The 164,385-nt window shown below is 57.6% G+C and carries 152 protein-coding genes, 9 tRNA genes and 2 pseudogenes; 85 read left to right on the forward strand and 78 right to left on the reverse strand.

Annotated elements, in window-relative coordinates; all coding sequences use genetic code 11:
• Position 1: 1 nt before the first annotated feature.
• The 22 genes from V3W49_RS07055 to sdhC form a co-directional block, all read right to left on the reverse strand.
• A tRNA-Val gene (locus V3W49_RS07055) sits at positions 2-74 on the reverse strand.
• 26 nt (positions 75-100) lie between these two features.
• Positions 101-176 (reverse strand) — tRNA-Lys (locus V3W49_RS07060).
• Positions 177-340: 164 nt separating this feature from the next.
• Positions 341-1,132: a cell division protein CpoB gene (gene cpoB, locus V3W49_RS07065; RefSeq protein ID WP_500144591.1), complete on the reverse strand. Its 792-nt coding sequence runs from the start codon at positions 1,130-1,132 to the stop codon at positions 341-343.
• A gap of 9 nt (positions 1,133-1,141) precedes the next feature.
• Entirely contained in the window at positions 1,142-1,672 is a 531-nt protein-coding gene (gene pal, locus V3W49_RS07070) for a peptidoglycan-associated lipoprotein Pal (protein WP_500144592.1), read from the reverse strand.
• Between the two features lie 34 nt (positions 1,673-1,706).
• Positions 1,707-2,999, reverse strand: a complete 1,293-nt coding sequence (gene tolB / locus V3W49_RS07075) for a Tol-Pal system beta propeller repeat protein TolB (protein ID WP_500144765.1) — start codon at positions 2,997-2,999, stop codon at positions 1,707-1,709.
• A 174-nt stretch (positions 3,000-3,173) separates the two neighbouring features.
• Positions 3,174-4,295 carry a cell envelope integrity protein TolA gene (gene tolA, locus V3W49_RS07080; RefSeq protein ID WP_500144594.1) on the reverse strand — a complete coding sequence of 374 codons (1,122 nt, stop codon included), beginning with the start codon at positions 4,293-4,295 and terminating at the stop codon, positions 3,174-3,176.
• A gap of 40 nt (positions 4,296-4,335) precedes the next feature.
• Positions 4,336-4,764, reverse strand: coding sequence for a colicin uptake protein TolR (tolR, locus tag V3W49_RS07085; protein WP_500144595.1), 429 nt, complete (start codon positions 4,762-4,764; stop codon positions 4,336-4,338).
• A 3-nt stretch (positions 4,765-4,767) separates the two neighbouring features.
• The gene (gene tolQ, locus V3W49_RS07090) at positions 4,768-5,460 is read right to left on the reverse strand and encodes a Tol-Pal system protein TolQ (protein WP_500144596.1); all 693 of its coding nucleotides are present in this window, start codon (positions 5,458-5,460) and stop codon (positions 4,768-4,770) included.
• Positions 5,457-5,861, reverse strand: a complete 405-nt coding sequence (gene ybgC, locus V3W49_RS07095) for a tol-pal system-associated acyl-CoA thioesterase (protein ID WP_500144597.1) — start codon at positions 5,859-5,861, stop codon at positions 5,457-5,459. The genes tolQ and ybgC overlap by 4 nt, the downstream gene beginning before the upstream one ends.
• A 133-nt stretch (positions 5,862-5,994) precedes the next feature.
• Positions 5,995-6,288, reverse strand: coding sequence for a cyd operon protein YbgE (ybgE, locus tag V3W49_RS07100; protein WP_500144767.1), 294 nt, complete (start codon positions 6,286-6,288; stop codon positions 5,995-5,997).
• Complete coding sequence (gene cydX / locus V3W49_RS07105; protein ID WP_500144598.1) at positions 6,288-6,401, reverse strand: cytochrome bd-I oxidase subunit CydX; 114 nt, start codon at positions 6,399-6,401, stop codon at positions 6,288-6,290. Before cydX ends, ybgE begins: the two co-directional genes overlap by 1 nt.
• A gap of 14 nt (positions 6,402-6,415) precedes the next feature.
• Positions 6,416-7,555, reverse strand: coding sequence for a cytochrome d ubiquinol oxidase subunit II (gene cydB, locus V3W49_RS07110; protein ID WP_500144600.1), 1,140 nt, complete (start codon positions 7,553-7,555; stop codon positions 6,416-6,418).
• Positions 7,556-7,570: 15 nt separating this feature from the next.
• Positions 7,571-9,139 (reverse strand): cytochrome ubiquinol oxidase subunit I, encoded by a 1,569-nt coding sequence (gene cydA, locus V3W49_RS07115; protein WP_500144601.1) that lies wholly within the window; start codon positions 9,137-9,139, stop codon positions 7,571-7,573.
• Positions 9,140-9,697: 558 nt separating this feature from the next.
• Positions 9,698-9,820, reverse strand: a complete 123-nt coding sequence (locus V3W49_RS07120) for a hypothetical protein (protein WP_500144602.1) — start codon at positions 9,818-9,820, stop codon at positions 9,698-9,700.
• A 1,815-nt stretch (positions 9,821-11,635) separates the two neighbouring features.
• The gene (gene sucD / locus V3W49_RS07125) at positions 11,636-12,508 is read right to left on the reverse strand and encodes a succinate--CoA ligase subunit alpha (protein WP_500144604.1); all 873 of its coding nucleotides are present in this window, start codon (positions 12,506-12,508) and stop codon (positions 11,636-11,638) included.
• Positions 12,508-13,674: an ADP-forming succinate--CoA ligase subunit beta gene (gene sucC / locus V3W49_RS07130; RefSeq protein ID WP_500144605.1), complete on the reverse strand. Its 1,167-nt coding sequence runs from the start codon at positions 13,672-13,674 to the stop codon at positions 12,508-12,510. The genes sucD and sucC overlap by 1 nt, the downstream gene beginning before the upstream one ends.
• Positions 13,675-13,757: 83 nt before the next feature.
• On the reverse strand, positions 13,758-14,975 hold the full coding sequence (gene odhB / locus V3W49_RS07135; RefSeq protein ID WP_500144606.1) for a 2-oxoglutarate dehydrogenase complex dihydrolipoyllysine-residue succinyltransferase: 1,218 nt from the start codon (positions 14,973-14,975) through the stop codon (positions 13,758-13,760).
• A 16-nt stretch (positions 14,976-14,991) separates the two neighbouring features.
• Entirely contained in the window at positions 14,992-17,808 is a 2,817-nt protein-coding gene (sucA, locus tag V3W49_RS07140; protein ID WP_500144608.1) for a 2-oxoglutarate dehydrogenase E1 component, read from the reverse strand.
• Between the two features lie 190 nt (positions 17,809-17,998).
• Positions 17,999-18,715, reverse strand: a complete 717-nt coding sequence (locus V3W49_RS07145; RefSeq protein ID WP_500144610.1) for a succinate dehydrogenase iron-sulfur subunit — start codon at positions 18,713-18,715, stop codon at positions 17,999-18,001.
• 16 nt (positions 18,716-18,731) lie between these two features.
• Positions 18,732-20,498 (reverse strand): succinate dehydrogenase flavoprotein subunit, encoded by a 1,767-nt coding sequence (sdhA, locus tag V3W49_RS07150; protein ID WP_500144611.1) that lies wholly within the window; start codon positions 20,496-20,498, stop codon positions 18,732-18,734.
• Positions 20,498-20,845 (reverse strand): succinate dehydrogenase membrane anchor subunit, encoded by a 348-nt coding sequence (sdhD, locus tag V3W49_RS07155; protein ID WP_138096448.1) that lies wholly within the window; start codon positions 20,843-20,845, stop codon positions 20,498-20,500. Before sdhD ends, sdhA begins: the two co-directional genes overlap by 1 nt.
• Positions 20,839-21,228 (reverse strand): succinate dehydrogenase cytochrome b556 subunit, encoded by a 390-nt coding sequence (sdhC, locus tag V3W49_RS07160; protein ID WP_500144612.1) that lies wholly within the window; start codon positions 21,226-21,228, stop codon positions 20,839-20,841. The genes sdhD and sdhC overlap by 7 nt, the downstream gene beginning before the upstream one ends.
• Positions 21,229-21,876: 648 nt before the next feature.
• Here sdhC and V3W49_RS07165 point away from each other — a divergent pair.
• On the forward strand, positions 21,877-23,157 hold the full coding sequence (locus V3W49_RS07165; protein ID WP_500144613.1) for a citrate synthase: 1,281 nt from the start codon (positions 21,877-21,879) through the stop codon (positions 23,155-23,157).
• 203 nt (positions 23,158-23,360) lie between these two features.
• Here the strand turns inward: V3W49_RS07165 and nei are convergent, their stop codons facing one another.
• The 6 genes from nei to V3W49_RS07195 are packed head-to-tail and all read right to left on the reverse strand — an operon-like array spanning position 23,361 to position 28,642.
• Positions 23,361-24,155, reverse strand: a complete 795-nt coding sequence (gene nei / locus V3W49_RS07170; protein ID WP_500144614.1) for an endonuclease VIII — start codon at positions 24,153-24,155, stop codon at positions 23,361-23,363.
• A gap of 18 nt (positions 24,156-24,173) precedes the next feature.
• Positions 24,174-25,115 carry a 5-oxoprolinase subunit PxpC gene (gene pxpC, locus V3W49_RS07175; protein WP_500144616.1) on the reverse strand — a complete coding sequence of 314 codons (942 nt, stop codon included), beginning with the start codon at positions 25,113-25,115 and terminating at the stop codon, positions 24,174-24,176.
• Positions 25,109-25,765, reverse strand: coding sequence for a 5-oxoprolinase subunit PxpB (gene pxpB / locus V3W49_RS07180; protein WP_500144617.1), 657 nt, complete (start codon positions 25,763-25,765; stop codon positions 25,109-25,111). The genes pxpC and pxpB overlap by 7 nt, the downstream gene beginning before the upstream one ends.
• 20 nt (positions 25,766-25,785) lie before the next feature.
• Positions 25,786-26,529 carry a type 2 GTP cyclohydrolase I gene (locus tag V3W49_RS07185; protein WP_500144619.1) on the reverse strand — a complete coding sequence of 248 codons (744 nt, stop codon included), beginning with the start codon at positions 26,527-26,529 and terminating at the stop codon, positions 25,786-25,788.
• Positions 26,526-27,953, reverse strand: a complete 1,428-nt coding sequence (phrB, locus tag V3W49_RS07190) for a deoxyribodipyrimidine photo-lyase (RefSeq protein ID WP_500144620.1) — start codon at positions 27,951-27,953, stop codon at positions 26,526-26,528. The genes V3W49_RS07185 and phrB overlap by 4 nt, the downstream gene beginning before the upstream one ends.
• Complete coding sequence (locus tag V3W49_RS07195; protein ID WP_500144621.1) at positions 27,950-28,642, reverse strand: YbgA family protein; 693 nt, start codon at positions 28,640-28,642, stop codon at positions 27,950-27,952. The genes phrB and V3W49_RS07195 overlap by 4 nt, the downstream gene beginning before the upstream one ends.
• A 167-nt stretch (positions 28,643-28,809) precedes the next feature.
• Here V3W49_RS07195 and V3W49_RS07200 point away from each other — a divergent pair, with 167 nt between their 5' ends.
• The 4 genes from V3W49_RS07200 to V3W49_RS07215 are packed head-to-tail and all read left to right on the forward strand — an operon-like array spanning position 28,810 to position 33,375.
• The gene (locus V3W49_RS07200) at positions 28,810-29,313 is read left to right on the forward strand and encodes a MarR family winged helix-turn-helix transcriptional regulator (protein ID WP_500144622.1); all 504 of its coding nucleotides are present in this window, start codon (positions 28,810-28,812) and stop codon (positions 29,311-29,313) included.
• Positions 29,297-30,673, forward strand: coding sequence for a c-type cytochrome (locus V3W49_RS07205; RefSeq protein ID WP_500144623.1), 1,377 nt, complete (start codon positions 29,297-29,299; stop codon positions 30,671-30,673). The genes V3W49_RS07200 and V3W49_RS07205 overlap by 17 nt, the downstream gene beginning before the upstream one ends.
• A 7-nt stretch (positions 30,674-30,680) precedes the next feature.
• The gene (locus tag V3W49_RS07210) at positions 30,681-31,133 is read left to right on the forward strand and encodes a (2Fe-2S)-binding protein (RefSeq protein WP_500144625.1); all 453 of its coding nucleotides are present in this window, start codon (positions 30,681-30,683) and stop codon (positions 31,131-31,133) included.
• 1 nt (position 31,134) lies between these two features.
• Positions 31,135-33,375, forward strand: coding sequence for a xanthine dehydrogenase family protein molybdopterin-binding subunit (locus V3W49_RS07215; RefSeq protein WP_500144626.1), 2,241 nt, complete (start codon positions 31,135-31,137; stop codon positions 33,373-33,375).
• A 77-nt stretch (positions 33,376-33,452) separates the two neighbouring features.
• Here V3W49_RS07215 and V3W49_RS07220 read toward each other — a convergent pair whose 3' ends face one another.
• Complete coding sequence (locus V3W49_RS07220) at positions 33,453-33,659, reverse strand: YbfA family protein (protein ID WP_500144627.1); 207 nt, start codon at positions 33,657-33,659, stop codon at positions 33,453-33,455.
• Between the two features lie 304 nt (positions 33,660-33,963).
• Between V3W49_RS07220 and kdpF the strand changes: the two genes are divergently transcribed.
• Genes kdpF through kdpE form a run of 6 tightly spaced genes read left to right on the forward strand, consistent with a single transcriptional unit; the run spans position 33,964 to position 41,738 of the window.
• Complete coding sequence (kdpF, locus tag V3W49_RS07225; RefSeq protein WP_500144629.1) at positions 33,964-34,053, forward strand: K(+)-transporting ATPase subunit F; 90 nt, start codon at positions 33,964-33,966, stop codon at positions 34,051-34,053.
• Positions 34,053-35,738 (forward strand): potassium-transporting ATPase subunit KdpA, encoded by a 1,686-nt coding sequence (kdpA, locus tag V3W49_RS07230; protein WP_500144630.1) that lies wholly within the window; start codon positions 34,053-34,055, stop codon positions 35,736-35,738. Before kdpF ends, kdpA begins: the two co-directional genes overlap by 1 nt.
• Before the next feature lie 14 nt (positions 35,739-35,752).
• On the forward strand, positions 35,753-37,795 hold the full coding sequence (kdpB, locus tag V3W49_RS07235; protein WP_500144631.1) for a potassium-transporting ATPase subunit KdpB: 2,043 nt from the start codon (positions 35,753-35,755) through the stop codon (positions 37,793-37,795).
• A 12-nt stretch (positions 37,796-37,807) separates the two neighbouring features.
• A complete protein-coding gene (gene kdpC, locus V3W49_RS07240; protein ID WP_500144632.1) occupies positions 37,808-38,374 on the forward strand; it encodes a potassium-transporting ATPase subunit KdpC in 567 nt (188 codons plus the stop codon).
• Positions 38,374-41,067, forward strand: a complete 2,694-nt coding sequence (gene kdpD, locus V3W49_RS07245; protein ID WP_500144633.1) for a two-component system sensor histidine kinase KdpD — start codon at positions 38,374-38,376, stop codon at positions 41,065-41,067. Before kdpC ends, kdpD begins: the two co-directional genes overlap by 1 nt.
• Positions 41,064-41,738 carry a two-component system response regulator KdpE gene (gene kdpE, locus V3W49_RS07250; RefSeq protein ID WP_500144635.1) on the forward strand — a complete coding sequence of 225 codons (675 nt, stop codon included), beginning with the start codon at positions 41,064-41,066 and terminating at the stop codon, positions 41,736-41,738. The genes kdpD and kdpE overlap by 4 nt, the downstream gene beginning before the upstream one ends.
• A gap of 92 nt (positions 41,739-41,830) precedes the next feature.
• Here the strand turns inward: kdpE and pgm are convergent, their stop codons facing one another.
• Together pgm and seqA are read right to left on the reverse strand one after the other, a co-directional pair.
• Positions 41,831-43,474 carry a phosphoglucomutase (alpha-D-glucose-1,6-bisphosphate-dependent) gene (gene pgm / locus V3W49_RS07255; RefSeq protein WP_500144637.1) on the reverse strand — a complete coding sequence of 548 codons (1,644 nt, stop codon included), beginning with the start codon at positions 43,472-43,474 and terminating at the stop codon, positions 41,831-41,833.
• Between the two features lie 25 nt (positions 43,475-43,499).
• On the reverse strand, positions 43,500-44,048 hold the full coding sequence (seqA, locus tag V3W49_RS07260; RefSeq protein WP_500144638.1) for a replication initiation negative regulator SeqA: 549 nt from the start codon (positions 44,046-44,048) through the stop codon (positions 43,500-43,502).
• A 181-nt stretch (positions 44,049-44,229) separates the two neighbouring features.
• Here seqA and ybfF point away from each other — a divergent pair, with 181 nt between their 5' ends.
• The 4 genes from ybfF (at position 44,230) to fur (ending at position 46,825) form a co-directional block, all read left to right on the forward strand.
• Positions 44,230-44,997: an esterase gene (gene ybfF / locus V3W49_RS07265; protein WP_500144639.1), complete on the forward strand. Its 768-nt coding sequence runs from the start codon at positions 44,230-44,232 to the stop codon at positions 44,995-44,997.
• Between the two features lie 121 nt (positions 44,998-45,118).
• Positions 45,119-45,400: a LexA regulated protein gene (ybfE, locus tag V3W49_RS07270; protein ID WP_500144640.1), complete on the forward strand. Its 282-nt coding sequence runs from the start codon at positions 45,119-45,121 to the stop codon at positions 45,398-45,400.
• A 150-nt stretch (positions 45,401-45,550) separates the two neighbouring features.
• On the forward strand, positions 45,551-46,081 hold the full coding sequence (gene fldA / locus V3W49_RS07275; protein WP_138096422.1) for a flavodoxin FldA: 531 nt from the start codon (positions 45,551-45,553) through the stop codon (positions 46,079-46,081).
• Between the two features lie 291 nt (positions 46,082-46,372).
• Positions 46,373-46,825 carry a ferric iron uptake transcriptional regulator gene (gene fur / locus V3W49_RS07280; RefSeq protein WP_500144641.1) on the forward strand — a complete coding sequence of 151 codons (453 nt, stop codon included), beginning with the start codon at positions 46,373-46,375 and terminating at the stop codon, positions 46,823-46,825.
• A 108-nt stretch (positions 46,826-46,933) separates the two neighbouring features.
• On the opposite strand, the gene glnS is transcribed toward fur, so the two are convergent.
• Both glnS and nagE read right to left on the reverse strand, forming a co-directional pair.
• Positions 46,934-48,601, reverse strand: a complete 1,668-nt coding sequence (gene glnS, locus V3W49_RS07285; protein ID WP_500144642.1) for a glutamine--tRNA ligase — start codon at positions 48,599-48,601, stop codon at positions 46,934-46,936.
• Between the two features lie 164 nt (positions 48,602-48,765).
• Positions 48,766-50,793 carry an N-acetylglucosamine-specific PTS transporter subunit IIBC gene (nagE, locus tag V3W49_RS07290; RefSeq protein WP_500144643.1) on the reverse strand — a complete coding sequence of 676 codons (2,028 nt, stop codon included), beginning with the start codon at positions 50,791-50,793 and terminating at the stop codon, positions 48,766-48,768.
• A 340-nt stretch (positions 50,794-51,133) separates the two neighbouring features.
• Between nagE and nagB the strand changes: the two genes are divergently transcribed.
• The 12 genes from nagB (at position 51,134) to V3W49_RS07350 (ending at position 58,279) form a co-directional block, all read left to right on the forward strand.
• Complete coding sequence (nagB, locus tag V3W49_RS07295) at positions 51,134-51,934, forward strand: glucosamine-6-phosphate deaminase (protein ID WP_500144768.1); 801 nt, start codon at positions 51,134-51,136, stop codon at positions 51,932-51,934.
• A 24-nt stretch (positions 51,935-51,958) separates the two neighbouring features.
• Positions 51,959-53,107 (forward strand): N-acetylglucosamine-6-phosphate deacetylase, encoded by a 1,149-nt coding sequence (gene nagA / locus V3W49_RS07300; protein ID WP_500144644.1) that lies wholly within the window; start codon positions 51,959-51,961, stop codon positions 53,105-53,107.
• A gap of 6 nt (positions 53,108-53,113) precedes the next feature.
• Entirely contained in the window at positions 53,114-54,334 is a 1,221-nt protein-coding gene (nagC, locus tag V3W49_RS07305; protein WP_500144645.1) for a DNA-binding transcriptional regulator NagC, read from the forward strand.
• 106 nt (positions 54,335-54,440) lie between these two features.
• Positions 54,441-55,193 (forward strand): HAD-IIA family hydrolase, encoded by a 753-nt coding sequence (locus tag V3W49_RS07310; protein WP_500144646.1) that lies wholly within the window; start codon positions 54,441-54,443, stop codon positions 55,191-55,193.
• A 265-nt stretch (positions 55,194-55,458) separates the two neighbouring features.
• Positions 55,459-57,123 carry an asparagine synthase B gene (gene asnB, locus V3W49_RS07315; protein ID WP_500144647.1) on the forward strand — a complete coding sequence of 555 codons (1,665 nt, stop codon included), beginning with the start codon at positions 55,459-55,461 and terminating at the stop codon, positions 57,121-57,123.
• A 254-nt stretch (positions 57,124-57,377) separates the two neighbouring features.
• Positions 57,378-57,454 (forward strand) — tRNA-Met (locus V3W49_RS07320).
• 7 nt (positions 57,455-57,461) lie between these two features.
• A tRNA-Leu gene (locus tag V3W49_RS07325) sits at positions 57,462-57,546 on the forward strand.
• Positions 57,547-57,565: 19 nt separating this feature from the next.
• Positions 57,566-57,640 (forward strand) — tRNA-Gln (locus V3W49_RS07330).
• Positions 57,641-57,780: 140 nt separating this feature from the next.
• Positions 57,781-57,855, forward strand: a tRNA-Gln gene (locus V3W49_RS07335).
• A 34-nt stretch (positions 57,856-57,889) separates the two neighbouring features.
• A tRNA-Met gene (locus tag V3W49_RS07340) sits at positions 57,890-57,966 on the forward strand.
• Between the two features lie 68 nt (positions 57,967-58,034).
• Positions 58,035-58,109 (forward strand) — tRNA-Gln (locus V3W49_RS07345).
• Between the two features lie 95 nt (positions 58,110-58,204).
• Positions 58,205-58,279: transfer RNA gene (locus V3W49_RS07350), tRNA-Gln, on the forward strand.
• Between the two features lie 83 nt (positions 58,280-58,362).
• Here V3W49_RS07350 and ubiF read toward each other — a convergent pair.
• Positions 58,363-59,538, reverse strand: coding sequence for a 3-demethoxyubiquinol 3-hydroxylase (gene ubiF, locus V3W49_RS07355; RefSeq protein ID WP_500144649.1), 1,176 nt, complete (start codon positions 59,536-59,538; stop codon positions 58,363-58,365).
• 149 nt (positions 59,539-59,687) lie between these two features.
• On the opposite strand from ubiF, the gene miaB reads away from it, so the two are divergent.
• From miaB to V3W49_RS07400, 9 genes are all read left to right on the forward strand, one after another.
• Complete coding sequence (gene miaB, locus V3W49_RS07360) at positions 59,688-61,112, forward strand: tRNA (N6-isopentenyl adenosine(37)-C2)-methylthiotransferase MiaB (protein WP_500144650.1); 1,425 nt, start codon at positions 59,688-59,690, stop codon at positions 61,110-61,112.
• A 193-nt stretch (positions 61,113-61,305) separates the two neighbouring features.
• Complete coding sequence (locus V3W49_RS07365) at positions 61,306-62,364, forward strand: PhoH family protein (RefSeq protein WP_500144651.1); 1,059 nt, start codon at positions 61,306-61,308, stop codon at positions 62,362-62,364.
• Positions 62,361-62,828, forward strand: a complete 468-nt coding sequence (ybeY, locus tag V3W49_RS07370; protein ID WP_500144652.1) for an rRNA maturation RNase YbeY — start codon at positions 62,361-62,363, stop codon at positions 62,826-62,828. Before V3W49_RS07365 ends, ybeY begins: the two co-directional genes overlap by 4 nt.
• A gap of 79 nt (positions 62,829-62,907) precedes the next feature.
• Positions 62,908-63,783, forward strand: a complete 876-nt coding sequence (gene corC / locus V3W49_RS07375; RefSeq protein ID WP_500144653.1) for a CNNM family magnesium/cobalt transport protein CorC — start codon at positions 62,908-62,910, stop codon at positions 63,781-63,783.
• 4 nt (positions 63,784-63,787) lie between these two features.
• Positions 63,788-65,320, forward strand: a complete 1,533-nt coding sequence (lnt, locus tag V3W49_RS07380) for an apolipoprotein N-acyltransferase (protein WP_500144654.1) — start codon at positions 63,788-63,790, stop codon at positions 65,318-65,320.
• Between the two features lie 365 nt (positions 65,321-65,685).
• Positions 65,686-66,591 (forward strand): amino acid ABC transporter substrate-binding protein, encoded by a 906-nt coding sequence (locus V3W49_RS07385; protein WP_500144655.1) that lies wholly within the window; start codon positions 65,686-65,688, stop codon positions 66,589-66,591.
• A gap of 175 nt (positions 66,592-66,766) precedes the next feature.
• Positions 66,767-67,507 carry an amino acid ABC transporter permease gene (locus V3W49_RS07390; RefSeq protein ID WP_500144656.1) on the forward strand — a complete coding sequence of 247 codons (741 nt, stop codon included), beginning with the start codon at positions 66,767-66,769 and terminating at the stop codon, positions 67,505-67,507.
• Between the two features lie 3 nt (positions 67,508-67,510).
• Positions 67,511-68,188, forward strand: a complete 678-nt coding sequence (gene gltK / locus V3W49_RS07395; RefSeq protein ID WP_500144657.1) for a glutamate/aspartate ABC transporter permease GltK — start codon at positions 67,511-67,513, stop codon at positions 68,186-68,188.
• Entirely contained in the window at positions 68,185-68,910 is a 726-nt protein-coding gene (locus V3W49_RS07400; RefSeq protein WP_500144658.1) for an amino acid ABC transporter ATP-binding protein, read from the forward strand. Before gltK ends, V3W49_RS07400 begins: the two co-directional genes overlap by 4 nt.
• A gap of 64 nt (positions 68,911-68,974) precedes the next feature.
• On the opposite strand, the gene dinQ is transcribed toward V3W49_RS07400, so the two are convergent.
• Complete coding sequence (gene dinQ, locus V3W49_RS07405) at positions 68,975-69,058, reverse strand: damage-inducible type I toxin DinQ (RefSeq protein WP_500144769.1); 84 nt, start codon at positions 69,056-69,058, stop codon at positions 68,975-68,977.
• Between the two features lie 172 nt (positions 69,059-69,230).
• A complete protein-coding gene (locus V3W49_RS07410; RefSeq protein WP_500144659.1) occupies positions 69,231-69,713 on the reverse strand; it encodes a zinc ribbon-containing protein in 483 nt (160 codons plus the stop codon).
• Positions 69,714-70,002: 289 nt separating this feature from the next.
• Between V3W49_RS07410 and leuS the strand changes: the two genes are divergently transcribed.
• The 13 genes from leuS to lipA all read left to right on the forward strand — a co-directional run bounded on the left by leuS (position 70,003) and on the right by lipA (position 83,624).
• Entirely contained in the window at positions 70,003-72,585 is a 2,583-nt protein-coding gene (leuS, locus tag V3W49_RS07415; RefSeq protein ID WP_500144660.1) for a leucine--tRNA ligase, read from the forward strand.
• Positions 72,586-72,602: 17 nt separating this feature from the next.
• Positions 72,603-73,217, forward strand: coding sequence for an LPS assembly lipoprotein LptE (gene lptE / locus V3W49_RS07420; protein WP_500144661.1), 615 nt, complete (start codon positions 72,603-72,605; stop codon positions 73,215-73,217).
• A complete protein-coding gene (gene holA / locus V3W49_RS07425; RefSeq protein ID WP_500144662.1) occupies positions 73,217-74,248 on the forward strand; it encodes a DNA polymerase III subunit delta in 1,032 nt (343 codons plus the stop codon). The genes lptE and holA overlap by 1 nt, the downstream gene beginning before the upstream one ends.
• Entirely contained in the window at positions 74,241-74,882 is a 642-nt protein-coding gene (gene nadD / locus V3W49_RS07430) for a nicotinate-nucleotide adenylyltransferase (protein ID WP_500144663.1), read from the forward strand. The genes holA and nadD overlap by 8 nt, the downstream gene beginning before the upstream one ends.
• Before the next feature lie 203 nt (positions 74,883-75,085).
• Complete coding sequence (rsfS, locus tag V3W49_RS07435; RefSeq protein ID WP_500144664.1) at positions 75,086-75,403, forward strand: ribosome silencing factor; 318 nt, start codon at positions 75,086-75,088, stop codon at positions 75,401-75,403.
• A gap of 3 nt (positions 75,404-75,406) precedes the next feature.
• Entirely contained in the window at positions 75,407-75,877 is a 471-nt protein-coding gene (gene rlmH, locus V3W49_RS07440) for a 23S rRNA (pseudouridine(1915)-N(3))-methyltransferase RlmH (protein ID WP_138096399.1), read from the forward strand.
• Positions 75,878-75,904: 27 nt separating this feature from the next.
• Positions 75,905-77,809, forward strand: coding sequence for a peptidoglycan DD-transpeptidase MrdA (gene mrdA / locus V3W49_RS07445; protein WP_500144665.1), 1,905 nt, complete (start codon positions 75,905-75,907; stop codon positions 77,807-77,809).
• A 1-nt stretch (position 77,810) separates the two neighbouring features.
• Positions 77,811-78,923, forward strand: a complete 1,113-nt coding sequence (gene mrdB / locus V3W49_RS07450; protein ID WP_500144666.1) for a peptidoglycan glycosyltransferase MrdB — start codon at positions 77,811-77,813, stop codon at positions 78,921-78,923.
• Positions 78,924-78,934: 11 nt separating this feature from the next.
• Positions 78,935-79,993, forward strand: a complete 1,059-nt coding sequence (gene rlpA, locus V3W49_RS07455; RefSeq protein WP_500144667.1) for an endolytic peptidoglycan transglycosylase RlpA — start codon at positions 78,935-78,937, stop codon at positions 79,991-79,993.
• 139 nt (positions 79,994-80,132) lie between these two features.
• Positions 80,133-81,344 carry a D-alanyl-D-alanine carboxypeptidase DacA gene (gene dacA, locus V3W49_RS07460; protein WP_500144669.1) on the forward strand — a complete coding sequence of 404 codons (1,212 nt, stop codon included), beginning with the start codon at positions 80,133-80,135 and terminating at the stop codon, positions 81,342-81,344.
• 98 nt (positions 81,345-81,442) lie between these two features.
• Entirely contained in the window at positions 81,443-81,706 is a 264-nt protein-coding gene (gene ybeD / locus V3W49_RS07465) for a DUF493 family protein YbeD (RefSeq protein WP_500144671.1), read from the forward strand.
• Between the two features lie 93 nt (positions 81,707-81,799).
• Entirely contained in the window at positions 81,800-82,447 is a 648-nt protein-coding gene (gene lipB, locus V3W49_RS07470; RefSeq protein WP_500144672.1) for a lipoyl(octanoyl) transferase LipB, read from the forward strand.
• 211 nt (positions 82,448-82,658) lie between these two features.
• A complete protein-coding gene (gene lipA / locus V3W49_RS07475) occupies positions 82,659-83,624 on the forward strand; it encodes a lipoyl synthase (RefSeq protein ID WP_500144673.1) in 966 nt (321 codons plus the stop codon).
• Positions 83,625-83,714: 90 nt separating this feature from the next.
• On the opposite strand, the gene tatE is transcribed toward lipA, so the two are convergent.
• Positions 83,715-83,909 (reverse strand): twin-arginine translocase subunit TatE, encoded by a 195-nt coding sequence (gene tatE, locus V3W49_RS07480; protein WP_500144674.1) that lies wholly within the window; start codon positions 83,907-83,909, stop codon positions 83,715-83,717.
• 115 nt (positions 83,910-84,024) lie between these two features.
• Positions 84,025-84,813 (reverse strand): deaminated glutathione amidase, encoded by a 789-nt coding sequence (locus tag V3W49_RS07485; protein ID WP_500144675.1) that lies wholly within the window; start codon positions 84,811-84,813, stop codon positions 84,025-84,027.
• 91 nt (positions 84,814-84,904) lie between these two features.
• Between V3W49_RS07485 and crcB the strand changes: the two genes are divergently transcribed.
• Positions 84,905-85,291: a fluoride efflux transporter CrcB gene (crcB, locus tag V3W49_RS07490; protein WP_500144676.1), complete on the forward strand. Its 387-nt coding sequence runs from the start codon at positions 84,905-84,907 to the stop codon at positions 85,289-85,291.
• Between the two features lie 225 nt (positions 85,292-85,516).
• On the opposite strand, the gene cspE is transcribed toward crcB, so the two are convergent.
• Together cspE and pagP are read right to left on the reverse strand one after the other, a co-directional pair.
• Positions 85,517-85,726, reverse strand: a complete 210-nt coding sequence (cspE, locus tag V3W49_RS07495) for a transcription antiterminator/RNA stability regulator CspE (RefSeq protein WP_038627478.1) — start codon at positions 85,724-85,726, stop codon at positions 85,517-85,519.
• 187 nt (positions 85,727-85,913) lie between these two features.
• Positions 85,914-86,450, reverse strand: a complete 537-nt coding sequence (gene pagP / locus V3W49_RS07500) for a lipid IV(A) palmitoyltransferase PagP (RefSeq protein ID WP_500144771.1) — start codon at positions 86,448-86,450, stop codon at positions 85,914-85,916.
• Positions 86,451-87,035: 585 nt separating this feature from the next.
• On the opposite strand from pagP, the gene dcuC reads away from it, so the two are divergent.
• The 6 genes from dcuC (at position 87,036) to uspG (ending at position 92,480) form a co-directional block, all read left to right on the forward strand.
• Positions 87,036-88,400, forward strand: a complete 1,365-nt coding sequence (gene dcuC / locus V3W49_RS07505) for an anaerobic C4-dicarboxylate transporter DcuC (RefSeq protein WP_500144677.1) — start codon at positions 87,036-87,038, stop codon at positions 88,398-88,400.
• An 89-nt stretch (positions 88,401-88,489) separates the two neighbouring features.
• Positions 88,490-89,290 (forward strand): ribonuclease I, encoded by an 801-nt coding sequence (rna, locus tag V3W49_RS07510; protein ID WP_500144678.1) that lies wholly within the window; start codon positions 88,490-88,492, stop codon positions 89,288-89,290.
• Positions 89,291-89,399: 109 nt separating this feature from the next.
• On the forward strand, positions 89,400-89,552 hold the full coding sequence (locus tag V3W49_RS07515) for a hypothetical protein (protein ID WP_500144679.1): 153 nt from the start codon (positions 89,400-89,402) through the stop codon (positions 89,550-89,552).
• A gap of 373 nt (positions 89,553-89,925) precedes the next feature.
• The gene (locus V3W49_RS07520) at positions 89,926-91,302 is read left to right on the forward strand and encodes a GntP family permease (RefSeq protein WP_500144680.1); all 1,377 of its coding nucleotides are present in this window, start codon (positions 89,926-89,928) and stop codon (positions 91,300-91,302) included.
• Between the two features lie 153 nt (positions 91,303-91,455).
• On the forward strand, positions 91,456-91,866 hold the full coding sequence (gene rnk, locus V3W49_RS07525; protein ID WP_500144681.1) for a nucleoside diphosphate kinase regulator: 411 nt from the start codon (positions 91,456-91,458) through the stop codon (positions 91,864-91,866).
• 185 nt (positions 91,867-92,051) lie between these two features.
• A complete protein-coding gene (uspG, locus tag V3W49_RS07530; RefSeq protein ID WP_500144683.1) occupies positions 92,052-92,480 on the forward strand; it encodes a universal stress protein UspG in 429 nt (142 codons plus the stop codon).
• 100 nt (positions 92,481-92,580) lie between these two features.
• Here the strand turns inward: uspG and ahpF are convergent, their stop codons facing one another.
• Both ahpF and ahpC read right to left on the reverse strand, forming a co-directional pair.
• The gene (gene ahpF, locus V3W49_RS07535) at positions 92,581-94,146 is read right to left on the reverse strand and encodes an alkyl hydroperoxide reductase subunit F (RefSeq protein ID WP_500144684.1); all 1,566 of its coding nucleotides are present in this window, start codon (positions 94,144-94,146) and stop codon (positions 92,581-92,583) included.
• A gap of 175 nt (positions 94,147-94,321) precedes the next feature.
• Positions 94,322-94,885, reverse strand: a complete 564-nt coding sequence (gene ahpC / locus V3W49_RS07540) for an alkyl hydroperoxide reductase subunit C (protein WP_500144686.1) — start codon at positions 94,883-94,885, stop codon at positions 94,322-94,324.
• 753 nt (positions 94,886-95,638) lie between these two features.
• Between ahpC and V3W49_RS07545 the strand changes: the two genes are divergently transcribed.
• Positions 95,639-97,057, forward strand: a complete 1,419-nt coding sequence (locus V3W49_RS07545; RefSeq protein ID WP_500144688.1) for a sugar porter family MFS transporter — start codon at positions 95,639-95,641, stop codon at positions 97,055-97,057.
• A 49-nt stretch (positions 97,058-97,106) separates the two neighbouring features.
• Here V3W49_RS07545 and kdgT read toward each other — a convergent pair whose 3' ends face one another.
• Together kdgT and V3W49_RS07555 are read right to left on the reverse strand one after the other, a co-directional pair.
• A complete protein-coding gene (gene kdgT / locus V3W49_RS07550; protein ID WP_500144689.1) occupies positions 97,107-98,087 on the reverse strand; it encodes a 2-keto-3-deoxygluconate transporter in 981 nt (326 codons plus the stop codon).
• Positions 98,088-98,247: 160 nt separating this feature from the next.
• Complete coding sequence (locus tag V3W49_RS07555; RefSeq protein ID WP_500144690.1) at positions 98,248-99,411, reverse strand: pyridoxal phosphate-dependent aminotransferase; 1,164 nt, start codon at positions 99,409-99,411, stop codon at positions 98,248-98,250.
• 123 nt (positions 99,412-99,534) lie between these two features.
• Between V3W49_RS07555 and V3W49_RS07560 the strand changes: the two genes are divergently transcribed.
• From V3W49_RS07560 to V3W49_RS07570, 3 genes are read left to right on the forward strand one after another with little or no spacing between them, the layout of a single operon-like run.
• A complete protein-coding gene (locus tag V3W49_RS07560; protein WP_500144691.1) occupies positions 99,535-100,146 on the forward strand; it encodes a methylthioribulose 1-phosphate dehydratase in 612 nt (203 codons plus the stop codon).
• Positions 100,143-100,829 (forward strand): acireductone synthase, encoded by a 687-nt coding sequence (mtnC, locus tag V3W49_RS07565; RefSeq protein ID WP_500144693.1) that lies wholly within the window; start codon positions 100,143-100,145, stop codon positions 100,827-100,829. The genes V3W49_RS07560 and mtnC overlap by 4 nt, the downstream gene beginning before the upstream one ends.
• Positions 100,826-101,368, forward strand: a complete 543-nt coding sequence (locus V3W49_RS07570; RefSeq protein ID WP_500144694.1) for a 1,2-dihydroxy-3-keto-5-methylthiopentene dioxygenase — start codon at positions 100,826-100,828, stop codon at positions 101,366-101,368. Before mtnC ends, V3W49_RS07570 begins: the two co-directional genes overlap by 4 nt.
• Positions 101,369-101,407: 39 nt before the next feature.
• On the opposite strand, the gene mtnA is transcribed toward V3W49_RS07570, so the two are convergent.
• The gene (mtnA, locus tag V3W49_RS07575; protein ID WP_500144695.1) at positions 101,408-102,430 is read right to left on the reverse strand and encodes an S-methyl-5-thioribose-1-phosphate isomerase; all 1,023 of its coding nucleotides are present in this window, start codon (positions 102,428-102,430) and stop codon (positions 101,408-101,410) included.
• Between the two features lie 107 nt (positions 102,431-102,537).
• On the opposite strand from mtnA, the gene mtnK reads away from it, so the two are divergent.
• Positions 102,538-103,737, forward strand: coding sequence for an S-methyl-5-thioribose kinase (gene mtnK / locus V3W49_RS07580; protein ID WP_500144696.1), 1,200 nt, complete (start codon positions 102,538-102,540; stop codon positions 103,735-103,737).
• Between the two features lie 40 nt (positions 103,738-103,777).
• On the opposite strand, the gene V3W49_RS07585 is transcribed toward mtnK, so the two are convergent.
• The 10 genes and pseudogenes from V3W49_RS07585 to V3W49_RS07630 form a co-directional block, all read right to left on the reverse strand.
• Entirely contained in the window at positions 103,778-104,803 is a 1,026-nt protein-coding gene (locus V3W49_RS07585) for a CobW family GTP-binding protein (protein ID WP_500144698.1), read from the reverse strand.
• A gap of 210 nt (positions 104,804-105,013) precedes the next feature.
• Positions 105,014-105,211: a YbdD/YjiX family protein gene (locus tag V3W49_RS07590; protein ID WP_138096372.1), complete on the reverse strand. Its 198-nt coding sequence runs from the start codon at positions 105,209-105,211 to the stop codon at positions 105,014-105,016.
• Between the two features lie 227 nt (positions 105,212-105,438).
• The gene (gene cstA, locus V3W49_RS07595; protein WP_500144700.1) at positions 105,439-107,541 is read right to left on the reverse strand and encodes a pyruvate/proton symporter CstA; all 2,103 of its coding nucleotides are present in this window, start codon (positions 107,539-107,541) and stop codon (positions 105,439-105,441) included.
• A 268-nt stretch (positions 107,542-107,809) separates the two neighbouring features.
• Complete coding sequence (locus V3W49_RS07600; RefSeq protein ID WP_500144772.1) at positions 107,810-107,872, reverse strand: type I toxin-antitoxin system Hok/Gef family toxin; 63 nt, start codon at positions 107,870-107,872, stop codon at positions 107,810-107,812.
• 4 nt (positions 107,873-107,876) lie between these two features.
• Positions 107,877-107,942: pseudogene (locus tag V3W49_RS07605) on the reverse strand (hypothetical protein); the annotation flags it as partial.
• Between the two features lie 335 nt (positions 107,943-108,277).
• Complete coding sequence (gene entH / locus V3W49_RS07610) at positions 108,278-108,691, reverse strand: proofreading thioesterase EntH (protein ID WP_500144701.1); 414 nt, start codon at positions 108,689-108,691, stop codon at positions 108,278-108,280.
• Between the two features lies 1 nt (position 108,692).
• Entirely contained in the window at positions 108,693-109,445 is a 753-nt protein-coding gene (dhbA, locus tag V3W49_RS07615) for a 2,3-dihydro-2,3-dihydroxybenzoate dehydrogenase (RefSeq protein WP_500144702.1), read from the reverse strand.
• Entirely contained in the window at positions 109,442-110,296 is an 855-nt protein-coding gene (locus V3W49_RS07620) for an isochorismatase (protein WP_500144703.1), read from the reverse strand. Before V3W49_RS07620 ends, dhbA begins: the two co-directional genes overlap by 4 nt.
• Before the next feature lie 13 nt (positions 110,297-110,309).
• On the reverse strand, positions 110,310-111,926 hold the full coding sequence (locus V3W49_RS07625) for a (2,3-dihydroxybenzoyl)adenylate synthase (protein ID WP_500144704.1): 1,617 nt from the start codon (positions 111,924-111,926) through the stop codon (positions 110,310-110,312).
• Positions 111,927-111,935: 9 nt separating this feature from the next.
• Positions 111,936-113,108, reverse strand: coding sequence for an isochorismate synthase (locus V3W49_RS07630; RefSeq protein WP_500144705.1), 1,173 nt, complete (start codon positions 113,106-113,108; stop codon positions 111,936-111,938).
• Between the two features lie 210 nt (positions 113,109-113,318).
• Between V3W49_RS07630 and fepB the strand changes: the two genes are divergently transcribed.
• Positions 113,319-114,263 carry a Fe2+-enterobactin ABC transporter substrate-binding protein gene (gene fepB, locus V3W49_RS07635; protein WP_500144774.1) on the forward strand — a complete coding sequence of 315 codons (945 nt, stop codon included), beginning with the start codon at positions 113,319-113,321 and terminating at the stop codon, positions 114,261-114,263.
• On the opposite strand, the gene entS is transcribed toward fepB, so the two are convergent.
• Positions 114,258-115,520, reverse strand: coding sequence for an enterobactin transporter EntS (gene entS / locus V3W49_RS07640; protein WP_500144706.1), 1,263 nt, complete (start codon positions 115,518-115,520; stop codon positions 114,258-114,260). The genes fepB and entS overlap by 6 nt on opposite strands.
• A 113-nt stretch (positions 115,521-115,633) precedes the next feature.
• Here entS and fepD point away from each other — a divergent pair, with 113 nt between their 5' ends.
• The 4 genes from fepD to chaB all read left to right on the forward strand — a co-directional run bounded on the left by fepD (position 115,634) and on the right by chaB (position 118,715).
• A complete protein-coding gene (gene fepD / locus V3W49_RS07645) occupies positions 115,634-116,641 on the forward strand; it encodes a Fe(3+)-siderophore ABC transporter permease (protein WP_500144707.1) in 1,008 nt (335 codons plus the stop codon).
• A gap of 26 nt (positions 116,642-116,667) precedes the next feature.
• A complete protein-coding gene (gene fepG, locus V3W49_RS07650) occupies positions 116,668-117,630 on the forward strand; it encodes an iron-enterobactin ABC transporter permease (protein ID WP_500144775.1) in 963 nt (320 codons plus the stop codon).
• Entirely contained in the window at positions 117,627-118,418 is a 792-nt protein-coding gene (gene fepC / locus V3W49_RS07655) for an iron-enterobactin ABC transporter ATP-binding protein (RefSeq protein WP_500144708.1), read from the forward strand. Before fepG ends, fepC begins: the two co-directional genes overlap by 4 nt.
• 66 nt (positions 118,419-118,484) lie before the next feature.
• Positions 118,485-118,715, forward strand: a complete 231-nt coding sequence (gene chaB / locus V3W49_RS07660) for a putative cation transport regulator ChaB (protein ID WP_500144709.1) — start codon at positions 118,485-118,487, stop codon at positions 118,713-118,715.
• A gap of 212 nt (positions 118,716-118,927) precedes the next feature.
• On the opposite strand, the gene V3W49_RS07665 is transcribed toward chaB, so the two are convergent.
• Genes V3W49_RS07665 through fes form a run of 3 tightly spaced genes read right to left on the reverse strand, consistent with a single transcriptional unit; the run spans position 118,928 to position 124,343 of the window.
• On the reverse strand, positions 118,928-122,851 hold the full coding sequence (locus V3W49_RS07665; RefSeq protein WP_500144711.1) for an enterobactin synthase subunit F: 3,924 nt from the start codon (positions 122,849-122,851) through the stop codon (positions 118,928-118,930).
• 9 nt (positions 122,852-122,860) lie between these two features.
• Complete coding sequence (locus V3W49_RS07670) at positions 122,861-123,076, reverse strand: MbtH family protein (protein WP_500144713.1); 216 nt, start codon at positions 123,074-123,076, stop codon at positions 122,861-122,863.
• 46 nt (positions 123,077-123,122) lie between these two features.
• The gene (fes, locus tag V3W49_RS07675) at positions 123,123-124,343 is read right to left on the reverse strand and encodes an enterochelin esterase (RefSeq protein WP_500144714.1); all 1,221 of its coding nucleotides are present in this window, start codon (positions 124,341-124,343) and stop codon (positions 123,123-123,125) included.
• Between the two features lie 272 nt (positions 124,344-124,615).
• Here fes and V3W49_RS07680 point away from each other — a divergent pair, with 272 nt between their 5' ends.
• Positions 124,616-126,916, forward strand: a complete 2,301-nt coding sequence (locus tag V3W49_RS07680; protein WP_500144715.1) for a TonB-dependent siderophore receptor — start codon at positions 124,616-124,618, stop codon at positions 126,914-126,916.
• A gap of 62 nt (positions 126,917-126,978) precedes the next feature.
• On the opposite strand, the gene V3W49_RS07685 is transcribed toward V3W49_RS07680, so the two are convergent.
• The 5 genes from V3W49_RS07685 to V3W49_RS07705 form a co-directional block, all read right to left on the reverse strand.
• Positions 126,979-127,986, reverse strand: a complete 1,008-nt coding sequence (locus tag V3W49_RS07685) for an Ldh family oxidoreductase (RefSeq protein ID WP_500144716.1) — start codon at positions 127,984-127,986, stop codon at positions 126,979-126,981.
• 12 nt (positions 127,987-127,998) lie between these two features.
• A complete protein-coding gene (locus V3W49_RS07690) occupies positions 127,999-129,600 on the reverse strand; it encodes an APC family permease (protein WP_500144717.1) in 1,602 nt (533 codons plus the stop codon).
• 18 nt (positions 129,601-129,618) lie between these two features.
• Entirely contained in the window at positions 129,619-131,205 is a 1,587-nt protein-coding gene (locus V3W49_RS07695) for an aldehyde dehydrogenase (NADP(+)) (RefSeq protein WP_500144718.1), read from the reverse strand.
• A gap of 12 nt (positions 131,206-131,217) precedes the next feature.
• Positions 131,218-132,138: a dihydrodipicolinate synthase family protein gene (locus V3W49_RS07700; protein WP_500144720.1), complete on the reverse strand. Its 921-nt coding sequence runs from the start codon at positions 132,136-132,138 to the stop codon at positions 131,218-131,220.
• Positions 132,139-132,269: 131 nt separating this feature from the next.
• Positions 132,270-133,100, reverse strand: coding sequence for a helix-turn-helix domain-containing protein (locus tag V3W49_RS07705; RefSeq protein WP_500144722.1), 831 nt, complete (start codon positions 133,098-133,100; stop codon positions 132,270-132,272).
• A gap of 307 nt (positions 133,101-133,407) precedes the next feature.
• On the opposite strand from V3W49_RS07705, the gene V3W49_RS07710 reads away from it, so the two are divergent.
• From V3W49_RS07710 to V3W49_RS07730, 5 genes are read left to right on the forward strand one after another with little or no spacing between them, the layout of a single operon-like run.
• On the forward strand, positions 133,408-134,349 hold the full coding sequence (locus tag V3W49_RS07710; protein ID WP_500144723.1) for a 4-hydroxyproline epimerase: 942 nt from the start codon (positions 133,408-133,410) through the stop codon (positions 134,347-134,349).
• Positions 134,346-135,458, forward strand: coding sequence for an NAD(P)/FAD-dependent oxidoreductase (locus tag V3W49_RS07715; protein ID WP_500144725.1), 1,113 nt, complete (start codon positions 134,346-134,348; stop codon positions 135,456-135,458). Before V3W49_RS07710 ends, V3W49_RS07715 begins: the two co-directional genes overlap by 4 nt.
• Positions 135,455-135,724 carry a (2Fe-2S)-binding protein gene (locus V3W49_RS07720; RefSeq protein ID WP_500144726.1) on the forward strand — a complete coding sequence of 90 codons (270 nt, stop codon included), beginning with the start codon at positions 135,455-135,457 and terminating at the stop codon, positions 135,722-135,724. The genes V3W49_RS07715 and V3W49_RS07720 overlap by 4 nt, the downstream gene beginning before the upstream one ends.
• On the forward strand, positions 135,717-136,979 hold the full coding sequence (locus V3W49_RS07725; protein WP_500144727.1) for an FAD-dependent oxidoreductase: 1,263 nt from the start codon (positions 135,717-135,719) through the stop codon (positions 136,977-136,979). The genes V3W49_RS07720 and V3W49_RS07725 overlap by 8 nt, the downstream gene beginning before the upstream one ends.
• Positions 136,980-137,005: 26 nt before the next feature.
• Complete coding sequence (locus V3W49_RS07730) at positions 137,006-137,233, forward strand: hypothetical protein (protein ID WP_500144729.1); 228 nt, start codon at positions 137,006-137,008, stop codon at positions 137,231-137,233.
• Here V3W49_RS07730 and V3W49_RS07735 read toward each other — a convergent pair.
• On the reverse strand, positions 137,230-137,826 hold the full coding sequence (locus V3W49_RS07735) for a LysR substrate-binding domain-containing protein (RefSeq protein WP_500144730.1): 597 nt from the start codon (positions 137,824-137,826) through the stop codon (positions 137,230-137,232). The two genes, V3W49_RS07730 and V3W49_RS07735, sit on opposite strands and share 4 nt — an antisense overlap.
• Here V3W49_RS07735 and V3W49_RS07740 point away from each other — a divergent pair.
• The 6 genes from V3W49_RS07740 (at position 137,798) to V3W49_RS07765 (ending at position 141,714) form a co-directional block, all read left to right on the forward strand.
• The gene (locus V3W49_RS07740; RefSeq protein WP_500144732.1) at positions 137,798-138,310 is read left to right on the forward strand and encodes a linear amide C-N hydrolase; all 513 of its coding nucleotides are present in this window, start codon (positions 137,798-137,800) and stop codon (positions 138,308-138,310) included. The genes V3W49_RS07735 and V3W49_RS07740 overlap by 29 nt on opposite strands.
• Positions 138,311-138,327: 17 nt before the next feature.
• Positions 138,328-138,690, forward strand: coding sequence for a hypothetical protein (locus V3W49_RS07745; RefSeq protein ID WP_500144776.1), 363 nt, complete (start codon positions 138,328-138,330; stop codon positions 138,688-138,690).
• A 362-nt stretch (positions 138,691-139,052) separates the two neighbouring features.
• The gene (locus tag V3W49_RS07750; protein ID WP_500144733.1) at positions 139,053-139,556 is read left to right on the forward strand and encodes a helix-turn-helix transcriptional regulator; all 504 of its coding nucleotides are present in this window, start codon (positions 139,053-139,055) and stop codon (positions 139,554-139,556) included.
• 534 nt (positions 139,557-140,090) lie between these two features.
• Positions 140,091-140,849, forward strand: coding sequence for a winged helix-turn-helix domain-containing protein (locus V3W49_RS07755; protein ID WP_500144735.1), 759 nt, complete (start codon positions 140,091-140,093; stop codon positions 140,847-140,849).
• Positions 140,850-140,851: 2 nt separating this feature from the next.
• A complete protein-coding gene (locus V3W49_RS07760) occupies positions 140,852-141,334 on the forward strand; it encodes a FidL-like protein (RefSeq protein WP_500144737.1) in 483 nt (160 codons plus the stop codon).
• A gap of 113 nt (positions 141,335-141,447) precedes the next feature.
• Positions 141,448-141,714, forward strand: coding sequence for a hypothetical protein (locus V3W49_RS07765; RefSeq protein ID WP_500144739.1), 267 nt, complete (start codon positions 141,448-141,450; stop codon positions 141,712-141,714).
• Here V3W49_RS07765 and V3W49_RS07770 read toward each other — a convergent pair whose 3' ends face one another.
• Entirely contained in the window at positions 141,715-142,776 is a 1,062-nt protein-coding gene (locus V3W49_RS07770; RefSeq protein WP_500144740.1) for an AbrB family transcriptional regulator, read from the reverse strand.
• Positions 142,777-142,860: 84 nt separating this feature from the next.
• On the opposite strand from V3W49_RS07770, the gene V3W49_RS07775 reads away from it, so the two are divergent.
• Positions 142,861-143,193 (forward strand): hypothetical protein, encoded by a 333-nt coding sequence (locus tag V3W49_RS07775; RefSeq protein WP_500144741.1) that lies wholly within the window; start codon positions 142,861-142,863, stop codon positions 143,191-143,193.
• A gap of 4 nt (positions 143,194-143,197) precedes the next feature.
• Here the strand turns inward: V3W49_RS07775 and V3W49_RS07780 are convergent, their stop codons facing one another.
• A complete protein-coding gene (locus V3W49_RS07780) occupies positions 143,198-144,082 on the reverse strand; it encodes a LysR family transcriptional regulator (RefSeq protein WP_500144743.1) in 885 nt (294 codons plus the stop codon).
• Between the two features lie 99 nt (positions 144,083-144,181).
• Between V3W49_RS07780 and V3W49_RS07785 the strand changes: the two genes are divergently transcribed.
• Positions 144,182-145,147 carry an alcohol dehydrogenase catalytic domain-containing protein gene (locus tag V3W49_RS07785; protein ID WP_500144744.1) on the forward strand — a complete coding sequence of 322 codons (966 nt, stop codon included), beginning with the start codon at positions 144,182-144,184 and terminating at the stop codon, positions 145,145-145,147.
• 8 nt (positions 145,148-145,155) lie between these two features.
• A complete protein-coding gene (locus V3W49_RS07790) occupies positions 145,156-146,256 on the forward strand; it encodes an NADH:flavin oxidoreductase/NADH oxidase (protein WP_500144746.1) in 1,101 nt (366 codons plus the stop codon).
• Positions 146,257-146,414: 158 nt separating this feature from the next.
• Here the strand turns inward: V3W49_RS07790 and V3W49_RS07795 are convergent.
• The 7 genes and pseudogenes from V3W49_RS07795 to V3W49_RS07825 all read right to left on the reverse strand — a co-directional run.
• A pseudogene (locus V3W49_RS07795) lies at positions 146,415-146,540 on the reverse strand (YnfU family zinc-binding protein); the annotation flags it as partial.
• A gap of 350 nt (positions 146,541-146,890) precedes the next feature.
• Positions 146,891-148,048, reverse strand: a complete 1,158-nt coding sequence (gene lldD, locus V3W49_RS07800) for an FMN-dependent L-lactate dehydrogenase LldD (protein WP_500144747.1) — start codon at positions 148,046-148,048, stop codon at positions 146,891-146,893.
• A complete protein-coding gene (lldR, locus tag V3W49_RS07805) occupies positions 148,045-148,833 on the reverse strand; it encodes a transcriptional regulator LldR (RefSeq protein ID WP_500144749.1) in 789 nt (262 codons plus the stop codon). Before lldR ends, lldD begins: the two co-directional genes overlap by 4 nt.
• On the reverse strand, positions 148,830-150,485 hold the full coding sequence (gene lldP, locus V3W49_RS07810; protein WP_500144751.1) for an L-lactate permease: 1,656 nt from the start codon (positions 150,483-150,485) through the stop codon (positions 148,830-148,832). The genes lldR and lldP overlap by 4 nt, the downstream gene beginning before the upstream one ends.
• 301 nt (positions 150,486-150,786) lie before the next feature.
• Entirely contained in the window at positions 150,787-151,134 is a 348-nt protein-coding gene (locus tag V3W49_RS07815) for a response regulator transcription factor (RefSeq protein WP_500144753.1), read from the reverse strand.
• Positions 151,135-151,600: 466 nt separating this feature from the next.
• Positions 151,601-152,062 carry a FidL-like protein gene (locus V3W49_RS07820; RefSeq protein WP_500144754.1) on the reverse strand — a complete coding sequence of 154 codons (462 nt, stop codon included), beginning with the start codon at positions 152,060-152,062 and terminating at the stop codon, positions 151,601-151,603.
• Positions 152,059-152,829, reverse strand: a complete 771-nt coding sequence (locus V3W49_RS07825; RefSeq protein WP_500144755.1) for a winged helix-turn-helix domain-containing protein — start codon at positions 152,827-152,829, stop codon at positions 152,059-152,061. Before V3W49_RS07825 ends, V3W49_RS07820 begins: the two co-directional genes overlap by 4 nt.
• A 323-nt stretch (positions 152,830-153,152) precedes the next feature.
• Here V3W49_RS07825 and V3W49_RS07830 point away from each other — a divergent pair, with 323 nt between their 5' ends.
• Positions 153,153-153,812: an EAL domain-containing protein gene (locus V3W49_RS07830; RefSeq protein WP_500144756.1), complete on the forward strand. Its 660-nt coding sequence runs from the start codon at positions 153,153-153,155 to the stop codon at positions 153,810-153,812.
• A 43-nt stretch (positions 153,813-153,855) separates the two neighbouring features.
• On the opposite strand, the gene V3W49_RS07835 is transcribed toward V3W49_RS07830, so the two are convergent.
• From V3W49_RS07835 to V3W49_RS07850, 4 genes are read right to left on the reverse strand one after another with little or no spacing between them, the layout of a single operon-like run.
• The gene (locus V3W49_RS07835) at positions 153,856-155,019 is read right to left on the reverse strand and encodes a fimbrial protein (protein WP_500144757.1); all 1,164 of its coding nucleotides are present in this window, start codon (positions 155,017-155,019) and stop codon (positions 153,856-153,858) included.
• A 2-nt stretch (positions 155,020-155,021) separates the two neighbouring features.
• A complete protein-coding gene (locus V3W49_RS07840; protein WP_500144759.1) occupies positions 155,022-157,502 on the reverse strand; it encodes a fimbria/pilus outer membrane usher protein in 2,481 nt (826 codons plus the stop codon).
• A gap of 15 nt (positions 157,503-157,517) precedes the next feature.
• Entirely contained in the window at positions 157,518-158,231 is a 714-nt protein-coding gene (locus V3W49_RS07845; RefSeq protein WP_500144760.1) for a fimbrial biogenesis chaperone, read from the reverse strand.
• 56 nt (positions 158,232-158,287) lie between these two features.
• The gene (locus tag V3W49_RS07850; RefSeq protein ID WP_500144761.1) at positions 158,288-158,848 is read right to left on the reverse strand and encodes a fimbrial protein; all 561 of its coding nucleotides are present in this window, start codon (positions 158,846-158,848) and stop codon (positions 158,288-158,290) included.
• 517 nt (positions 158,849-159,365) lie between these two features.
• On the opposite strand from V3W49_RS07850, the gene fdnG reads away from it, so the two are divergent.
• Genes fdnG through fdnI form a run of 3 tightly spaced genes read left to right on the forward strand, consistent with a single transcriptional unit; the run spans position 159,366 to position 163,959 of the window.
• Positions 159,366-162,413 carry a formate dehydrogenase-N subunit alpha gene (fdnG, locus tag V3W49_RS07855; protein ID WP_500144762.1) on the forward strand — a complete coding sequence of 1,016 codons (3,048 nt, stop codon included), beginning with the start codon at positions 159,366-159,368 and terminating at the stop codon, positions 162,411-162,413.
• Between the two features lie 12 nt (positions 162,414-162,425).
• The gene (fdxH, locus tag V3W49_RS07860) at positions 162,426-163,313 is read left to right on the forward strand and encodes a formate dehydrogenase subunit beta (RefSeq protein ID WP_500144763.1); all 888 of its coding nucleotides are present in this window, start codon (positions 162,426-162,428) and stop codon (positions 163,311-163,313) included.
• Entirely contained in the window at positions 163,306-163,959 is a 654-nt protein-coding gene (gene fdnI / locus V3W49_RS07865; protein ID WP_500144764.1) for a formate dehydrogenase-N subunit gamma, read from the forward strand. The genes fdxH and fdnI overlap by 8 nt, the downstream gene beginning before the upstream one ends.
• The last annotated feature ends 426 nt before the right edge of the window (positions 163,960-164,385 follow it).

Raw genomic sequence — 164,385 nt, forward strand, 5'->3', positions numbered from 1 at the left:
GTGGGTGATGACGGGATCGAACCGCCGACCCCCTCCTTGTAAGGGAGGTGCTCTCCCGGCTGAGCTAATCACCCACTGCGTACTGCTACCAGATTTTAAGTGGTGGGTCGTGCAGGGCTCGAACCTGCGACCAATTGATTAAAAGTCAACTGCTCTACCAACTGAGCTAACGACCCACTTTTTTGCCGCCGCGGATTAATCGCTTAACCCCCGGCAACGGCGGCATATATTACTGATTTAAGGCGCTGACGCAACCTTAATTTTAACAACCATCGTCTGACCGCTCAGGATTCACGCGCCACGCGCAGAAAAGCGACACATTCTGGTCACGCCGCGCCCGTCAGAGCGCGGAAAGTTTCTTTTGCGCCTGGGTGGCGGCGCTGGTGCCCGGATACTTGCTGATAACCTGCTGATAAACGGCCTTCGCTTTTTCCTTGTCACCTTTCTCCTGCATGACTGTCCCTACTTTGTAAAACGCGTCCGGCGCCTTGGGAGACTTGGGATAGCTCTTCACCACCAGGGCAAAGTAGTGTACCGCGCTGTCCTTCTGCCCCTTGTTGTAGTAGAGCTGACCGAGCCAGTAGTTGGCATTAGGCTGATAGGTGGAGTCAGGATATTTTTTAACAAAGGCCTGGAATGCCGCGATCGCCTCGTCGCTGCGTTTTGCCTGTACCAGCGCAAACGCGGCGTTATAGTCGCTGTTGGCATCACCGCCCTGTATCGCCTTTCCCCCGTTATCTGCTCCCGGGGAAGCCTGGGTACCCGCCGCTGCGCCCTGATTCTGAGCGCCACCACTGCCCTGCTGCTGCCCGGCGTTACCGCCCTTCAGTTCCTCTATCTGCAACAGAATTTGTTTCTGGCGTTCGACCACCTGGTTGAGCTGATACTGACTTTCCTGAATCTGGCCGCGCAGCTGAGCGATATCCGTCTGGTTATCGGCAGCCTGCTGCTGAAGCTGAGTTAATAACTGGCTGTGCGCATTACTGATGCGCTCAAGTTGAGTGACCCGATCTTCGACCGAGCCGGAACCGACGCTACTGATTGACGCTTGGGCATGAGCGGCCCCCAACGGGGCCGCAACGCCAACCAGCAACGACAGAGCCAACAGAGATTGTCTGAAGTTACTGCTCATGCCGTTCTCTTAGTAAACCAGTACCGCACGACGGTTTTTCGCATAAGCGGCTTCGTCGTGACCCAGTACTGCGGGTTTCTCTTTACCGTAGGAGACGATAGCTATCTGATCGGCAGATACGCCTTTACCCTGCAGGTACATTTTCACCGCGTTCGCGCGGCGCTCGCCCAGGGCGATGTTGTATTCCGGCGTACCGCGCTCGTCCGCATGACCTTCGATGGTCACTTTGTAAGAGGGATTGTTACGCAGGAAGGCCGCATGGGCGTCCAGCATCTGCTGGAATTCGGAGTTTACGTCGTAGCTGTCATAGCCGAAGTAAACGATGTTGTTCTGCTGCAGTTGCTGCATCTGCAGACGCGCCTGCTCGTCGGCGGACATATTGCCGTTGCCGCCATTGGCGCCGGTCATACCGCTACCTGCACCCATCATGCCGCCAGCACCGCTCTGATCGTTGTCGGCGCTCTTATTAGAGCTACAAGCGGCAATCGCCATCACAGGCAGCGCCAGCATCAGCCCTTTCAGCACTTTGTTCAGTTGCATGTTTTTATCCTTATTCACTATCACTCTATTGTTATCAGAGATACGGCGACCAGGCAGGGAATTTAACCTGACCATCGGTTGCCGGTAGACGCGCTTTGAAACGCCCGTCTGTTGAAACCAGGTTCAGCACGGAGCCCATCCCCTGGGAAGAGCTATAGATAACCATTGTGCCGTTCGGTGCCAGACTTGGCGTCTCATCCAGGAACGTGGAGCTCAGCGTTTGTACGCCCCCCGTCGCCAGATCCTGTTTGGCGATGTTCTGCTTGCCGTTATTGGAGCTGACCATAACCATAAATTTACCGTCGTCACTGACGTCCGCATCCTGATTCTGGGAGCCTTCCCAGGTCAGACGCTGAGCGGTGCCGCCGTTAACGTTCACTTTATAAACCTGAGGACGACCCGCCTGATCAGAGGTAAAGGCCAGGTTCTGGCTGTCCGGGAACCAGGTCGGTTCGGTATTGTTGCTGCGCCCGTTAGTCACCTGACGCATCTGACCAGAAGCCAGATCCATTACGTACAGCTGCAAACTCCCGGTTTTAGAGAGCGCGAAGGCCAGCTTCGAACCATCCGGCGAGAAAGCCGGCGCCCCGTTGTGGCGCGGGAAAGAAGCTATCTGGCGCACGTTACCGTTAGACAGCGTCTGTACCACCAGCGCCGAACGACCGCTTTCGAAGGTAACATAGGCCAGTTTGCTGCCATCCGACGACCAGGCCGGCGACATCAGTGGCTGGCTGGAACGGTGCACCACAAACTGGTTATAGCCGTCATAGTCGGATACCCGCAGCTCGTAAGGGAACTGGCCGCCGTTGGTCTGTACCACGTAAGCGATACGGGTACGGAACGCGCCTTTAATGCCGGTGAGCTTTTCAAAGACCTCATCGCTGGCGGTGTGCGCCGCATAGCGCAGCCACTGCTTGTTCACCTTATAAGAGTTCTGGGCCAGTACCGTGCCCGGAGAACCGCCGGTGTCCACCAGCTGATACGCAACGGTATAGCCGCCATCCGGGTTCGGCGTCACCTGCCCGACCACCACGGCGTCAATGCCCAGCGCGGACCAGGCCTGAGGCTGAACTTCCTGAGCGGAGCCCGGCTGCTGCGGCAGGCGCGCTCTGTCCAGCGGATTAAACTTGCCGCTGTTACGCAGATCCGCCGCCACGATTTCACCAATGTCTTCCGGCGCGCTACCAGGGCCGCTCCATTTAAATGGCGCAACACCGATAGGACGTGCGGAGTCCACCCCCTGTGTTATCTCTATTCGAACTTCCGCATGCAGGACGGCTGCCCACAGCATCAGAAAACTTAATGCGACTCGTAATGCCTGCTTCATCATTTCTCCCTTATCCGGGCCTGCAAACCCACGATAATTTAGCAGAATGTTAACAAACCGGTATAGTGCTAACGTTTTATCCTGCCCTGTGCGACCACGGAATCCAACGCATCTTCGAAGATGCGCATCTGCTGCCACCTGAATTATGCAGGATAATCTCCGTTCGCGCTGGCCTTAAGGTTTAAAGTCCAGCGGCGCGTTTTTAAAGACCTCATAAACGGCCTGGCTGGGCGGCTTAGGCATATGCGCCTGACGAGCGGCGGTAACGGCCGCCCGGCACAGCGCCGGATCGCCCCCTTCAGACTGCACATCCAACAGCAGGCCATCCGGAGCCAGCTTCACGCGCAGCGTACAGGTCTTACCGGCATACGAAGAGGCATCGTAAAACTTGCTCTCAATCGCCGACTTGATCTGGGCTGCATAGCTGTTGATCTCCGCCCCCGAGGCGCCGTTATGCTTATTATTCCCCTTCCCGGCCGGCGCGGCATTGTTTCCCTGCGCGCCGCCGCCGGTTTTCGGTGCATTCTTACTCGAGCTCAAATCGCCCAGCAGATCGTCTACTCCCTGAGCGGCAGCAGCCTTTTCCGCTGCGGCTTTCTTCTCGGCAGCGGCCTTTTCCGCGGCGGCTTTCTTCGCGGCCGCTTTTTCAGCTGCCGCTTTTTCCGCAGCGGCCTTCTTCGCGGCAGCCGCTTTTTCTGCCGCCGCTTTTTCGGCAGCGGCTTTCTCGGCAGCTTTCTTCGCGGCTTCCTCCTGTGCCTTCTTCTGTGCGGCTGCGGCTTTCGCTGCCTCTTCTTCAGCCTGTTTCTTCGCCTTAGCGGCAGCGGCTTTCGCTTGTTCCTCGGCTTTTGCCTTCGCCGCAGCCGCGGCCTCTTCGGCCTGCTGTTTCTGCTGTTCGGCCCGCTTCGCCGCTTCCTCAGCCTGCTTTTGCTGCTCGGCCTGCTGCTGGCGGGCTTTCTCCTGCGCTTCCAGCCGCTCTTTTTCCAGCTGTTTCAGACGCGCCTGTTCGGCGGCCTGCTTTTCGCGTAGCTCTTCCGCCTGCTGCTGAGCCTGCTTTTCACGCTGCTCCCGAGCCCGGCGGGCGCTCGCCTGCTGCTGCTGTTCCCGATTGTATTGCTGTACGACGGCGCCGGGATCAACCATCACGGCATCGATAGCCCCGCCGCCGCCACCGGCGGATTCATCGATATGTTCATCGAATGAACTCCAGATCAGTAGCGCAATCAGCAGAATATGCAGCACCACTGAAACGATAATCGCTCGCTTCAGCTTCGCATTTTCTTCGCTTGCCTTTGACACTCCAGGTTCCCCAAAACTGTTCGGTTAAGACACCCGCTTATCAGATAGGCTGGGTCATTAACCCAACGGACGTAACACCTGCCTGATGCAGCAGATTCAGGGCCTTAATCACTTCGTCGTAAGGCACCTCTTTAGCACCGCCAATCAGGAATACCGTTTTCGGGTTTTCCTGCAAACGGCGCTGCGCTTCCGCCGCCACCTGCTCTGCAGGCAGTTGATCCATACGATCCTTACCGACGACAATGCTGTATTGCCCAACGCCCGCCACCTCGACGATCACCGGCGGTTCATCCTGGGTGCTGACCGTCTTCGAGTCGGTTGCATCCGGCAGATCTACCTCAACGCTCTGGGTGATGATCGGCGCCGTTGCCATAAAGATCAGTAACAACACCAGCAATACATCCAGAAGTGGAACAATATTGATTTCAGACTTCAGCTCGCGCCGACGCCGTCCACGTATTCTGGCCATGGTTTACCCCTTGCTGCTTTCGCTGGTACTGAAAGCCTGACGGTGCAGGATGGCGGTGAACTCCTCCATAAAGTTGTCGTAATTCAGTTCCAGCTTGTTCACCCGCTGATTAAGACGGTTGTAAGCCATCACGGCCGGAATAGCGGCGAACAGGCCGATCGCGGTCGCGATCAGCGCTTCGGCGATACCCGGCGCCACCATTTGCAGCGTCGCCTGCTTCACCGCACCCAGCGCGATAAAGGCATGCATAATCCCCCACACGGTGCCAAACAGACCGATATACGGACTGATGGAACCTACGGTGCCAAGGAACGGAATATGGGTTTCCAGGTTTTCCAGTTCGCGGTTCATGGAAATACGCATGGCGCGCGACGCCCCTTCGACAATCGCCTCCGGCGCATGGCTGTTGGCGCGATGCAGTCGGGCGAACTCCTTAAACCCGGCATAGAAAATCTGTTCAGAGCCCGCCAGAGTGTCGCGACGCCCCTGGCTTTCCTGGTAGAGCCTGGAGAGCTCGATACCAGACCAGAATTTATCTTCAAAGGCTTCGGCTTCGCGCGCCGCCGAATTCAGGATCCGGGTACGCTGAATGATGATTGCCCAGGAAGCTATAGAAAAACCAATCAAAATCAACATGATGAGTTTGACCAGCAGACTTGCTTTCATAAACAAGTCGATGATATTCATGTCAGTCACTGCTTAAACTCCGCGACGATAGACTTGGGAAGCGCTCGGGGCTTCATAGTGGTTGGGTCAACGCAAACAATCAGCACCTCAGCTTCATTCAGGGTTTTGCCGTCGGCGTTAACAATTTTTTGTGAGAATACGAGCGATGTGCCGCGCATGGAAACGATGTGGGTCTGAATCTCCAGCATGTCGTCCAGTCGGGCGGGAGCCAGGTACTCCAGGTTCATTTTGCGCACCACAAAAGCCACCTGCTGTTCCAGCAACACCTGCTGACTAAAGTGGTGGTGGCGCAGCATCTCGGTACGCGCTCGTTCATAAAAGGCAACGTAACTGGCATGGTACGCCATGCCGCCGGCATCGGTGTCTTCGTAGTAGACCCGAACCGGCCATCGAAATAGCTCAACGTTCACTTTACATCCCGGTAATGCCAATAAACGTAGCTACTATACGCAAGCGGAACAGGGTTGGGAATGGGGGGAAGCCTGGGAAGCGTAAATATATTTATGGGCTGGTAACAGCCCATAAATGCGGCCTGACGCCGCTTCAGGAAAAGAAAAACGCAATGCCAAGTAACAGTACGGGAAGTGCGATTACCGGACAAAAAACGCCCTGCCACAGCGCCTTTTTCGGACGAAACCCTACTCCGTGAATCACTCCGGCACAAACGGCCCACATAAGCAGAAAGCCGTGCCAAATGGAAAGCGCGCTGGTTTTCGCGGCAAAGCGGGAGGGATCCCAGAAAATGCAGCCAGCCAGTACCAGCGCCAGTAGCAGGGAAAGGGCCCGTAATGGGCCCTTGTCCATTATCGCGTAAAGTCGGGTTACCACTGACTCAATCACGATTTTTCTTTAGCGTCTTTTGAAGACTCGGCCTGTTCGATGGCCAGGGCGGTCACGATCCCAAAGGCACAGGCCAGCAGCGTCCCCAGAATCCATGCAAAATACCACATGCTTAACTCCTTACTCAGTACAGAGAGTGGCTGTTGCTTTCAATATGCTCTTTGGTGATGCGACCAAACATCTTCCAGTAACACCAGCTGGTGTACAGCAGGATAATCGGCACAAACACGATAGCAACATAAGTCATCAGGTTCAGCGTCATCTGGCTGGAGGTGGCATCCCACATCGTCAGGCTGGCGTTCATCATAGTGCTGGACGGCATGATGAACGGGAACATGGCGATACCCGCGGTCAGAATAACGCAGGCCAGCGTCAGAGAAGAGAACAGGAAGGCCCAGGCCCCTTTTTCCATACGCGAGCACAGCACGGTCAAGAGCGGCAGTACGACGCCCAGAGCCGGAATGGCCCACAGCGCAGGCATATGCTGGAAGTTCACCAGCCAGGCACCCGCTTCGCGAGCCACTTCCTTGGTCAACGGGTTAGAGGCGGCATGGGTATCCATGGTCGAAGTGACGACATAACCGTCAATACCATACACCACCCAGACACCAGCCAGAATGAAGCAGACCATCATCACCAGCGCGGTAATCTGCGCGGTGGCGCGAGCACGCAGGTGCAGTTCGCCAGTGGTACGCATCTGCAGATAGGTCGCTCCCTGCGTCAGGATCATCGCCACGCTGATGACGCCTGCCAGCAGGCCGAACGGGTTCAGCAACTGGAAGAAGTTGCCGGTATAGGTCAGACGCAGGTATTCGTCCACGCTGAAAGGCACGCCCTGCAGCAGGTTGCCGAAAGCCACGCCGATCACCAGCGGCGGCACGAAGCTACCGATGAAGACGCCCCAGTCCCACATGTTGCGCCAGCCGTTATGTTCGATCTTGGAGCGGTAGTCAAAACCGACCGGACGGAAGAACAAAGAAGCCAGAACCAGAATCATGGCGACATAGAACCCGGAGAAAGCGGCGGCATAAACCATCGGCCATGCGGCGAACAGCGCGCCGCCGGCGGTGATAAGCCAGACCTGGTTGCCGTCCCAGTGCGGCGCGATGCTGTTGATCATCACGCGGCGTTCGGTATCGCTGCGCCCCAGGAAACGGGTCAGCATGCCGACCCCCATGTCGAATCCATCAGTGACCGCAAACCCAATCAGCAGAATGCCGATCAGCAGCCACCAGATAAAACGTAATACTTCATAATCGATCATTTCCCGACTCCTGTCTTATCGTGCCGGCTGAGAAGCAGCGCTGGACTGTTCAAAGTGGTAGCGCCCGGTTTTCAGGCTACTTGGCCCAAGACGCGCGAATTTGAACATCAGGAACAGTTCAGCCACCAGGAACAGCGTGTAGAGGCCGCAGATCAGCACCATGGAGAAGATCAGGTCGCCCGCGCTCAGGGTAGAGTGAGCCACCGCCGTCGGCAGAACCTCACCAATCGCCCAGGGTTGACGACCGTATTCCGCAACAAACCAGCCTGCTTCTACCGCAATCCACGGCAGCGGCAGTCCATAAAATGCTGCGCGCAGCACCCATTTCTTCTCGCCCACGCGGTTACGCAGCACCGTCCAGAACGAGGCGGCGATGATAATCAGCAGCAGGAAGCCACAGGCCACCATGATACGGAAGGCGAAATAGAGCGGCAGTACGCTGGGAATAGAGTCTTTGGTCGCCATCTGGATCTGCTCTTCCGTCGCATCGCTGACGTTATCGGTATAGCGTTTCAGCAACAGGCCATAGCCCAGATCGTTTTTCACGGCGTTAAAGCGATCGCGCACGCTCTGATCGGTAGCGCCAGCACGCAGCTCTTCCAGCAGTTTGTATGCAGTCATCCCATTACGAATACGGCCTTCGTGCTGTTCCATCAGCTCCTTCAGGCCGGTAACCTGCTTATCCACGGAGCGGGTCGCAATAAGCCCCAGCGCGTAAGGAATCTGAATCTGGAAGTGGTTCTCCTGTTTTTCCTGGTCAGGAATGCCGAACAGCGTGAAAGATGCGGGTGCCGGCTGGGTTTCCCACTCGGCTTCGATAGCGGCCAGTTTGGTCTTCTGCACGTCACCCATTTCGTAACCAGATTCATCGCCCAGTACGATAACCGACAGTACCGCAGCCATACCGAAGCTGGCGGCAATGGCGAAGGAGCGTTTGGCGAAAGCGAAGTCGCGGCCTTTCAGCATGTACCAGGCGCTGATGGCCAGGATGAACATCGCGCCGGTCACATAGCCGGATGCCACGGTGTGAACGAATTTCACCTGAGCTACCGGGTTCAGCACCAGCTCGGAGAAGCTGACCATCTCCATGCGCATGGTTTCAAAGTTGAAGTCAGAAGCGATGGGGTTCTGCATCCAGCCGTTAGCCACCAGGATCCAGAGAGCGGAAAGGTTGGAGCCCAGCGCCACCAGCCAGGTCACCGCCATGTGCTGTACCTTGCCCAGGCGATCCCACCCGAAGAAGAACAGCCCTACGAAGGTGGACTCAAGGAAGAAGGCCATCAGACCTTCGATTGCCAGCGGAGCGCCAAAGATGTCGCCCACATAGTGAGAGTAGTAGGACCAGTTGGTTCCGAACTGGAACTCCATGGTCAGGCCGGTTGCGACCCCCAGAGCGAAGTTAATGCCGAATAACTTGCCCCAGAATTTGGTCATATCTTTATAGATTTGTTTGCCGGTCAGCACGTAGACCGTTTCCATGATGGCCAGCAGGAACGCCATACCCAGCGTCAGCGGCACAAACAGGAAGTGGTACATCGCGGTCAAGGCAAACTGTAAGCGCGACAGTTCGACTATATCAAACATCTTGACTCCTTGCTCTTCGCATGAAGACTCCGAACGCAGCACACCGGATCGCCGGTACGCCACAACGCATGCCCCAATGGAAATACATTCGCTCCCTAACCCAAGGCGTCATCCATAGAGAAAGGATAAGCGCCTGGAGAAAGTTTACAAATAGGTTAAAAAAAATACCAAATAGATCCGCAATATATTACGCCGCAAAAACCTTACAATAAATAGGTTTTTGCTGGTGGAAATTTGCATTTCTCGACGGTGATCAATATATAGCGAATTTAATCGTTGAGAGCCAGTTTGATCTGGCGCAAATACGACGTTTTTTTACGCCTTTGCAACGCCTTGTGTATTGATTTAGCGCAAATTATTTCGCCACTGTTAACTCAAAACACACTTTTAATCAACGCAGTAAATTGCGTGTTAAATTTATGTTTTATGGCATGCCGTTTCGCTTGCAAAAAAATAACAGCGTGCCGCACGTTATGGATTTATTTAACCTGAAGTGCGAATTCACCTGTTAGCCCGTATTGGCGAGAATTGTAGAGAGCATCACAGTCATTTTTCCTGTTACTGCTCCTGACGTTGATTTACAACAACATCATTACTTTTTGCCCCAACTTTCAACAACAATCCATTTTCAAAAAACGGGTTATCCCCTCCCCTGCCGCCATATCGCCAGCCTGCGGCCATAAAAAAGGTTCACCGCGCTTTAGCGTGGAATGGTTGAAGACGGGAAGCTAAAAAGCTGCAGAATATAATGATGCGGCGGGTGTTTCGTTCACTGCCGGGAAACTTTCTCTCCCTTCAGGGTGTACGTTCCGGAGTGAGGGTGACAGACGGCTCCGGCGCCCGGTTTCAGAATAAAAGCGGCAGAATATGATGATGCGGTGGGTGTTCCGTTCACTGCCGGGAAACTTTCTCTCCCTTCAGGGTGTACGTTCCGGGGTGAGGGTGACAGGCGGCTCCGGCACCCGGTTTCAGAACAAAAGCGGCAGAATATGATGATGCGGTGGGTTGTTCCGTTCATTGCCGGGAAACTTTCTCTCCCTTCAGGGTGTACGTTCCGGGGTGAGGGTGACAGACAGCTCCGGCGCCCGGTTTCAGAATAAAAGCGGCAGAATATGATGATGCGGTGGGTGTTCCGTTCACTGCCGGGAAACTTTCTCTCCCTTCAGGGTGTACGTTCCGGGGTGAGGGTGACAGACAGCTCCGGCGCCCGGTTTCAGAATAAAAGCGGCAGAATATGACGATGCGGTGGGCAGTTCCGTTCACTTTGCGTGATTGCTTCTCTGTTAATCCACCGCGGGTGAACGGGCCAGGGGGGCTCAGTCGCCGCTCCCCTGGCGACCCGGGCTCCCCGGCGGTAAAAAACGCCGCTGACGCGGGCCCCTACGCTAATTCCCGACGGGTTTAACCGGGACGAGCGTGAGCCGGCGTCCCTGCCGGCCACGCCCTGGGCCGACATCCCTGTCGCCCCCCCTGACCCGTCGTGAACGCTACGGCGTTTTTTAAGCCGGGTGGCTACACCCTCGTCGCTTCAGACAGGTTGCTCAAAAGCGACCAGCACCTTTCTTTGCTGTCAATCAGGGCAGAAGGTGACAGGCGATGACACTCTCCGGCCTGAAAATCGCCGGAGTATTCACGGCGGCCAGGGTCAGCCCGACAGGACGTCGGGCTGAGGGTGTGCGGCACACGGAGGTGCCGTCACGCCCGACCCGTCGGCTGGCGGGAATACGCAGGACAAAATTGCCGGGAGCCGTTTTGAACAACGCCGCAGGCGTTGGCCCCGGAGGGGCGAGGCCCAGGGACGGGCCGAGTAAACCCGAAGGGCGATTTTCACGCCGGGAGGCTACACCCTCGTCGCTTCAGACAAGGTGCTCAAATACAACTAACAATACCTTTACGGATAAATCCGGGCAGAAGGTTAAAGGCGGTGACACTCCCCGGCCTGAAAATTGCCGGGAGCCATTTTGAACAACGCCGCAGACGTTGGCCCCGGAGGGGCGAGGCCCAGGGACGGGCCGGGTAATCCCGAAGAGCGATTTTCACACTGGAAAGCCGGGTTGTCAGGGGCGGCATTTGAGCCCCTGACCCGTTCACCGGTTCCGCAACCGACATATAAAAGTAACCTTAAGGTGAACGGAACCAGCGCGACATATTCTTCCAGAACACGACATGCCACAAAAATAGTGCAACCGGAATGACCACGAACTACAACTGCCGCCCCGGCCTGCATCTGAAAGGCCACCCGGCAAAATATGATGATGCGGCGGGCTGTCTCGTCAGGATGGCGATTGAGCCCGACAGAATAGTGATTTAGCCGGAGTAAACGCGATATCCCGAATTCACGGGCGGTCAACATCGCTTCCCTCAACGCAATATACTCAGCCCAAGGTGTGCCACTCCCCGGTTGGCTCCGGCTTCACGAGAATCCGCGATGAACCATAAAAAAGGCCACCCTAAGGTGGCCAACCATGTCGAAGGATATCTTATTAGTTGTATAGATTACTGCGGTAGCACGGTTTTCAGCGCTTCGCCGATGTCCGCCAGGCTGCGTACGGTCTTCACGCCTGCGGCTTCCAGCGCGGCAAATTTCTCATCGGCGGTACCTTTACCACCGGCGATGATCGCGCCAGCGTGGCCCATACGCTTGCCTTTCGGCGCGGTCACGCCGGCAATGTAAGCCACGACCGGCTTGGTGACGTTCTGCTTGATATAAGCAGCCGCTTCTTCTTCCGCGCTGCCGCCGATTTCGCCGATCATCACAATCGCTTCGGTCTGCGGATCTTCCTGGAACATCTTCAGGATATCGATAAAGCTGGAACCCGGAATCGGGTCGCCGCCAATACCCACACAGGTAGACTGACCAAAGCCGTAGTCGGTGGTCTGCTTAACGGCTTCATAGGTCAGTGTGCCGGAACGGGAAACAATGCCCACCTTGCCTGGCTTATGAATGTGGCCCGGCTGGATGCCAATCTTGCACTCTCCCGGTGTGATAACGCCGGGGCAGTTCGGGCCGATCATCCTTACGCCTGCCTCATCCAGTTTCACCTTCACGGTCAGCATATCCAGGGTCGGGATACCTTCGGTAATGGTAATGATGAGCTTAATGCCCGCATCAATAGCTTCCAGAATGGAGTCTTTGCAGAACGGTGCAGGTACGTAGATGACGGACGCGGTGGCGCCAGTCTGCTCTACCGCTTCGCGCACGGTGTTAAATACCGGCAGGCCCAGGTGGGTGGTGCCGCCTTTGCCCGGCGTTACGCCGCCGACCATTTGAGTACCGTATGCGATAGCCTGTTCGGAGTGGAAGGTTCCCTGACTGCCGGTGAAGCCCTGGCAGATCACTTTGGTGTTTTTATCGATCAAAATGGACATTATTTCCCCTCCACAGCCGCGACAACCTGCTGCGCCGCATCGGTAAGACTGGTTGCTGCAATGATGTTCAGACCGCTTTCGGCCAGCTTCTGCGCGCCCAGATCGGCATTGTTGCCTTCCAGACGCACCACGACCGGCACGCTCACGCCCACTTCGGCGACCGCGCCGATGATGCCGTCGGCGATCAGGTCGCAACGCACGATACCGCCGAAGATGTTAACCAGCACGGCCTTCACGTTATCGTCGGACAGGATGATCTTAAAGGCTTCGGTCACGCGCTCTTTGGTGGCGCCGCCGCCCACATCCAGGAAGTTGGCCGGCTGGCCGCCGTGCAGTTTAACAATGTCCATGGTGCCCATCGCCAGACCGGCGCCGTTGACCATGCAGCCGATGTTGCCATCCAGCGCCACATAGTTAAGCTCCCACTGAGCCGCACGCGCTTCACGCTCGTCTTCCTGGCTCGGGTCGTGCATTTCACGCAGTTCCGGCTGGCGGAACAGCGCATTGCTGTCAACGCCCAGTTTACCGTCCAGGCAGATCAGATCGCCCTGAGTGGTGATAACCAGCGGGTTAATCTCAACCAGCGCCAGATCGCGCTCCAGGAACAGCGTCGCCAGGCCCATGAAGATCTTGCTGAACTGCTGAACCTGCTTACCTTCCAGGCCCAGTTTAAAGGCCAGCTCACGGCCCTGGTACGGCATCGGGCCGGTTAGCGGATCCAGCGCCACTTTATGAATCAGGTGCGGCGTCTCTTCCGCCACTTTTTCGATTTCCACACCGCCTTCGGTAGAAGCCATAAAGACCACGCGACGGCTACTGCGATCGACAACGGCACCCAGGTACAGCTCTTTACCGATATCGGTCGCACCTTCCACCAGGATCTGGTTGACCGGCTGACCGTTAGCGTCAGTCTGGTAGGTCACCAGATTTTTACCCAGCCACTGCTCGGCAAAATTGCGAATATCTTCTTTGCTGTTAACCACTTTTACGCCGCCGGCTTTGCCGCGGCCGCCAGCGTGCACCTGGCATTTAACAACCCACGGACCAGCGCCAATTTTGGACGCCGCCTCTTCCGCTTCGCGCGGAGTGGTACAGGCATAACCCACCGGAGCCGGCAAGCCATACCGGGCAAACAGCTGTTTCGCCTGATATTCGTGTAAGTTCATGTGTTCTATCCATTAAGGCTAGGGAGCATTAGCGCTCGGGGTACTGAATACCGCCCCGCACGCGGGGCGGACTGTTACGGTTCTTATACGTCCAGCAGCAGACGCGTCGGATCTTCCAGCATCTCTTTAATCGCGACCAGGAAGCCTACCGATTCGCGGCCGTCGATCTGACGGTGATCGTAGGAAAGCGCCAGATACATCATCGGCAGAATCTCAACCTGACCATTCACCGCCATCGGACGCTCTTTAATGGCGTGCATGCCCAGAATCGCGCTCTGAGGTGGGTTGATGATCGGCGTGGACATCAGGGAGCCGAAGACCCCGCCGTTGGTGATAGTAAAGTTACCACCGGTCAGTTCATCAACGGTCAGTTTGCCGTCACGGCCTTTCACCGCCAGCTCTTTAATACGTTTTTCAATATCGGCCATACCCAACAGATCGACATCTTTCAGTACCGGCGTGACCAGGCCGCGCGGCGTGGAAACGGCGATGCTGACATCGAAGTAGTTGTGGTAAACCACATCTTCGCCGTCGATAGAGGCGTTAACTTCCGGGTAACGCTTCAGCGCTTCCACCACCGCTTTGATATAGAAGGACATAAAGCCCAGGCGCACGCCGTGACGCTTCTCGAAGGCTTCGCCGTACTGCTTACGCAGCGTCATGATCGGCTTCATGTTCACTTCGTTGAAGGTGGTCAGCATCGCGGTGGAGTTTTTCGCCTCCAGCAGACGCTCGGCCACGCGCTTACGCAGGCGGGTCATCGGCACGCGTTTTTCGGAGCGGTTGCCCAGCTGCGGCTGCGCGGCAGGCTGCTGCTCGGCGGCTGCTTTACCGCCACCGGACTGCTGCGCCAGGTGCTTCTCGACATCTTCTTTGGTCAGACGGCCGCCTACGCCAGTGCCTTTAACAGCCGCAGCGTCGAGGTTATGTTCCGCCAGCAGGCGGCGTACCGCCGGGCTGAGGGCGTCGTTGTTCTGCTCTTCCAGTGACGCGGAGTGGCGCTGGGCTGGCGTGGAGTCTTTAGCGTCAGCTTTGGCGCTGCTCTCTTTTCCACCGCTGTCGCCTTCACGCAAGCGTCCCAGCGCCTGGCGAGAGGTCACGGTCGCCCCCTCTTCTTCCAGAATCGCTTCCAGCACCCCGTCGGAAACCGCAGGAACCTCCAGCACGACTTTATCGGTTTCAATCTCTACCAGCACTTCATCACGGCTTACCGCATCCCCCGGCTGCTTGTGCCAGGTCGCCACGGTGGCGTCGGCAACGGACTCAGGAAGATCGGGAACAAGAATATCTACGCTACTCATTATTTATCCTTTGATATTAATCGACGTTCAGCGCGTCGTTGACCAGATCCTGTTGTTGTTTCTGGTGAACAGACATATATCCAACCGCAGGCGATGCCGATGCGGGGCGGCCTGCATAACGCAGCGTGGCCTGTGACGGAATTGCTTCACGGAAGTGGTGTTGGCTACAGTACCAGGCCCCCTGGTTAAGCGGCTCTTCCTGGCACCAGACAAAATCGCGCACGTGGGCGAACGGCTTCAGTACCTCTTGCACCACCTGATGCGGGAACGGGTACAGCTGTTCGATGCGCACGATGGCAACATCTTTCTGATCGTTCTTACGGCGCTGCTCCAGCAGGTCGTAGTAAACCTTACCGGAACAGAACACGACGCGCTTAACGGCCTTCGGATTCAGCTCGTCGATTTCGCCGATAGCAGGCTGGAAGCTGCCGTTCGCCAGCTCATCGAGGCTCGAAATGGCCAGCGGATGGCGCAGCAGCGACTTGGGCGACATGACCACCAGCGGGCGGCGCATACCGCGCAGCGCCTGGCGACGCAGCATATGGTAGACCTGAGCCGGGGTGGAAGGTACGCAGACCTGCATATTCTGTTCGGCGCAAAGCTGCAGATAGCGCTCCAGACGGGCGGAGGAGTGCTCCGGCCCCTGGCCTTCGTAGCCATGGGGCAGCAACATCACCAGACCGCACATCCGGCCCCACTTCTGTTCGCCGGAACTGATGAACTGGTCGATAACCACCTGGGCTCCATTGGCGAAGTCGCCGAACTGGGCTTCCCAGATGGTCAGGGTGCGCGGCTCCGCGGTGGCATAGCCGTATTCAAAGGCCAGCACCGCTTCTTCCGACAGTACCGAATCCCATACCTTAAAGTCGCCCTGCCCGTTGTGAACGTGGGCCAGCGGCGTCCAGGTGGAGCCATTGGTCTGATTATGAATCACCGCGTGGCGGTGGAAGAAGGTGCCGCGGCCGGAGTCTTCGCCGGAAATACGTACCGGAATACCTTCGTCCACCAGGGTGGCGTAGGCCAGATTTTCCGCCGCGCCCCAGTCGAACGGTTTATCGCCGTTAGCCATGCTCTGGCGGTCATTGTAGATCTTCGCAACCCGCGACTGCATGGTGATGGTGTCCGGCACGCTGCTGATGCGCTTCGCCAGTTCCTGCAGACGCTTCATCTCGACCTTGCTCGGGTAGTTCTCATCCCATTCATGGTTGAGGTACGGCGACCAGGTAAAGGAGTGCATATTCATCGGACGCCACTCGTCCACCACGCATTCGCCGGCATCCAGCTTATCGCGATAGACGTTGACCATCTCGGTGGCGTCTTCCAGAGTGGCAACCTTTTGCTGTTCCAGACGATCGGCGTAGATCTTACGCGGCGTCGGGTGCTTTTTGATCTTCTGGTACATCAGCGGCTGGGTTGCGCTCGGCTCGTCGGCTTCGTTATGGCCGTGACGGCGATAGCACACCAGGTCGATAAAGACATCGCGCTTGAAGGTATTACGGAAGTCCAGCGCCAGGCGCGTGACGAAGGCGACCGCTTCGGGATCGTCGGCGTTAACGTGGAAAATAGGCGCCTGAACCATCTTACCGATGTCGGTGCAGTACGGCGTAGAGCGCGCATCTTCGGGATTCGAGGTGGTGAAGCCCACCTGGTTGTTAATCACGATGCGTACCGTACCGCCCACTTCATAACCGCGAGCCTTGGACATGTTCAGGGTTTCCTGAACCACGCCCTGGCCGGTGACGGCCGCATCGCCGTGGATGGTAATCGGCAGCACCTGATTGATGCCCGGCTTATCAAGGCGATCCAGACGCGCACGCACCGAGCCCATTACTACCGGGCTGACGATTTCCAGGTGCGAAGGGTTAAAGGCCAGCGCCAGGTGAACCAGGCCGCCTTCGGTCTCGACGTCGGAAGAGAAGCCCATATGGTACTTCACGTCACCGGTGCCAAGATGCTCTTTGTGCTTGCCGGCGAACTCGTCGAACAGATCCTGAGGTTTTTTCCCCAGCACGTTAATCAGCACATTAAGACGTCCGCGGTGCGCCATACCCAACACCACTTCGCGGGTACCGCTCTTGCCTGCGTGACGCACCATATCTTTCAGCATCGGCACCAGGGCGTCACCGCCTTCCAGCGAGAAGCGTTTAGCCCCCGGGAATTTGGCGCCAAGATAGCGCTCAAGGCCTTCAGCCGCGGTCAGTTCGCTCAGGAAACGTTTCTTTTCTTCGCTGCTGAAGTTTGGTTGACCAACCACCGATTCGATCCGCTGCTGAATCCAGCGCTTCTCTTCGGTGTTGGTGATATGCATGTACTCCGCACCGATAGAGCCGCAGTAGGTCTGCTTCAGGGCTTCTATCAGTTCACCGAGCTTCATGGTCTCTTTGCCGATGGCAAAGGAGCCTACGTTAAAGCTTTCCTGGAAATCGGCGTCCGTGAGGTTGTGGAAAGCGGGGTCCAGATCCGGCACTTTTTCCTGCTTCCACAGGCCGAGCGGGTCAAGATTCGCCTGCTGATGACCGCGAAAACGATATGCGTTGATCAGCTGAAGAACCTTCACCTGCCTGGCGCCGGTATCGGGATCGGCTATGGAAGAGGATGAAGAGGTATAACGTGAGGCATCCTTCGCCAGACGACGGAAATAATCACGTGTTTTTGAATGAAATTGATCCGGTTTGGTTCCGCTGCCGGGGAGCTGCTGGAACATGGCACGCCAGGCGGCGTCCACTGAGTCAGGATCGGTTAAGTAGTCTTCATAGAGTTGCTCTATGTAGGACTGATTTGCGCCCGCCAGCCAGGAGGAGTCCAGCCAGGGCTTCATCGCGCCTTTCTGCATCGTGATCCCTTAAGCAATATTTTGCTTATTTCGCCGTGGATAACTACTACGCGCACTTTCACACGCGTGACCCGCGATCCCTCTCTGCGAGCTTAAAACATGGCCCGCGAAGGAACCTTTAAAAACTGCCTGAATGGCAGTTTTTAAAGGTTTCCTGAACTACCGGGGGGCAGCCCCCCGGCAGAAACCGTCAAGCGCTGCGCTGTAACAACATGGACTTAATATGACCAATGGCACGCGTCGGGTTGAGTCCCTTAGGACATACGCTGACGCAGTTCATAATGCTGTGACAGCGGAATACGCTGAAAGCATCGCTCAACCCTTCCAGACGTTCATCGGTCTGTGTGTCGCGGCTGTCGATCAGGAAGCGATACGCCGCCAGCAGACCTGCAGGGCCGACAAATTTGTCCGGGTTCCACCAGAAAGACGGACAGGAAGTCGAGCAGCAGGCGCACAGAATACACTCGTACAACCCATCCAGTTTTTCACGCTGTTCAGGGCTTTGCAGATGCTCCCTGGCGGGTGGATTTTGCCCATTATTCAACAGGTAAGGCTTAATCTTCTCATATTGAGCGTAGAACTGTCCCATGTCTACCACCAGATCCCGAATAACCGGCAAACCAGGTAGAGGTCTGATCACAATTTTCTGCTTTCCGTTGCCCAGCGCTGAAATCGGCGTGATGCAGGCCAGGCCGTTTTTACCGTTCATGTTCATGCCGTCGGAACCGCAGACCCCTTCACGGCAGGAGCGACGAAACGACAGCGTCGGATCCTTCTCTTTCAGTTGAATCAGCGCATCCAGCAGCATCATGTCACGCCCTTCTTCCGCCTCCAGGGTGAATTCCTGCATGCGCGGCGCATCGTCAACGTCCGGATTGTAGCGATAGATTGAAAATTCGAGTTTCATCACCTTGCCTCCGCGATTAATAGGTTCGTACTTTCGGCGGGAATGCCGGACGCAGTTTGGGTTCCATGTTGACCTTGCGGCGCGTCATGGCCTCATGCTGCGGCTGGTACAAGGTGTGGCACAGCCAGTTTTCATCGTCGCGATCCGGGAAGTCGAAGCGGCTATGAGCCCCACGGCTTTCGGTACGGAAGTTAGCCGCCTGTGCGGTGGCGTAAGCCGTTTCCATCAGGTTATCCAGCTCCAGACACTCCATACGCTGGGTATTGAACTCGCTGGAGGTGTCGTCCAGACGGGCGTTTTTCAGACGCTCGCGAATCTCTTTGAGCTCGGCCAGGCCTTTGGCCATCGCGTCCCCTTCACGGAACACCGAGAAGTTATGCTGCATGCAGGCCTGCAAAGCTTTGCGGATCTGTACCGGATCTTCACCGCTGCGAGTGCTGTTCCAGCGGTTGAGGCGCTCCAGCGAACCTTCCACGTCGGAGTCGCTGGCGTCGCGCAGCGCGCCCTGCTCTTCGATGGATTCGTGCAGATGCACGCCCGCCGCACGGCCAAAGACCACCAGATCGAGCAGCGAGTTGCCACCCAGACGGTTAGCGCCATGAACCGATACGCAGGCGATTTCACCTACGGCGAACAGCCCCGGAATCACAACGTCTTCGCCCTTCTCGTTTACCGTCAGCGCCTGTCCGGTCACTTTGGTCGGGATACCGCCCATCATGTAGTGGCAGGTCGGGATAACCGGAATCGGCTCTTTAACCGGGTCAACGTGCGCGAAGGTGCGTGACAGCTCCAGAATACCCGGCAGACGGGATTCCAGAACCTCTTTACCCAGATGGTCGAGTTTCAGTTTGGCATGAGGCCCCCACGGACCGTCGCAGCCGCGACCTTCGCGAATTTCGATCATGATGGAGCGCGCGACGACATCGCGTCCCGCCAGATCTTTGGCATTCGGCGCATAGCGCTCCATAAAGCGCTCGCCGTGTTTGTTCAGCAGGTAGCCGCCTTCGCCGCGGCAGCCTTCGGTCACCAGAACCCCTGCGCCGGCAATACCGGTCGGGTGGAACTGCCACATCTCCATATCCTGAACCGGTACCCCGGCGCGGATAGCCATACCGACGCCGTCACCGGTGTTGATATGCGCGTTGGTGGTGGACTGATAGATACGACCCGCGCCGCCGGTCGCCAGCACGGTAGCGCGGGCTTTAAAGTAAACCACTTCGCCGGTTTCAAGGCACAGCGCGGTACAGCCTACAACGGCGCCGTCCTGGTTCTTGACCAGATCCAGGGCATACCATTCAGAGAAAATCGTGGTGTGGTTCTTCAGGTTTTGCTGATACAGAGTATGCAGCAGCGCGTGGCCGGTACGGTCGGCTGCCGCCGCGGTACGGGCCGCCTGCTCACCGCCGAAGTTTTTCGACTGACCGCCGAAGGGGCGCTGGTAGATGCGTCCATCATCCAGGCGAGAAAACGGCAGCCCCATATGCTCAAGCTCCAGAATTGCTTCCGGGCCGGTTTTACACATATATTCGATGGCATCCTGGTCGCCGATATAGTCGGAACCTTTCACCGTATCGTACATATGCCACTCCCAGTTATCGTCATGGGAGTTACCAAGGGCGACGGTAATCCCCCCCTGGGCAGAAACGGTATGGGAGCGGGTAGGAAACACTTTAGACAGCAGGGCACAGCTCTGCCCGCTTTGCGAAATCTGTAGCGCCGCGCGCATACCTGCGCCGCCTGCGCCAATAACAACAGCATCAAACTCTCTGACTGGCAATTTCATCACACACCCCACACCACAACGAATCCATAAATCACGTAAACCAGCAGCGCCACAACGATGGCCAACTGCAGCACCAGACGTAGTGCCACGGGTTTAACGTAGTCGGTCAGTACCTGCCACATGCCGATCCAGGCATGTATCAACACGGAAAACAGCGCCAGAAGCGTGAAAACTTTGGTGAACCCACTGCCGAAAAAGGCGGTCCAGGATTCCCAGGTCAGTTCACCGCTGGTAGCGAAGAAACCGATCATGTAGATGATGTAAAGGGCGATTACGATGGCGGTAGCACGTACCAGCAAAAAGTCATGAACCCCATTGCGACCCAATGCGGAAGCGTTGCTTACCATACGAGGACTCCTGCAAGAATTGAAAGCACGACGGTAATGATGAAGGAGACGCGCGCGGAACTAACGCCCGCTTGCAGGGTCTCTTCCAGCCAGCCAAAATCCATCAGCATGTGGCGGATACCAACGACAACGTGATAAGCCAGCGCGGTGAGGATGCCCCACATAATGAACTTGACGATGAAGCTATCCATGATTGAGGAGGCAACCAGGAAGCCTTCGGGCGAGGAGAGCGACAACCCCAGCAACCAAAGCAGAATACCGACGGCCACAAAAGTGATCACGCCGGAAACGCGGTGGAGGATGGAGGCTATGGCCGTTACGGGAAACCGGATCGTAGTCAGATCCAGATTAACAGGTCTTTGTTTTTTCACGGTTTTGCCCACATGCTGTTCTTATTGTTTCCTACCTCCGGATTTCTGCAGGCGGGTCAGACAGCGCTCATTTTCTATAACTCTGCGTCATGCAAAACAACTGCGTCCAGATGTTAAATCGACGGGTTACTACGCTGGGTGGCTCGGGATAGCAGAGTGTTCCGGAGACCTGGCGGCAGTATAGGCTGTTCACATAATCATTACAATTAACATACAAAATCTTTGGCACGTTTTGGTTGGAACAGTGATCCACATCACGAATTTAACAATACATTAAATTAACATCATCTAATTTGACAAAGATTAAACAATATTGTTACATCCATAAGTGAGAAAGGCCGTATAATTCGTAAAAGTTATGGGGCCACTCTTTCAGACGTATACAAGTTATGTAACAGTGTTCGCTATTGACCGAAGTCATCTGGCCCGGTATTAGTGGTACCAGGTATCAAGTATATGAATTGCTAACACACTGATTTACTGTAGTTTCATCTGTACCCTATGGTTGCCTGCTAGCCGCCTGGTGCTCTGTACCCTGGTTTCCTCCTCCGACACAGAGCTGCGCACCACACAACAAACTGGCAACATGTAAAATGGATGTATGAAACCTAAATCAGACGCCGGCAGTTCTGTCAAAATAAGGCGCTAAGGAGACCGCAAATGGCTGATAAGAAAGCTACCCTCACCTATAATGGTGAAGCTGTTGAGCTGGACGTGCTACAGGGCACGCTCGGTCAGGATGTTATTGACGTCCGTACCCTCGGTTCCAAAGGTGTATTCACTTTTGATCCCGGATTTACCTCCACCGCATCCTGCGAATCCAAAATCACCTTTATCGACGGCGATGAAGGCATTCTTCTGCACCGCGGCTACCCGATCGACCAACTGGCGACCGATTCCACCTACCTCGAAGTGTGCTATATCCTGCTCTATGGCGAAAAGCCGACCCAGGCAGAATATGACGAGTTTAAAACCACCGTCACCCGCCACACGATGATTCATGAACAGATCACCCGTCTGTTCCATGGCTTCCGCCGCGACTCTCACCCGATGGCGGTAATGTGCGGCGTAACCGGCGCGCTGGCAGCCTTCTATCACGACTCGCTGGATGTCAATATCCCGCGTCATCGTGAAATCGCCGCGTTCCGACTACTCTCTAAAATGCCGACCATGGCCGCCATGTGCTACAAGTACTCCATTGGCCAACCCTTCGTTTATCCGCGCAACGACCTCTCCTACGCAGGCAATTTCCTTAACATGATGTTCTCCACGCCGTGCGAAGAGTACAAAGTGAACCCGGTACTGGAGCGCGCCATGGACCGGATTCTGATCCTGCACGCGGATCACGAACAGAATGCCTCAACCTCGACGGTGCGTACCGCAGGCTCATCTGGTGCCAACCCCTTTGCCTGTATCGCGGCGGGTATCGCTTCGCTGTGGGGGCCGGCGCACGGCGGCGCCAACGAAGCCTGTCTGAAGATGCTGGAAGAGATCAACACTAAAGAGCACATCCCGGAATTCGTGCGTCGCGCCAAAGACAAGAACGACTCTTTCCGTCTGATGGGCTTTGGCCATCGGGTCTATAAAAACTACGACCCGCGCGCGACCGTGATGCGCGAAACCTGCCATGAAGTGCTTAACGAACTGGGCATGAAGGACGATCTGCTGGAAGTCGCCATGGAACTGGAACACATCGCGCTGAACGACCCTTACTTCATTGAACGTAAGCTGTATCCGAACGTCGACTTCTACTCCGGCATCATCCTGAAGGCGATGGGCATCCCCTCTTCCATGTTTACCGTTATCTTCGCCATGGCGCGCACCATCGGCTGGATTGCACACTGGAACGAAATGCACGACGACGGCATCAAAATCGCGCGTCCTCGTCAGCTGTACACTGGCTACCAGAGTCGCGATTTTAAATCCGGGATCAAGAAATAATCTGACGCCCGGACACCAATAATTAACGGAGAGCGCCGAAGGGCCTCTCCGTTTTCTTTTTATTGCCTGGCAGCACGCCTGCGCTCCGGTTTGCGAAAAATAGCGCCGACACTCGGGAAATGAGCTAACCGACGATAACGTTATCTTCAGCGAATCCGCGCTGAACTATATAAATTCTCCGTTGGCGCTTTTATCGCCGACATTCACCGCTGACAGTGCGGGCACCAGTAAAAGGGGCGCGATGAGAGCATAGCGCGTTCGATCGCACGGCCGCAGCGTTCACACGCTTCGCCGTCGCGGTGGAACACCCGAAAACGGAAGGTGGCGCCGTGGTGGTGGTTTTCATCCTCCTGCCCCCGGGTTCGATAGGAAAGACGCGCTATCGCCAGGCAGGCCTGCGCCAGTTCGTTTAACTGGCTATCCGTAAGATCGACCGGACGGTGCTGAGGCGCTAACCGCGCCTGCCACAGAATCTCCACCCGCAGGTAGTTACCCAGCCCGGCAAGAAACGCCTGATCCAGCAGCAGCCCGCTCAACTGGCGACGGTAAAACGGCTTCGACAGCAGCCGGGCTTTCACCTGCTCCGCGGTCAGGGTCATGTCCAGCACGTCCGGCCCGACTCGCAATAAGAATGGATGACGCGCCAGCCCCCCGGCATCAAGGATCTCAATATCCGACGCGCTGTACAACAGTATCGCCCGCCGACTCGTCGCCAGCCGCACCCGCAGGCTGCGTTTGCTCTCCTGCGGCGCTTCTCCCGCATCGACAACCCGCCAGACGCCATAGAGCTGGTTATGCGTATAGAGCGTCAACTGGCTGGAGAAATGGGTCAGCATCGCCTTGCCGCGGGTTTCGATACGCTCAATGCGCTGACCGGTAAGAACCGATTCAAAGGGTTTAAGATGAGGAAAGGCGAACCAGACTTCCGTCAGCGGTTCGCCAAGAACGGCATGTTCCAGCCGATCCGCCGCGCGGCGGATCTCCGGGCCTTCTGGCATAACAAACTCCCTGCCCCGCTACTGCGCGTCTGCCTCCTGCTGCAGGCGCCATGCGAGTTGCTCCAGATAAAGCTGCTGATCGTGACGCGCTTTTAGCGCCTCTTCCAGCGTGCACTGTACAAAATGGATAGGCTCCCCCAGACGGATCTGCGCCAGATGGTACAGATCCGCGTCAATAATCGTAGCGATACGCGGATAACCACCCGTGGTCTGGGCGTCGTTCATCAATACGATCGGCTGCCCATTATGCGGCACCTGAATCACGCCGGGTAGCAATCCGTGCGATAGCAGTTCCCGCTGTTCCGGGCGCGCCAGCACCTGCCCCTGAAGGCGATACCCCATACGGTTGCTCTGAGGGCTCAGACGCCAGGGCAAACGCCAGAAATCGTCCCGGGATTGTTCACTGAATTCGTGATACTCCGGCCCCGGCAGAGCCCGAATGCGATTGCCCCACAGCAGCTGTTTTACCCCCGCGCAGGCATGAAACTGATGGCGGGCGTCACCGATGGCAATCGCATCGCCATCCGCCAACTGGCGCCCCTTAAAACCGCCGAAAGCAGCTTTCAGATCGGTACTGCGCGAGCCCATCACTTCGGGGACTTTCAGCCCGCCAGCCACCGCCAGATAGCTGCGCATACCGTGACGCGGCAATTTTAGCTCCAGCCGCTGACCGTTATGGTATGGCAATCGCCAGCCGGTCCAGACCGGATGCCCATCCAGCACGGCGTCGCAGTCGGCGCCGGTTAGTGCAAACCAGCCGGCGCCGCGAAACTCAATCGCGCAGTTACCGAGCGTTATCTCCAGCCCCGCCGCCTCGCGCGCATTGCCCACCAGCGCGTTAGCGATTATCAATGACGGCGCATCCAGCGCTCCGCTGCGACTCACGCCGGCCAGCCGGTAGCCGAAGCGCCCGGTGTCCTGCACCGTGGTCTGCATCCCGGCACGAAGTATCTTTAGCACACGCCCTCCTTCTGTGGCACAAAGCGTACATAATCACCGGGGCTAAGCAGCGCGGGGGATTCGCGATCGGGATCGAACAGCCGAAGCGACGTCCGGCCAATCAGTTGCCAGCCTCCCGGCGTTGCCAGCGGATAGACGCCGGTATGGCCGCCGCCAATACCCACCGACCCCGCCGGAACCTCCAGCCGCGGCTCGGCGCGGCGCGGTACTGCCAGCGCCTCTGACAGGCCGCCCAGATAAGGAAAGCCGGGCTGAAAGCCCAGGAACCAAACCACATAATCCACTGAAGCATGTAGCTCCACAGTCTGGGACTCGGTCAGTCCGGCCTGGCTGGCGACCCAGGGCAGATCCGGCCCGGCCTCGCCACCGTAGATAACCGGGATCTCGATCCGATTCGGCGTGGGCTCCAGCGCTTCGCTCTCTTCCCACCAGCGCTGTAAACGCTCAAGCGCGTCCAGCGCCATTGTCTGGGGGGAACGCAGAATAACGGTGATGTTATTCATGCCGGGGATGGCTTCCACGACCTCCGGCAACGCCGTCAGACGCTGCGCCAGCCCCCAGATCCGCTTTTGACTCTCCAGGGAGAGCGGCGGCTCCAGTTCCAGAACCGCCGCGCTCTCCCCTAACAGATAACAGCGCGCTCGTTGCACATTTCCCTCTCTCAGATGACTCAGGCAGGGTTAGGAATATCGACAAAGGTCACGTCGAGATCGGTATTGGCCGACAGCCACTCGCCCAGCGCCCGTACGCCGCCGCGTTCGGTGGCGTGATGGCCAGCCGCATAGAAATGCAGCCCCTGTTCGCGGGCGGAATGGATGGTCTGTTCGGAAACCTCGCCGGTAATAAACGCATCCACCCCAAATCGGGCCGCCGCATCGATAAATCCCTGACCGCCGCCAGTACACCAGGCGACGCGCTGAACGGTTTCCGGCCCGGTATCGCCGCACCACAGCGGTTTGCGGCCCAGACGGGCTTCCAGCCAGGAGGCCAGCTCCAGCCCTGGAACGGTCATATTCAGCTCACCCCATGGCAGCAACGGCGCTATCTCGCCTTTCACCTCAATGCCCAGCAGCGTCGCGAGCTGTACGTTGTTGCCCAGTTCAGGATGGGCATCCAGCGGCAGATGCCAGCCATAAAGGTTAATGTCGTTAGCCAGTAGGGTTTTCAGCCGGTTACGTTTCATACCGCGAATCACCGAATCTTCGTTCTTCCAGAAGTATCCGTGGTGCACGATCACCGCGTCCGCCTGCTGGCGCACCGCCTCATCCAGCAGCGCCTGGCTGGCGGTAACGCCGGTGATGACCTTTTTCACTTCGTCGCGCCCTTCAACCTGCAGGCCATTCGGCGCATAGTCGCTGAAGGCAGCGCTGTTCAGCTTCTCATTAATCAACGTTTCCAGTTCAAAATTTTTCATCGTGATGACTCCTTGTTGCGGGCTGCCTGATACGCAACGAGGGTCGCCTCGCGCGCCTGCTTATGATCGACCAGCGGTCGCGGATAATCCAGTACCATATCTTGCTTATCAGCCCATTCCCAGGGGGAATGCAACGCGCCTGCCGGCACTTCATGAAGCGCCGGCAGCCAGCGGCGAATAAAAGCGCCGTCGCCGTCAAACTTACGCCCCTGGGTCGTGGGATTAAAAATACGAAACCAGGGCTGAGCGTCACTCCCCGTGGATGCCGCCCACTGCCATCCACCATTATTAGAGGCCAGATCGCCATCGATCAACTGAGACATAAAATAGCGTTCTCCCTGGCGCCAGTCGATACGCAGATCCTTTGTCAGAAAGCTGGCCACAATCATCCGCAAACGGTTATGCATCCAGCCCGTAGCATTAAGCTGGCGCATAGCGGCATCCACTATCGGAAAACCGGTATTTCCTTCACACCAGGCCCGGAATCCCTTTGGATCCTCGCGCCAGTCGATATCCGCCGTCCAGGGGATAAGCGGCTGGTAACGGCATATTTCCGGATGAGCGACCATCACCTGGCGATAGAAATCGCGCCAGATCAGCTCCTTCAGCCAGGCGGCGCCCGCGCCCCCTGCCAGTGCGTCGGGATGGTTTTCAAGCAATTGCGCCAGACACTGGCGCGGCGACAGCGCCCCGACGGTCAGCCATGGTGAAAGCCGACTGGTGCCGGGCAGTGACGGAAAATCGCGCCGTGCGTCATAATCGGCGACACTCTGGCGGCAGAAAACCGCCAGACGCTCCTGTGCCGCTGCCTCGCCGACGGGAAAATCCGCCTGCGCCACGACCCGTTCAGGATAGCCAAAATCAGGGATGTCTGGCGCCTTCAGCGGCGCGCCGCGGGCCGATGGCGGAGCTACGCATTCGGGCAATGCCTGACTCAGGCGACGAATAACTGTCCTGCTAAAGGGGGTAAAGACCTGATACGGAGTGCCGCTCCCGGTAGTGACGCTGCCCGGCGCCAGTAATACGCCGTCATCAAACCCCTGACAGACCACCTTTCCATCCAGCGCTTTCTCCAGCGCCGCATCGCGTCGTCGTTCATTCAGTTCGTACTGATAGTGGTAAAACAGTTCCGTCACCCGATGCCGCTGGCAGAACTGCGCAATCCAGGCAACGCTGGCGGTAAAATCGGGCACTACGGCAACCTGAAGCGCAATACCAAGCTCCGCCAGCGAACGCCCCAACGCCGCGACATGCCGACGAATAAACCAGGCCTGGCGGGGCGCCATATCGTGACGCTGCCACTGCTCCGGCGTCGCAAGATAAATCGCGATGACCTGCACGCCATCATCCCGGCAGGCCGCTTTCAGCGCCGGATGATCGTGAATACGCAGATCGCAGCGAAACCAGACTACCCGTAACGTCATGGCCGCCCTGCGCTCAACTGCGCCAGCCCTGGCGGCAAAGGTAATAAATAGCGCTGTTGCGCCAGATAATCATCGGGAGAAAGCGTCAGATACTGACGAATAAGCGCCAGTGGTTCATCAAGCGATCGGCGCCCTTCCCGGTAGTCCAGGATCTGTTGCGTCAGCACCGCGCGCCGCGCCGCGTCCAGCTTTCCTCTGAAGTAGCCCTGCATATGCATCAACGCATTGGTGTGATTGGTCCGACTGGCGGGTCGGGCCAGTAGCGCCATCAGCCGCAGCCGATATTCGCTGAAGAATGTCTGCGGACAGTCCTGGTGGCTGAATCCAGCCACCAGCGGACCGATTTCGCGATACAGCGGCTGAGAATGGGCCAGCAATAACAGTTTGTAGCGGCGGTGAAACGCGGTCAGCGTGCCGCTCCGGAGTCCTGCCGCACGCAACTGATTGAGTTCGAATAGCGCCAGCAGACGACGGCAAAAGTGCTCACCTGGCGCCGCCCGGGTCGTCACAGGAAGCCAGGGAAACCGCCTCTGAAGCCTCACCACCGAGGCCGGGCTGGCACTGATAAAACCACACAGCGTCTCTACCTGTTGCTCAATCTGGTCGGCGCTCAGATAAATAAAACGCAGCCCATGCGCCCGAACGCTATAAGCCTGGTCATCCACGCCGATTAACATTGCCTCATCCATCCGAACTCCCCGCAGCGAATACCCGCTAAGTGTAAGTCAGTCAGCTACTGGCGCTAACTTTAACCTGTTTGTGCCATTACATTCACAAAGTCGCAACTTTTATCTTGCCTGACCGTCGTAAGTTTGTTTGCATGTGCAAACAAATTACTGACAGATGCGAGGCGACCATGGCAAAGCAGCAGGCAAGAGCCTTCCCCCTGGGCATTCATCTGGATGTCACTACCCGCCTTTGGCGTACTGCCATCGAGCGCGCGCTACCCTTTACCCACATTAACCGCCCTCACTGGCTGGCGCTCAGCGCCATCGAAGAGCTGGGCGACGGCTGTAACCTGAAGGCCATCGTTGGCCATCTGAACAGCGAAGTGTCCACTATTTCCCGGGCGCTGAAGTTTCTGGAACAGAACCAGCTCATCGTGCGCAGCAGCGACGGCAAAGATCGTCGGGAAAAAGGCGTATGCCTGACATCGGATGGTCGCACGGTGCTGGCTCAAATCGACAGCGAAGTCGAGCGGGTGCGTCAGCAGCTTCTGGCGGAGATCCCGGCTGAGGATCTGGCCACCTTCTACCGAGTGCTGAGCGCTATCAAAGGCAACGCGCTGACGCTTATCTACGGCCAGGCAGTACCAGAAGAGTTCCGTTCCCCGGAGACCAGCGATGAGAAACAAAGCTAATCTGCTGACCTGTCTGTTCCTGTTTATCGTCGCCCTTCCTGCCCAGGCCGGGCTTTCCCCGCAGGACAAGCGCGCGCTGGTACGTGGCGAATATCTGGCCAAAGCCGCCGACTGCGGCGGATGCCACCGGGGCAGCGAACCCGGCGCCACCCCTTATAGCGGCGGACTGGCGATAGCAACGCCGATGGGCGCCATCTTCTCGACCAATATCACACCAGCCATTCACCACGGCATTGGTGCATGGAGCGAAGCTGAATTCCGTCGGGCGCTCACCGAAGGCCGGCGCCGGGATGGCGCCCTGCTCTGGCCTGCCATGCCATACAGCGCCTATAGCGGGCTATCGGCAGAAGACCTTCATGCGTTGTGGATCTACTTCCGCTACGGCGTCGCCCCGGTGGAGCAATCAACGCCCGAAACGCGGCTCGCTTTCCCTTTTAGCTGGCGCGGCGTGATGTGGTTGTGGAACCAGCGTTACCTGAAAACGCCCGACCCCGTCGCTCCCCTTGTCACCCCGGCGCAAAAGCGCGGCTATTACCTGGTCGAAGTACTGGGTCACTGTTCCGCCTGCCATTCAGCGCGCGACCTGCTACAGGGCGAGGTCAGCGACCATCGCTTTTCCGGCGCCAGCATCGCAGGCTGGTACGCCCCCAATATTACCGCCGATCCGGTCAGCGGCATCGGCGCCTGGCGCGACGACGAACTGATGAATTATCTGCGCCACGGCCACGCGCCTGGGAAAGGGAGCGCCTCCGGAGGAATGGCCGAAGCCGTCAGCTACAGCCTGCGCTGGCTTAATGACGACGATCTGCAAGCGATGGTGAGCTACCTGCGTCTGATCCCGGCACGTCGCGACCCTCAGGATAAGCAGGCCGCATGGCGCTATTCCGGGAGCGATAAAGCGCCAGCCAACGCAGGCGACCGCGCCGGAGAAACGCTGTGGATGAGCGCCTGCGCCACCTGTCATCGCAGCGATGGCGCAGGCGCGATGGAGGGCCGTTTCCCGGCGCTGCGCCACAACGCCACCGTCGGCGCCAGCCGTCCTGATAATCTGGTCATGACCATTCTGGAAGGTACCCGACGCCAGAGCGGCCAGACAGAGCGCGTAATGCCTGCGTTCGGCCACAAGCTGAATGACCAGCAGATCGCCGATTTAACCCATTACGTCCAAATGCGTTTCGGTCAGGGGGAGCAGACGCGGCCGGTCAGCGCCGCCTTTGTCGCCCAACAGCGAGCGGGCGGAGAGAAACCGCTATTGCTGCGCGCGCTTCCCTGGATTGCCGCGGGCGGCATTGCACTGCTCGCTATTCTGCTCGGCGCCGTATGGCGGCGCAGAACGCGTCGGATTCAGGCTGATAAGTGAGGCCCGCATGAAATTTATTCTGAACGGAAAAGCCGTCCGCTTCGATGGCGAAGCGGATACGCCGCTGCTGTGGGTGATTCGGGAGCACTTCCAGCTCACCGGCAGCAAATTCGGCTGCGGTATCGGCGCCTGCGGCGCCTGCACGGTACACGTGGACGGCGAAGCGGTGCGTTCGTGCTGCTATCCGCTTCGCCTGGTGGAGGGCTGCCATGTCGTCACCATCGAAGGTCTGGGCGCAGCGCGTCGCCATCCGGTGCAGCAAGCCTGGATAGATGAGGACGTCCCCCAATGCGGCTACTGTCAGTCCGGCATGATTATGGCCGTTAGCGCCGCCCTGGCGCAGAAACCACGCCCAACCGAGCAGCAGATCATCCGCCAGATTAGCAATCTGTGTCGCTGCGCCACCTATCATCGCATCCGCGCAGCGCTGAAGCGCCTGACCCAGGAACCGGAGGTATAAGATGGCCCTTACCCGACGCGAACTGCTGAAATCCGGCGCCGCCGGTGCCCTGTCATTGCTGCTACCCATTGGCAACGGCGCCCGCGCCGCTGTGGTCTCTCAGGCCACCAGGCCGCCGGAGCTTAACGAAGTCAACGACTGGATCTGGATTGGCCCCGATAACCGGGTAATTATCGGCGTTTCACAGTGCGAAGTCGGCCAGGGTATCTATACCGGGCTTGCCAGCGTGGTCGCCGCCGAAATGGATGCCGACTGGGAACGGGTCAGCGTTCGTTTCGTCACCGGTCGTGACGCCTACCGTCAGTCTTCCGGCGGCGAACCATTCCCCCAGCAGTTTGTCGCCGCATCGACGTCAATGACCCAGTTCCATGAGCGCACCCGACTGGCGGGCGCTCAGGCCCGGGATCTGTTTATCCGCGCCGCCGCACGCCACTGGCAGGTCGGGGCCGACACGCTTCGCACTCACAAAGGTACGGTGGTGGACAGAATCCATAACAGAACCATCACATACGGACAGTTGATCCCTCGGATCCGGGAACTGGCACTCAATCCTCATCCCCGTTTGAAAAGCCGCGGCGAAGAGCACCAGACCGGCATGATCGGCCGTCCCCTTCCCCGGGTAGACACGCCGGAGAAAGTGGACGGTTCGGCGATATTCGGTATCGATATCACGCTTGAGGACATGCTAACGGCGGTTCCCTGGATGGGGCCTTCGCTTAACGGCAGGCTTGGCGCCCTGCGCAACGAAGCAGAAATTCGCGCTATGCCTGGCGTGGTGGATCTGGTTCGCAGCCGCCACTGGTCAACCATGAATATGGTGAAACGGGATGCGGATTTTTCCCCCAATACCGTGCTGGTGGTGGCAAAAAGCTTCTGGCAGGCGAAAAAAGCCGCCGACAGACTGGATGTGGAATGGATTTATGGTGAAAACGACAATTTTTCCAGCCAGACGCTGAATGAAGACAACCGACAGGCGCTGGCGCGTAATCAACCCATTATCGCCACCGACCGCGGCGATGCGCCTGGCGCTATTGCCGCCGCCAAAGAGAGCGAACGCTACCACGAGGCGCGCTACCAGACCGAATACGTCACCCATGCCACCCTGGAGCCCTGCAACGGCACCTGCCTGGTGGAGGCGAACCGTATTACGGTATGGGGGCCGTTCCAGGGGCAGGATCTGACGCGTATCGTACTGGCGAAGATGTTCGGCCTGAAGCCGGAAGATGTGACGCTGAATAATACCTATCTCGGCGGTAGTTACGGGCGCAAGTATCTGCCCGATGCCGTCATGCATGCGGCAACGGCGTCGCAGGCGACCGGCAAACCGGTAAAGGTTGTTTACCCACGGGACATCGATATCCGTCACGGTTACTATCGCCCCGGCGAGCTGGCCCACTATCAGGCCGTCCTGAAGCCAGACGGCTACCCCCAGGCGCTGCGCGCTCATTGCGTAGGACACGGCCTGTTCGCCCAGTTGCATCAGCACAGAGTGGAAGAGCTTGGCGGCTGGGATGAAACCATGGTGGAGTGCCTGTACAACACCCGCTACGCGATCCCCGAACTGCGGGTGGAAAACACCCTGGTGCCGCAACCCATTTCACTGAGCTTTTTGCGCGGCGTCGGTAGCGTCGCCAGTCTGTTTTGCCTGGAAAGCTTTATCAGTGAACTGAGCTATAAAGCAGGCATCGATGAATATCAGTATCGCTACCATCTGCTGCGCGATGCGCCGGAGATGCAGCGGGTGCTGGAAGCGACGGCGAATAAAGCCAACTGGTCGGCGCCGTTACCGGAAAACCACTATCGCGGTCTGGCGGTCAATATCTGGGTAGCGCGCGACGAAGCCTTCGTCAGCTATGTCGCGCTGGCGCTGGAAATCGCGGTTAATGGTAGCGACTACCAGGTCACACGAGCGATATGCGGTATCGACTGCGGTAAGGTCATCAATCCCAATCTGATTCGCTGCAATATTGAAGGGGGCATCGGCTTCGCGCTCACCGGCGCCTGGTACAGCCACCTTCACTTTGAACAGGGCGGCGTGGTCGAAAGCAATTTTGATGATTATGGCCTGCTGCAACTGCATGAAATGCCGGAGGTCGAGGTGGTGATTCTGGAAAGCGATCGCCCGCCTCAGGGGTGCGGGGAAATCGCTACCGCCGTTGTTGCGCCGGCGCTGGCCAGCGCATTGCACAAGGCAACGGGCCGCCCCTGGCGCGACCTGCCTTTGCCGCGACGATTAAGCTAATCACGGGAAACCGACCGGGGCGTTGAATCAGACAATAAAAAAACCGGCGTCTTCATCGCAGCGCCGGCTTTATCTACTCAATAAAAATCGTGAGCGGCCAGTTCCGCCTGCTCCATCCATACTGGCTTGTCGCTGGTCTTCGACCAGTAGCGATGCAGCCAGCTGTAAAAACGAGCGCGATCTTTCCACCACAGCATGAGCGGCAGCGCCAGCAGCCCGACCGCCACCGCCAGGGTGCGCCGCAGCAGGATTTTCCATACGGGATAACGTTTATACAGCACCATTTTCCCTCCTCAAATTAACGACCGGACGAAGCGCCCGTAAAGACAAAGTGGTAACTGGTGAAAATAATACCGCGCCGGATGAAAATTTACCACTCATCCGACCAGATAATCGCTGTTTTTATCAGTCTCAGCGCCAGAAACGGTAATTTAGTTACAAAACAGTTACATTAATACTAATCATTAGTAACTTTAAGGTTTTCCATTTTTATACTTTTTTTATACTCCCCGCCCCAATTTTTGCACCTTCTTTGCGGCGCAAAACCTACCCTCATGACACACCATAAAGAGCCACGGGAGGTGGAAAATGAGTCTGGGTGTTATTGCCGGCGTGGTGCTGGTCATATTCCTGCTGGGCTACCTGTTTTACGCCCTGATTAACGCGGAGGCATTCTGATGGCGGCCTCCGGAGTATTATTGATCGCCGGCTTTCTGGTAGTGCTGTTCGCTCTGGCGCGACCATTAGGCCTGGTGCTGGCCCGGATAATCGACGGGAAACCCCTGCCGGTACTGGGAACGCTGGAACGCCCCATCTGGCGGTTGCTGGGCGATAGCGGACAGGAGATGGACTGGCGCCATTACCTGCTCGCACTGCTACTGTTTAACGGACTCGGTCTGGGATTATTGCTCGCCATTTTGCTCGGCCAGGGCGCCCTGCCGCTGAATCCGCAGCATCTCCCCGGCCTGTCCTGGGATCTGGCGCTGAATACCGCCGTCAGCTTTGTCACCAATACCAACTGGCAGGCCTATGCGGGGGAAACCAGCCTGAGCGCCTTTAGCCAGATGGCGGGCCTGGCGGTGCAGAACTTTCTGTCCGCCGCCACCGGCATTGCAGTAGCTTTTGCGCTTATCCGTGGCCTGACCCGACGCAACGCCAGCGCGCTCGGCAATGCCTGGCGCGACCTGGTGCGCGTCACGCTATGGGTGCTGTTGCCCATCGCGCTGATCGTCGCGCTGGTCTTTATTCAACAGGGGGTTCCGCAGAACTTTTCCGCGCCGCAGCCTATTACTACGCTGGAAGGTCTGAAGCAGTTGCTGCCGATGGGCCCCGTCGCCTCACAGGAAGCCATTAAGATGCTGGGCACCAACGGCGGCGGTTTCTTTAATGCCAACTCGTCCCATCCGTTTGAAAACCCGACGGCGCTGACCAACGCCATCCAGATGCTGGCCATTTTCCTGATACCGGCCGCGCTCTGCTTCGCCTTTGGCGAGCAGTGTAACGATCGCCGCCAGGGGCGCACCCTGCTGTGGGCGATGACGCTTATCTTCATCCTGTGCGCCGCCCTGGTGATGTGGAGCGAAGTACGGGGCAACCCGCATCTGCTCACGCTGGGCGCCGACAGTAGCCTGAATATGGAAGGGAAAGAGAGCCGCTTCGGCGTTCTGGCCAGCAGCCTGTTCGCAACCGTTACCACCGCCGCCTCCTGCGGCGCGGTCAATGCCATGCACGACTCCTTTACCGCGCTGGGCGGCATGATCCCCATGTGGCTGATGCAGATTGGCGAAGTGGTATTCGGCGGCGTCGGTTCTGGCCTGTACGGCATGTTGCTGTTCGTGCTGCTGGCGGTATTTATCGCCGGACTGATGATCGGCCGTACACCGGAATATCTGGGCAAAAAAATCGACGTTCCGGAGATGAAAATGACCGCGCTGGCGATTCTGGTGACCCCGGCGCTGGTGCTGGTCGGCAGCGCTCTGGCCATGATGAGCGAGGCAGGCCGCAGCGCCATGATGAACCCCGGCCCTCACGGCTTTAGCGAAGTCCTCTACGCGCTGTCGTCGGCCTCAAACAACAATGGCAGCGCCTTCGCCGGTCTGAGCGCCAATAGCCCGTTCTGGAACCTGCTGCTGGCGTTCTGCATGCTGCTGGGCCGTTTTGCGGTTATCGCGCCGGTACTGGCGATTGCCGGCTCGCTGGCGCGCAAACCGGCACAGCCAGCATCACCGGGAACGCTCCCCACTCACGGCCCCCTGTTTACCGGCCTGCTTATCGGTACGGTTCTGCTGGTGGGGGCGCTGACCTTTATTCCCGCCCTCGCCCTTGGGCCGGTAGCTGAACATCTTGCTCTACTGCACGACTGACTGGAGAAACTGCGATGAGTCGTAAACAACTGGCGCTGCTGGAACCGGCGCTGACCCGCCAGGCCATCAAAGAGGCCCTGGTAAAACTGAATCCGTCCCGGCAGTGGCGCAACCCGGTCATGTTTGTGGTCTGGGTGGGCAGCCTACTGACTACCCTGCTGGCGGTAGCAATGGCAACTGGTCGCCTGCCCGGCGACGCGCTGTTTACCGGCGCTATCAGCCTGTGGCTGTGGTTTACCGTTCTGTTCGCAAACTTTGCGGAAGCGCTGGCGGAAGGTCGCAGCAAGGCCCAGGCCAGCGCCCTGCGTGGGGTAAAGAAAACCGCCTTCGCCAAACGGCTCCAGGCCCCCCGGCGCGATGCCGCCATCGATCGGGTGCCTTCCGCCGATCTGCGTAAAGGTGACGTGGTTCTGGTGGAAGCAGGCGATATCATCCCCTGCGACGGCGAAGCGATCGCCGGCGGCGCCTCGGTGGACGAAAGCGCAATAACCGGCGAATCGGCGCCGGTTATCCGCGAGTCCGGCGGCGATTTCGCCTCAGTCACCGGTGGTACCCGCATACTGTCTGACTGGCTGGTGATTCAGTGTAGCGTGAACCCCGGCGAAACCTTTCTCGATCGGATGATAGCCATGGTGGAAGGCGCCCAGCGCCGTAAAACCCCCAACGAAATCGCGCTCACCATCCTGCTGGTAGCCCTGACTATTATCTTCCTGCTGGCGACCGCCACCCTGTGGCCATTCTCGCTCTATGGCGGCACCGCGGTCAGCGTTACTGTGTTGGTGGCGCTGCTGGTGTGCCTGATCCCCACCACGATAGGCGGTCTGCTGTCGGCCATTGGGGTGGCAGGTATGAGCCGGATGCTGGGCGCCAACGTCATTGCCACCAGCGGCCGCGCGGTTGAGGCCGCCGGGGATGTCGATGTTCTGCTGCTGGATAAAACCGGCACCATCACCCTGGGCAATCGCCAGGCCAGCGAGTTTCTGCCCGCGCCGGGCGTGGAAGAACGGGTCCTGGCGGATGCCGCCCAGTTAGCCTCGCTGGCGGACGAAACGCCGGAAGGTCGCAGCATCGTGGTGCTGGCTAAACAGCGCTTCAACCTGCGCGAGCGCGACCTGCAAAGCCTGCAGGCCACCTTTGTGCCCTTTACCGCCAGTACCCGCATGAGCGGCATCAACCTGCACGATCGACTGATCCGTAAAGGATCGGTGGACGCCATTCGCCGCCATATCGAAGCCAACGGCGGCCAGTTCCCTGCTGCGGTGGACAGCCTGGTAGAACAGGTAGCGCGTCTGGGCAGCACGCCGCTGCTGGTCGCCGAAGGCAACCAGGTGCTGGGTGTGATCGCTCTGAAAGATATCGTCAAGGGCGGGATTAAAGAGCGCTTCGCCCGGCTGCGGCAGATGGGCATCAAAACCGTGATGATCACCGGCGATAACAGCCTGACCGCCGCCGCGATCGCCGCCGAGGCTGGCGTCGATGACTTCCTGGCCGAAGCCACGCCGGAAGCGAAACTGGCGCTGATTCGCCAGTATCAGGCCGAGGGCCGACTGGTGGCCATGACCGGCGATGGCACAAACGACGCCCCCGCGCTGGCCCAGGCCGATGTGGCCGTGGCGATGAATTCCGGTACCCAGGCGGCCAAAGAGGCCGGCAATATGGTGGATCTCGACTCCAACCCCACCAAACTTATTGAAGTGGTGCACATCGGTAAACAGATGCTGATGACCCGGGGCTCCCTGACCACCTTCAGTATCGCCAACGATGTCGCGAAATATTTCGCCATTATCCCGGCGGCCTTTACCGTCACTTACCCCCAGTTGAATGCCCTGAACGTCATGCAACTGCACTCCCCCGCTTCGGCTATCCTGAGCGCGGTTATCTTCAATGCCTTGATCATCATCTTCCTGATCCCGTTGGCGCTGAAGGGCGTGAGTTACCGACCGCTGAGCGCCGCGGCCATGCTGCGCCGCAATCTGTGGCTCTACGGGCTGGGCGGGCTGATCGCCCCCTTTATCGGCATCAAGCTTATCGACCTGTTGCTAACGCCGCTGTTTTAAGAGGATCTCCCTATGGCTATTCTACGCCCCGCTATACTGTCACTGCTGTTACTGGCGGCCATAACCGGCGGACTGTACCCGCTGGCGACTACGCTACTCGGCCAGTGGTGGTTTCCCGACCAGGCCCGAGGTTCGCTCATCACCCGGGATGGCGAAGTGCGCGGCTCGGCCCTAATCGGCCAGCCGTTTCATCAGGCCCGCTACTTTCAGGGGCGCCCCTCCGCCGCCGCTGGCGATCCCATGGCATCGGGGGGCAGCAACCTGGCGCCGGGAACCCCTGAACTCGATAAGCAATTCGCTACGCGCATTGCAGCGCTGCGCGCCGCCAATCCACAAGCCAGCCGCCAGGTGCCGGTGGAGCTGGTCACCGCATCCGCCAGCGGCCTGGACGGGCAGCTAAGCCCCGCCGCCGTCGCCTGGCAGATTCCGCGCGTCGCCAGGGAGCGCGGCCTGACGGAGGCGCAACTCGCCCGTCTGGTGGCGGCGAACACCGAAACGCCGCTTCCCGGCTTCCCCGGCCTGCCGGTCGTCAATATACTGAAACTCAATCTGGCGCTGGACGCACTCAGGAGTAAATAATGACAGAGGAACCCGGGCGCCCCGACCCCGACAGGCTGCTGCAGCAGGCCCGGCCCGGGCGTCGCGGCCGACTGAAAATCTTCTTTGGCGCCTGCGCCGGGGTGGGTAAGACCTGGGCCATGCTCCAGGCGGCCCGCCGCCTGCGCGACGAAGGGCTGGATATCCTGGTAGGGGTGGTGGAAACCCACGGCCGTAAGGAGACCGCCGCGCTGCTGGAAGGGCTTGCGGTTTTGCCTCCCAGGCGCATTCATCATCGCGATCGCACCCTGTGGGAGTTCGATCTCGACGCCGCGCTGGCCCGCGCCCCGGCGCTGATTTTGATGGATGAACTGGCCCACAGCAACGCCCCCGGCTCGCGACATCCCCGGCGCTGGCAGGATGTAGAAGAGCTGCTTGAAGCCGGAATCGACGTCTTTACCACCATCAACGTCCAGCATCTGGAAAGCCTGAATGACGTGGTCAGCGGCGTTACCAGCATTCGGGTACGTGAGACGGTGCCGGACCCTATTTTCGATAACGCCGATGAAGTGGTGCTGGTGGATCTGCCGCCGGACGATCTACGCCAGCGCCTGCGGGAAGGCAAAGTCTATATCGCCGATCAGGCCGAACGCGCCATTGAAAACTTCTTCCGCAAGGGAAACCTGATCGCCCTGCGCGAACTGGCGCTGCGCCGCACCGCCGACCGGGTGGATGAACAGATGCGCGCCTGGCGCGACCGCCAGGGCCAGGAAAAGGTATGGCACACCCGCGACGCCATTCTGCTGTGTATCGGCAGCGGCGACGGCAACGAAAAGCTGGTGCGCACCGCCGCGCGCCTGGCGGCGAAACTCGGCAGCGCCTGGCACGCGGTCTATGTTGAAACGCCCCGCCTGCACCGCCTGCCGGAACACCAGCGGCGCGCCATTCTGCGGGCGCTGCGTCTGGCTCAGGAACTGGGAGCGGAAACCGCCACCCTTTCCGATCCGCAAGAGGAAAAAGCGGTGGCGCGCTACGCCCGTCAGCATAATCTGGGTAAGATCCTGATTGGCCGCCGCAACGCCCACCGCCGCCCGACCTGGCTACGGGGCAGCTTTGCCGATCGTCTGGCGAGCCGCGCGCCGGATCTCGATCTGGTGGTGGTGGCGCTGGAGGAGTCCCCCCGCGCGGCGCTTCCCCGCTCACCGGATCCGCGCGGCTTTGCGGAAAAGTGGCGGGCGCAGCTCCGGGGCTGTCTGGTGGCCGTCGCCCTGTGCGCCATTATCACCCTGGTGGCCAGCCGCTGGCTGGCCGGTTTCGACGCCGCGAACCTGGTGATGCTCTATCTGCTGGGTGTGGTGGTGGTGGCCCTGTTTTACGGACGCTGGCCTTCAGTGCTGGCTACCTTCATTAACGTTCTGAGTTTCGATCTCTTTTTTATCGCCCCCCAGGGGACGCTGGCGGTTTCCGATGTTCAGTATCTGTTAACCTTCGCGGTGATGCTAAGCGTGGGCCTAGTCATCGGCAACCTGACCGCCGGCGTCCGCTATCAGGCGCGGGTAGCCCGCTATCGCGAACAGCGCACCCGCCACCTTTATGAAATCTCCAAAGCGCTGGCGATGACCCGCACCCAGGGAGAGATAGCCGCCACCAGCGCCCATTTTCTTGGCAGCAGTTTCGCCGCGCGCTGCCAGCTCCTCACCCCGGACGATCTGGGCCGACTCCAGGCGCGGCAAGACGGCGACGGCATTACCCACTGGGACGAAGCCATCGCCCGCTGGAGCTTTGAAAAGGGGCAACCAGCCGGCGCCGGTACCGACACGCTTCCCGGCGTCCCGTACCAGATTCTGCCGCTGCGGGCGGCAGGCATCAGCCTGGGCGTTTTGATCGTCGAGCCCGCCAGCCCGCGCCAGTTGATGATTCCGGAACAGCAGCGGCTGCTGGAAACCTTTACGCTACTGGTGACCAACGCCCTGGAACGCCTGGCGCTGAGCGCCAGAGAGGCCCAGGCGCGGCTGGCTTCCGAACGCGAACAGGTGCGGAATTCACTGCTGGCCGCGCTTTCCCACGATCTGCGCACGCCGCTGACGGTGCTGTTCGGCCAGGCGGAAATTCTGACGCTGGATCTGGCGGCCGAAGGATCAAAGCACGCCCCCCAGGCCAGCGAAATTCGCCAGCAGGTGTTGAGCACCACCCGACTGGTCAATAATCTGCTGGATATGGCGCGCATTCAGTCTGGCGGTTTTAATCTGAAGCGTGAATGGTTGACCCTGGAAGAGGTGGTGGGTAGCGCATTGCAGATGTCGCAACTGGCTATTGGCTGCCGACATATCGATGTCGAACTGGCAGACCCTCTCAGTTTGATCCACGTGGATGGCCCGCTATTCGAGCGGGTGCTGATCAATCTGCTGGAAAATGCGACCAAATACGCAGGCTCTGATGCGAGAATCGGTATTCACGCCACCCGTCATCCGGATTTCCTGGCACTGGAGATCCGGGACAACGGGCCCGGGATTCCCCACGGGCAGGAACAGGCGATTTTTGATAAATTTGCCAGAGGAACCAAAGAGTCGGCCATTCCTGGCGTGGGGCTGGGCCTGGCTATCTGCCAGGCGATTGTCAGCGTCCATGACGGTACCATTTATGCGGAAAACCGCCCGCAGGGGGGGGCCAGCTTTCATATACGACTACCGCAGCCCCCCGCGCCGACGCTGGATGAAATGAGTGAGGCACTGTGATTAATCTGCTGATTGTCGAAGATGAAAAAGCCATTCGCCGCTTTCTGCGTAGCGCGCTGGAAGACCAAGGGATTCGGGTTTATGAAGCGGAAACGCTACAGCGCGGTCTGATTGAGGCCGCCACCCGCAAGCCGGAGCTGGTGATTCTGGATCTCGGCCTGCCGGACGGCGACGGCGTCGATTTTATTCGTGAAGTTCGCCAGTGGAGCGCCATGCCCATTATCGTTTTGTCGGCGCGCAGTGACGAACAGGACAAGATCTCGGCGCTGGACGCCGGCGCCGACGACTATCTGTGTAAGCCCTTCGGCATAGGCGAGCTTCAGGCGCGCCTGCGGGTGGCGCTGCGCCGCTGCGGCGGCGAACAGTCCACTCCGGTCTGGCAGTTCGCCGATGTTCGCGTCGATCTCGCCGCCCGGCGCATCACCCGCTATGATGCGGAGATTCATCTGACCCCCATCGAATTCCGGCTGCTGGCGACGCTGCTGAACAACGAAGGCAAGGTGCTGACCCAGCGCCAGCTGCTTAATCAGGTCTGGGGCCCCAACGCCGTCGAGCACAGCCACTATCTGCGTATTTATATGGGGCACCTGCGCCAGAAACTGGAACAGGATCCGGCGCGCCCGCGCCACCTGCTGACCGAAACCGGTATCGGCTACCGGTTTATTCCCTGACGCCGTTCAGGCAGCTATTAACCCAGCGACAGACAAAAAAAATCCACCTGCCGGGCAGATGGATTTCGTGTTGCAAAGACAGGGCCGTGCGATTACTTCGCCTCTTTCAGCACCTGGCTGACAATCTCGACGGCTTCTTTTTCGATCTGCTGACGATGCTCCGCCCCAAGGAAGCTTTCGCAGTAAATCTTGTAGGCGTCTTCGGTGCCGGACGGACGGGCGGCGAACCAGCCGTTATCGGTCATGACCTTCAGGCCGCCGATAGAAGCGCCATTGCCCGGCGCCGCCGTCAGACGCGCGGTGATGGGATCGCCCGCCAGGGTACTGGCGCTGACCATTTCGGGCGACAGTTTCGACAGCGCCGCTTTCTGTGCCGAGGTGGCCGAAGCCTGAATACGGTTATAGCTCGGCGCACCGAAACGGGCCGCCAGCTCATCATAGTGCTGCTGCGGGTTTTTACCGGTGACGGCAGTAATTTCCGCCGCCAGCAGACACATGATGATGCCGTCTTTATCGGTGGACCACGGCGTGCCGTCAAAACGCAGGAACGATGCCCCGGCGCTCTCTTCGCCGCCAAAGCCGAAGCTGCCGTCGTGCAGACCGTCCACAAACCACTTAAAGCCAACCGGCACTTCCACCAGCTTACGGCCCAGCTCGTTGACAACCCGATCGATCATCGCCGAGGAGACCAGCGTTTTTCCTACCGCGACCTCTTTCCCCCACTGCGGGCGGTGGCGGAACAGGTAATCGATAGCCACAGCCAGATAATGGTTGGGATTCATCAGCCCCGCCGGCGTCACAATACCGTGACGGTCATAGTCGGGATCGTTGGCGAAGGCCAGATCGAATTTATCACGCAGGGCCAGCAGGCCCGCCATAGCGCACTCCGAGGAACAGTCCATACGGATAACGCCATCTTTATCAAGGTGCATAAAGCGGAACGTCTGATCCACCTGATCGTTAACGATAGTGAGATCCAACTGATAGTGTTCAGCGATGCGCTTCCAGTATTCGATACCGGAGCCGCCCAGCGGATCGACCCCCAGTTTCAGACCCGCTTTGCGAATGGCATCCATATCCACGATGGTCGCCAGGCCTTCGATAAATGGCTGAACCAGATCCTGCTCGCGTACCTGGCCGCTGGCCCAGGCCGCGTCCAGGGACTGGCGCTTCACAGATTTCAGCCCTTCGGCCAGAAGCTGATTGGCGCGATCCTCAATCACCTTAGTGACGTTGGTATCCGCCGGGCCGCCGTTAGGCGGGTTGTATTTGATGCCGCCATCTTCCGGCGGATTATGGGACGGCGTAATAACAATACCGTCCGCCTGGGCGCCCGCTTTCCTGTTATGTTCAAGAATAGCGTTGGATACCGCCGGCGTCGGCGTAAAGCCGTTATCCTGTGCAGCGACGACCTCAACGCCATTGGCGCTCAGCACTTCCAGAACCGAAATAAACGCCGGTTCGGAAAGCGCATGGGTATCTTTGCCCACATAACAGGGGCCGGTGATGCCGTTAGCGGCGCGATTTTCCGCTATCGCCTGGGCAATGGCCAGAATGTGCGGCTCGTTGAAACTGTGACGGGCGGCGCTGCCGCGGTGGCCGGAGGTGCCAAATTTAACCGCATGTTCAGGATTGCCCGTTTCCGGCTTCAGCACATAGTACTGCGCCGTCAACTGCGCGACATTAATCAGATCGCTCTGCTGTGCAGGTTGTCCTGCGCGTTCATGGTTAGCCATTGTCCTGATCCTTCTGACATCAGAGTTAGATGGTGCCGCAAACTTTCTCGGTAAGAGTTGCAGGGAACTGCATACTCTGCATGATGTGTTCGATCATGCTGCATTTGCGGCCTGTATTGGTATTGGTAATCACCCAGTACGGCGTGCCGGGAACCGCTTTCGGTTTGGTCTGGTTACCGCTCTTAAGCAGGGTGCGCTCATCGGTCGCGAAGTAAACGCGGGTGCGGCCGTGCAGGGATTCCGTCGCTTCAACAAAAGCCGCGGCATCCAGAGAGTAGAGCGTGGAGAGCACCAGCATAAAACGATTAACGGCCTTCTTCTGCTCGGCGTATTCATCAGAGAGCAGCAGTTCACGCACCGCACGCACTCGTTCGCGGGCGCCTTTCACCATCGGTTTCGGCTCCGAACTAACGTGGGCCACAGGCGCCTGGGGTTTTGCTGAAGAGCTCTGTGCAGGCAGGGCGGCGGAAACTTTCAACATGCGCCGCAAAATGTCGGACGCGCTTTCGCCAATGTGCAGGGTGTGGCTGGCAATATAGCGATACAGCTCGTCATCAACTTCAATCGTTTTCATCTTAATCCAGTGCAATATCTTTCTGAATACAAGTCGTTGGGATTATAGAGACAAATCTCAACAGCGGATAGCGTCAAGCCAGGATAGCGGCAAAAGTCGGAATTAACCGGAAATTGCCGCCGCACGGCAGAATGCCTTCCATGATACCCTAACCAGACGAACTCAAAAAAAGAACTTTGCTATGAAACTCAACACCCGCCTGCAAACTGCGCAATCTCCGGGCTCCGCGACGCCCATCGTTCTGATTCACGGCCTGTTCGGCAGCCTGGATAATCTGGGCGTGCTGGGTCGCTCTCTAATGGAGGAACGCACCGTACTGCAGCTCGATCTGCGTAACCACGGTCTCTCCCCTCGCAGCGAGATCATGACCTATCCGGCGATGGCTCAGGACGTTCTGGATACCCTGGACGACTGCCAGTTCGATAAAGTCACGCTTATCGGCCATTCCATGGGCGGCAAAGTGTCGATGGCGCTGAGCGCGCTGGCTCCTGAACGTATCGATCAACTGGTACTTCTCGATATTGCGCCGGTGGCCTATCCGGTACGCCGCCACGACGCCATCTTCGCCGCCGTACGCGCCGTCACCGCACAGGGCGCCACCAGCCGCCACGACGCCGCTGCGATAATGCGCGAGCATATAGAAGAAGAAGGCGTCATCCAGTTTCTACTGAAATCATTCGCGAACGGCGAATGGCGTTTTAATGTCCCGGTGCTCTGGGATCAGTACGACAATATCACCGGCTGGGAGCCCACACCTCCCTGGCCGCATCCTGCCCTGTTTATCCGCGGCGGCGATTCACCCTATATTCAGGCCGCATATCAGCCGGAGATCGCCGCCCAGTTCCCCCAGGCGCGCGCACACGTCATTGCCGGCGCCGGCCACTGGGTTCACGCCGAAAAGCCCCAGCCAGTGCTGCGGGCCATCCATCGCTTCCTTGCTTCTGATTAAAAACCCATCGTCCGGTCGCCAGATGCGCTCCGGGCGTTGGCGCCCCGCTGAGCACTGATGTATGATGGCGCGCTGTAAAAATCCGCTCCCGTAGCCTTTTCCCTGTCAGCAGCAGCAAATCATGGCAAAAGAACAAACGGACCGCACGACGCTCGATCTTTTTGCAAACGAGCGTCGACCGGGTCGACCCAAAACCAATCCGCTGTCGCGTGACGAGCAGCTGCGCATCAACAAGCGCAACCAGCTTAAACGCGATAAAGTCCGCGGCCTGAAACGCGTTGAGCTGAAGCTTAACGGCGAAGCCGTGGATGCGCTCAATGAGCTCGCCCATGCGCGCAACATCAGCCGCAGCGAGCTTATCGAAGAGATTCTGCTGAGCCAGCTCGCCCAGCTCCGGGGCTAAGACCGCCCTTACGCCGCCCGGCATGTTGCATACTGTGCACCCTGCGACGAATAGCGGTTTCCGCACTCGAAGGGCTTCTGCTATGATTGCCCTATCCGTGGGCATTACGCAGCCACCATACTTTTTTAGATTCAAGAGGTTACTTTACTCATGGCAATCGTAGGCATTTTTTTCGGCAGCGACACCGGCAACACCGAAAATATCGCGAAAATGATTCAGAAACAGCTCGGTAAAGAAGTTGCTGAGGTGCATGATATTGCTAAAAGCAGCAAAGAAGACCTGGAAGGCTTCGATATTCTGCTGCTTGGAATCCCGACCTGGTACTATGGTGAAGCGCAGTGCGACTGGGACGACTTCTTCCCCACGCTGGAAGAAGTCGACTTCAACGGTAAGCTGGTTGCGCTGTTTGGTTGCGGCGATCAGGAAGACTATGCGGAATACTTCTGCGACGCGTTGGGCACCATTCGCGACATTATCGAACCGAACGGCGCCACCATTGTGGGCCACTGGCCGACCGAAAGCTACCACTTCGAAGCGTCCAAGGGGCTGGCCGATGACGACCATTTCCTGGGCCTGGCTATCGACGAAGATCGTCAGCCGGAACTGACCAACGAGCGCGTTGAAAAATGGGTTAAGCAGATCTCCGAAGAGCTGCATCTTGATGAAATTATCAACGCCTGATAATAGCCTGCTGCGGCGCGATCTGCGCCGCATTAATAGATATAACCGATAGTAATAATTGATACAATTTTTTAACTTTGCCCCACTAAGTAGTACAATATGTCCGGTAAAATGGGCTCAGATGCCGCATCTGGCATAAATTTTCCCACTTTTTTATTCACATTTTTGCAGGTTGAACGCGGTTTTCATTTACCCTTCACGGCTCTATAATGAGACGCATTCATCTTTTTTTATGAATTCTATGCAGTGCTCCAGAGGAGCTAAGTCATTAAGCAACAGGACATATTCCGCATGACTGACAACAATACCGCATTAAAGAAGGCCGGCCTGAAAGTCACGCTTCCCCGGTTAAAGATCCTGGAAGTGTTACAGGAGCCTGAAAACCATCATGTCAGTGCGGAAGACTTGTACAAACGACTGATCGATATGGGGGAAGAAATTGGTCTGGCCACGGTTTACCGCGTGCTGAACCAGTTCGACGACGCAGGTATCGTCACCCGTCACAACTTTGAAGGCGGAAAATCCGTTTTTGAACTGACGCAGCAGCATCATCACGATCATCTTATTTGTCTGGACTGCGGCAAAGTGATTGAATTCAGCGATGATTCTATTGAAACACGGCAGCGTGAAATTGCCACCCGGCATAATATCCGCCTGACCAACCACAGCCTCTATCTGTATGGCCACTGCGCCGAAGGCGACTGTCGGGAAAGCGATGACGCCCATGAGGTCAGCAAGAAGTAATCACGTCCGGGCCAGCGTCAAAAAAACCGGAGAGCGCTCTCCGGTTTTTTATTGCCATAAAAAACCCCACCATCGTGGGGTTTTTTGTTTGTACCGACGATATCGCGCTTAGCCGCCAGTCTTCGCCCAGGTATCGCGCAGACCAACAGTGCGATTAAACACCGGTTTGTCGGCGCTGCTGGTCAGTCCGTCAAGACAGAAGTACCCTTCACGCTCGAACTGGTAAGCCTTTTCCGGCTGCGCCGCTTTCAGGCTCTGTTCGCCATAACCCTGCTTCACCACCAGCGACTCGGGATTAATGGTGGAAAGGAAGTCTTCCGCCGCGCCCGGGTTCGCCACGCTGAACAGGCGATCGTAGAGGCGAATTTCGATAGGCAGCGCATGGGCGGCGCTGACCCAGTGAATCACCCCTTTTACCTTGCGCCCATCGGCCGGATCTTTACTCAGCGTATCGGCATCGTAGCTGCAGCGGATCGCGGTGATATTTCCATCGGCGTCTTTTTCCACCTCTTCGGCTTTAATCACATAGGCGTTGCGCAAACGCACCTCTTTGCCCAGCACCAGGCGCTTATACTGCTTGTTCGCTTCTTCGCGGAAGTCGGCGCGATCGATCCAGATTTCGCCGCTGAAAGGCACCTCACGGCTGCCCATTTCCGGACGATTCGGGTGATTCGGCATAGTAACCATCTCGCTCTGCCCCTGCGGATAGTTAGTAATGATCAACTTAACCGGATCGATAACCGCCATCGCACGCGGCGCGTTCTCGTTGAGATCTTCGCGAATACAGGCTTCCAGCGACGCCATTTCAACGGTGTTGTCCTGTTTGGTAACGCCGATACGCTTACAGAATTCACGGATAGCCGCTGCGGTATAGCCACGACGGCGCAGGCCAGAAATGGTCGGCATGCGCGGATCGTTCCAGCCTTCAACGATCTTTTCGGTCACCAGCAGGTTAAGCTTACGCTTGGACATGATGGCGTATTCCAGGTTCAGGCGCGAAAATTCGTACTGGCGCGGATGAGCCGGGATAGTGATGTTGTCCAGCACCCAGTCATAAAGACGGCGGTTATCCTGGAATTCCAGGGTACACAGCGAGTGGGTGATTCCTTCCAGCGCATCGGAAATACAGTGGGTGAAATCATACATCGGGTAGATGCACCACTTGTTACCGGTCTGGTGATGTTCGGCAAACTTAATGCGATACAGTACCGGATCGCGCATCACCATAAACGGAGAAGCCATATCGATCTTCGCACGCAGGCAGGCGGTGCCTTCGGCAAACTCCCCGGCACGCATTTTTTCAAACAGCGCCAGATTCTCTTCCACCGTGCGATCGCGATATGGGCTGTTTTTACCCGGCTCAGTCAGGGTACCGCGGTACTCGCGAATCTGCTCCGGCGTCAGCTCATCAACATAGGCCAGGCCTTTGTTGATAAGCTCAATAGCGTAGTGGAACAGCTGGTCGAAATAGTCAGAAGAATAACGGACATCCCCCGCCCAGTGAAAACCCAGCCACTCGACATCCTGCTTAATGGAGTCCACATACTCGATATCTTCTTTAACCGGGTTAGTGTCGTCAAAGCGCAGATTACAGGTGCCCTGATAATCCTGAGCGATGCCGAAGTTCAGGCAGATGGATTTCGCATGGCCGATGTGCAGATAGCCGTTCGGCTCAGGAGGAAAACGCGTGCAAATGGTGGCGTGTTTACCGCAGGCCAGATCCTCATCGATAATCTGGCGAATAAAGTTAGTTGGGCGGGCTTCGGCCTCACTCATCTCTTAATACCTCAAAGCGTTTTTAACTCGGTTAACGTGGCATGATCTTACAAGCCGTCGCCGGAAACAACCTTTAGTTACAGAAATTAGCACAGCGTTGACGCGGGAATAAAAAAACGGCCGGGTTCATCGCCCGGCCGCTTCAGTGATACCGTCCGCAGACGCTATTTCTTCGCTTTAATCTCGTACAGCGGCGTCTCGCCAGCCACCAGGGCACCGGTCGCTTTCACCACCAGCCCGCTGTAGTCGTCGATGTTGCTGCAAACCACCGGGCTAATCATCGAGCGCGCATTGGCATTCAGGAAGTCGAGATCCATCTCCAGCACCGGCTGACCGGCGCGAACCGTCGCCCCTTCTTCCACCAGACGCTTAAAGCCTTTGCCTTCCAGCGCCACGGTATCGATCCCCATGTGCACCACAATTTCGGCACCGTCGTCGGTTTCCAGGCAGAATGCGTGGTTGGTGTTGAAGATTTTCACCACGGTACCCGCAGCCGGGGCAACCACCGTTTTTTCGCTGGGTTTGATAGCCACGCCGTCGCCTACCGCTTTGCTGGCGAAGGCTTCGTCCGGCACATCATCCAGCGCCACCAGTTCGCCGCTGACCGGCGCTACCAGGGTCACGACGGTCGGCTGATCGTTACGCACCGCCTGTGGCCTGGCCTGCGCTGCCGGCGCCGACTGTGCCGGGCCGGACTGAGCCGCCGCGACGTGCCCCGTGGTCTTCATGGCATTAGCTATCTTCTCGGCGACAAAGCCGACGATGATCTGCACGCTGGTCTTGTTCAGGCGAATCACGCCGCTGGCGCCAAGGCGCTTGGCCAGTGCGTCATCCACAACGGCAGAATCTTTCACCGACAGGCGCAGACGAGTGATACAGGCATCGATACCGGTCAGGTTATCGGAACCCCCTACCGCCGCGATGTACTGGCGAGCCAGTTCAGACACGTCCTGCTTTTCACCGCCGCTGATGTTAGTGTCCTGCCCATCGGCTTCGCTACCGGCCACGGCCAGCTCGCGCCCCGGGGTCATCAGGTTAAATTTGGTGATAGTGAAACGGAACACCAGATAGTAGATAACGAAGAACACCAGGCCCTGCGGAATCAGCATGTACCAGTGCGTGGCCAGCGGGTTACGCGAAGAGAGCACCATATCCACCAGACCGGCGCTGAAGCCAAAGCCGGCAATCCAGTGCATGCTGGCGGCGATGAAAACCGAGATACCGGTCAGCACGGCGTGAATCACGTACAGTACCGGCGCAACGAACATGAAGGAGAACTCCAGCGGCTCGGTGATGCCGGTAAAGAACGCGGCGAACGCGCCCGCCATCATGATACCCAGCACTTTTGCTTTATTTTCAGGACGCGCACACTGATAAATTGCCAGCGCCGCCCCGGGCAGACCGAACATCATGATCGGGAAGAAGCCCGCCTGATAGCGACCGGTGATCCCCACAACCGCTTTGCCCGCCTCGATAGACTGCGCCCCGCCCAGGAAGTTAGGAATATCGTTGATACCCGCCACATCGAACCAGAATACCGAGTTCAGCGCGTGGTGCAGACCAACCGGAATCAGCAGGCGGTTAAAGAAGGCGTAAACCCCGGCGCCGATGGAGCCCATCTTCTGAATATACTCGCCGAACTCCACCAGACCGCCGAAAATAACCGGCCAGACGTACATCAGTACGAAAGCAACGGCTATCATCACAAATGAGGTCAGGATCGGCACCAGACGGCGGCCGCTAAAGAACGACAGCGCCTTCGGCAACTCCACGCCGCTAAAGCGGTTATACAGCTCAGCGGAAATGATACCCACCAGGATCCCCACGAACTGGTTATTAATCTTCGCGAAAGCGGCAGGGACTTCCGCTTCCGGGATGCTCTGAATCATGGAAACCGCAGCCGGCGAGCAGAGCGTGGTCAGTACCAGAAAGCCGACAAAGCCGGTCAGCGCAGCCGCGCCGTCTTTATCTTTAGACATGCCGTATGCGACGCCGATGGCGAACAGCACCGACATGTTATCGATGATGGCGGAACCGGACTTAATAAAGAAGGCGGCGAGCGCGTTGTCGCCCCCCCAACCTACCGGGTCAATCCAGTAACCGACACCCATCAGGATGGCGGCGGCAGGCAAGGTCGCCACCGGTACCATCAAAGCGCGCCCTACGCGCTGTAAGTAGCCTAGAATACTCACTTTATTCCCCCTATAAGGCCCCGAGTGAAGCCTCGTAGCTCTTTTTTTATAGTGCGATTGCCCGTGTTGCAGGCGAATCCATACGGCAAAATCTCATGTCACGCCAGAGTGTGTGGAAATTTAATTCGTATCGCAAATTAAAAGCCCGTTTTTTGTGAATCAAATCACCAAATATTGCATCTAAAACACTCCCCTTCTGGCTATCTCACAAAACTTATTTTATCATCAAAAATATCAGGACGGATAAATGCCGCCGCGCGGAAAATCTACGTTAATCTTTACTTCAGTATAAGCGGCGATCCGGCCGGCACTCTTAACTTAACTTTCATAGAGGTGAATGATGAGACTGATTCCCCTGACTACGGCTCAACAGGTCGGTAAATGGGCAGCCCGCCATATTGTAAACCGTATTAACGCTTTTAACCCTACCGCGGATCGCCCTTTCGTTCTGGGCCTGCCTACCGGCGGCACGCCGCTGGAAGCCTACAAAGCGCTGGTGGAACTCTATAAAGCTGGCGAAGTCAGCTTCAAACACGTTGTGACCTTCAATATGGATGAGTACGTCGGGCTGCCGAAAGAGCACCCGGAAAGCTACCATAGCTTCATGCACCGTAATTTCTTTGACCACGTCGATATCCCGGCAGAAAATATCAACCTGCTGGACGGCAATGCGCCGGACGTTGACGAAGAGTGCCGCCGCTATGAAGAAAAGATCCGCGCCTACGGTAAAATTCATCTGTTTATGGGCGGCGTGGGCAACGACGGGCATATCGCTTTTAACGAACCGGCCTCTTCGCTGGCTTCCCGCACCCGCATCAAAACTCTGACCCACGATACCCGGGTCGCCAACTCCCGCTTCTTTGGCGGCGACGTCAATCAGGTGCCTAAATATGCCCTGACCGTCGGCGTAGGCACTCTGCTGGATGCCGAAGAGGTGATGATTCTGGTGCTGGGTCACGTCAAGGCGCAGGCGCTTCAGGCTGCCGTCGAAGGCAACGTCAACCATATGTGGACCATCAGCTGCCTGCAGCTGCATCCGAAAGCGGTTATCGTCTGCGACGAACCTTCCACGATGGAGCTGAAGGTGAAAACCCTGAAGTACTTCAACGAGCTGGAAGCTGAAAGCATTAAAGGTCTTTAAGTCATATCTATTCCGGGGGTAACTATGTATGCATTAACCCATGGCCGTATCTATACCGGTCACGACGTTCTGGACGACCATGCGATCATCATCGCAGACGGTCTGATTGACCGCATCTGCCCAATGGCAGAGCTGCCGCAGGATATCGCCACACGCGATATGGGTGGTGCCGTTATCGCCCCGGGATTTATTGACGTTCAGCTAAACGGCTGCGGCGGCGTCATGTTTAACGACACCGCCGACGCTGTCAGCGTGGAAACCCTGGAAATTATGCAGAAGGCCAACGAGCGCTCCGGCTGTACCAGCTTCCTGCCAACGCTTATCACCTCCAGCGATGAGTTAATGATGCAGGCGGTTAGCGTGATGCGCGAATACCTGGGCAAGCATCAGAACCAGGCTCTGGGCCTGCATCTGGAAGGGCCATGGCTGAGTCTGGTGAAGAAAGGGACCCACAACCCTGAGTATATCCGTAAGCCCGATCCCAGCCTGGTGAACTTCCTGTGTCAGAACGCCGACGTCATTACCAAAATCACCCTTGCGCCGGAAGAGGTCGATCCGGCCGTGATTCGCCAACTGGTGGATGCCGGTATCCGCGTTTCCGCCGGTCACTCTAACGCCACCTGGCAGGAAGCGAAGCGCGGCTTCCGCGCCGGAATTAGTTTCGCTACCCATCTGTACAACGCTATGCCATATATTACCGGCCGCGAGCCGGGCCTGACCGGCGCCATTTTCGACGACCCGGATCTGTACTGCGGCATTATCGCCGACGGACTGCACGTCAGTTACGCCAACGTGCGCACCGCAAAAAAACTCAAAGGCGAAAAGCTGTGCCTGGTGACCGATGCCACCGCTGCGGCAGGTTCCGATATTGACCAGTTCATTTTTGCTGGTAAAACAATATACTACCGGAATGGACTCTGTGTGGATGAGAACGGAACCCTGAGCGGCTCGGCGCTGACCATGATCGAAGGGGTGCGTAATCTGGTGGAGCATGTCAACATCGCGCTGGACGAAGCTCTGCGCATGGCAACGCTCTACCCTGCCCGGGCCATGGGCGTAGCGGAGCGTCTGGGCACCCTGGAATCAGGTAAGGTGGCAAACCTGACGGTGTTCAGCCGCGATTTTAATATCATTAAGACCATCGTTAACGGAGACGAGGTCGCAATCGGATAAACAGGTATGACGACTGGCGGACAAGCGCAAATAGGTAATGTTGATCTGGTCAAACAGCTTAACGGAGCGGCGGTCTATCGCCTGATCGATCAACAGGGGCCGATATCGCGCATTCAGATTGCCGAATTAAGCCAGCTTGCCCCCGCCAGCGTCACCAAAATCACCCGCCAGCTGATCGAACGCGGTTTAATTAAAGAGGTCGATCAGCAGGCGTCTACCGGCGGTCGTCGGGCTATCTCCATTGTCACCGAAACTCGCGGCTTTCAGGCTATTGGCGTGCGTCTTGGCCGTTATGACGCCACTCTTACCCTCTTCGACCTCAGCGCCCGGGCGCTGGAAGAGCGCCACTATCCGCTGCCGGAACGGCGTCAGGATGCGCTTGAAGCCGCCCTGCTGGCGGCAATTGAAGATTTTATCGACCACTGTCAGCGCAAGATTCGCGAACTGATCGCGATTTCAGTGATTCTGCCAGGCCTGGTGGATCCCGAAAGCGGTGTGGTGCGCTATATGCCCCATATCGAAGTCGATAACTGGTCGCTGGTGGAAACGCTGGAACGCCGCTTTGGCTTCGCCTGCTTTGTGGGCCACGATATCCGCAGTCTGGCGCTGGCGGAACACTATTTCGGCGCCACCCAGGACTGCGAAGATTCTATTCTGGTGCGCGTCCACCGCGGTACCGGCGCCGGTATCCTTTCCGGCGGCCAGATCTTTATTGGCCGCAACGGCAACGTCGGGGAAATCGGCCATATTCAGGTCGATCCGCTGGGAGAACGCTGCCACTGCGGCAACTTCGGCTGTCTGGAAACCATCGCCGCTAACGCGGCCATTGAACATCGGGTGCGCCAGCTGCTCTCTCAGGGGTATCAGAGCCGCCTGACCCCGGACAAGTGCCGGATCCAGGATATCTGCCGGGCCGCCAACCAGGGCGATCGGCTGGCCTGCGAAGTCCTGGAGCAGGTCGGGCGCCATCTGGGAAAAGCCATCGCCATCGCCATCAACCTGTTTAACCCCCAAAAAGTGGTGATCGCCGGCGAGGTGATGGCAGCGGAAAAGATCCTGCTGCCCGCCATTGAACGCTGCGTCAATACTCAGGCGCTGGAAGCTTTCCGCCGCAACCTGCCGGTGGTTCGTTCCCATCTGGATGACCGTTCGGCCATCGGCGCCTTCGCCCTGGTAAAGCGCGCTATGCTTAACGGAGCGCTCCTGCAGCGACTGCTGGAAGAGTAATTCCGGACCATAACGGCGGCGCGGGATTTTACTTCCGAATGACGCCGCCGCTGGTTACCATAGCGATTCAGGCCCAGGCCATCTTCCGTAAACCATCCGACTGACTATGACGATAAAAAATGTAATTTGCGATATCGACGGCGTGCTGATGCACGATAACGTCGCCGTTCCTGGCGCCGCGCAGTTTCTGTCCGGCCTGCTGGAGCGAGAAATTCCGGTAGTGCTGCTCACTAACTACCCTTCCCAGACCGGCCAGGATCTCGCCAACCGTTTTGCCTCTGCGGGCGTGGATGTACCGGACAGCCTGTTTTATACCTCCGCCATGGCCACCGCGGATTTCCTGCGCCGCCAGGAGGGGAAAAAGGCCTATGTGGTGGGCGAAGGCGCGCTGATCCACGAGCTGTATAAAGCCGGTTTTACCATTACCGATATCAACCCCGATTTCGTCATCGTCGGCGAAACCCGCTCCTACAACTGGGAGATGATGCATAAGGCAGCCTGGTTTGTCGCTAACGGCGCCCGTTTTATCGCGACGAATCCGGATACCCACGGCCATGGCATGGTACCGGCCTGTGGCGCGCTGTGCGCCGGTATCGAGAAGATCTCCGGACGTAAACCTTTTTATGTCGGTAAGCCCAGCCCGTGGATTATCCGCGCCGCCCTGAACAAGATGCAGGCCCACTCCGAAGATACGGTGATCGTCGGTGATAACCTGCGTACCGATATTCTGGCCGGTTTTCAGGCGGGTCTGCAGACCATTCTGGTACTCTCCGGCGTTTCCGCCCTGAACGATATCGACGATATGCCGTTTCGTCCCACCTGGATTTACCCCTCCGTCGCCGAGATCGACGTTATCTGATCGACGATGCGCCTTAACCGGCGCGTCGCCTCATTCAATAAAAAAGCCAAAAAATTGCCGATTCACTAATAATGGCGTGCAAAAGATAGCCATTTTTTACCATTCAGCAACTGCCATTGTTTTTTTCATTATCCGGCCAGTAATTTGCTTGCCAGGGGGCCGTATTCTGGGGCATTGTCCTTACCATGACAGGCAGCAACAGCGGCAATAAAACAACGCGACCGCTACTCGCTTTAGCGCAACAGCATCTGTGACGGAGAAGGTTATGTGTTCGATTTTCGGTATTCTGGATATTAAAACTGACGCAGGCGAACTGCGTAAAAAGGCGCTGGAGATGTCGCGACTGATGCGCCATCGCGGCCCCGACTGGTCCGGCGTTTATGCCAGTGACCGCGCCATTCTCGCTCATGAACGCCTCTCCATCGTCGACGTTAACGCCGGCGCCCAGCCGCTGTACAACGAAAGCAAAACCCACGCGCTGGCGGTTAACGGCGAAATTTACAACCACCAGGCCCTGCGCGCCGAATACGGCGACAGCTACGCGTTTCAGACCGGTTCCGACTGCGAAGTCATCCTGGCGCTGTATCAGGAAAAAGGCCCGGCCTTCCTTGACGATTTGCAGGGCATGTTCGCCTTCGCTCTCTACGACAGCGAGCAGGACGCATATCTGATTGGCCGCGACCATATCGGCATTATCCCTCTTTATATGGGGCATGATGAACATGGCAACCTGTACGTCGCATCGGAAATGAAGGCGCTGGTGCCGGTATGCCGCACCATTAAGGAGTTTCCGGCAGGCAGCTACCTGTGGAGCAAAGACGGCGAAATCCGCCGCTACTACCAGCGCGACTGGTTCGAGTTCGATGCGGTTAAAGACAACGTGACCGATAAAAACGCCCTGCGCCAGGCGCTGGAAGAGTCGGTGAAAAGCCACCTGATGTCCGATGTGCCTTACGGCGTGTTACTGTCCGGCGGTCTCGACTCGTCGATTATCTCAGCGGTCACTAAGAAATTCGCCGCCCGCCGGGTAGAAGATCAGGAGCGCAGCGAGGCCTGGTGGCCGCAGCTTCACTCCTTCGCGGTGGGCCTGGAGGGCTCTCCGGATCTGAAAGCGGCTCAGGAAGTGGCTAACCACCTCGGCACCGTGCACCACGAAATCCACTTTACGGTACAGGAAGGACTGGACGCGATCCGCGACGTTATCTACCACATCGAAACCTACGATGTGACCACCATTCGCGCCTCCACGCCTATGTATCTGATGTCCCGAAAGATAAAAGCAATGGGGATTAAAATGGTGCTGTCGGGCGAGGGTTCCGATGAAGTGTTCGGCGGTTACCTCTATTTCCACAAGGCGCCGAACGAGCGCGAATTCCATGAAGAGACGGTGCGCAAGCTACTGGCGCTGCATATGTTCGACTGCGCCCGCGCCAACAAGGCGATGTCCGCCTGGGGCGTTGAGGCCCGCGTTCCCTTCCTGGACAAGAAGTTCCTGGATGTGGCGATGCGCCTTAACCCGCGCGATAAAATGTGCGGCAACGGCAAAATGGAAAAGCATATCCTGCGCGAATGCTTTGAGTCTTATCTGCCGGCGAGCGTCGCCTGGCGTCAGAAAGAGCAGTTCTCAGACGGCGTGGGCTATAGCTGGATAGACACTCTGAAAGAGGTCGCGGCTCAGCAGGTCAGCGACCAGCAAATGGAAACCGCCCATTTCCGCTTCCCGTACAACACGCCGGGCTCCAAAGAAGGCTACCTGTATCGGGAGATCTTCGAAGAGCTGTTCCCGCTGCCCAGCGCAGCCGAATGCGTGCCTGGCGGCCCGTCGGTAGCCTGCTCTTCGGCCAAAGCCATTGAATGGGACGAGACCTTTAAGACCATGAACGATCCATCCGGCCGCGCGGTGGGGGTTCACCAGGACGCCTACAAGTAACGCCGACGCCAAACAGCGAATAAAGCGGGCCATATGAGCCCGCTTTTTTGATGATGCTCGCTGGACAGATTGCCCCAAACATCATCAGGATAAGTGGAGAAATAGCCATTTTTTGCCGATTATTAAAGCAAGCTGTTCATAAGCCAGTCAAACGGAACACCAGAGCCGCTTTTCGACAAAAAAGGTGTTGACGCCCTTCGGCCCAATACGCATAATGCGCCCCGCAACGCCGATAAGGTAACGCGAAAAAAGAGGGCTACGTAGCTCAGTTGGTTAGAGCACATCACTCATAATGATGGGGTCACAGGTTCGAATCCCGTCGTAGCCACCATCTTTTTGCGGGAGTGGCGAAATTGGTAGACGCACCAGATTTAGGTTCTGGCGCCGCAAGGTGTGCGAGTTCAAGTCTCGCCTCCCGCACCATTTTCCAGCGTTGTCCGGATGGGGTATCGCCAAGCGGTAAGGCACCGGTTTTTGATACCGGCATTCCCTGGTTCGAATCCAGGTACCCCAGCCATTTTTTTGTGATAAACGCAGCTGTTTTGCGGTTATCCGGTACAGATTAATGCAAGGCATTATTGAAGTGTCGCCAGGCTGAAAGCAGTCGTTTTGCTTTCAACATAAGGCGCTAACTATTTTATGCCAAAAAGACACTATTGGGGTGTCGCCAAGCGGTAAGGCACTGGATTCTGATTCCAGCATTCCGGGGTTCGAATCCCTGCACCCCAGCCAATTTTCTTTTAAGTTGGTCTGCGCTAAAATCTATGGCTACGTAGCTCAGTTGGTTAGAGCACATCACTCATAATGATGGGGTCACAGGTTCGAATCCCGTCGTAGCCACCATATTCCAGAGCTATCACCAGGCTGTAAGTCACCCGCTTTGATTACGGCACGGCGGTAACAAAAAGAATTGGGGTATCGCCAAGCGGTAAGGCACCGGATTCTGATTCCGGCATTCCGAGGTTCGAATCCTCGTACCCCAGCCAAATTTTAGAAAGGCACTAGCGGGTATCGCCCGGCTGTAAGCAGTGGATCTGATTTCAGCATAAGGCGCTAACCGTGGTGTGAAAAAAGACACTATTGGGGTGTCGCCAAGCGGTAAGGCACTGGATTCTGATTCCAGCATTCCGGGGTTCGAATCCCTGCACCCCAGCCATAAAATGAGAAGCCCGCGCAAGCGGGCTTTTTTATATCTGCCTTGCGGAAAGCTCAAAAAAACCCGCCCGGGCGGGTTTTCCGTTACAGCCCCAGAGCGTATTTCAGCGCCTGTCGTTTGGCCGGGCCGGCGCGGTCGGCCGCCATCAGGCCCAGATTACGTATCACCCGCAATGGGCCAAGGTTATTGCTGAATCCGGCATAAAACAGATCCATACCGCTCTGCATCGCAAGGTTATCGATGCGCCTGCGATTCTGATAGCGTTTTAGCACGTCGTAATCGCTCCAGGCTTCACCGCGCTCCCGGGCATTGCCCAGCACTTCCAGCAACGCTTCGGCGTCGCGATAGCCCAGGTTAACCCCCTGCCCCGCCAGCGGATGAATGGTATGGGCCGCATCCCCCACCAGCGCCACACCGGTCTGAACGTATCTGAGCGCGTGGCGGCGCACCAACGGGAAGCTACCGCAGGCGTGCGGCGTCACCTCGCCGAGCCGGCCCGGAAACGCCTGGTGGATTTCCCGGGCAAGCTGCGGCAGCGTCATCGCCTGTAGCTGGCGAATTCGCGCCGGCGAGTCGTACCACACCAGCGATGCCCAGTCGTCAAACAGCGGAAGAAAAGCGTGCGGGCCATCCGGAGTAAAATGCTGCCAGGTACAATCCCCCGGCGGCTGTTCGCAGCGGGCAGTAATCAGCATACAGGACTGGGGATACTGCCAGCCCTGTACGCCTATTCCGCTCCATTCGCGAACCCGGGAGCGGGCGCCGTCGGCGCCAATCACCAGTTGCGCCTGCAGCTCACGTCCGTCATCAAAATACAGGCGGCTCACGCTTTGCTCGCGCTTTATGCCGCTCAGCCGGGCAGGACAGATAAACTGTACGTCGCTGCGAGCCTGCAATCCCTGCCACAGCGCCAGTTGCAGCACCCGGTTTTCCACCATATAGCCCAGCTCCGGCAGCTTCAGCTCCGCGGCGTCGAAGGTCACATGGGCGTTATCCCATTCCCAGGTTTCCAGACGCCGGTAGGGGTGACAACGCATCGCCATCACCGCGCGCCAGACCCCCAGCGCCTTCAGTAACCGCACCGAGGCGCAGCTAATCGCCGAAATTCGCACGTCAGGCGCGTCAGTTGCATCGAAGGGAGCTGGCGCTTCGTGTTCCACCAGCGTAACGGAAAATCCGCGCTGCGCCAGCCCCAGAGCGACCGCGGCACCCACCATGCCGCCGCCGACAACGGCGACCTCAGTTGGTTGAATTGTCATCGTCATATATCCTTAAACCACGAATCCCTCAAGTCTACCTGATTTTTGGGTAGCGCGCGGCAGGCTCGCTCCACTGGTCACGAAGGCGTCAAAGCATTACAATACGCGCCCTGCATTTCCGGCATTAACTGAAGCAATATGGCAAGCCAATGACAAAAAAACTGCATATCAAAACCTGGGGCTGTCAGATGAACGAATACGATTCATCTAAGATGGCCTCCCTGCTGAACTCCACCCACGGCTTTACGCTGACCGACGTGGCGGAAGAGGCGGATGTTCTGCTGCTGAATACCTGCTCGATCCGCGAAAAGGCACAGGAGAAGGTTTTCCATCAGTTAGGTCGCTGGAAAACATTAAAGGAAAAGAATCCCGATCTGATTATCGGCGTCGGCGGCTGCGTGGCCTCGCAGGAAGGCGAGCATATCCGCGGCCGCGCCCACTATGTGGACATTATCTTCGGGCCCCAGACCCTGCACCGCCTGCCGGAAATGATCAACCGGGTTTCCGGCGATCGTAATCCGGTGGTGGATATCAGCTTCCCGGAGATCGAGAAATTCGACCGCCTGCCGGAGCCGCGCGCCGAAGGGCCGACCGCTTTCGTTTCCATCATGGAAGGCTGCAATAAGTACTGCACCTACTGCGTGGTGCCCTACACCCGAGGCGAAGAGGTCAGTCGCCCTTGCGATGATATCCTGTTCGAAATCGCCCAGCTGGCGGCACAGGGCGTGCGTGAAGTGAACCTGCTCGGCCAGAACGTCAATGCTTATCGCGGGGCCACTTTCGATGATGGCGTATGTACCTTCGCCGAACTGCTGCGTCTGGTGGCGGCCATTGACGGGATCGATCGCATCCGCTTTACTACCAGCCACCCGATTGAGTTCACCGATGACATTATCGAAGTCTATCGCGATACCCCTGAGCTGGTGAGCTTCCTGCATCTGCCGGTGCAAAGCGGCGCCGACCGGGTGCTGAATATGATGGGTCGTACCCACACCGCGCTGGAATATAAGGCGATTATCCGCAAGCTGCGCGCCGCGCGCCCGGATATCCAGATAAGTTCCGATTTTATCGTCGGCTTCCCGGGCGAGACGGCCCAGGACTTCGAACAGACCATGAAGCTGATTGCCGATGTCAATTTCGATATGAGCTTTAGCTTTATCTTCTCTGCCCGCCCGGGCACCCCCGCTGCCGATATGGTGGACGACGTGCCGGAAGAAGAGAAAAAACAGCGCCTTTATATCCTGCAGGAGCGCATCAACCAGCAGGCCATGGCCTGGAGCCGCCGTATGCTCGGCACGGTTCAGCGTATTCTGGTGGAAGGCACCTCGCGTAAAAACATCATGGAGCTGTCCGGACGCACCGAAAATAACCGCGTGGTTAACTTCGAAGGCACTCCGGAGATGATTGGCAAATTCGTTGATGTGGAAATCACCGACGTTTTCCCCAACTCCCTGCGCGGCAAAGTGGTTCGCACCGAAGAAGAGATGGGGCTGAGGGTGGTGGAATCACCGGAATCGGTCATAGCCCGCACCCGTAAAGAGGATGAGCTCGGCGTGGGTACTTACCAGCCTTAATCCCCTTCGCTGCCGCAGCGTGCGATACCGCTTCGGCAGCATTCTCACTACCAGCCCTTGCATTCTGACCCCGTCACCCAAATATCATTTTCGGTGCTTGCGCCATGACTTTTCGCCGTGAATAATTCCGGTATAGCCTGACGTCAGGCATGTATTTACCCTAACCGGCCCTGAGCGTCGTAAGAGGAAAAGCTTGAATATCGAAACACGTGACATCACGCTGGAGCCGGCGGACAACACCCGCCTGCAGAGCCTGTGTGGCCCCTTTGATGACAATATTAAACAGCTGGAGCGTCGGCTGGGCATTGAGATCAACCGCCGCGACAATCACTTCAAACTGACCGGACGCGCGCTGTGCGTCAACGCCGCCGCCGATATTCTGCGCCATCTGTATGTTGATACCGCCCCCATGCGCGGCCAGATTCAGGATATCGACCCCGAACAGATCCACCTGGCGATTAAAGAATTCCGGGTACTGGAGCAGGCTGCGGAAAGCGTGCCGGAATACGGCAAAGCGGTCAATATCAAGACCAAACGCGGCGTGATCAAACCACGTACGCCGAACCAGGCGCAGTACATCGCTAATATTCTGGATCATGATATTACTTTCGGCATCGGCCCCGCCGGTACCGGTAAAACCTATCTGGCGGTCGCCGCCGCCGTGGATGCCCTGGAGCGCCAGGAGATCCGCCGTATTCTGCTGACCCGTCCGGCGGTAGAAGCGGGTGAAAAGCTGGGCTTCCTGCCAGGCGACCTGAGCCAGAAGGTAGACCCTTATCTGCGCCCGCTGTACGACGCCCTGTTTGAGATGCTGGGCTTCGAAAAGGTAGAAAAACTGATTGAGCGCAACGTGATTGAAGTCGCCCCCCTGGCCTATATGCGCGGGCGTACCCTGAACGACGCTTTTATCATCCTTGATGAGAGCCAGAACACCACCATCGAACAGATGAAGATGTTTCTGACCCGTATCGGCTTTAATTCCAAAGCGGTTATTACCGGCGACGTAACGCAGATAGACCTGCCGCGCAACACCAAATCGGGTCTGCGTCACGCCGTCGAAGTTCTGTCGGAGGTTGAAGAAATCAGCTTTAACTTCTTCCACAGCGAAGACGTGGTGCGCCATCCGGTGGTCGCCCGTATCGTTAACGCCTATGAGGCCTGGGATGAAGCTGAACAAAAGCGCAAGGCCGCCCTGGCTGCCGAACGCAAACGTGAAGCCCAGGAAGCAAACGGCTCCCGGGAGAACTCATGAACCAGGTTATTCTCGATCTCCAGGTCGCCTGCGAAGAGACCACCGGACTGCCCACGGAGCAGCAGATTCAGCGCTGGCTCGACGCCGCCATTTTGCCCGCCCAACCTGAAGCCGAAGTGACGGTTCGGCTGGTGGATGAAGCGGAAAGCCACGAGCTTAATCTGACGTACCGCGGTAAGGATAAGTCCACCAACGTGCTCTCCTTCCCCTTCGAGGCGCCTCCCGGCATCGAACTGCCGCTGCTGGGCGATCTGGTGATTTGCCGCCAGGTAGTCGAACGCGAAGCGCAGGAACAGTCGGTAACGCCAGAGGCTCATTGGGCCCATATGGTAGTGCACGGCAGCCTGCACCTGCTGGGCTACGACCATATCGAAGATGATGAAGCCGAAGAGATGGAGTCTCTGGAGACAGAGATAATGCTTGCCCTCGGCTACGGCGATCCGTACATTTCCGAGAAAGAATAGTTCCATTTGTGATAGAAAATGCGGCCGTATACAGGATACGGCCACGAATCAACCAACACGAGAAACCAATCCATACGCCATGAGCGACGACAATTCACACAGTAGTGACACATCCGGTAAAAAGGGCTTTTTCTCTCTGATTTTGAGCCAGCTGTTTCACGACGAGCCCAAAAACCGCGATGAATTACTCACGCTAATCCGTGATTCCGAACAGAATGAGCTTATCGACCAGGATACCCGCGATATGCTCGAAGGGGTAATGGATATCGCCGACCAGCGGGTCCGCGACATTATGATTCCCCGTTCGCAGATGATTACCCTGAAGCGTAATCAGGAGCTGGACGAATGCCTCGATGTCATTATCGAATCCGCCCACTCCCGCTTCCCGGTGATCAGCGAAGATAAGGATCACATAGAAGGGATTCTGATGGCCAAGGATCTGCTGCCCTTTATGCGCAGCGACGCCGAGCCGTTTAGCATGGAGAAAGTGTTGCGCCAGGCGGTGGTGGTGCCGGAAAGCAAGCGGGTCGACCGCATGCTCAAGGAGTTTCGCCAGCAGCGCTACCATATGGCCATCGTTATCGATGAGTTCGGCGGCGTCTCTGGTCTGGTCACCATTGAAGATATTCTGGAGCTGATCGTCGGTGAGATCGAAGACGAATACGACGACGAAGAGGATATCGATTTCCGCCAGCTCAGCCGCCACACCTGGACAGTACGCGCGCTGGCGCCGATTGAGGACTTTAACGAAACCTTCGCTACCCACTTCAGCGATGAAGAAGTGGATACCATCGGTGGTCTGGTAATGCAGGCCTTCGGCCATCTGCCGGCCCGTGGTGAAACTATTGAGATCGATGGTTATCAGTTTAAAGTCGCCATGGCGGACAGCCGCCGGATTATTCAGGTACACGTCAGGATTCCGGACGATTCCCCCGAGCCTAAACTGGAAGAATAATCGCATGGAGCTAAGCTCACTGTTGCAACGCCAGCGCATTCGCCTGCTGCTGGCGCTGATTTTCGGGGCCAGCGGCACGCTGGCCTTCTCGCCTTATGATTTCTGGCCCGCCGCCCTGCTCTCTCTGGTCGCTCTTCAGGGACTGACGCTTAATCGCCGCCCGCTGCAAAGCGCTGCCATCGGTTTTTGCTGGGGGCTTGGTCTGTTCGGAACCGGCATTAACTGGGTTTACGTCAGCATCGCGCAGTTTGGCGGCATGCCAGGGCCGATTAACGTTCTGCTGGTGGTTCTGCTGGCGGCGTACCTCTCGCTCTATACCGGGCTATTCGCAGGGGTACTGAGCCGCCTGTGGCCGAAAACCCGCTGGTGGCGCGTCGCCATCGCCGCTCCCGCTCTCTGGCAGGTCAGCGAATTTTTGCGCGGCTGGGTGCTGACCGGCTTTCCATGGCTGCAGTTCGGCTACAGCCAGATAGACGGGCCGCTAAAGGGCATTGCGCCGCTGCTGGGCGTGGAGGCGATTAACTTCCTGCTGATGGCGATTGCCGGCCTTATCGCTTACGCCATCGCGCAGCGCCGCTGGCAGGCCGCGCTGGTGGCATTGCTGCTGCTGGCGCTCCCCTGGCCGCTACGCTATATCCAGTGGTATCAGCCCCAGAGCGACCGCAGCCTGACCGTGAGCCTGGTACAGGGCAATATTCCTCAGTCCATGAAGTGGAATGAAGATCAGTTGCTGAACACCCTGCGTATCTACCTCGACAAGAGCCGCCCGCATCTGGGCAAGTCTCAACTGATTATCTGGCCTGAATCGGCGGTTCCCGATCTCGAAATCAACCAGCAGCGCTTTCTGAAAGAGCTGGACGCGCTGCTGCGCCAGCATAACAGTTCACTGATTACCGGCATCGTCGATGCCCGCCTTAATCGTCAGAATCGCTACGACACCTATAACACCATTATCACCATGGGAGCGGACAATCCCTACAGCTACGACAGCGCCGATCGCTACAATAAGAACCATCTGGTTCCGTTTGGCGAGTTCGTACCGCTGGAATCGATCCTGCGTCCGCTGGCGCCGTTCTTTGACCTGCCGATGTCTTCATTCAGTCGCGGCGCCTACCGCCAGCCGCAGCTGAGCGCTCATGGCATGAAGCTGACGGCGGCTATCTGCTACGAAATTATTCTGGGACAACAGGTGAGGGACAACTTCCGGCCGGATACCGATTATCTGCTGACCATCTCGAACGATGCCTGGTTCGGCCATTCCATCGGCCCCTGGCAGCACTTCCAGATGGCGAGAATGCGCGCGCTGGAGCTGGCGCGCCCGCTGCTGCGCGCCACCAATAACGGTATTACCGCAGTGGTTGCCCCCAACGGCGACATACAGTCGATGCTCCCGCAATTTACCCGCGACGTTCTGACAACCCAGATCACACCCGATCGCGGCCTTACCCCTTACGCCCGCTTCGGTGGCTGGCCGGTCTGGGTGCTGACGCTGATTGCCGGCGCCCTGGCCGGTATTCTGGCGCGCAAGAACCGTTAACGCCCCGCTTCCCCCTTCGCCCGGAGGGGGAACTCATCATTTCTGGCACGGCAGTTGCAACAGATAACCTCGTCTGGCCCGGGCTACAGGCCCTGCCCGATGCGCGGCCATCTCGCTGTTCGCTCACAGGCACCGATTGTGTGCAAGCGTCGGGATATCGCTCCGTAATGGTGCGGCGCATCTCGCAAAAATTAAACGATTCGATAGCATTTTTTTTACATTCAGCCAGACTAAAAAGCAGTGGCGAGAAAGTAATCGCCTGATTTCACAGCACGCACAACAAAACCAAAAAACAGCACACAACCTACAGGTATTCGACCAGTGTTCAGTAACGGACATTCCGGCGAGCCGATAAAGGAGTTGATATGCAATTAAATAAGCTGACCGCAGCAATACTGACCGTGGCGATGGGCACCGGGTTAGCCTCCGTGGCCCAGGCGGCCCCGGAAAGCGCCACACTGGCGAAAATCGACAAGAACGGCGTTATCGTGGTGGGGCACCGGGAATCTTCCGTTCCCTTCTCTTACTACGACGGCCAGCAGAAAGTGGTGGGTTACTCTCAGGATTATTCCAACGCCATTGTGGATGCCATTAAAAAGAAGCTGAATAAACCCGATCTGAAGGTCAAACTGATTCCCATTACCTCCCAGAATCGTATACCTCTGCTGCAAAACGGCACTTACGACTTCGAGTGCGGCTCCACCACCAACAACCTGGAACGTCAGAAACAGGCCGCTTTCTCTGACACCATATTTATTGTCGGCACCCGGCTGTTAACGAAAAAAGGCAGCGATATTAAAGATTTCGACGACCTGAAAGATAAAAGCGTAGTCGTGACTTCCGGTACTACTTCGGAAGTGCTGCTGCACAAGCTGAACGACGACAAAAAGCTGGATATGCGCATTATCAGCGCTAAAGATCACGGCGACTCTTTCCGCACCCTTGAAAGCGGCCGCGCCTACGCCTTCATGATGGATGACGCCCTGCTGGCCGGCGAACGCGCGAAAGCCAAAAAACCGGACAGCTGGGAAATCGTCGGCACCCCGCAATCAAAAGAAGCTTACGGCTGTATGATGCGTAAAGACGATCCCGAATTTAAAAAGCTGATCGATGATACCATCGCGCAGGTGCAGACCTCCGGCGCGGCGGCGAAGTGGTTCGACAAATGGTTTAAAAACCCCATTCCCCCCAAGAATCTTAACCTGAACTTCGATCTCTCCGAAGATATGCAGGCCCTGTTTAAATCACCCAATGACAAGGCGCTAGATTAAAAAAACCCGATGCATCACGGGAATAATAAGGGCGGCGCTGCGTCGCCCAATGATTGACGAGGACAGAAGCCGGACAGACAGGCCCCGCCCGGTCGTTCCCCGGGCAGGGAGAAAACAACAGGCTTCTCATCAATCTTAGGGGTAGCACTGCTACCCTCTTTCTTCGGAGTTAACTATGTCTATAGACTGGAACTGGGGAATCTTTTTACAGCCCGCCCCGTTCGGCAACACCACCTATCTGGGCTGGATCTGGAGCGGTTTCCAGGTCACCGTGGCTCTTTCGATTTGTTCGTGGATTATCGCCTTCCTGGTCGGATCCTTCTTCGGTATTCTGCGTACCCTGCCCAACCGCTTTTTATCCGGCATCGGCACCTGCTATGTCGAACTGTTCCGTAACGTTCCGCTTATCGTGCAGTTTTTTACCTGGTATCTGGTGGTACCGGAACTGCTGCCGCCGGATCTCGGAATGTGGTTTAAGGCCGACCTCGATCCCGATAAGCAATTTTTTATCTCCTCGGTGCTTTGTCTGGGGCTGTTTACCGCAGCGCGCGTCTGCGAACAGGTACGCGCCGCGATTCAGTCTCTGCCGCGGGGTCAGAAGAATGCCGCACTGGCCATGGGACTCACTCTTCCCCAGGCCTACCGTCATGTTCTGCTGCCCAACGCCTATCGGGTCATTGTTCCCCCCATGACCTCGGAGATGATGAACCTGGTGAAGAACTCCGCCATCGCCTCGACCATCGGCCTGGCCGATATGGCGTCTCAGGCCGGTAAGTTGCTCGACTATTCGGCCCATGCCTGGGAATCGTTCACCGCCATTACCCTTGCCTATGTACTGATCAACGCCGTCATTATGCTGGCGATGCATCTGCTGGAACGCAAAGTACGCCTGCCTGGCAATATGGGAGGCAAATAAGCCATGTATGAATTTGACTGGAGCTCTATCGGCCCCTCCCTGCCGTGGCTGCTTAACGGTATGGTCATCACCCTGAAGATTACCGTCACTGCCATTATCGTCGGCATTATCTGGGGCACCCTGCTGGCGGTCATGCGCCTGTCGAGCGTTAAGCTACTGAGCTGGTTCGCCAGCAGCTACGTCAACGTTTTCCGTTCGATTCCGCTGGTGATGGTGCTGCTGTGGTTCTATTTGATCGTTCCCGGCTTTTTACAGCGGGTACTGGGGCTTTCCCCACAGACCGATATCCGCCTGATCTCTGCCATGGTGGCCTTTTCGCTATTTGAAGCCGCCTACTATTCAGAGATTATTCGCGCCGGGATCCAGAGTGTCTCCCGCGGCCAGTCCCACGCCGCGCTCGCGCTGGGCATGACTCACTGGCAGTCGATGCAGTTGATCATTCTGCCCCAGGCCTTCCGGGCTATGGTACCGCTGCTGCTGACCCAGGGCATCGTCCTGTTCCAGGATACCTCGCTGGTGTATGTATTGAGCCTGGCAGACTTCTTCCGTACCGCCACCACCATCGGTGAACGCGACGGCACCCGGGTCGAGATGATTCTGTTCGCCGGCGGCGTCTACTTTATTATTAGCCTTAGCGCCTCGCTGCTGGTCAGCTGGCTGAAAAAAAGGACCGTTTCATGATTTCCCTGAAAAATGTTTCTAAATGGTATGGCCACTTTCAGGTTCTGACCGACTGTTCCACGGAAGTGAAAAAAGGCGAAGTGGTGGTGGTCTGCGGCCCTTCTGGATCCGGAAAATCCACGCTGATCAAGACCGTCAACGGCCTGGAGCCGGTACAAAAAGGCGAGATAGTGGTTAACGGCACCCAGGTTAACAGCAAGCGTACTAATCTGGCGCAGCTACGCGCCCACGTAGGCATGGTATTTCAGCATTTTGAGCTGTTTCCCCATCTGACCATTATCGAAAACCTGACCCTGGCCCAGGTCAAAGTCCTGAAGCGTGGTAAAGCGCAGGCCCGCCAGAAAGGTGAAAAATTGCTGGAACGGGTGGGCCTTACCGCTCACGCCGGCAAATATCCGGCCCAGCTTTCCGGCGGCCAGCAGCAGCGCGTGGCTATCGCCCGGGCTTTGTGCATGGATCCTGTCGCCATGCTGTTCGACGAACCGACATCGGCGCTGGATCCGGAAATGATCAACGAAGTGCTGGATGTCATGGTCGAGCTGGCCCAGGAGGGCATGACCATGATGGTGGTCACCCACGAAATGGGCTTCGCCCGTAAGGTGGCGAATCGGGTCATCTTTATGGACGAAGGAAAAATTGTGGAAGACGCGCCGAAAGACGCCTTCTTTGAGAATCCCGAATCGCCGCGCGCCCGGGATTTTCTGGATAAAATTCTGCACTAGTGAACATATTAAAGGGCAGAGAGTGACAGACGGCTCCCTGCCCTTAGTTACGTTTCCGTCATTATCAGTCCATGAAACGACGAATCAGTTCCAGCAGCGCGACCAGCGCTTTAAGAACGATGAGAACTTTATCCACTAAAGTTTTCATCCGTTGCTCCTGAAAAAGGAGCGAGAACCCCACCGCTTACTCTTACACTGCCTGTCACGTCAGGTGTCTCATTGTTAGATGATGACGTTCTCACTCTGGTCCGGGCACCATCCCTGACCAGAAAGTAAAAAAGCCGACCTCACCCGTCGGCTTTTTTACGTCTGAAACACGCTTACGGCTCAAACGGTTGGCGCTGAAACTGGTTATGGCCGCACTTCGGGCAGACCGGCAGCACCTCCGGGGTGTAAAAGGCCAGCCGGTGATGGCATTTCTCGCAAACCAGATTGCCCAGCCCCACCACTTCTCCACTGTGATACACGCCGTGGTGGCTCAGATCCTTAAACACTTCGCGCCACTCCAGCTGGGTTTTATCGGTGATATCCGCCAGCTCCTGCCACAGGCTCTCTTTAATCACCCGGGTGAAGACGCTCTCTTCTTCTTCCTGCTGGCTCTCCTGATAGCTGATGGCGAACTCTTCCAGATCGCGGCGCACCGCACGCGTGACCTCATCGATTTCGTTACGGGTCAGTTCCCCTGCTTCAGTAATTTTTTTACGAGCCCCGTCAACCAAAGCGTCGATATCCCGCTCGCCGTTACGCAGCCGTTCGCTGAGCGTCGCGAGCAGTTCACGGTAATACTGAGCCACCTTATTCATCGCATTCCCTCCGAAAATCGGTAACATCATGGAGCCGCAGGCATCCCGGGCCCTTACGCATAACTATAGCTACTGCCTGATAATAGACGCTAATTTTGTCGTGCTGTGTTATCCAGGGCACGGGTCGTGTAAATTACGCTAAGGGCGCGAAGAAGCGCGGGATTTGCCTTCGTCTGGCGCTTAAGTACTGTTGTAGCGCCTTGCGATCGGCTATGCTATCGCCTGCCCAAAAACTTTAGTTAACGCTACCTTATGTAGCGGTGTATTCATCACAGGATTACAGGCTACCATGCAAGAGCAATATCGCCCGGAAGAGATAGAATCAAATGTTCAGCGCCTCTGGCAAGAGCAGCGCACCTTTGAAGTAAAAGAAGACGAGAGCAAAGAGAAGTATTACTGCCTGTCGATGCTTCCCTATCCTTCTGGTCGACTACATATGGGCCACGTCCGCAACTACACCATTGGCGACGTTATTGCCCGCTATCAGCGCATGCTGGGCAAAAACGTCCTGCAACCCATTGGTTGGGACGCGTTTGGTCTGCCTGCTGAAGGTGCCGCAGTCAAAAACAATACCGCACCGGCGCCTTGGACCTACGACAACATTAATTACATGAAAAACCAGCTGAAAATGCTGGGTTTTGGCTATGACTGGAGCCGTGAACTAACGACCTGCAAGCCGGAATACTATCGCTGGGAACAGAAATTCTTCACCGAGTTGTATAAAAAAGGGTTGGTGTATAAAAAAACTTCCGCAGTGAACTGGTGCCCGAACGACCAGACCGTTCTGGCGAACGAGCAGGTCATCGATGGCTGCTGCTGGCGCTGCGACACCAAAGTCGAACGCAAAGAGATTCCCCAGTGGTTCATTAAAATCACCGACTACGCGGAAGAGCTGCTCAACGACCTGGACACGCTGGATCACTGGCCGGATACCGTTAAGACCATGCAGCGCAACTGGATCGGCCGCTCCGAAGGGGTGGAAATCACCTTTGACGTTGAGAACAGCGACCAGAAGCTGACGGTCTACACCACGCGTCCGGACACTTTTATGGGCGCCACTTACCTGGCCGTTGCCGCAGGGCATCCGCTGGCGACGCTGGCCGCGCAGAATAACCCGGCCCTGAATGCTTTTATCGATGAATGCCGCAACACCAAAGTGGCGGAAGCCGAAATGGCGACCATGGAAAAGAAAGGCGCCGCCACTGGCTTTAATGCTATCCATCCACTGACTGGTGAATCAGTACCGGTGTGGATAGCCAACTTCGTACTGATGGAGTACGGTACCGGCGCCGTGATGGCGGTTCCGGGCCACGATCAGCGCGACTGGGAATTCGCGACCAAATACAGTCTACCGATCAAACCGGTCATTCTCGACAAAGAAGGCAATGCGCCGGATTTGAGCGCCGCCGCGATGACCGAAAAAGGGGTCTTGTTCAATTCGGGTGAATTCGATGGCCTCGATTTCGAAGCCGGATTTAACGCGATTGCCGACGCTCTGGCCGCGAAAGGCGTAGGCGAGCGCAAGGTGAACTATCGCCTGCGCGACTGGGGCGTTTCGCGCCAGCGCTACTGGGGCGCGCCTATTCCGATGGTCACCCTGGAAGACGGTACCGTTATGCCGACGCCAGATGAACAGTTGCCGGTCATTCTGCCGGAAGATGTGGTCATGGATGGCATCACCAGCCCAATCAAAGCCGACCCCAACTGGGCGAAGACCACCGTTGACGGTCAGCCGGCGCTGCGTGAAACCGACACCTTCGACACCTTTATGGAATCCTCCTGGTACTATGCGCGCTACACCTGCCCGCAGTACGACAAGGGGATGCTGGACTCCGATGCCGCCAATTACTGGCTGCCGGTCGACATCTACGTGGGTGGTATCGAACATGCCATCATGCACCTGCTCTATTTCCGCTTCTTCCACAAGCTGATGCGCGACGCTGGCATGGTGAATTCCAGTGAACCGACAAAACAGCTGCTGTGTCAGGGCATGGTGCTGGCGGACGCCTTCTGGTACACCGGCAACAACGGTGAGCGCATCTGGGTCTCCCCGGTCGATGCTATTGTCGAGCGCGATGAGAAAGGCCGCATCGTTAAAGCCACCGATGCAGAAGGCCACGAACTGGTTTACGCCGGTATGAGCAAGATGTCCAAGTCCAAAAACAACGGCATCGACCCGCAGGTCATGGTCGAACGTTACGGCGCGGACACCGTGCGTCTGTTTATGATGTTCGCAGCCCCGGCAGAAATGACCCTCGAATGGCAGGAATCTGGCGTTGAGGGGGCTAACCGCTTCCTGAAACGCGTCTGGAAACTGGCATACGAACACGCTCAGAAAGGTGCCGCGCCGGCGCTTAACGTCGAGGCGCTGAACGAAGATCAGAAAGCGCTGCGTCGCGATCTGCACAAGACTATCGCCAAAGTAACCGACGATATTGGTCGTCGTCAGACATTCAACACCGCCATTGCAGCGATAATGGAGCTGATGAACAAGCTGGCGAAAGCCCCGCAGCAGGAAGCTCAGGATCGCGCGCTGATGCACGAAGCGCTGACCGCCGTAGTACGTATGCTCTATCCGTTTACCCCGCACGTCAGCTTCGCCCTGTGGCAGCATCTGGGCGGCGAAGGTGATATCGACAATGCGCCGTGGCCTCAGGCTGACGATAAAGCGATGGTCGAAGATACCCGCCTGGTGGTAGTGCAGGTTAACGGCAAGGTTCGCGGTAAAATTACCGTTCCGGCAGACGCCACTGAAGAGCAGGTGCGTGAACGCGCGGGGCAGGAGCATCTGGTGTCCAGGTATCTTACCGGCGTCACCGTTCGCAAAGTCATTTACGTACCGGGTAAATTGCTGAACCTGGTGGTTGGCTAAGCACAGCAGGAGGAAGCGTGCGCTATCTGTTCACTCTGTTAGTCAGTCTGGCGGTACTGGTCACCGCCGGGTGTGGTTTTCATCTGCGCAGCACCACCCAGGTGCCGCATCAGTTGCACACCCTGATCCTCGATTCCAGCGATCCTTACGGGCCGCTGACCCGCGCAGTGCGCAACCAGCTGCGTCTGAGCGGCGTTACGATAGTCGAGAAAGATCCGCTGCGTCAGGACGTTCCGTCGCTGCGACTGGGCGGCGCAACCATCGGCCAGGATACGGCTTCCGTCTTCCAGGACGGGCGTACCGCCGAGTACCAGATGATCATGACGGTACGTGCCAACGTGCTGATCCCGGGTCACGATATCTACCCGATCAGTACCAAGGTTTACCGCTCCTTCTTCGACAACCCGCAGGCCGCGCTGGCTAAGGATGCCGAACAGGAGATGATCATTAAAGAGATGTACGATCGCGCCGCAGAACAGCTGGTGCGTAAGCTGGTTTCGGTACACGTTGCCGACGTACAGCGCACCGAAGAAGCCCAGGAGACCGCGACCCCCAGCGAAAACGCTGTATCCACGGAAAACAGCGCCAGCGACGAACGCGTCTCCAGCACCCTGATTCCCGCCGGTAACTGATGTTAAAACTCTGGCCGGAACAGCTCCGCGCGCAGCTCAATGAAGGGCTGCGCGCGGCTTATCTGCTACTGGGGAACGACCCCCTGCTACTTCAGGAAAGTCAGGACTCAGTGCGCCATGCCGCCGCGGAACATGACTTTGCCGAACATCATAGCGTGGCCGTCGACGCCTCTACCGACTGGCAGGCGCTGTTTGCGCTAAGCCAGGAACGGAGCCTGTTCGCCAGCCGCCAGACCCTGCTGCTCCAGCTTCCGGAAAACGGCCCGAATGCCGCCATTGCCGGAAACCTGGAAAAGCTGACGGGCCTTTTACACGACGATCTGCTGCTGATTGTGCGCGGCAACCGCCTGACCCGCGCCCAGGAAAATGCCGCCTGGTATAACGCCCTGAGCAAAAGCGCGGTACAGGTCAACTGCCAGACGCCGGAACAGGCTCAGCTACCGCGCTGGGTCACCGCCCGGGCGCAGCAGATGAAGCTCAGCCCCGACGACGCGGCCATCCAGCTGCTGTGCTACTGTTACGAAGGCAACCTGCTGGCGCTAAACCAGGCGCTGGAGCGATTGTCACTGCTGTGGCCGGATGGCAAGCTGACCCTTCCCAGGGTAGAGCAGGCGGTAAACGACGCCGCCCACTTTACCCCCTTCCACTGGGTGGACGCGCTGCTGGCCGGGAAAAGCACCCGGGCGCTGCACATTTTGCAACAGCTACGGCTGGAGGCGAGCGAACCGGTAATCCTGGTACGTTCGATACAGCGCGAACTACTGCAGTTAGTCAACCTGAAGCGCCAGTCTGCCCAAACGCCGCTGCGCACGCTGTTCGATCGGCATCGGGTCTGGCAGAATCGTCGGCCGCTGATGAGCGAAGCGCTTAACCGCCTCTCCACGCATCAGCTGTGGCAGGCGGTATGCCTGCTGAATCAGATAGAGTTAACCATCAAGCAGGATTTCGGCCAGTCTGTGTGGGCCGAACTGGAAAGTCTTTCCCTGCTCCTCTGCCACAACAGGTTGCCGGATCTTTTTATCCATGACTGATTTGTATGCGGTATACGGCGGAACTTTCGATCCTGTCCATTACGGTCATCTGCGCCCGGTGGAGGCGCTTGCCAGGATAGTCGGGCTGGAGCAGGTAACCATCATGCCCAATAATGTACCGCCGCACCGCCCTCAGCCGGAAGCGAGCAGCGAGCAACGTCGCGATATGGTGGAACTCGCTATCCGTAACCGCCCGCTGTTCCGGCTGGATGAACGCGAGCTACAGCGCGCCACCCCTTCCTGGACCGTGGAAACCCTGGAAACGCTGCGCCGCGAACTGGGGCCGCAGCGGCCGCTGGCTTTTATTATCGGTCAGGATTCTCTGCTGGGGCTCCCGGGCTGGCATCGCTACGAAGCACTGATGGATCTCTGCCATTTGCTGGTATGCCGCCGCCCTGGCTACGCGCCCGATATGCCGAACGCCGGACATCAGGCCTGGCTGAACCGTCACCTGACCCACAGCGTCGGGGAGCTGCATCAATTGCCTGCAGGCCGCATATTTATGGCCGATACGCCGCTATGGGATATTTCCGCAACTGAGATTCGCCAGCGTCTGGCCGCCCGTCGCGGCTGCGAAGCGCTCATCCCTGAAGCGGTACTGGACTATATCAACCAGACAGGACTCTATCGCTAGCGGCCAGGGGCCATTGACACCGCCTCTCAGGCTGTTATTCTCCGCAGCCGTAACCGCCAGATTGCTGGCGTCTTTGATATTGTTTTACAAAAATGGCGATGCAATCAACCGCTGCCGATGGGATGATAGCCCGCGCGAGCGTTCGTTGCGCCCTGCGCACAACAAACGGTGGCGTTGATTGCGACTGACTCAAGGGGAAAAACTTGCAGGGTAAAGCGCTTACGGATTTTGTTATCGACAAAATCGACGATCTTAAAGCCCAGGATATTGTTGCTCTGGATGTCCAGGGGAAATCCAGTATCACCGACTGCATGATCATCTGTACCGGCACATCGAACCGGCACGTGGTCTCTATTGCCGATCACGTCGTTCAGGCTTCTCGCGAAGCCGGACTGAAGCCGCTTGGCGTCGAAGGCGCTAATGCCGCCGACTGGGTGGTGGTCGATCTGGGAGATGTGATCGTCCACGTCATGCAGGAAGAGAGCCGTCGCCTGTACGAACTTGAGAAGCTCTGGGGCTAATGCGTGAAGCTACAGCTGGTCGCCGTTGGTACCAAAATGCCCGACTGGGTGCAAACCGGTTTTAATGAATACCTGCGCCGTTTTCCGAAAGATTTACCGTTTGAGCTGCTGGAGATCCCGGCGGGCAAGCGCGGAAAAAACGCGGATATTCGCCGAATTCTGGATAAAGAAGGCGAACTGATGCTGGAAAGCATCGGCAAGGGGAATCGTATCGTCACACTCGATATTCCCGGTAAGCCATGGGACACGCCGAAGCTTGCCCGGGAGTTGGAACGCTGGAAGCAGGATGGCCGCGACGTCAGCCTGTTGATCGGCGGCCCGGAAGGTCTGGCCCCGGCCTGCAAAGCCGCAGCGGAACAAAGCTGGTCGCTTTCGCCCCTGACGCTTCCCCACCCTCTGGTGCGGGTGCTGGTGGCAGAGAGCCTGTATCGCGCGTGGAGCATTACCGCCAACCACCCCTATCACCGAGAGTAAAGGTTTACCAGGCAGATAAAGCAGCGGATGAAATTACAGAAGAACTCTTTTCGTGACTACTCGGCCGAGTCCGCGCTTTTCGTGCGCCGGGCGCTTATCGCCTTTTTGGGTATCCTGCTGCTGACCGGCGTGCTGATCGCCAATCTCTATAACCTGCAGATCCGAAGCTTTAACGCCTACCAGACCCGTTCCAACGAAAACCGCATCAAGCTGGTGCCTATCCCGCCTACCCGCGGCGTTATCTATGACCGTAACGGGATACCGCTGGCGGTAAACCGCACCATCTATCAGCTGGAGATGATGCCGGAAAAAGTAGATAACGTGCAGGCGACGCTGGACGCCCTGCGACCGATCGTCGATCTCACCGATGAAGACATCGCCGCCTTTAAAAAAGAGCGCGCCCGTTCGCACCGCTTTACCCCGATACCGCTTAAGATCAATCTGGATGAAGTTCAGGTCGCGCGCTTTTCGGTCAACCAGTATCGCTTTCCCGGCGTCGAGATAAAAGGTTACAAGCGCCGCTATTATCCTTATGGGTCAGCGCTTACTCACGTTATCGGCTATGTATCGAAAATTAACGACCGGGACGTGGCACGCCTTGAAAAAGAAGGCCGGCTTGCCAACTACGCCAATACCCATGATATCGGCAAGCTGGGTATTGAACGTTCCTACGAAGATGTGCTGCATGGCCAGACCGGCTACGAAGAGGTGGAAGTCAATAACCGCGGCCGGGTGATACGCCAGCTGAAAGAGGTGCCGCCACTGGCCGGACACGATATTCAGCTGACAATCGATCTGAAGCTCCAGCAGTATATCGAAAAGCTGCTGGAAGGAAGCCGCGCTGCGGTAGTGGTGACCGACCCGCGCACCGGCGGCATTCTGGCGCTGGTTTCCACCCCCAGCTACGACGCCAATATGTTCGTTAACGGAATCTCCAGCAAAGAGTATTCAGGGCTGCTTAAGGATCAGAACACCCCGCTGGTGAACCGCGCAACCCAGGGGATCTACCCACCGGCCTCAACGGTGAAACCTTATGTGGCTGTATCGGCCCTTAGCGCTGGCGTAATCACCCGCAATACCAGCCTGTTCGATCCTGGCTGGTGGCAGTTGCCCGGCTCGGAAAAACGTTACCGCGACTGGAAAAGATGGGGCCACGGTCATCTGAACGTCACCAAGGCGCTGGAGGAGTCGGCGGATACTTACTTCTACCAGGTTGCTTACGATATGGGGATCGACAGGCTCTCCGCCTGGATGAGCAAGTTTGGCTACGGCCATTCGACCGGAATCGATATCAAGGAAGAGCGAACCGGCAATATGCCGACCCGCGAATGGAAGATGAAGCGCTATAAGAAACCCTGGTACCAGGGGGATACCATTCCCGTGGGTATCGGCCAGGGTTACTGGACAGCCACGCCGGTACAGATGAACAAAGCGCTGATGATCCTGATTAACGACGGCGTCGTGAAAGTGCCTCACTTCCTGATGGCCACCACCATCAATGGCCGTAAGATGCCCTGGCAGCAGCCTCATGAACCCCCGGTGGGCGATATCCACTCCGGCTTCTGGGAGATTGCCAAAGACGGTATGTACGGCGTGGCGAATCGGCCAAACGGTACCGCCCACAAATATTTCCAGAGCGCACCTTATAAAATCGCGGCCAAATCAGGTACTGCTCAGGTCTTCGGCCTGAAAGCGAACGAAACCTACAACGCCCATAAAATCGCCGAGCGGTTGCGCGACCATAAACTGATGACCGCCTTCGCCCCCTACGATAACCCGCGGGTGGCGGTGGCCATGATTCTGGAAAACGGCGGCGCCGGCCCGGCGGTGGGCACCATCATGCGACAAATCCTCGACCATATCATGTTGGGGGACAATAACACCGACCTGCCCGTGGCGAACCCGGCGGTCACGGCGGCGGAGGATCACTAACATGACCGATAATCCCAATAAGAAGTCGCTGTGGGACAAAATCCATATCGACCCCACCTTTTTGCTAACGGTGCTGGCCCTGTTGTTCTACAGCGCCCTGATTATCTGGAGCGCCAGCGGCCAGGATCCCGGTATGACAGAACGTAAAATAGCTCAGATCCTGATAGGCCTGACCATTATGATCGTTCTGGCCCAGGTGCCTCCGCGCGTCTACGAAGGCTGGGCGCCGTGGTTTTATATCATCACTATCATTCTGCTGGTGGCGGTGGATGCTTTTGGCGCTATCTCCAAAGGTGCCCAGCGCTGGCTGGATCTGGGCATCGTGCGATTTCAGCCCTCTGAGCTTGCGAAAATCGCCGTACCGCTAATGGTGGCACGCTTTATTAATCGCGACGTCTGTCCGCCCTCGCTGAAAAATACCGGCATCGCCCTGGTGTTGATCTTTATGCCCACGCTGCTGGTCGCGGCGCAGCCTGACCTGGGTACCTCTATTCTGGTGGCCTCTTCCGGTCTGTTCGTGCTGTTCCTGGCGGGACTAAGCTGGCGGCTTATCGGCATCGCGGTTCTGTTACTGGCGGCTTTTATCCCAATACTCTGGTTCTTCCTGATGCACGACTATCAGCGACAGCGCGTGATGATGCTGCTCGATCCAGAGAGCGATCCGCTGGGAGCAGGCTATCATATTATTCAGTCCAAGATTGCCATCGGCTCCGGCGGTCTGCGCGGCAAAGGATGGATGCACGGTACCCAGTCTCAGCTGGAGTTTCTGCCTGAACGCCATACCGACTTTATCTTTGCCGTACTGGCGGAAGAGCTGGGCCTGGTGGGCGTACTAATCCTGCTCACGCTCTATCTGCTGCTGATTATGCGCGGGTTATGGATTGCCGCCCACGCTCAGACCACCTTCGGCCGGGTCATGGCCGGGGGACTGATGCTGATATTATTTGTTTATGTCTTTGTGAATATCGGGATGGTGAGTGGTATCTTACCCGTCGTTGGGGTGCCGTTGCCACTGGTCAGTTATGGGGGCTCGGCGCTGATCGTCCTGATGGCCGGATTCGGTATTATTATGTCGATCCATACTCACAGAAAAATGTTATCGAAGAGCGTGTAAGAGGTACGAGGATGCGTAAACAGTGGATTGGAGTCTGTGTTGCGGCAGGATTGCTGGCGGCATGCAGCTCTGATAACAACAACAACCAGCAGACCAATACCGCCCCTCAGCCAGCGGTATGCAATGGCCCGAATGTTGAGATCACCGGCGCGGATCCCCGCCCGGAGGCCCTGAGTCCAACGGCGAATCAGGATTATCAGCGCGATGGTAAGCAGTACCGCATCGTTCAGGATCCCGCTAATTTTAGCCAGTCCGGCCTTGCCGCCATTGATAACGGCAGCGGCGGCGCCCGAATGACCGCCACCGGTGAAACATACGACGCCGGACAGCTGACCGCCGCGCATCCGACGTTGCCGATTCCGAGCTACGCGCGTATTACTAACCTCGCTAATGGACGAATGATCGTGGTGCGGATTAACGATCGCGGCCCGTATGGCGACGAGCGAATTATCGCCCTTTCTCAGGCCGCGGCGGATCGCCTTAATACCTCAAACAACACCAAAGTCCGGGTCGATCCTATTATCGTAGCCCAGGATGGTACGCTCTCCGGCCCGGGAACCGCCTGCACCACCATAGCTCGCCAGAGCTATGCCCTGCCCGCCCGCCCGGACCTGAGCGGCAACAGCAGTGGCGGTCAGCCGTCCGCTCAGCAGAATGATGTGATGGCGATGAGCAATAGCAACCAGGCGCCACAGCAGCAGCAGCAGCAGCAGCAGCAAAATAATGCACAGCCTGCCCCCCAGGGGGCCCAACAGCCGCCCGCGCCCAACTACCAGACCGCAACCGGCGAACATAACGCGCCTGTTACCGCGCCTGGCTCTATCCAGGGCGGCGCGTCAACCAGCGGTAGCTACGTAGTTCAGGTCGGCGCCGTCAGCGACGGCGGCCGCGCCAGTCAGTGGCAGCAGCAGCTTAGCCAGCAGTATTCGGTGCCAGGGCGAGTCTCCCAGAACGGCCAGGTATGGCGGATCCAGTTGGGGCCTTTCGCCACCCGCGGTGAAGCGGTGGAAGTTCAGCAGCGCCTGCTGAACGCCGGGCAACCTCAGAGTTTTGTGACCAGCGCCCAGTAATGGCGCCAGGCACCCGACATTGCGTCAATTTATGTCAATACCAGTAATAAATCCTGCGCAAAGTCGGGTGTCTCTCCCCAGGGCATTTGTTATAGTAAACCACTTTTTCATTCCATCACGGATGTTGCCAGTTCAGACCATGACCAGATCTCTATCGATTCGCTTTACCCGACGCCTGGCGATTGCCGCCACCGTTGCGCTGACCACTGTTTCCGCCGCTCAGGCTGAAGATATCAATATCAAAACCATGATTCCGGGAGCCCCGCAGATCGACGCAGAATCCTGGGTTCTGATTGATTACAATTCGGGTAAAGTCCTGGCCGAACACAACGCCGATGCCCGCCGGGATCCCGCCAGCCTGACCAAGATGATGACCAGCTACGTTATCGGTCAGGCTATGAAGGCTGGTAAGTTTAAAGAGACCGATCTGGTTACCATCGGTAAAGACGCCTGGGCCACCGGCAATCCGGTATTTAAAGGCTCTTCGTTGATGTTCCTGAAACCCGGAATGGAAGTCCCGGTATCCCAGTTGATTCGCGGTATCAACCTGCAGTCCGGTAATGATGCCTGTGTGGCCATGGCCGACTACGTGGCAGGCAGCCAGGATGCTTTCGTCGGGCTGATGAACAACTATGCGGGCGCGCTGGGACTTAAGAACACCCATTTTGAAACGGTGCACGGTCTGGATGCCGAAGGCCAGTACAGCTCGGCCCGTGATATGGCAAAGATAGGTCAGGCGCTGATTCGCGACGTGCCTAACGAATACTCTATCTACAAAGAGAAAGAGTTTACCTTTAACGGCATCCGCCAGATGAACCGTAACGGCCTGCTGTGGGACAAAAACCTCAACGTCGACGGTATTAAAACCGGCCATACCAGCAAGGCGGGCTACAACCTGGTGGCTTCCGCCACCGAGGGCCAGATGCGTCTGATCTCCGCCGTCATGGGCGGACGCACCTTTAAAGGCCGCGAGTCCGAAAGCAAAAAGCTGCTGACCTGGGGCTTCCGCTTCTTCGAAACGGTCAACCCGCTGCGCGCGGGTAAAGAGTTCGCCTCAGAGCCCGCCTGGTTCGGTAACAGCGATCGCGCTTCGCTGGGCGTGGATAAAGATGTTTATCTCACCATTCCCCGCGGCCGAATGAAAGATCTGAAGGCCAGCTACGTGCTGAACAGCGGTGAGCTGCATGCCCCGCTGCAGAAAAAACAGGTGGTCGGCACCATCAACTTCCAGCTGGACGGCAAAACCATTGAGCAGCGCCCGCTGGTGGTGCTCAAAGAGATCGACGAAGGCAACTTTTTCAGCCGTATCATCGACTATATTAAGCTGATGTTCCATCGCTGGTTCGGCTAAACGCCCCCCCTTGATATCGCCGCAAACGGCCCCATATTATCTGTATCAGCCACTCCCGCCCCGGCGGGAGTGATTCTTTTTTTCACACTGGAGCAACCATGAAAACCAAACTGAACGAGCTGCTTGAATTCCCCTGCACCTTCACCTACAAAGTGATGGGCCTGGCGAAACCGGAGCTGGTGGATCAGGTGGTAGAGGTGGTGCAACGCCACGCCCCGGGCGACTATAACCCGCAGGTAAAACCCAGTGCTAAAGGAAATTATCACTCGGTCTCCATCACCATTACTGCGACTCATATCGATCAGGTGGAGACACTGTACGAAGAGCTGGGCAACATCGAAATCGTGCGCATGGTTCTGTAACGCTGTCCGCCCGGCCCCCATGGGGTCGGGTCATTCCCCGGTTTTCCCGCTGTGATATACTCCCTCCACCGTTGATCTGCCGGAGACGCCGTTTTGTCTCAAGATACCGATACCATATTGATACGCCAGCTCGGGCTACAGCCCTGGGATCAGGTTTCCCGGGCGATGCACGAATTCACCGATACCCGCGATGAACAAAATGCAGATGAGATCTGGCTGGTCGAACACCCCCCGGTTTTTACTCAGGGCCAGGCAGGCAAAGCTGAACATATTCTGGCGCCTGGCAATATCCCCGTAGTACAGAGCGATCGCGGCGGCCAGGTGACCTATCACGGTCCGGGTCAGCAGGTGGTCTACGTCCTGCTGAACCTGCGGCGCCGTAAGCTGGGCGTACGTGAACTGGTCACCGTGCTGGAGCAAACGGTGGTCGCCACCCTGGCCGAGCTGGGTATTGAGGCTTACGCCCGCCCCGATGCACCCGGAGTCTACGTCGGACAACGTAAAATCTGCTCGCTGGGCCTGCGCATCCGCAAGGGCTGTTCGTTTCACGGCCTGGCGCTCAACATCGCCATGGATCTCTCGCCCTTTCAACGCATCAATCCCTGCGGTTATGCAGGGATGGAGATGACACAGGTGTCTGAATGGGTGCCGGATGCCACGCCAGAGCAGCTGACGCCGCGGCTGGTGGAAAACCTGATGAAATTGCTGGATAACGCCTCATATCGCTGGTTGCCGAACTGACTTGAGGAACGGCTATCTGACTGCCGGAACGCACAAAATAACAAATCTTTTACACCTTTTTGGCGCTTTCCGGCCAGGCACGGCTGCTTTCCAGGTTTCAGAAATGATATACTCCGGTAAACAAATTCAAAAATAGTTGATAAATACATCCGCATCTTGAATTTGAAGATTTTTGTCCCATCACCCACAGCTGGACTGGAATACGCACGCTATGAGTAAACCCATTGTGATGGAGCGCGGAGTCAAATACCGCGACGCCGATAAAATGGCCCTGATTCCGGTGAAAACCGTAGCAACCGAGCGTCAGGAGCTGCTGAGAAAGCCGGAATGGATGAAGATCCGCCTGCCTGCCGACTCCTCCCGTATCCAGGGCATCAAAGCGGCGATGCGCAAAAACGGCCTGCACTCCGTCTGTGAAGAAGCCTCCTGCCCTAACCTGGCCGAGTGTTTTAACCACGGCACGGCCACCTTTATGATTCTTGGTGCCATCTGTACCCGCCGCTGCCCGTTCTGCGACGTGGCCCACGGCCGTCCGGTCGCGCCGGAGGCCGACGAACCCCAGAAATTAGCCCAGACTATTTCCGACATGGGGCTGCGCTACGTGGTCATCACCTCCGTGGATCGCGACGATCTGCGCGATGGCGGCGCCCAGCACTTTGCCGACTGCATCAGCGCCATTCGCGAAAAGAATCCCAGCATCAAGATCGAAACCCTGGTGCCCGACTTCCGCGGACGCATGGATCGGGCGCTGGATATTCTTAACGCCACGCCGCCGGACGTATTCAACCATAATCTGGAAAACGTACCGCGCCTGTATCGTCAGGTTCGCCCGGGCGCCGATTACGCCTGGTCCCTGCGTCTGCTGGAGCGCTTTAAAGAAGCGCACCCGGAACTGCCGACCAAATCCGGCCTGATGGTGGGGCTGGGGGAAACTAACGAAGAAATTATCCAGGTCATGCGCGATCTGCGCAGCCACGGCGTAACCATGCTGACACTGGGCCAGTATCTGCAGCCCAGCCGTCACCACCTGCCGGTGCAGCGTTACGTCAGCCCCGACGAATTTGAAGAGATGAAAGCGGAGGCCCTGGCAATGGGCTTTACCCATGCCGCCTGCGGCCCCTTTGTGCGATCTTCCTATCACGCCGATCTACAGGCGAAAGGGGAAGAGGTGAAATAACGACTGTAACTTCTGGTTACATCTTTTCGCCCCGATAATAAAAAAACCGGCCCGCATGGCCGGTTTTTTTATCCGCAAAAGCCCCGAAAATCACTCTTTATGAGAGAGTCGCTCTGCCGGCGATTCGCTGCCCGCGGCAGGTTTCTCATCATCATTCATGGCCTTTTTAAATCCCTTGATGGCCGCTCCGAGATCGCCGCCCAGGGTGCGTAACTTCTTAGTACCAAACAGTAATACGATCAGTACACCGACCACCAGCAGCTTGGTAATGCTAATCTCGCCCATAGTTACCTTCTTAAATTCAAAAACTCACCGAAAAACCTGAAACTATTAACGGTCATTATTCGTCGCGACACAATAGCAATCTGTAACAGGGTGAATCAAGCGGGTGAATAAAAAGTCATGCCAGGCGGGGAGAGGCAAAGCGGCGATTAGCCAGTACCGGTAGATGGCGCCGAACCTCCGCCAGCCGCTCCGGGCTCAGGCTGGCGCAGGCCATACCAGGTTGTTCCCCAAGGCCTGCCAGCGTGACCCCTAACGGATCCACCACCCGGCTCAACCCGATATTACGGACGCCGCATTCATCCGCCGCCGCCACATAGCAGGTGGTGTCCAGCGCCCGGGCCGCCAGCAGCAGCTCCCAGTGCCGCTCTTTATGACCGCCGCGCACCCAGGCTGCCGGCATCGCCAGCACCTGCGCCCCGGACAACGCCAGACTCAACGCCAGCTCCGGAAAACGCAAATCATAGCAGGTCATCAGCCCCACTTTCATACCGGCCACCTCAATGAGCGGCGCCACAGCATTACCGGCATCCACCTTCAGGGACTCCTGGACATTAAAGGCGTCGTAGAGATGAAGCTTCTGATAGCTCGCCACAATCTCTCCGTTACGCAACGCCACCAGCGTATTGGCGGCACGTCCGTCCCGGGTCGGCACATGCAGAGTCAGCACCGTCGTTAACGACTTCCCTCTTCCCGCCTCTAACAACCCGCTGACAAAGGGGCCATCCAGCGGTTGTGCCGCCTTCACAACCAGCTCCGTATCGCTATCGCTGCGGGCCAGTACCGCCTCCGGCAATACCAGTAAATCTACCTGCTGCGCATGGGCCTGCGCCATCCTGGCGCGGCAGCTTTCCAGATTAGCTTCAGCGTCTGGCGTAACCGCAAATTGTCCGACTGCTACCTTCATCACTTCCCCCGTTTTTCCACCCCAGACTTTCCGTTAGTGCCCGGACGGCGCTACACTCTCACTACTTTAGTCATATTTACAGGAAGTGTGTGTGTTACAGATGTCATTAGCCGTATTCATTGGCGGGGGAATCGGCAGCCTGCTGCGCTGGATGCTGAGTATGCGACTGAATCCGGTGCATAGCGCCATTCCCGTCGGCACCCTGACAGCCAATCTACTGGGCGCTTTTATTATCGGTGCGGGCCTGGCCTGGTTTAGCCGTATGACCCAACTGGATCCCATGTGGAAACTGCTTATCACAACCGGCTTTTGCGGCGGCCTGACCACCTTTTCGACCTTCTCTGCCGAAGTGGTGTTTCTGCTGCAGGAAGGCCGCCTGGGCTGGGCGGCGCTGAACCTGCTGGTAAACCTGCTGGGCTCATTTTTCATGACCGCTATCGCCTTCTGGCTGTTTTCTGCCGCCTCTTCCCACGCCTGAGCGGAGGTTTTAAGGTCAGATTAAGCTTTCTTTGCCAGGATTCCGGTTCTGATTGCAGGAGGATTCAGCAATGAAAGAGCGAGTTAACAGCCTGGCGGCCGTAGGGGCTGGCGTTGCTATCGTATGTTGGTTTCTTTATGGTTACCTGATTAGCTGGTAACTGACCAGAGAACATAAAAAAACCCGCCCTTTGGGCGGGTTTTACAATTCGGTCTGACTACTAACTTACAGAGCGATTACGTTAGCAGCAGAAGGGCCTTTGGCACCGTCAGTGATTTCGAACTCTACGCGCTGACCTTCAGCCAGAGTTTTGAAACCGTTGCTCTGGATAGCGGAGAAGTGTACGAACACATCTTTGCTGCCATCTTCCGGAGTAATGAAACCGAATCCTTTGGATTCATTAAACCACTTAACGTTACCTTTAATCTTAGACATCAAAATTACCTTTACATGAAAAAACGACACAAATACCGTGTCGGGTACCAGTACATCAATTGTGGTGGCTTTTGTCCAGTCGAACTTTGATAAAAAGTGATAAAAGTCGCTAACTTTTTAGTACAGTCGCTCTTATTGCTTGTTTTTAAACGAGGTAGCGCCACATTGAGCATTACCTCACTTTTTATCAAAACTGAAAACGGAACCACGCGAAGTAGACGTTACCGTTGTTATAGGTTCCCGGAATGTAGGTCATCTGAAAGGTGGCCGGGCCATAGCCAATGGACGCCAGCGGCAATACTAACGGAATGGGAATGTACTTCCAGTTATCGCGCGCCGTGACACCCGCCGTATAGCCCAGGCCCAGGTGAAAATTATCATCGGTCAGCGGACGCCACGTGGCTTCCCAACCATAACCTGCTATCGGCTCCCACTTATTGTAGGAGTCTTTAAATGCCATGACATACAGACCGTGCCAGTTGCCTTTTTCATCCCAGCGGGACTGACCTATCCCCGCCCCCCAGGGACGCTCGTTATACTCATCGGTCTTATCCTTATCGTAAGCAAAGCGAGCGTGCCAGGTAATAGCGGGAATATAGAGATCGTAGTGCTCAGGTTCATGCCAGGTCCGGGAGACGTTATCGGTAAAGGTCGCAAACCACCCTTTACCGCCATCCTGGGCAAGAGCCGATGCGCTAATGAATAATGAACCCACTGCCGCAATAAAAAAGATAAAATAGTTGCGTAATAATTTCACGTTTTCTTCTACCACAATAAAAAAACGGTGACATGATAAGCAAGTTTAGCTGAATGAAAGCTAAATGCTCGCTCCCCTGATGACCCATTATTTTATTTGGTGGATCAATAGAACGTCTATGAAAAGACCGACTATTCAGGACATATCCTAATAAACAGTGAGGAATAACTGAAAGACAGAAGCGCCTCCAGCGCCCCCCAGGTAAGAAAAATCGTCACCGCGGTTCTGGCACGCTCTGAAACCCGGCATCCTTCTGTCACCAACTCTTTTCCGCTTAATTATCAGACAATTATTCACATAAATTTTACATTTGCCCCGCCAGTTATTGCGCTGGCTCACCCCACATGAAAAACGCTAAGAATTTATTTTGTGTTTCTCCCGCCTGCCGTCAAAATAGCTATCTTATTGGTTTACGCCATCGTACACGTGCGTCATTCAGCCCCCGGAACATTGACCGTCGTGCCTGAAACGCACCCTCAGTGTCTGTTACAGGTATTTGTTTTCACCGCTAAATATGTCACGCCGGATGAATACCGGCCCGCTGGGAAGATTATGTTAACGATATTTGAGCTATTATTTGGAGCCGCGGTGATTATCGGCGTGGCCAGCTACATCATTAAAGGTTATTCCGCCACCGGCGTATTGCTGCTGGGCGGCCTGATTTTGCTGATTGCCAGCGCTATTATGGGACACCCGATTCTGCCAGCCGGAACCCAAAGCACCGGTTACAGCGCCACGGACATCCTGGAATACGTTAAAGTGCTGCTGATGAGCCGCGGCGGCGATCTCGGCATGATGATCATGATGCTGTGCGGTTTTGCGACCTACATGACCCATATCGGCGCCAACGATATGGTGGTGAAGCTGGCTTCCCGCCCGCTGCAGTACATCAACTCCCCCCACCTGCTAATGGTCGTCGCTTACTTCCTGGCCTGTCTGATGTCGCTGGCGGTCTCTTCCGCCACCGGACTTGGCGTATTGCTGATGGCAACCCTGTTTCCGGTTATGGTCAACGTCGGCATCAGCCGCGGCGCTGCGGCGGCTATCTGCGCCTCGCCAGCGGCGATTATTCTGTCTCCGACTTCCGGCGACGTGGTGCTGGCCGCTCGGGTCGCCGAGATGCCGCTGGTAGACTTCGCCTTTAAAACCACGCTGCCTGTCTCCATTGCCGCCATTATCTGCATGGGCATCACGCACTACTTCTGGCAGCGCTGGCTGGATAAAAAAGAGCACATCGTCACCGAAATGCTGGACGTCAGCGAAATCCAGACCAAAGTTCCCGCCTTTTACGCGATTCTGCCCTTCTCTCCGGTGATTGCAGTACTGATTTTCGACGGTAAATGGGGCCCGCAGCTGCATATTATTACGCTGCTGGTGATGTGTATTCTGCTGACGGCGATTCTCGAATTTCTGCGCAGCTTCAACACCCGCAGCGTATTTGAAGGGCTGGAGGTCGCCTGGCGCGGTATGGCGGATGCTTTCGCCAGCGTGGTGATGCTGCTGGTCGCCGCCGGGGTCTTCGCCCAGGGCCTGAGCACCATTGGCTTTATCCAGAGCCTGATCTCCATCGCCACCTCTTTCGGCTCCGCCAGCATCGTCCTGATGCTGGTTCTGGTGATCCTCACTATGCTGGCAGCCATGACTACCGGTTCCGGTAATGCCCCCTTCTACGCCTTTGCCGAACTGATCCCTAAACTGGCCGCCCAGTCTGGCGTGAACCCGGGTTATCTGGTCATTCCGATGCTGCAAGCTTCTAACCTTGGCCGAACCATCTCTCCGGTATCCGGCGTCGTGGTGGCCGTAGCGGGTATGGCGAAAATCTCACCGTTCGAAGTGGTTAAACGCACTTCCGTACCTGTGCTGGTTGGCCTATTGGTGGTGATTATCGCCACAGAAATATTGATGCCTGCGGGCTGAGACTCCGCATTGTTTCATCACAACGGGGGCCAGTCGGCCCCCTTTTTATGATTAAATATGGCGATATAACGCAAATCACCGGAAACCCCATGAGAAACTGGATAGCCTACACGCTGCTGACCGGCGCCCTGGCCAGCGGCTACGCCCACGCAGAACCGCTAAAAGCCACGCAGTATGACGACTTCGATCGCTATGTTCTGGCGCTCTCCTGGCAGAACGGCTTCTGCCAGAGCATGCACGATCGCAATCGCAAGCTTCCCGCTGAATGCCAGCAGCAGGACGCACGGGAGAATAACGCGCAGATGCTGACGGTGCACGGCCTGTGGCCTGGTCTGCCGCGTTCTGTCGCGGCGCGCGGCGTGGATGAGCGCCGCTGGATGCGCTACGGTTGCGCCACTCGCCCGATTCCAGACATGGCGGAAGTTCGCGCGTCGCGCAAATGCGCCGCGCCCAAGGTTGGCCTGAGCGATGCCATGGCCCGTAAACTGGGGGAGGTCATGCCCGGCGCCGGCGGTAGCTCTTGCCTGGAACGCTATGAATTCGCCAAACATGGTGCCTGCTTCGGATTCAACCCCGACGCCTACTTCGGCACCATGGTGCGTCTGAACCAGGAGGTGCGCGAAAGCGACTTCGGACGTTTCCTTTCCGGGCATTATGGGAAGGTAGTCAGCCGCAAAGCGTTTAATGAAGCGCTGGCGCGTAGCTGGGGTAAAGCGAGCGTAAAGGCCGTGAAGCTGACCTGCCACGGCAATCCAGCCTACCTGACCGAAATGCAGCTCGGGCTGAAGGCCAGAACTATCAACCAACCTCTTGACGAACAAAGCTTTGCACCAGGCCCGCATCCGGGCAACTGTGCAAAAACTTTTCGCCTGGATGCCGCCGGCTTCTGAGGTACGCGCAGAGTCCTAAAACCTGAAGAATAAAAATTATTCCATCCATTTTTGTTCCGCGTTTAGCACGCCACACTCTGGCTAAGTTAACCAGCAAGAGGGATGGAATATGAACAAAACCGATCTGTGGCTTCAGGAAATGCAGGTAATGTTCCTTCACCAGCCGCTGCCCCGGCGCTTTCCAGCCTGGCTGTGGCTAACCCCCCGCCAGCGCAACGCCGTATTGCGTGAATTATTGCAGCCGCTATCTCCCCGGCAATAAAAACCACGACGATTTCGGTCTCAGCGCTTTCTCCGCAAGCAGGCCCAGAAAGCGCTATGGATACTCTATCTTTAGAAGATTCTGTCATATACAGATCGTATTTATGTGACAGCAATCGTAAATCTCAATCAATTAACGCGTTCAGCGTCCCGTTTTACTCCTGACATGTCTTTACGTAACGGCAACCAAATAACTACGCTGAGTCAATCCCTCCAACGGGGAGTTTGTTTCTAATGTTTGAGCCTCATCTCAAAATGTAAATAACGTAGTCGATTCCTGTAACCTCTTTATGAATGTTACCAGTATCATGTTACCGGTATCAGAAAGAACGGTTCGCCCCGTTTCCTGGATTGATAAGTAGAGGAACCAGACAATGACGGATATGACATACGCTTATGGCGCCGGAACGCTGTTGGGCATTGCCGCTGGCGCGGTCGCCCTGCTGCTGGTGCTGATTATGCGCTTTAAGGTGCACGCCTTCCTGGCACTGACGCTGGTCAGTATCATCGTTGCGCTGGTCACCAAAGTACCATTCGATAAGATAGTTCCCACGCTGCTGAGCGGTTTCGGCAGCACCCTGGCAGGCGTTGCGCTGCTGGTGGGACTGGGGGCAATGATCGGACGCATGCTTGAAATTTCCGGCGGCGCAAAAGTGCTGGCGGATACGCTGATCAATAAATTCGGCTCTCACCGTGCGCCGCTGGCGCTGGGCGTTGCGTCGCTGATGTTCGGTTTCCCCATTTTCTTTGACGCCGGACTGGTAGTGATGCTGCCGATTATCTTCAGCGTCGCCAAACAGTTTGGCGGCTCTACCCTGAAATACGCGCTTCCCGCCGCGGGCGCCTTCGCCGTTATGCACGCGCTGGTACCGCCGCACCCAGGCCCGGTCGCCGCGTCCGAACTGCTGGGGGCTAACATTGGCCTGCTGGTACTGGTTGGCCTTATCATTGCCATCCCCACCTGGTATATCGGCGCCTATCTGTATGGTCTGTACGCCGGTAAGAAATTCGACATAAAACTGCCCTCTTCTTTCCTGGGCGAAGTCGAAGCGGATCCCAACCATCGTCCGCCCTCTTTCGGTACCGTCATGGCGATTCTGCTGCTGCCGCTGGTTCTTATCTTCCTTGATACCGGTCTGAGCACCGCCATCGTTCTGGGCTGGGTCGATGCCGACAGCACCGTAGTCAACTTCCTGCGCATGCTGGGTAAAACTCCGGTGGCGCTGCTAATCACCACCTTCTGCGCGCTGCTGGTCTTCAGTCGCGACCACAGTCGCGAGCACCTTGAAAAAGTGTGCAACGGCGCCCTTGGGCCCATCTGCGGCATCATCCTGGTGACCGGCGCTGGCGGTATGTTCGGCGGCGTACTGCGTGCCAGCGGCATTGGCGACGCGCTGGCTGGCGTACTCTCCGACACCGGTATGCCGGTCATTCTGGCGGCCTTTGTTATCTCTACCGCGCTGCGCGTGGCACAGGGTTCCGCAACAGTCGCGCTGACCACCACCGCCGCGCTGGTGGCGCCAATGGTTCAAAGCGCTACCGGGCTGAGCGAGTTCGATCTGTGCTTCATCGTTATCGCCATCGCGGGCGGCGCAACCGTACTGTCCCACGTAAACGACTCCGGTTTCTGGCTGGTAGGCCGCTTCCTGGAAATGGACGAGAAGACCACCCTGAAAACCTGGACCGTTATGGAAACCCTGTTAGGCAGCATCGCCTTCCTGCTGGCAGCGCTGGGTAGCATAATTCTGTAATACGCGCCGCACCGAGTGTGAAGTTGCTCACTGTTCCAGGAGGCTCGCCGCCGCTATTATCACCAGGTCAACCCTCATCACTCAGATGGTGAGGGTTTTCTTTTGGGTATCTCATGTCCGGCAAAGGGCCGGATGGTTAACATGGAGTCTGTGATGTCCCGACCTGCAATTATCATTAACGAACTCGATGCGGAACGTATTGACCGGCTACTGGAACAGCCTGCGTTCGCCGACCTTCCGGTCGCTGATGCGCTAAATGCCGAGCTGGATCGTGCGCAGATGTGTAAGCCGGAAGATATACCGACCGATGTCGTCACCATGAACAGCCGGGTGAAATTCCGCAATCTGAACAGCGGAGAAGAGCACCTGCGCACCCTGGTTTATCCGGCCAGCCTGACCGATACCACCAGCCAGCTTTCGGTACTGGCACCGGTGGGTGCCGCACTGCTGGGACTACGGGTAGGAGACACCATTCGCTGGATGCTGCCGGGCGGCATCGAAACCCACCTGGAGGTTCTGGAGCTGTGCTATCAGCCCGAATCTGCAGGGGAATATCATCGCTGAATCGCGTTTCTGGAGGATGCCTGGCATCCTCTTTCCGTTCAGGGCCTTACGGGCCGACTTGTGAAAATCCTCACAGTTTCCGTTTTTCTCTTCATCCTGCATCACACTTCTTACAGCTGGCGCGCAAAAAATAAAAAACCCGTGTTTTATTAAGGAAAATCTTATCATTAAATGGAGGTTACTTTATGTACCAGACGATCCTGATGCCAGTCGATGTCTTTGAAATGGATTTATCAGATAAGGCCATTCGCCACGCCGAGTTCCTGGCGCAGCAGGATGGCAAAATTCACCTGCTACACGTGATGCCAGACGCTTCCGCCATGATGTTCCGCGGCTTTGCCTCTGAAATGCGCCGCTTTGAAGATCACCTGCGTAAAGAGGCGGAAGATAAGCTCCAGACGCTGGCCAGCCACTTTCATATCGATCCGGAACGCGTAATGACCGAAACGCGTTTCGGTAACGTGCGGGATCAAGTCAATGTCGCCGCCAAAGAGCTCCAGGCGGATGTCATCGTCGTCGGCTCTCGCAATCCTTCTATTACCACTCATCTACTGGGCTCTAACGCGGCCAGCATTATCCGCTATGCCCGTATCCCGGTGCTGGTGGTGCGTTAGCCTTTTAATGCAGATAAAAAAAAGAGGCTACCCGCAGGTAGCCTCTGGTGCTTTTGCTGTGTATGTCTTTAAACCTCTCCCAACGGGAGGGCCTTTTTTATTATGCCGTTTTGGTACGAATCAGGTAGTCAAAGGCGCTGAGTGACGCCTTCGCCCCTTCACCGGTGGCAATAATGATCTGCTTGTACGGCACCGTGGTACAGTCTCCCGCCGCGAAGATCCCCTTCACGCTGGTTTCGCCGCGGGCATCAACGATTATCTCGCCCATGCGGTTGCGCTCTACGGTGCCCTCCAGCCAGTTAGTATTCGGCAGCAGGCCAATCTGAACAAAGATCCCAGCCAGTTCCAGGCTATGGGTGGTGCCGGATACGCGATCCTGATATTCAAGGCCGGTTACGCGGGTACCGTCGCCTTTCACCTCGGTGGTCTGGGCATTCAGAATAATATCGACATTGCTCAGGCTGCGAACTTTATCCTGCAGAACCTGGTCCGCTTTCATTTCCGGCGCGAATTCCAGCAGGGTCACATGATCCACCACGCCTGCCAGATCGATAGCCGCTTCCACGCCGGAGTTGCCGCCGCCGATCACCGCCACACGCTTGCCTTTGAACAGCGGGCCGTCGCAGTGCGGGCAGTAGGTCACGCCGCGGGTACGGTACTCATCTTCACCCGGCACATTCATATTGCGCCACTTCGCCCCGGTAGCGATGATCAGACTGCGCGCTTTCAGGGTGGCGCCAGAGGCGGTTTCAATCTGATGCAGTCCGCCTTCGTTAGCGGCCGGCACCAGGCGAGAAGCGCTCTGAGTATCGATAACATCCACGTCGTAGTCGTCAACGTGCGCCTTCAGGGCGCCCGCCAGCTTCTGCCCTTCGGTCTTCGGCACCGAGATATAGTTTTCAATATCGACGGTATCCAGAATCTGACCGCCGAAACGTTCGCCCATCAGACCGGTGCGAATCCCTTTACGGGCCGCATAAATGGCTGCCGCAGCACCCGCAGGGCCGGAGCCGACAATCAGCACATCATAGGCCTCGCGCTGGTTCAGGGCTTCAGCGGCGCGTTTTTCCGCCCCGGTATCCACCTTACTGACGATCTCCGAAAGCGTCATGCGGCCCTGGCCGAACTCTTTACCATTCAGGAAGACCGCCGGGACGCCCATAATGTTGCGCTCGCTGATCTCATTCTGATAAGTGCCGCCGTCAATGGCCGTGTGTTTAACCCGCGGATTAAGTACCGCCATCAGGTTCAGCGCCTGAACCACGTCCGGGCAGTTATGGCAGGAGAGCGAATAATAGGTTTCAAATTCAAAATCACCATCAAGAGCGCTAATCTGCTCCAGCAGCTCTTTGGCCTCTTTAGACGGATGCCCGCCAGTCCACAGCAGTGCCAGAACCAGCGAGGTAAATTCGTGACCGAGCGGAGAACCGGCAAAACGCGGTCCCTGCTCCGAGCCGGGGTTAGTAATCAGAAAAGAGGGTTTACGAACCGGCAGAGAATTACGCTCCGTAAAAGAGACTTTATCTGACAGTTCTGAGATTTCTGCCAGAAGTTCCCTGATTTCCGACGACCGCGCGCTGTCATCCAGCGTGGCGATCAACTCAACAGGCTTAGTCAGTTTCTCAAGATAGGCCTTGAGCTGTGTTTTCATCGTAGTGTCGAGCATGGTATCTCCCTGTTGCTGGCAAGAAAAACGGGTGCAAATGCACCCGCAAGAATAGGTATGCGTGATTCAACCACCGTAAATAATCAGAGGCGATTATTCAGGGCGCCGGCGGTATGAAAAAGACGCAGGCCGCTCAGGCCGCGGAACCTGTCCGCGGACTAAGAGACGCAGGGGTTTAGATTTTACCCACCAGATCCAGAGACGGAGCCAGAGTCGCTTCGCCTTCTTTCCACTTAGCCGGGCACACTTCACCCGGGTGGGAAGCAACGTACTGAGCCGCTTTCACTTTACGCAGCAGGTCGGCAGCGTCACGACCAATACCTTCAGCAGTCACTTCAACCGCCTGGATGATGCCGTTCGGGTCTACCAGGAAGGTACCACGGTTGGCCAGACCTTCGTCTTCACGCAGGATTTCGAAGTTGCGGGACAGCGCCATGGTCTGGTCGCCCAGCATGGCGTATTTGATCTTACCGATGGTATCGGAAGTTTCATGCCATGCTTTGTGGGTGAAGTGGGTGTCGGTAGATACGGAGTAGATATCCACGCCCAGCTTCTGGAATTCATCGTAGTGGTCAGCCAGGTCGCCCAGCTCGGTCGGGCAGACGAAAGTAAAGTCGGCCGGGTAGAAGAAGAAGACGCTCCAGCGACCTTCAACGTCTTTCTCGGTAACTTCTACGAATTCACCGTTTTTGAAAGCCTGTGCTTTGAACGGTTTGATTTTGGTATTAATTAAGGACATCTATACTTCCTCCGTGTTTTCGATGGGGTATAAGGTATCGAATCTCTGCCGCTTCATCCAATCCGTTTGTGTTATTGAATTGATAAGCGATATCTATCATCTTGCCAGTAATCCATTGACGATGACAGGGAATGCCCGGACTGCTTTACCATCCAGCGCAAAGCAAAAGGGCCACCCGCGGTGGCCCTGGCACCCGTCCTGCCTGAATCTTCGACAACAGGTGTAATACTGACCCGGTGCGAAACAGAGTACAGCCTCCGGATTTAACCACTGCACGGAGCTACGGGTCAACGTGAAAACCGTAAGATATTGTCTATAGATCTGATAGGAGCACGCTATAAGTGACGGGAAAGGAAGATTTTCATATTTTAATAGCAAATATTGCGCAATATAAGCCAGTTAGCCCATATAACCGCCCCATTTTCCCGCTTTATACATTCCCTGACGCTAAAAATGCGCTTTTTCCGGCCAGCGCACCACAAACCGGAAATGACGCAGCACATAGCCATTCGTCAATTATCCATACCGGAAAAACCTCAATATTACGCTGCCTTTTCTGGAATCAGGCCGCTATGCCCCACACTGCGTGGCATAATCTGTTGCACTCACTCTATCAGAAGTGAAACCTGTATCACAAAACCTTGCTGTACAGCAGAATCATCCATCTCTACGCCGTTTTCCACCTCCCGGCCAGGCCGGGCAATCTCTTAACGTAATGGCATAACAGATTTTCCTAATCCCCGGAGATGAAGTATGTCGTATGTGAGTGATACCCCCAGGATGGAGTCCCCTCAGGAGCAGCGCGCCAGGCGAATGAACCTGTTCGTTGCCATTTCGGCCGCCGTCGCTGGCCTGTTATTCGGCCTGGACATCGGCGTTATCGCTGGCGCCCTGCCCTTCATTACCGATCACTTTACCCTGAACAGCCACCAGCAGGAGTGGGTGGTCAGCAGCATGATGCTCGGCGCCGCCATTGGCGCGCTGTTTAACGGCTGGCTCTCCGCCCGTCAGGGCCGCAAACTCAGCCTGCTGGCAGGCGCAATTTTGTTTATTATCGGTTCCCTGGGGTCGGCTTTCGCCCACAACCTTGAAGTGTTACTGATTGCGCGTGTAGTGCTCGGCATTGCCGTGGGCATCGCCTCCTACACTGCCCCACTCTATCTGTCTGAGATGGCGTCGGAACACGTACGCGGCAAGATGATCAGTATGTACCAGTTGATGGTGACTTTAGGGATCCTGCTTGCCTTCCTGTCCGATACCGCCCTGAGCTACAGCGGCAACTGGCGCGCCATGCTCGGCGTGCTGGCTCTGCCGGCGCTGGTATTGCTGGCAATGGTGATTTTTCTGCCAAACAGCCCGCGCTGGCTGGCGGCCAACGGCAAGTATGCCCAGGCGGAGCGAGTGCTCAGAATGCTGCGTGATACCTCGGAAAAGGCCCGCGAAGAGCTCGATGAGATCCGCGACAGTCTGAAGGTAAAACAGGGGGGATGGGCGCTGTTTCGCTCGAACCGCAACGTACGGCGCGCGGTCTTCCTGGGTATGCTGTTACAGGCAATGCAGCAGTTTACCGGAATGAACATCATCATGTATTACGCGCCAAAGATTTTCGAAATGGCGGGCTTCAGCAGCCACCAGCAGCAAATGATTGCAACGGTGGTGGTCGGTCTGACCTTTATGCTGGCTACCTTTATTGCCGTCTTTACCGTCGACAAGTCCGGCCGTAAACCGGCGCTGAAAATCGGCTTTACCGTGATGGCGATCGGCACCCTGATTCTGGGCTACTGCCTGATGCAGGTAGACAACGGCAATCTCTCTACCGGTATCTCCTGGCTCTCTGTCGGTATGACCATGATGTGTATTGCCGGCTATGCGATGAGCGCCGCGCCGGTAGTCTGGATTCTGTGCTCCGAAATTCAGCCGCTGAAGTGTCGCGATTTCGGTGTTACCTGCTCCACCACCACTAACTGGGTGTCCAATATGATTATCGGCGCCACCTTCCTGACGCTACTGGACAGCATCGGTGCCGCCGGTACCTTCTGGCTTTACACCGGTCTGAACCTGGCGTTCGTCGCCATCACCTTCTGGCTGATTCCTGAAACCAAAAACGTCACCCTGGAACATATTGAAAAGAAGCTGATGTCCGGTAAAAAACTGCGCGATATCGGGCGCTGACAGCCTTTCCGACATCACCGGAAAAGACGGCGTTCTGCCGTCTTTTCCATTAATGAGCCTTTACTCCGCCCTTAGCCACCAGGCCGCTCCCCGCATGGCGTGCGTACAGCGCGGTAATCATCGGCACCAGCACCGAAGTGACAATCACGCTGGTCGCCACCAGCGCCGTGGCGGACTGGGCCACGGGCGCGAACGCCGGATTCATCTGGGCGATAATCACCGGATTTGCCACTGCCGCTCCGGCCGAAGACGAAGCGGCGATACCCGCAGTACCGTTACCGCCGCCGATCAGGCGATCGGCCAGGATCAGCGGAATGCCGGTAATCACAATCACCGCCGCGCCCAGAAATACGCCAGGCAGGCCGGTATCCAGAATCACGCCCAGATTAATGGTATTGCCCAGCGCGAAGCCGAAAAACGGAATCAGCGTGGTGGTCGCCTTCCCAAAGAACTCCCGCAGACTGCTGTCCAGATTACCCAACGCAAAGCCCACCAGGAACGGCAGCACGGCGCCGACAAAGTGCTGCGGCTCAAAGGTCGCCAGCCCGGCCGAACCCAGTATCACCATGGTCATCAGCGGGCCAGACTCCAGCGACATCAACACGAAAGCGCCCGCCTCTTCTTTGGTGCCATACTGATTCATCAGGCTGGCGTACAGACCGCCGTTGGTCATATCCATGGCGGAAATAATAGCCAGCACTGAGATTCCGGCAAAAACGCCGCTGGTAATGCCGTGTTCCGGTATCACCATGGCAGCAAGCATCGCCACGCCCCAGGCCGTGGCGATTTTGGTCACCACCAGAGTTCCGGATTTACGCAGCACCGTGCCGGTGGCCCGCAGTTCAATGGAAGCGCCAATGCAGAAAAACCAGACTGCCAGAATCGGCACCGTGCCACCGATCATCCCTTTGGTGAAGGAGCCGAAATACTCTCCGGTTCCCGGCGCCAGAGTGTTAAGCAGTGCACCAAGCAGTAACGGCACCAGCATCATGCCGCCGGGGATCCTCTCGATCGCAGCTTTAATTTTCATTGTCGCTCCCGCTTTATTGGTTGGTGACTCAATAACCATTAGCACAACAAAACTGCGATCGATAAAAGATGAAATGACATTTCATTCGAATTTGTGAACCGGTGACGATTTAGTCAACGGCGTCACTATCGGCCTGGCTCTGCCGCCGCCCCCGGCCAGACTAGAGGTTTACCAGACGTTCCGCCGCTGCGCTCAGCGTCTCCGGTTGTTTGGCGAAGCACAGGCGAATCAGGGTATGGGGGAAGGGATCGGCGCAAAATACCGATAGTGGAATCGCGGCCACGCCTACCTCCGTCGTCAGCCAGCGGCAGAAGCTGACGTCATCGCTGTCGGAAATCGCGCCGTAATCCGCCAGCAGAAAGTAGGTACCTTCGCAGGGCAGTAATTCGAGACGCCCGGGTGCGAGCGTCTGGACAAAGGCATCGCGCCGCTGGCGATAAAAATCGGGCAGTTCTCGATAATGCTCCGGCTCGGCGCGTAGCATATCGGCAAGAGCGAACTGCGCCGGGGTGTTCACCGAAAAGGTCAGATACTGGTGCACCTTACGCACCTCGGCGCTCAGCGCTTCCGGCGCCACGCAGTAACCCACCTTCCAGCCGGTCATATGGAAGGTTTTGCCAAATGACGAAACGGCGATCGAGCGCTGACGCAGCGAAGCATGCCCCAACACGCTGGTATGTCCCCGGGGATCAAAACAGATATGTTCATACACTTCGTCGCTCAGCACGTAGATCTCATAGGGCGCGATAGCCTGCCACAGCGCCGCGAAATCCTCCTCGCGCCAGACCGTGGCGGTGGGGTTGTGTGGGGTATTGATAATCACCAGCCGGGTACGCTGCGAAACCAGCTCGCGAAACGCCTGCCAGTCCACCCGAAAATGCGGGGGCGCCAGCGACAGACGCTTCAGTATGCCGCCAGCCAGCTGCACTGCGGGCGCATAGCTGTCGTAGCTGGGATCAAAGCAGATAACCTCGTCTCCCGGGCGCACCAGCGCGGTAATCGATGCGAACAGCGCTTCGGTGGCGCCAGCGGTCACAGTGACTTCGGTTTCAGGCTCCGGCTGCCAGCCATAAAGTTCCCGGGTCTTATCGGCAATCGCCTCGCGTAGCGCGGGGACGCCAGTCATGGGAGCATACTGATTGGCGCCGCGCGCCACGTGATGCGCCAGACGTTCCTGCAATAATCGCGGCCCGTCAAAATCCGGAAATCCCTGAGAAAGATTGATGGCCTGATGCCGGGCGGCCAGCGCGCTCATCTGAGTAAAAATCGTGGTTCCCAGCGCCGGCAGACGACTCTGGGGCTTAAGTGGGGTGATGTTGTTCATTATGCTGCCCTTTCGCTCAATTCGATGGGCCTGTTTGTAACAGGTATGTTGCTGCCACTATAGCACGGTGTTAATATTTGGCAATCGAGACGCTTAGACGTCCAGACAGAAACGGAGTCCACGATGCCTTATCAGCCACTCAACGCCCTGGTCGACACCTGCCGCTGGATAGGCGCCCGGGGTTGGGCCCCCGCTACTGGCGGCAATATGTCGCTGCGCGAAGACAGCGACCACTGCTGGATTAGCCAGTCCGGTAAGGATAAAGGCAGCCTGACCGCCGACGACTTCCTGCGGGTGGAGATCGCCACCAGTCACGCGCCCTGCGGCGGCCGTCCGTCGGCGGAAACCGGTTTGCATACCCTGCTCTATCGCCTGTGGCCCGAAGCGGGCGCAGTACTTCACGTACACACCGTTAATGCCACCGTGCTGTCGCGCCTGATCCGCGAGCCTGAGCTGGAACTGACCGGCTACGAAATGCAAAAATCCCTGCGTGGCCAGAACAGCCATCAGCAGCGCGTGACGATCCCTGTCTTCGATAACAGCCAGGATATCGACGCCCTGGCGCAACATATTGCCCGCTACGGCGAACGCCATCCCCTGCGCTATGGTTTTCTGCTGCGCGGCCACGGGCTCACCTGCTGGGGCCGGGACGTCGATGAGGCCCGCCGCCATCTGGAAGGGCTGGAGTTTCTGTTTCACTGTGAAATGCAGCGCCGGCTGCTGGAGAGAGTATGATTCGCGCCATTGTGACCGATATTGAAGGCACCACCAGTGACATCCGTTTCGTTCATGACGTGCTGTTTCCTGTGGCCCGTCAGCGTATGGCGGAGTTCGTCAGCCAGCAGCAGTCCCGGGAACCGGTGCGTTCGCTGCTCAACGACCTGCGCAAGGAAATCAACCAGCCCGAAGCCAGCACCGACCAGCTTGTCGCCACGCTGGAAGACTTTATGGCTCAGGATCGTAAATCCACCGCGTTAAAAGCGCTCCAGGGCATGATCTGGCGCGATGGCTACCTGAACGGCGATTTTAAAGGCCACGTTTACGAAGATGTCCCCCCGGCGCTGATGCGCTGGCAGGCGCAGGGCATTACTTTGGGAGTTTATTCCTCCGGTTCGGTAGAGGCCCAGAAGCTGCTGTTCGGTTACAGCTGCGCCGGGGATCTCAGCCCGTACTTCAGCGCCTGGTTCGACACCCACGTGGGCGCCAAGCGGGAAGCCGACGCCTATTGCGCCATCGCCGGACTGCTGGGGCTGGCGCCGGATACAATTCTGTTTCTGTCCGATATCCACCAGGAGCTGGATGCCGCACAGGAGGCTGGCTGGAATACTATCCAGCTGATTCGCGGCGAACAGGATCCCCTAAGCCGTCACCCGCAGGTTCAGCGATTCGATCAGATTTCCCCGGAGAACATGCCATGAGCGCACTGACTATCTATGCCAGCCATAACGCCGCCACGCCTGAGTGGCACAGCACCGAAGGTCAGGCCATCGCCGAACGGCTGGCCCGGCACGGCGTACGTTTCGAACGCTGGCGCGCCGACCGCGATCTGGGCGATGCCCCAACGCCGGAAAGCACGATTGCCGCCTATCAGCACGCTATCGACCAACTGGTGGAGGAAGAAGGCTACCAGAGCTGGGACGTTATCAGTATGCGCGCCGATCATCCCCGGAAAGCGGAGATGCGCGAAAAGTTTCTCCAGGAGCATACCCACGGCGAAGACGAAGTACGCTTCTTTGTGGAAGGGCGCGGCCTGTTCTGTCTGCATCTGGACGAACGCGTCTGGCAAATACTGTGCGAGAAAGGCGATCTGATCTCGGTTCCGGCCGGCACGCCACACTGGTTTGATATGGGCCCAGAACCGAACTTCACCGCCATTCGCATCTTCGATAATCCCGAAGGCTGGATAGCCAGCTTCACCGGCAACGATATCGCCGACCGCTTTCCGCGCCTGGGGTAATCCGCTAACGCGACGTTCCGCCGGGAACGCCGCGTTATCTCAGATACGACGCAATGCACCGTCACGCACCGCCTGAGGCGTAACGACGCCGCTGTCCAGCACCCAACCGCTAATCAGTTCCGCTGGCGTTACATCGAACGCAGGGTTGTAGACTGCGGCCTGCTCCGGCGCCCAGCGCACTGCGCCAAAGCTGCCCGCCGCGCCAGTGACCTCATCCGCCGCCCGCTGCTCGACCGGAATGGCGTCGCCGTTCGGGCAATCGGGATCGAGCGTGGTACGCGGCGCCGCAACGTAGAAGGGGATCCTGTGCCAGCGCGCCAGCACCGCCAGTCCGTAGGTGCCAATCTTGTTCGCAACGTCGCCGTTAGTAGCGATACGATCGGCGCCGACCCAGACCGCATCCACCTCCCCTTTCGCCATCAGGCTCGCCGCCATGGAATCGCAAATCAGCCGGTAAGGGACGCCCAGCTCCCCCAGCTCCCAGGCTGTCAGACGCCCGCCCTGAAGCAGCGGTCGGGTTTCATCCACCCACACCTGTTTAACCTTACCCTGCCGCCAGGCATGGGTAATAACGCCAAGGGCGGTGCCCACGCCAGCGGTGGCTAATCCACCGGTATTACAGTGGGTCAGCAGCCGACTGCCCGGCGTCACCAGTTCGCTGCCCGCGCAGGCGATGCGCTCGCACAGCTGACGGTCTTCTTCCACCAGCGCCAGGGCTTCACGCACCAGCGCGGCGCGGTACTCCTCCGCCGCCAGCGCCAGACGCATCCGATCCAGATTATTCATCAGATTTACCGCCGTAGGCCTGGACGCCCGCAGGGTTTCCAGCCCCTGCTCCAGCGCTTTCCGCCCCATGCCCTGCTCCGCCAGTAGCGCCAGCAGCAGGCTGGCCGAAAGACCGATCAGCGGCGCGCCGCGCACCTTCAGCGCCTGAATACAGGCCACCAGTTCGTCGACGCTGTCCACCGCCAGCCAGTCACTGCGGGCAGGCAGCGCCTGCTGATCGAGAATCCATAACCGGTTATCCGCCACCCGCAGGCTGGTCGTCTGTAGTGTCTGCATAAAGTTAAATCCATGTTGCGTTGATGTGTCACATTGTGGCAGGATGAAATCCAGAAGTATAGACGTCTGAACGGCTTTGTATCGGTAACAGAATGAGGACTGGAGACATGTCGCACTATCACACCTTTACCCCCACAGACGCGCTGGATTACGCGCGGGAGCATGGGGGACTGGCAGACCCTTCCGCCCTGGTAGCGGCCAGCGAGGTAGGCGACGGCAACCTCAATCTGGTATTTAAAATTCTCGATCGCGACGGCGTCAGCCGGGTCATCGTCAAACAGGCTCTGCCATGGGTGCGCTGCGTGGGAGAATCCTGGCCGCTGACGCCGGATCGGGCGCGGCTGGAAGCCCAGACGCTGCTGGAACACTATCGTCACGCCCCCCGGCACACGGTGAAAGTGCTGCACCACGACCCGGCGCTGGCCACCATCGTGATGGAAGATCTCTCCGATCATAAAATCTGGCGCGGCGAACTGATCCAGGGACGCCACTACCCTCAGGCTATCGATCAACTGGCGGAATATCTGGCGCAAACCCTGTTTCATACCAGCGATTTCTGGCTGCCGCCCCACGATAAAAAGCGCCAGGTGGCCAACTTTATCAATCCGGCGATGTGTGAGATCACCGAGGATCTGTTCTTTAACGATCCCTATCAGGAACATCCGCGCAACAACTACCCCGAACAGCTGGAGCCGGAAGTCGCGCAGTTACGTGAAGACAGGGGGCTGAAAGTGGCCGTTGCGGCTCTGAAGCACCGCTTTCTGACCCATGCAGAGGCCCTGCTCCACGGCGATATCCACAGCGGCTCGCTGTTTGTGGCCGACGGTAGCCTGAAGGCCATCGATGCCGAGTTTGGCTATTTCGGCCCCATCGGCTTCGATCTGGGCACTGCCATGGGCAACCTGCTGCTGAACTACTGCGGTGCGCCGGGTCTGCTGGGCATTCGCGAAGCGGCGGACGTCCGCGAACAGCGGCTCCAGGATCTGCGCGAGTTATGGCTCGGCTTCCACCAGCGCTTCCTGGCCCTGGCCCGCGACAAAAGTCGGGATGCGGCGCTGGGCCGCCCCGGCTACGCCGAAGCCTTTCTGCAAAAGGTCTGGTTCGACAGCATCGGTTTTTGCGGCACCGAACTGATTCGCCGCAGCGTGGGGCTTTCCCACGTAGCGGATCTGGAAGAGATTCAGGATGAGCGGATGCGGCTGGCCTGTACCAGCCACGCGATGACGCTGGGAAGAACGCTGATTGTGCTGGCCGACAGGCTGGACAACGTGGACGAACTGATTGCCCGAATTCGCCAGTACAGCTAATGAAAGATACAGCCCCGCCGCATGCGGGGCTGGCAGACGCTTATGCCGTTGCTGCGGCAAACCCGGCGCGCAGTTCATCGACCGGCAGATAACGACCGATAATCACCAGCCGGGAAAAGGCGCTGTCTGGCGATTCCCACTGGGCGCCATAATCAAAGCCCACCACCTTGTGAACTCCCTGCACCACCAGACGCTGAGGATTATCCGCAATCGCCAGCACCCCCTTATAGCGCAGCATATCGTTGCCGTATGCCTCGATGCACTGCTCCATAAAAGCGCCAATTTTTTTCAGATCCAGCCGCCCGGCTTCAAACACGTGCGCCTGAATAGCGTCATCCCAGGAGCGCTGCTGCTGGGGGGAGTGACGGAACGGCATAAAGCGCCGGGGCTGTTCGGCACCGGCGCGAATAATGTGAAACCCTTCACTAACCGGGTTCGCGTCGCTCAGTTCAAAAGCGCCGATATCCAGCCACAGCTCCGCCGGACATTCGCCGTTGGTAATATGCAGAATCTCCGCCTTGCTGTTAATGCGATGAATGCGCGCCAGCGCCGCCTCGACCTGCGCCTCGTCACACAGATCAGCTTTGGTCAGCAGAATACGGTCGGCGAAACCAATCTGAGCCGCCGCTACCGGATGCTCATCCAGCTGGCGCTGGACATGCTGGCAATCGGCCAGCGCAATAACCGCATCCAGCCGCATGGCTTCACGCAGTCGCTCATCGACAAAGAAGGTTTGAATCACCGGCCCGGGATCGGCAAGTCCGGTGGTTTCGACAATCAGCCGGTCAAACTGAATATCGCCCCAGGCGCGCTTATCCAGCAGTTCGTTCAGGGCGGTGCTGAACTCGCCGCGCACGCTACAGCAAACGCAGCCGTTAGAGAGTTCCACCACATTCACGCTGTCGCCGCCGCGCAGCAGCGCGCCGTCGATATTGACGGCGCCGAATTCATTTTCCAGTATCGCGACGGGGGCGTCGCCGTGGTGAGTCAGAAAATAGTTGAGCAGGGTTGTTTTGCCTGCGCCGAGAAAACCGGTCACCAGGGTGACCGATACCACATCATTCATATCAGGGTCCTTCTTCCCTTCATACGTCAGGCTGCAGATGCGTTGGCTACGCCCGTTCCCCCCAGTCACATAGCCATCTATGCTCCCGGGGATGATGAGCCTTCGGCTCACCCTGCGGGCCAGCGCAAACGCTGTTCAAACCGGTAAACCGGTTTGTCACTGGCTTGCCGCCTTCCTGCCGCCTGAACTATTTTGGGTATTTTTATACCATCAGCAGCAGCGCGCGCCGCCTTTTCCGCCGTATCGCGCATCCTGGCGATCGCGGAAAAACTCTTCATAGGTCATTGGCGTCTGCTCCGGGTGGTTCAAACGCATATGCTGTACGTAATTATCGTAGTCAGGTACCCCTACCATCAGTTTTGCCGCCTGACCGAGGTATTTACCCGCTTTTGCCAGAGAATCAAACATCTGTTGTTACCTCCATATTCCACCCTCACCCTAACCCTCTCCCAGAGGGAGAGGGGAAAAACCGGGGACCTTTGCCCTCATCCCTTTGGGAGAGGAGAAAAACGAGTGACTAACTGCCCCCTCTCCCCTTTGGGGAGAGGGGCGGGGTGAGGGGATTCACCAGAGCGCTCTGAAGTGCTCTCACCCTAACGAACCAGCCTCCCACGAAGGAGAGGCTTTGACAATATTTAGTGCGCGTTTTTCGCCTGAGCTACGATCTGGTCGACATTTTCAGGCATCGGCTGGTACGGCGTTTCACGCGCCGTCGGGCTTTCACTCTCACACGCCTGACGCGCGCACTTCAGCGAAAACAGCGCCAGCACCACGACCACCACCATAAAGTACAGGGTCAGACCGGCGTCCAGACGGTTATTGAACACCAGCTGGCTCAGCTGCGACTGAGTATACTGAGCCGGAATATTACCGCTGTCGATCATCGCCTGGAACTTATTGGCCACCGCCAGGAAACCGACCCGGGCATCAGCGCTGAACACTTTCTGCCAGCCGGCGGTCAGCGTGCAGACCAGCAGCCAGGCGGTGGGCAGTAACGCTACCCAGGCATAACGCTGGCGCTTCATCTTAAACAGCACCACGGCGCACAGCAGCAACGCCATCGCCGCCAGCATCTGGTTGGCGATGCCAAACAGCGGCCACAGGGTGTTGATGCCGCCCAGCGGATCCACCACCCCCTGATGCAGAAAGTAGCCCCAGGCCAGCACGCACAGCGCGGTCGCCAGCAGGTTGGCGGGCAGCGATTCGGTACGCTTCAGTGAGGGAGAGATCGTGCCCAGCAGATCCTGCAGCATAAAGCGGGCGGCCCGGGTGCCGGCATCTACCGCAGTCAGAATAAACAGCGCCTCGAACAGAATCGCGAAGTGATACCAGAAGGAAACGTCCATCAGGCCACCCAGCGCCCCGTGCAGAATATAGGCCATGCCCACCGCCAGGGTCGGCGCACCGCCGGCCCGGGAAATAATGCTCTGCTCACCCACTTCTTCGGCAATGCGATGCAGCACATCCGGCGTCACCGTAAAGCCCCAGCCGCTGACCACCTGAGCCGCAGAGGCCACCGCGTCCGCAACGCCCGCTGGCGCCAGAACGGCCATCGGGCTGTTCATGGCGAAGTAAACGCCGGGATCGATAATACAGGCCGCCACCAGCGCCATTATCGCCACAAAGGACTCCATCAACATGCCGCCGTAACCAATCAGGCAGGCCTGATTTTCGTTAGCCAGCATCTTCGGCGTGGTGCCGGATGAGATCAGGGCATGAAAACCGGAAACCGCGCCGCAGGCGATGGTGATAAACAGGAACGGGAACAGATCCCCGGCCCACACCGGCCCGGTGCCATCGACAAATTTGGTGATCGACGGCATGGTCAGGGTCGGGCGCATAATCAGAATGCCGATAGCCAGACCGACGATGGTGCCAATCTTCAGAAAAGTGGAAAGGTAGTCGCGCGGCGCCAGCAGCAACCACACCGGCAGCACCGCCGCTACAAAGCCGTAGCCCACCAGAATCCAGGTAAGCTGAACGCCAGTAAAATCAAACCAGGAAGCGAATTCGCTCTCGGCCACCCAACCGCCGGAGATTATGGCGAAGACCAGCAGCACCAGACCGATAATCGACACCTCGCCAATACGGCCAGGGCGCAGATAGCGGGTATAGATCCCCATAAAGATCGCCAGCGGAATGGTAAAGGCAACGGTATAAGTGCCCCAGGGGCTGTGAGTCAGCGCTTTGACCACAATCATCGCCAGCACCGCCAGAATGATCACCATAATCATAAAGCAGGAGACCAGCGCGATAACTCCCGCCACGTTGCCCATCTCTTCTTTCACCAGTTCGCCCAGGGAACGCCCATCGCGCCGGGTGGAGACAAACAGCACCATAAAGTCCTGCACCGCCCCGGCCAGTACCACACCCGCCAGAATCCATATCATCCCCGGCAGGTAGCCCATCTGAGCGGCCAGTACCGGCCCCACCAGCGGCCCGGCGCCAGCAATGGCGGCAAAGTGGTGGCCGAACAGTACCTTCTTATCGGTCGGTACATAATCAAGGCCGTCGTTGTGACGTACCGCAGGCGTCATGCGGGTGGCATCCACCGATAGCACGCGCCTGGCTATCCAGATTCCATAAAAACGATACGCGATCAGATAGACGCAGACCGCCGCCACCACTATCCATAGCGCGTTAATCTGCTCCCCGCGATTCAGGGCGATATAGCCGAGTGCAAAAGCCCCCAGCAGCGAAAGCGCCCCCCACAGAAGGTATTTCCCTGGATTATTCATTGTCTTATCCGTTGTGTTGGTCAAATAAAGAGGAAGATGTGTGTCAATTTGTATCTATAACACGCGACTGGATTTAACAATAAAGAAACGATAGAAAACAGGTTTGCCACTTATCATTTACATTACATTGCTAGCGGGATCACTAAGCAGAGCCAGGCATGGGGAGTCTTGCGCACTCAATATTGAGGAAAGGGTCTCCTGGTAAACCAGAAGACCCTTTATAAAGACGCTTGTGGCTATGCCAGCCAACATCCCCTGGCTCCAGGTGCTACTTACCGGATTCGTAAGTCATGAAAGCCGCCACCTCCCGAGCCCCATCCCGGTATCGAATTTCTCATAGCGATTTCCGGGTCAGGTAGCTGAATATCAACAGCGTAAAACACAGGATATAAACGCGCCAGATTAGGGTGCCGCGCGGTAGCTTCATTGCCTTCTTCTCCTTGCTTTCAGCGGGTAAGGGGCGACGCTGATGTGGACTGGACATAGGGTAAGCCTCGGTTTAATTGAAAAATGACTCGGGGCTTTCTTCTTTCTGCCACACAATAAAGCTTGCCGCTGCCATGAGGTAAAAAGCTTTCAGCGCCGCGCCGATAACAACGAATAATCTCCCGCCTGGTTGCCAGGGTATGCAACTGTGCGATTAAGACAGAGAAAAAGTGTAACGCCCCGTGGAAGGGGGCATGTTTGCAGGAACAACGCCTGCCCTCCTCCCTGAGAGCAGGCGTATCTGGTGAAATTAACCGATGACCGCCGTAGAAAGGCGGCAGGTGCAACTGCGCTTGCCGCGCGCATCGAAAATGGCTATCTCCCAGCACTGACTGCTGTTGCTCAAATGCAGCGGGCGGCACACGCCCCGCACCTTACCGGAAGAGACGGCGCGGTGATGGCTGGCGCTCAGTTCGGTGCCCACCACGCACTGCCCCTCGCGGCTTATCAGAAACCCGGCCATGGAGCCCATGGTTTCGGCCAGCGCCGCCGAGGCCCCGCCGTGCAGCAGACCGAACGGCTGAACGGTGCGCTGATCGACATCCATCTCCGCCTCCAGTTCGTCGTCACCGATGCGGGTAAAGACAATTCCAAGATGCCCCACCATAGTCTGTTCGGCCATCTGGTTCAGCGCTTCCAGCGTCATCGCCCGTTTCCAGATCATCTCAGGCCCCCAGCGTTGAGCCGCCATCCACCACAATATCCTGTAGCGTGATATGGCTGGCCTGTTTAGAGGCAAGGAACAGGATGGTGTCGGCTATCTCCTGCGGGCGGGCTATCTTGCCGAGCGGCACGCCCAACTTAAACTGCTGCGGATAGCCCTGAATGCGCTGCTGCTCAGCGTCCGGCGTGGTCCACATAGCGCGTTGCATATCGGTATCGGTCGAGCCTGGCGACACCAGGTTGCCACGCACCCCATACTCTGCCAGCTCCAGCGCCACGGTCAGCGCCAGACTTTTCAGGGCCGCTTTCGACGCGCCATAGGCCGACATGCCGATGCGCGGAGTATGAGCCGCATCCGAGGCCACCGTGACCAGAGCCCCGCCCCGCTGGGCACGAAACTGCGCCATGGTAGCGCGAAAGAAGTTAAAAGCGCCGCCGACGTTTACCGCAAAGGTATCCTGCCAGTCGTTAAGTGGCAGTTCATCTGTAGCGCCCATCCGCAAAATCCCGGCGGCGTTCACCAGCACGTCCAGCCTGGCGGTATCTTTTAACAGCCGCTGACAGATCTGCTCCACCTGAGCGGCGTCGGCCACATCCACCTGCTCGGTGGCAAAAGGGTACTCCGCCTGTTCAAAGGCGCGATCGAAGCCCACTACCCGGGCGCCGGCTTCATGGAACGCCCGCGCGGTGCTGTAGCCAATGCCCCTGGCTGCGCCGGTCACCCAGACCGTCTGACCATGAAAATCTACCTTCATGACTTCGACTCCCGACTCAATAGCGCCCACCAGGCGTCCAGAGTCGGCTCTTTGGCGAGCATCACAAAATCGATATCGCCGTGCGCCTTACGCCAGCGCGCCGCCAGCGCCATCATGCGCACCGAATCCAGACCGTAATCAATCAGGTTTTCGTCATCTTCCGGCTCGTCGGATTCATCCAGCAGCGGCAGGATCAGGGCGCGCAGTTGCTCTTTACTCTGGGGAACCGGCAGCAGATCGCAGGTATTCACTACGCGCCCGCTGCGCCCGGCGATGTATTTCAGCGCCATCAGGTGCTCTTCACGGCTAAAATCGGCCAGCGCATCCGCCACCATAAAGGGTTTGATATCGCGCATAAAGGCGTCGGTGGCGGTGGTCATACAGCCTATATGGGCATAGACGCCACAGATGATCAGTTGGTCGCGACCGGTCTCCTTCAGCGCCTGCTCCAGCGGCGAACGGATAAAAGCGCTGTAGCGCCACTTCACCAGCACGGTATCCTGGTCATCGGGCGCCAGCCGCGCCACCACGCCCTGCTGTTCGGGGTGGTTATTAATGCCCGGCCCCCACATATCGTTAAGCAGCGCGCGATCCTCATCGCTCTGCTCTTTCGGCTGGGCGGTGTAGTAAACCGGAATATTGTTCTGCTTGCAGTAGTCGCGCAGTGCCGCAATATTGGCGATCACCTGGTCTATCATCGGGCAGTTGTCGCCCCAGAAATTGATAAAGTAATCCTGCATATCGTGGATCAGCAGGGCAGCGCGCTCCGGCTCGAAGTCCCAGCTCACCTTGTTTTCCGGGATATCCGCCGCGGTCGGCAGCGCATAGGCGTTCAGTTTTGGAATGGCCATTTTCGTTCTCCTTTTATTTTGTGGTCAGCCGACGTTCGGCAATCAGCTGGCGCAGCCGCTTTTTATCGGGTTTACCGACGTGAGTCAGGGGTAACTCGTCGACGATCTCCACCTTATCTGGCAGCTTGTACTCCGCCACGCCCAACTCGCGCAGCCAGCGGCGCAGCGCCACCGGACGCACCGGACTGCGGGCCACGATAAAGGCGCAGCTCTTTTCGCCCATCAGCTCGTCTTCCATCGAGACCAGGGCGGCGTGGAGCACGGCTTCATGGCGATGCAGCAGATTTTCGATCTCTTCGGCGGCGATCTTCTCGCCGCCGCGGTTGATCTGATCTTTTTCTCGCCCCACCACGCTGATGTAACCCTGCTCGTCAATAACGATCAGATCGCCGGAACAGTAAAATCCGTTGGCGTCGAAGGCTTTCGCGTTGGCTTCCGGGCTCAGGTAGTAACCCCGGAAGGTATACGGGCCGCGGGTCATCAGGCGCCCCACCTCACCGGCCGCTACCGGGTTGCCTTCTTCGTCGGCAGCCCAGACCTCATCGTCCGGGCACATCGGGCGCCCCTGAGTAGTGAAGATATGTTCGTCGTCATCGTCGAGCGCCGTGTAGTTCACCAGCCCTTCCGCCATGCCGAACACCTGCTGCAACTGACAGCCGATCTCCGCCGGAATGCGACGCGCCAGGGCTTCGGGCAGACGGGCGCCGCCCACCTGCAGCAGGCGCAGCGAAGCGAGCTGCCTGTTATCGCCCCACTCACGAATCGCTTGTAACCACAGGCTGGCCGCTGGCGGCACCAGCGCGGCGACGTCTATCTGATGGCGCTCGATAAGCGGGAAGCACAGGTTGGCGCTCGGATCTGCCGCCAGCACTACGCAGCCTTCACCGTAAAAGACCCCCAGCGAGCCCGGCGAACTCATGGCGTAGTTATGGGCGGCCGGAATAGCGCACAGGAAGCGGGTATTTTCATCGAAGCGGCAGATTTCCACGCTGCGGCGAATACTGTAGTAGTAGTCGTTGTGAGTACGGGGAATCAGTTTCGGGGTGCCGGTGCTGCCGCCGGAAAGCTGGAAAAAGGCCACTTCATCGGCGGCCGAGGGGGTCGCGACAAAGTTATCTTCCTTTGCTGCAATCAACCCTTCCAGCGAGCGTTCGCCGCTGTCGCCACGCAGAATGGCGGTGGTCAGCGACGGAAAGCGCGCTACCAGCGTCATCAGATAATCGTCGTCGCGAAACAGGGCATGTTCGCGATCGGCTATCAGCAGCTTCGGTGCAATCTGGTCGGCGTAGGCCTCCAGTTCGGTTTTCTGATGGCTGAACAGCGCGTTCACCGGCGCAACGCCAATCTTCAACAGCGCGAAGAAGACGATATAGAGCTCGGCCACGTTACCCAACTGCACCAGCGCGGTATCGCCGGTGGTCAGTCCCTGACGCTGTAGCGCCCCCGCCAGACGAGTCGCCGCCTGTTCCAGTTCGCGATAGCTGAAATGGCGCTCGCCTTCGATAACCGCAGTGCGATCGCTCTGCGCGTGACGGCTCAGAATGTCGGTCAGCGGAACATCAATCCAGTAGCCTTTTTCGCGGTAAGCGGCGGCCAGCTCTTCCGGCCAGCGATTAAAAGGAATCGTCATACCCTTTCCTCAGTTCAGTCCAAATACGTTGAGCATGGTCGACAGCTTGGTACCAGTCTCATTCCACTCCGAAGTCGGGGATGAATCAGGCACAATGCCTGCACCGGCAAACAGCCGAACCCGCCGTTCATAAAGGCGCGCGCAGCGAATAGTCACCACCCATTCACCGTTTCCGGCATCGTCACACCAGCCGACAATGCCGCCAAAGAGTTCGCGGTCGAAGGGTTCCAGTTCGCCTATCAGGCGCTGTGCCGCATCGTTGGGGAAACCGCTCAGCGCCGGAGTTGGATGCAGCAGGCAGGCCAGCGACAGCGCGTTTTCGCGACCATCGCGCACCTGGCCTTCGATCGGTGTCGACAGGTGCCACAGCTGCGGCGTGGTTATCAGTTCCGGCCGTTCCGGCAGCGCCAGATAAGAGACACGCGGCGCCAGCACCTCGCGCATGGCGTCGGTCACCAGTTGATGCTCATGGCGATCTTTACGGGAATTCATCAATGCCTGACCGACCGCTTTATCCTGTTCCGGGTCGGCCACCCGCTTCGCCGACCCCGCCAGCGGCAGCGAGCTAAAGGCGTTGCCGCTCATACGCAGCAGCAGCTCCGGACTGGCGCCCATCAGAGCTCCGCCGTCGGGCAGCGGCACGTGGAAGTTATAGCTGGCGGGATTCAGCGCAATCAGGCGCTGCATCAGCGCTTCCCTGTCGACAGCGTTTTCTGTGGCGATATCGATAAGACGCGACAGCACCACTTTATCGATACCGGGCTGGCTGGTGGCATAAGCGCCGCGCGCCACCATCTCTTCAAAAACCGGTTGTTGCGGAATCTCCTGACGACCCGTCACCACCGGCGCGCTAAAGGCGGTGGCGGCCTCTTTCCGATAGTCGATACGAGAGAAAGTCGAAACATGCTCCGGAATGAACAGCGATGACGGCTTACGGGTATCAAAGGGAATGGCGCCAACCACGACCGGTCTGGCAACTCCGGCGGCCCGCGCCGATGCAAACGCCTGGGCCAGACCGCGCTGGAACGAACCTCGCGGATCCGCGCCTTCGGCGGCGGGAAGCTCAAAAGAGGCGAAATGGCCGGATGTCGCCAGACACTTCCAGGGCGACATAAAGAAAAATCCGTCGGTTGCCGGCACCGCAACCGTCCGTTGCCTCTCCTCAGCCACGATAGTTTCCATTCAATCCTCCGCAAAAATGATAAGAGATTTGATAATTATTATCATTTGTATTCTGATGCGTAAGCTACGTTCTGAAACCGCGTCTGTCAACAAAGGTAAAAAATTTTTAACATTCCCATCCCTTGCACGCCGTCGCGCTTAGCATGAAAATGAGAAACATTATTAACAACAGCCACAGGATGCCCTGCCGTGAAATACACCTTTGCCGCTATGCTTGCGGCCTTACAGATTACGTTGGCTCTTTTCGCCATTTCCCCGGGCGCCAGCGCAGCCGCCTGGCCGCGTGAAGTGACCGATATCCGCGGCACCCATACCCTGCCCCATGCCCCGCAACGCATCGTCTCTACCAGCGTGACCCTGACCGGCTCGCTGCTGGCCATTGACGCCCCCGTGGTCGCCAGCGGCGCCACCACGCCCGGCAATCGCTTTGCCGATTCCCGGGGCTTCCTGCGTCAGTGGAGCAGCGTTGCAAAAGCCCGCCAGCTCCAGCGCCTGTATATCGGCGAACCCAGCGCCGAAGCGGTAGCCGCTCAGATGCCGGATCTGATCCTGGTCAGCGCTACCGGCGGCGACTCCGCTCTGGCGCTCTACGACCAGCTTTCCACCATCGCTCCCACCCTTATTGTTAACTACGACGATAAAAGCTGGCAGGCGCTGCTCACTGAACTGGGGCAGATAACCGGTCACGAACAGCAGGCCAAAGCGCGCATCGACAGCTTCAACCAGCGGGTAGCGCAGCTTAAACAGCAAATCAAACTGCCGCCCCAGCCGGTCAGCGCGCTGGTCTTCAATCCGGCCGCCCACAACGCCAATCTGTGGACTCCCGCGTCAGCCCAGGGCCAGTTGCTCAGTCAATTGGGCTTCACCCTCGCCACGCCGCCGGCCAGCCTGCATACCAGTAAGAGCCAGGGCAAACGCAGCGATATCCTGCAGCTGGGCGGTGAAAACCTGGCGAATGGCCTGAATGGCCAGAGTTTGCTGCTGTTCGCCAACGACGAGCGCGACGCCGCGGCACTGATGAAGGATCCGCTGCTGGCGCATCTGCCAGCGGTGCAGCACCATCGGGTATGGCCGCTTGGTACCGAAACCTTCCGCCTCGACTACTACAGCGCCAGTCACCTGCTTGAGCGACTGGCGCAGCAGTTTAAATCATGATGCTTCTTCTACCGGCGCCTGCGCAGGCGCCTGGTAGAAACGGCGCAGCTGGCTGAATAGCAGCAGCACCAGAACCCCCGCCAGCGCTAATGCAAAACCGCTCACGCTGGCGGAGCTGACCGGCGTAAGCGCTACCCCCATTCCCCCCAGCAGCGCGGCGCCAATCGCATCACCAGTCACGTTTTGCGCCGTCCACAGACCGTTAATACGGCCCAGCATCTGATCCGGCGTCTGGGTCTGGATCAGGGTGTACTGCAACAGCGAACTAATAGCGCTCAGATAGCCAAACAGCGCCAGGCAAAGCGCCCCACTCTCCCAGACCGGCATCAGACTAAACAAGCCGATAGCCACAAATGACGCGATAGTCGCCCCCATCATCACCAGCCCCGGCCGCGCGCAGTGGGCAACAGAGCCACTGGTCAGTGCGCCGATCGCCGCACCGAGCGGCACCGCCGCATACAGCAGACCAATCTGCGATTCGCTCATCGACCAGTGCCCTGCCAGCGCCGGGTACAGCACCCGCACCGCGCTGGCCATGGTCAGCAGCGCGCCGATCAGCGCCACGCCCCCCACCAGCGGGTGGCTTAACAGAAAACGCAGCCCTTCAACCAGCGATCGCAGCGGATGCTGGCGCGGCTGTTCCGGCGGTTGCTGGCGCGGAAGCGTCAACAGCGGCAACAGGGTGATAAAGGTGCCCGCCGCCGCCAGACCATAGTTCCAGGCCACGCCGCCCCAGGCGAGCAAAAGACCGCCGAACATCGGCGAAATCACCGAGCCCAGGCGCACCGTCAGCATGGTGATAGCCCCGGCCTGCATCAGGTTTTCACGCCCTACCAGACCCGGCGTCGCCGCCAGCAGCGCCGTCACGCCGATAGAGGCGAAAAGTCCGTCCCAGATCCCCAGCAGATAAATCACCGTCAGCGAAGGCTCGGGCAGCATGGCATTCAGGCACAATCCAATAAAGCCGATACCGCAGGTACTGCGGGCCAGCAGAATCAGGCGCTTACGCTCATAGCGATCCGCCAGAACGCCGCCCGTCATCAGCCCCACAAACATCGCGCTGCCGGTCAGTGTGACAGCCAATCCCACCTGTAGCGTGGAGCCCGTAAGTTGCTGGATCTGCACCGGCACGGCCACGCCGAGCAAACCAAGAGAAAGGATAGAGATAAAACGCGCCAGGAATACCGCACGGAAGGCGGGGTGGCTTTTTAACAGGCTGAGATTCAGCCATAACGAATGTTTAGAATTTTTCTTCATTACATGGCCTTATGCAATTTTCCTTACCAGCTCTGAGGCGGCTCATGCTACCATAAACGAACAATAGTGATAACGATAATAAATATCATTATCGATTTTCAGGATTTGCGTTTATGTCGGCTTCTCGCTTGTCAGCACGCGGCGCTGTGCTGTTGAGCCTGGTAATAGTACTGGCGCTAATGGCGACCCTGAGTCTGCTGATTGGCGCCCGTCCCCTCTCTCCTGATGTGGTATTACAGGCGCTGGGCGGCCAGTGCCGCAGCGCCGATTGCGTTGTGGTACTGGATGCCCGTCTTCCCCGAACCCTTGCCGGCCTGCTGGCAGGCGCCGCGCTGGGCGTCGCTGGCGCCTTAATGCAGACGCTCACCCGCAACCCGCTGGCCGACCCTGGCCTGCTGGGGGTCAACGCCGGTGCCAGCTTCGCCATCGTGCTGGGCGCCGCCATTGGGGGAATGTCTTCGCCGCTTTCGCTGCTGGGTCTGGCCTTCGGCGGCGCGCTGCTGGCGTCCACCGTAGTAGCCCTGACCGGTAGCCAGGGCGGCGGTCAGCTAAGTCCGGTGCGTCTGACCCTGGCGGGCGTGGCCCTCGCCGCGGTGCTGGAAGGCTTAAGTAGCGGCATCGCACTGCTTAACCCGGCGGTTTACGATCAGCTACGCTACTGGCAGGCTGGCTCTCTGGATATTCGCACCTTTTCCACCCTAAAAATTATCGCCCCGATGGTCGCCGCAGGGCTGGCGATGGCGATACTGCTGGCCCGGGCGCTTAACAGCCTGAGTATGGGCAGCGATACCGCCACCGCCCTTGGCAGCCGGGTGGCGCGCACCCAGATCTTCGGACTGTTAACCATCGCCCTGCTGTGCGGCAGCGCCACCTCCCTTGTCGGCCCAATTGCCTTTATCGGCCTGATGATGCCCCATATGGCCCGCTGGCTGATCGGCCCCGATCACCGCTGGTCGCTACCAGTGACTCTGCTGGCCACACCGTCACTTCTGCTCGGTGCCGATATTCTGGGGCGCCTGCTGGTGCCCGGTGAGCTTCGGGTATCGGTGGTCAGCGCCTTTATTGGGGCGCCGGTATTGATCTGGCTGGTTCGCCGCAGGCGGTCAGGAGCGACAATGTGAACCGTCTCTCTCCCCGTCTTATCACCATGCTGGCCCTGCTGGTCGCCCTGAGTCTGGGCATGGGGGGCTGGAGCCTCGCCAGCGGTGCGGTTCCGCTTAGCGCCCGCCAGGTACTGGACGCCCTGCTCGGTCAGGGGGCGCGTAACGTCTCTCTGGTCGTGGTGGAATGGCGCCTGCCCAGAGTGTTGATGGCGCTGCTTATCGGCGCCGCGCTTGGCGTGAGCGGCGCTATCTTCCAGTCGCTGCTGCGCAATCCGTTGGGCAGCCCGGACATCATGGGTTTTAACACCGGCGCCTGGAGCGGCGTGCTGGTGGCGATGGTGCTGTTTGGCAACCACTACACCGCCATTGCCTTTGCCGCCATGGCGGGCGGTATTCTGACCTCGCTGGTGGTCTGGCTGTTCGCCTGGCGCAACGGTATCGAAACCTTTCGCCTGATTATTATCGGCATCGGCGTGCGCGCCATGCTGGTGGCCTTTAACACCTGGCTGCTGCTCCAGGCTTCGCTGGAAACCGCACTTTCCGCCGGACTCTGGAACGCCGGTTCCCTCAACGGCCTGACCTGGGGCAAAACCCTGCCCGCCGCGCCGCTGATATTGTTAATGCTGCTGGCTGGCGCCCTACTGGTACGCCGGATGCGAATTATGGAGATGGGCGATGATACCGCCAACGCGCTGGGGGTTAGCGTTGAACGTTCACGCGTTCTGCTGATGCTGGTGGCGGTTCTGCTGACCGCCAGCTCCGTGGCGCTGGCCGGGCCTGTCTCCTTTGTGGCGCTGGTGGCGCCCCACATCGCCCGGCGTCTGAGCGGCACCGCTCGCTGGGGCCTGCTACAGGCCGGCGTCTGCGGCGGCACATTGCTGCTGGCGGCGGACTTGTGCGCCCAGCGCCTGTTTATACCCTACCAGCTTCCGGTAGGCGTAGTGACCGTCAGTATCGGCGGCCTGTACCTTATCGCCTTGTTGATTCAGGAGTCCCGCAAAAGATGACCACAGTAACCCGACTGCGCGGCGAACAGCTTCGGCTGGGCTACGGCAAACAGATTGTGGCGGATAACCTTAGCGTCACTATTCCGGAAGGAAAGTTTACCGCCATTATCGGCCCTAACGGCTGTGGTAAATCGACGCTGCTGCGTACCCTGAGTCGCCTGATGAAGCCAATGCACGGCCACGTCTGGCTCGATGGCGAACAAATACAAAACTTCAATACCAAAGAGGTGGCCCGACGTATCGGCCTGCTGGCCCAGAACGCCAGCGCGCCGGGGGATATCAGCGTACGCGAACTGGTGGCCCGCGGGCGTTATCCCCACCAGCCACTGTTTTCCCGCTGGAGCCAAAAAGACGAAGAGGCCGTACGTCAGGCCATGCAGGCCACCGCCATTGCGCCACTGGCCGACCAGCCGGTGGATACCCTGTCCGGCGGCCAGCGCCAGCGCGCCTGGATTGCCATGGTGCTGGCCCAACAGACCGAAATCATGCTGCTGGACGAACCCACCACCTGGCTTGATATCAGTCACCAGATAGACCTGATGGAACTTCTGAGCGAGCTTAACCGCAATCAGGGCTATACCCTGGCGGCAGTGCTGCACGACCTGAACCAGGCCTGTCGCTACGCCACGCATCTTATCGCCCTGCGCGAAGGAGCCATCGTCGCCGAAGGGGCGCCGAAAGAAATCGTCACCGCAGAACTTATCGAACGCATCTACGGGCTGCGCTGCATGATTATCAAAGACCCGGTGGCCGGCACGCCGCTGGTGGTGCCGCTGGGGCGGGGTTAATCGCACCTGGTGGTAGCAAAAGCTAATCTCGTCCACACTTACCTGTGGAGAAAAAGAGGAGTCGCTATGCCATACCAAACCACCAGCGTTCTACCGGATAACGTCCGGAATGTGCTGCCGGCCCACGCGCAGGAGATCTACAAAGAGGCGTTCAACAGCGCCTGGTATCAATACAAAGACCAGAAGGATCGGCGTGACAATGCCAGCCGGGAAGAGACGGCGCATCGCGTCGCCTGGGCCGCGGTAAAAAACGAGTATCAAAAGGGCGACGACGATAAGTGGCACAAGAAAAAGTAACCAGTAAAAAACGGGTGGCCCGAGCCGCCCGTTGGGACTGCTGACACCCCCTGACCGAACGCATTCGGCCAGAATAATCAGTAAAATAAACAAGGAAAATCAATCCATTGATTGTCGGCTGATAACGACAAAGAGGGAAAAACCACGTTTTTCCCTCTTTGTCATCAACCTGGCGGGCGGCCTGAGCCGCCCGTTTCGTCTGTGCTACCGGATTAATCCAGCGCCAGCACCTGTTGCAGTACCGGGCCGATATGGCTAAAGGCATCCGGGGCGATGATATCTACATGGGCGCAGTCCACCGGGAAGACGGCCAGCTCTCCCACCCACGGCGCCCAGGCGGCCTGGGGCTCCAGTCCAGGCAGAAGGGTTCGTTCGGCGACAAACAGCGTCGCTTTACCGTCGAAATGCACGCTGTGGGCGCTGGTCAGCAACCGTACCGCATCGCCGTAGTTACCCTCAATGGCGTTGAACAACGCATCGGAACCCTGCCCCTGCTGAGCGGCGATAAAGGCTTCACGTTCGCGTTCAATCTCGGCCAGCACGGCGGGATCCAGTTCGTTCGCCCCCTTCTCTTTCCAGTTTTGGGTCTCCGGCGGCCAGGTGTCCAGCAGCCCCAGGAAGGCCACCTCTTCGCCTGCCTGGCGCAGCCGTGCGGCAATGCCCTGCGCCAGGGTTCCCCCCAGCGAATAGCCCATCAGGTAATAAGGGCCATGGGGCTGACTGGCGCGCAGCGTCTGCAAATGTCGCTCGCAAACCTGATCCAAACTGGCGGCCTGCTGCATCGGCCCTTCCGGGCGCGGTGACTGAATGCCCATAATCGACCAGCGCGGATCCAGCCAGCGCGTCAGCACGCTGAACTGCCAGGCGAAGCCGGAAGCCGGATGGAAGCACCACAGGGTTGGGCCATCGGTTTTGCGTAGCGGTAAGAGGGCTTCGAAACCCGCGCGGCTGGCCTGCTCTTCGTCCTGCCCGGTAAGCAACCCGGCCAGCCCTTCCACCGTCGACGCCACCATGACCTGCCCCACGGTCACAGGGCGTCTCAGCTCGCTACGCAACTGCGCCGCCAGACGCATCGCCAGCAGAGAATGGCCGCCCAGCGCAAAGAAATCATCCTGGGCCGAATTAACCTCACACTCCAGCAGGCGCGCAAAGGCGTCCGCCACGGCACGCTCCAGGCCTGGTTCCGGCGCCCGCCCGCCGCTGTGCTGCGCCAGTTGAGGCAGCGGCAGCGCTTTCCTGTCCAGCTTGCCGTTGGCGCTAAGCGGAAAGGCCTCCAGCTGTACCAGCGTCACCGGCACCATATGAGGCGGCAGTTGCTGCTGGAGCTGTTCACGCAGGTACCCGACATCAAGCGCCGCGCCAGAGGACGATACCAGATACCCCACCAGCTGGCGGGCATCGCCGCCGCTGGCCGCTCCCGGATTGAGCACGCAGGCGTGGGTCACGGCACGGGCTACATCCGGCAACCCCTGCATTACCCGGTCAATCTCCCCCAGCTCGATACGCTGACCGCGCAGCTTGAGCTGATCGTCGCTACGCCCCAGATATTCCACGGCGCCGTTCGGCAGCCAGCGCGCCACATCGCCGGTGCGGTACATCCGCTCGCCGGGCGCGAAAGGATCGGCAATAAAGCGGCTGGCGGTCAGGTCCGGACGCGACAGATAGCCCTGAGCCAGTTGAATGCCGGTCAGATAAAGATCGCCGGCAATCCCCGGCGCCACGGGCTGCATATCGCCATCCAGAATACGCAGCCCGGTATTCCATACCGGCCAGCCGATCGGCACGCTGCTGCCGGTCACCGCAGCCAGATGTTCACCGTAAGCGGGATACCAGCTCACATCCACCGCCGCTTCGGTCGGCCCATAGAGGTTATGCAGCGGCGCCCCGATCAGCCGTTGCCACTCCCGGCAAAGGTCGGCGGGCAGCGCTTCGCCACTGCAGAACACCCGCCGCAGGCTGGCGCAGCAGCCAACGGCCTGTTCATTGTTCAGCGCCGCCACAAAGGCCGAAAGCATCGAAGGCACGAAATGGGTGGTAGTGACCTGCCAGCGGGCGAACAGCTGCTGCAACGCCTGGGGATCGCGATGCGCCTCCGGCGGCGCCATCACCAGCCGCGCCCCCACCATCAGCGGCCAGAAGAACTCCCAGACCGATACATCGAAGCTGCACGGCGTTTTTTGCAGCACCACGTCATCAGCCCCCATCGGGTAGTGGTTCTGCATCCACAGCAGGCGGTTGACGATAGCCTGCTGTCCCACCATCACCCCTTTCGGGCGGCCGGTAGAGCCGGAAGTAAAGATCACATAGGCCGTGTGTTCCGAACGAGAGATCCCCGGCACGGCCTGATCGATTTCACCGTCGAGCGGCTGGGTCAGACGTAGCGCCGTCAGCCCTGGAAGATCGGCAAAGCGCTCCGCCTGCCGGTCGTCGGTAATCATCAGGCGCGGCGCGGCGTCTTCCAGCATCATGCGCAGCCGTTCATCCGGGTAGCCGGTGTCCAGCGGCAGCCATGCGGCCCCCACTTCGACAATGGCCTGCAGAGCCAGCGACAGAAAGACCGAACGCGGCTGAGCCACCGCCACGATATCACCGGGTTGAACCCCCTGCTCAATCAACTGGCGGGCCAGCAGCAGCACCTGGCGGCGCATTTCGCGATAGCTAAACTGCCAGTCATCGTCCGCCAGCGCTGGCGCATCCGGCGTTAACCGTGCCTGACGGGCGATATACTGACTCAGGGTACCCGGCTCCAGCATCCGTTCGGTGGCGTTCACCTGCGCAATCAACGCCTTTTCATCGTCAAGCATAACGTCGGCCTGGCGGCACGGCAGCTGCGGCTCCCGGGCAAACTGCTTTAACAGCCGCGGCAGACGCGCGATATGGCGCGCCAGAACCTCTGCGTCGTAGCGTTCGTTATTGGCCAGAACCTCCATCGATAGCTCGCCCTGCTCGCCCAGATACAGCGCGATCTCCAGATCGCGTACCGGGCCGGAGGCAAGCTGATGGGTAATCCCCTCAATGCCGTCAAAATCCAGACGATAGTCGAACATCTTCAGGTTAATTACCGGGCCGTAGAGCGGCTCGCCGTCCACCACCCTTCCTGTATCGCGCTGAATCTGTTCGGCGTCGTAGCGCTGATGGCGACGCAGTTTTTTCATCTGCTGCGCCAGGTCGGCGGCAAGGGTCATCAGCGTGGCATCGGGAGCGATACGCACCGCATAAGGCAGCACGTTCAGTACCGGCCCGGTAGCGCACAGCGCCGCAGAGCCGATCCGGCGCATAAAGATAAAACCAGCGGCGAATTCAGCCCGGTTGCTAAGGCGCCCCAGCCACAGGGAGATCAGCGCCAGCGCCATATCGGCGCCGGAAAGCGACTGACTCTGGGCCGCCAGATGGCGAAAATCATCGCTATCGAAGACGACCTTGTGACGGATCAATTGGGTAGTGGAGCCCTGACCGCTCAGGGGCAGATCCGACAGCGATGCCGGCGGCGGAAGCTGACTTGCCTGTTCCGCCCAGAAAGCCGCATCGCGCTGCCAGGCAGGCGCCTGGCGGTAACGCTGATACTCCTCAACCACTTCCCGGAACGGAATGAACGGCGAAGGCTCCGGCGCCTGCTGGCGGCGCAGCGCGGTATAAATATTGGCGATACGCCGGGTAATGGCGGTAAAGCTAAAGCCGTCCACCACCATATGGTGATAGCGCTGATACCAGTACCAGCGCCGATCGCCAATGCGTAGCAGCTCGTGATGATAGAGCGGTTTGCCGCTGGCCAGACGCAAGTCCTGAGCGAGATCCCGTTGCATCCTCGTACGCGCCGCCGCAACAGGATCGTCACTGGCGCGCAAATCCACAATCCCTGGCTCATCAAAACGGAAATCGTCATCAACCCACTGGATCGCTTCGCCGTCGCGCTCGCCAAAGCGCATCCGCAACGTATCCGCTTCGGCCATTCCGGCCAGAATCGCCTTGGTCAACAGCGCGCAGTCCAGCTCGCCGTTCAGCTCCACGTAGTGGGCCACGCTCCAGGCATTGGCCTGGGGTGAAAGTTGATCCGCCATCCAGATTCCGGGCTGGGCCGCCACCAGCGGCATCTCGTTTTGGGTAATGACGGGCGTAATGACCTCTGAGTCTGTCATTCGTAACCTCTACTGAAGACGGCGGGAAACAAAATGGGTGGGCTGCAGATCCTGCCAGTGGCTGTCGAGCCACTGATAGCATTGCTGCTGGCTCTGTGGACCGGTCACCGCATGCCACCCCACAGGTAGGGCACAGTGCGACGGCCACAGGCTGTACTGCATCAGATCGTTTGCGAGAATAAGAAATTGTCCTAAGCGGTCGTCGAAGGGATTATTGTGTTCCATGCCTTACTCCTGTCAATATCAAGGGCGCAGACGTGCCATAGTGCTGCTATGAGGATGGCGCCGCACTCCACAAAGCGCGCAGTCCATCGATCAGACCGCCCCGCCAGCAAAGCGCATCGTGCCCGCCTTCCACCTCGCGCCAGAAAAGTTGCCGCTGTGTTTTTTGTAATAAAGGCACCAGATGCTGATGCGCCTGGTGAATCACGGGTTCACGCAGCCCCGCCTCCAGAAAAATTTTGACCGGCTTCTGGCCGATAGCCCCTTTGCGCAGACTCTCTACCAGCCAGCCGGGGGTATCACCGTCGCCGCGATTCGGCCACCAGAACGAGCCGGACTGGCTCAGGGCGCAGCCGAAGCGCTCCGGCCAGTGCAGGGTGGCATACAGGGCTGACAGGCCGCCGAAACTTTGCCCCGCCACCACGGTAGTTTCCGGGGCTTCCCGCCAGGCCTCGTCGCGGCGTACCAGCGGCAACAGCTCTTCCTGCACCGCCAGCCAGAAGTCGGGATTACAGGGCAGTTCGCGGCCGCGATGAACGTTATCGATAGCGTCGATCAACACATAAAGCGCTGGCGGCAGCTCGCCCGCCCGGGTCTGCGCCTGAAGCGCAGGCCAGACCGGCATGCTCTGCGCCCAGAACTGACCGTCGAGCAGAATGGCTAACGGTCGCTGCTGCGGGTTCTCTGCGCCGGTCGCAAAGATCCAGACGCGCCGCTGATTACCCAGACGCTGGCTATGCCACTGAATACAGCGGGCCGGCAGCGCGGCGGGATGCGTCTCTTCCCAGCCTGGCTGGGCCGGCGCCAGAGGCAGATGCAGCGCCGATACCGGATGACCGCGCCCGCCGCGCCAGCTGTGGGGATTAAAAGGATCGGCGATGGCCTGAGGCAACAGCTTGCGCCAGCCTTCACGCAGCGCCTGACGATCGGGAACCGCAGAGAGCGCCTCTGGTGAAAAATCCTGTTCGCGGTCAGAAGGAATCAGGCAGTAGCTGCCGCGCCAGGCGGCAGGCAGCCGGGTGTTCCAGCGCCAGACATCGGTGCCGGGTATCCGGCTCAGACTGACGGGCTGCGACCGCTGATGATGATCGGTGACGCCGGTAATATAGAGCCAGACGTGACGCACCCGGGAGCGCCGCTCGTCACCCGCCGGATCGCGCCAGAAAAAACTGACCATGCATTGCGTATCATCCAACGGCTCTACCGCAGGGATCCCCTGCTGCTGTCTTGCCTGCCACCAGGCTTCACTTCCGGTTACCAGCGCGTCCACTAAAGCTTAACCCTATGTTAATCAAGGTAAAAAGAGAGTCAGATCGAAAATAATAGATAATATTATTGATAATTATTTTCATTTGCAATAGCGTATTTCGGCGCAGCGGCCGGAAGACGCCGTCATGCAGGAAAAACAATAAATAAGCGCCTTACCGCCTTCCTCATCACCGGAATGGTGGTCTTTGGCTGTATCAAAACAGGCATTAGCCTCCTTCCCGCTGGGGACACAGCAACGGTAAGGGTGGCAGAGAAAAGCAGGACTCTCGATCCATGAACAAGAAGATTCAGTATTCACTGGCCATGCTGATTAACTTCAGTGTCTACGGTGGCGCACTATCGGCGCAGGCGGCAGACCCCGCCACGGCGGAAGAAAGCAGCGCCGACGCTTCTGGCAACGTTAGTCAGGGCGGCGTATCCGACACTGCCGGCACGGGCGATACCTCCCCGATTAGCGACGAAGACACCATGGTGGTGACCGCCGCTGAACAGAACTTACAGGCCCCCGGCGTTTCCACCATCACCGCCGACGAAATTAAAAAGCGCCCACCCGCGCGCGACGTTTCGGAAATCATTCGCACCATGCCGGGAGTTAACCTGACCGGTAACTCCACCAGCGGCCAGCGCGGCAATAACCGCCAGATCGATATTCGCGGTATGGGCCCGGAAAACACCCTGATTCTGGTGGACGGCAAGCCCGTCACCAGCCGCAACTCGGTTCGCCTTGGCTGGCGCGGCGAGCGCGATACCCGCGGCGACAGCAACTGGGTACCGCCGGAGATGATCGATCGCATTGAAGTGATTCGCGGCCCGGCCGCGGCGCGCTACGGCAACGGAGCGGCCGGTGGCGTGGTAAATATCATCACCAAACGCAGCGATAAAACGTGGCACGGCAGCTGGAATACTTACTTCAACGTTCCCGAGCATAAAGACGAAGGCTCAACCAAACGCACCAACTTCAGCCTCACCGGTCCCATGGGCGACGCACTCAGCTTCCGCCTGTGGGGAAACCTCGACAAAACCCAGGCCGACGGGCGACTGATTAACGAAGGGCACCAGTCGGAGCGTACCGGCATTTATGCCGATACCGTTCCCGCCGGTCGCGAAGGGGTCATCAATAAAGCCATTAACGGCCAGCTGCGTTGGGAATTCGCCCCCATGCAGGCGCTGGAATTCGAAGCGGGCTACAGCCGTCAGGGCAATCTCTACGCCGGAGATACCCAGAACACCAACACCAATGACCTGGTGAAAAAGAAGTACGGTTCAGAAACCAACCGCCTCTATCGTCAGACTTACTCAGTCACCTGGACCGGCGCCTGGGATAACGGCGTCAGCACCAACACCTGGGCCCAGTACGAACGCACCCGTAACTCCCGCCTGGATGAAGGTCTGGCGGGGGGAACCGAAGGACTCTTCTCCAGCGATGACTACGTGAATATCGATCTCAGCGATATCATGCTGCACAGCGAAGTGAACATCCCGTTCGACTTTCTGTTTAACCAGAACCTGACGCTGGGTAGCGAATGGAACCAGCAGAAGATGAAGGATAACGCCTCCAATACCCAGAATCTGGCAGGCGGCGGGGTTAACGGAATCAGCGATAACCGCAGTCCCTACACCCAGGCCCAGATCTTCTCGCTGTTCGCCGAAGATAACATCGAACTGACCGACTCCACGATGCTGACGCCAGCGCTGCGTTTCGACCATCACAGTATCGTCGGCAACAACTGGAGCCCGTCGCTTAACCTGACCCAGGGACTGACCGACGATTTGACCCTGAAAATGGGCATCGCCCGGGCCTACAAAGCGCCGAGCCTCTATCAGACCAACCCCAACTATCTGCTCTACAGTAAAGGCCAGGGCTGCTTCGCCAGCGGTACCCCCTGCTATTTACAGGGTAACAAAGACCTGAAGGCGGAAACCAGCATCAACAAAGAGATTGGCCTGGAATTCAAACGCGACGGCTGGCTGGCCGGAGTGACCTGGTTTCGCAACGACTACCGCGACAAAATCGAAGCGGGTTACTCCCCGGAGTACACTAACGCTTCCGGCACCAATATCTACAAGTGGGAGAACGTGCCTAAAGCGGTGGTGGAAGGGCTGGAAGGCACCCTGAATATTCCGGTGAGCGATACCGTGACCTGGAGCAACAACCTGACCTGGATGCTGCAGAGTAAGAACAAAGAGACCGGCGATCGCCTGTCGATCATCCCGGAATATACCCTGAACTCCACCCTGAGCTGGCAGGTGCGCGAAGATCTGTCGCTGCAGAGCACCTTTACCTGGTACGGCAGCCAGACGCCGAAGAAATACAACTATAAGGGCGAGCACGTGAGCGGCAGCGAAAGCGATAAGGTCAGCCCCTACAGCATTATGGGTCTGAGCGCCACCTGGGATGCCACCAAAAACGTTAGCCTGACGGCGGGCGTCGACAACCTGTTCGACAAACGCCACTGGCGCGCGGGCAATGCCCAGACAACCGGCGGCGACAAAGGCTATATGGCGGGCGCGGGCGCCGCAACCTTTAACGAGCCCGGTCGCACCTGGTATATGAGCATCAATACTCAGTTCTGATGCGATAAGGGAGGGCTTTTGCCCTCCCTTTTTCTTACCGTAAATGATATCCGGCGGCCTCGCTATCCCAGCGCCACAATCTCCTGATAAAGCGCGGCCGGTATCGTTACCCCTTCCACTTCGCTGCGGGCCCGCTCCCGGTGGCGACGTTCGCCAGGAATCCGCGCCCCCTGAGCGGTCATGGCGCCAAACAGGGTTTCACTTCGGGCCAGATGGGCGTTCGCTTCATCGCCCAGAAAACGTTGCGGATCCATGGCGATAATCAGTTCGCCGCCGTAAGGCAGCCCCCCGGCACCGGCGTCGAAATCCAGCGACTCCTGGCTGGTCATATCGCCAATCAGCGGCCCGGCTATCAGCTCAACCATGGCCGCCAGCGCCGATCCTTTATGGCCGCCAAACGGCAGCATGGCCCCTTCCAGAATCTGCGCCGGATCGGTGGTTTCCCGCCCTGCGCTGTCCAGCCCCCAGCCAGGCGGCACCGACTTCCCGGCGCGGCGATGCAGGTCTATCTCGCCGCGGGCCGCCGCACTGGTCGCCATATCGAAAATAAACGGCGCCTTGCCCGGTCGCGGCCAGCCGAAGGCCAGCGGATTGGTGCCAAACAGCGGCGTAGTGCCGCCAGCTGGCGCCACCCAGGCATGGCTCGGCGTACAGGCCAGCGCCACCAGCCCCTGCTCTGTCAGCGGTTCAATATCAGCCCACAGCGCGGAAAAATGCACGCAGCGATTAATCGCCAGCGCCGCAATACCGCACTGGCGCGTCTTTTCCACCAGCAGCGGCAGCGCCTTTTCCCATGCCAGTAGCGAAAAAGCGCCAGCGGCGTCGACTTTCACCAGCGCCGGTGCCGAATCCTGTAGCCTCGGCTGCGCATCCGGCGACACTTTGCCCACGCGCAGCGTTTGTACACAGCCGGGAATGCGGTACAGGCCGTGAGAAGCGCAGCCGTCGCGCTCGCCGTTTACGGTATTACGGGCCACCGCCGCGGCGTGAGGTTCGCTAAAACCGTTGTGGCGCAGTATCCGATACGCCAGGTCGTAAGCCTCATCAAGGGTCAGGGTTATCGGTTCCATCTTGCTCCTTTATTACTCTTCTTCATCCCCGCTAAAGTTGGCGCGAGGCAGGCAGGTATGTACGCCCCAATAGTAAATAGCCAGCGACATCGCCGCCACAACAATGGTATCCCATGGATGGCCCAGCACGCCGATGCCGCCAAAGCTCCCCAGCCAGGAAGCCAGCATAATCAGCGCATAAAAAGCGATCAGCCACAGCGATGACCATACCTGCTGACGCAGGCTGACCGTACCGGTCGGCACCCGCTTGCGGCACAGTACATAGATAATGAACATCAGGATCTGCAATCCCAGCAGCCAGGAGAGCGTGGCCCACCCCGACCAGTAAACAATCAGCGCCGAAATCATAAACGACAGCGGCCCGATAATCGCGAAACCGCGCACCCTGAACGGCCGCGCCAGATCAGGCGCGTTACGCCGCAGCCCGCCAGCGGTGACCGGCGCTATCGCATAGCTCAATACCAGCGCCGCCGATACCACGCTGATAAGCTGCTCCCAGGAAGGAAACGGCAGCGTCCAGAATACCGACAGTCCGAAAGTCAGCCACAGCGCCGGGCGGGGAATGCCGGACTGACCATCAATGCGGGTAAAGACTTTGTAGAAAGTTCCTGCCTTCGCCCAGCCGTAAATCACTCGCGGTGTGGCATTCATATAGATATTGCCGGTGCCCCCCGGCGATACCACCGCATCGCACACCACCATAAAGGCCAGCCAGCCCAGACCCAGCGTCATGGCGATATCGCGATACGGTAGCGAAAACTGACGGCAGATCTCCCCCCAGCCGCCGCTCAGAAGCTCGGTGGGAATGCTGCCGATAAAGGCCAGTTGCAACAGCACATAGATAATGGTGGAGAGCACCACCGAGAGGATCAGCGCCACCGGAATGGTGCGCTGGGGCCGCTGCACCTCGCTCGCCACCGAGATAATCGGCGTCAACCCCAGATAGGCGAAGATAATACCACCGGCGCTAATCGCCGCTTCCACCCCCGCCGCCCCGAACGGCGCAATCCCCTGCGCGGTCAGGTTTTCGGGGCGGAAAAAGGTAAACAGCGTCACCACTACCGCCAGCGGCACCAGAAACTTCAGCACGCTAATAATGTTGTTAGAGCGGGCGAAGGTTTTCACGCTGTAGTAATTCAGAGCGAAGAAGAGGCACAGCAGGATAAACTGCACGCCCCAGCCCAGTAGTGTGGGATCGCCGGAGCCAGGCTGGCTCAGGGAAGGAAACCAGGCCGCGGCATACTGGCGGGCGGCCACAATCTCAATCGAAATCAGGCTGGAGAAGGCTATAAGCGTGATAAAGCCCAGCAGATAGCCCAGTAGCTCGCCATGCGAAAAAACCGGATAGCGGATAATGCCGCCCGCCCGCGGCAGCGCCGCCCCCAGTTCACAGTAAACAATGCCCAACAGAAGCACGGCAAAACCGCCGATAAGCCAGGAGGCTATCCCGGCAGGGCCGGCAATGGTCGCCACATGGCTGGCAGCGAACAGCCAGCCGGAACCGAAAATAGCCCCCAGACCAATAAAGGTCAGATCGGTCAGCGTCAGCTGCTTTTTAAACTTCCCCTGCGCCGCCGCAGGCGCAGCGCGGGTATCGGTCGTGTGAAGAGTCATAAGGGTTCCGCCTTTTGATTAAGGCTGCACGGGATCGCGCGTCAGCGCGCCGTTAACCAGCCGCAGCAGGTTGAGGGGGTTAGCATCCTGCAACGCGGGAGGCAGCAGCGCTGCAGGAACGTTCTGCAGACACACCGGCCGCAGGAAACGATCGATAGCCAGGGTTCCCACCGAGGTGGTGCGGGCATCGGACGTCGCGGGCCAGGGGCCGCCGTGCACCATGGCGTCGCACACCTCCACACCGGTGGGATAGCCGTTAAACAGCACCCGCCCGGCCTTATCGCCGAGCAGCGGCAGCATCCGCCGGGCCAGGAGCGCATCGGCTTCATCGGCATGCAGCGTGGCGGTAAGCTGCCCCTGTAGCGCGGCCAGCAGATTCATCAGGTGGCGTTCGTCATCGGCTTCCAGTACCAGCGCCGACGGGCCAAACAGCTCTTCGTGCAGTAGCTCATCCCCTGCCAGCCAGGCGTCGGGATCGGCGCGCCACAGCCGGGCGCTGGCCTGACGATCCGCTGAGGGCCCCTGAGCCAGCGGCGTCAGGGCGGCATGACTCTCACGCCGGGCCACGCCCTGTTGATAGTGCGCAAGCGCCGCCGGGTTCAGCATGGTCTGGGGGGCGCTCTGGCCGACCGCCTCAGCTAACTGACTCAGAAAGTGCGAGGTTTCACCAGTGCGCATCACCACAATCAGCCCGGGCTTGGTACAGAACTGGCCGCAGCCCAGGGTAAAGGAGGCCGTCAGATCCCGGGCAATCTGCGCGCCGCGCGCCGCCAGGGCGTGTGGCAAAATCACCAGCGGATTGACGGCGGCCATTTCGGCAAAGACCGGAATCGGCTGCGAGCGCCGCTGGGCCAGTTCAATCAGCGCCTTACCGCCGCGCAGCGAACCGGTAAATCCCACCGCCTGAATTGCCGGATGCTGTACCAGACGTGCGCCGATATTCCCGCCAAAAATCAAATTAAATACCCCAGGCGGCATACCGCTGCGCGCCGCCGCGCGTACTATCGCGCCTGCGGTCAGCTCCGCCGTTGCCATATGGCCTTCATGGGCCTTAAACACCACCGGGCAACCGGCCGCCAGCGCGGCGGCGGTATCGCCGCCGGCGGTGGAAAACGCCAGTGGAAAGTTACTGGCGCCAAAGACAGCCACCGGCCCCAGGGCCACCCGATACTGGCGTAGATCCGGGCGTGGCAGCGGCGTCCTGTCGGCCTGCGCCGTATCGATACGCGGTGCGAAAGCATCGCCGCGCCGCAGTACCTGAGCAAACAGACGCATCTGCCCGCTGGTACGCGCCCGTTCCCCTTTTAGCCGCGCCAGCGGCAGCGCCGTTTCCTGATGCACAACATCGAAAAAATCCTCATCCAAAGCATCCAGCTCATCGGCAATCGCCTCCAGAAACCCGGCGCGCGCCTGCGGCGACGTCTGTCCATAGTCGGCGGATGCCGCCTGCGCGGCGCTGGCGGCGGCATCCGCCTCGCACTGGCTTGCGGCATGAAAGCGCCAGCCGGTGGGCTGAGCGTCCGCCGCCCGCAGGCTCACCAGCGACGCTTCGCCGCTGCCGATGCGTTCCCCGCCGATAAACTGCTGTCCGGTTAGGTTAACCATGACCACCTCCCGTTACAGACCGACTTCCGGAAGCGCCGGGCGGTTTTCCAGCGCCTGCTGAACTATCTGCTCCACGTGGCGACGATCGTCCCCTTCCAGCGCCAGACGCGGCGGACGGGTAATTTCACTGCCGCGCCCCAGCAGCGCTTCGCACAGCTTGATGCACTGCACCAGATCCGGACGCGCGTCGAGGTGCAGCAGCGGCATAAACCAGCGATACAGCGCCATCGCCTCTTCATAGCGCTGCTGCTTCGCCAGCCGGAACAGGGTCTCACCTTCGCGCGGGAAGGCGTTGGACATGCCGGAGATCCAGCCCTGAGCCCCCATGGCGACGCTCTCGACCACCACGTCATCCAGCCCGGCAAACAGCACAAAGCGTTCCCCCACCGCGTTGCGCAGATCGGTAAAGCGACGGGTATCACCGGAGGAGTCCTTAAAGCAGACGATGTTGTCACAGTCGGCCAGGGTCGCCAGAATTTCCGGCGTGACGTCGTTTTTATAGATTGGCGGGTTGTTGTAAACCATGATGGGCAGATCCACGGACTGCGCCACGCTGCGGAAGTGGGCCGCCGTTTCGTGCGGCTTCGAAGAATAGACCAGCGCCGGCATCACCATCACGCCGTCAACGCCCACCCGCTGCGCTTCGCGCGCCATTTTGCTGGCGAACGCGGTGGTGAACTCCGCCACCCCGGCAATCACCGGCACCTTTCCCCCGGCGGCGTCTTTGGCCACTTCGATGATCTGCACCTTTTCTTCGGTGGTAAGAGAGGTGTTCTCCCCTACGCTGCCGCACACCACCAGCCCGGAAACGCCATCCTGTACCAGGTTTTTCATCACCGCGTGGGTGGCGTCCAGATCCAGGCTATAGTCGCTACGGAACTGGGTTGTGACCGCCGGGAATACTCCGCTCCAGCTAATCGCGCGTTGGCTCATGGTCGTTCTCCTTGTCGTTATTTGTTAATAGTTAGTGAACTTTTAGTGATTTCACGTAACAGATTGACGACTCCGAACCTGAACCGCTTGACGGTTTTCCCACTGCGCGGCGACGAAATTGGCACAGTAAACTAAAAATGTGCGCTCAGTTCACTGCCCAGCGTCAGCCGGAAATCCCGGGGCGTCGAGCCGGTCATGGCCTTAAACTGGCGGCTGAAAGCGCTGTGGTCGGTATAACCGCACTGCAGGGCGATATCGGTAATCGGCATATCGCTGGCCAGCAGTTCGGTGGCTTTTTCCAGCCGCACCTTGTGAATCATCTGGCGTGGCGTCAGGTGGAAGATGCGCTTGCAGTAGCGCTCTATCTGGGCCACCGACAGACCGCTCAGCGCGGTGAGTTCCTCCATAGCGATCGGTCGCCCGTAGTGGGTGCGGATATAGTCATCGATAGCCGCCAGCTGCTGCCACGCCGGATGACGAGCGCTGGCCTCCTGCAAATCGTGCGAGATTCCCGCCATGCCGATAACCTGGCCGCTGGCGTTGCGCAGCGCCAGCTTTTGGGTCAGGCACCAGCCGGTGCGGCGACCGCTGTAGAAATGCAGCTCCAGCCGATCGCGCAGCGTAATGCCCTCATTCAGCACTTTCAGATCCTGTTCGGTGTACCCTTGCCCCAGACGCCGTGGAAAAACATCCGCCGACGTCTTGCCCAGTAGCGGCGCGATGTTGCGCAACCCACAGCGCCGCGCCAGAGTCAGATTCGCCAGCAGATAACGCGCATGGCGATCTTTGACGAAAAACACCACCCCTGGGATGGCGTTAAGCAGGGGGGCAATCAGCGCCAGCGCATTGAGCAGCGCCTGGATATTTTCGGGGCGCTGGCGCGCCAGTCCTTCGCAAAACCGGCTCAGCTCGGCCGGGGCAAACTCTTCACTCGCTACCGGGTTCGACATGACGGAATTCATGGCGGCATCTCCTGATGGATTTGCGCATATTTATTAACTTGTAATTAACAACACAAGCGAACAAAGAGAGAAATGAGATCGCAACGAAACTTTGTCATGGAAAAATATTCACCACAGACTCAGATCCATCATGATATAGCACGATCATAATTTAATGATAAATAACAAATTATTATGAATCCGCATGGCAAAAATGGTGATGGCTATGCTGATTTCGCTATTACACGTTATGAAAATCATCAAGCCCGGACGCCATTTCTTCATTCAGCATAAATCAACACATCGTTAACAATTCAGGAGTTGCCTGATGAACAGCGCCCCCGCTTTTTTGCGTATTATCGATTCACATACCGGCGGCGAACCTACCCGACTGATTGTGGATGGCTTTCCAGATCTGGGCCCGGGCACCATGGCACAACAGCGCGATCGCTTTGCTGAACGCTTTGATTACCTGCGCCAGGCCGTGATTCTGGAGCCGCGCGGCAGTGATGTGATGGTGGGCGCCCTGCTGTGTCGTCCGACCAGTCCTGCCGCCACGGCGGGGGTGATCTTTTTTAATAACAGCGGTTTTCTGGGAATGTGTGGCCACGGCACCATCGGGCTTATCGCCTCTCTGGCCTGGCTTAAAAAAATCGGCCCGGGAGAGCATGTCATTGAGACGCCGGTCGGTGACGTTCGCGCCACGCTTCACGACGATAACAGCGTTTCGGTGGAAAACGTTCCCGCCTGGCGCTGGCGTCAGGGAGTACGGGTCGCCACCCGCTATGGCGATATCAGCGGCGATATCGCCTGGGGCGGTAACTGGTTCTTCCTGATAAGCGATCATCCCCTGAACATCGATACCGCCAGCCTGGCGGCGCTCACCGACTTCGCCACCGCGGTACGTCAGGGGCTGGAGCAGGCGCAGATCCGCGGCGCCGACGGCGGCGTTATCGACCATATCGAGCTGTTCGGGGCGGATCCCGATGCCGACAGCCGTAGCTTCGTACTCTGCCCGGGCCTGGCCTGGGATCGCTCTCCCTGCGGCACCGGCACCAGCGCCAAGCTGGCCTGCCTGGCCGAAGACGGCCTTCTTGCTCCGGGCCAGCTCTGGCGCCAGGCCAGCGTCATCGGCAGCCAATTCAGCGCCAGCTACCGCCGCCAGGGTCAACAGATAGTACCAACCATCCGCGGCTCGGCCTGGGTTTGTGCCGACACCCGGCTGCTGTTTGACCAGCGCGACCCCTTCCGCTGGGGTATCCAACTGTGAATGCCCCGGACGCTATCGTCGTCGGCGCGGGCATCGTCGGCAGCGCTTGCGCCTGGCGCCTGGCCCACCGCGGGCTGCGCGTGACGCTGGTGGATAACGGACGCCCCGGAGCCACCGCCGCTGGCATGGGGCATCTGGTTTGTATGGACGATAATCCCGCCGAACTGGCATTAACGACCTGGTCGCTGGCGCTGTGGCGCGATATCCTCCCCCGGCTCCCTGACGACTGCGCCTGGCGCGACTGCGGTACCCTGTGGCTGGCGCAGCGGCCGGACGAGATGGAACAAGCGCTGCGCAAACGGCAGCGGCTGGCGGATTTCCAGGTCCGCAGCGAACCACTAAGCGCCGCCGCCCTTACCGCCCGGGAGCCTGCGCTGGGTAACGGGCTGGCCGGGGGCCTGTGGGTGCCGGGCGATGGCATCCTCTATGCGCCAAAGGTGGCGCGCTGGTTTATTGAGCAGGCCGGAGAGCGCCTGACCCATATCACCGGCGAAGTCGTCACGCTGGAAGAACCCCGGGTGCTGTTGCGTGATGGCCGTCGACTACAGGCGCCTGTCATCCTGCTTGCCTGCGCCGACGGCGCTAACGCGCTGCTGGAAGAGCAGTGGCTGCGCATTAAAAAAGGGCAACTCGCCATTACCGATCGCTACCCTCCCCGCCTTAACCACCAGTTGGTGGAACTGGGTTACGGCGCCAGCGCTCACGCGGCGACAGGGAAGTCGGTCGCGTTTAACCTTCAGCCGCGCCCGACCGGGCAGCTATTGATCGGCTCTTCCCGGGAATACGACAACCGCGATCCCCGGCTCGATCCCGACCTGCTGGCTGCCATGCTGCGCCGCGCCTGCGACTTTCTGCCCTGGCTTGGGGAGCTCAATCTAATTCGCTGCTGGAGCGGCTTTCGTAGCGCCTCGCCGGACGGCCAGCCGCTGCTGGGGCCGCATCCGCACCGCCCCGGCGTCTGGCTGGCGCTGGGGCATGAAGGGCTGGGCGTCACCACCGCACCGGGTACCGCCTGGCTGCTGGCCGATCTGATAGCCGGTAACGCAACAGATATCGATGCCGCCCCCTGGCTGGCATCACGGCTGAATCAACAAGAGGTAAATCCATGACGCAGACGATTAGCCTGACCATCGATGGCGTAGCGATAACGGTCGTCGATGGCACCAGCGTTGCCGCGGCGCTGTCCCTCACCTCGTTTCCTGCAGCGCGGCTTTCCATCAGCGGCCAGCCGCGCCCGCCGTTCTGCGGTATGGGCGTCTGCCAGGAGTGCCGTATCACCATCGACGGTAGACGGCGTCTGGCCTGTCAGACTCCATGCCGCGCCGGAATGCGGGTGGAGCGCGAGGCGGAATTAAGGAGCGAAAAACATGGATGAACTGCGCTGCGATATTGCGATTCTCGGCGCCGGCCCGGCCGGTCTGGCGGCGGCACTTGGCGCTGCCGCCAGCGGCCGAAAGGTGACGCTTCTTGATGATAATCCCGTTCCTGGCGGCCAGATCTGGCGCGACGGCCCGGGAGTCAGTCTGCCGAAAACGGCCCGAAAGCTACGCGCTGCGGTGAGCGAAAACCCCAACATCAGGGTGCTGAACGGCGCCCGCTTCATCGCCTGCCCGCAGCCCCGCACCCTGCAGTACGAACGCGGGCACGACAGCGGTATCCTTCACTGGCGGCGACTGATTCTGTGCTGCGGCGCCCGGGAGCTTCAGCTCCCCTTCCCCGGCTGGACGCTGCCCGGCGTAACTGGCGCAGGCGGGCTTCAGGCACTGCTTAAACAGGGGCTTTCCGTAGCCGGCGAGCGGATTGTCATTGCCGGCAGCGGCCCGCTGCTGCTGGCGACGGCTGCCAGCGTGCGTCAGGCTGGCGGCAAAGTCGTCGCCATCATAGAGCAGACGCCGCTGCACCGCGCCCTGAAATTCGGCGCCGGACTGTGGCGCTGGCCGGAAAAAGTCAGGCAACTGGTGGGACTGGCGGATTATCGCTGGCGTCCCGCCAGCCAGGTCAGCGCCGCTCTGGGCGACGATCGTCTGACGGCGGTGCGCATCCGTCACGCAGGTGGCGAACGGGAACTGACCTGCGATCGTCTGGCTACCGGCTACGGCCTGATCCCCAATATCGAACCCGCCCTGCTATTTGGCTGTCCGCTGACGGGCACGGCCATCGCCGTGGATGACTATCAGCAAACCGGCATTCCCGATATCTTCGCCGCCGGCGAATGCACCGGCGTGGGAGGCAGCGAACTGGCGCTGGCCGAAGGTACTATCGCCGGTTACGCCGCCGCCGGAGACGTCGCCCGGGCGCGTAGCGGCTTTGCCCGCCGCGAACGGTGGCGACGCTTCGCACGGGCTGCGGAAAGCGCATTTACGCTAACGCCACAGCTTGGCGAAATCTGCACCCCGGAAAGCCTGCTATGCCGCTGCGAAGAGGTTGCTACCGGAGCTATCGGCGACGCGCCAGACTGGTATAATGCCAAAATGCAGCATCGCTGCGGTATGGGCGCCTGCCAGGGACGCATCTGCGGCGCGGCGGCGCGCTGGCTGTGGGGCTGGCCGCTATCGGTTCCCCGCGAACCGCTATCGCCGACGCGGATCGACACTCTGGCGAATACCCCGCCGCCGGACAACTCGGAATAAACTTATGTTCGCCAGGACAAAGTTTCGTGGATGATAACGCCATGGCCGGTTATTTTCCCGGCGCTATCATGGAGTTATTAATGAAGAAGCTTTACAGCTTAGTTGTGCTGGTTGCGCTTGGCGCGCTCAGCGGCTGCGTTTATCACGATCGTGACTATCATCATCGCGACGGCCACCGTCCACCGCCTCAGCACCACCATGGCGATTACGATAGGGGCGACAGAGGCGATCGCGATTATCGCCACCATCGCTAATCCGCCGCTGGCCATGCCTGGTTAAAGGCGGCCAGCAGTTTAGTCAGCACGGGCGGTGCCAGCTCTCCCGGTTTCCACAGAGCCACCATAAGTTGGGAAATGACGCCATCCCCCATATCAGTATTCACCCGCACCACCCCAGGCCAGCTATCAGCATTCATATGCTCAGGTAACCAGGCCCAGCCTTCCCCCGTACACAGCAGTGCCTGCAACATATCCTGCTGATTGACCCGCAGAATATCGTCGGCAATCTGCAAACGCCGCATCAGCCACTCCGGAAGATCCAGAAACGGCATTAGCTGGGTGCGAGAGGCCAGATGAAACTGCGATACCTTTCCGGCGGGGAAGAAATCCTCCCGGGCATAGACCGCCAGCGAAATATTACCTATAGCCCGCCAGTGCAGGCGATCGTTAATCGAACGGTTCATCACCTGAAAGAGACCGACATCAGCACGCCCCTGCTCCAGCCAGCTCTCCGCCTCAATCCGTTCGCCAGGAATCGGCTCCAGCCGAATCTGACTCGCTTCCAGACTGCTACGCAGGCGCAGCAGGAAATCTCGTGGCGTGAAACACGATGGCGGCGATGGTGACAATGTGGCCCACTGGACCAGCCGCTATGGAAGCGTAGCCATCTATGCAGATAACGTTTTCCCTATGGACGGGATGAATGAAAAAGGGCTGGCCGGTCATACCCTGTTTTATATGAACGGCAGCCAGCAACAGCAGGACAATCGGGACAAACCGGTACTCGAAAGCCGTGCATGGCTGAGCTATATCCTGGATAACTACGCGACGGTGGATGAAGCCGTGAAAGGAATTCAACATGACGTACGGCTGGTAGCCAAAAAATTGCCGGTGGATTACGCTACTGATACCAAACATATCGCTATTGAGGATCTCAGCGATGATTCCGCCATTATTGAAATCGATAATGGCCAGGTTCATATTTATCATGATAAATCTTATCGGGTAATAACTACCCCCCCCTCCTATAAAAAAAACTGGAGAATCTGGCGAAATATAAAAATGCCGATCGTAATCAGATTCCTGGAGGTCTGGATGCCGAGCAGCGTTTAGTTCGCGCCAGTTATAACCTGAAAAACCTGCCTCAACCGGATAATAAAAATCAGGCTCAGGGGTTTGCACTCTCGGTCGTTAACAGCGTGGCCTATCCTGTCGGTATACCGGCAGAGCCCGACGAACAGAAAGTATCGGATATATATCAGAAGTACAGTAAACAGCCGCAGTACAATAAGGGAATCGGGACTTACTGGCCCACAGTTTCCGATCTGAGCCACGGTGAATATCACTTTAAGTCCACCTTTGCCGCCTCTCAAGTCCAGGTAAATATGAAAGCGATTAATTTTAGCGCAGGTCAACCGGTAAAAAGGATCGATGATCTGAACAACTATGCACAAAAAGGATGGCAGGGCGACATCTTGCAGTACGCTCACTAACCTGAGGGTACCGGCCCGAGAACTATCTGGCCCTACAAATCAGAATAAAAAACTATAAAAAATTAAAAACCTGAATTTAATTCTTTATATTGCGTCATTTCATTTATATCTATCCCATCCTCTCCTGACGTATCAGAATAGTCTCCAGTTTCCAGAGGCCTGCCGGCACCTCCCGTCTGGCATCTGACAATGCAGCTGAAACAGGTATTACCATTAACTGAAAATATCCGCAGATCGGAAAAAAAACGCGGCAGATATTTCGTAAATCGATGCCCCATTACCGGGTATTGAATCTCAGCATCCTCTGGGAATTATGCATCCCTGTGGAACAACCAGTATTTATTCAGGATCCAATATTGACCATGACTACGCAGCCAAAAACTCTGATTTATGTTTTTAGCGAAAATTACTATCTGTGGGTCGGTACTCGTATATCACTGAGCTGGCTTCTGCCTGCCCGCCCGCTCTTTACCTGGATATCGTCACCTTCGCTTTCCGCACTGGACGGGCTGGGAAAACAGCCTGGAAAAGATCTGCGCCGGGTGTTAATTGCTGAAGCAAGCCAGGTAGACACTCTTAAGCTGCTGGTACCCAAAGATGTACGGGTATTACCCGATAATCTACCGCTCGCCGAACTGCTGGCGCAAATTAACGCGCCTGTGGAAAAAAAGCGCCGCGGCCCTCACCTGACCCGTTCCGAATGGCAGGTCTGTTTATCCATCAGCCGCGGCGTTACGGCACAGGAGATAGCCCGCATACTCAATAAATCGCCGAAGACGATTAACGGACATAAGCGTAACGCCATGCAGAAGATGCGCTGCCACTCTAACGCCGATCTCTGGTCAAGAATAACGCAGTTTGTTTAATTGCTATTTAATAATGACATGTTATTCATAGCTCGTTATTTTTAGCGGGTGAAAGTTAACCTCTTAAATAAAAATTCACTGTCACAAATCAATACTGACAATTAATTCAAACAGAATATTATCGATATTGCTACATCATCAGGAATCATCCTGAGGTTCCGTCCTTTTCCTTTTGATACTCAGACGGGAGTCGTTACGCTGTATTAGGTTAACACTCCATGTTACTCAGCGGTCGGCTGTTGCAGCTGACCGTTGCCTTCTAAAGGAAAAGTGATGAAAGGGCAGTTCCCAACACAGAAAAAAACCTCACCCCCCATCCCTACAGCCAGGTACATCTCCCGCTTGCGGGATGAGTCACTGTGTCACACAATGCCATTAAGAAATTACCTATTGATGTGATAGAGTCGAAATCAACGGCTGTGTTATAAGCGCAACCAGAGTATAATCTTGCCATAGCACATCCATTAGCTGACTCTCATTGAAGCCGCATATTCACCTCTGCCCGTGTCCGATTCTTCTGTGACGGAACGTTTAATGAAATATCTGATAGCAAACGCCTTAATTTATCGCCCGGAAGACGGCGTATTAATGCAGCCCGGGCGCGAAGAAGAACTCGTCACGCTTACCGCCACCGCTAATGCCATTCTGTCGTTACTGGTGACGCGTCACGGCATCGCCATTGAGCGCGAAACTTTTTTAAGCGAAGTCTGGGACGTTCGCGGTCTGCGCGGCTCCAATAGCTCGCTGAATCAGTACATCAGCATTCTGCGTAAGACCCTGGCGGTTTTTGCTCCCGAGCACCAGTTCATCATTACCGTGCCAAAAATCGGCTTTATGCTTAATCCAGAGCTGAGCGTACAGCGCCAGTCCGATGACGATGACTTACCTGCCGTCGGGTTACCAAAGCCCCGCCCGAAGCCGAAAAAGAAACGCTGGTTATGGCCGGCGCTGCTGATACTGCTTACGCTTATCAACTTCGCCTTCGGCATGGGGAAACTACTGGTGGACAGCGCCGAATCCCGGGTGGATGCGCTGCCCCTGACCAAAATCGGCCAGTGCCCTATCTATACGCTGCGCCCGCTTCCCGAAGCCTGGCATGAAGAGGCTATATCAATGGCGCACCGCATACTGCAAAAGGTCAGGCTCCCTTCCTGCCAGCCCAATACCGTTTTCTATTTCTTCGTGCAGGACAGCATTTTCTACGGCGAAGGCGGCAGGGTCGTCCTTACCCGCTGTGTCCGCAACGCCGGTAAAGCGGTGACCTGCCATACCCAGTATTACTACGAGTGGTGATTATGAGCCTGACACTGCGCCGTACCATTTTGCTGTTTGTCGCCATTAACCTCGTCATTCTGCTGACCACGCTCTTGCTGTATCGTCAGCAGGCATATCTGAATATTGACTGTCAGGGTAACCTGACCATGGAAGATAAGCGGGGCAATAATACTTTTACCCTGGATTCGCTGGTGGCGGTTCACTTCGCTCCCAATGGCCGGGGCGATTTTAATCTGGCCGGCAACGTCACCACCCCGCAGGGGCAGTATGCCGTTTCCCGCCAGGAGAGTTTTAAATGGCGACGGGTACGCAACACGATGTATGAAATCGAGATCGTCGAAGTCTTGCGCTACGGACTGGATAACGTGCCTCCCGGCACTTTTGAACGCTATCTGCTGGGGATTGGTCTGCATCAGAAGCGGCTGGTGAAGATCAGATATACGCCGGACAACGGCATTATTATCGGCAATCTCTATTCGCCGCTGTTTGTTTGCTCGAAATAGATTCCAGATATGCGCCATACCGGTTGCCCCTGGCGGATAAACAGTTAAAATCAGCTAACAGTCTTTATCCTCTGCTATTTTCTGTTATCTGGTAAATATGAGGTTCCGGTTCTATGGTATGTAAGACGCACCGGCAGCTGGCCGGTATCGCGATTCTGTGCCCGGATGATCCCCTGCCGCTGCCAATTCAGCAGGCCACAGAGGCGTTACGCCAGGGCGATACGCTGGATCAGGTAATGATCCGTCTTAATCAACAGGGCATTCTGGCCTGGCGTCAGGAGCCCTCTTCCGACCCCCTCTACGATAGTTGCTGGGTTCGACCTGGCGATGGCCTTCAGGTGATGATTGCCTGTTCCTGGGTGCAGGTTCCTGTGCATTAATCATCCGCCCGGCGCGGGTTCCAGGCGCCGGGCGACAAAGCGGCTCAGCGGCGGCCCCACCATCAGTACAATCAAAAAGCGCCCGGTCTGCATCGCCATCACAAATGGCATATCCACTTGCCCGTCCGCCGCGATAATCGCCATGGAATCCGCGCCTCCCGGGCTGGTCGCCAGGTAAGCGGTAAGCGGATCGATGCCGGCGAAATGAACCAGTCCCCAGGCCAGGCCGCAGCACAGCAGCACCAGGCAGAAAATTGAGAGCAGCACTCGCGGAAAAGCCCGGGCTACGTGACGTAAAATCTCCCGGTTAAAGCGCAGGCCGATGCTCCAGCCCACCAGCGTCCATGCAATAAGCAGCAGCCAGGGCGGCAGAATAATCGGCGACAGACCGCTATCCTGCATCACTACCCCCAGCACCAGCGTTATCAGCATAGGCCCTGCAGGCAGCCGTAAAAGCCTCGCCAGACCAAAGCCCAGGGCAATAAGCCCCAGCGTCATGGCGAAATGCCCGCTATCCAGCGTCGGAAAAAAAGGCTGCGACTCGGGGGCGGGAGCGCTTTCCAGCCCGCCCCAAAAGCGGGTCACCAGCGTGGCGATCAGCACCACCACCACCACCCGCAGATACTGCATAAACGCCACCAGCCGCACATCGGCGCCAAAGCTTTCGGCCATTAGCGTCATGGCCGAAGCGCCACCAGGGGAAGAGCCCCAAATAGCGGTGGAGCCAGGCAACACTTTAAGTCTGGCCAGCAGCCAGCCCAGAACCAGGCTGATAGCGATTACCGAAAAGATAGACCCCAAAAACAGCGGCCACTGACGCGCCATCTCCTGAAAAATCTCCAGCGGAATTGCCCGGGCGATCATTGCCCCCACTACCGCCTGAGCCAGTGAAAACAGGGGCTTAGATATCCTGACCGGCCGATCCAGTACGCTAAAAATAATCCCGGCAAGCATGGCTCCCATCAGAATCGCTGCGGGTATACTTAGCCACTCCAGTACAGCCATCAGGACGGCGGAAACTCCCAGCATCGAACACCAGCGCAGCAGCGACCGTTCGGCCATAACCTCTCCTTCATCTTTTGCTTTATTCCCCGGGGAGGGTTTTACTGTCCACAGGGACCCATTGTCAGACTCAGGACTGAAAACATGACGAAAAAAAGCGCACTGTTCAAATTTTTTCTTCCCATACTGCTACTTACCATAATGGTATTCCTGTTCTGGCGGCCGGAGCCGGATCCCCGGGAGCAGGCCTGGTACGTCTCGGTATATTGCCGCGCGTCGGCGGGCAGCGCTACCAGCGAGAGTCTGCAGACCGCTGTAGAAAGCAGCCGGCCAGGAGCGGGCCGCCAGCGCTTTAACCGTCAGGCCGCCAGCGAAGTTCTGGGCGCCTGGAAAAAACTGAATAAAGAGCAGCAGCATATCGCTCGCCGTGACGAAACTCAGTGCCGCCGCCTACTGCTGGATAAGCTGGCACAGTAAGCAGCTACATTGGCTGCTGGCCTTCCAGCAACCGGGAAAGCGACGCCACCACCCGACGAGCGCGTCGGGAGAGCGGCCATTCCGCACGCTGGATAAGCCACAGGGTATCCACCACCCGTACGCCGCAGTCCAGCACCCGAATAGCCTGTTGCTGACCAAAGGCCTGACGCGCATAGCGTGGGATAACCGTAAATCCCAGGCCCCGGGCTACGAATTCAAGAATCAGCCCGACCTGATTGCTAAAGCCGCTTACCGGCAACTGGCCCAGGCCGGAACACCCCGGAAAGCGACGACTCAGCAGTCGCATTGCCATCGACTGGCCGTCGGGATGATCAATAAATCCCAGCGCCATCAGGCCATCCCAGTCATCGCCTTCATGACTGCCGGGTACCACCAGCTCCAGCGGCTCTTCGGTAAAGCGGGTAGCCTGAATGCGCGGATCGTTCGGATGGACGCTCATCACGCCTATTTCATAACGATTCTGCACCACGGCTTCCAGTACTTCGCTGTCCGGCGCAAAACGGTGGCGCATCACCAGTTCGGGGCTGGCACTTTGCAACGACAGCAGATGCGCAAAGATCATCAGGCCAATACTGCCAGGGGTGATAATGGTTACCTCCCCTTTATCCGACTCACCTTCGGTCAGCCGCAGGTTCAGCCGGCGACTGGCACGATCGAGCTCCTGGCAGTATTCCAGCAGCGCCTTGCCAGCTGGCGTCAAATCCAACTGGCGGGTTTTACGCACCAGAAGCGGCCCCAGCTGATTTTCCAGATGGCGAATATGCTGACTGACCGCCGCCTGGGTAATGCCCTGCTGCTCGGCGGCGCGGGTAAAACTGCCGGTTTCGGTCAGCGCCTGAAACGATCGTAACCAGTGCGGGTTGTACATAACGAACTCTTATAATTGATATAACCAAATCGCTATTTTCATTATACCCGTTTAGCGCGACTATCAAGGTACGATAAAAAACCGGTGACAGGAGAGACAATGAACGATAGCTATCAGGCCTGGCTGTGGCACGGAGGCGCAGGGCCACAGGCGCTGACTCAGGAGATCCTGCCGCTGCCGGCGCCGGCGCCCGGCGAAGTTCTGGTGCATAACCGCGCCATTGGGCTGAATCCGGTGGACTGGAAAGTGCTCGACAGCCAGTTGGATAGCATCCCGGGTGTGGATGGCGCAGGCGTGGTCGTCGCCGTGGGAGAAGGTGTCCCGGAACACTGGACTGGTCAGCGAGTGGCCTATCATCAGAGCCTTAAGCGCCATGGCAGCTTCGCCACCCATACGCCGCTGGCCGTCAGCGCCGTTATGCGTATTCCCGCTGAGCTGGATGACGTACGCGCCGCAGCCTTCCCCTGCCCCGGGCTTACCGCCTGGCAGGCGCTGGAAAAAATTCCCGCCCGCCCGGGTGAACGTATTTTGATAAGCGGTGCCGGCGGCTCGGTAGGGCACTGGTTGACACAACTGGCTCGCCAGCGCGGTTTTATCATTGAGGTCATGTGCAATGCACGCCATCGCGAACGTCTGCTGGATTTGGGCGCCAGCGCCTGGCATCCCGGCCCGCTGGCGAGCGACGCCCTCTTTCCGCAAACGCTACGCCACCGCTACTTCGCGGTTTTCGATGCCGTTAACGGCGAACACGGTTTGCGGATGGGCGAAGCGCTGCGCGCCAACGGGCATCTTATCAGCATCCAGGATCGCAGCACCGACTGGCCCTGCCCACCGTTTGGCCGCGCGCTTTCACTGCACGAAGTCGCCCTGGGCGCCTTGCATTTCCACGGCGACGACCATGACTGGCAACGGCTTACCCGTCAGGGCGAACGGCTGCTGGAAGCGCTGGCCGATGGCGCGCTACACGGCGAATCTATACTGGTGCATAACTTCGCCAGCCTACCCGCACAGCTCGAAGCGCTTAAGCAGCGCAGCTTCAGCGGCAAGCTGGTTATTAACCTGTAGGGAATACTATGTCCGCACTTTTTACACCTTTTAAGCTAAAAGACGTCACGCTGCGCAACCGCGTAGCCATTCCACCCATGTGTCAATACAGCGCCGAAGAGGGTGTGGCCAATGACTGGCACCGCATCCATTACGCGGGTCTGGCCCGGGGCGGCGCAGGTCTGGTTATCGTCGAAGCGACAGCGGTATCGCCGGAAGGACGGATCACCCCCGCCTGCCTGGGGATCTGGAACGACGAGCAAGCGGAAAAGCTGGCTCAGATTGCCCGCGATATCAAAGCCGCCGGGGCGGTTCCCGGCATTCAGATTGCCCACGCCGGGCGCAAAGCGAGCGCTAACAAGCCCTGGGAGGGCGACGACCATATTGCGGACAGCGATCCGCGCAGCTGGCAGACCCTGGCGCCTTCCGCCATCGCCTTTGGCGAAAATCTGCCGAAGGTGCCAAAGGCCATGAGCCAGGAAGAGATCCACCGGGTCACCGCCGACTTCGCCGCCGCCGCAAAACGCGCCCGGGATGCCGGGTTTGAGTGGCTGGAGCTACACTTCGCTCACGGCTATCTGGCCCAGAGTTTCTTCTCAATCCACTCTAACCTGCGCGATGACGAATACGGCGGCTCGCTGGCTGGACGCAGCCGTTTCCTGCTGGAAACCCTTGAGGCAGTTCGCGGCGTCTGGCCGGAAAATTTGCCGCTGACCGCGCGCTTTGGCGTGATTGAATATGACGGGCGGGATGAAGAGACGCTGGCCGAGTCGATCCAGTTAACCCGTCAGATGCGCCAGGGTGGTCTGGATCTGTTGAGCGTCAGCATCGGTTTTTCCACTCCAAAAGCGCAAATCCCCTGGGGGCCGGCCTTCCTGGCTCCGGTGGTGCGTCGGGTGCGCGATGAAGCCAGTTTGCCGGTGGCGTCGGCCTGGGGTTTCGATGCCGCATTGAATGCTGAACGCTGCGTGGCAACCCACGACCTCGATCTGGTGATGATCGGCCGCGCCTTCCTGGCCGATCCGCATTACACCCTGCGCCTGGCGCAGCAGCTTAAGGTCGAGCGCCCCACCTGGGTTCTGCCCGCGCCATACGCCCACTGGCTTGAACGCTATCGCCTGAGCGAATAAACCGCGTGCGGGAATAAAAGAATGGGGCCTTTACCAGGTCCCATTTTTTCGGCAACCAAATGCCCTAACGCTATTGTCACCTTTGCGCAGGCGTCAAAAAAAATTCACGACATCAGGGAGCGGGAAAATAACATTTAACGACGTTCGATTAACGAAAATCAGGTCTCTGATTTACTGAACAGGGCATTACAAAACGGGCAGATTAATTTTTTATTTTTCTGGACGCGCGGCGCGCTATGTTCGGAGGCTTTACTGCATTGCGGACAGGTAATTTTCATTAGAAAAGATGAAGTGTTATTACTTTATCGATGATACGCCATAAGCATTTCCTGTGTAATTAGAGGGCGCCAGCCTACGCGATCCCACCGCTAAAAGCTATGAAAATTCATCTTAAAAAACCGATAAATACGTTTTTATCTGCTTTTAAAGGGAAAAATAAAAGTCATAGACAAAACGTGCGTTTAATGCATCACGGCACCACTCTCCGTATGAAACAGATAAATCTCAGACGGCGACAGCCAGGATAATGACCGGGTATTTTGTGGTATCGCGCTTTTTAATCTCTGGTATCGAATAAAAATAAAAAAGCGCACCGTACCGAATGATGGCAGCGATGCGCGTAAAACAATGGAGATTATTCCATCGCGCTCAGTTCCGGCGCCCGGGCCAACGAGTCACGGGTAATTTCCGCAATGGATTTCGCACCCGTCAGGGTCATGGCCACCCTCATCTCTTTTTCGATTAGCGTCAGCAGGTTTTCAACACCCGCCTGGCCGTGGGTCGCCAGCGCATACAGAAAAGCGCGCCCCAACAGCACGGTATCGGCCCCCAGTGCGATCATCCGCACCACATCCAGCCCGTTACGAATGCCGCTATCAGCAAGGATAGTCAGATCGCCCTTCACCGCGTCAGCAATCGCTGGTAGCGCCCGGGCGGAAGAAAGCACGCCGTCGAGCTGACGACCGCCATGGTTAGATACCACAATGCCATCGGCGCCGAAGCGCACCGCGTCTCTGGCGTCTTCTGGATCGAGGATGCCTTTAATCACCATTGGCCCGTCCCAGAATTCGCGAATCCACTCCAGATCCTTCCACGAAATGGAGGGATCGAAATTTTTCGCCAGCCAGCCGATATAGTCCTCCAGACCGGTAGGATGCCCACGGTAGGCAGAAATATTGCCCAGGTCATGAGGGCGCCCGTTCAGGCCGACATCCCAGGCCCACTGAGGATGCGTGACCGCCTGCCAGTAACGACGTATCGCGGCGTTAGGGCCGCTCATGCCGGAGTGAGCATCGCGATAGCGGGCCCCCGGGGTCGGCATATCGACGGTAAAGACCAGCGTCGAGCATCCCGCAGCTTTGGCGCGTTCCAATGCATTGCGCATAAAACCGCGATCCTTCAGTACATAAAGCTGGAACCACATCGGTCGGTTAATGGCCGGCGCCACCTCCTCAATGGGGCACACCGAAACGGTAGAGAGCGTAAAAGGGATCCCTTTCGCCGCCGCAGCCCGGGCGGCCTGCACTTCGCCGCGCCGGGCGTACATACCGCACAGCCCCACCGGTGCCAACGCCACCGGCATCGACAGCCGTTCATCGAACAGCCGGGTATCCAGGCTGAGATCCGACATATTGCGCAAAATACGCTGACGCAGCGCGACGCTCGCCAGATCCTCTACGTTGCGCTTCAGGGTATATTCAGCGTAGGCACCGCCATCCATATAGTGGTACAGGAAAGGCGGCAGCACGCGCTGCGCCGCGGCGCGGTAATCACTGGCAGCGGAAATAATCATGACGGAAAATCCTTACTGTTAACTTCATCATCCGGTAGTCTCGTAACACGGGCCTGCCGGGCTTGTTCTTCGTCGAGGGTTTTGATGGTGGTGTAAACAAAAGCCAGGTGCTCCTGAACCTCGCGCCGCGCACGCTCCGGGGAGCCGTCCAGAATCGCCTGCAGCAGCGCATGATGCTGTTCGGTTAGCTGCGCGAAGATCGGCGGTCGGGTATACATCCGCTGGCGGCTTTGCATCACCGACGATTGCAGCAGTTCAAAGAAGCCGCGCATGGTTTGCAGCAACACCAGGTTATGAGAGGCTTCGGCAATCGCCAGATGGAAGCGTACATCCGCCTGGGCCGCCAGATCGGGATCGTCGCTGTCTTTAAGCTTAAGGGTGGCGTCGAAGCAGTAGCGCAGTTTTTCTTTATCGGCTTCGGTGGCGCGTAGCGCCGCGTGCCAGGCCGTGCTGGCCTCAATGGCGTGACGCGCTTCCAGAATATCGTAACGATAATCAGGATCGCCCGCCATTAGCCCCCGCAGTGGCTGAACGATATGGCTTTCCGACCAGGGTTCCGGTTGCCAGCGCACATAAGAGCCGCCGCCCCGGCGACTCACCACCACGTTGGTACTGCGCAGTTCACGCAGCGCTTCACGCACCGTGTTACGTGAAACGCCCAGTTCTGCGGCCAGTAATCGTTCGGAAGGCAGGCGCATGCCCGCCTCCAGCTGTCGTTCTTCAATCAGCCCCCTGATACGTTCGACCGTCAGGTCCACAAGGCGCCGCGTTACGGTTTCTGTCACGGAATCATCCAGGTTAGCCAGTAAGCCTGAAGCGTCACCAGTACGCCTACCATGCAGGTGAAGATCAGACTGTGTTTAACGGTAAAGCGGAACAGCTCCGACTCCTTACCCACCAGACCCACTGCGGCGCAGGCAATGGCGATGGACTGCGGCGATATCATCTTCCCGGTTACGCCCCCGGCGGTATTGGCGGCCACCAGCAGCAGATCCGACACGCCAATCTGCTGCGCGGCGGTAGCCTGCAGGGCGGCGAACAGCGCGTTCGACGAAGTATCAGACCCGGTCAGAAACACCCCCAACCACCCCAGGAACGGCGAAAAAAAGGTAAAGCCGCTGCCGGTATGAGAGAGCGCCAGCGCCAGCGTCGAAGAGAGCCCCGAATAGTTAGAAATAAAGGCGAAAGCCAGTACCATGCCGATAGAGTAGATGGGCAGCGCCAGCTCCTTCAGAGTTTCACCGAAGGTTTCCAGCGCCGCTTTCGGCTTCATGCGCAGCCAGGCGACAGAGAGCAATGCCGCCACCAGAATGGCGCTGCCGGTCGCCGAAAACCAGTCGAATTTGAAGACGGCCGCATAGGGGGTGCTTTCCGCCACCACCGGCGGCATACGGGCCACCAGGTTATCGAGCCAGGGCACCGAAACGCTGGCCACCCACCCCGCCAGCGGGCCGTCGGCGGTAAACAGCGCTTTGAAAGGCGGTATGCTCCACAGGGTGACCGTCGCCGTCAGAAACAGAAACGGCGACCACGCGCGTATTACCTGACGCAGCGTGTAGTTGCCCCGCGCCAGCGTCTGATCGGTCACCGATGCGCCCACATCGTTAAAACGGAAGATGCGTTTCGGCTGCCAGCGGCGCAGGAACAGCGTCAGGCAGCAAAGTGACGCCAGCGACGAGATAATATCCGGCAGTTCAGGGCCAATGAAGTTAGAGCTCAGATACTGGGCGATGGCGAATGAACCACCGGCAACCAGCACCGCCGGCCAGGTCTCCTTCACGCCGCGCCAGCCATCCATAATCGCCATGATCCAGAACAGCACAATCATGGTCATAAAGGGGAGCTGACGACCGACCATCTGCCCCACCTGGAAGCTGTCCAGCCCCGTCACCTGACCGGCGACGATAATCGGGATCCCCATAGCGCCAAAAGCCACCGGCGCGGTGTTAACAATCAGGCACAGCCCCGCCGCATAGAGCGGCTTAAAACCCAGCCCCACCAGTAGCGCCGCAGTGATCGCGACCGGTGCGCCGAAACCGGCGGCCCCTTCCAGGAAGGCCCCGAATGAAAAGCCAACAATCAGCATTTGCAGTCGCTGATCGGGTGTTATGGAAAGGATCGAGCTACGGATAATGTCAAACTGCCCGGTTTTAACCGAGATCTTATAGACGAAGACCGCGGCAATAATGATCCAGGCAATGGGCCACAGACCGTACAGGAAGCCGTAAATCGCCGAAGCAAAAGCGTAGGCTACCGGCATACGATAGAGGAACAGCGCCACCAGCAGCGCCAGGACAACGGTCAGAGTGCCTGCGATGTACCCTTTCATCTTGAGTTTTATCAGAGCAAAGAAGAAAAAGACGATAGGGATAACGGCCACCAGGCTCGAAAGCCATATATTGCCAAGGGGATCGTAGTCTTGTTGCCAGACTTGCATGTGTGTTCTCCAGAAGGTGAGTTCTTCTTTTCAGTCCTTTGGCGGCGGTACATCCTGTTTATGCGCGCGCCTGTTACTTGTGCTTCACAATTGGTTGGGCCAACCGTGACCTGTAAGCTTTCTGGCAACAGATAGTTAATGCATTGTTAATTTAACACAACGGTTTTGTATTGATTTTTTAGGTTATGCGACAAGTCATCAGGATTCGGCCGCAATTGGTTGGGCCACTTTTTTTTCGAAGAAAGGCCTGGTCGCCAGGGACCAGGTTCAGGAGGACAGGCAGAATCTGATAACAGCGGCGTTATCCCGCCATCTGGTTATGCAACAAGCGCAGCAGATGGACATCGGACTTACAGCCGGTTTTCTCCATAATCAGGCGCTTATAGTGGCTGACGGTTTTTACCGATCGCTTAATGGTCCGGGCAATTTCGCAGGGGGTCATCCCCCGGCGCATCAGCGCCAGAACCTCCTCTTCACGCCGGGTAAACAGCGTGTCGTAATGGCGTTTATGGTAGCGGTAGCTGCGTTCGATATGACTCAGGCTGCCGCTGCTGTTTTTCATCATCCTGACCAGTTCATCAGGGCGGCAGACTGAAGGCACCAGTACAAAACTCAGTTGCGGATAGTGAAAATTAATGCACCTAAGCACTTCCTCATCCGCCATAATGTACAACACATCATATTTATCGTATCCCGAATTAACCAGGTGATAATCCTGCGGTTGGAGAGTTTCCAGAATAAATGAGCCAGATTGTATTTCGGAAAAAGTTTTTTTCAGTCCGTAACTCAAATAACCATCACGCGTAATTAGATAAAGAGCTTTACGAATCATCTGTTCTCCCTTTCCTGACAGGTAAACACTGACCTGTAAGGCGATTCCAGTTCACCTCACAAAGCACGGCCAGGCCTGAAGCATCGCGGCAAAAGTGGCGATGCTGGCTGGTTACATATTTGTTATCCTGATGATAAAGCAAATCAGGGGTAAAAGGCAGGATGTGACGCACTAAAAGATAATTCCGGGCGTAAAGTGTATTGCAAGCTAAAAAGGAATTAATAATGATCAGATATTTCAATTCCACTATTTTATCTTACGCGATTAGCCCGAAAAAAACGGCTCAGGCCCGGCAGATAAACCACGGGCCAGACAGGCCGCGTAGCAGTACGCCATTCGGGCCAATACGCTGTATTTCCATGTAAAAATGCGGTGTATAGATCTGCGCAAGCAGCTGTTCCGGGGCGCTATCAAGGCTGTTTTTCATCTCTACGCGACGCAGACGCACATCGTAGATTTTATCACTACGCTGATAGCGCCAGCTAAAAGACAGCTTGCGATTCACCAGCCAGCTTTGTTGACCGTGAGACAGCACGCCGTACAGATTAACGAATCCTTCACCATTGCCCTGCATAAAAAGCGTGGCGGTAACATCCAGCGTCACCTGCCCGTCCGGCCGAGCCACTGTGTGTCGTACTTCCGCCTCACAGCGTAAATCTAACGGCGCCGACTGGCGCCAGTAGAGCCAACCGGTAACCCCCAGCGATATCACCAGCGCGCAGAGCGCGATATAAACAGACTTCATACGCTGTTCCATCTCTGTAACTTCACATTCTCACAGCGGTTATAGCGACGATCGGCGCCGCGCTGACACCAGGCGACAAAGGTCATGCTGCGTTGGCTGCTATCGTGACTGCTGTAACCAACCACCACATCCAGGGGCTGAGCCTGACAGTCGAGCTGAATACCCATAATATTCAATGCCCTCTGTTCCAGCCCTTCAGGTAACATACTGTCCGGCAGCGCATAAAAATGGCAATGATCCCGGTTGCTTAAAGGGACGGGAATCAGGGGAAGCGCTCGTCGAGCGTTGATGAACTGATGGCCCAGAGCCCCCAATACCAACAACGCCCCCGTCACCAGCAAGCCATACCCCAGATAGCGCCACCATCGAGCGCCTGTCGGCGCGCCATCCGGCATCGCTTCTGGCGAATCGCCGGGCCCGGATTGCGGATTATTTAATAAGGTCACATCGGCACTGAACACCACCCCCTGCTTCGGCAGGGTGGTAATGATATTGGCCTGCGGTTCCAGCGCGGCAATCTGCTTACGTAAAATACTCAGGTAATTATTAAGATTACTATTCGACGCACGAAAACCATATTCTCCCCAGACTCTTGACAGAATCTCATCGCGAGAAACCAGGTTGCCATTATTTTTAATAAGCTCACTTAACAGCCGCACTGCGGGAGAAGGTAACAGTAACGTATTTTCATCTTCGCCATTCAGAGACAATGTCTGAGCAGCCTCATCAAAAAATAATGAGTCATTAATTACATAAATTTGATTCATAACTAACCGGTTCCCTAAAAATTCGGTAAGGGAATAAATATCCAATGGCAAAATAAATAATTCACAACCACGGAATCAGCGGTGATAATTCTACCCCGTCATGCCTTTTAACCCCACCAGACAAAACAGATTATAAATCTATTTTTTTAGAATAAAACAAGAACAAAAAACTATATTCAAAGCAAAATCACTTGTAAGTAGCCTAACAATAACGCCTGTTATTAGAATTAAAATCTGCAAAACACAAGTACCGCAGAGTGTGGTTTCCTGACCACCATACACCTGCTGCCCGCTAACAAGCTTATCCACACAAGGGATTAATAATGAAGGAGATTACTGCGATACGGCTCCAGCCGCTTATGTATTTAAAGCAGAATAAAATATACGGCTATGAGGTATTATCGGAATTAGATCAGACGGCAGATTATACTCAATGGTTTCAGCGACTACGCAGCGACGAGCTGGTAGCGCTCTGGCGCTGGCAGCAGGGCTGCCTGACGCCATTAATGCCGTCGGTAAAATTGCTGCAAAATATGACGCTGTCCGTTCTGACATCGCCCGTGCTGATTCAGGAAATCACTGCCCAACCCAGCCGGAGTCAGCTCGAACTTCAGGATCCGGAAAATTTACAGAACATGGACGAAGCGGCGATAAAAACGCTGCAGGCGAATTTGCTGACGCTACGCGCTGCACGGATTCCTTTGTGGCTGGATGACTATCGTCCTGAATATGACGTTCAGCTTGAACGACTGGCACTGCTTTTCGACGGTATCAAAATCGACTATCACGAATTCCATGCCCGACGGCGTTCCCCCGCCGCCCTGGCGGCGCTGATCGCACAGTCCCGACGCTTCGGCAAAATGACGCTGGTAGAAGGTATTGAAAATAAGAAAGATATGGAAACGGCATGGCTGTCGGGTGCCTGCCTTGGACAAGGGTTCTTCTGGCCGGAAGTAAAAATAAGCCCCCACGGCGCCGCGTAAATCGAAAAGGCGTATCCGGCAGTCCGGATACGCATCAGAAGGATTAATCGTAAGCGAACATCACCTGGGCGGTCGCCACCACCCTGCCCGGCTTGAGAGCCGATTTATCATAAAGCCGGTATCCAGCGACCATTTGAAGATTGTTGCGGCTCTGAAGCGGGCTCCCCTGGGTAATGGACAGCAACTCTGTAGCGCCGGCTGCGGGCCCAAGACCATTGGCGATCATCACCGGTTCTCCAGTGATTTTACGTAATGCGATCCCTACGCCTTCGGCATCGCTGTCGTCATTCACCATAACATCACCGGTACTGCCCGTTCCCAGCACGTCGTTACTGGCGATCCAGACCCGAATATTGCGCGTGGCGCTATCTATTCCCGAAGGGGTATCGCAGGCAATGGGGAGCGTGAAGCGCCGCTCGCCGGACATCCCGCCTTTCAGTAATTCATCCATAGAAACCGGCCTCAGATTCACCATGACGTCATGAGCCAGCTCACAGGTGGTCTGATTAGGCGCAAACTGAAACGACACCCTTTCAAAGGCCAGAAAATGATCGGTATTCCATGAGGAAGACGGATAGTTATTCATCATGGCATCCCAGGCCTCCTGGCCATAAGTGGATTTATTACCGCCGTTGCCGAAACTATTATCCGCACCGCCGTGCCCACTCAGAACCGCCGGCACCAGAGAAACAATGCCGTCACTTATCACTTTGGTAACCCCTGCGGCTTCCGGGCCGGGGGGATTATCGAGCAGCTCCGCAGTCAGCGTATAATCGGTCTGGTATCGAGCCAGGCGCCGTACGCCAGGAAGCGGGCCATAAACATTCATCTTTTTCACACCGGTGATTTTCGACGTAAATTTAATCCAGTACGCCTGTTCATTATTATTGTGAGGGTTAATAAAATGCGCATACACAGGGTTATCGCCAAACGGTGAAAAGAAAAATAAAGTATCGCTGGCACTGCCGAAGCGACAGTTCATTTTACCTTCCCAGGTGGTACGCCATGAGAAAGAGACCTTTTTATTATTCAGAAAAGACTTTGACAGGTTGGAGAATTTCACCGACTCCTGTACCCGCTTTTTCTTAATAAAAATACCATAGGGCGCGCAGGAATTTCCCAGAACGCCACGATCTTCCTCGTCCGCGCTGGCCACAGCCGGAAACAGGCTGACCATCATGATAAATAGCAATAGAGACCTGAACATAATTAATTATCTCCCTGAGCGTCCCGGCAAATATTGATAGCCGACGGCTGCGGTTTTACTACCCGACAGCGATGACGCTGTCGGGGCTTGTCGATATAGAGTTCATCAGGCAGCCGATCGGCCTTGATGTAGCCCTGCCCTCCCTGTCCGACATAGCCCACCTCGTTGCCGGCCCGGTCATACAGTACCGAACCGAAGCTCACCGGCTGGCCGTTTTGACGCTGCAATGTGAAGGCGAACAGCCGCCGCGTGTCGGTACGATAGGCCACCCGTGAGATGCTGCCTTCATAAGGCGCCACATGAGCGATATTGCCCAGGATATCCGCGCTATCAATGGCGGCTTCATCCTGTTCCAGTTGGAAATGGTTCATACGGTAAGCTACCGCACCGGTCACCAGTGCCTGGCCGTGACGATTGGTGCGATTCTCGTTGCTGCCATTGATCCTGGCGTCCACCACGCCCGGGGCATCGACAATCACAAAACTGTTGCCGGTATCCGGGCTGGCCAGTACGCCTCCACGCCAGGCCAGCAGGCTGCCGCTGGCGCCCATGCTGAGCTGGCGCGCCTCGCTGGCTTCGCTCATGCTGGTACTCCATTGCGCGTAGCGAGTCTTCCAGTTAGCGTAGAGATCGGCCGAGCGCGATCGCCACTCGCGATCGTGCGACAGCTCCAGACTGTAATCCACGTCACTATAGGTTCCGTTTACTCCTACGCTGGATGTGGCGTAGCGGCCATTCACCATACGGCTACGGGTGCCGATACTGGCGGGATTATCGAACAACGAAAACGGTACAGTGACCGACAGATTCAGCGTCTCTTCACTGGTACGGCGCGCTGCTCCCCCTGAAATCGCGGTGCCCGCATGGCTGTATTCGCTACGCCCGAACGACACCACATAGTGAATAGCGTTGTAGTGATTGCTATAGCTCAGGGTGTACTGACGGCTTGAAGGCTGGCCATCGCGATACTGGCGTAACCAGATATCGGCCGCCAGGCGTCCACCATCTTCCCCCAGCGGCTGCGTCAGCGACAGACTTACTGCCTGTTTACTGCTGCGGGTTCCTCCCGGTCGTATCGGGATATCACGATCGTTCAGGATGTAATCCTGAAACGACGCATAATCACGGGTGCGGTAGTACCAGGACGCCAGAGTCACGTTAGTGCGAGTCGCCAGATATTTGCTCCATGCCAGCGCATACTTTTCACCCCCCTTGCGCGCCCTCTTCAGCCGGTAGCGAGCCTGTTCGACCGAAGCGGTGATAGACCCGATCCCTGGTAGAGAAATCGCGCTGCCCACCACGCCTGACTGGTAATGAGATGCTGCCAGTACCCCTCCAAATCCGGTCCAGTAGTTATTGATGCCACGGCTGTAATCCCCCTGAAAGAAGGCCGTGTTATCCGCCACGCCTTTAAGGCGAACCTGGCCGGCGTTAACCACAAAGTCATCGGTTCCCGGTCGTAGCATGGAAGAGATCGCGGCGAAAGGCACCGTAAAGGTTTCTACTCGTCCTCCGGCGTAGCGCACATGCACTTCCAGCTCCTGACGAGAACCGCCAGGCATAAGATCGCGGATAGCGAAAGGGCCAGGCGGCACCGGGATCTGATAGATCTCATGACCATCCTGATAAACGCTGACTACGGCGCTGGCCGAGGCGGTTCCGCGGATCACCGGCATGTAAGTCTGCTCTTTATCGGGCAGCATTTGCTTGTCCTTTTGCAGGGTCACGCCGCGAAACGCGATGTTATCGAACCTGGAGGAGCGGCTATACATATCGCCGACGCTGAGCAGCGAAGTGAGCGCCACCACCGGTTTTTCCACATAGCGCGAGCTGGTATTCCATCGGCTACCGCCATCGCTATCGTGCTGCCAGGCGGAATTATCGATCAGATGCCAGCCAAACAGGTTAAGCCCGCTATTCAGCGCCAGGAACAGGCTATCGCTGGTTTCCCGCTGTTGGCCTTTGCCTCTCAGCGCCCAGCCGTTGAGGTTATAGCTGGTATAGAGACCGTTAATGCCCGGATCCCATTTTTCGGGAGCCACCCAGTTTTTATCGTTGCGAACTACCCAGGCCTGAGGGATGGTTAAATCCAGGCGCATCTCGCCAATTTTCAGCCGCCAGGTTCCGCCGTGCAGCAATGAAGGGATCTCAATATCCTCATCGTCGTCGTGTCTGGCGAGCCACTCCAGGCCGGTAATTCCCAGTTGAAGCGCCTCGCGCTTTTTCAGTATCAGGCGAGTCTGCGGCCCTTCGCCAATGCGTACCGGAAATTTACCTTTCCACTCGTCATCAAGATAGATGTCCAGCTCGTACCATCCGGGTGCAACCACGGTAGCATGGTTATTCCAGTCTTTGTGGGCCGAGTCCCCTACCAGCAAACTGCTGTTAAAATTGACCGCGTTCGTATTCAGAGGCCACAGCGCCAGGGTGACGGCATTAAGCAAAATAGCCTTACGCAGTCCGCCAACGATTCCCGTTTTCACATTCACTCCTGTTCGCTAGCCCTCAATCAACGCATTACGCTGACTACCAAAATCATCCAGCCGCGATATGCGGTATTTCTTGCCGTGTCCGGCGGCGCGCTTCAGGGGAAAACAGCTAAATGGCGCGATGAACGCCGTGCCATCCAGCAGGTTGCCGGCAGGCGTCTGTTTAAGGGGCTCGCCGTGCCAGGGAGTGATACGCACCAGGGTGACGTGAAAGGGAGAGGCGTTATTAATGCACTGACCGCCGTTTTTCGTTATAAGCGACAGGCCGTTATCGATATCCGATTCACTGGCTTTTAGCCCGACAGGTCGATAAAACAACTTAATGCGGCTACGTAGCGCAACCTGCAGATAGTTTTCCTGCGCCTGAGCGCCAGGCAGCGGTGGAACATCCAGCACGTTCAGCCAGAACACCGATTCCCGATCCTTTGGCAGGCCAGAGACATCCTGCTTCGCCAGCTTTAGCGCCTGCCCTTCGCCGCTTTCCATCTTCACTACTGGCGGCGTCAGGCTAAATGGCACCTGAATCTGCTCGGGTGCCATAGCGGGGTCGCCTTTGTCTATCCACGTCTGTACCAGGTGCGTGGTAGCGCTCTTATTCACCAGTTGGACAGTAATAAATCCGGCGCTTTCCGGATAAATAACGCGCGTACCGTTAATCACCACACTGGACCAGGAATACGTGGCAAATAGCAGTACGCTGAACCCAATAAATGTTCTCAGCATAATATTCATCTGATTAAATGACAGAAAATGGGGAGCAAGCTCCCCGAAAAGAATAATTACTCGTAGCTGAAGGTATAGGTGGCATCAGTAACGATATTACCGCTGCTAATATCGCTGCCACCGTAATTATAATAATTGGCGTAGAAGCTAATTTCCTTTCCTTCCGTAGTGCTGGCCTGAGAAGATTTTACCAGCGTATCGATCGCTTCATCGAAATTCACCGGAGTAGTGCCGTCAGCCGTTAATGCAATACCCACTCCCTGGGCCGAACCGCTATAATTCTTAAGGTATTTTTCATCATCGGAAACGTTCGAACTGTTAAAGGTAATTTTCAGCGTGTCGTCATCTTTAGCGCTGCTGTTTTTACAGCCCGAAACCTTCATTTTAAACGGCTCGGCGTTATGCGTTACCAGGCCAGTCGCAGTGCCGACCTGCTCAGTGGTGACCGGCTTCAGGTTAACGGTAAAGTCTGATCCGCTACCGGTGGTGACATTACAGGTAGTATCCGTGACGCTACCGTGAAAGGTAATGGTTCCCCCTGCTACGCCGTTACTGGTAGTGGCATGAGCGGCGCCCGTAATGACCAGCGCGAGCGCTGCAATAATATTTTTTTGCACATAAATAATGATCTCATATTTTCATTGTTACCAGGGATTTTCCTTTAATGAAATAAATCCGCAGCGATATTAATAACGCGTTTATTTCATACCGGAATCTAATGTGATCATCATCACGCCATCCTGCACAGCAGTAAACTTATGTTGATAAATACATCGTTTATAGTTTTATATTCCAATAAATTTTATTAATTAGATTTATCATCTAATAGAAGCGTGCTGCCGCCACTTGCCGGGTAGCCTGCTAGTATCCCGTTTGTCGGTTAACCTGCACATCCCACTGCGTGACCAGAGACTATTGAAGCCATTATTTATCAGAATTTTTTCCATAAAGTTTTTTCTCATGATCTTCAATAAAGCATTACGTCATTGGAGGTATTTGATTGATTACTATCTAATCAATTGTGGGTATTTTTTCAGTTATCTCTCGGTCGTTTGATTTCGCGCAAGATGCCCCCTCCAACGATTGCTATTTTCGCTTCGTAATGTCATGCCAGAAATATAAAAGAGGTATCAATTGGACGTCAGCCGCAGAAGTTTTTTTAAAATCTGCGCCGGCGGAATGGCAGGAACAACGGTAGCGGCCCTTGGATTTGCGCCCACCACGGCGCTGGCGGACGTTCGCAGTTATAAGCTGCTGCGCGCCAAAGAGACCCGTAATACCTGTACCTACTGTTCCGTAGGCTGTGGTTTATTAATGTATAGCCTGGGAGATGGCGCGAAAAACGCCAAAGCGTCGATTTTCCATATTGAAGGGGATCCGGATCATCCGGTAAACCGCGGCGCGCTGTGTCCGAAAGGGGCTGGCCTGCTCGACTATGTCCACAGCGAAAGCCGCCTGCGCTACCCTGAATACCGGGCGCCGGGCTCCGATAAATGGCAGCGTATCAGCTGGGAAGACGCCTTCGAGCGCATCGCGAAGCTGATGAAGGCTGACCGTGACGCCAACTTTATCAGCCAGAACGACCAGGGAGTGACGGTTAACCGCTGGCTTACTACCGGTATGCTGTGCGCTTCGGCGGCCAGCAACGAAACCGGGATGCTCACCCAGAAATTCGTTCGCTCCCTCGGGATGCTGGCGGTAGATAACCAGGCGCGTGTCTGACACGGACCAACGGTAGCAAGTCTTGCTCCAACATTTGGTCGCGGTGCCATGACCAACCACTGGGTTGATATCAAAAACGCCAATGTCGTCGTGGTCATGGGCGGTAACGCCGCCGAAGCGCACCCCGTGGGTTTCCGCTGGGCCATGGAAGCGAAAAACAACAACGATGCCACGCTTATCGTGGTAGACCCCCGCTTTACCCGTACCGCGTCGGTGGCGGATATTTACGCGCCTATCCGCTCCGGAACCGACATCACCTTCCTGTCTGGCGTACTCCACTATCTGATCGCTCACGATAAGATCAACGCGGAATACGTAAAGCATTACACCAACGCCCCTCTACTGGTGCGGGACGACTTCAGCTTTGAAGACGGCCTGTTCAGCGGCTACGATGAGAACAAACGCCAGTACGATAAGAGCAGCTGGAACTATCAGTTCGACGAGCGCGGCTTCGCCAGACGCGATGATACCCTGAGCCACCCACGCTGCGTCTGGAACCTGCTTAAACAGCACGTTTCCCGCTATACGCCGGAGGTGGTGGAAAATATCTGCGGCACGCCGCAGGCGGACTTCCTGAAGGTGTGCGAAGTACTGGCTTCCACCAGCGCCGTCGATCGCACCACTACCTTCCTTTATGCGCTGGGCTGGACGCAGCACTCCGTCGGTTCTCAGAACATCCGTACCATGGCGATGATCCAGCTGCTGCTGGGCAACATGGGCATGGCAGGCGGTGGGGTTAACGCCCTGCGCGGCCACTCCAACATCCAGGGGCTGACCGACCTGGGTCTGCTCTCTACCAGCCTGCCCGGCTATCTGACCCTGCCAAAGGACGATCAGCACGACCTGGAAAGCTATCTGGCCGCCAATACGCCGAAAGCGACGCTACCGGGCCAGGTAAACTACTGGGGCAACTACCCGAAATTCTTCGTTAGCCTGATGAAGACCTTCTGGGGCGATGCCGCCAGCGCGCAAAACCAGTGGGGCTATGACTGGCTGCCGAAGTGGGATCAGGCCTATGACGTTCTGAACTACTTCGACCGTATGGACAGAGGCGAGGTCAACGGCTACATCTGTCAGGGCTTTAACCCGGTGGCCTCGTTCCCGGATAAGAACAAGGTGGTCGCTTCCCTCAGCAAGCTGAAGTACATGGTCGTTATCGATCCGCTGGTGACCGAAACCTCTAACTTCTGGCAGAACCACGGCGAATCCAATGATGTGGACTCGTCGCAGATTCAGACTGAAGTGTTCCGCCTGCCTTCTACCTGCTTCGCGGAAGAAGACGGTTCCATCGTTAACTCCGGCCGCTGGCTGCAGTGGCACTGGAAAGGCGCCGACGCCCCGGGCGAAGCCCGCAACGACGGTGAAATTCTGGCCGGTATTTACCATCGTCTGCGCAGCCTGTACCGCGAACAGGGCGGCGTCGCCAGCGACCCCGTGCTTAATATGACGTGGGACTACAAGCTGCCGGATGGCCCGGAATCGGAAGAAGTCGCCAAAGAAAACAACGGCTACGCCCTGGCCGATATCTATGACGCCGACGGTAAGCTGCTGGTGAAAAAAGGCGAGCTACTGGACTCCTTCGCTCAGTTGCGCGACGACGGCACCACCGCCTCTGGCTGCTGGATCTGGGCCGGTAGCTGGACCCGCGAAGGCAACCAGATGGCGAAACGTGATAACGCCGATCCATCCGGGCTGGGCAACACCCTGGGCTGGGCCTGGGCGTGGCCGCTCAATCGCCGCGTGCTGTATAACCGCGCCTCTGCCGATCCGGCAGGTAAAGCCTGGGATCCGAAACGGGTGCTGATCGAATGGAACGGCAAGAAGTGGGTCGGCAACGATGTGCCGGACTACAACACCGCCGCGCCGTCCGAAAACGTTGGGCCATTTATTATGCAACAGGAAGGCCTGGGCCGCCTGTTCGCGCTCAACAAGCTGGCCGAAGGGCCGTTCCCCGAGCACTACGAGCCGTTCGAAACGCCGCTGGGCACCAACCCGCTGCACCCGAACGTTGTCTCAAACCCGGTGGCGCGCCTGTACAAGGCCGATGCCGCTCGTCTGGGCGAACGCAAAGCGTTCCCGTATGTGGGCACCACCTATCGTCTGACTGAGCATTTCCATACCTGGACCAAGCACGCGCGGCTTAACGCTATCGCGCAACCGGAGCAGTTCGTGGAAATCAGCGAAGGGCTGGCGAAGGCGAAAGGCATTGCCAACGGCGATACCGTGAAGGTCAGCAGCAAGCGTGGCTTCATCCGGGCCAAAGCGGTGGTCACCCGCCGCCTGCGTACTCTGGATGTTAACGGTCAGCAGGTGGAAACTGTCGGTATTCCGCTGCACTGGGGCTTTGAAGGGGCGACCCGTAAAGGCTATCTGGCCAACACGCTGACACCGTCGGTGGGCGATGCCAACTCGCAGACGCCGGAGTACAAGGCGTTTCTGGTTAACATCGAAAAGGCGTAAGGGAGCGAACCTATGTCAATGCAATCTCAGGACATTATCAGAAGTTCGGCGACCAACGACCTGACGCCGCCGCCGCGGGCTCGCGACCACAAAGATGAGGTCGCGAAGCTTATCGACGTTTCCACCTGCATCGGCTGTAAAGCGTGCCAGGTGGCCTGCTCCGAGTGGAACGATATTCGCGACGAAGTGGGCCACTGCGTCGGGGTGTACGATAACCCCGCCGACCTCAGCGCCAAAAGCTGGACGCTGATGCGCTTTAGCGAAACCGAGCAGAACGGCAAGCTGGAGTGGCTTATCCGTAAGGATGGCTGTATGCACTGTGAGGATCCGGGCTGTCTGAAAGCCTGCCCGTCTGCTGGCGCCATCATCCAGTATGCCAACGGCATCGTCGATTTTCAGTCGGAAAACTGCATCGGCTGCGGCTACTGCATCGCCGGTTGCCCGTTCAATATCCCGCGCCTTAATCCGCAGGATAACCGGGTTTACAAATGCACCCTGTGCGTCGACCGCGTCACCGTCGGCCAGGAGCCGGCCTGCGTGAAAACCTGCCCGACCGGCGCCATCCACTTTGGTACTAAAAAGGCCATGCTGGAACTGGGCGAAGAGCGGGTAGCGAAGCTTAAGCAACGCGGCTATGCCAACGCCGGGGTCTATAACCCGCAAGGCGTAGGCGGTACCCACGTGATGTATGTGTTGCACCACGCCGACCAGCCGACGCTGTACCACGGCCTGCCGGAAAATCCGCAGATCGACACGCCAATCAACCTGTGGAAGGGGATCCTTAAGCCGCTTTCCGCCGCCGGGTTTATCGCAACCTTTGCCGGTCTTATCTTCCACTATGTGGGCATTGGACCGAACAAGGAAGTGGACGACGACGAAGAGGAGGATAGCCATGAGTAAGAAGAGCAAAATGATCGTCCGGACTAAATTTATTGACCGGGCCTGCCACTGGACGGTGGTTATCTGCTTCTTCATGGTTGCGCTGTCCGGTATAGCGCTGTTCTTCCCGACCCTGCAGTGGCTAACCGAAACCTTCGGGACGCCGAAAATGGGCCGCATTTTGCACCCGTTTTTTGGGGTGCTTATCTTCGTGGCCCTGATGTTTATGTTTGTGCGCTTCGTGCAGCACAATATCCCGGACCGTTACGACTGGCCGTGGATCAAGGGCATCATCGAAGTACTGAAGGGCAACGAGCATAAAGTGGCGCAGGTCGGTAAGTATAACGCCGGTCAGAAGATGATGTTCTGGTCCATCATGAGCATGATTTTCGTGCTGCTGGTGACCGGTGTCATTATCTGGCGCCCTTACTTCGCGCCAATGTTCCCGATTAAAGTGGTGCGCTGGGCGCTGCTGATCCACGCCACCTCGGCCATCATTCTTATCCACGCTATCCTTATCCATATGTATATGGCGTTCTGGGTTAAAGGGTCGATTAAAGGGATGATCGAAGGCAAGGTCAGCCGTCGCTGGGCACGTAAGCACCATCCACGCTGGTATCGCGAAGTGGAAGCTAAAGAAGCGCAAGAAGAGCAGCGTCGCGCCTGATAGACCGCGCTGCTTTAATCTGCTGATAAAAGCCGGTAAGTTTCCTTACCGGCTTTTTTTATGATTCTGTCCTGTCCTGAACAACGTTGACACGTCCCTGACTTAAATCCGGCTTCGCCCTGCCGGTGGCCTTTCAGATGCAGGCCGGGGCGGCGGATGTAGTACGTGATCATGCCGGTTGGGCTATTTTTGCGATTATGCCGTGTGCCGGGGGGAATATGCCGCGCTGGCGGAGATTCCGTTCACCTGAAGGTGATTTCTCTTATGCCGGTTCCGGAACCGGTGAACGGGTCAGGGGCTCAAATGCCGCCCCTGACAACCCGGCTTTCCGGCGTGAAAATCGCCCTTCGGGATTACTCGGCCCGTCCCTGGGCCTCGCCCCTCCGGGGCCAACGCCTGCGGCGTTGTTCAAAATGGCTCCCGGCA

The organism is Rosenbergiella sp. YN46, assembly GCF_036620675.1.
In the GTDB taxonomy this organism is placed as follows: domain Bacteria; phylum Pseudomonadota; class Gammaproteobacteria; order Enterobacterales; family Enterobacteriaceae; genus Jejubacter.

What these genes read in the sequence shown, in the direction of transcription:
- V3W49_RS07720 (WP_500144726.1), top strand. Translation starts at nt 135,455, where the DNA reads ATGACGCAGACGATTAGCCTGACCATCGATGGCGTAGCGATAACGGTC.
- kdpA (WP_500144630.1), top strand. Translation starts at nt 34,053, where the DNA reads ATGGCGGCCTCCGGAGTATTATTGATCGCCGGCTTTCTGGTAGTGCTG.
- V3W49_RS07785 (WP_500144744.1), top strand. Translation starts at nt 144,182, where the DNA reads ATGAACGATAGCTATCAGGCCTGGCTGTGGCACGGAGGCGCAGGGCCA.
- cydA (WP_500144601.1), bottom strand. Translation starts at nt 9,139, where the DNA reads ATGTTTGATATAGTCGAACTGTCGCGCTTACAGTTTGCCTTGACCGCG.
- V3W49_RS07385 (WP_500144655.1), top strand. Translation starts at nt 65,686, where the DNA reads ATGCAATTAAATAAGCTGACCGCAGCAATACTGACCGTGGCGATGGGC.
- fepD (WP_500144707.1), top strand. Translation starts at nt 115,634, where the DNA reads ATGTCGGCTTCTCGCTTGTCAGCACGCGGCGCTGTGCTGTTGAGCCTG.
- entH (WP_500144701.1), bottom strand. Translation starts at nt 108,691, where the DNA reads ATGATCTGGAAACGGGCGATGACGCTGGAAGCGCTGAACCAGATGGCC.
- gltK (WP_500144657.1), top strand. Translation starts at nt 67,511, where the DNA reads ATGTATGAATTTGACTGGAGCTCTATCGGCCCCTCCCTGCCGTGGCTG.
- cydB (WP_500144600.1), bottom strand. Translation starts at nt 7,555, where the DNA reads ATGATCGATTATGAAGTATTACGTTTTATCTGGTGGCTGCTGATCGGC.
- V3W49_RS07630 (WP_500144705.1), bottom strand. Translation starts at nt 113,108, where the DNA reads ATGGAAACTATCGTGGCTGAGGAGAGGCAACGGACGGTTGCGGTGCCG.
- V3W49_RS07775 (WP_500144741.1), top strand. Translation starts at nt 142,861, where the DNA reads ATGACGAAAAAAAGCGCACTGTTCAAATTTTTTCTTCCCATACTGCTA.
- lnt (WP_500144654.1), top strand. Translation starts at nt 63,788, where the DNA reads ATGGAGCTAAGCTCACTGTTGCAACGCCAGCGCATTCGCCTGCTGCTG.
- kdpC (WP_500144632.1), top strand. Translation starts at nt 37,808, where the DNA reads ATGGCTATTCTACGCCCCGCTATACTGTCACTGCTGTTACTGGCGGCC.
- ybeD (WP_500144671.1), top strand. Translation starts at nt 81,443, where the DNA reads ATGAAAACCAAACTGAACGAGCTGCTTGAATTCCCCTGCACCTTCACC.
- V3W49_RS07310 (WP_500144646.1), top strand. Translation starts at nt 54,441, where the DNA reads ATGACGATAAAAAATGTAATTTGCGATATCGACGGCGTGCTGATGCAC.
- V3W49_RS07765 (WP_500144739.1), top strand. Translation starts at nt 141,448, where the DNA reads ATGGTATGTAAGACGCACCGGCAGCTGGCCGGTATCGCGATTCTGTGC.
- fdxH (WP_500144763.1), top strand. Translation starts at nt 162,426, where the DNA reads ATGTCAATGCAATCTCAGGACATTATCAGAAGTTCGGCGACCAACGAC.
- V3W49_RS07120 (WP_500144602.1), bottom strand. Translation starts at nt 9,820, where the DNA reads ATGGCCGCAGGCTGGCGATATGGCGGCAGGGGAGGGGATAACCCGTTT.
- cstA (WP_500144700.1), bottom strand. Translation starts at nt 107,541, where the DNA reads ATGAATAATCCAGGGAAATACCTTCTGTGGGGGGCGCTTTCGCTGCTG.
- V3W49_RS07725 (WP_500144727.1), top strand. Translation starts at nt 135,717, where the DNA reads ATGGATGAACTGCGCTGCGATATTGCGATTCTCGGCGCCGGCCCGGCC.
- V3W49_RS07760 (WP_500144737.1), top strand. Translation starts at nt 140,852, where the DNA reads ATGAGCCTGACACTGCGCCGTACCATTTTGCTGTTTGTCGCCATTAAC.
- holA (WP_500144662.1), top strand. Translation starts at nt 73,217, where the DNA reads ATGTTAAAACTCTGGCCGGAACAGCTCCGCGCGCAGCTCAATGAAGGG.
- cydX (WP_500144598.1), bottom strand. Translation starts at nt 6,401, where the DNA reads ATGTGGTATTTTGCATGGATTCTGGGGACGCTGCTGGCCTGTGCCTTT.
- V3W49_RS07545 (WP_500144688.1), top strand. Translation starts at nt 95,639, where the DNA reads ATGTCGTATGTGAGTGATACCCCCAGGATGGAGTCCCCTCAGGAGCAG.
- V3W49_RS07590 (WP_138096372.1), bottom strand. Translation starts at nt 105,211, where the DNA reads ATGTTTGATTCTCTGGCAAAAGCGGGTAAATACCTCGGTCAGGCGGCA.
- fldA (WP_138096422.1), top strand. Translation starts at nt 45,551, where the DNA reads ATGGCAATCGTAGGCATTTTTTTCGGCAGCGACACCGGCAACACCGAA.
- rnk (WP_500144681.1), top strand. Translation starts at nt 91,456, where the DNA reads ATGTCCCGACCTGCAATTATCATTAACGAACTCGATGCGGAACGTATT.
- V3W49_RS07520 (WP_500144680.1), top strand. Translation starts at nt 89,926, where the DNA reads ATGACGGATATGACATACGCTTATGGCGCCGGAACGCTGTTGGGCATT.
- dcuC (WP_500144677.1), top strand. Translation starts at nt 87,036, where the DNA reads ATGTTAACGATATTTGAGCTATTATTTGGAGCCGCGGTGATTATCGGC.
- V3W49_RS07570 (WP_500144694.1), top strand. Translation starts at nt 100,826, where the DNA reads ATGAGCGCACTGACTATCTATGCCAGCCATAACGCCGCCACGCCTGAG.
- mrdB (WP_500144666.1), top strand. Translation starts at nt 77,811, where the DNA reads ATGACCGATAATCCCAATAAGAAGTCGCTGTGGGACAAAATCCATATC.
- phrB (WP_500144620.1), bottom strand. Translation starts at nt 27,953, where the DNA reads ATGACGTTACGGGTAGTCTGGTTTCGCTGCGATCTGCGTATTCACGAT.
- ybfF (WP_500144639.1), top strand. Translation starts at nt 44,230, where the DNA reads ATGAAACTCAACACCCGCCTGCAAACTGCGCAATCTCCGGGCTCCGCG.
- V3W49_RS07555 (WP_500144690.1), bottom strand. Translation starts at nt 99,411, where the DNA reads ATGAACAACATCACCCCACTTAAGCCCCAGAGTCGTCTGCCGGCGCTG.
- fepC (WP_500144708.1), top strand. Translation starts at nt 117,627, where the DNA reads ATGACCACAGTAACCCGACTGCGCGGCGAACAGCTTCGGCTGGGCTAC.
- V3W49_RS07195 (WP_500144621.1), bottom strand. Translation starts at nt 28,642, where the DNA reads ATGGATGAGGCAATGTTAATCGGCGTGGATGACCAGGCTTATAGCGTT.
- mtnK (WP_500144696.1), top strand. Translation starts at nt 102,538, where the DNA reads ATGTCGCACTATCACACCTTTACCCCCACAGACGCGCTGGATTACGCG.
- tatE (WP_500144674.1), bottom strand. Translation starts at nt 83,909, where the DNA reads ATGGGCGAGATTAGCATTACCAAGCTGCTGGTGGTCGGTGTACTGATC.
- V3W49_RS07410 (WP_500144659.1), bottom strand. Translation starts at nt 69,713, where the DNA reads ATGAATAAGGTGGCTCAGTATTACCGTGAACTGCTCGCGACGCTCAGC.
- V3W49_RS07560 (WP_500144691.1), top strand. Translation starts at nt 99,535, where the DNA reads ATGCCTTATCAGCCACTCAACGCCCTGGTCGACACCTGCCGCTGGATA.
- cspE (WP_038627478.1), bottom strand. Translation starts at nt 85,726, where the DNA reads ATGTCTAAGATTAAAGGTAACGTTAAGTGGTTTAATGAATCCAAAGGA.
- lipA (WP_500144673.1), top strand. Translation starts at nt 82,659, where the DNA reads ATGAGTAAACCCATTGTGATGGAGCGCGGAGTCAAATACCGCGACGCC.
- tolB (WP_500144765.1), bottom strand. Translation starts at nt 2,999, where the DNA reads ATGAAGCAGGCATTACGAGTCGCATTAAGTTTTCTGATGCTGTGGGCA.
- V3W49_RS07780 (WP_500144743.1), bottom strand. Translation starts at nt 144,082, where the DNA reads ATGTACAACCCGCACTGGTTACGATCGTTTCAGGCGCTGACCGAAACC.
- fdnI (WP_500144764.1), top strand. Translation starts at nt 163,306, where the DNA reads ATGAGTAAGAAGAGCAAAATGATCGTCCGGACTAAATTTATTGACCGG.
- miaB (WP_500144650.1), top strand. Translation starts at nt 59,688, where the DNA reads ATGACAAAAAAACTGCATATCAAAACCTGGGGCTGTCAGATGAACGAA.
- glnS (WP_500144642.1), bottom strand. Translation starts at nt 48,601, where the DNA reads ATGAGTGAGGCCGAAGCCCGCCCAACTAACTTTATTCGCCAGATTATC.
- dhbA (WP_500144702.1), bottom strand. Translation starts at nt 109,445, where the DNA reads ATGAAGGTAGATTTTCATGGTCAGACGGTCTGGGTGACCGGCGCAGCC.
- lldP (WP_500144751.1), bottom strand. Translation starts at nt 150,485, where the DNA reads ATGCAAGTCTGGCAACAAGACTACGATCCCCTTGGCAATATATGGCTT.
- dinQ (WP_500144769.1), bottom strand. Translation starts at nt 69,058, where the DNA reads ATGAAAACTTTAGTGGATAAAGTTCTCATCGTTCTTAAAGCGCTGGTC.
- asnB (WP_500144647.1), top strand. Translation starts at nt 55,459, where the DNA reads ATGTGTTCGATTTTCGGTATTCTGGATATTAAAACTGACGCAGGCGAA.
- entS (WP_500144706.1), bottom strand. Translation starts at nt 115,520, where the DNA reads ATGAAGAAAAATTCTAAACATTCGTTATGGCTGAATCTCAGCCTGTTA.
- corC (WP_500144653.1), top strand. Translation starts at nt 62,908, where the DNA reads ATGAGCGACGACAATTCACACAGTAGTGACACATCCGGTAAAAAGGGC.
- V3W49_RS07705 (WP_500144722.1), bottom strand. Translation starts at nt 133,100, where the DNA reads ATGAATTCCGTCATGTCGAACCCGGTAGCGAGTGAAGAGTTTGCCCCG.
- V3W49_RS07620 (WP_500144703.1), bottom strand. Translation starts at nt 110,296, where the DNA reads ATGGCCATTCCAAAACTGAACGCCTATGCGCTGCCGACCGCGGCGGAT.
- V3W49_RS07710 (WP_500144723.1), top strand. Translation starts at nt 133,408, where the DNA reads ATGAACAGCGCCCCCGCTTTTTTGCGTATTATCGATTCACATACCGGC.
- V3W49_RS07400 (WP_500144658.1), top strand. Translation starts at nt 68,185, where the DNA reads ATGATTTCCCTGAAAAATGTTTCTAAATGGTATGGCCACTTTCAGGTT.
- V3W49_RS07220 (WP_500144627.1), bottom strand. Translation starts at nt 33,659, where the DNA reads ATGGTGCTGTATAAACGTTATCCCGTATGGAAAATCCTGCTGCGGCGC.
- V3W49_RS07515 (WP_500144679.1), top strand. Translation starts at nt 89,400, where the DNA reads ATGAACAAAACCGATCTGTGGCTTCAGGAAATGCAGGTAATGTTCCTT.
- cpoB (WP_500144591.1), bottom strand. Translation starts at nt 1,132, where the DNA reads ATGAGCAGTAACTTCAGACAATCTCTGTTGGCTCTGTCGTTGCTGGTT.
- V3W49_RS07670 (WP_500144713.1), bottom strand. Translation starts at nt 123,076, where the DNA reads ATGGAACACAATAATCCCTTCGACGACCGCTTAGGACAATTTCTTATT.
- mrdA (WP_500144665.1), top strand. Translation starts at nt 75,905, where the DNA reads ATGAAATTACAGAAGAACTCTTTTCGTGACTACTCGGCCGAGTCCGCG.
- pgm (WP_500144637.1), bottom strand. Translation starts at nt 43,474, where the DNA reads ATGGCTAACCATGAACGCGCAGGACAACCTGCACAGCAGAGCGATCTG.
- rlpA (WP_500144667.1), top strand. Translation starts at nt 78,935, where the DNA reads ATGCGTAAACAGTGGATTGGAGTCTGTGTTGCGGCAGGATTGCTGGCG.
- V3W49_RS07825 (WP_500144755.1), bottom strand. Translation starts at nt 152,829, where the DNA reads ATGAATCAAATTTATGTAATTAATGACTCATTATTTTTTGATGAGGCT.
- V3W49_RS07790 (WP_500144746.1), top strand. Translation starts at nt 145,156, where the DNA reads ATGTCCGCACTTTTTACACCTTTTAAGCTAAAAGACGTCACGCTGCGC.
- sdhA (WP_500144611.1), bottom strand. Translation starts at nt 20,498, where the DNA reads ATGAAATTGCCAGTCAGAGAGTTTGATGCTGTTGTTATTGGCGCAGGC.
- ybeY (WP_500144652.1), top strand. Translation starts at nt 62,361, where the DNA reads ATGAACCAGGTTATTCTCGATCTCCAGGTCGCCTGCGAAGAGACCACC.
- ubiF (WP_500144649.1), bottom strand. Translation starts at nt 59,538, where the DNA reads ATGACAATTCAACCAACTGAGGTCGCCGTTGTCGGCGGCGGCATGGTG.
- sucC (WP_500144605.1), bottom strand. Translation starts at nt 13,674, where the DNA reads ATGAACTTACACGAATATCAGGCGAAACAGCTGTTTGCCCGGTATGGC.
- dacA (WP_500144669.1), top strand. Translation starts at nt 80,133, where the DNA reads ATGACCAGATCTCTATCGATTCGCTTTACCCGACGCCTGGCGATTGCC.
- nagA (WP_500144644.1), top strand. Translation starts at nt 51,959, where the DNA reads ATGTATGCATTAACCCATGGCCGTATCTATACCGGTCACGACGTTCTG.
- V3W49_RS07165 (WP_500144613.1), top strand. Translation starts at nt 21,877, where the DNA reads ATGGCTGATAAGAAAGCTACCCTCACCTATAATGGTGAAGCTGTTGAG.
- leuS (WP_500144660.1), top strand. Translation starts at nt 70,003, where the DNA reads ATGCAAGAGCAATATCGCCCGGAAGAGATAGAATCAAATGTTCAGCGC.
- nadD (WP_500144663.1), top strand. Translation starts at nt 74,241, where the DNA reads ATGACTGATTTGTATGCGGTATACGGCGGAACTTTCGATCCTGTCCAT.
- uspG (WP_500144683.1), top strand. Translation starts at nt 92,052, where the DNA reads ATGTACCAGACGATCCTGATGCCAGTCGATGTCTTTGAAATGGATTTA.
- V3W49_RS07145 (WP_500144610.1), bottom strand. Translation starts at nt 18,715, where the DNA reads ATGAAACTCGAATTTTCAATCTATCGCTACAATCCGGACGTTGACGAT.
- V3W49_RS07215 (WP_500144626.1), top strand. Translation starts at nt 31,135, where the DNA reads ATGGCCCTTACCCGACGCGAACTGCTGAAATCCGGCGCCGCCGGTGCC.
- sucA (WP_500144608.1), bottom strand. Translation starts at nt 17,808, where the DNA reads ATGCAGAAAGGCGCGATGAAGCCCTGGCTGGACTCCTCCTGGCTGGCG.
- tolR (WP_500144595.1), bottom strand. Translation starts at nt 4,764, where the DNA reads ATGGCCAGAATACGTGGACGGCGTCGGCGCGAGCTGAAGTCTGAAATC.
- V3W49_RS07845 (WP_500144760.1), bottom strand. Translation starts at nt 158,231, where the DNA reads ATGCTGAGAACATTTATTGGGTTCAGCGTACTGCTATTTGCCACGTAT.
- V3W49_RS07750 (WP_500144733.1), top strand. Translation starts at nt 139,053, where the DNA reads ATGACTACGCAGCCAAAAACTCTGATTTATGTTTTTAGCGAAAATTAC.
- nagC (WP_500144645.1), top strand. Translation starts at nt 53,114, where the DNA reads ATGACGACTGGCGGACAAGCGCAAATAGGTAATGTTGATCTGGTCAAA.
- mtnC (WP_500144693.1), top strand. Translation starts at nt 100,143, where the DNA reads ATGATTCGCGCCATTGTGACCGATATTGAAGGCACCACCAGTGACATC.
- V3W49_RS07685 (WP_500144716.1), bottom strand. Translation starts at nt 127,986, where the DNA reads ATGGAACCGATAACCCTGACCCTTGATGAGGCTTACGACCTGGCGTAT.
- ahpC (WP_500144686.1), bottom strand. Translation starts at nt 94,885, where the DNA reads ATGTCCTTAATTAATACCAAAATCAAACCGTTCAAAGCACAGGCTTTC.
- V3W49_RS07820 (WP_500144754.1), bottom strand. Translation starts at nt 152,062, where the DNA reads ATGAAGTCTGTTTATATCGCGCTCTGCGCGCTGGTGATATCGCTGGGG.
- V3W49_RS07205 (WP_500144623.1), top strand. Translation starts at nt 29,297, where the DNA reads ATGAGAAACAAAGCTAATCTGCTGACCTGTCTGTTCCTGTTTATCGTC.
- seqA (WP_500144638.1), bottom strand. Translation starts at nt 44,048, where the DNA reads ATGAAAACGATTGAAGTTGATGACGAGCTGTATCGCTATATTGCCAGC.
- ahpF (WP_500144684.1), bottom strand. Translation starts at nt 94,146, where the DNA reads ATGCTCGACACTACGATGAAAACACAGCTCAAGGCCTATCTTGAGAAA.
- V3W49_RS07835 (WP_500144757.1), bottom strand. Translation starts at nt 155,019, where the DNA reads ATGTTCAGGTCTCTATTGCTATTTATCATGATGGTCAGCCTGTTTCCG.
- V3W49_RS07200 (WP_500144622.1), top strand. Translation starts at nt 28,810, where the DNA reads ATGGCAAAGCAGCAGGCAAGAGCCTTCCCCCTGGGCATTCATCTGGAT.
- nagB (WP_500144768.1), top strand. Translation starts at nt 51,134, where the DNA reads ATGAGACTGATTCCCCTGACTACGGCTCAACAGGTCGGTAAATGGGCA.
- nei (WP_500144614.1), bottom strand. Translation starts at nt 24,155, where the DNA reads ATGCCAGAAGGCCCGGAGATCCGCCGCGCGGCGGATCGGCTGGAACAT.
- mtnA (WP_500144695.1), bottom strand. Translation starts at nt 102,430, where the DNA reads ATGCAGACACTACAGACGACCAGCCTGCGGGTGGCGGATAACCGGTTA.
- pal (WP_500144592.1), bottom strand. Translation starts at nt 1,672, where the DNA reads ATGCAACTGAACAAAGTGCTGAAAGGGCTGATGCTGGCGCTGCCTGTG.
- ybfE (WP_500144640.1), top strand. Translation starts at nt 45,119, where the DNA reads ATGGCAAAAGAACAAACGGACCGCACGACGCTCGATCTTTTTGCAAAC.
- V3W49_RS07680 (WP_500144715.1), top strand. Translation starts at nt 124,616, where the DNA reads ATGAACAAGAAGATTCAGTATTCACTGGCCATGCTGATTAACTTCAGT.
- V3W49_RS07830 (WP_500144756.1), top strand. Translation starts at nt 153,153, where the DNA reads ATGAAGGAGATTACTGCGATACGGCTCCAGCCGCTTATGTATTTAAAG.
- V3W49_RS07485 (WP_500144675.1), bottom strand. Translation starts at nt 84,813, where the DNA reads ATGAAGGTAGCAGTCGGACAATTTGCGGTTACGCCAGACGCTGAAGCT.
- kdpB (WP_500144631.1), top strand. Translation starts at nt 35,753, where the DNA reads ATGAGTCGTAAACAACTGGCGCTGCTGGAACCGGCGCTGACCCGCCAG.
- V3W49_RS07390 (WP_500144656.1), top strand. Translation starts at nt 66,767, where the DNA reads ATGTCTATAGACTGGAACTGGGGAATCTTTTTACAGCCCGCCCCGTTC.
- sdhD (WP_138096448.1), bottom strand. Translation starts at nt 20,845, where the DNA reads ATGGTAAGCAACGCTTCCGCATTGGGTCGCAATGGGGTTCATGACTTT.
- V3W49_RS07585 (WP_500144698.1), bottom strand. Translation starts at nt 104,803, where the DNA reads ATGAATGATGTGGTATCGGTCACCCTGGTGACCGGTTTTCTCGGCGCA.
- V3W49_RS07770 (WP_500144740.1), bottom strand. Translation starts at nt 142,776, where the DNA reads ATGGCCGAACGGTCGCTGCTGCGCTGGTGTTCGATGCTGGGAGTTTCC.
- V3W49_RS07625 (WP_500144704.1), bottom strand. Translation starts at nt 111,926, where the DNA reads ATGACGATTCCTTTTAATCGCTGGCCGGAAGAGCTGGCCGCCGCTTAC.
- fur (WP_500144641.1), top strand. Translation starts at nt 46,373, where the DNA reads ATGACTGACAACAATACCGCATTAAAGAAGGCCGGCCTGAAAGTCACG.
- kdpD (WP_500144633.1), top strand. Translation starts at nt 38,374, where the DNA reads ATGACAGAGGAACCCGGGCGCCCCGACCCCGACAGGCTGCTGCAGCAG.
- V3W49_RS07690 (WP_500144717.1), bottom strand. Translation starts at nt 129,600, where the DNA reads ATGACTCTTCACACGACCGATACCCGCGCTGCGCCTGCGGCGGCGCAG.
- lldD (WP_500144747.1), bottom strand. Translation starts at nt 148,048, where the DNA reads ATGATTATTTCCGCTGCCAGTGATTACCGCGCCGCGGCGCAGCGCGTG.
- V3W49_RS07755 (WP_500144735.1), top strand. Translation starts at nt 140,091, where the DNA reads ATGAAATATCTGATAGCAAACGCCTTAATTTATCGCCCGGAAGACGGC.
- odhB (WP_500144606.1), bottom strand. Translation starts at nt 14,975, where the DNA reads ATGAGTAGCGTAGATATTCTTGTTCCCGATCTTCCTGAGTCCGTTGCC.
- kdgT (WP_500144689.1), bottom strand. Translation starts at nt 98,087, where the DNA reads ATGAAAATTAAAGCTGCGATCGAGAGGATCCCCGGCGGCATGATGCTG.
- rna (WP_500144678.1), top strand. Translation starts at nt 88,490, where the DNA reads ATGAGAAACTGGATAGCCTACACGCTGCTGACCGGCGCCCTGGCCAGC.
- V3W49_RS07665 (WP_500144711.1), bottom strand. Translation starts at nt 122,851, where the DNA reads ATGACAGACTCAGAGGTCATTACGCCCGTCATTACCCAAAACGAGATG.
- kdpF (WP_500144629.1), top strand. Translation starts at nt 33,964, where the DNA reads ATGAGTCTGGGTGTTATTGCCGGCGTGGTGCTGGTCATATTCCTGCTG.
- V3W49_RS07695 (WP_500144718.1), bottom strand. Translation starts at nt 131,205, where the DNA reads ATGGTTAACCTAACCGGACAGCAGTTTATCGGCGGGGAACGCATCGGC.
- V3W49_RS07210 (WP_500144625.1), top strand. Translation starts at nt 30,681, where the DNA reads ATGAAATTTATTCTGAACGGAAAAGCCGTCCGCTTCGATGGCGAAGCG.
- fepB (WP_500144774.1), top strand. Translation starts at nt 113,319, where the DNA reads ATGCTTGCGGCCTTACAGATTACGTTGGCTCTTTTCGCCATTTCCCCG.
- V3W49_RS07185 (WP_500144619.1), bottom strand. Translation starts at nt 26,529, where the DNA reads ATGAAAAATTTTGAACTGGAAACGTTGATTAATGAGAAGCTGAACAGC.
- chaB (WP_500144709.1), top strand. Translation starts at nt 118,485, where the DNA reads ATGCCATACCAAACCACCAGCGTTCTACCGGATAACGTCCGGAATGTG.
- fepG (WP_500144775.1), top strand. Translation starts at nt 116,668, where the DNA reads ATGCTGGCCCTGCTGGTCGCCCTGAGTCTGGGCATGGGGGGCTGGAGC.
- V3W49_RS07700 (WP_500144720.1), bottom strand. Translation starts at nt 132,138, where the DNA reads ATGAGCCAACGCGCGATTAGCTGGAGCGGAGTATTCCCGGCGGTCACA.
- sucD (WP_500144604.1), bottom strand. Translation starts at nt 12,508, where the DNA reads ATGTCCATTTTGATCGATAAAAACACCAAAGTGATCTGCCAGGGCTTC.